We start from the raw sequence: 230,686 nt of genomic DNA on the forward strand, positions 1-230,686 counted from the left end.
GAAACGTTTTATTTTGCCGATGACCGTGTTTTTTTTACTGTTTTATTTCAGCCTTCCCATCCTGACAGCTTACTCAGATGTTTTGAACCGAAATGCAATAGGTGATATTACTTGGGCATGGATCTTTGCATTCGCACAATTTATTATGACATGGTCTTTATGCATGATCTATACCAAACGAGCAAAACGATTTGATCAGCTAGCTGAGAAAGTTGTGACAGATATGGACAAGGAGGCCTCCTCATGAATGGTACAGCATTTTCTCTGTTTTTAGCAATCGTAGCCCTTACATTAGTCATAACCTTTTTTGCTTCTAAGAAAACGAAAACAACGAGTGATTTCTATACGGCAGACGGGGGTCTTACTGGCATGCAAAATGGGCTTGCCATTGCTGGAGACTATATGTCGGCGGCTTCATTTCTTGGAATAGCGGGAACCATTGCTCTGTCAGGTTTTGATGGTTTTTTTTATAGTATAGGTTTCCTTGTAGCTTATCTGGTAGTTCTATATTTAGTAGCAGAGCCGCTTCGTAATTTAGGCAAATATACGATGGCAGATATGATTGCAGCAAGGTTCAATGATAAGAAGGTACGCGGTGTTGCAGCTCTTAACACGATGGCCATTTCTACCTTCTACATGGTTGCTCAATTAGTTGGTGCTGGTGCCCTTATAAAGTTATTACTAGGGATCGAGTATATCTACTCTGTACTTATCGTAGGAGTTCTAATGACCGTTTATGTCGTATTTGGCGGTATGACCGCTACTTCATGGGTACAAATTGTAAAAGCTGTTTTACTGATGCTTGGTACTTTCATCATTTCTGTTATGGTCTTTGCAAAATTCGGGTTCAGTTTTACTGAAATGTTCAATCAGGTTAAAAATTCTACTCCACTAGGTGAGTCGTTTTTAAATCCAGGTAATAAGTTTAAAGATCCCCTTGATACGATTTCTTTAAATCTAGCACTTGTATTAGGAACTGCGGGTCTTCCGCACATTCTAATCCGTTTCTTTACGGTAAAAGATGCTCCTACAGCTAGAAAGTCAGTCGTATATGCCACATGGCTGATCGGCATTTTCTATATTATGACGATCTTTTTAGGTTTTGGTGCTGCTGCTTTTGTTGGACAGGATAATATTGTTGCAGCAAATGCTGCAGGAAACATGGCAGCTCCACTATTAGCTGAAGTATTAGGCGGGGAATTCTTATTCGCTTTTGTATCTGCTGTAGCCTTCGCTACTATTTTAGCTGTTGTAGCAGGCCTCGTCTTATCTGCAGCTTCTGCTTTTGCACATGACTTCTACACCCATATCCTGCGAAAGGGGCATGCAACTGAGAAAGAGCAAATGAAGGCAGCAAAATGGGCTTCTGTTGGAGTAGCAATCATTTCTATTCTTTTAGCTCTTTTTGCACAAAAACTTAACGTTGCATTTTTAGTTTCTCTCGCATTTGCGGTTGCTGCCAGTGCAAACCTTCCAATCATCTTGCTTACGATTTTTTGGAAGCGTTTTAATACAGCTGGTGCGGTAACGGGTATGCTTGTTGGTTTGTTGAGTTCACTAATTTTAGTTGCAATCTCTCCAAGTGTCTGGTCACCTGTGGAAGGAGCAGCTATACTGACTGGTGAAGCAATCTTCCCGTTAGCGAATCCAGGTATCGTATCAATCCCGCTTGGATTCTTAGGAGCAATTGTCGGTACGATGCTTTCAAAGCCATCAGATGTTGAAAAATTCAATGAGATTCTTGTTAAAGCAAATACAGGATCAGGATTACGAAAAGGTGCATAGGCGTTTAAAAAACCGGCTATTTATCAGCCGGTTTTTCTTTTGCAGCAACTGGTTTTGGAACTAGCGGATAAAATAAAATGCCTGAAGCCAGCAGCGCAATTCCAAATAAAAAGGTTTTGATGTCAGCTGTTCCTGCATAGATGACCCATAATGAATAAATAGCTGCAAGGGTTGCAATAATGGCATCTGCTGTTCTGCTCCTGGCATTCCCCATATATGTTTCCCCGCTAATAACAAGTTTCAATTGATATAGAGATGCCACCAGATAAGGAACAAGAAAAGCTAGTGTTGCAATAAAAATCATAAAATCAAAGGCTTGTGCCATAGATTGTGAAACGACAGAAAATAAAAACAACTGAGTACATAAATTTGTTACCCAAAGCGAGAAAACTGGAGCACCCTTATCGTTTTCTTTCAAGAAGCTAGGGATAAACATTCGTTGTTGAGCAGCTTGAAAAGGAACCTCAGCTGAAAGTAAAACCCATCCGACCGTTGCACCGAATAATGAGATTACACCTAATATAGCCATGACCATACTTCCTGATGGTCCAATAGCATTCATTAGAGAATCAACGAGTGGTTTTTGTGATTCTACAAGTTCATTCTGTGGCAGTGTTCCCATCACCAAAAGAGTAATGCTTAAATACAACGCTAGTGCAATTAATAACCCTAGGATCGTTGCTTTTTTTACATCGCTTTTTTTCTTTGCCCGTGTTGCAAAAACTACAGCAGATTCTACACCGACGAAGGCCCACAATGTTGCAATTGCTGCATTGTTTATTTGGGAGAGAAAACCTGAACTTACACCACCCTCGCCTTCAATTGGTTCATAAAAAGGGACAAGGTTGCTGCTCTGGAACGCGAAAAGACAGGCTAGAATAAATAACAAAAATCCTAAAACTTTCGCAGCCGTAGCGACAAAATTAACTTTCCCTGCTCCTTCGATTCCATTTAGAATCAAATAATGTACACCCCACAACAAGATGGTACATACGACAAATGTTATTACGCCTCCCGTTGTAATGGCAGTTCCTAAAATAGTGAATAATGGGTTATTGTTTGTCATGATAGGAAAGAAAGTAGATAAATAACTTGCAAAAGTTGTTATAATTGCAACGTTTCCTGACCAATTGGCTACCCAATAACCCCAGCTTACCAGATAACCTGATAATAAAGACGCACGGGAACTGTCTTTGAATAAAGCTTTTGCATAGTTTTGAGGTCCCCCATTTAATTCAGGTTTTCTTAATGACAAATTACCAAACACCAATGCCGTCATTAAGACCCCAAAGCCTGTTATGATCCAGGCAGACAGAACCCCAGATGGACTAGCAACTTCGGCGAGCGAACGCGGAAGCATGAAAATTCCAGACCCTACCATATTCCCGACCACAAGTGCGGTCAAAACCCAAAAACCTAAATTTCTTTTCAATGATATACCACCTTTCCACTGTATTTATTTTACCCAATGGGTAAGGTTGCAAATCCTAATTCTCTTAAAACACGGAACAGAGGTTTGGTTATTTTCCGTGATTAAGCAGTGTTTTTCCGTGATCAAGCTACTATTTTCCGTGATCAAGCTTCAATTTCCGTGATCAAGCTTCAATTTTCCGTGATTTTGCAGCATTTTTCCGTGATTGGCGAGAGTTTTGAGGTAGACTTGTACAGTACCTAATTAAAACCAAAATAAAAAGGAACCTGATCAACCAGGTCCCTTTATTCGTTAAATCTGAAGATAAGTTTTTCCGTTTTCTTGTATGATCTTCTCTTCTTTCATGAGCTTTCCGAGGGCTCGTTTAAAGGAAGCTTTACTCATCTGGAACGTTTCTTTTATCTCTTCTGGAGATGATTTATCAGTAAGAGGCATTTGTCCTTTATTTTCACGAAGATATTGGTAGATTCGTTCAGAATCTTCCGTGTAGGCGATCTCTTTTCTAGCTCTCATGGATAAGTTGATTCTTCCGTCTTCGCGAACAAAAGCAACACGTGCACTTAATTTCTGGCCAAGTCGAGGCTTTACTTTTAGTTCATCGTTATGAATAAAGCCAATATGCTGAGATTCTGTAAACAACAAGACGCCCGCTTCATTTATTTTATAAACATATCCAGAAGTTTGCTGATTAAATGCTTCTTCAGTTGCAGCTTCTGCTTGCTCTACCATCTCTTCTTCTGTTGCAAGGTCAGCAAAAAGGCGTCCCTTTTTATCAAGCTTCAATCCTGAATACAATCGATCTCCAAGATGAGGCCACTCTTCCCATGATTGTGGCAAATCATCTTTAGATAAAAGTACATCCTTTTTAATTCCTATATGAAGAAATACACCTAACTTACGATTTACACCAGCTACCTCAAGCCAAGCTAATGAATCTAGCCTAACTTTTGGAATTGTTTCAGTGGCTGCAAGTCTTCCTTCATGATCTTGATATAAAAAGACTTCAACGAGATTTCCCTGTTCATGCTTGCTCTTTGCTTCGGCACGGTGCAAAAGGACTTCCTTGCCATCTTCAAGATCTAACACATAACCCAAATCTGAATCACGAAGTACCTTTAAAGAATATACCAATCCAGGTTTTTTTGTTTCCATATTTTCATTCCTTTTTTTAAAAGATAGATTAAGAAAAAAGAAAAAACCTACATAGTAGGTTTTCGCCTTCTTGACCTTAATTATTCATCCTTTTTATCTTCGGATGCTTCTAACTCCATTAATTTTTTTACTAAGATATGCTGCGGCATGTGCATTAACTGCTCAAGCGGCACGTTTAAAGCTTTTGCTAATTTTACAGCCGTTTCTGCTGATAACTGTAATGGTTTCATAAACAACCCTCCACTAGAAGTATAGCAGTTGAAGACTTATTATACACTATTTCTTAAAAGAGTCCTACTGCCTTGCCATCTTCTGAAACGTCCATGTTATTGGCAGCTGGAACTTTCGGCAGTCCAGGCATTGTCATAACATCTCCAGTCAGAGCTACTATAAAACCGGCTCCAATGGAAGGTTTTAATTCTCTGATCGTAATCGTAAAGTTTTCAGGACGTCCGAGTTTTTTAGGGTCATCTGAGAATGAATATTGCGTTTTTGCCATACAAACCGGCAGTTGATCCCATCCAAAGTCACTAAATTGTTTCATTTGTTTTAATGTTTTTGGAGAAAATTGCACCTCGCCAGCTCCGTAAACTTTTTTACAGATCGTTTCAATTTTTTCTTGTAAAGATACATTGAGTTCATATAAAGGCTTATATGAGTTCTTTTCTGTTTCAATCGTTTCTAAAACTCTCTTTGCAAGAGCTTCTCCGCCTTCTCCCCCTCTTGCCCATACATCTGCTTCCTCAGCTGCAACGCCTTTTGACTTACACCATTCTTTAATAAAGGAAATCTCTTCTTCGGTATCTGTTACAAACTTATTTATGGCTACAACAACCGGAACTCCAAAATGCTTTAATGTTTCCAAGTGTTTCTCTAAGTTTGGCATACCATTTTCCAGTGCAGTAAGATCTGGATTCTTCAAGTATTCTTTCGCAAGGCCGCCATGCATTTTAAGTGCTCTCACTGTTGCAACAATGACAACCGCGCTCGGGTTTATTCCTGCATATCTAGCTTTGATATCCAGGAATTTCTCTGCACCCAGGTCAGCACCGAACCCTGCTTCAGTAACAACCATTTCTCCTAGTTTAGATGCAAGTTTTGTTGCGATAACGCTGTTGCATCCATGAGCAATATTTGCAAATGGCCCGCCATGTACGAGTGCAGGTGTATTTTCCAGTGTTTGAACAATATTTGGACGAATTGCGTCTTTTAATAATAATGTCAGTGCACCATGAGCGTTAAGGTCTCCTGCTGTAACAGGCTGATTGTCATAATCAAAGGCAACAACCATTCTAGAAAGTCTTGCTTTTAAATCTTCAAGATCATTCGCTAAACAGAATATTGCCATAACTTCAGAAGCAACGGTAATATCAAATCCATCTTCACGCGGAACCCCTTGAACCGGGCCCCCTAAACCGATTACAATTTTTCGAAGTGCACGGTCATTCATGTCTAACGCCCGTTTCCATACAATGCGGCGCGGGTCTATATTTAACTCATTTCCTTGGTGGATATGATTATCAATAAGTGCAGCAAGTGCGTTATTAGCGGTTGTGATCGCATGCAGGTCACCAGTAAAATGAAGATTAATATCTTCCATCGGCATTACCTGGGAATAGCCTCCGCCTGCAGCGCCGCCTTTTATCCCCATGCTAGGCCCTAATGATGGTTCGCGCAAAGCGATGATTGTTTTCTTTCCAACACGATTAAGTGCTTGTCCTAGTCCAACTGTAACGGTAGATTTACCTTCGCCTGCAGGTGTTGGACTTATTGCTGTAACTAAAACTACTTTTCCATCTTCAACATTCTGAAGCTTTTGAAACAGATCTAATGAAAGTTTTCCTTTGTATCTTCCATAAGGCTCCCAATCATCTTCTTCAATTCCTAGTTGACCTACAATCTCTTCAATTCGCAGCATTTTAGCTGATTGGGCAATCTCGATATCACTTTTAAACGTAACCTTTTCTAGCATGTTGATTTAACCCTCCATATGTAAAATTGTCTCACTCTCTATTGTATATGAAAGAAGTATGCGATGCGACGAGTTTTTCTATGACAACTTTTATTCGTTTAGTTTACTTGGAGGGAGGATATCGTATAATAAGAATGGAAAGAAATACTAAAAAATGATTTTAAGGAGGCAGCTAGTATGGCGAGAATTGATGTGCAAGGGTATGGTACATATGAGATCGAAAACGGAAAAAAGCTTGTAAATGCACTTGAGGACAACGGAATTGACATCCTTCACCGCTGTGGAGGAAAAGCAAAATGTACGACTTGCCGTGTTGAGGTATTATCTGGAGACTTAGGGCCTATTGGAGAAAAGGAAGCAAATATTATTGAGACGAAGGGCTTGTCTGGAAACGTACGTTTATCTTGCCAGATCTGTGTAAGTGAGGACGCTTCAATTAAACCGATTCTCACTGTCACATCAGAAGGATTAGACGCTGGTCCACGCCCCGCGGAAGAATGTGAATAAAAAAGGCCTGTTAAGGGCCTTTTTTTTATCAAGTAAACGTCGTAATTAGTCGATATTTGACAGCTCGTGGATATATGCTTAAATTTTGTGGATTTATGGTTAATATTCGTGGAATTAAACACGTTTCTCGTGGAATTAACTCATTAATTTCTGAAATCACAACTTAATTGTACCTTCGTTGTATTCGATAAGGACAGTTTCGGAGTTCGGAACTGCACATTTTAAAAATAAAACCTTATTTTCTGCCTTCCCACTCTCCAAAAAACTGCTCTAGGAAGCTTTCTAAGAACGCATGGCGATCATCTGCTAGCTTTTTAGCATAAGAAGTGTTCATTCCATGTTTTAATTTCAATAGTTTTTCATAAAAATGGTTTACAGCGGTGCTTTTTTCATTTCGGTACTGCTCTTTCGTCATAACCTCCCGAACAGGGATCTCCGGATCATACATCAATTGTCCTTTTGCTCCTGAATAAGCAAAGGTCCTTCCTATTCCTATAGCTCCGATTGCGTCTAGCCGATCAGCATCCTGTACGACCATCCCCTCGATTGAGCTCATCTCTGCTTGATTACCGCCTTTAAATGACATCGTGCTGATGATGGACAAAATATGTGTTATGCAATGATCTTCAACAGAGATAGACTCTAACCATTGTCTAACTTCTTGGATGCCTTTTTCTTCACTTCCAGCTATTTTTTCATCGGCTATATCGTGAAGCAGTGCAGCCATCACACATATAAAATGGTCCGCGCCTTCCTTTTCAGCAATATTTTCAGAAAGATTTTTCACACGGTAAATATGGTACCAATCGTGCCCGCTGCTTTCACCGTGTAGTTTTTCTTTTACAAAATCCTCTGTTTTCTTGATCATGGTTTGTTTCATATTTACCCCACTGTACATGAATATTTCTTCCCTGATTGTAGTTGATCCAGTAAATCATACGCTCGTTTCTTTGATGTGATGTTTTCTTTAACAAAGGATTCGAGGAGTGCTATAAAGTAACTTCCATCAAATGATAACTGCTGTATAAGTGTTACTTCTAAGGCAATTTTAACTTGAGATTCAGTAGCATCTGTATAATGCCTTCCAAAATCTATAAAATGAAGGTCTCCATCAGTTAGACGAAACCCTTTAGAAGATAACAATGTTACATATTCTTCCAGGATATTTTCTTCCATTTTTACCTCAACCCCAAAATCATAAGATTCTAGTAAATTGTACCAGTTGTTATCAGAACTTATCAATGACTTCTTTCTTGGCTTGAATGATTTTACCGTTCATGGCTTGTGTAACGAGTTGGTCTGCATCTTTGTTCTTATTTCTAGCAACCCATTCATAGACAGGTTCAATTTGTAGCTTCTTAAAGAGTGTTTCGATTTTGTCTGCCCAGTTCTGGAGGTTCGTTTCATAACAAGGCCATTCCCCTCTTAATTGTTCGATGACGACTTTAGAATCTCCTTGAATGGTGACTTCCTCATACTGTACACCAAGCTCTTCAAGTTCTTTGGCAGCCAGCCATAACGCTGCGTACTCTGATTCATTATTTGATTCAAGGTTTGTTAAGCTTGCATTTTTCTTAATACGATAATTGATGCCATTTTGAGAATAATGGATGATTATTCCTTGGCCGCTCGTACCCGTTTCAGTTTTATAACCGCCATCAAAATAGATCACGATGTCTCTAGGTTCTTCTTTTTTTACCTCTGTCAGTTTTAATAGTTCTTTTTTTGTCCAAGAAACTCCCTTTGAGTCTATAAAAACCAAATCTGTTACTCTTCCTGTCTTCTCTAAGTCTTTTGCTGTAAAAAGTGCTTCGTTCAGTGAAACAGGATCTGAAACAAAACGAATTTTTAATTGTGATTTCGGATGTTTGAACATATATTCAATGGAGAAGTTCATAGTAATCTCCTTTTTGTTTTTATTAAAGTACCTTATAATACGTATATATATTTATACAGAGGAGAGGCTCAGGTTGATTGAAGTGTACATAGATGGTGCAAGTGCCGGTGATCCTGGAATGTCGGGAGCAGGTGTTTATGTGAAGATCGGTAATGGTATAACTCATTCCTTTTGTTTTCCAATTGGCAGAATGTCAAATCATGAAGCCGAATTTATGGCTTTAATTCATGGCTTGGAGTTATGTATTAAAAACAATTGGAATATTGTATCTTTCCGTACAGATTCACAAGCCGTAGAGAGTGCTGTTGAGAAAGAGTTCGCAAAAGACAAGCGTTATACAGATTTGTTGGATAAAGCCCTTATGTTATCTAAAGAGCTTGATCTGTTTTTTATTAAATGGATTCCTTCAAAACAAAATAAAAAAGCTGATGAGTTGGCTCGGCAAGCCATTCAGTTGAACAGGAGCGAGCCTAATGTTTAAAAAGCCTTGGTTTGCAGATTTTAACCTATTACTTGTTGCATTTGTTTGGGGTACGACATTTGTTATTGTTCAAAAAGCGATTGCTTTTTTGGAACCCTACTCGTTCAATACGGTGCGTTTTAGTTTTGCTGCTTTTTTATTAATACTTATTATATTCTTGTTTAACCGTTCATCTCTCATTCATTTTAAAAGTAAAAAACTTTGGATAAGTGGTTTTATTCTTGGTTTTTGGCTCTTCTTAGGTTACGGCCTTCAAACAGTGGGACTTCTTTATACTACATCTTCCAAAACTGGTTTTATAACAGGTTTAAGTGTCGTTTTGGTGCCTCTTTTTAGTTACTTCCTGCTAAAGTCTAAATTGAATTGGCAAGTAGGATTGAGTTCTTTGCTAGCTGTAGCAGGTTTATATCTATTGACCATCCATAACAGCCTGACATTGAATGTTGGTGACGCTTATGTATTGCTATGTGCTATTTCCTTTGCACTACATATTGTTTTTACAGGTAAATTTGCACAATCATATCATGCACTTTGTTTAACCGTTATTCAGTTAATAACCGTTTCAATTCTAAGTTTCATTACAGCTCTATTCACAGAGAGCTGGCAACAGATGTTTGTGGCTGAATTAGTATTTAAACCTGAGGTCATCTCTGCACTAATCATAACTTCTTTGTTTGCTACAGCTTTAGCTTTTTTAGCACAAACTTACTTTCAATCGTTTACTACTCCAGCAAGAGTCGCACTCATTTTTGCTATGGAACCTGTTTTTGCAGCTACTACAGCATTTGTTATGATTGGCGAAACGCTAGGACCAAAAGCCACGACAGGGTGTCTTCTCATATTATTAGGAATGATCTTATCTGAAATAAAATTTAATGAATTAGGGATTAAACGCAAACAAAAAGAGTGGGATGCTTCTTAACCCACTCTTATTTGTATTTCAAGATCCTGTAGTGCATTTCGGACCATTTCTTTATCTAGAATATAACGGCATTCATCTAAATCTCTATCGATCACATCAGGTACATCTGTGAAAATCGTACAAAGATCCTTACTTAATACCGCCATATCCCTGCCGGCTTCTAGTTTTTTTAGATAACGCTTAAACCGAGGGTCTAAGTTTTCAAAATTCTCATAGATGGCTTCTACAGCTCCATACTGTTGAATCAGAGGCAACGCAGCCTTATCGCCTACACCTGCTACTCCGGGAATATTATCACTCTTATCACCTAAAAGTGCCTTAACATCAATCCATTGATTAGGAGTTATACCATACTCCTCTTGAAAATGGCTGATGGTATATTTCAGTTCATCACGTTTAACTGTAATTAACTGCGAAGTTTTTTCACATAGAAGCTGAAGCAAATCTCGATCATTGCTATAGATGATACATTCTCCATCACGTTCACTACGCCAGCGGTTGACCAGTGTACCGATGATATCATCCGCTTCATACCTTGGAATTGTAAGCTGTGTAATTCCAATCGTATCAAACAGTTCAACAAGCGTTTCATATTGCTGAATAAGAGGTTCAGGCAATTCATTTCTTGTTCCTTTATATTCTGCAAACTTCTCTCTTCTTAGTGTCTCGTCACGTTTCACATCCCAAGCAACCGCAATATGGGAGGGGTCATGTTCTCTAACAAGCATTAAAAGCTTTTGGATCGTAACACGGATCGCATTAGTAAACTGACCTTTTGAATTACGAGGCAGATCATGCATTTCTTTTCCATAAGCTGTAGCAAAATAACATCGGCTTAACAGATTAAACCCATCAATTAATAGCAGTGTTTCTTTCTTCTCCATTTTCTCTATTTCCCCCGGCAAGTCATGTGTTATGAAAAAAGCGCATTTTACAATGAAGTAAAATACGCTTGTTGTAAGTTAAGTAAAATCCGCTCTGCCGTGACTTTATATGCCTTTGGAACCTGATCTCTCAGGTGGGTATCCGCAGCTGCCGTTACAGCCTTCCAAGACGAATGCAAGGCATGACTGTCTGACAGATCATATAGGATTCCCGTCATTAGCACATAGGTTAAAGACATTGAAAAGCCACTAACATCGCAGATTTTTATTATACTACCTGTTGCTTCAGAAGTAAAATCATTTTGTTTTTTTTCCATGGTGCATCTTTTCAACTTCTAATTCTGCATAAGATGCAAATTCTTCTTGATGATTATTTTCTTGGCGTTTCGCATTGTTGTTGCGTTGTGCATTGGCGTTCCCTTTTTTTGTTCTGCCCATATCAATCCCTCCTTTTTCTTACTATGGCTAATTCATTTACAAATAAAACTTACATAATGTTTCCTCAGTTGGTTAAATTAAAATTAAAAAGGAGGTCTAATTATGGCAAATCCTTACTTATGTCCAAATTGCAAGACAAACCGTACACGTTTTAATGTAATTGAACAAAATCCGGTTTCCGTTAAACTAGATCCTGCAACGGGTGATGTTGTACAGCAATACGAAGAAGGTGAACTCGATATGTTTCATCTTCCATATCGAGGCTCTGAACGGTTAATTCAGTGTGGAGCATGCGGAATTGTTGGAGAAGAAGAAATGTACATTAAACGTGCTCAAAGTAATCCAAGACCATAAGAAAAAGACTGCTGGTAGGATTCCGGCAGTCTTTTTCATTTTATCCTTTTTGGAAGTTCATATTGGATGGTAACCGGGTCAGGGAGAGGTTTTGAATAAGTTAAATCAGTTAGGCTTACTGTCAGATTTTCTTCTGGAATAATTACAGGATTCATCTCACCTCTCTCCAAATCTTCTTGATTATAGAAGGCAATATAATATGTGGATTCATCAGATGAATCTTCGCTAAAGATCTCAAAATTTGTAAGTTCTTCTTTCTTTGCATTTGTGACGGATATAATATTTTTCTTGTGACTGCGTGCATGTTCTTCCGGAACGTTTTCCGTATATCTTTCCGGTGTAAGATGATGGCCACTGAGTAATTCATCATTCATCCGTTTAATTGTAAATGAAAACTTAGGGCTCCCATCAAACATCCTAACGCCGTTATAAACGATGGACATATCTGATTCATCATACACTTTTTGATTCACTTCAACTGGCTCGGAAGTGTTGGCATTAAACTTCTGGACATGTTCTGCCGGTATCGTCCATGTATGGAAATTTTCGCTTGTATGGATAGAAGCGTTAATTGAGATCTTTCTTTTTGTACTCTGGTTATGGCTTCTATGTGGATTATCGTAAAAGTGCAAATAAAACCCATCTTTTTCCGTTCCAATGAGATCCCACATTTGGCTATACGATTCATCGTTATAAGTACCAGAAAAACCAACTAAACGGTCATCTATGTCAGGGATCTCAATTCTAAGTCTTTGATCATATAATAAAAATTCATAAGCTGTTAGCTTAGCTTTTTCCCTATTGTCATAAGTAAACGATTTATTTATGTTTTCAGAATGTATCACTTTTGTATGCGGATTGTCAGATGATACTTTTAATTGAATATCATCCATGGATTTAAGTCCCGACCGGTCTGCAAGATCTACTTGCAATAGATCGATCTTGTTCACATTCATTAACTTCTCCCAATTAAAATTCTCCATCTCCAATTGATCCGGCATAGGAAAAATCATTAAGGAACGATACAGTCGGTGTTTATATACAAATCCTTCATGGCTTAAACTATAATTTCCACTATTTTCATGAACAGGAGCAATGAATTCTTCACCGTCCTTCATATGCAGCTTCATTTTTTTTACGGTTAACCGGGGAATATCTGTTTCATCTTTATCACGCTCTTTCAAATCAACGCTGTATAAAAAATATAACTGCCCTTGTGAATGCCACACTTTTTCAATTTGCAGTGTTCGGTATTTCTCATTTAAACGGATAACTTTATTACTATCTTTTATAAAACCAAATTGATCGATTCTTTCAAGCTCATCAAATTTTGTATACTCCAAATCCATGCCATCTTGAAGGGAATCTACCACTGTAAAATTTTTTTCGTTAACTACCCACACTGGTTCCGCGTTTTTTTCAAACTGTGTGTAGAGAACAAACCCAATAAGTAGAACTGCTCCAATAATGATTTTCTGCCACTTTTTGTTCAATCTGTTTTCCCCTCTGCTTCTTTCTCTTATTCAACTTTTCTTTAACTCTGCACCTTAATATTAACATAATATTTTGAATTGTTATGAAAAAAGCACCAATAATTGGTTATTTAAAGATTCTTTGAGTCAAAATTTTAGATAGGATTGTCATATAGGTTAGTAATATTGACGAATATCATCATGTTTTTGTCGAAAATCAAAACTAAGCTATTTTCATCTAGCATTAATGAATTTAACGGCATCCATAGAAAAACCCCGACATAATGACGGGGTTTGTGCAATTCAAGTGGATATCGTTTCGCTGATCTTATTCAATTGGAGCTCCATGATCTGGAGTCCTTTTTGTAGCTGTTCGTTCGTAATGACCAGAGGAGATAAAATTCGAATGACATTGCTGTAAAGGCCAGCACCCATAATGGCTACTCCATTTTGGTTGCAAAGTCCAATGATTTTCTTTGAACGGTCGGCATCCGGAGTTTTGGACGTTTTATCTTTAACAATTTCAAGAGCACACATCGCCCCAATTCCACGAACATCACCAATAAAGTCATATTGAGTTTTCCATTTGTAAAACGTTTTTAGTATGAAGTCGCCAATTTCATTAGCTCTAGCTAATAGTTGTTCTTCTTTTATCATAGAGATAACCTCTAGGGCTGCGACACAACCCAGGGGGCTACCACCATACGTACCGCCTATCTCTCCGGGTGCAGGTGCGTCCATGATTTCCGCCCTTCCCGTAACTGCTGAGATTGGAAGACCTGCTGCAATTGATTTTGACATCGTCATCAGGTCAGGTATAACATCAAAATGTTCCATTGCGAACATCTTTCCGGTTCGGCCAAATCCAGTTTGAATCTCATCCGCTATTAGAAGAATATTGTACTTATCACATATTTGTCTAAGCCCTTTTACAAAAGTTTTGGAAGGAATAACAAACCCGCCCTCCCCTTGAACGGGTTCGAAAATAATGGCTGCAATTTCTTCTGGTGGAACCTCACCCAAGAAGAATTCTTCAAATTTATTCAAGATAGCCGCATCTGTTTCTTCTATATTCCGGTCGTCCCTATAATAGTAAGGATATGGCATCTTATAGGTTTCTGGAGCGAAAGGACCGAATTCAAATTTATATGGTTTTACTTTACTTGTTAGTGACATGGCTAGAAGCGTTCTTCCATGAAATCCACGTTCAAACGAGATGATTGCTTTTCTACCTGTGAATTTCCGTGCGATTTTTACAGCGTTTTCGACAGCTTCAGCACCACTGTTTAAAAAGAACGTTTTTTTATGATGGTCCCCCGGTGTGATTTCATTTAATTTCTCGGCAAGCTGTATATATGGTTCATACATCATCACATGAAAACAAGGATGAATGTACTTTTCTATCTGATTCTTTAGAGCATCTACGACTCGTTGGGGACAATGCCCAACGTTTAATGTACCGATCCCTCCGGCAAAATCAATATAGTCGTTTCCATCAACATCTGTCATGATGCTTCCTTTTGCATGGTCTACAAAGTTAAGTACCGTATTGAAGGGTCCTCTTGGTACATTTAATTCTTTGCGTTTTAGAAATTCTTCTGATTTTTTCATTCATTTTCGCCTCCACACCAATCGTAGATTGTTAGAGCGATAATTTCCGCCGCTTCCATAATCTTTGAAATCTCAATATATTCATTTGGGTAATGAGCGACTGCTGTAACTCCTGGTCCAAAAACAATGGACGGTGTATTACCAACCTGTGATAACAGGCCTCCATCCGTTCCCCATGGAGATGCTTCAATAATTGGTTCTTCTCCTAAAACTTGTTTATAGTTCTTCGAAAGTGTGTTCATCAGAAGATGATCGGTTTCAATGGAACCAGGCAGCCATTGAGCGCCAAACCATTCTACAGCAACGGGATGTTTACTAAACCAAGGTTCTTGCATGTTTGAAAGATAATCTTCTAATTCTTTTTTTACTTCTTCAAGTGTTTCATGTGGTGCAACACCTATCCTGCCTTCTAACACAACTGAATCGGGCACTGAAGAAGGCCAATTTCCGCCGGATATCTTTCCAACATTTATTGGAACCGGTATTGGAATATCTTTGTAAAGCGGGTCAGTAATCCTTTTGTTACGTATCATTTCCAGATCTTTAATAGCTTGTAAAACAACACCTGCTTTATCGATGGCACTAATCCCTTCATAACGAGTACCACCATGAGCTGCTTTTCCTTTTATCGTTAATCGAAACCACATAGAGCCTTGTTGAGCAGGGAAAATTTTCATGTTGGTAGGTTCAGGAATAATGGCAGCATCAGCCTTATAACCCCTAAGAACAGCTGCAAGAGTTCCTGCTCCCCCACTTTCCTCCTCTATTACACTGTGAAAATACAAGTCACCTTTTAATTTGGTTCCTGTCTCTTTTAGGGCTTGAATGGCAAGAAGAAGGGACAGGTTACCACCTTTCATATCCGTCGATCCTCTGCCGAATAGTTTGCCATCTATGACTTTTCCACTATAGGGATGGTGTTCCCATTGATTCAGATCACCTTCTGGCACAACATCTATATGACCGTTTAGCACGAGCGAACGGCCGTCTCCTGAGCCGCGCCATATCCCTACAACGTTTGGGCTATAGCTGAAATCGGTACGGCTCGCACAGAAGTTAGGGTGGTTCGCAAGTTCTTCCCCGTCTGGGTACCACATATCTACTTCCAAACCGATCTCTTCTAATTTTTTAGCAATTAATTTCTGTACTCCTGTTTCGTTTCCTGTAGTACTAGCTTCTTGAACGGTATTTTGCAAAAATTCAACCGCTTCATCTTGCTTTGCTATTAGCCAGTTTGAGAGTTTTTCCTTAACTTGCATGTGTAATCCTCCTAAGTAATCATTGGAATACAGATACTTGCTCATCTACTATTATTGAAGCACCTGTTGTTTGAATTACATCTTCGACTGTATAAGGATCCATAATTTCTCGAAGGTACAGCTTTCCATTGATACATTGGAATACCGCTTTTTCAGTAATGATCATGTTTGCTCCTTCTTTTACGGTAAGTGGAAGTGAGCAGTTTTTTACGATTTTGGGATTCCCATATTTATCTGTATGATTCATTAGTATAATGACTTTTTTCGCCTTTTGTGCCAGATCAATTGCTCCTCCCATACCAGGCACTCGCTTACCAGGGACGATCCAATTTGCGATATCTCCTCTTTCACTAACCTCTAGAGCTCCTAAAATAGTGACATCAAGTAATCCTTTTCGAATAATCCCAAAAGCGGTTGCACTGTCAAAATAAGATGCTCCTGGTTGAATCGTAACAGGATATCCACCGGCATTAGATAAGTTTCCGTCTTCCTCTCCAGTAACTGGTGATCCGCCCATACCCAATATCCCATTCTCAGTGTGAAGCATGATATGTAGATGACTAGGCATATAATCTGCTACGAGCGTGGGAATACCGATACCAAGGTTTACAGTCATTCCATTCTTTATTTCGAGGGCTGCTCTTCTTGCGATCTTGTGCCTTGTTTCAATTCCCAGACCCATTTCCAGTCCACTCCTTTACTTTGGATAATGAAATCAACAAAAACTCCTGGTGTTATTACTTCTTCGGGATCAAGTGAACCTATAGGCACAATTTCCTCTACCTCAGCAATTGTGATATGACCAGCAGTTGCAACTAATGGATTGGTATTGCGAGCACTCTTATCATAGACAAGGTTTCCGTACAAATCGGCTTTTTTTGCATATACAATGGATACGTCAGCTGTTAAAGCCGTTTCTATCATAAATTCTTTGTTGTTAATAGACACTTTCTCTTTATTCGCTTCAACAACTGTTCCTAGACCAACATCTACTAAGATTCCACCAAGCCCCATACCGCCTGCTCTTATTTTCTCTGCAAGCGTTCCTTGCGGGACAAACTCTACTTCTAATGAGCCGTCTTGCATCTGCTTTCCCGCTTCAGGGTTAGATCCGATGTGTGAGGCAATCAGTTTTTTAACACGCTTTTCTGTAATGAGCTTTCCAGGTCCAATCCAGGGAAAACCTGTATCATTGCTGATCAAAAAAATGTCTTGTAAATCTTTTTCCAGTATGAGATTGACTAGAGTAGGAGGAGCACCCACACCTCCGAATCCACCAATCATAAGCGACATGCCGTTAAAGAAATACTTTGAGGCATCTTTTAAGGTGATTTGTTTATTTACTTTTTGTACCATTTAAAACACCTCTTTCAACTTGTAGCTTCTGTTATATACAATCCTTCAGTAATTAATTGAGTGGTTAGTTCACTTATCGATTGATCGAGGATATCAACCATGTCCGAAATCTGTTCTTTCGTTACAGTTAACGGAGGAGAAACTAAAATCGAATCTCCTGAAAATCCAGTTACCCCTCCAACAGCAGGATAGACGAGTAAACCTTTAGTAAAGCAAATGGAAAGGAGCCGGTCTACCACTTTGCTGCTTAATTCAAAAGGTTCTCTTGTTATAGGGTCCTTTACAAATTCAATACCGCATAAAAGCCCCTTTCCTCTTACGTCTCCAATCAACGGGTACTTCCACTGGAGCCGTTGAAGATGATTTACTAGATATTCACCCATAGCTGCTGCGTTTTCCTGCAGTTTATACTTCTCCATAAATTCAATAACTGCCAGACAAACAGCTGCTGATTGTGGATTTGCGCTGAACGTATGACCACTCATTACTACTTTTGTGCCTGCTTCAATTACATCCATGATCCGGTCTGAGACAATTGTCGCTGCCATAGGTGTATATCCAGCACTCATTCCCTTTCCTAGAGCTATGATGTCTGGGATTACATTCCAGTGTTCCATCGCAAACATCTTTCCTGTACGGCCCATCCCCGTCATCACTTCATCAGCAATCAACAAAATATTATATTTATCACAGACAGCTCTAATTTTTTTAAAGTATTCATCAGGCGGCACGATCGCTCCGCCAGAAGCTCCTATTACCGGTTCAGCGATAAATGCTGCAATTTGGTCAGGACCTAGTGTTTGAATGATGTTTTCCAAATCGTCTGCACATTTTACTCCGCATCCTGGATACGTCTCATTTAAAGGACATTGATAGCAATACGGTGCAGGTGCTGCTGGAAAATCTTCAAGAAGCGATGTGAAGCGCTGTCTTCTAAGCGGATGGCCAGACATGGATAGCGCACCTAGCGTAATACCGTGGTAGCTGGTCCATCTTGAAATTACTTTTGTTTTTGTTACAATGCCTTGTTCCTGAAAATATTGAATAGCAACCTTTAATGCTGTTTCGGTTGCTTCAGATCCACTATTCACAAAAAAAACGGAGTTCAGATCTCCAGGTGCATAGTTTGCTAGTTTTTCAGCAAGCTGTTCAGCGGCATCACTCGTAAACTGAGATCTGTAAACAAATGAAACATGCTTTGCCTGGTTCCACATTGCTTCAGCGATCTCATGAACGCCATGTCCAATATTAGCTGTAATGGCTCCTGAAGATCCATCAATGTACTGGTTTCCTTCTTTATCATATAAGTAGATTCCTTTACCATGACTGATAACAGGATAATTGTTTCCTAGAACCGGTTTGATGAGATGTGATCTTCCCATGAAAAAGGCTCCTTTCTCCTGAGGTTAAAAAGGAAACGCCCAAAAATCCGGGCATTTCCTCCTCTATATGATGTTAAATCTTAAAATAATTCTTCTTTAGAAATCTAGGGATACTCATTAAATCTGAGTAAGAAATGGATGATTCTATTTTCTTCGTATCAATAAGCATAAGCTGATCTTCAATTTCATCTATAATATGGTCTTCTTGATATTCCATTCCGCAAGAAGAGCATGAAACAGAAGGGATTACAGTAATCTCAACGGATCTTGACCCGTCTGGCAACTCCCAATAACCAGTCAGTCCTTTCTGTTCTGCTTTCTCACTCTCACACCATAAACACTTCATGTAATCCTCCTTTCTATGCATTCTTTTGTTCTTCAGCCGGTACAGAAACTCCTTCGTCCTTTTGCTGCTCAAACTTATATTTTTTCTCTTTTAGTTCGTCACGTTTATCACGTTTATCTTTTAATGAACTATGTTCCGGATTTAATCCATAATCTTCTCTTCTTTCAAGTCGTTTTAAGCCTTGTGGAACTAAGTTGAATGCTTCATCACGCATGAGCGCAGAAACACCAATGGCTGGTTTAATATGATCGGTTCCCATGATTTCATTAAAATACGCATCTGCTCTGCCGGCTTGATAGTTTTGAGGTTCTGGGTATGACGTAATAACTCCTTCAAAGTTTCTTAAAACTACCTTTTCAGGAGATTGAGAGATTAAATAATTAGGCTGAACAGCAATCTTTCCTCCGCCGCCAGGAGCATCAACAACAAAAGTTGGAACCGCATAACCAGAAGTATGTCCTCTGAGCCCTTCAATGATCTCCAGTCCTTTTGAAACAGGTGCGCGGAAGTGGCCGATCCCCTCAGATAGATCACACTGGTAAATATAATATGGACGCACTCTTATCTTTACGAGATCGTGCATCAGTTTTTTCATAATCGGAACACTGTCATTGATCCCTGCTAAAATAACAGATTGGTTTCCTACAGGCACCCCGGCATTTGCAAGCATCTCACAAGCACGTTTAGATTCTTCTGTTATTTCTAAAGAAGTATTAAAGTGTGTATTAAGCCAAACTGGATGATATTTTTTTAGAATATTGCACAGGTTCTCTGTGATTCGCTGTGGGAAAACGACAGGTGCGCGTGTTCCGATTCTTATAATTTCCAGATGTGGAATATCTCTTAAGTTCTTTAGAATATATTCTAAAATGTTGTCATTAATTAATAATCCGTCACCGCCAGAAATTAAACAGTCTCTCACTTGAGGATTGTTTCTTATATAATTAATAGCAGCATCAAGCTGTTTTTTTGGGACTCCCATACCGATCTGCCCGGAAAATCTTCTTCTCGTACAATATCTGCAATACATGGAACATTGGTTTGTAACGAGAAACAGTACTCGATCCGGATAGCGATGAGTCAGACCTGGTACCGGTGAATCTTCGTCTTCATGCAATGGATCTTCAAGATCGTATTTGGTTTTCAATATTTCTTTTCCGATTGGAACTGACTGCATACGTATTGGACACCTTGGGTCATCTTGATCCATCAGCCAAGCATAATAAGGAGTAATATTTAATGGGATTGTCATTGTGGATATTCTTACGCCCTCTTCTTCTTCTGGTGTCAGATTGATGATCTTCTTTAAATCCTTCAGATTTCTAATCGTGTTCGTAAGCTGCCATAACCAATCATTCCATTGTTCTTCCGTCACATCTTTCCATAACTCAAATTCTTTCCAGTGTTTCTTAGGTTTAAATAATCCATTCACTACAGGCATATTAAAAGACCTCCTTTATTTCTACACCTACTATTCATGCAAGAAGCATGCCAAGTGACTGAAAGTTCCGAAAAATAGTGATAACCGTATATTTTATGCAGTTTCGGATCATTGTGGGCCTGAATACCATGTAACGGAAAATAAAAAAACCGCCGAAAATTCGGCAGTTCATTTTTGTTTTATTTTGTATTGAAGTGTTTGTCTTGGCACTCCTAATATTTTTGCTGCTTGCAGAATGTTTCCTGAGGTTTGTTTTAATGCCATCTGAATAATATGCTGTTCGTATTCTCCTAATGCTTCCCTTAAAGGAGGAACAGTTGAAAACTCTGAGATCTTATTTTGAACCGTACTCTCGTTTGCTGTTGTTACATGCTGGGGTAATAAATCCACTCCGATGGAGAAGTGGTCTTCAGCAAAGTTCATACAATGTTCGATTGCATGCTTAAGCTCGCGAATGTTCCCGGGCCAAAGATATCTTATAAGCAATTGTTCTGCCTCTGGAGTTAATCCTCCAACCTGTTTTTGAAAGGCAACATTAAAATGTTTAATGAAATGCTGAATCAAGTAAGTTATATCGGTTTTCCTATCTCTTAATGGCGGTAATTCAAAATAAACAACATTTAATCTGTAAAATAAATCGTGTCTTAATCGTCCAGATTTTAAACATTCCTCTGGTTTTTCATTGAGTGCAGAAATAATTCTAACATCTACTTTACGGGTATCATTACTTCCTATGCGCTGAACGACTCCTTCTTGAATAACACGCAGGAGTTTTGACTGAAGCTCAATCGGCATGGAATTGAGCTCGTCTAAAAATAAAGTGCCTCCGTCTGCCAGTTCAAAAACACCAGCCCGATCTATTGCTCCCGTAAAACTGCCTTTAGTGGTACCAAATAATATTCCCTCTAGCAAAGGACCTGGTATTGCTGCACAGTTTTGTACCACAAAAGGATTTTCCCCTCTGTTTGATGCGTTGTGAATCGCTTGTACAAACATTTCTTTTCCTGTACCCGTTTCTCCAAATATCATTATGGGCGAATGGGTTTTTGAGGCTTTCTCGCATTGTGTTTTTATCCGATTTAGTTCTGGATCGTTCGTTATTATATCGGAAAAACAGTATGTAGCAAAAGTGTGGTTCTTTGTTTTTCTTTTATTACTTTTCATTTTTGACTGCAGATCAAGCAGCTGATCCGATAGCTGCTTAATCTTTGACATGTCTTTAGCAACCTCAACTGCCCCGATCAATTCGCCGTCAAGCCATAGCGGCAAAGTTGAGTTCACAGTATCAATATGTTTTCCTTTTCTGTTCGTGTATGATTGGTGCTGATTATAGATGGGCTGTCCTGTTTGAATAACTTTTAACAGTGTGCTTGTTTCCTTTGTAAGTGAGGGAAAGACGTCCAAAACATGAAAATTATGAACTTCGTCAGGTGTTAAACCATCTAATGTCGCTGCAACAGCATTATAAAAGATGGTTATACCGTCTGCATCCACTACATGAATCCCTTCATCTATTGTCTTTAAGATCGCATTTAAAGTTTCAGCCGTTTCCAAAGAGTTAGATATCAAAATCCATCACCACCGTTAGTGCTTAAATTTCGTCATGTAGTGCCGAAAAATTGGCACCTAGCTAGATAAGTCTTTTACCCAAATGTTCATATCCTCGTATTTATCGAAAATTTTGCAGTTGTTTGCTAGTCTTCCTTTATACATATATCCCTTTTGATGAAAGACTGCATTCATTCCAAAAGATAATGCTCTGGCAATTGAATAAGCACAATAGATATTCCGATCAAAGAGTTCATTCTCGAGCTGATCCACGAGGTGTTTCATCAAACCAGCTTTTCGATGCTCTGGAAGTGTCGCACAATCGGTTATTTCCGCATTATGGTAAGTAGAATTCACATCAGCTGATGCAGCACTAATGATTTTTTGCTCATGTTCAATCACACAGAACAATGTTCCGGATTTTATCATTTTTAGCACATAATCGGGGTCATCCATGGGTGTAGGATAAACTTCAAAGACTTTCCCATAGAGGTCTGAAAGTGATTTCACATCTCCTTCATCAGCCATTCTCAATGTATATTTTTCTGGTAAAGGACTTTGAGCAGTTCCTTGGGGTAATTTCACTACACCCTTTAATATATTATCTTCATCCAGCCAGTACGAGCTATTTCTTCTTTCAACGTTTAGATATTTACACATGGCAAACGCAGAAGCTCCGTTAAAATAACTTGAAAATTCTCCTTCATATAGATATCCTTGCTGAATCCAAAAGGAAAGATCTTCATGGCGGGTTTTTACAATAATCTTTTGGAACTTGTTTTTAACTGCTTCTTCTTCCATCCAGTTTACGAGCTGGACTGGATTTCCCCGATAATCATCGATACGAAGCCGCTCGTTATAATAATCAAAACAAATTTCTGCAATAAATTGTGGTTGTTGTACACTTTGGTTTTTATAATAAGTAGTCTGCATGTTCTTCGCCTCCTGTCTATTCTATATGTTCCATAGATCAAGATTAAAATCCTGCATAAAAAAACCACCTCACTTAGGTGGTTTTTCTGATTACAGTGCTCTATGCGGCAGCTTCCATCTTAATTTAAGCGAAAGCATTCTAAAAACAACGAGAAGTACAAAAAGAATCATATATTCTATCGTACTGTTTACGATATTTAACCCTATGATCAGTCCCCCTAACAACGCCCACACCGCATAAATCTCCTCTCGAAGCACAACAGGCTTACGACCCGCTAAGACGTCACGGATAATTCCACCACCGATCCCGGTCAGGATGGCAGCGACAATAACCGCACTTATCGGATGATCCATGCTGTTTGCAGCGATTGCACCTTGTATAGCGAACGCTGAAAGTCCAATTGCATCAAAGAAATGAAGACTTCTCTTTGAAAAATGTATGAAACTTTCAGGCATAAAGAAAACAATACCCATTGCAGCAAGTGCTGATTTAAGCAGCAGACCTTGTTCCCAAATGTTGTCTACTGGGAGTCCAATTAAAACATTACGCAGGATCCCTCCGCCAAATGCAGTTACCAATCCTAAAATAAATACTCCCAAAATATCATAATCTTCTTCCATGGCAACAAGTGCACCAGAAATAGCAAAGGCTATCGTACCAATAATATTTAATAAATCCCAAGTCAAACCCGATCTTCCTCTCCAAAATCAATATTCTCCGTATTGAATCTTATAAGGTTATGAGCCGACTGGCAAGGATTATTTAGAAGAACTTTTTAACTTTAACTGATCCACTATACTAACCGGAACACTGCAACTGCCAAGATCACCATGAAAAACTTCACCGTTGCGAAAACCATGAAAATCGCTTCCAGCAGTTTTGATCAGCTTATACTTTTCTGCTAAATTTTCATAATACATTACCTGTTCTTCTGTATGATCAGGATGACAGCACTCTAAACCTACTAATCCATTCTCACATAATAATGGAATGAGCTCATCAGCCTCATAAATTCCAGGATGGGCTAATACAGGTACACCCTTTGCCTTTTTTATGATTTCAACAGCCTCTACAGGTGAAATACGCTTTGGAATGGCATAGGCAGCTTTACCCTTTCCTAAATACTTGTCAAATGCTTCTGGAAGAGATTTAACGATTCCTTTTTCCATAAGAATCTCCGCGATATGCCCCCTTCCAACGTTTCCTTCTCCATGTCGTTTAGCTTCTAGCTCTGATTCTTCAATATTAATTCCAAGTTCATTTAGTTTTTTTAGGATCATTGTATTTCTTTGATCTCGAACAGAGGTAAGGCTTGTTAAGGCAGAAAGAAATCTTTCATCTTTATAATCAATGAAGTAACCCAGAACATGAATATCTTGGCCTTTATACATTGTACTAATCTCAATGCCAGGGATGCATTGAAAATGTTTATATCGACTCGCCTCTGCCATTGCTTCTTCTATACCAAATATCGTGTCATGGTCTGTTATAGCAATAGCACCTAATCCTTTTTCGATTGCTCGCCTAATATTTTCAGAAGGTGTAAATGTTCCATCTGATGCGGTCGTATGGGTATGTAAATCACTTTGTTTCATTTTTTTCTCCTAAAATTTTATATAATTAGTACGGTACGTGAAATTTTTGTTTTTTTATTTGTTGGTTGCTATTGGATTTTCACTATAACTGATCCAATCGCTCCAGCTTCCTGCATATAAAGCTATGTCCTTCATTCCCGCCTCATTCATTGCAAGTACGTTCACACAAGCAGTTACACCAGAACCGCAATAAACAATGGCTTTCTCATCCTCTCTTATTCGGGTTTGATACATCTCTTTAAGCTGTATATCACTCTTCCACCATCCCGGTTGATTGAAATGTGACTCCCAAGGAACGTTAATCGCTGAAGGTATATGCCCTGCTTTATGATCGATCGGTTCGACCAATCCTTTATACCTTTTTGGCTCTCTTGCATCGATGATCACTTTATCTCTAGTTTGTGTGACCATACTAACTTCATTCTTTGTTGCGACCATCTCTCTATTAACGTTAGATTTAAAGTGCGAATGAACCTCTACAGGCATTTTACTTGAGATGGTGTAGCCTTTTTCTTTATAGTTTGTGTAGCCGCCCTGCATAACATAAACATGATCATGTCCAAGGTATCTCAACAGCCACCAAAGTCTTGAAGCCATTGTTCCTGACTGATCATCATAAGCGACGACAATTTTTTTGGAGTCCACTCCACAGCGGCTCAAAAATTGTGATAGTATGTTTACGTTAGGTAATGGATGACGTCCGCCATGAGTTAAGACAGGCCCTGAGAGATGTTGATCAAGATCTGCATAGAATGCCCCTTCGATATGATCTTCTTTATATAGTTCATATCCGATTGATGGATCTGCTAAAGAAAATCTGCAATCGAAAATCACAACATCATCATGATTAACTTTTTGGTTTACCCATTCAGGACTTACGAAATTGGACATAATAAAACCTCCTAATGTAGAAGTAATACGTTATTTTAACTGCTTCTAGGGAAAACTGTAACTATTAGAAAAGAGAGAAAGAAGTGAGGTACAAAATGATACATAGTATACCGAACGCTTCCATTGTTATATTTGGAGCGACAGGTGATCTTGCTCACCGAAAACTGTTTCCTGCTCTTTACCAATTGTATCAAAAGGGACACATGAAAGAGAACTTTTCTGTTGTAGGTGTTTCAAGAAAAGAATATTCTCATGATGACTTTCAAGCTGAAGTAGCTTCAGCTATAAACGAACATGCACCAGGTGCAAAAAGTGAAATCGTACAAAAGTTCGCTTCTCATTTCTACTACTTAAAGATGGATGTAACAAGTGAACCTAGTTACCATGAACTTGAGGAGCTTTTGAACGTGCTTGACAGAGATTATCAAACAAATGGAAACCGTCTCTATTATCTAGCAATGGCACCTAAATTTTTTGGCACAATCCCAACCTTCTTAAAATCAGAAGGTATAACGAGAACAGAAGGCTGGCAGCGAATCGTTATTGAAAAACCATTCGGACATGACCTCCCTTCGGCCACGAAGTTAAATGAGGAAATCCAACAATGTTTTAATGAAGACGATATTTATCGTATAGACCATTATCTTGGTAAAGAAATGGTTCAAAATATTCAAGTCATCCGTTTTGGCAATGCGATCTTTGAATCGATCTGGAACAATAAATATATCGATTCCGTTCAGATTACATCGAGTGAGACGCTTGGTGTAGAAGACAGAGCAGCTTATTATGAAAAATCAGGTGCCCTGTTGGATATGGTTCAAAATCACATGCTTCAAATGGTTATGATGGTTGCTATGGAACCGCCAGGAGAGCTGAAGCCTGAACATATACGAGACGAAAAAGTTAAAGTTCTTCGTTCATTGCGTTTCTTTAATGAAGAAGAAGTGAAACAAAATGTAGTCCGTGCTCAATATTCAGCTGGGGAAATGAAAGGGGAAAAAGTTCCTGGCTACCTTCAAGAAGAAAATGTAGCTCCAGAATCAAAAACAGAAACGTTTGTTGCTGCAAAACTGTTTATTGATAATTTCCGTTGGACAGGAGTACCTTTTTACATTAGAACAGGAAAACGCATGGCTGTGAAATCAACTGAGATCGTCATACAATTCAAACAGGGTCCAATGGCGCTTTATCATGCAAAAACAGAAAAGTATCAGCCTAATCTTCTAAGAATTCATATACAGCCTGACGAAGGAGTTAGCCTTACTCTTAACGCAAAACCTAAGGGAGATACTTCTGATCTATTACCGATCGATATGACGTATAACAATAAATCAACTGCCGAGATGAATTCACCAGAAGCATATGAAAAGCTACTTCATGATTGTCTTCTTGGTAACTCAACATACTTTACTCGCTGGGATGAAGTTGCACTAAGCTGGGAGTTTATTGATCGCATAACAAAAGCTTGGCAAAGCGGCACAGGTTCACTCCTAACAGAATATACCTCTGGCAGCATGGGTCCTATAGAGGCAGACCAATTGTTGACCGCCGATGGACACTCATGGTGGGAACCTACTAAAGTACGAGAGGAATGTTAGTTATGAAGATATATGATGTCTCGTTACCGATTTATGAAGGAATGCCTGTTTATAAAAACAAACCTGAAAAACAGCCTGAGTTTAATACCGTACAAAATGGTCATGTAACAGAAACAAGAATTGCAATGGACGTTCATACAGGGACTCATGTAGATGCACCGCTTCACATGGTCCCAGGTGGTGACACGATTGAAACATTGCCTATCGAAAGACTCGTTAGAAAAGCTAAAGTCATTGATCTTACACGTTCTGAAGAATTTATTTCTGCAGAAGATCTTTCAGATAAGGATATCCAAAAGGATGATTTTGTTCTCTTTAAAACAAAAAACTCTTGGGATTCTGGGTTTAACTTTGATTTTATATATGTAAACAGTGAAGCTGCTAAAGTTTTAACTGAGATCGGTGTTGCTGGTGTAGGCATCGATGCACTTGGTGTTGAAAGAGCTCAGGAGAATCATCCGACACATAAACAGCTTTTCCAAAACAATGTCATCATTATTGAAGGGCTACAATTAAAAGACGTTCCCGAAGGCGAATATTTAATGGTTGCAGCACCACTTAAAATTCGAGGCTTGGATGCATCACCTGCAAGGATCGTTCTTATAGAGCAATAAAAAACAGCGGGATTTCCGCTGTTTTTTTTATTCCAGTGCTGGTTTTAACTTTTTGCTGCTCTGAGGATCTTTTTCCTCCTCATCTCCCCCGCCTCTTTCTTTTTCTGGCTTGATAGCAAAAAAAGCGGCTATCGCACCAAGTACACTTACACCTGCCGATGTATAAAACACGATCTCATGAGAAGATCTCATCAAAACCGCATAGATTGGCGGGCCTAAAGCCACACCTACAAATCTCATCGAACTATAGATCGAAGTAATGGTTCCTCTCGCTTCTTTTTCTATTCCTTCTGTGATGAGTGCATCTAAACTAGGCAATGCTGCTCCAATGCCAATACCAGCTACAAATAAAGCTCCCAAGAGAAAATACACGTTCTCTGTAAATGTTATTAAAAATACTGATCCGCCCAAAAGAACCATGGATAAGAAAGTACACCACTTCATAACCAATTTATTCTGTTTGATCTTTTTCCCTGCAATATAGGACGCGATAGATAAGGCCAATAACGGTACCGCTATGACCAGGCCTTTCATTATACCCGTAACACCATATTTTTCTTCTAAGATCGTGGAGAGATAGAACAAAATACCAAATAAAACAAACATGATAATGCCACCGATTAAAAAAATGGCGAAAAGCCATCTGCCCTCATTATGAAAAATTTGCTTAATGTTTTTTAGGTACTCTTTAATTGGCTGTTTTTCTTGTTCTTTTTTAGGCACTTTTACTAAAAAAAGAACTAAAAGAATAGAAAAAAAACAAAAAACCGGAATGAGCCAAAAAGGTAAGAACCAAATGATTGTTGCCAAGAAAGCACCCAATATTGGACTCAATACTTTACCAATTGTGTTAGAAGTCTCAATCAGCCCTAACCCAGAGCTTACTTGTTCTTCGTCATCAAACATATCCCCTACTAGCGGCAGAACCACGGGAGCTGCCCCTGAAGATCCAACACCTTGAAGAAATCGTCCTATAAGAATTAATGTAAATGCATTGTCAGCTTGCCAAGCTGCCCATCCAGAGATTAATCCGCCAATGCCAGCTATAAAAAGACTAGGGATAATTATTTTTTTTCGCCCTAATCGATCTGATAAATAACCCGCAATAGGTATTAAAAGAATGGCTACAATTGAGTATACCGTTATAATTAATGACACTTGGAAGGAGCTGATATTAAGCTCTTTGCCGATCTCAGGCAATACGGGTATAAGCATTGAATTGCCCAATGTCATCACAAGGGGAATAGATGCAAGTGCTAGTAAGTCCCACTTTTTCTTTTCTTCCATAATTTCCTCCACAACCGTACTATTACATCTTTAGTATTGTAAAAAGTCCAGAAACCATACAAGAAAATCAATCCATTGACTTAAGAAATCAATTAAAGCTAAACTAATGGCAGCATACATATCGCAATTCATGTGCGGAAGATGAAAGGAAGTTAATTTTTGTGGAACATTTATTAAACAACAAGGCGAAAGCCATCCAGATTTCAGGTATCCGTAAATTTTTTAATGAAGTAGCTCAATTTCCAAATGCAGTGTCCCTTACATTAGGACAGCCTGATTTCCCTACTCCTCTTCATGTTAAAGAAGCGGCTATACGTGCGATACATAATAATCAGACTATCTATTCTCATAATGCTGGCTATCCCGAACTTAGGCAGGCAGCTTCTATGTATTTAAAAGAGAAATATGATCTAGAATATGACCCTGCAACCGAAGTAATCGTTACAACAGGAGCAAGTGAAGCCATTGATATAACCTTGCGTACCATTTTAAGTGAAGGTGATGATGTTTTACTTCCTGCGCCTGTTTATCCTGGGTATGAGCCCGTAATTACATTATGCGGGGCGAATACTATCTATATGGATACGACTAAAACGGGGTTTAAAATCACACCTGATCTGATTGAGAAGAATATTACCGAAAAAACAAAAGCTATCATCATCCCCTCACCTTCTAACCCAACAGGTGTTGCCTTAGATGAACAAGAATTAAAGTATATTGCTGAATCTTTAAAGGATAGAGACATTTTTGTTCTTTCTGACGAAATCTATAGTGAACTTAAATACGATGCGAAGCATATTTCGATTGCATCTTTAGATGGCATGCGAGAAAAAACCTTTGTTATAAATGGTCTTTCTAAATCTCATAGCATGACTGGCTGGAGGATTGGACTTTTATATGGGCCACAAAACCTTCTTCAGCATGTACTAAAAGTTCATCAATATAATGTGACATGCGCATCCACGATTTCCCAAGCTGCTGCTATTGAGGCTTTAACACACGGTAAAGATGATGCAGCAGAAATGCGAACAGCATATAAAGAACGCCTAGAATACTGTTGCAGCCGTCTTAATAATATGGGTATTACTTTTGAAAAACCGAATGGGGCGTTTTATCTTTTTGTTTCAATTAAAAAATATGGACTATCGTCTTATCAATTTGCACTTCAACTATTACAAAGTGAAGAAGTTGCCGTTGTTCCTGGAGATGCGTTTACTTTTCTTGGTGAAGGTTATATTCGAATTTCGTACGCTGCATCAATGGAACAGTTAAAAAAGGGTATGGATGGTATGGAAAACTTCATAAATTCTCTAACATAAACTGCCCTCAAATTGGGCAGTTTTTTCGAATAGTTTACATAAATAGATTACGGTTAATTCTAGTCCGTGTATAAGATCTAAAATTAGAAAAACACTAAAAATAACTTATTTAAAGGATGCGTTTTTGTGAAGTTAAAAGCTTTATTAAGCCACTTGCATATACCTGCCACAATTGAAGATGATCCTGTCATCACTGGAATAGCTTCTCATTCTAAAAAAGTAAAACCGGGATATTTGTTCTTTGCGATTTCTGGTGTTGAAGCGGATGGTCATCAATACATACAAGAAGCATTTGAAAATGGTGCAGCGGCAGTTATCGGAGAGTATCAGAAGATTAGCGGAAAAGGTCTTTACTTCTATGCTGAGGATACAAAGCGCTTGTTAAGCCTAGCAGCTTCCTATTTTTATGACGAACCGTATAAAAAACATAAGATGACGGGCATAACCGGAACGAACGGTAAAACGACTACTTCTTTTCTGTTGCAGCATTTACTTGTTTCGCACGGTGTTTCCACAGCGCTTTTTGGCACAGTACATCATTATATAAATTCTAATATTGTAAAGAGCTCGCATACTACTCCCGATCCTGTAACCCTGCAGCACCTGTTAAACGAAAGCGATGACCAAGCTGTTGTTATGGAAGTAAGCTCACATGGGCTAGAACAAAAACGAATTGAAGGTATAACCTATGACCAGGCGATCTTTCTAAACTTAACACATGATCACTTGGATTATCATGGTACGATGGAATCGTATTATCTTTGTAAAGCAAAACTGTTTTCTTATTTAAAAAATAAAGGAACTGCTATTATTTGCAGTGAGGGAACGTATGGCAAGCGTTTAAGGGAAGAGCTGAGCAGAGATAATAACCTTCAAGTTTGGACATATGGCAAGAGAAAATCTGATCATTTCTATATTGAAGATGTAGGGAAAGAATCATTTAATTTAATCCATGAAACCCTTCATGTAACAGTCCCCCTCCCGCTTCCTGGCGAATATAATGCTCTTAATACAACCGCTGCGATTGCTGCAGCTCTAGATTATGGCATTCCGATAAAGAGTTCGATCGAGTATCTAAAAACCTTTGAAGGAATCCCTGGCCGGTTTGAGGAGCTTACTCTTTACAATGGAACGGAAGTGATCATTGATTATGCACACACCCCTGATGGTGTGTTACAAGTCCTTGAAGCAGCTAGTAAGAAAGCCGGAAACAGACCTCTATATCATGTTTTCGGTTTTAGAGGAAATCGCGATCTTACCAAACGTCAAGAGATGATCGGTATTTCATTAGAATATAGTACTAAAACGGTCCTAACCGTTGACGACTTAAACGGTGTAGATAGAGATCAGCTAGTACTCGAGACAAAAGAAGCCATTCCGAAAACTTCACAAATGCCAATTGTTATTGCAGACCGTACTGAAGCCATCATTCTTGCATTGAAAGAAGCTCCTCCGAACAGCGTAATAATAATTACTGGTAAGGGACCAGAAAAATATAAAGAATCGTATCACCATCCATCAGATTCTGATCTTGCAACAGTCGAACTGTTTCAATCGCAAAACAAAGCAGCTCTTTTATAAAAATAGTAAAAAAAGTCCCTTTTTTATCATAAAAGGGACTTTTTTTATTCTATATCTGTTCCAATTGTTTTAAACCTTTTTGCAATTGTTGAATTCTACCTTCTAAATCTCCTGGTTTCTTTAACTCCTCAAAGTAAACCAAAATCTGGTCTGTTAATTGACTTTTGGAGTAGCCTATAGCTGCATCTATCGCCGTTTCATAATGATTACTCAATTCATTATCCGCTTCTGATAGCCAATGTTCCACTTCTTTTTCAATCTCTACGACAAGAGCATTTTTTAAATCATTCGAGCCGCTCTGCTCGAAGAACTGTTTTGGGGTCTTAAAATAAGATAGCCATTCTTTATAATCGGTATCTTGTTTACTTACAAAGCTTAATGAAAAAGTCGGTGTTTTGAAAAGTGAGCTGAAGTCTTCCGTTTCCTGCAAACTTACTCCCTTTTCACTTGCTTCTGAGATCATACGATCTTCTTTCTCTTTTATGCTTTTTTGAATCCATTTATCTAACCTTAACGAGCACGCTCTGAACTCTTGATGCAGGTCATGTAAAACCTTGCTGAACAGCTCTTTAATACAAGCCTGAAGAGCTGACTTGGAGCTTTGAACAGCTGCTGGATGTATGGTCTCTTTATAAAAATCATGATAACGGATCAAAACCCTTTGTCTAATATAATAGAGCAGTTCCTTTTGTTCTTGATAAAAATGTTTTTTGGAAAACGATACATGGTTCGAACAATACTCAAGAAGAAAACGTTCTCTTTGGTGCAGCGTTTCTAAATACTCATCTTCTTTCTCTATCCTCTGTTCTGTCTCGATCATTATATTTTCAATCATAGCCTTTGCATGATTGATCGAGGATTGTGCGCTACGGATCATTGCACTCTCCAAATCATGCTCAATATAATGAAATAAACTTTCAGTAAACTTGTCAAAGCCGCTGTTCCTTCTCTCTGGATGTAAGAGTTCGTTTTTACTAGACAATGGAAACAGCCTTGGATTTCTAATTCCAAAGGTTTGTAGATTATTCTTTACATGAAGAACTACATCTCGTTCATCCTCTTCATTCTCGGCCAAATCTGAAGCGTTGATAGCAAAAAACATCTTATCTGAAGTAAAAGTATCTTTTATTCTGCCTAATTGAATCAAGAACTCCCTGTCTGCATAGGAAAAAGCGTGATTAAAATAGGTAAGGTAAATAATGATATCTGCATGCTTCATATATTCAAACGCCACTTCTGTGTGACGGGAGTGTATGGAATTTGCTCCGGGTGTATCCACTAATACTAAACCTTTATCTGTTAAAGGACAGCTATAGTAGATGGTAATTTTTTTTATAAAACAAGCTTTGGTTTCATCTGCCGCATACTTCCCTATTTCAGACAAATCTGAATGGACCAGCTTGCCTAAATGTTGATTCGCCCAATTAAATCCTGCGATATACGACTGTATCTTTTCGTTTTTTTCACCTTTTGTATCACTCTCTAAAACCTTTAGATCATCACTCTTTGTTTCTAACAGTAAGTTCACTTCATCCACGATCTCTTGTTTGGTCTTCATTTCAATGACTATTGTACCGTGCTTATAATTCTGAACAGGTTTTCTGATCTCATTTATCGCAGCAGTTGTTGGATTAGGTGATGATGGCAGGATTTGTTCGCCAAACAACGCATTTGCAAAAGACGACTTCCCGGCTGAAAAAGCACCGAACAATACCATGGTAAACGACCGCTGATCTAATCGTTCTCTTAGCTGATCCATCTCTTCTGCCAAATAAGAGAGACCTGATAATGGCTTTAATAATGCTGTCGTTTTGGAAAGTCTTTCTGTTTCATTCTGAAGTGAAGTTGTTTTTGGCAGTGTACGTGCCTCTTCGATCTCAGGCAATGTCACAACAGTTGAATCTTCACTTCGTGACTGATCCTCAAATTTAGATTTGAACTCTTCAACTAAAATCGTATGATATTCAGAGCGAAATTTCCTTTCAAATTCATCGATTGAAAAATGATGAGGTTGAACGGAAGAAAGTATCCTATGAAGTTCTAATTTCTGATCTTCCCAATCGGCTGCCTTTTCTTTTTCATCCATAAGGAGTACGATTTCTTTTTCGTACTGTTTTGATGTTCTTTGGATATTTAAGAGCTCTTCTTCGTTCATACGATCAAGCATGCTCATGACAGACGCAATAATCTCACTCATCTGATGACGAGCTATTCTTTTAATTTCACTTGAAATACTGTTGCAGTAGTTTAGCAGACCCTGCCCCTGTGAAGATAAACCGGATTGGACAAAAGAATATAGTGTTTCTTCTTTCGCTTCTACAGGCTGCCAATCTGACAGTTCCGAATCTATTTCTTTTTGTAATGCGTTCATATAATTTTGAGCATGCCAATTGATTTGTGCATCAATAGATTGCTGCAAAGTTTCTTGAAAAGCGATCGTTCTTTGATTCCGTTCTTGTTCTGTTTTATGCTTTGAAAAGAACAGCCCCACTTTAAAATCTTTTTTTGCAGATTCAATAAATAAACCGGCTTTTTCTCTCGTCTCATAAGGCATGAGCTGTGCAGAATCTATCATCTTAATAAAGTGGCTGCGTATCGATTCTTCTCTTTCTTTTTTTGCTTGCTCTTTCTTTTCAGTTACTAGTAACAGTTCATTTTTTTTGTCGGTTAGACTGTTGATCTTCTGATTTACTTTATCAAAACTTAGTTTATCCTCTTCGTTTTTTTCAATAAAGTCCTTCACAAAGTACTGCAGTTGATTATTTACTTGTTTTAGCAGCATCGAATCTTTGTTCATCTCTATTTTCTTGATATAAGCTATTAATGCTGGCAGGTCATTATAAGAAAATGACGGATTTTTTACACTTGTAAAGAAGATGTCCTCTTTAGGTATTCCAAAGGATTGAAATTCTTTAAATACGTTTTCTTTAAAGGAATGAAAATTAATTTCTTCTTCGCGATGCTTATCAATTTGATTCACGATCAATCTTACAGCTTTCCCTCTAGCGATTAAAGATTGTATAAAATCAATATTGGTTTCAGAAAGAATATGGTTATAATCCATCACATAAAAGATTAGATCGGCTAGATAGATCACATCTTCAGTTGCCTTCTTATGAGCAGGGTCTGTGGAATCAATTCCTGGTGTATCATAATAAGCGATATTAATGTCTTCGTCTTTAGATTCATAATAAATTTCAATCGATTCCACAAGGTCTGAATCTTTACATAGAGCTTTTATTTCGTTTACATCATAAGGATGTTCAAACGTAACGATTTCTTTATTCTTAAGCTGAACAACCGCCTTTTGGTCTCCTTTGATCATTTTTACGATGTTTGCACTTGTTGGAATTGGAGAAGAGGGCAATATTCCTGTATTTGAAAGGGCATTGATCAAGCTTGATTTTCCCGCAGAAAAATGGCCGCAAAAAGCTATAGCAAACTCTTCCTTCGCTACCTTTAGGAAAAGTTTGCTCAATTGTTCCTCTTCTTTTTGTTTCTTCAACTTATGAAAAACTTCATATAAACCGATCAAACGCTGTTTTTCTGTGTATAATAATTCTTTTTCAGTTGATTTCATCGTTTCCACCTGTCTTCAATAGTGTATCACTATTCACTTTACCATATATATGATAGCGATTTCACCATTGATTATCTGTTTAAACACGCTTCAACGAATATTACTGCTCAATTTTATCAAAAAAATAAGCCATAAAGATCTCATCTTCAAATTCGCCTTCGATGATCACTTGGTTTCTTTGTCTTCCTTCTATAACAAAACCTGCTTTGGCATATACTTTTGTTGCCTTTTCGTTTCCTGAAAAAACCGTAAGCCATAATTTATGTAAATTCATATACTTTCCCCATCTGAGCGTATAGGCCAGTAATTCCTTCCCTATGCCAAGTCCTTGGGCATCAGGATGTATCCACGTTCTGAAAACCCCAGTATGTCTTTTCATTTGCAGTTCGCCTTTAAGTACTCTTGCAATTCCTACAACTTTACCGTTTCGTTCCACAGCTGTATACATATTCTCTTTGTTTTTTACCTCTTTAATGAATTCAATTTCTTCAGATACAGAGCGAGGTCTTTCTTTTTGCAGGTACCTTCCCGCTTTAACGATCGCTTTTACATGAGCGGTTATGTCTTCTGCATCTTTTTCTTCAACAGGCCTAAGTATTATCGTCTCACCATTTTTTGCTTCAAAAGAGAAGCTGTCCCCATTCTGCATGCTATTATTCCTCCATACTCATGATTTTCTTATTATGGCTTCTTTAACAATTGTCATTCATCAAGAGAAGTAATGATGCTTTAATGTAACAGCCGACCTATCAATTATCGCGACACCAAAAGAAAACTGCTTTTGTCTTCTTTTGTCAGTTGGTGAGCCTGGATTGAACAATACCTTGTTACCTTTCTTTTCATGAAAAGGTATATGAGAGTGGCCAAACACGATCAGATCCACTTCGTCTTTTTCACAAGCTCTGAAAGCTCTCTCAGGTGTCGACCTTCCTTTCCCAAGATGACCATGTACGATGGCGATCTTTACTTCCTCCAATTGTAAAATCACTTTTTCCGGCAATTCTTTACTCCAAATGTCTGTATCCACATTTCCTTTTACACCATGCACAGGAGCATACTTCAATAATTCTTCGTAAACAAATTCTTTCGTCCAGTCACCAGCGTGGAGAATCACGTCTACTCCGCTTTTTAAAATAGCGATGATTGCTTCAGGAATCAATGTACCTTTCTTTGGCATATGCGTATCTGATATAATCAAAATTTTCTTCAATTCGATCAACCTCTCTTTATTAGAAATGAGACCAAAATAAAAGTGTTTTTTTTATTCATGAGACAAAATACGAAAGCAATTTCACGAATCTCATCATATATAATTTGCCAAAAAATAAAAAAGCAAGGGAAATCTCCCCTTGCTTTTGTTTAGACTTATCTATTTTTAAAATCTTCACGTACACGTTTTTGTGAACGGTAGGATTGATCACGGCCACCGCTGCGGCTTCCGCCATCACGAGATCCGCTTCTTTCACCTTTAGAGTATCCAGAACGGCGATTGTCTCTTCCGCCTCCGCCCTCTCTTTTAGGGCCACCAGAACGTCTGCGGTCAGAGAAGCGATTATTAGGACGTCTCTTCTTCACAGATAGAGGCGGCTCATCCGTTAAATTAATCGGAGTTGTATCAGGCTCTTTTGTAAGAAGCTTAAGTGCTGCAGCTAAAAGTGTAACAGAATCATTCTCTTCTAATAACTCAACAGCTGTTTGTTTGTAGCCGCTATAGTCATCTTGTTCAACGACTTCCATCAACTTTTCAAGTGTGATCTGCTGTTGTCCTTCCATCGCTTCTGACACAGAAGGAATCGCACGCTTCTCCATTTTACGCTTTGTGATTTTCTCGATCGTATAAAGGTGATCGATTTCACGAGGAGTAATAAATGTCAGCGCATAACCCGTTTTTCCTGCACGTCCAGTACGTCCAATACGGTGAACGTAGCTTTCTGGATCTTGAGGAATATCAAAGTTATAAACGTGTGATACACCAGAGATATCAAGCCCGCGTGCCGCTACGTCTGTTGCAACAAGTACTTCAATCGTATTGTTTTTAAACGCACGTAGTACTTTATCACGTTTTGCTTGTGGAAGATCACCATGAATTCCTTCCGCTGAGTATCCGCGTTTGTTCAGCGCTTCAGATAATTCATCAACACGACGCTTCGTACGTCCGAAAACGATCGCAAGCTCTGGTGAGTGAATATCCATAAAGCGGCAAAGAGCATCAAATTTCTGTCGTTCTTTCACTTCTACATACTCTTGCTCGATGCTGCGAACAGTCATTTCAGATGCTTTTACTTTAATCAACAAAACATCTTTCATGAATTTCGCTGCAAGGTTTTGAATTTGTTTAGGCATTGTTGCTGAGAAAAGCATCGTGTGGCGCTCTGTAGGAACGTTTTCTAGGATTTTTTCGATATCCTCAACAAATCCCATGTTCAGCATCTCATCAGCCTCATCGAGCACTACTGTATGAACACTGTCGAGCTTTAATGTTTTTCTGTTGATATGATCCTGTACACGTCCAGGAGTTCCTACTACGATATGAGGCCCATTTTTTAATGCTTTAATCTGACGAACAATGGATTGTCCACCATAGATCGGTAATGTTTTAATCCCTTTAAAATGTCCGATTTTATTTAATTCTTCAGCAACCTGAACAGCTAACTCACGAGTTGGAGCCAAAACGATCCCTTGTACGAATCGTGATTTTGTATCCATTTTTTCGATTAGCGGTATTCCAAACGCAGCTGTCTTACCAGTACCAGTTTGCGCCTGACCGATTAGGTCAGTCCCCTTTAATGCTGTTGGAATGGTGTCACGCTGAATCGGTGTTGCTTCCTCAAAGCCCATGTTGTTAATGGATTGAAGCAACTCAGGACTAAGTCCCAGTTCTTGAAATGTTGTCAATGTTCTATCTCCTTTTCTGTGACGAAAAAGGTTTTACGATAACCTCGTGGACACGGCATTCGTATACATGTAAAAAACTGCCGGCCAATTTTGTTTTTTCAAAATACATCATGATTTGCACATAAAATAGCATTTCCTTATTGATATCGACTGGAAATGCTTAGCCATGTGAATATGCGTAAAAATTAAACGTTAATAGTTACAAGGCTATCCGTAATTCAAACTTGTTCCGTCCATATATATTCCGTTGTTAAACTTATCATGTAACCATAATAAATGCAACTCTTTCCATTATTAGAAAGGTTGAAAAGTTCCCCCACGAATCATTTCAATACGTGAAGTTAAAACATAACGGTATTATTTTAACCAATGCCCGATTAGATAAAACATCTTTTTAATTCCATACTCGAGAATAAATTTTCGAATCCATCACACGCTAATCTTATTGAATTTTGTAAGAAAGAAGGACCTTTCATGGATCAAAATTGGGTTTCAATCATACCGTTCTTAGTTGTAATACCCATTGCTGTAAAAACTAAACAAGTCTTACCAGGTCTCTTTGCAGGTCTTTTAACAGGTTCTTATCTTCTTTACCCTACCCTTGTAGGCGGACTTGAAAAGATGGTCCAATTTCTTGTAAAAGGACTGATAGATCCTAAGAATATAAAAATATTAGTATTTTTATATGCCTTCTCAGGACTTATCTCAATGATAAAACTCTCGGGAGGAATCCGCGGCTTTGTAGAAGAAGCTTCTAACAGGATCCAAACAAAAAAAGGAGCACTGTTTCTAACGTATGTCTCAACTATCGGTACCTTTGCAGCGCCAAGTTTCCGGTTTGTGACGATTGCTCCGATAATGAGAGCATTATTAAAGAAGGTTAAAATGTCTACGCAAGAACTTGGTTTTGTTATTGAAACAACCGCTACTCCCATTATTGTATTAATTCCAATAGCAACTGCTTTTGTTGGTTACATGACTTCCATAGTAGACATCTCATTGAAAAATGAAAATATAACGGGCGATCCCTATTCTCTATTTATTCAGAGCATCCCATATAACTTTTTCTCATTCGTCATGATCCTGGTGGGAATCTATCTTAGCTTCTTTCACCATTCAAAATCGACTGAGGAAAGTGATCCAAAAAAAGTCGGAGAAAAAGAAGATGATGATTGGCATAATTGTGATCCTGCTGTTAACAAAGAATTGCCGAATAAACCATGGAATCTGCTTATCCCACTCTTTTTAGTTGTTTCCCTCACATTGGTATTGACATGGTGGGATGGATACAAGAAATCAGGTGGTGGATTTGTTAAAGCATTTATTTCTGCTGATGTTATGGATGCCATGCTTATTGCTTTATTGTTTACTACAATTTTTACGTTTCTCTTCTTACGTTTTCAGCAAATGAAAACGGGAGACTTATTGAACGGTTTTATCTATGGCGGAAATGAGCTAATGAGCGTCATCGTGCTGCTGGCTGTCGTATGGGGACTATCTTCTGTTACTGAAGAACTTGGCTTTTCTGCTTTTGTTTCAAAATATGCTGGCTGGATTCCAGCCTCTGTTATTGTTCCGTTATTGTTCCTTTTTGGCTGTGCTGTGTCTTATTTTATCGGATCAGCATGGGGCACATGGGGGATATTAATGCCGCTCGGTGTTTCTATGGCTGGGGTTGCGGATGTATCGCTCCCACTTGTTATCGGCGCAGTGTTTGCAAGCGGAACTTTTGGAGCGTTTGCTTCTCCATTAAGTGATGATACGAATACGATCGCACGCATTCTAAATCTCTCTGTTATCACATATGCCCGTTACAAATTAAAACCTGCTTTAATTGCAGCAGGGATAACAGCAGTGCTTTATGGTGCGACTGTATTCTTCATTTGAACCTCCTTTTTAGGAGGTTCGTTTATTTCCCTCTTCCCTTATTTTATGTATAACGTCCTTATAGCGTTCTCTAGACCAGGAATTATAGGAAGGATGGGGAACCCCATAGATAATATTTAATTTATCCAGGCTTGGAATTTTGTTTACATATTTTTCAGCAAATTTTCCGCAGGGTACAATCATTGTGTCTTCTTTTGCAGCCGCTAGCAGTCTGTCTCCAAAATCCTCTTGGAGCAATTGGTCAAACGTCTCTTTGTCTTTATCTTTAAACACCTTAGCTGAACTCACTCTTACAGATTCTGCAATCTTAATCTCATCCTTAAAACTCTCTACAAAGGCAGCATCAGGAAATGCTGATTCTTGAAGAGGAAAAGGACACACATTCACTATGCCATAAATGGTTTCTTTATTTTCTGAAATAAATTGCTTTAATAATTTTCCCATTGGCAGTATATCTTCTCTTCTGAACAATTCCCTAGCCATAGATCTGCCAGAAAGACCAGCAAGCGGAACTCCTGCTTTAATCTCCTCCTTATGTGGAGATTCTAAGATAAATATCATTTTTGTATGAACGGCAATAATGTCTTTAACACTGTATAATGTCTTTGCTTCGTTAAAGAATGATTTTATATCCATTTTGATAACACTCCTTTTACATTTTACATTTTTTAACAAACCAACTCTGCCTGGTCAAGAAATTGTTGAACAAACAATATAGGTCTTTTTTATTGTTAACGGAATTACGTTATGCCACAATATCACCATCGACTACAAAGAAATACAAGGAGTGAAATCAATTGAAAATTAATATGAACGAAGATACTGCCATTCATATCATCAATGACCTGCAAGCTGATACCAATGGTTCAATCCGCTTTTTTGTCCGCCTTGGAGGATGCAGCACTGTACAAGATGGGTTTTCGTTAGGAATTACAAAAGATTCTCCTAAACATCCAGCAGCAGAGCTAACCATTCAAAAACAGAAATTTTTTATTGAAGAAGAGGATGAGTGGTTTTTTGATGGATGTGATTTAACTGTTTCTGTAAAAAATGGAGAAATCCAATATGAATTTCACAATGAAAACAATGGAAACTCATAAAAACTTCTTCAGGTCTTCACTCCTGCCTTCAAGCTTCATTATTTCTCTTTGCTTATCCCCTATCAAATCAAAATGGGGATAAGCATCTCTTTCATGAATCCACTCTTTTCTAAGTCCATATCGTTTTCCCCACTGTATTAATCTTTGAATATCCCGGCAGCCCACTTTCGTTACACTTTTCTCATGTGGAAATCGGGGATCGTACCAAAAGTGTGTTAGAAATGCAATATTGCCTGAGTTTACCTCGGATTTCCATGCAGTCAACTCCGCTCTTTTTATCCCGAAAGCCATTTATACATCCATCGCTTTCATATAAGCTTCATGCCATTCAGGAAAACATTTTTTAATTGAGATGGGGCGAAAGTTTTCTTTTTTTACACAAACATGTGTAGAGTCTCCTATTACACATAGTTCATCATCATCATTATAGATTTCATATAGATAAACCACTTTAATACCTGTGTATTCTTTAATAGCTGTTTTAATTTTGGCTTTTTGGCCGTAAGTTAATGGTTTTTTATAGGAAGCATGGATATCGGTTACTGGAGAAAGAATACCTTGAGCTTCCATATCTGCATATTTAAAGCCTAAGGATTCAATAAGTTTCGTTCTTCCAATCTCAAACCAAACTAAATAGTTGGCATGATAAACAATTCCCATCTGATCGGTTTCTGCATATCTTACATCGACGCTGGTTTCAGTGAATTTCATTTGTCTTATGTCCATCCTTTAATTTCTTTTTCTTACACTTTAGTAGAAAACGTAAAAAAAGACCAGCAAAATGCCGGTCTTTTACTATTGAAGGTCGTGCCCTTCTCTAAATGCTTTTTCTTCTTGAATCTCAATTTGGAACTGTTCGATAGACTCTTGTCTATGCTGGTTCTTTTCTTTTATCTGCTCTTTTTGACTAGCAGTGAGTTCATTATTATCCATCGTTTCATTAGCTTCTTGGATGTTCTGTTCGGTATTTTGAACCATTTGTTCAAGTCGTTCTACATTGTTGCTGCGGTCATCTGGATTGGGCTTTTGCATGATGAATTCTCCTTTTTCATTGAATTGATTTCATCATAGTGTGTGCAAAAAACCAAAAAACTTATTCTCAATTTTTTTGTAATAAAATTGGACTCATATTGGAAATACTCTTTTCACAAAGATCCGTTAGATATTTCCAGTACTCAACGACACTCTCGTCTTCCGAATTCTTCATTGTGATCTCAAGCCATGCCAATTCTTCCGCAAGCCTGATCGACGAACCAATCCAGTACTTTTTATTCTTAACCGTTATTTGAAAAGGCTCTTCAAAACGAAAAGGCAAATAAAAACCTTCCGTATTCGGATGCAAGATAATGTGCTGATAAACAGTTCCTTTAGTGAGCTTCGCATAGAACAGGAAGACTCCATCATTCTTAGCGGCTGCTTTTTTCAGCTTTTCTAAAGTCTCCACATTTCCTAATTCCATGGTGGTAATTTCTCTTTCCCAGTTCAGCTCTTCACGAAAAGGAACAAGGTGTCCCAATCGCTGCATTTCAATTTCTAATTGCCGGTATAAATAATCCTGATCATCTTTATTTTGTGATACAGGTAATGGTTTGACAGATGCCGTAATCAAACGTACCCCTCCTAATTCTTTCACTACATACATTTTTTCGACAAAATGTTTGATATATGGGAGTCACCCGTGAAATTTAGGAGAGGTAAAATTTACATTTCATTTTAATTCTATTTTCCTTTTGGAGGAACATAATCAGCATGGTCATGTGATTTATTCGCCATTTTCTTCCCGTTGTTGCTATTGCTCTCACGCGGCTGAGTTCCGATATGATTGGGTACAAAATCTTCTGGATGGCGTTTTGGATTACTCAAAGGTCTAACCCCCTTTCGTCTTCTTTACTTTTCCAATAATTAAAATCAACTATTCATCATAAATAATAAGATATTTTTTATTCAATATCTGATTATTTTGATTCTTGCTGGGCCATATTGATATTATCCCAATGAAGAGGTGTCATGATGAGAAAAAATAGAAAAATGAGCTTTCAGGAGCTCGTGGATGAAAATAAGAGGCAGCTATTAAAGGACGAAACGTACATTGAACAGCTTGAAAAAAAGCTGGATGAAAAGCATACAAAAAATGCATAAAAAAAATCCTTTGCCTGTTTGAGGCAAAGGATTTTTATTATTAGTTTTGAGTTTGAGAAGAATGTGCCAATTTATTGCGAAGTACCATTGGGAGAATACCGCCATGACGATAGTACTCAATTTCAACCTCACTATCAAAACGGGCAATTACTTCAAATGTTTTCTCTGATCCATCTTCAAATACAGCTGTAACTTGAACAAGGTCACGAGGTTTAACATTTTCATCAACCTGAACCGTGAACGATTCTTTCCCCGTTAAACCAAACGTTTCTGCATTTTCTCCATCTTTAAATTGTAGAGGAAGCACACCCATCAACACAAGGTTGCTGCGGTGAATACGTTCAAAGCTTTCAGCAAGTACCGTTTGAATACCGAGTAATGTTGTACCTTTTGCTGCCCAGTCACGGGATGATCCCATTCCGTAATCTTTTCCTGCAATAACCATAAGGCCAGTTCCATTCTCTTTGTATTTCATTGCTGCATCATAAATGCTCATCACTTCGTTAGTCGGCCAATATGTTGTCCAACCACCTTCAGTACCAGGAGCAACAGCGTTACGGATACGGATATTTGCAAATGTTCCACGCATCATTACTTCATGGTTGCCGCGTCTTGAACCATAAGAGTTAAAGTCACGAGGCTCAACACCATTTTTAATTAAATATCTTCCTGCTGGAGTATCTTTACCGATTGCTCCTGCCGGAGAAATGTGGTCAGTGGTTACTGAATCACCAAACTTAGCGATCAGCTTCAGATCTTTAAGAGGTTGAATCTCTTTAAGTTCTGCAGAAAGTTCTTCGAAAAATGGCGGGTTTTGAATGTAAGTTGAAGAAGTATCAAAACCATATAACTGATCGGCTGAAGTCTTCAGTTCGTTCCAGCGTTCGTTCTCGTCAAATACACGCTCGTATTCTTTCTTGAACAATTCCGGAGTAACTGCTTTGTTCATTGCTTCATTAATTTCTTCTGTCGATGGCCAGATGTCTTTAAAGTAGACTTCGTTCCCATCTTTATCTGTTCCGAATGAATCAGATTGAAGGTTGAAGTTAACTGTCCCTGCAAGTGCATAAGCAACTACTAATGGCGGTGAAGCCAGATAGTTTGCTTTAACAAGCGGATGAATACGTCCTTCAAAGTTTCTGTTACCAGAAAGAACAGATGTAACAGTTAGATCATTTTTAGAGATCGCATTTTCAACTTCTAGAGCTAATGGACCTGAGTTACCGATACATGTTGTACAGCCATAACCTACAAGGTTAAATCCTAACTGATCCATGTAGCTCATCAAGCCAGCCTCTTCTAGATAGCGTGTAACTACTTTTGATCCTGGTGCTAATGATGTTTTTACATATCCAGGAACTTTCAAGCCTTTTTCAACAGCTTTTTTAGCTACTAATCCTGCCCCTAGCATTACATAAGGGTTAGATGTATTCGTACAGCTCGTAATCGCGGCGATTGCTACAGCACCTGTTTTCATTGTGGACGTTTCGTTACCAGGGTGTTTAACAACCACTTCTCTGTTGATCTCATCTGCAGTTAAACCAAACCCTGCATTACCTTGAGGTGCAACAAGCGCTTTGTTAAAGCTGTCTTTCATTTGAGATAATGGAATCAAATCCTGAGGACGTTTAGGACCAGACAAGTTTGGTTCGATCTCAGAAAGATTGATCTCAACAACGTCTGTAAAATCAGGATCAGCATCTCCAGCTGTATAGAACAATCCGTTTGCTTTGCAATATGCTTCAACAAGCTGGATTTGTTCTTCTGTTCTGCCAGTCAGGCGTAAATAGTTTAGAGCTTCTTCATCGACTGGGAAGAACCCGCAAGTTGCTCCATACTCAGGTGCCATGTTTGATACCGTTGCACGGTCAGCAAGAGGCATTTCTGCAAGCCCAGGTCCGAAGAATTCTACGAATTTCCCAACTACTTTCTTCTCACGCAGAACTTGTGTTACTTTAAGTGCCAAGTCAGTTGCTGTCGTTCCATTTGGAAGTGAGCCTGTGAGCTTAACACCAATAACCTCAGGTACTGGGAAATAAGAAGGCTGGCCTAACATTCCTGCTTCTGCTTCAATTCCGCCAACACCCCATCCAAGTACACCAAGACCATTGATCATGGTTGTATGAGAATCCGTACCTACCAATGAATCTGGGAATGCGACTGTCTCCCCTTCTGATTCGCTTGTAAGGACAACTGGCGCTAAGTATTCTAAGTTAACTTGGTGAACGATACCAGTTGCAGGAGGTACTGCACGGTAGTTATCAAACGCAGATTGAGCCCAGCTTAAAAGCTTATAACGTTCTTCGTTTCGGGCAAATTCAAGATTCATGTTGAAAGCTAGAGAATCTTCTGTTCCTGCCTTATCGACTTGAACAGAGTGGTCAACAACAAGGTCAACCGGAATCTCAGGATTGATCTGTGAAGGATCTCCACCCATGTCTTTCATTGCTTTTCGAAGTGATGCTAAGTCAACAACTGCAGGCACTCCTGTAAAGTCTTGAAGGATGACACGTGAAGGTTTGAAAGGAACATCAATGTCTTTCAGTTCACTCGTACCCCACTTGGCAAGGTTTTCCACGTGTTCTTTGTTAATTACTTTTCCATCAAACTGTCTTAATACGGATTCCAATAATACTTTTACAGAGTAGGGTAATTTTGATACGTTACCAATTCCCGCTTCTTCTAACGCTCCTAAACGGTAATAGCTATATTCCTTACCGTTAACATCAAAAGTAGAACGGGCATTAAATACATCATTCTTTTTCATGTTCCACTCTCTCCCTTCAGTAACAATCATACACGATTATGAGAAAAATTGTCGAAAAAATGTGTTCAATTTCCTATCATCTGACACAAAATCTTTTTTTCCCTCTATTATCATACGTAAAACCCTTTCATAAGTAAAATAGTTAATCGTTATCAATCGACATAAGTTTTTCTTATTGCTGGTTCACTCACCTCCTTCTGCACCTCTGCATATATTGAATTACGTAATACATTTTTTGTTTTTCGACCAAAAAATGTCTTATTCAGATGGGAGGGAAACACTGATGGATTGGTTAAATAAATTAGCTTGGTTGCTCGTTGTAATCGGCGCTTTAAACTGGGGATTAATCGGCCTTTTTGATCTTAACGTTGTTACCGAAATTTTTGGAAGCGCTGCCACACTAACAAAGGTAATCTACAGCCTTGTAGGATTATCTGGTCTATGGCTACTCATTTCTAAATATAAATCTTGAATGTAAAGAAGCACTCCTTTATTTGGAGTGCTTCTTCTTTTTTTGTTTGCACAAACTAAGAACAACGGAGGTGAAACAAAATGGGAAGAAATAAAGCAAATCATATACGTCCTGGCATGAATGCTGCTAAAGCTCAAGGCAAAGGTGCAGGGTATGAAACAGAATTCGGCAACGAAGCACTAACCTTGCCCAACGAGAAGTTAAGTGAAGCAGAACGTCAAAACAACAAGAAAACGAAGAAACGTCATTAAGGCTTTGGAAATTGATCTTGAAGCTGCTGAAGTTCGCGTAAGTAATTCATCAATTGTGGCTGTTGATGTTCAGATGCAGTCTCTAGAGCATTTTGAATTTGTTGACAAGCCTTTTCATTCTCAGTCATAAAATGATTGTAGAATACACCATATTCACTATTTGACGCATCTAATTGTTTAGATACTTCAATCGTGTGATGGTAACCTTGCTCTGCTGCTTGATATGCTTGTTGTTTGTCTTTATGATAGGGCATAATAACCTTCCTTTTTTGGTTTGATATACCTTTAAGCTTCCAATAATAATCATAATTATTCAAAAGGAGGGCTTTTTTTATGACGGAACGTAACACGTTCAAAGATATTCGAAAGGTTGTCCCAAAAGGAGAAAATCCTAGTCAGCCTGCTCCGATGAGTGGTTCTAAAAAGGTAAAACAACGAAACCATACCGGTCAAAACCATGGTGAAGGCCGTTAATGATTATAAAAAGGCTAACAAAGTATAGTACTTTGTTAGCCTTTCTTATTAATGTAAAGAATGAATGGCCTCAAGGATGACTGGAATTTCATCATCTGTTACTGTTCTTAGATCTATCAGTACTTCTTCACCTTTGATCCTTACAATGATAGGTGTTTGAAATTCTCTAAAATGATGAGCTAAATAATCAGCTCCTTTTTCATGAGACAGTCTGAGACAAAATGTAGGAAGTTCTACATCTGGCATTGTACCCCCGCCTACTTGAGAGAAATCTTCTGTAACGGCTAACGATAATCCGGGTATATTTTTAATTTGATCTTTTAGCCTAATTGCTTTTTCCCTGATCTCATCAGCTGTCATTAATATATCTCTTACGGTTGGTATGGTCATGTGCTCTCCATTTAAATAGGCATTGATCGTTTCATTCAATGCTGCGATCGTAAATTTATCCACTCTTAAAACTCTTGCAAGCTGATGCTTTTTTAATTGATCGATGATCTCTTTTTTTCCTGCAATAATCCCAGCTTGCGGACCGCCTAATAGTTTATCTCCACTAAACGATACAACATCAATCCCTTGACCTATAACAGAGGACACTAATGGTTCTCCCCCAATACCATGCATATGAAACGGATAGAGTGCACCGCTTCCCAGATCTTCATATACGACTATTTTTGGATGTTTCTCTTTTAACTCCAATAGCTCACTAGATGGAATATCTTTTGTAAATCCGACTATTTTAAAATTACTCGTATGCACTTTCATGATCATTGCGGTACATTCAGTGATCGCATTCTCATAATCAAAAAGATGCGTTTTGTTCGTCGTTCCAACTTCACGTAAGTATGCTCCACTCTCTTCCATAATAGAAGAAACACGAAAAGAACCGCCTATCTCTACAAGCTCACCTCTTGAAACAATCACTTCTTTATTCTTGGCAAGTGCTTTTAACACAAGATAAACCGCTGCGGCATTATTGTTAACGACCATCGCTGCTTCTGCTCCTGTTGCACGTTTAATTAGTTCCTCTGTAAGGTCATGCCGGGATCCACGTTTTCCTTTTTCGAGATTAAATTCTAAGTTGGAATACATTTGAGCAGTTTCTGACATGCGCATTACGCTTTTATTACTAAGTCTGGAACGGCCAAGATTCGTATGTATGACGATCCCGCTGGCATTAATAATAGTACGAATCTGGTGTGTAGGATTCATTAAGCTTCTTTTTGCTGAATTCTTAATTAGTTCTTGCAGATCAGCTTTCAAGTCAATGTCATCTTTTTCCGAAAGTATATTTTTTCGCCAATGTTTAATAGCATCCTGAACAGCACGTGTAATTTCTTTTTCGGGTTTGCCACTCACTTCAAGACTGATATCTTTTACAACTTCATGGACAGCAGGCAGCTGCCTTAACAGATCTGATTTTGTCAAGATGAAACTCCTCCTTACAGGCTATAAAGAAACCAGTAAGGAGGGTTTCTTCATTTAGGCCTTCAGTTTTTCAAGTTCTGAAATAATTAATTCATGCTCCGGAAATTCACCGGTTTCCTTTTTTGAATAAATCTTATGTCCATTAACTGAAACCTCAAAAACTCCTCCAGAACTTGGAACTAACTCAAGTGATGGAATCTGGGAACGAAAATGGTTAAACAGGTCTTCCGCGAGACTCGCGGCTTTTGGTGCAAAGTTTCACATCATACAGAATTCAATACTTATCTTCATGATTCTTCCTCCTTTTTAAGACTATTTTAGTATATCCATAGGCAATAAACAAAAAAAATGTTTATACTAAAAATAGGAGGTGTCTAAGATCTATGACAAGCAAAGATAAAGTACGACTCACTCACCTTTCTTCAAAAGGCGGTTGAGGCTGTAAAATTGGTCCAGAAGACCTGGCGCAAGTTTTGCGTCATCTACCAGAACGTGAATACGACCCTAACCTATTAGTTGGCCTTGATACATCAGATGATGCTGGGGTATACAAATTAACAGAAGATTTAGCTATGATCCAGACAGTAGATTTCTTTACACCGATCGTAGATGATCCTTATATGTTCGGACAGATCGCTGCAGCGAATTCTCTGAGCGATGTTTATGCTATGGGAGGGCGACCCACTACTGTGATGAACATAGTAGGTTTTCCTATCAAGACATTAGGACATGATGTACTCGCAGAAATACTTAAAGGTGCTTCTGACAAAGTAAAAGAGTCAGGTGCCGTATTAGTAGGCGGCCATTCGATCGATGATACAGAGCCTAAGTTTGGCTTATCTGTAACAGGGCTTGTTCACCCTAATAAAGTATTCAAGAATGTTGGTGCAAAGCCTGGTGATGTTCTAGTGTTAACAAAACCAATCGGTGTTGGAATACAAACGACTGCCATAAAAAAAGACAAGCTTACAGACGAGCAGCTTCAGCTTGTAACTGAGACGATGGCGTCATTGAATAAAACAGCAGCAGAATGTTTGGAAGGCTTATCTCCAAATGCAGTTACTGATGTAACCGGATTTGGACTTCTCGGTCATGCAACTGAAATGGCTAAAGGTACAGGCGGTATCACGATTTCAATTGATTTTAAGAACGTGCCTTTATTACCGGGAACTAAAGAACTTGCACAAGCTGGAATTGTTCCTGGCGGATCAAAAGCGAATCATCGCTGGATTCAAGATGATGTGGTTTACGGGGAACACCTTGAAGAATGGCAACAGTGGATTTTATGCGATGCTGTAACTTCTGGAGGTTTGTTAGTAAGTCTACCTGAAGAAGAAGCCCCTGAATATTTAGCTAAACTTCATGCGGCAGGTAATCAAAACGCGAAGATCGTCGGACATGTTTCAGAACTGGCTGAAAAACCGATCATAGCCAACTAAGAAAAAACTCCGGAACCATTTCCGGAGTTTTTTTAGTAATTATAGATTTCTGCGAACATCTTTTCATCAAACTCTTCTGGTATACCATCAAAGACAAGTTTCCCCTCTTTAAGTGCAATAATTCGTGTAGCAAATTTCTTTGCAAGAACTACATCATGTACATTTATGATGGATACTAAGTTCCGTTTATTATGTGTTTCTTTTAGAAGATAAAATATTCTCTCAGCTGTTCCAGGATCTAAACTAGCAACAGGTTCATCGCCTAGAAATACCTTTGGGTTTTGAACAAGTGCTCTTGCTATAGCCACTCTTTGTTTTTGTCCCCCGCTCAGCTTCTCAACTCTTCGTGTAGGCTCAACTGTTAATTCGACTTGGTTAATCGCTTCTATTGCTGTCATTCGATCAGAAGAATTAAATAGACCAAGCAAATTTTCATATGACTTCTTATATCCGAACAAACCCGTTAAGATATTTTGCACAACACTCATTCTTGGGATTAAATTAAAATGCTGAAAGATCATCCCTGTTTTCCGGCGAACCTCTAAATTCTCTTTATGCGTCATCTCGGACAGAGATTTGTCATCCCATTTAACACTGCCTTCTGTTACGGGCTGCAGACCATTAATGCATCTGATAAATGTTGATTTTCCTGCACCGCTTTTTCCTAAAACGCAAACAAATTCTCCTTTTTGAAAAGAAACATTCACATTCTGTATAGCAGGCTTAGTTGTACCAGGATACAATACTGAGACATTTTCAAATTTAATCATCTAATCACCTAAATAACCTTTTCCCGTATTTTCCCACCCATATAATCTACTAAGATAACCATGATCATAATAAGCAGAACGTCTACAGATACAAGCTGATATTGAAACGTTTTGAAATGAATAAACAACTGCTGACCGATTCCGCCGCCACCGATCAATCCTAAAATAAGAGAAGTACGGATAGCTACTTCAAAACGGTAAAAAAATTGAGATAGCACATTCGGCCAAATTTGAGGCAGTACGCCAAACAAGTTTCCGATCCACTTTTTCGCTCCTACAGCAGACATGGCTTCTATCGGGCCTTTATCCGCTGCTTCGATCAGCTCCGAAATCAGTTTTCCTAAAACACCAATATTATGAAGTACAATGGCGATGACTGCAGGAAATGGGCCAAGTCCTAATGTGGTTAACAGGATTAAACCAAACACAAATTCAGGTACTGAACGCAAGAAACTGAGAAAAAACCTTGTGATCGTATAGATTATGCGATTATTGCTCGTATTTCGAGCAGCATAAAAACTTAACGGAAGTGCGATGATTAAACCAAATAAGCTCCCCAAAAATGCGATTGCGATGGTTAATAAGCTTTCTTGAAACAAAAAGGGAAGACTTTCTGTGTTCATTGGAAACCATTTAGACAGAAAGTCACTCATATTTTGAAAGTCTTTAAACTTTGATAAATCAAACTCTGTCAATCTCATGCTTAATAGTACAACTACTAGTAAGCCCAAAAAGACAATAAATTGCCTCCTCTTAAACCAAACCATTTTTCCCCTCTATTCTTTGATCAAGCCTTCTTTTATTGCTGCTTTACGGATACTTTCGTAATCTTTATTATCAGCTTTTGTAAATCCTGTTGCACCAAAAGCATCCAGAATCTCTTTATCTTTTATGTCTAAGAAGATATTTTGAAGGTCCTTCATTGTTTCGGAATCTGTATTTTTTGAAACTGCCCAAGGATATTGAAACAGCTTCTCTGACTTCCAGATCACTTTAAACTGATCCCCATCAATCGATCCTTCTTCGATCAGCTTGTCATAAATAGCACTGTCAATCGCACCAACATCAACCTGTTTATTTTGTACTGCTAATGCTGTCGCATCATGTGATCCCGTAAATCGTACGTTATTGAAATTATTCTCCGATTCGCTTTTATAGACACCCTCATCTTTTAACTTAATACTTGGTATCAAGGAACCTGAAGTTGAAGAAGGATCACCAAAAGCAAATTTGACATCTTTCACATCAGCGATCATATCATCGATCGTCTCGTATTTGCTGTCTTTATGCGTGATCAGATAGGAATAATAAAACGGTTCCCCTTTTATCAGCTGAGTAACAATCGCTTTTGCACCACTTTCTTTATGTGCAACAACATATGTAAGCGGACCGAAATATGCCATATCGATCTTATCGTAATTCATCGCTTCGACTACACCATTGTAGTCAGGATAAGAAGTGATTTTTACTTCTCGATCCAACTTCTCGCTTAGTACACCCTGAAGGTTATCTAGCGCACCTTTCATCTCACCTTCTGTTTGAGCAGGAATAACTCCGATTGTAAACGTCTCATCTTTATTACTCGCCCCTTGCTCATTTGTTTCCTCTTTCTTTGTACCGCATGCTGAAAGGATGATGGTAAGGGCAATTAAAATCAATCCTATTTTTTTCAATAGTATTCTCTCCTTTAATGTTTATATAAGTGTAAATATGAATTTATTTCCTGTTTAATAGTGTGGTTTTCTACTATGGTTTGATACCCGTTTTTAACTAGTACTTCATAAACATTTTTGTCTGATAGTACTTTTTTCAAAGATTCGTATAGCTCTTCATGAGTTTGAAAGAGCATGCCGTTAACATGTTGTTGAATGATGCTCGAATTACCTGTATTCACCCTGGCAATTACGGGTTTACCCAAACTCATAGCTTCCAGTATGGACGTTGGCTGACCTTCGGATATGGAGGTGTTTAATACAATATCAGCCCACTCGTAAAGCTCTTTCATTGTGGACAAATCTACTTCAGATGAATAACGAAGCCAACTATTTCTCTTTGTCGCGTCATGAACTTGACAATAAACGTTTTGATCTAAATTCGCCCCTACGATTAAAAAAGTGATGTCTGGAAAATCCTCTTTTAATTTTTGGATGCTCTTACATGCGAATAAAACATCTTTAACCGGCCGAAGTCCTGCAGGTAATAAAATATTTGGACTTCCTGCAGGCAGGTTGAGTTCTTCTTCAGAACCTCCTGTTTCAGGAAGATAGACACTTTGCGGAATCACATGAACAAACTCCTCTTTTAAACCATGATCCTTTACTAGCATAGATTTAGCTTGGTTTGAAAAAACAGTAACTGCTTTTGCTTTAATCAGAAATGGAAGATATCTATTCCTGTCTTCTGCTAATGAATGATTGATATCTGTCCCGCCAGACGTCACAATATACGGTTTGCTCAACGTTAAATCATAATTTTCTGCCCAATCAACAAAACGGGCGAATTGCAGAATATGAATTACATCGGCGTTCTCCATACATTGTATAACACTGGAATCATAAGCCATTTCCTCATATGCAAATACGTTTATGTTTACCTCATCAGATAAACCATGTTCTAACCTTCTAGCTGTAGTGGCATTTCCGCGGTTTTGATAATAATACGGTGTAAAAAACATAACGCGCTTTATAGGATTGCTCAAGTTTTACACCCATTTCCTCAAATTTGAATCTCTCACAGTATACCCTTTTGCATCCATACATTCCAAAATCGGAATTAGAAATTTTCTAGAGGTATCCAATGCAGCCTTCGCTTCTTGAACGGTAAAACCCTCATTCGTCTTTCTTCGCAAACAGTCAACCGCTGTTTCAAAAACATTTTGGCTTAGCAGCACTTCATCAAACAATAAGACTGCTTTTTTTGTTTTGATCAAAAAATATTTGAAATCTGAATACAGATCCTCTGGTATCTGCTGACCTTTAAAAATGTTCAGCATATCATCAGGTTCAAGTTTCATATCTTCTAAAAGATGAAGGACCCTGGACATTCTCTTTTCCCACTTCTCAGGAAACCTCGGTATAAAGTCTAGCAAGTGTACAAACTGATCGGTTAAGGAAATGTCATTTTCCTTCTCCCATTGTTCTATAAAACCATTAACTGCTTTTTGAGGAAGTTTCGCTTTAAACATTTGCACAATCTCTGCTTTTGGAATTCCTTGTCGCAGAGGAAAATCATTATGAAAGGTGTGCAATCGGGCTAATAATTCAGATTTCAAATATCGTACGGCTGAATCTGCACAATACAATCCTTGTATGTGATGTATAGAACCCGTACTTAAAAGTTCAGTCAACACTTCTTGCAAACTTTGATCATCGATCCCTGTGGACCTCGCAACTTCAGATTCTGTTAACGAACCTTCTTTTTCTAATGTTTGCAGAACTCTTTCATGAGGAGTTCCTTCATATTTACTTCTTAGGATGTCAACCGTCTTCATTCCAAACCTGTATGTGGATGCGTTTGGATCAATGACTTTGCCGCCTCCGATGGTCTCTTCAGGGGAGGGGCGTCTGATGATAAACCGATCGCCGCGTTTGGTTACAATCTCCTCATCTAACCTTACTTGGCAGAAGATATCGTCTATATCTTTTTCAAGTTCATTCCGGTCAAAAAAGACGATTTTCCCCATCACTTCAGATGTACCTGTATAGAATTTAACCGGTGACCGCTGTTTTAGTTTACCTGACCATCCGTTGCCCGTTGAAAGAACAATATCAACGGTATTCGTTTCTGAATAAACATCAGGTGACAGTAAAACATGACCTCTCTTCAAATCTGTTCTTGATCCTCCCGAAATATTGATCGCTGCCCTTTGTCCTGCTTTTGCTTGGTGTACATCTTGTTTATGAACCTGCATCTTGCGGATCTTCACCTTTTCATTCCCAGGCTGAATCACTAAGTCATCACCTTCATGGACTTCACCTTCATATACGGTTCCACGTATTACAGTTCCATGCCCCTTAACTGTAAAAATGTGATCAATCGGCATACGGAAAGGCCCGTAAGAAGATCGTACTTGTGTATCTTGTAGGAGGCTGCCAATCACAGTCTTTAACTGGCCAATCCCAGACATGGAAATGCTATCTACAAAATGAACAGGAAACGTTTCAAAAGCAGATGATTTCGTAAGCTCTAGGATTTCCTCTTCCACTAACAGCTTCATCTCATCATCAATCAGATCCGATTTCGTAACAACGATAATTCCCTTATCAATCCCCAAAAATGAAAGGATTTCAAAATGTTCCCGCGTTTGTGGCATCACGCCCTCATCAGCTGCAATAACAAATAGAACGATATCTATACCTGCTACACCCGCTATCATTTGACGGATCAACTTTTCATGCCCTGGTACATCAACAATGGATGTATGAATTTCATCTGTTAGCGGAAATGGTGCAAACCCTGGTTCGATGGTAATCTTTCTTGCTTTTTCTTCTTTTAATGTATCTGTATCTATACCGCTTAAAGCCTTTGTTAGTGTCGTTTTCCCATGATCGATATGACCTGCCATGCCGATCGTATAATACTTAACTGTCATTATTTTAACCACCTATATGTACATACTCTTTTCCACTTTATGAAAAGCACATGTAAAAAACAAGAATAATGCATTTTTTTAGATCAGTTAGATCAGATAGGACGATGAGCTATCTCATTATTTCCCAGAACCTTATACACGCATGTATATTTATACATCACAGTTATACACACAGGTTATCCACAGAACAAGTTATTCACACTTGTCCACAGATAAAACTGTTATAGTGCATTAAAATGTCTGTTATACTGAGTTTGCTGTTATAGTGTTTTTCTTAAACTGTATTAGTGTTCGTATATTAATTTTCGACATTTTTCCCCTCCCCTCCTCTGTCACTTAAGACTCCACTCTTGTCCTTATGGCTAAGAATCATGTATAATGCAAGAGCGAGCAAGAGAATTTATGGGGCCAGATGTGTAGCTGGTGCTTGCCTGGGTCTTCAAAACCTTTTGGGAGGCGCGTGCCGTCTCCGGTGGGTTCGATTCCCACATGGTCCCGCCAAAATAATACATACGAGGTGGACGCATTGTCTGGATGGTTCATCACTTTTATCGTCTTATGGTCCGTTTTCTTATTCACCATGTTTGCCATCGGCGGGTATTTTATGTTCCGTAAATTCTTAAAACGCCTACCTAAAGAAGATGGCAAATCCATATTGGACTGGCAGGAACATTATATTAACCAAACCATTCATCTGTGGAATGAAGATCAAAAGAAGCTATTAAATGAATTGGTTGCTCCGGTTCCTGAATTATTCCGTGATGTCGCGAAGGAAAAAATTGCGGGTAAGATTGGAGAATTAGCCCTTCAAGAGAATGCAAGTTCGATGTCTCTCGACTTGATCGTTCGAGGCTATATCATTGCTACTCCAAAGCGTGATCATAAATGGCTGATTAGGACTTTAAAAAAGAAAAATATCGATATTGAACCTTATCAATCCCTGCTAGCATAAAGAACCCCTGAATCAAAAGATTCAGGGGTTTTCTTTTTATTAAAGTGCGATTTCATTTTTCTTTTTCATAAATAAAAACAGCATAGCTAGCCGCCAAGGTAAGATCATACCGAAAGCGACAATAAAAAACAACGAGCTGGTTTCAAAGATTGATATGGCAGAACCAATGTACCACTTTAATGCCAAACGGATAGCAAACAATCCAATAATAATAAAGATAAAAGCTTTGGATCGTACAAGATAAACATGATCCCCTTTTATCTCGAACTTACTCGTCATGATTAAAAAGATAGAGAACATGATACCGACAAGAAAGGCCTCCCCTGCTTCGATCCATGTTACTTGAAAAACAGGAATAGCAAACTGAAGAAAGCCAGTACTCATCGCTAATGGTGGAAGGATAATCCTTTTAGATGAAACAGGTTCCCTGGTTTCTTTCATTCGAAAATTAAAAACGATAACAGCCATGATTATGGCAAAACAGGTGCTTGCAATAAAAAACACGATTAGTTCCCTTCCTCTGCTTCTCTCTCGATCTTATCTTCTGCAATAGAGAGGATAATGGTCATAGTAACTCCGATTACAGTTAAATAGACACCTAAGTCAAACAGCATGGCTGTGGCAAGTTCAGTTTTGCCTAATAAAGGAAAATGAAAATAAGCAAAAGTGTGACTTAAGAAAGGAACTCCCAGCAAAAAGGAGCCTGCTCCAGTCAGAACTGCTATTAATAGCCCAGCTGCAATCATATAAGTGAAATTTATAGGTAAAATTCTATGTACAGGCTGAAGACCGTAGGAAATGTATAAAAGCAGGAATCCGCCCGCTCCCATCAATCCCCCGATGAAACCTCCGCCAGGTGCATTATGTCCTGAGAACAACATGTTAACAGAAAAAGCTAAAATAACAAAGACTATAATAGTAGTAGTTGTTTTTAAGATAAGGTTGTTAGAACTTTGCAAAAAGTATTACTCCTTTCTTTAATAATCTTAAAAACCTTGAAACCCTCCAAAAACCTTGTTGGTTAAAAATGAAGTTAAATGTGTCATCCAATCAAAGTAAAGCAATACTCCCATTAGTACCATCAGGCTGCCGCCAATCACCATAAATTGACGATTAAATCTTTTGATCGCTTTTAGTTTGTCCAAAAAGAAGCTCAATACAAAGAACGGAACAGCAAAACCTAATACATAAGCAATCATGTATGTTAAGGATGCAGCTGGGTTCGATACTCCTAAAGCAATTACTCCAGCTAATATCGGCCCCATACAAGGTGTCCACCCTGCAGCAAACCCTATTCCTATCAAAATGGAGCCCGCATACCCTGTTGGCCGTGACTGAAACCTTACTTTTTTATCCTTCATCAAAAAAGTAGGTGATAGGAATCCCATGACAACTAGACCAAAAAAGATGATAACAATCGCACCTATTTGTCTTAATAATGTTTGGTACTCTACAAAGATATCACCGATAATGGTTGTTGATAATCCAAGGACGATAAATATGATCGAGAAACCTAATAAAAAGAATGTTGTATGTAAAAGCGCCCTTTTTCTAAGCATCGCATGCTCTTCTTTTAGTTCTTGAACAGATATGCCTGTAATATAAGACAAGAATGCTGGGTACAGCGGCAGGCAGCATGGTGATATAAAGGATAACAGACCTGCACCAAATGCAAGCCATATATTGAGATCGTTCATTTACAGAAGCTCCTTTTTTTCAGTTCTCTCTCTATCTTAATGGGAATAGCCAATTTGTTCAAACATTAAGAAAGACAGCTATAAGAAAGCTGTCTTTCAAATTTAATTATGGTTTTTGTAAATATTCTTCAAGCACGATGCCCTGTTCATGGATTTTTTTAGCATGTTCCACACCTACATATCGAAGATGCCATGGCTCATACTTATAACCTGTAATCTCTTCTTTCCCTTTTAGGTACCTGATGATAAACCCATACTTATGTGCATTCTCAGCGAGCCATTTCCCTTCTTTTGTTTCACCGAATGCTTCAACGAGTTCATAGTTTACTTCAGGGGATGTCACATCCATGGAAAGACCTGTTTGATGTTCACTCTGTCCAGGCTTTGAGCTGGTCTTATTCGCTACTTCTTCCCCTTTTTGTTCAGCGTTGTAAGCGAATATGGATACTTGTGTGTCATATGAACGGTAACCTGACTGAGCTAGTAAATTCATGCCTTTGTCTTCAGCGGCTTTAAACAAAACTTCTAAGGAAAGTGCTGCTTCTTTTCGTAACTTCTTCTTCGGCAGATCTTCCTTAAACGGGAATGGAACGTTTGGTGTGACCAGATCCTTTGGTTCATAATCTGCAGGTAAATTTCTTTCTTTATTGGCAACAATCAAAAGATCTTCCAGATTCTGTACAACCGCTTTTCCATCGCCTGCAACGGTAACGGTTTCTTCAAGCCATGGAAGATCAGCTTGTTGGGCCGGCTGCTCTTCATTTGGTTGTTCTTTTGGTTCTTCTTGTGGTTCATCCGTTTTAGGTTTCGTTTGTTCGTTTGATATCTTTTTATCCTTTTCATTAGTTGATTCATCATTAAAAGCGGCATTCCATTGTTTTTCAGCCCAATCGACCGGCTTACAAGCAGAGAGGATTAACACGCTTCCAATAAGTATTGATGACAAAACATAGTTCTTCAAGTACTCTCATCCCTTTATTTAGTTTGTCTGTATGGTGTATGCTATCTTATCATAGGATAATTTGCAAATATGTCAATGTTTATCGTGATATGTTCATATATTTGAAAAATTAAAGAAAAAAATAGGAATCGTTATCGTTTGTTCCTAAAGGCAAGCTTGGTTTCTAACCCCTGACAAATACGAATCACGCATGCAAAAAAAAACATCTCCTTCCTAAAAAGGAGATGCCGTCATATACTGATCAACCTACCTCATCCATGGAATCTTTCCCATGCTGCAGCAAGAACATCTTATGATAAAGTCCGCGCTGCCTTAATAATTCTTGATGGTTCCCACGCTCTACAATCTCTCCCTTATGAAGAACTAAGATGAGTTCCGCGTCTTGAATCGTGGAGAGTCTATGTGCGATGGCGATCGTGGTTCTTCCATTCCTCATCTTATGAAGGGCAAGCTGAATTTCCTCTTCTGTTTCTGTATCAATATTGGCAGTTGCTTCATCCAGGATTAAGATTTTTGGAGAAAAAGCCATGGTTCTCGCAAATGAGATCAACTGTCTTTGACCACTGGAAAAAGTAGCTCCTCTCTCCCCTAGTTCTGTGTGATATCCGTCAGGCAATTTTTCAATAAATGAGGAAGCTTGAACGAACTGAGCCGCACTTTCTACCTCTTCATCCGTAATCTTTTTATTGTACAGCCTTATATTTTGCGAGATGTCTCCGACAAATAAAAACGGATCTTGTAAGACGAGCCCTACTTTCTCTCTTAATTCCTTATTATCATAATTTGTTAGAGGAACATCATCGATCAGAATCTGCCCCTTTTGCACATCGTAAAACCGTATAAGAAGATTAATGATCGAACTTTTCCCGCTTCCGGTATGGCCTACTAATGCAACGGTCTGACCAGGATAGGCTGTAAACGTAATATTCTTTAATACTTCTTGTTCTTCATCATACGAGAAAGTAACATTCTTAAATTCAATCTTACCTTCTGTAATCTCGGGATCTTGCTGACCTTTTTTTACAGGGGCAAACTCACTTTCGTCCATAACCGTAAATACACGACCAGCTGACACGATGGCTTGCTGAAAAAGAGACAAACGCATCATCATCATGTTTACAGGTTCAAAAAAACGATCTAAATAGTTAATGAACGCATAGATCACTCCAATTTCTACTGCTGAATCTAACGACTTAATCCCAAAGAAAGACAGGATCATTAAAAGTGCGAGCATATAGACAAGATCTACTGCAGGCCTTAAAAGCAGACCGTTATATTTTATGTTTCTAATCTGCGCATCGTTGTGTTCACTGTTGATCACAGCAAATTCTTTTTGAAGACGCCTCTGTTGGTTGAACACTTGGACGATCGACATTCCTTGAAGAGATTCGTTCAGCTTTGCATTTAATTGACTGAGCTTTTCTCTCATCTCATAGAACGATTTAGAGCTGTATTTGCGATATAGCCACATGATCACTACGATAAAAGGCAATATTCCTAAGCAGAATAGAGCAAGCCTGACATTTAAGTAGAACATAAACCCAAAGATACCGATTAGAAAAACGATATTTTGAACAAACGTTGAAAGCACACTCACGTATAAATCTTTAACAGCTTCAGTATCGTTTGTAATACGGGATACAAGACTCCCTACTGGTGTACGGTCAAAGAATTTCAAACCTAATGAGTGTACTTTTGAGAACACTTGAATCCTTAACGTTTGGATGATGTCGAGGGCAACAGATTGAAACAGCACAAATTGGATATAGTTTACAACTGCAGAGATTAAGATCAAACCAATATAACTCGCAGCAAGGATAATTAATGCGTTTTGTTCAAAATTACGCGGTGTTACATAGTCATCAATGAATGTTTTAACCAGTATTGGTCCTGTCAGTTCAGCTGCAGTTGCGAATAAGAGTAATAAAAACGCAAGGGTTAATCGTTTTTTATGAGGCTTCGTGTAGGACATCAGCCTTTTAAAGATGGTCCATTGTTTCATCTGCTTTAACTCATCTTGAGATTGTACACCTGATACGATCATTTGATCACACCTCCTTCAGATATTAAAGTTTCTAAAGCCTGCCTTTCATACGTTTCTTTATACCATCCATCCTCATGGACCAAACTGTTATGCGTACCTCTTTGAGCGATCGTTCCGTTTTCCAAAACAAGAATCAAGTCACAATGGGCGATCGAAGAAAGTCGGTGTGCGGTAATGATGGTGGTTTGATTCTGTCTTTTAACTTTTAAATGCTGCAGGATTGATTCTTCTGTTTTTGCGTCAACCGCTGATAAAGAATCATCTAAGATTAATATTTCAGGATTGGTGATTAGCGCCCTTGCTATAGAGATCCTCTGTTTCTGACCTCCTGATAAGGTTACTCCCCGCTCTCCAACTACCGTTTCATAACCATACTTAAATTGAGAAATATCTTTATGAATCGAAGCGAGAACAGCGGCTTCTTTTATTTCTGAAAAAGCTGCGTTCACTTTAGCAAAAGCTATATTTTCGGCAATCGTAGCAGAGAACAGAAAATGATCTTGAGGAACATAACCTATTGCAGCCCTTAGAGCGTTCAGTTGATAGTCACAAATATCGTGGTCATCCAAGGTGATGTCTCCTTTATTCAAATCAAATTCACGCAGCAATAACTTACATAGTGTGGTTTTTCCACTGCCTGTTTTCCCGACAATACCAAGAGTCTGACCATGTTTAAGTGTAAAATATATTTCTTGAAGAATCGTAGAACCTGAAGCATATGAAAATTTCTTTAGCTGAAAAGAAATATCTCCTTGTGGAATGGATTCAATAGACCCGGTGTTCTCAATTTCTTCTTTAACGGCAAGTAGCGTTTCTACACGGTCATACGATGCTCTCCCTCTCTCAACTATGTTAAACAGCCATCCAAATGCAAGCATCGGCCAAATTAAGAGTCCTAGGTAACTTGTGAAAGAAACAAGTTCACCAATTGTTAATTCATCCCGGGTCACAAGAACAGAACCATATCCCACTGCCAAAAAGAAGGAAAAACCGATTATAAGGGATATGGTTGGATCAAATAATGAATCAATGCGAGCAACAGCCAGGTTCTTCTTTACAGCATCTCTTGAAAGCTTTGTAAAACTATCAATATCGTCTTTTTCCTGGCCAAAAGCTTTAATCACTCTGGTTCCAGAAATACTTTCTTGCACTTTATCATTAAGGGTCGAGAACGCTTCTTGTGCACTATGAAACCTTTTATGAAGCATCGTACCGTATTTGTTTGTAGCCCAGGCCATTATCGGTAATGGCAAGAGACTAACCAGTGTAAGTTTCCAGCTAATAGTCGAAGCCATTGCGATTAAAGTAAAACCGCCCATCATCAAAGAATCGACTAATGTTAAAACACCGTCGCCTGCTGTTTGTTGAATGGCTTGAAGATCGTTTGTGGAGTGCGCCATCAAGTCTCCTACTCGTCGTTTATGGTAAAATTCTTGAGATTTTTTTGTGAAGTGCTCATATAAGCGATTTCGCAGAAGCATAGCTAGTTTTACTGCAGCACCAAAGATTAATATTCTCCATATATAACGGAGGACATAAATCCCAATTGCGATACTGATCAACAAAGCCCCGTATTTCCATAACATCGCTTCTGTCATTGTTCCCTCTTCAATATGGTCCACGATGAGTCCAACTACTTTTGGCGGGACTAATAAGCCCAATGATACGAATGCAAGCATACTGATACCGCCTAGATAACGCCATTTTTCCTGTTTAAAATACCACATTAACTGAAGAAAAACTTTCAACGCCCGTTCCCCCTTGTATGCAAATCAAAACAAGTATAGTTTACCAATATATGAAAATTCGGAAAAGAAAAAAGTTTCGCAAAAAAAGACCCGTTAAAGGGACTTTTTTTAGATTAATCTATCTATATGTTCTTTTACCTTTCTATTAACTTCCTGAAAGGAATCTCCATACACTCGTATACAAGGACTTTCATACTTTTTTTCTGCGTATTCGTATTTGGGATCATAGTAGTACTCAAGTAATAATGAAACCACTTTTTCGTAATCCTCTGACAGAAGTGCTTGATGGATATCTTCCATAACTATGGAAGGAATTCTCTTGGAGAGCTTAATGACCGCCTCAGTAATTTCCTCTTTATGCAGCAAGGGTTCATACACATTACATATATATTTAACCCTTATATAAAATGGCATCTCGATATGAATACGTGTTCCATCATATTTTCCCTGAAGTAAAAAGTCAGGAACTACAACTCTTCCAATCCTTTTACTCTCAGATTCAATGATAAGAGTCGGTGAATCTTCAAGAACCTTAAGACGCTCATACAGCTTAGACTCGAATTTTTTCTGAGAAGAAGGCTGCTCTCCTATCCTTCCGAAGATCGATCCTTTATGCCCAGCCATTTCTTCTAGGTTGATCACAGGATATCCTTCTCGTTGTAAGTGTTCTAGGACTTTTGTTTTCATCGTACCCGTATGGCCTTCCAGTACGATTATCTGTCTTGCCGTCTGAATGAACTCTTCAAAAAAAGCATCGATTAATTTTCTGTGTGATCGAATACCGCCTTCAAGCTGCAAGCAATCAAGCCCCATCATGCTCATCGTTTGAGCAATACTCTTGGAACGCATTCCTCCTCTTGCACAATAGATAACCACATCTTTATTTGGGTTTTGATCCTTTACAGTCTTAATCCTTTGAAAGAGCAGGGGCAACTTAGGGCCAACAACCTCAAGTCCTCGCTGCATCGCCAGTTCTTTGCTGTGCTGTTTATATAACGTACCAATTTCTGCTCTCTCTTCGTTTGAGAAAATGCTTAAGCATTCAGCGCCAGGTAGATGATATTCTTCATATTCCTTAGGCGACCTCACATCAAAAAGCAAATGTTTTTCGGGATCTATTTCATTAACGGAAATCGTTTCAATCTTGTTCACAACCATCATCCTTTAGTTGATGCTAAACATAGCTGTACTAGAACGAAAACAAGCACCCGATTCAATATCAGGGTGCTTGTACACTTACTTCATCTGCTTGTTCATAGCCTGCATCATTTGGTTAATTTTCTTTTGAGAAGGCTTTTGACCCATCTGCATCATCATCACACGCAACATATTTTCATTAATCGGTGGATTCTTTTGTAAATAACTCATCATATACTTGCGGGCAATAAAAAATCCGATCGCAATGCCTGCAATCAGTGAAAGTGCACACACAAGGATTACCATACCAGTACCCATTGTTAAAACTTCCTCCTTCATGTTGTCTAGAACTAGTTTACTACAAGTTAACCATCACATACAAGATTTGAAAGAGATTTAAGTAGCATAGACCATATTCAATTTAAAAGGAGATAGCCATCCGTATTTTCTTTCCCCATAATCCATGGCTAAAAAATAGGACTCATAGTGACGCAGCGCTTCAAAAATAATTGTTTCGGCTTCAAAATTGCCGATGCTGTAAAGATGTAAGTATCGATCAGTAAGTTCCACATGAACTGTACTGTTCCTACAAGACAACGAATAGGTTTCACCTTCTAAACGCCATTCATATGTTTCACTAAGATAGCTCCAGAAATGTTCTTCTAATTGTGAAACAGATAATAGAGAAGTTATGTAGCTTACTTGCTTTTGCAAGATTGTTTTGTAGATCCCTTTTGAACGCTGTTCTTCAAAAAACAACTGAAACAGCTTATTTTCTTTCCCATAGTAGGAATGAGCAACTTCTTTTGTAATAAGATAAACAAAAAATTCTCTCATGGAAAAGCCCCTTTCCGACTGCTTTGCTGAAAGTATATCCAAAAGTTTGAAAAAAGCTTGTCTAAAAAGCAGTGAGAAATACAACTTTTTTTGTCGAAACATAAAAAAAAGAAGGTTTCCAATGGAAAACCTTCTTTTCTGAATCCATAATTACTGATTTAACATCTCTTTAACACGTTTTACAACATTTTCTGGAGTGAAGCCAAATTCTTTTTGAATAACTTCGCCAGGAGCTGATGCACCAAACGTATCAATAGTCAATGTGTCTCCTTCCAGACCAACATATTTATGCCAGCCAAGAGAGGCACCCATTTCAATTGCAAGACGTTTTGTTACACGTTTTGGAAGCACCGACTCTTTGTAAGCTTTATCCTGCTTGTCGAAGCTCTCCCAAGAAGGCATAGAAACAACAGATGCAGAAATCCCTTCTTTGTTCAGCAATTCTTGTGCTGCTACTGCAATACTGACTTCAGAACCTGCAGAAAGCAAAAGCACTTCTGCTTCAGATTCAGCTGGTGAAACAACATATGCTCCACGTTTTACACCTTCATACGCTTTTTCTTTTGTATTCTTTAAGATTGGCAGATCATGACGGCTTAGAACTAGAGCTGTCGGCTTGTCCTTGCTTTCTAGAGCAACTTTCCAGGCTGCGTTTGACTCGTAACCATCTGCAGGGCGAATCAAGTTCAAGTTAGGCATCGCACGAAGAGATGCGAGCTGTTCAACTGGTTCATGGGTAGGACCATCTTCACCAACCATAACGCTGTCATGCGTTAAAACATATGTTACTGGCAGTCCCATTAACGCAGATAAACGAATAGCAGGTCTTACATAATCAGAGAACACGAAGAATGTTCCACCAAATACATTTAGACCCCCATGCAGTGCCATACCGTTTAAAGCTGCTCCCATTGCAAATTCCCGAACACCAAACCAGATGTTGCGTCCACTGTAATCATTTCGGCTGAAATTCGCTTCGCCTTCGATAAGTGTTTTATTTGAACCAGCTAAGTCTGCAGATCCGCCAAATAGAGATGGTACATTTTTAGCTAGTGCGTTAATCGCTTTTCCTGAAGAAGAACGAGTAGCAATCGCTTTATCGAATTCTGGCATATCTTTATCCCAGTTTTCTGGTAGATTCCCCTTTATAGCTTCTTGGAGTTCTTGAGCTAATTCTGGGTATTCGTTAGCATATTCATTGAATTTCTTGTTCCACTCTTCTTCTTTCGCTTGGCCCTCATTTTTCAATTGTTCGAAGTGATCTTTAACTTCCTCAGGCACATGGAAATCTTGTTCGAACGTCCACTTGTATGCTTCTTTCGTTAATAAAATTTCTTCTTTACCAAGTGGTGCACCATGCGAAGCGGATTTACCAGACTTGTTCGGTGAACCGTGCCCAATAATCGTTTTCACTTCGATAAGTGTGGGTTTGTTAAGTTCTTCACGTGCTTCTGCTAGGGCTTTTTCGATTTCTTCTAGATCTGTTCCATCTTCTACATAAAGTACTTGCCAACCATAGGCTTCGAATCTTTGTTTAACACTTTCTGAAAACGAATGGTGAAGATCACCATCTAATGAGATATCGTTTGAGTCGTAAAGCACGATCATTCTTCCTAAAGCAAGATGACCTGCTAATGAAGCGGCCTCCGCAGATACACCTTCCATAAGGTCGCCATCACCACAGATAGAATACGTAAAGTGATCGATTACATTAAAACCATCACGGTTATATTTGGCTGCCAAGTGACGTTCAGCCATAGCCATACCTACTGCCATTGCGATTCCTTGTCCAAGCGGACCTGTAGTCGCTTCTACCCCAACAGTATGACCGTATTCAGGATGTCCTGGTGTCTTGCTGCCCCATTGTCTAAATTCTTTTAGATCATCAATTGTTAATCCATAACCGCTTAAGTGAAGCAAACTATATAAAAGCATTGAACCATGACCTGCAGATAATACAAATCGGTCGCGGTTAAACCATTCTGGATTGCCTGGATTGTGATTCATAAATTTCGCCCATAGACTATAAGCCATTGGCGCAGCACCCATCGGCATACCTGGATGGCCCGAATTTGCCTTTTCTATGCTGTCAATAGACAGTGTTCTAATCGTATTAATCGCTAATTCATCAATATTACGTGACAAAAAAATCATCCCTTCATATGTACTAAACAGTTTTGACTTTCATAATAAACGTTCAAATCCAATTAGACAAGATAAACACTTTATAAACTAATGTTATTTTACCATTCCCTACTAAAAACATACAAAAACCGTCTAATACTATCTCAACGTTTACGTTGTTGTAGTACAGACGGCTATATAATTTATGCTAGACCTGGCAACTGACAAGAAAAGTAATCTGTTTTCTCATCATAATCAAGTTTCATGTCATCAACGAACCATTTTTCTTCAGATCGAACAAAAAAACGAAGACCCTCCACTTCCTGAATGTAATCGTTCTCTTCGGGAATTGCAGGTGTCACACCAAGTGAAAAACCTCCTGAATCTCCACTTCCTGCATATTTTACGAATAGTCGCAAACCCTCTTTTGCGTCTAATTTAATATCCTTATAAAGATTAGCTGCTGCACTCGTTATTGAAAAAGTCAAAATATTCTCCCCTTTCAAAGTTGTTATATAACAGTATATACTAATATTTACGGAATGCAACAGAAAAAAATGCCTATTTACAGGTAAGTAAATAGGCATAGTGTATTAATGTTTAAGGTTATTCTTATTCTCTTTACTTCTTTTAAGTTTTTCTGGTGTTACATCGTTTCCGTTTGGATCTACAAAAGTAACGCCATGCAGATCTTGAACAAATGACTTACGGAAGACTTGTAAATATTCTTCTCTTAATTTCTTTTGTTCTGCTTTTTCTTCGGTAGTCAGTTCCATTTTCTTAGACTTTTTTGACAGTTCATTTATTCTTTGTAACTTTTCTTTTGGTAACATAACTCAAAAACTCCTTTTCAAAACAATCTTCACTCTATCCTACATGAGAATGAAAGGAATTTCTAGTTATCTGTATTCTCCATGTGTTCTTTGTATCTACGATGAACGGTTGCTTTTGAAACATCAAAACCCAATCCTCTTAGCGTCAATGCGATGTCATGGAAGGTCAGTTTCATATTTTTAAGGCGTACAATTTCAGAGATCGGCACTTCTTTTTTGTCTCTTCCACCATTTATGTTATTTTTTAAGTTTTTTTGGGGTTTGTATCCTTCTTCAACAGCTTTTCTCATTCCGCGTTTAATTTTCATATTATGAAGCTTCCGCTGGTATTCTTCTACTGTTGACACGATATCCAGCACCATTTCATCAGCTTCTGTTAAGGTGTATTCTCCGTTATGAGAGAGTGTAAACACTTTTATGTTATATTTCAGCAATTGATGAAGAATCGCCATCTTAGCTTTTCCTCTGCCTAGTCGAGTATCGTCTTGGATGAGCAAATACTGAAATTCACTGTCTCTTGCCAGATCCAGCACGTTAAGTAATTCATCGCGATCAAGTGAATACCCGCTTCCCTTCTCTCTAAAACAATGTACAACATCTAAGTCAAATTGCTGTGCTAGTTTCATTAATTCAGTTTCTTGTCTATCAAGAGATGTAGTTTGTTCTTCTTTTTCTGTACTAACTCTGCAGTAAAGGATTGCTTTCATTGATATAAGACCTGCTTTATTATTTATTGACTGGAATGATTACTTTCTGGCCTGGAAAAACAGCTGAAGCATTGACGCTGTTCTTTTTCTCGACCCACTTAATAAACTCCCAATTGGAATAATGATGCTTAGCATTATATTCTTCGGAAAGACTCCATAATGAATCTCCCTCTTCTATCGTTACTTCTATATATTCGGATTCATGTGATGCAAGATTTGATAACGTAAAAAATATACCACCTAACAACCCTAAAAATACAATAACATGCATTGTCCCTTGTTTCATTGTGATATCCCCTTTCAACAAACGTTTGTTCGCATCTTATGTTATAATCATAACTGGAACGTTTGTTCGGTGTCAACTATTTTTTCGAACTTATGTTTGTATCTATGTATGAGCCATGCTATACTTTTTATAGATAAAAATTCTGGTGAGGTGCTTAAAATGACTAAGTTATCCAGACGGCAATTGGATATCCTGGCTTTCATAAAAGAGGAAGTTTCGCAAAAAGGATACCCACCTTCTGTTAGAGAGATTGGTGAAGCAGTGGGCCTAGCTTCAAGTTCAACCGTGCACGGACATTTGGCTAGACTTGAGAAGAAAGGGCTTATTCGAAGAGACCCGACTAAACCACGTGCAATTGAAGTATTGGGCTTAGAAGATAACATTCCTTCTGTCCGTTCTGTTTCTATCCCTGTAATTGGTAAAGTAACAGCTGGTCTTCCGATCAGCGCAGTTGAGAACGTGGAAGAATATTTCCCTTTGCCTGAGCATGTTGTAGGTGATGAAAACGTCTTTATGCTTTCTGTAGTCGGTGACAGTATGATTGAAGCGGGAATCTTCAATAAAGACTTAGTAGTTGTTAAACAGCAGCCTACAGCAAACAATGGAGATATTATCGTAGCTATGACAGATGAAGATGAAGCAACTGTAAAACGATTCTTTAAAGAAAAGAACCACATTCGCTTGCAGCCTGAGAATTCCTCGATGGAACCGATTATCCTGCAAAGCTGTACCATATTAGGTAAAGTTATCGGAGTTTATAGAAGTATTCATTAAACGATTTGATAAAAAGAGCGACTGCATGATTGCATCAGCTCTTTTTTTAGTCGATAAAAGGTCTGATTAAGTTTATAAACCACTATTCATAAGCTACAAAATTAACAAACATGTATTAAAGGGCTAATAATCATATGTTACTTTGGTCATATAGGAAAATTTTATAGGATGGGATGTTTAAATGAAGTGCAATGATAACTTTGCTGTACAAATCATTAAAAAGCTTGGCAGCTTGTTTGAAGAATATAAGATTTGTACATGTGACCAACATAAGAAGAAATTAATAGAAGATATAAAACAACTTGGTGAGAAATTAGAAAAAGTTTAATGTTTAAGCATATTAATAACCCTATGCAATAAGCTGCATAGGGTTATTTTTGTTTTTAAAAAGTCTAATTCTTTAGATTTTTGAATTTTCATCAGTAAGAAAGAGATCCCAGCGTTCTTCGATTAAGGTCGTTCCGGTCCATTCTTTATTTGGTTTTTCTTCAGTTAGTCTAAAATTATATTTATTGTAAAGATAGCGAGCCGTTTCTAAAGTGCTTACGGTCCATAAAAAAACATGCGTATAGTTTCGTTCTTCACAGAAATTTATTGCAGTTTCCATCAGTTTTTTTCCGATGCCCTTGCCTTGATAATTTTCATTCAAAACAAACCATCTAAGCTGTGCTGATGTATTGCTGGACTTCGTAATAGCAATCGACCCAACGATTTCACCATGTACTTCAGCAACCCAAAGCTCCCCTCCTTCGGTATCAATCATAAATTCCGTTAATCCCTTCATTACGTAATATTCAAACATCCGTCCGAACTTATATGTCTTATCGTATAACCTTCCATGAAGGTAAGCTACATATCCAACATCTCCCGGTTGGAATGGTCGAACAAAGACTTCTGAGTGGAAAGAATGTTCTTTCGAATATATGGATTCAATTGTTTCCATTGATACAACTAGCCGGATTAATTCTTTTTCAGATAAGTTTTGAATCATTTTATCTACTCCGCGATTTGCATTTTCAACCAAGTCCTTGAAAATTTCAGTTCCATATTCGGTAAGATAGAGTGCATACTGACGTTTATCATCAATAGACTGTTTTTTTATAATTATTTTTTCATCCTCAAATCTTTGAACAATTCGGCTTAGATAGCCTCGGTCGATCCCTAATTTTTCACTAACTTCTGTTGCAGTACAACCATCTATGTAATAGATTTCAGTCATTACCCGTGCTTCTGTTAATGTAAAAGATTGATTATAGATATCTTGATCGATTTTCCCTAGAACATTTGCATAATACCTGTTGAATTTTCGAATTTTTTCTATATGGTTAATAGATTTCATAACATTCTCCTTAATATTCTGAATTTATCGATTGCATTTAGTATAAAATTTATAGTTGACTGAGTCAACTAACAATAAAGACGGAAGACTTTGAACAATATAAAGAGGAGGAAAAAGTAGATAAAGAGTAAGATTTGTTATGAAGTCGATCATGAATAGATACAAAAAAAGGGATGTTAAACCCTAATAGCCCAATCGCATCAAGCGGAAACAGGTTTTTCACATTGTGATTTAGGAAAATAAACATACTCATAAACCTATAGTGTCCACCATATATTCATAGTGTCAGCCAAGTCTTCGGATGGTGAGCGGTATCATAAAAAATATAGTTTGGAGGAAAGATTAGTATGAAAACGAAAGAAATGCGCTTACGTAAAATCCAGCATCTAGCTCATGAGATTATGGATGAGATGAATTCGAGGAAAGTGCTTAGTGAGTCTGATCGATTAGGGCTTGTTATCGACAATCTCTCTCGGGCAATCGGGGACCTAACCGATCCATTTGGTAATTATTCGCTTGATTATATAGAAGAAAAAATGAACAATGCTCATTATTATGTGTTTAAATTTAAGAATGAAAAAGTACGGAATCTTTTATAATTAGTTACTTTAATTGCATCCCTTTAAAATATAAGCGTTCTTCCAGGAAAGTATAACCAATTGACAATGATTCTCATTTTCGTTAATCTGGATTTAGCATCGGATTAAAATTGGTTTGGGGGAAGCCTTATGTTTTTTACAATGTTATATGGGTTAAAGGATATACATACCGTCATATCAAACCAGCGCAAGATTGGCGGAGCAGCTGAAGCAAGCATGATTCGGCTGACAAACGGTGAAGTATATCACAACCCCGTCTTTACGAACATCGATATATCAAAAGGCCAATATGTATCCCTTTGCTTTATTGATGAGGATGGCGTCAATACGATTGCACATGTTGATCAGATTGCCGTGATCAAAGGGTTGCAGCATAAATTGATCTGCCAGCTTGAAAATACTTGCGTCAAACAGTTATTGCTGAAAAATAATTTACAGTACTTAAAACGATTATGCGACATTAATGATGGATTTGTAACACAGACGTTCAAGAATGAAGCGTTAAAGCTCGTCAGGGATATAAGTGTTGCAGAACTGAAAAAACATAACATGTCCCTTCCATTTCAGGTTGAAGACAAACTTATAAACATTAATCAACGTTTATATGCTTAAAAACGAGGCACTAATAAAAGCGCCTCGTTTTTTTTTTTATAGAATGTCTGCCTGGCAAGCCAGCCGATAGCCTTCTTGGAGCACATCGTCCAGCTTTTTCATTTCCATGCTGTTCGGCAGCGACAGGATATCCATCCCCTTCTCCACCTTCACTTTACACTCCCCGCACGTTCCTTTTTTGCATTTATACTGCAAATCCTGCCCCTGAGACAAGGCTGCATCCAGTAGTTTCCCTTTTTTAGGTCGGACATCAAACCGACGATTTTTTTGCAGCAAGCTGATGGTTTTTTGCGGATGCTGAATAATACGCTTAATAACTGGAGTAGGGGTTACACGCTCTCTTAACACCGGAATATTCGTTGTTAAATGCTTTGGAATGAGGGAGCCGACAGTTAACACCCTTTTATTCATCCCTAGTTAGCCCTTTTGGTCTTCAAGCGTACAGATTGCAGAAGGGCGTTTAATGCGGAGCACAACGGTTTCATATACGCGAAACGGATAATTCATTCCTTCATCCCCTAGATATGCCGTTTCAAAATCCTCCGAAACAGCTAGGTCCAGATTATTTCGTCCAGTGTTTAGAAGTACACCTGTTTTTCCTTTTAAAACAGGCGACTGAAATACACCATCGGTAACTAGCTCACGTACATGCTCAATTTCCAGTACATTCGTATCTTTGTGGACACGATGCAGCAAGGAATATAGTTCAGGTGATAATACAAGCGCAAATGGCCCATTATGTTTCATCTCGAGTAGTTTGTTTCTTGCTTCCACAACATCCTGAAAGGCGTTCCCCGATTCATACCAGTTGCCGATCAAATGAGTGGAGCGCCCTTTGACATTCATCAGTCCGGGAATATCAAATTCCTTTGATCCATGAAAAATAAGCTGATCCTCTGAGATCGCAACATCACGGGCAGCATTTGCCGCAGGTGAAAAATCGATCGGAATATCAAGGTTTTTGGCCTGCTCCAAGTCGCGCCAGTAGAGGACAAAATCTTTATAGATCAACGGGATCGTATAGTTGACCCGCTTACTGGATTCGATTTCTGTATCAAACGAACCTTGAAAGTCCATTTTTGCTTCGACTGTTTCGGTGAAGATGTCATTAAATATACTTTGAACCCCTCTCCCAAGCGGTCCATACAACTCGATGAAACGGCGTCCCACCAGTTGTTTCCTTGCTGCACTGATCACCGTTTCATTCAATTGCAGCCAATCCTGATCGGACAATGGCGAGTCAGTCGAATATTGAAAGTTATTCATACCTATTTCCTTCCTTTCTCCTTACTTCTTTTCATAGTAAACTTCCAACGGTAAACCCTTTTCTTTTGGAAGAATGAGGTGCAGCCGCCAGATGAGCTGCCGGTGCTAAATGATCATGGTGCTCATCATGGTGGGCATGCGGATCAACATAGTTGGTATCAAACCGTTCATTAATGTCTTTTAATAATTCTTTTACTTGCTGATAATCCTGATAGCTGACTTCCCTCATCTCTTTTAGCAGCGTGCTTCTTTCCTCATCGGTAAATTTAAAAAGCGCCAGATCTAAATGCTCAACAAAATTATGAAGCCCGAATTTCTCAAGATTTAATTCCTGCAAGAGGCGATTAAATTCATTGTTCTTTGGGGAAAAAGCGTTATCGTCTTTCAGATTTTGAAATTGGCTAAGGTGCGGTATAAGTTCTGCAAGACGGGACAGCCGCTGTTCCTCCTCCTCATAAATATGGTGATAATACAATCTTTCATGATCATCCTTAGCATTTGTTATAACAGGGTCCAGCAGATTCATAAACTTTTCAATAGCACTTTTTGTCGTCGAAAATACTCTGTAGAACGTAGTCAGTTCATCTCTCACTCGCCACACCTCTTGGTAATAAGATAATTGCCATTATTCCCATTTCTTCTTACTTTATTACTATTTTTAGCAATCTAAATTAATTTTCATCAGCTGTTTTTCTCCTTTTTAGATGGAACAAATGCATATAAACAGCCTAACAAGATTGGCTTTACAACGTTAAGGGGAAATCCAATATAAAAAGCCAAATTTCTCAGTATTAAAAGTAAGAAATTGGGGCTTAGCTTTGTAATAACTCCTCTCAATTGCTAATAAAAATAAAATGCCCACAACGTGTGGACATTTCAGTAAACTTTGCTATTTGTTCGGAATGGATTTTTATTTGGTGCGATATCGTTTGCGAATATTGTTAAACCAGTCATATTCCTTTTTTGCCCTGAACCCACCCGGAAAAATAGCGTTAAACATTAAAAACCCCTGCCATTTTATCACTCATGACAAGGGAACATACAGCTATGATATTTCGTGAAAAGTAATTTCAGGACGGCTTCCAATACGGATATTAACACCCGTTTGACCCAGCCCTTCGCTTATATAAAAGGGCTTCCCTGCATGGTAATGCAACCCCTTCACCATCTTCATGCGGACTAGTTGTCCCATTTTAATCAGGTGATAAGGCTTCGGCCAATGGATCTGACCTCCATGAAAATGGCCCGATAACAAATAATTGAATGGAACATCTTCCATCTCAAGTACAACGTTAGGGTCATGAGTGAGCACTAAATGATAGCCTTCTGAAATTCCTTCGTAAGCCTTTTGAACATCACTATGGTTCGTACTGTAGTTATCAATTCCGATGATGTTCAAATTCTCACCATTGATCTTTATCGTCACATGCTCATTTTGAAGCGTCTTACATCCATTTTCTTCAAGGGTTTTTTTTAGGGCATTAAAGTTTTCCCCTTTTAGAACGTAGTCATGATTTCCGAATACCGCATAAATTCCGTACTTAGGATTTAATTTTTTTAAGACTTGAAGATATCCATTTAATTTCGGAATGCTTCGTTTCCTATCAAGAAAATCCCCGGTTAGAGCAATCAGGTCAACAGGCTGTTTTAAAATCATCTCATACAACTCTGACGGGTCAATGGATATATTTTCTAGATGGAGATCGGACAAATGGAGAACCTTTAAATTTTTTTCAGAAAATGTAAGATCTTTACGGGAAACTGAGATCGTATTGATTGCCACTTTCTTTGTGTTTTGATTTGCTTTTAATAGAGCAAACCCACTGATAACGGAAATAATAAGAATAAAATATAATAACATAGTTACTCCCCCTCTCTTCCAACCAGTATAGTAAGGAAGAGAAGTGAGTCCAAGTGGAAGTTAGAGGAAACCTTTAGTTTTTATACTTCTCCATTAACTTTTCTTTAGACATCATCAAGTAAACCGGGTGATGTTTTTTTATGTTTTCAACTGAAATCGTTGGATGGGATAACACATATATAAACACTTGTGTTAATTTTTTAAACTGTTTATATAGCTTACTTTCAGGCCGTATACATTCAAATCCCAAGCGTTTATATCCCCTGTTAATAAGAGTGATGCCAATGATTCCTTTTATCTTTTCTTCGCTTGGATGATTATAGATATAAGAAGCTAGGTGGGGCATGGAGTCCAGGACCATTTTGAAAACGGCCTTTCCCTTTAACAATTCATTTTTCATATGTGTACAATCCTTAATTACTTTTATATTGTGTAGGTGAATTTTGACCAGTAGATCATTCTTGCAGATCTCACTTCCATCAGACAACACGACATTTTTTCCTTTGTATCTTGTTAACCTTACTCTGAAGATTCCTTTTCCCTGGTCTGAACAAAGATACTGAAGTCGGGTTAATGAAAAATAGATAGGGTCTATATATCTCCAAAAAGATAAAAAAACTAAACGAATCAGCATTCTTTTTCTTTCTCCTTTCATTAGGCTACACAACTAGGATGTTAAATTTCTGCCCATTTTAAAGGTGGAAATGAAAGGAGAGACTTTTATGTATGGCAGTCAAAGCTGAAGTAAATAGTAAGAAAAAAAGGATCAGGAAAGATATGAAGAAAATACTCATCTTACCTTTTTTACAATTGCCATCTGGACACCACCAAGTAGCAGATGCCATTCGTGCATACCTTAAAGAGATCGACGGTTCATTTAATATACAATCAGTAGATATTTTTCATTATACGTCACCACATATCGAGCATGCTGCTTCCGAATTGTATCTGCAGGCCATTAAGTTAATTCCTTCTTTTTATAGATGGGTGTACCGTTTTAATTCCTGCCGTAGCCGTAACGATTCGGCTGACAAACGTTACCTTTTTTATGAACGTTTTTTCTTAAAAAGCTTAAAGAAGCTGATTGTTGAGGCAGATCCCGATCTTATCATATGTACACATTGCCTGCCTTCCTATCTATTGAACCTTTTAAAGAAGAAGAAACAGCTGTCTATTCCAGTCACCAACGCATATACAGACTTTTTTATCAATACTGTTTGGGGGAAGTCTCACATAGATCTGCACCTTGTGCCCAGTGAAGCTATGAAATACTATCTTGAAGAGCGCAATGTTCCTTCTGAAAGGATTGCTGTAACCGGCATTCCTGTACACCCTGTTTTTAACGGCAGATCACAAGCAAGATATGAAGAACGCGGAAAATCTCCATTTCATGTTTTAGTTTCCGGCGGCAGCCTTGGTATTGGATCCATAGAAAAGATTTTTGCACAAAACCATTTTTCAGGTAAGATCCATTATCAGTTGTTATGCGGAAGAAATCAGCAGCTGTTTGAAAGAATCGAAAAGCTTCAAAACCCTTTTCTTCAGCCCATTCCTTACATAGATTCAAGAGAGGAAATGAACAATCTATACGAGAAATCAGACATCATGGTGACAAAGCCAGGAGGAATTACTGCCAGTGAATGCCTTCGAAAAGGAATTCCAATAGGCCTTCTCGATGCGCTGCCGGGCCAGGAGGAGCTTAATGAGCAATATCTGCTCCAGGAAAAACTGGCAATAAAGATAAACGTGTGTGAATTAGAGAATAGCCTTCTTACGTTTTTACAGAATGAAAGTGATAGACAGACATGTAATAAAAGGCTTATGGATTATACCGATCAACAAACAGATTTAAGAATGGTGTTAAAAAAGTTTATTAAACGATAAAAAAGGACGTTTACTCCATCGCATAATCTCGGATATTGTAAGCTATCCAGTTTATCCGGTGAAGTCAAATAAGCTATAAATCCACTGATAAAAAACGAAACAAGTGAGAGTTTATCCTTAATCGCTAATGTAATTCCTTTTTGCCAACACACCTTTTTAGTGTTTTTATTAAATCAAATACAGGTGCTAGTCCGATCACTAACTGATGCTCATCGTCCACCCTGATATGGACTTTGTCTTCCTATGTATAGGTATCGTCACCGAGAAATTGGAATTAGTTTTAGACTCGCTGTTTCAAGAAACTTTTCCCCAAACCTCATTTGCTTCACCTCTCAGTTTTACATCGACGATCTTAAATAATAAACCTACGCATTCTTCGATATACCTCCCCGTTAAAAGGTGCACTTCTCCTTCCTGGAGAAAGTGGAATAAGCAAAACCAGAAACTACATACAATTAGACAGGCACCTATTCTGTTTGTAAGTTATTCTGGCAGAACAACAAATCCCTAAAGCATTTGATTAGCGATTTTGATAATGTCTTTCTTGTGTTGTTCTACTGAAATGTTCTTATTATTGTAGCTTATATCATAGTAAATGCCGTCTTTTACAAAGGTGATAGCATTGCCGTTATAGTTTCCCACTACTCCGTCGGATAGTTTGATATCTTCCCATGCACCACTATATTCAACTTTAAAATTATGGACAGTGATCATTAGTAAGATTACATAAGTTTTCTTCTTAGCAATAGTTGAAAAGTTAACTCTTATGTTTTTTCCATCGTGTTTAAAATCTTCAATTGTTGAGATTTGCAATGGATCGGCATCAAATGGAATGTCTTTTGGAATTTTTAGTTCAAAGGGAAGTGAGTCTAACCCTTCATCGAGTGAAGAAACTTTATAGCTTATTGGAGTGCTTTTTAACTGTTCTTCTGTAACATTCCCCAATGGTTCAACCTTTTCTAATTTAGTAGTATCTAGTTTACCGTTTCTACCATCATTACAACCTACAAGAATAGATATCAATAATACAGGAACTAACCACAGTTTTTTCATAGAACCCCCTCAGCTTTTTGGTCAATTTGATTTACCAATAAATGTATTCTTTATAAATAGTTTTTAATCCTTTAGCAAACAGCCAATAAATAAAAAGGTACAGATCTCCTTCCTGGAGAACTGCACCCGTTTTTGTGGAATAAACAGTCTCACTTTTATAGAATGTAACCTTCGAAATGTAAATTTTAAACATTGAATAAAGCAAGCATTTCAGGAAATAATTCGTAATACTGGAACTTATTAAAATCGGAGTTGATTTAATGCCTAACATTTTTGAAGCAATTATCGACTATATTAAAACCACTAATGATAATGAACCAAAACCTCGTCCGCATATTGGTGAGGCAATGGGATGTTGGCTGTATTTCACCGCTTTAGCGGAAGAAATACCAGCATTAGAAGCTTCATTAAATACAACAACGGATAATGAATTAATCAGCCTTTTAAATAATTCCCTTGACCTTGCCCAGCATCAATTAGATGTTTTAAGAAATCTCATGATTAAAGAAGGGATTCCTTTATCACAAGTAGCAGAATCTAAGCCTAAATCCGATCCAAACAGTGTACCATTAGGAGTAAAAGTAACTGATGAGGAGATTGCAAACTTCATTTCTCTAAAAGTTGCTTCCAATATTATTATGTGTTCTACAAATATGAGTCAATGTATTCGAAATGATATTGGTCTAATGTGGGCAAGATTTCATGCTGAGAAAATGATATTTGGAATGGAACTGAAAACTGCTATGCGCAAAAGAGGCTGGATTAAAGTTCCGCCTTATTATTACCCCCCTGGGGCACCAAATAATTAATTTTGGGTTTGAAACATAAAGTCCCTCCAGCTGTTTCAATGGAGATTTATTTTAAAGCAAGCCGGTTGGTTGAATAAGTAATTATCCTAATTTGAAGGAACGCTGACGCAAAAATAATCCACTGCCTCATCTTGAGAATAGTCTATATAAACAGTATGATTCTCTTAAAAAAGATCGATTTAATTATGTAGGTAACTGAAACCTAGTTTGAACATAAAAGAACCGACAGTGTTTTTGGTAATTGAAATTTTATTTAAACTTACAGGTGCTTTTTCCTCTTGAGGAGAATAGCACCTTCTTGTAGTACAAGAAGGTTAGTACAATAATTATCTGCTAATTTCCCCAACTAAAATATTGTATATAAATAAGTAAACGTTTGACTATTTTTATGAATTTAGACAAGTTTCCTATGCCTTTTCACTAGCATGATACATATAATGCAGGGACAAGTATAAGTCAATCATATTTAGGAGGAAACAATTTGAATACTAATATCACTTGTAATCTATCAGCAAAAAAGGTTCGTAATCTGTTAGGTCAATTTATTCAAGTAAATGCAGGGGGACCTGAATCTAGAGAAGGGAGACTAATTTTTGTAGGAAAAGACTTTCTTATAATTGAATCTTTCGAGAAAGATGGTCAAAGAAAAGAAAAAGACCAGGATAAGGAAAAAGGCAAAAAACATAAAGAATTGATTTTCTATCCATTAATCCATGTAGACGCCATCATCGTTAAAGCAGATAAATTATGCCGTCCAATGAAAAAAGAATGCATAGATTATACTTTCCACGAGGTATTGAAACACTTCAAGAAACATAAAGTGAAAATTAACCGAGGAGGTAAAGTAGAAGGTATACTTGTTGCCATTCACAAAGACACGATTGAATTAGTAAGGAATGACGAAATTATTGTTATTCCAATCTGCCGAATTAAAAGCTTAAGTCAAATTAGCAGATGTAATAAAGACAATAAAAAAGACGAGTTGGCAAATAATAAAGCCAAAAAAGAATCTTCTTCCAAAAAAGAGTCTTCTAATAAAAAAGAATCTTCTCATAAATTCATGAGTGAATCATCATCCTCTTCTTTCCCCTCTCACGAATGGAATAGTGAATCATCTTCATCATCTTCTTCATCCTCATCATCTTCTTCATCTTGGATAAGAATAGAAAGCTAAACCATGTAATCCACTAGCAAGATTAATAACAGATCAAAGGTAGTTGGTATAGACTGTTATTTTAAGCAATGTCCTGTTTTTTAAACAGGACATGCTTTTATAAGCAAGGAGGTAAAATATTGTTATTTACACTTTTCATTATTTCTCAAGGGTATTTACTCTACAAGTTAGTAATGCCGATCGAGAATCAAACAAAAAGTAGAAGCCAGGAACTTTCTTACTCTTCAAATAACCAAATTAATGTTTATATGAAGAAAGTGGCAGACCCGCATGCTTGATTCTTCTCTTTTTCTAACAATTACTATTTTTACAACAACGATTTTTTTAATCATGTGGAACCCTTGGCGTTTGAATGAAACAATTCCAACCAGTATTGGTGCCCTTTTATTTATTCTACTCGGGATTGTGCATGTATCTGATCTATTTGACATCTTTTTTATGGTAAGCGGTGCATCTATAACGATTCTTTCAACAATCGTAATGTCCATCATCTTGGAAAGCATTGGATTTTTCAATTGGGTAGCATATAACCTCGTGCAAAGATCTAACCAATCCGGAATAAAGCTGTTTATCTATATTAACTTGCTTTGTTATTTAATGACTTTGTTTATTAATAACGATGGAAGCATCCTCATTACTACACCTATCATCATAAAAACGTTAAATATGCTTCAACTAAAAAACCACCAGAAGATTGCTTTCCTGCTGCCAGGAGCCCTCACCGCAACTGCATCAAGTGCACCTATCGCCATAAGCAATATCGCCAATTTAATCGCACTTAAAATTGTAGGACTGGATATTAACAGCTACGTAAACCTTATGTTTGTTCCCTCAATGATCGGAATAATTTCAATTGTACTATTGTTATTTTTGTTTTACGAAAAAGATATTCCCAAAAAACTGCCTCCTGTTTATTTCACGGCCATGAACTATAATAAAGCATCTCGTATCGTCCCTCATCCGTTAGCTAATAAACAACACTTAGAAGTTGATTGGTGGATGTTTAAAGTTTGTATTAGCGTTGTTATTGTTACTCGCCTTGCATTCTTCATTCTTGCACCGATGGGGGTTCCTATTGAATGGGTTGCAATTGCAGGCGCACTTGTTCTAATCATTATCCGGTGGCATCGAAACAAGACCGGTCTAAAAGATGTAATTGCGAAAACGCCTTGGCATATTCTTTTATTCGCATTCAGTATGTATATATTAATTTTTGGGATGCAGAATATTGGACTTACCTCTCTTATTGTTCGGTATATTCAAGGGATCATTGAGGCTGGACATTTACATTCGATCTTCACTATGGGCTTTTTGCTTACCGGGATGTCAAATATTTTTAATAATCTACCTGCAATAATGGTTGGAACATTAACACTTACTGAAATGCAGCTTGATCAGCATCTTTTGCAAGTCTCATATTTAGCAAGCATCTTGGGCAGCGATATTGGAGCTTTACTAACTCCAATAGGTACTTTAGCCACTTTATTGTGGATGTACATTTTAAAAGAAAATGGAATTACAATCAGCTGGAAACATTATGTGAAAGCGACGATAGCAGTTATTCCAATCGGACTTGTTATCAGTCTCTTAAGCTTATATTTTTGGACTGAATGGATATTTCATTTATAGGAGGATTAAATTTGAGTTTATATAATAGTTTTATTGGAGAGACGGTTGAACTTTCCATCAGCGATAAAAAGAGCATAACAGGCATGTTGATCGATATTGGAAATGATATTATTGTTATGTTTGACGGTAAAAATTTTATTTATATACCTAAAATTCACATTCATCGACTAAGCAGAACGACAGATTATGAATTGAACATCATTAAACCAGATAGTTTCCCCATAGAGTTAGAGGAAGAATCGTTTTCCCTCAGAAAAGTATTAACTAACGCTAAAGGTATTTTTTCTGAAGTTTTTATTACAAACAATCAATCCATACACGGATATATCACTAACATTATGAATGATTATTTCATTTTTTACTCTCCCGTTTATAAGATGATGTTAATTCCTATGCATCACCTAAAATGGCTGATTCCATACCAAGAAAATGAAAGACCTTATTCACTTTCGAATAATGAACTTCCTTTAGTTCCTATTCAAATTTCGTTAGCTCGAACATTTACTGAACAGTGTAAAAAATATGAAGGAAAACTTGTCATCATTGATTTAGGTATGGATGTTAACAAAATAGGAAAACTGGTTAAGATGGACAATAGTCAAATTCAACTAACCATTAGAAGAAATAAAACGGTATTCCTTAATGTACACCATATTAAAACACTGCATCTTCCATAGATACTTATAGCAAAATCAGCAGGCGGAAATTCTATTTAACATCCCTATCTCTCTTCCCACTCTTGAAATATTGTTTACAGAAACTAGGTGCTTATCTAAAAAAGGTAAGCACTTTTCTTATTCTCCAAATAAAAGATCTACACCACTCTTTTTTGCTTTTAAAGCCTGAAATCCCATGTTGTTAGATTTGATAGATTTGACAATGCAATGAATGCGAAATGTTAAACGAATGACTATTTTTATGAATTTAGACAAGTGCCCTGTGCCTTTTCACTAGCATGATACATATAATGCATGGACAAATGTAGTCGAATAAATAAGGAGGAAACATTTTGAGTAAAAAAGATAACTGTACCTTATCAGTCAAAAAGGTTTGTAAGTGGTTAGGTCAAGTAATCCAAGTAAATGCAGGGGGACCTGAATCTAGAGTAGGTAGGTTGGTTTGTGTAGGAAAAGACTTCCTTGCTATTGAATCGTTTAGGAAGGATGGTAAAGGAAAAGACAAAGACCACGATAAAGGCAAAGGTAAAAAACATGATGAGGATTTAATATATTATCAATTAGATCATGTGGATGCTATCTTTGTTAAGGCAGACGAATTATGCCCTATGAAAAAAGATTGCACAGATTTGACCTTCCGTGAAGTATTGAAAAAATTCAAGAAACATAAGGTAAAAATTAACCGAGGAGGTAAAATCGAGGGGATACTTGTTGCCATTCATAAGAAAACGATTGAATTAATTAAAAACGATGAAATTATTTACATTCCAATTTGCAGAATTAAGAGCTTTAGCGAAATTGGAGAATGTAAGAAAGACAATAAGAAAGACGAATCATCTAATAATAAAGGTAAAAAAGATAATAAAGGCAAAAAAGATAATAAAGACAAAAAAGAGTCTTCTTCCAAAAAAGAGTCTTCTCATAGAAAAGAATCTTCTCATAAATGCGATAGTGAATCATCATCTTCATCATCTTCATCATCTTCATCTTTCAAACATGAATCTTCTCACAAAGACAAACATGAATCTTCTCACAAAGACAAACATGAATCATCATCATCCTCTTCGGTCTGGTTAAAAAAAAAAAAATAAACATTGTAATTACTGAGTAATGATAATAAACTTGATCAAAAAGTTTGATTTTTAGATTGTTATTTTTTAATCAATGTCCTGTTGAAAAAACAGGACATTATATGCTTATATATGAAAATTTTTTTAGAAAACGTTTAAACAACCTTCATCTTTTCATAATATTCGCTTTCGACTAAATTAAGAGTTTGCGCTTAGCAAAAAGCTAAGCATAGAAGTACTTAAAATCAAGCAGGGTTACATCGTTTTGCAAGATTTAAAGTTGCTTCACCTGTGTCAAGATCATAAACTAAGCGTGATAAAATTCCTGTCTCGAGTTGGCTCGTTATCGTTAACTTTTAGCGTTATCGTTCCGCTTTTACTTTTGTGACCATTCAGGAGTAAAAACATCCTGGATTCTGGATCATCTAATGTTCCATACCATCTTATCGTGGTGAAACATAGCCGTTCCCTTTACGTATGCTTTATTTTCTTTCTCTAAGACCTCGATGTATGGTAGAAAGAAGTCTTTTCCTTTTAGATACATGGTGGTACAGATGGACTGTGTATTTTCAATCCGTATCAGTCCGTCGTCTGCATTACTCCTAGACAAGTTCGGATAATATTCCGTATCAAGAGGCGTTTCACCCGGCCGGATGCTGAGCGCCTTTTTTGCATCCCCGTTATCCCGAATAAAGTGCTGTTTGGATACTTCTTTGCCATCAGCCAAATGAGAACAATCAGTAATTGCACAACGATTCCAGATAGGATAATGGAAAGCCAGCTATCTGTTTTTGATTTATGAAAAACATCATAAGGAAGTGAAATAACGGCTATTCAAAGGCGATAATTAGAGGTAGAAAAATAAGAAAAAACCCCTAACAAAAATTATGTTAAGGGTTTAATTGTTTTTAAAAATAGCATACCAATTATTTTGGTGGTTGCCTTTCCAAATTCCAATAAGAATCATTTACCTAACCAAAAGGAATCTTCCCTTCCAAAAATAGGGTGTCTGGTACCTACTTAATTTTCAATTCTTTCACAGCATCGATGATATCTTTTACAGTTAAATTATAGAATTCTTTCAGGTAGTCAGCTTTACCGACTTGGCCGAATTGTTCTTTTACGCCGACTCGTCTCATTCGAGTTGGACAATGTTCGCTTAAGACTTCTGCTACTGCACTTCCTAAACCGCCTATAATATTGTGGTTTTCTGCTGTTACGACTGCTTTTGTTTTTGAAGCGTATTTAACAATTAAATCTATGTCAATCGGCTTAATTGAATACATATCAATCACCGTTGCATCAATTCCCATTTTGTGAAGAAGGTCTGCTGCTTTTAATGATTCTGCCACCATAATGCCGCTTGCAATTAGCGAAACATCGCCACCTTCGCGAAGAACCTTACCTTTACCAGTTTCAAAGACTTCATTTTCATCATAAAGTTTAACGGCATTTTTACGAATGGTCCGAATGTAATGGATTCCGTACTCTTTTTCAACTTTTCTTAGCATGTATCCGAGCATGGTTCCATCACTCACTTCAAAAACATGAGAATTAGGTATTAAACGAACAAGACCTAAATCCTCAAACGCCATATGAGTACCGCCATTATGCTCAGCAGTAACACCTGAGTCAGACCCTAAAATTTTCAAATTCAATTTTGCATAAGCCCCCGAAACAAACAACTGGTCAAAGGCACGGCGTGTGGCAAATTGAGCAAATGTATGCAGGAAAGGAATTTTTCCGGTAAGAGCTAATCCAGCAGCTACTCCAACCATATTTGCTTCCATGATTCCGCAATTAATCAATTGTTTTGGTATTTGTCCATTAATTTTATTGGTGGAAATCGCACTCATCAAATCAGCTTCTAATGCTATTACATTTGAATTGTTTTTAGCTAATTCCAATATGGTGTTAGCATAGACCTGCCGCATTTCGATTTTATCAAATTCATATGATTGCGGTGTTTGAATCATTATGTCACAGCCTTTCCCAGTTTGTTTTCCAATTGAGTAATGGCAGCTAAGATGGCTGTTTCATCTTCTTGATTGGGACGAATGTGATGGTTATTCTCTTTTTCTTCTAAGTATGGCACCCCTTGACCTTTTACAGTGTCTAAGATAATCGCTACCGGTTTATCGTTTTGCGCTTTACCCTTTTCGATAGCTTCATAGATTTGCTTTAATGAGCTACCATCAACCTTTATTGTATAAAAACCAAAAGCTTTAAATTTTTCTTCAAAATCAAGTGGATCGATAATATCCTTCGTTAGACCGTCAAGCTGCTTTTTATTGTCATCGACAAACACAAATAGCTGATTTAATTTATGATGGGAAGCAAATTGAAAGGCTTCCCAGCATTGTCCTTCATTTAATTCTCCATCTCCAACAAGACTAAAGGTGTAGTTCCCCTTATCAGATAGTTTATGAGAAAGGGCAACTCCAACTGCTGCTGAGATTCCTTGCCCTAACGATCCAGTTGTCATATCAACACCCGGTGTTAAATTTCGATCGGGATGAGAAGGAAGAGTGGTACCGTTTTGGTTAAGTGTATAGAGGATTTCTTCAGGAAAAAAGCCTTTTAATGACAAGGTTGCGTAAAGGGCAGGACCACCATGTCCTTTTGATAAAATAAAATAATCACGTTCTTCCCATTTTGGATTTCTAGGATTAACCTTCATAACTTCACCATATAATACTGCCAATACTTCAACGATTGACAAGCTCCCGCCGTAATGACCAAAGCCTAGTTGATGCAGTTCCTTTAACGTCATTAACCGAATCTCATCGCGAAACGTTTCTAAATTCGGAAGATTAGTGTTCATTAAAAAATCTCCTCCAATATCCAAGCCTCGCATGCTAGAGGATTGGTATTATAACCCCTAGCATGCTTAAGCTTTTATTTACAAATTAAGCTTCAACTTTGACTGATGGATCATTATTTTTATCTTTTTTGAAAAAACCAAACAGAACTGCTAGTAAAACCAATCCTACAACGGTAATAGTTAGACCTGTAGCCCCAAATGATTTTGCAATATTTCCAAGAACAATACCTGATGCAGCAAAATCACTGTCAGAGAAGGTTGTATTTGCAAACCCTAAATCACCAAGAACAGGCATTAAGAATACTGGAAGGAATGTAATTAATAACCCGTTTACAAATGAGCCGATTGTTGCACCCCGTATTCCTCCTGTTGCATTACCGAAAACGCCAGCGGTTGCACCCGTAAAGAAGTGAGGAACAACTCCAGGTAAAATAATAATCGCCCCCGAAATTCCAAGGATAATCATTCCGACAATACCGCCAAGGAAACTGCAGAAGAACCCAATTAAGACCGCATTTGGTGCATATGGGAAAACAATTGGGCAATCAAGAGCCGGCTTTGAGTCAGGTACCAGTTTCGATGAAATTCCTTTAAATGCAGGAACAATTTCAGCTAATACAAGACGAACACCTGAGAGGATAACAAAAACCCCAGCTGCAAATGTTACTGCTTGAATGACTGAAAATACAAGATAATGGGTACCACCGCTAAGTTCTTTTTCAACATAAGACGGACCAGCAAAGAGAGCAATTACTAAATAAAGAATCGTCATGGTTAACGCAATGGTGACAGAGCTGTCACGTAAAAATCCTAGTCCCTTTGGAAAATTAATCTTTTCAGTAGATTTAGATCCTTTTCCGACTACCCTTCCAACAAGGCCTGATAAAACATACCCTAAGCTTGAAAAATGCCCAAAACCAACGTTATCGTTACCCGTGATTTTTCTCATAAAAGGTTGGCAGATGGCAGGGAAAACCGCCATGATTAATCCTAGAGCAAACGAACCAATTATAATAAGTGAAATGCCTTTTAAACCAGAAACTACTAATATAACCGCAAGCATACAAGCCATATATAATGTATGGTGCCCCGTTAAAAAGATATATTTTAACTTGGTAAAGCGCGCAATCAATATATTAGCTAGCATTCCGAAGAACATGATGTATGCTGTTGTGCTGCCGTATTCTGTTAATGCCATCGCCACAATGGCTTCATTATTCGGAACAACACCATTAACATTAAAAGCTTCTTGGAACATTTTTCCGAATGGCTCAAGGGATCCAACGAGGATTCCAGCTCCAGCTGCAATTACGATAAAACCTAGGAATGATTTTGTCGTTCCTTTAATGATTTCATTGGTTGGTTTTTTCTGAAGAATAAGTCCGATAAGTGATATTAATGCAATAAGAACAGCCGGTTGGCTCAAAATATCTACGACTAATTTTAGAATTCTTTCCCCCATTACAAATACCCCCTAAATTTTGGATTTCACCTAACTCTACTTAATTCTACTTAAATTAATCCTTTCTTCTCTAACGCTTCTTTCAGTTTATAGCGAATTCCATCCATATCAATAATGCTGTCAATGACTATAACTTCTCCTAAATGCCCCATCCCATCAGCAATATCCTTCGCTGCTATAAATAAATCTGCTTGATCAGGGGTTGCGGAGCTAAGGTCAGAATGCTCAACTTCTATTCCGCTTACACCAAGCTCTCCTAATATTTGTTGAACATTCATCTCCAGCATAAAACTACTTCCTAATCCTGAACCACATACCGCTAAAATTTTCATACATGAACCTCCATTTTATTTTGTTGTTAGTTGAAGTAACTATCTTTGGTAAAACTAAGACTTCCTCATTAAATTACTGCAGAATATTGATCAATTAATTGAATGACTTTATCGGTTGAGTGCTGCTCTTTCAACATTGCAATGTTGTCTTTATGACTGAGCAATTTCGTTAATTGGGCAAGCGCGGTTAAATGTGTAGTATTATCTATGGCTGCAATACAAAAAATTAGCCGGACGGGATATTTTTTGTCGTTTAAAAAATAAACTGGTTCATCTAGTTTTAAAAAGCTAATCCCAACACTATTAACCCAAGATTCAGGACGGGCATGCGGGACGGCAACTTCTGGCCCGATTACGACATAGGGACCAAATGATTTAATATTATTGATCATCGCATCGATATAGGAAGACTCAATCACCCCTTTCTTATATAAAGGTGTAGCTGCTATTCTTATCGCCTCTTCCCAATCTGAAAGTTTTTCTACAAATTGAATGGTTTCTTTTGTTAATAAATCTCGTAACACAGGTCGTTTCCTCCTATAGACATTTACTTTTTTATGAAAGCTAAACTGGCTTAATGCATTCCTCAATCCTTTTTCATCATATATATTTGTAAATTGTTCAATAATTTGAACAAGCTCCTTCATTGATATATCGTGGTGTTCAATTCCAAAAAGATGACGATATACTTCATTTATCAAACTGTTCTTTTCAATCGGGGTCATGATTGGCTTTACATGAAAATACGGCAACTTTGTATTCAATCCCACTGTTGAAAATACCAGATCATAATCGGCAAAATTTCCTTCTTGAAATTCCTGTAACGAGAGTGTTTTACCAACCGTAATTTCTGAGAAAAGTGTTTGTAGTTGGTGCTTAACCATTAACGAAGAACTTACCCCACTTGGACAAACAATAAGAGCCCTTTTCTTTTTCGGCATGGTTTTCTTTGGCTTTTCTAACAATGCACCAAAATGAATCGTAATAAAACCAATTTCTTCTTCAGGTATCGTAATATTTAATAGTGATTCAATCGGCAGGAGCAGTTCCTTTACGATGGTATAAAGCTCTTTATGCTCACTTTTTATTTGATGTATTAATGGATTGTTGATCGGAATTCGATATTTCATTCGAAAATAAGCTGGCTTTACATGCTGGTACAGTGTTTGGACCACTTCGTTCTTTTTTTCAAAGGCAATACAAGCTTTTGATTCAAAGTCAAATACAAGCTGTTCGCAAAGTCTAAAAAGTAAGTCGCGATTATCGTCTTGGACTAAGCCATTTCCTAGAGTTAAGCCAAGTAATTGGATTGTTAAGTAACAGAGCTCCGTGTCTTTTTCCTCAAATTGAAGCTGTTGCATCAATTTCTCTGTAACAATTCTCATTGGATCTTGTTTGAAAACATCCATTTCATCTGGATGGAAACTGACAAACTTTCTTTCTCTTTGACGGTAAAAATAGAATAGAAGAAAATAGGAAAATTGTTTTAACCGTTCCTCAACAAAATGAAGTTCGAAATTCTTTTCAACTTGTTTGAGAGTATTGTGAATATGCTCAAAATGACTGTCTAGATTCCCTTCTTTTAATAAGTACTCAATCAGCTTTTCACCGTATGGTACATTTAACAGTTTGGATAGATGGTGCATAACAAGCACTCTCTTATCAAACTCCGTCCCCTTTAGATGGTATCCTTGCTGTCTTGTATAATTGATTTTGACAAGAAAAGGGCTAATCATTTCATTGGCCTTTTTTACATCTGAAATCACTGTGTTCTTACTAACCCGCAAAAGTTGGGTTAAATGTGCTGATGAAATCAGCTCTTGACGAGTAAACAGATAGAGATAGATAGAGATCAAACGGTCCTCCTCTGTTAAAGTAAACCCTCGTGAAGAACTGCTGTATTGTTGTTCCTGAAAAAAATCAATCACAGAATTCGGCATTGCGATATAATGGATACCCTTGTATTGAATAGGAGGAAGCTTTCTCTCTTTCAACCAATAATTGATTTTCTCCAAATCATAAGTAATTTGCCGTTTCGTTAATTGGGTATAATCCATTACCTGATTCATAGTTGTATGCTTCACTTTAAGAAGATGATTTAAAAGAGTTGCAGGACGTTTCTCAATCAGCATTGGCTTAACCTCCTAGTAATATCATATTAGAAAGCGCTTTCAATTTGTTTAGTGATTGGGAACAAAAGCTGTCAGAATTGAGTGACAAAGTTGTGATGAACTGTTTCAACCATCAACTTTGCTGAAACTATACTCTAAATGAAGTTGTCCTTTTTTAAGGATAATTAGTCGCTTCAACACACCTCAATATAGAAATGATTGTTTTATACGACTGAATCCTAATATAGAACGCATAGGTTTCTTAATGAAACGATATCTTGTTTACGTTATTGTTAAACATTACGTACACATGATACAAAGAAAGACCCTCCAATTTATGAGGATCTCTTTAACTTTTATTATAAATTTACAAGTCTTGTTTGCAAAAATAATACTACTCGTTTTCTTCTTCAGCATAAAAAGTATGATTTTTTTCTTACCCTAAGTTGAACTTGTGTGCGGAACATATACGATGTGTTTTTTTCTACTTTTATAACGACATATCAAATCATTTAACGATAACAAAAAATATCAGGAGAATTATTCTCCTGATATAAAAGCCTAGATACATAATGCTTTTTTAAATGCAGCTCTTACTTTCCTTGCAAAATCTAATGGGGGTTCTACTGATTCAAAATGCATATACATTGCTCGTGGTTCTTCAAATAACCAGTGATTATGAATTGATGTAACCAGTATATCCCTTTTTCGAAGTTCAGTTAATAATGGATTAACTTCTTCTTCCAAAAGAACAGTTTCCCCTAAATTTAGTGCATTACCACAACGATCAAGACCTTCAAATGTAAAGAATTGCGGGTTAACTAGTGGTGATTGCGTTTCACGTCCAAGAATTTCAAAGTCAATGTTACGAAATCTTTGCACCAAGCATACCCCTTCTGGAGTAATAGATCCTTCTCCTTTTAATATTCTTGCAAATTCTTGACATAACTTTCGTTTTGAACCCATAAAAAAACCCTTTCAAAATATATTCTTATAAGACTTAGACAATTTTAATAGTTAAGTGATCACAATATATCGGCAAAATGAAATCCAGTTTTCTTTCTATAATTAATTAACAAAGTTCATATTGAATGTTTGTCCCATTTTTTTGTAGAATTCAAAAAGTATTGCTATTGCCTACATTTATTGCTTTGAAATAGTAAATCGTAACTTATTGTATATTGTCTTTAAAAGGTACCGAAATGTGAACCTTTTACAATACCATCTTATTCAATTAAAAATAGTTTGTTACGAATAAAGCGGATAATAATAAAAAGATTTTTTAGTAGCTTCCATTCTGTAACTTAAAAAACACGTTATATATATATTTCTATCCCAATAAAAAAGCCACCTAATAGGCAGCCAAACGTATGCTTACTTTACATGTTGTTTGTACAAATTAATTTGTTTTTCTGTATCAGAGTGTTCATTAAACTTAACTAATGTCCCATACAGACTTGTTTATTTGAAGAAGATCTGCCAAACGTGGTTCCATATAAAAACTCACCTCTTCACTAGATGATTATGAGTAAAATATCCACAATAGATGGTTAGTGTATAGACATCTGTCCCTAATTAAAAGAGCCAACCGTTATGGTTGGCTCTTATGATTTCTTTATTCTTGCAGTTGAAAGGATTACTCATTAGTTGAGAATGAGTGTCCGTTAAAAGTGTATGAAAGAGAATCTTTTAACTTTTGATTGCTTTTTAATTTTTCAATAAGTTGTTGACCTTTTTCAGGAGTCATCTCTTTATACCAGTCACCATCAGGGTAAACTATGACTGTTGGACCCTCTTTACATCTACCATTGCATAGTGTTTTAGTGGTATGAATTTCTTTTAGTAATCCTTGGTCTTTAATCTCCTGTCTTATTGCATTCGTAACTTCTTCTGCCCCTTTTTTTGTGCAGCTAGCACCGTTACACAATAACACGTGCTTAGATACGCCAGATAGTTCCATAAGATTATTCACCTCGTTTCCGAGAAATAAAAAGTAAAGTTTATTTTACTTCTACAACAAATGGATAGACATTTACTTTTCCATTTATCTTAAATTCACCCCAAATTTTATAGATGCCTGGCTGGTCAAATTTTGTTGCGAATTTTGTATCTGTTTCCGATGCGGGATGGACGTGAACATACTTATCTCCACTTTCATCTAATATGACGACATGACCAAGCGCACCTAGGTATGGCTCAGGAGTTCCGTTCTTCAGATCAAATTCTAGAACAATCTCTTCGTTCGATTTAAAAGTGTCTGGACTCATTGTTACTGTATTACCGTTCACTGTTTTTGAAAACGCGGTATCCGGCTTTAACGGTTCATGTTTCCCATGTGCATCTCCGGTTCCTACCTCGAAAGGCAGCGGCTGGACCACGTAATTTTTATCTTTTGGTTTGATATCAATAAACGCTTTATAGTTACCGTTTGTCAGTTCATGCTGTATGGTGAACACACCATTCCCTTTATTCTCAGGATGAAGATGATAATACTGCTGTAGATCATCATTCACAATGATCAGGTGCATTAGTTTCTCATGATTGACCTCTAATTCCTCTACTGCCTTCCCCTCTTTATCTTTTAACTCAATGTGGATTACATTATTTTCATAATGCAGAGTTGGTGTAATATCACTTTCATTTGATACACTGCCTTGACTCTCCCCATGATCACCACCATGCCCATCTTCCTGCTTTTCTTCATCTTTTGTATCAGATGTATTCTCTTCTACATCATGGCCAGCATGTTCACTAGTCCCTGGTTCTGCATATTTTGCGTATACAGAATAACTACCGATTACCATAACGAGTATCAATACAGCAGACAACGTCCACCTTAAAACGATATTGTCCTTCATAAAATTCCCTCCTTACAGTTTCACTTTTTGTAATCGAAGTGCATTTAGAACAACTGACACCGAGCTGAATGCCATCGCAGCCCCTGCGAGCCACGGTGCCAGAAAACCTAGTGCGGCAACGGGTACACCTAAAGCGTTGTAAGCAAAAGCCCAGAAAAGGTTTTGTTTGATGTTTCGGATCGTCTTTTTACTCATGTAGATAGCATCTGCAATACTGTTCAGATCTCCACGAATCAAAGTAACATCCGCAGCTTCCATCGCAACGTCAGTACCAGTACCGATGGCCATTCCAATCTCGGCAACAGCTAAAGCTGGAGCGTCATTTATTCCGTCTCCGACCATGGCAACCTTATTTCCTTGCTGCTGGAGCTTTTTCACCTCATCTGCTTTTCCTTCAGGGAGGACTTCAGCGATCACATGATCGATACCCACCTGTTTAGCAATGTATTGAGCTGTTTGCTGGTTATCGCCAGTGATCATGATTACTTTAAGTCCCATTTCTTTTAATCGGGAAATAGCATTCTTTGATGTTTCTTTGATCGTATCGGCTACAGCGATAATGCCTGCATAAACCCCGTCTATCGCTACGAGCATTGCGGTTTTTCCGGCTTTCTCAAGGGCGTCCATCTGATTGTCCGGATCATTGATTATAATGTCGTTTTCTTTCATTAATTTACGTGTACCGATGAGGAGTGTTTTACCTGCCACGACAGCTTTAATCCCAAACCCAGGGATAGCATCAAAATCATCTGAATCGGTTAACTGGATTCCTTTATTCGTAATCCCTTCGACGATTGCTTGGGCTAAAGGATGTTCCGAATTTTTCTCTGCTGAACCCACAAGCTGTAACACTTCTTCTTCATTGAATGTTGGTTCTACGATGATATCTGTTAATTCTGGAGTACCGTTTGTAACCGTACCTGTTTTGTCTAAAATTACAGTATCAATTCGATGTGTTGTTTCTAAATGTTCTCCGCCTTTAAACAAGATACCAAACTCAGCGGATCGGCCAGATCCTGCCATGATTGAAGTTGGAGTCGCTAATCCTAACGCACAAGGACACGCGATGACAAGAACAGCAATCAATTTTTCAAGCGCAACAGCGAATTCACCTGGACTTACCCAAACAAACCAGATAATGAAGGTAAGAATGGCGATTCCAACAACTATCGGTACAAATATACCTGAGATCTGGTCAGCTAGTCGCTGGATAGGTGCCTTCGATCCTTGGGCTTCTTCCACAACTTTTATGATTTGAGCAAGAGCAGTATCTTTGCCTACTTTCGTCGCTTTTATTTTTAGAAAACCGTTCTTATTAATGGTTGCACCAATTACCGTGTCACCAACTGTTTTATCAACTGGAACACTCTCCCCTGTCAACATCGATTCATCCAAAGAAGAACGTCCTTCGATAATCTCACCATCGACCGGCACTTTATCACCAGGTTTCACGAAGACGATATCTCCAGCCACCACTTCTTCAATCGGTATTTCGATTTCTTTATCATCACGAACCACGATGGCTGTTTTTGCTTGGAGTCCCATCAGCTTCTTTATGGCTTCCGAGGAACGCCCTTTTGCTTTTGCCTCAAAGAGTTTCCCTAATACGATAAGCGTTATTAATACCGCCGATGTTTCAAAATACATCTCTACCATTCCTTCATTGGTCCCGATGGAAAGGATAGAGAGATATAGACTGTAGAAGTAGGCTGCAGATGTTCCAAGTGCTACGAGTACATCCATGTTTGCACTCTTATTCCGGAGTGCTTTATATGCTCCTACATAAAACTGCTTACCTACTACAAACTGCACAGGAGTTGCGAGTGCCAATTGAACCCAAGGGTTCATGAACATATCAGGCAGATAAATAAAAGAGGTAAACTCAAAGTGACTGACCATCGCCCATAATAGCGGGAAGGATAATATTACGGAAAATATGAACTTTCCTTTTTGCTTTTCGATCTCTAATGCCCTGTGGTCAACGGCTTCTTTGTTGTTTTCTTCCTTTAAGGCTGCTCCATAACCTAAATCATCAACTTTTTTTATCATTTCTCCTATAGAAACTTCAGAAGGATTATATTGAACGGATCCCGTTTCTAAAGCTAAATTCACATTTGCTTTAATAACCCCAGGCAGTTTGTTCAATCCCTTTTCAATCCTTGTAGCACAAGCTGCACATGTCATACCGGTCAGATTAAACTCTGCCTTTTCCGTCACAACCCCGTAACCAAGGTCTTGAATTTTTTTCTCAATGTCAGTGACTTTTATGATATCCGGGTCATAAGAAACTGTTGATTTTTCAAGAGCAAGGTTTACACCTGCTTTCTCTACCCCTTCCATCTTGTTCAATCCTTTTTCGATTCGGATGGCGCATGCTGCACAGGTCATACCGGATATTTGTAAAGTTGTTTCTTTTGTACTCATGTTTTTATTCATCCTTTCCATATACCTATATGGGGTATATTTTTATTGAAAAGAGAGCGTGCTATGATTAGCACGCAATTATTTTACATCGTAACCTTGATCATCAATAGTATCTTTAATTTTTTCCAGGCTAACTTTTGATGAATCAAATTCTACCTCAACGTTGCCTTCACTTAGGTTTACTTTTGTACTAGAGACACCATCTAGCTTACCAACGGTTCCTTCAATAGCATTTACACAGTGGTTACAAGACATTCCTTCTACTTTTAAAGTGATTTTTTCCATCGTTTTCTCTCCCTTTTTATTTCATTAATTTCTTTACAGTAATAAGCAGTTCATCCAACACTTCTTCATCGCCTTCTTGAATTCTCTCAACAACACAACTTTTCAAGTGACCTTCCAACAAAATCTTGCCGACACTATTTAATGCTGATTGAATGGCTGATATTTGAGTAATCACATCATCACAGTAAGTATCTCGATCAATTAGCCCTTTTACTCCTCTAATTTGACCTTCGATTCGATTTAATCTTGTGATTAAATTATTTTTTACTTTATCTGAATGATGGCTTTTTCTTTCACTAGTATTACAGCAATTATCTAGATCATCTGGTTTATTAATCTCCATCAGATTAACCTCCTTTTTTATATAGTACTATACCCCCCTACCCTATGTAAAGCCCATTTTTTATTTTTATTATGTTATCCAAAGATCCTCTTATGCTTCTCTTTCCCTTTTTTGATAATTTTGTGCATAATATATAGATCTTAACACCAAGAAATGGCCACTTTTTTGGAAGGTGGTTTTTAAATTAATTTCTCCTGGTTAAAGAAATGTACCCGTAGATTTTGCGGGAAAAGTAAAGGCGCCATTTAAAGCAGCATTATGTATATAAGCTTTTATATCAGGAGAAAGATTCTCCTGATATTTTTTTACATGATTAATTACTATTTAACAAAAACATTTCCCCTTCTTGAAGAAATGCACCCATTTGTTGAATAAACAAATTTTTCAAAGTTATTATTTGTTCAAAGCCTTATACATCGAATAGTCTACTTCTCCAATGATTGCTGCCAAACCATTGGCACATAGCTCCATAGCCATTAAATATTCATCCGCAGGAGGCAGGTTTTTCTCAGATGCATAAATACCGAAATCAGTTGAAGTTCTAAATCCAAACCGCCGATAGTAACGATAATCCCCTTCAACAATAATTCCTTTATATCCCTTCTTGGCTGATCTTTCGATGCCTGCTTGCAGCATAAACTTACCAACACTCTGACCTTGCCTTTCAATAGCCACTGAAACCGGTGATAACATTAGAACTTCATTTTCATGTTTATTGCTAATAGGAAATTTTGAAAGCATAAAGTGGCCGATAATAGATCCCTCTTCCTCTACAACTAAATCAAGCTCAGGTATATAAAATTGCTTTTCTCTAATTTCTTTGACTAGTGCTCTTTGAGCAATTCCGTCTGAATTCGGATTGTTTCTGAATACTTGATACACAAAATCTTCAGTAAAACTATATTCTTCTTTTTTTACAGCTCTAATTTGCAATTTAACACCTCCAGTTCTTAATAAATAGTCTTTAAACACCGCTTTATTTCAATAAAAAAGAGCACTTCTCTTCATGAAGAAATGCAACCCTTAACTGAACTACTACGTTTTCTTTTTCCCCAAAAAACTATTAAAAAAGAAAGAGAAGTAAAGATAAATATTTTAGATAGGAAATTTCTAAAGTCCATGAACCAAACAAGAATATAGTCCATAGAAACCAGATAATAACATTAGCAATTTTTTCACTCAACTTATACCACCAATATTAACCTAATATCTCAATTCTAGATAATCCACTTAATTTCCTGTTGCAATAACCTGCACCGTTAGTATAAAAGCGACTGCTCCTGTTGAACAATCGCGCCCTTTAAGTACGCTGGTACGGAAAATGGTGGAATGCCTTATCAGATTCCACGACATTAACATGGTACTAATAGAACAGCTCTTTCCATATTCTTATAAAAAGGAAACAATAAGAAGGAGTGTAAAGTCAGTTGATAAAAGTTAAAGTTAGTTTACGGCCCATTGTTAGTAAGATAAATTTACCCACTGTTTTGAAAACAACTATACCTCCGGGTGACTCAATTGAAAGATTATTTATTGCAACCCAGGTAGGAGAGATCTTTTACATAACAAACGGAGTTATAAGGACTTTTTTAGATATTCGCCCGCGAATCATAAAGCTAGGTGTTTCTGGTGGTGGATATGATGAACGGGGATTGCTTGGGCTAGCGTTTCATCCCGAATTTTATTATAATGGTCTGTTTTATCTTCATTATTCAGTAGCTGGAACACAAGGTCCAGGTGCTCTTACTAATTCAGAAGGCGCAAGACAAGGTCTAAATGCCCTTCCTGAATTTTTTAAGCCAAACCCGTGTGACCCCAGAACCTTAAACTTAAGGTGGATAAATAGAGAAACTAAATATGATCATATTGATACAGTTGAAGAATGGATTTTTCAACCGAATGGTCAACCTCAAAAACGACGGACATTACTTAACTTAAGAAGACCATTTTTTAATCATAATGGTGTCAATAGCTTAAACTTTTCACCTGAAACAGGAAAACTTGTTTTAACAACTGGAGATGGAGGCTCAGGCTATGATCCATTTAATTTAAGCCAGGATGATATGGAAATCGCCGGTAAAATAATTGAAATTGATGTAGTTAAGAATACATTTATCAATAATCCACCCGTAGTCACACGTTTTAATGAACTTCCCGTACCTATTCAGGAAACGCTTACAGTTATTGCCAAAGGGGTACGCAATATACCTGGCATTTCATTTCAAAGATTTTATAATCAGTATATCAAATATGTGGGAAATGTCGGACAGGATCTGGTAGAGTCAATTTTTTCATTCGTTCATTATAAACCAATACCGGTTACTCAGCTTATTCAAGCTTCTTTAATGAATTCTGAACCTGACCAGGAAGGATTTATTAACTTTGGCTGGCGAGGGTGGGAAGGTGCTTTTCCAACTTCGATTATAAGGAGCTGCTCTTCAAATTCGACTTTGGATGAGAAAACAATTGCTTATTACAATGAAGCACTAAAGACTTCAGTGCGGCGACTTCACCCTCTAACTAGTTATTTTCATAAAGATCCCCGCCCCGATAAGTTTGGAGGAACTGCACTTACAGGAGTCCAGTCATATATGGGGAATGGTATTCCCGATTTAACGGGAAGCGTTGTGTTTACCGATTTTGCCCGGGATGAAGAATCTCAACCTTCGGTTAGAGGGGCTCTAGCTTATTCCAAGGTAAGAACAGATTGTAAACTAAATGATTTTAGTGTTATTGAAACTGATTATAATTTTGGGTCTCAATCAGCTTTTTATGTTAGTTTGGGAACGAATCTGAATCAAACCAGACTATATTTAGGGGTTTATGGCTCTATGAATGTGACTGATTTTAACCAAGGTACTGTTTTTGAAATTGTTCCATGATTCATAACTATAGAATTCGACTTAATTCCAGATAAATCTCTTTCTTGGATTTAATTGAATCGAAATATAAAACAAACAAGAGAGCAGTTCTGCTGTATCTGGCTCTCTCTAACTTGTTGAGCATTCAATCGCTCTTATATACCGGTTCACATATTCCTCTTACGTAAGAAAATGTTAAAACACAAAATCTTTTAGCTGAAACAGCAAATGCACAAACATGGCGGGTGCAATTCTCCCTTTGACGTTCCTACTTATCGCGTGGAATTTATAAGAGATTTGGAGAGTCACTAAGTTATAATGGTCTTTAATTTTTTAAAAAAGAATAAAGCCATCTCAGCCCATAACCAGTTATAAAGGAAAGAAAATAAAAAAATACTACCTGCTGTAAGGAATGAAAAGGAATCGGATACGGCTGGACCAAGAACGGGAAAGTGGAATATATATAATAGATTCATAATTCCTATCGTTAAGAGAATGGCACCAATAGATATAATGCTTAATCTCTTCTTGAAAAAGGAAAAAGCTGCGCCTATACCAATCCCTAACAAACCTGTTGTAAAAGGAAAAACGACAAGTTCACTTGGAAACAGAATAAATAGCATCAGGATGGTAAGAAAATAAGACATCACTCCCATATGAAGGGAAAACATGGCACCAATCAGAATGGGTAAAGTGGCAAATGGGCTGATAAAATATCCGATCCCAGGTAAAAAGCCACCTGCTGCTTGAAGTACAGCAGCCATACAGGCGAGAAAAGATCCTAAAACAAGCCTCTTCGCTTTTATATGTTTACGAAATTCTAATTGGGCAAATCGAACATCATCTGAAATTGATTTATAAAAATACAACGGTCCACCTCATTTAAAAACGGTTTTTAGATACAATACAATATATTAACCATTGATTGGAGGTGGAACTATGATTAAAAATCCATCGAGCAATACTTTATGATTATTAGTAGATGAAATAATTCCCTACTAATTTATGTTTCTGTTATCTTATTCCTCTATCTTGCCCTTTTGTTGAATATCGTATTTGATCAGGTTTAACTAAAGGAACTTTTCTAATGTTCTATAACAGTTTCTCCTTTACCAGTAGGTGTTTCGAAACCATTAAGGAAGGACGTTAAAATTTCTTCTATGATTGTGAATGAAGCTTTTGCATCAAAACGTTGTCTTCGAATCTTAAGTCGTTTTCTCAAATCATTAGGATGAGCTTTCAAATAAATTAGCTTCCACATTCCGCCATCCTCTTCAATAATCTTCTTATATTGTTTCTCCTTGAACGTTGCCAAAAACTGAAATCAACCACCACCGATTGTTTATCCTGCATTAACTTTACTAAATGATTCCGTAATTTTTTTCGGCTTCCTCTTGTATTTCTCATATTTTTCAACTGGATAATCAATTCCATAACGCCAATAAGAAACCCAAATTTCTTCCTCAATTGATAGACGTACAAAACCCTCTTTTTCTAGTTGTTGTGCAAATGTAGTTTTTCCCGAACCTGCAACACCAAACATCAATACAACTAAAGGAGTAGAAGAGTTCTTTTTTCGATAAATCAGGTCGGTAATGTGAATATCCTTATATTGAATATTCTCCCTCCATTATTTTTTCTTCGTATATAGGTTTATATCACCAGATCCTCATCTTACCATCACAGTTATTCTTTACTTATTCATGATTTACTTTTTTATTGGCAATCCAATAATTTATTACAAACAGTATCAATACAATCCAAAAAAGCGTTACTAGTGCGTTGTCTATTGCTTTTGAATTTACTGATCCTGAGATCAGCACTTCCATTGCATGTTTGCTCATACTTGCTGAATTTACAAAATCGATAACTGGACTTAAACCAACGATGATTCTGCAACCTATAAGGAATACAATTGAAATTAATGCGATTATACCCTGACTGTTAAAAATAGTACTAATCATCGTTGTAAAAGATACGATAAAGAGGACCCATACAAGATAAAATAATAATGCAGTAATCATGTGTGAAAATGAAACATCTGTAAAAAGATAATTTACGTATAGATAAGAAACAAAGTATCCGATTGTTACACTAAAAGCTGCTATCAGATAATTAGATACAATTTTTCCAGCTATATATGAAATAACAGTAACAGGTCGTGTTAAAATAAAGGCCAACATGCCATTAGCTTTATCTGTTTGGATAATACCCATCATTGAGATTACAAGAATCATAAATCCGAGCTGATCAAATTGAGATCCTAACGTCGCAGCTAGTACTTCTCCACCTTTTTGAGCTGTCATGCTCGGATCAATTGTAATTCCCTGACCACCGCCTAACGCTCCCAAAATTGATGGCAAGTAATAAGTTACTATAGGCTGAGTTATCCCTAGAAAGATAAAGACGATCGGTAGCCAAATAACTTTTAAATCACGTAACATTTGAACAAATTCTTTCTTTAACAGTACAATAAACTTATTCATTCCCTACCACCAATTTTAAGAAGATTTCTTCTAAAGTATCGTTATGGATTTCGAATTTTACGATGTCCACTTCGTGCTCAAGTGCATTTTCAAGTATTACATTTTTGTTTTTATCAATGTTTTCAACTATTATTTTGACTTTATGCCCAATGACCTCTATTTCCTCCACAAAAGGTAATTTTTTTACAACGTCAATCCATTCTTGATCCTTCGCTGTAATTTCTACGTATATCTTATTTTTGCTATTACGGTTTAACAGTTCGGTGATCGTTGTATCTTCTATTTTGGTACCATTTTTTATAATTACAAATCGTTCGCATATTTCTTCCGCATCGCCCAATATATGAGTTGATAATAAAATCGTTGTATCCTTTTTAATTTCTTCGATTAGGTTTAATACTTCTCTTCGGCCGATTGGATCTAATGCGGATACCGGTTCATCCATGATAATAAGCGAAGGCTTATGCAGTAGTGCTTGTGCAATACCGAGTCGCTGTTTCATTCCTCCCGAAAATGTGCCAACTTTTGAATTTTCTTCACCTTTTAATCCAACTTTTGTCAAAATTTCAGGTATAGAGATTGTTAATTCTTTTTTTTGCAATCCAGAAAGTTGTCCCATAAAGGTAAGAGTTTCTTTCGCTGTCATCCAATGAAAAAAGTTAGGGTATTGTGGCAGGTAGCCAATTTCCCTTTTCATTTTCGATATTTTTTTCCCATTCAGCAAAACTTCGCCTGCTTGTGGATCGATAATATCTGCAATCACTTTTATTAATGTCGATTTCCCTGCTCCATTCGGCCCGATCAAACCGACACATTCTCCCGGTTTCAGTTTCATCGAGAAATTATTGACAGCGATTTTTTCTCTAAAAGTTTTCGTCACATTTTTGATTTCCAATTTCATAATCTCTCACTATCCTTTCTTCCTATAACAAAGTATAGAATTGGACCGAGTGTATTAACAAAAAGGATAATAACTGTCCACATGAGAACGCTTTCTCTTGTTTTCCTATATCTGTATAAATCAATTAATGCAAGTAAAACTAAAAAGATACCTACAGCAATAAACGGCAATATTATGGGGATAACAGCCATAAAGTCAAAATTTTTTAATTCATCAAACCCATAGTGTAGTTGCATTTTCCACATTCCCTTCCTCTCTCATTATCGTTATTGATAATGATAATGATAACTTCAAAGGAAGTTGATTGCAATACCCATTCTCATTATTTATAATAAGAATGGATTTGAAAGTGAAATAGAAAAAAATTAATAAACATAAACAAGGAGAACATTATGGCTAATAAATTTGAAGTTTTAATGCATCCAGTAAGAATGAAAATTTCTCAGGTACTCATGAGGAATAAAGACAATGGATTAACACCCTTAGAATTAGTAAAAATAATTAAAGATGTACCTCAAGCAACTCTATATAGACATTTACAGATCATGTTGGATTCTGGTATTATTCGCGTTATTAAAGAAAAAAAGGTGAAATCTGTTTCCGAAAAATATTACGCTTTAAATGAAATTGAGGCTAAACTTAATGCAGAAGAATGGAAAAAGGCTTCTAGTGAGAAGAAGCTTGATTATGTTTCATATTATCAATTATCACTTATGACTCAATATCAAAGCTATCTTAAGAAATTAGAAGAACAAAACTCCAGGGAAGATGGTGCTACTTTTTCTTTAGTAGAATTAAAGTTAGATGAGGAACACTTTATTCAATTTCAAAACGAATTAAACGAATTAATAACTAAATACTACCATACCACGAGCAAAGAAATAGATGCTCCAGTTCGAACAATGGCTGTAACAATTATTCCAGATACTTAAACGGATTAAATATTACTTACTTTTTCGGTGATCGAGTGTTTGAAAAGTAGCTCATTATTTTTTTTATAGTCAGAAATCACTAATTCTCCTTTCTAGATATACAAAAAGCCTGCCCAATACTGGGCCAGACTTTTTGGTATTTATATTATGTCTCTTCGTAATGTAAGACCTTCTGTTCATATTTGAAAAACGGTAAAAAGCTGATTCCAACTTGTTAAATTTTGAAGCGCCCCATAATTGAAGGTCGTTGCGAGGTTATTGTTTAACATCTTACATATTTGCGTTTGAAACCAACCTGCCCTTTATCGACTTCCTTTTGAATTCTTTCGGAAGCGATTAGGAAGCTGCTTTTTTTCTTGTCCTTTTTGACTTCTACTGGGCCAACTGCCTTTGCAGTCTCGACCGCCTTATCATGAAGCGGCAAGTATGAAATCCCCACTGTGTAAATAAATTGATTCATAGCGTATTTAGTTCGTTCAGGAGAATCGTGAATACTTTTTTCCACATTTTCAAGCATGTTGGCAATCTTGCTTTCGGAAAATTCGCTGTCGGGGCGATTACCCAAAAGCCAGCAGTAGCAGCTCCAGCCCGCTGACATTCTCAGCTCTTCACCGCTTGCGATCCATTTATCCGCAACCTCCTGTGCAATATCTGTTTCAGCTAAAGTTACTGCAACAACATAATCGGACAGCATATAAAAATACGCCTCATCCATCCAACGCTCAAAATCCGCCTCAGTCATCGCTTTTGGTTCTGCAATTATGCCTGCAAAGTACATTGCGTCGTAGTTACCTGTGGCGTAAAGCTCCTCAGCCAAAGGCTGATTTTTTTTAATTTTCTTAGCGATTGGCTTCATAGCGCCTGTAGCAACGCCAAAAAGCGGCTCGTGCGCACCATTGGATTCGTAGATTTTCTTGGTTCGTTCCTTGCCGAGAGCTTCAAGCTCTTGCATAACCATTTGTAAATTCATTGTTTAACACTTCCCTATTTTATTATCATAACCACTACATTGTTATCATCTAGCTTATATTCTTTATCAAGTAACGCTTAACTAATTAAAGCTATATGATTTTTATTTTAGCACTCAAGTTTCTATATTTTTGTAATTATATAATCTAAACCCATTTATACGATTTCATCCTGGCTAAATAAATAGCGAGCTGTCACCGGGGCATCAATACGAGGCTGGTCTCTTACTTTTAATACATACTTGCCAGATGCTCCTCAAGACGATCCATGGTCTGTTCGGCACCTGGGACGGCATATGTTTTCACCTTTTCGAATACAGCGGCATTTTCTTCAAAAACCGTGCTATAAGTGAGTTTGGTCTTACCGTCCAGATCTTCAAAGATTGCTGTCGCCAGAAAATGGGGAAACACAGCATGTTTAATGACGATTCGCTCGGGTTTAACGACCTCGACAAAGACGTTGGTGTTGGGATAATCAACGCCATCAGGACCGTGCATGATAAACTGCCATGTACCGCCCGGTTTCATATCAAACTTCTGAAAAGTCGTCGTAAAACCTCGTGGTCCCCACCACTTTGACAGGTGCTCCTCTTTCGTCCAAGCATCAAACACAAGATCGCGTGGAGCATCAAATACGCGGGTGATTACAATCTCGCGTTCACCTACTTGCCTTGCGATTTTGTTTGTTGTGTTATTTTGGTTCATGTCCATCCCTCCAAAATGAAATTGACTTTGACTTGTTGAAACCTATATCACTATGTAAGCGAGGATGTTTTACAGTTAAAGGGGCTATTTCGTATGGCAGTTGTTCAAGTGACCCCGGTAGTGAAGACACCTCTTCTGTGTAGTCGTTCTCGTCACTTTCAATATACCAAACGAAACGGTGTTTTTCTATATTCGTCAAGCCGAGCATTTCATCGCTGACAAAACCATACTACATCTGCTTTTAAGCAGTTTTTCGTTCTGCGAAAGTTTAGTATTTAAATTAACAAATTAAAAAAGCACTCATCATTTATTGACGAAGTTAAACTGCCCTTTAGTTGAACAAGAAGTTCTATTTATTCTTTAAATAAAGCACTAAAGAAATTGAAATGATAATCTTTAAAAAGAATTGGATTATATTGGATCAATTGTTCATACTAAATTAAAATACTTGTTACAGAAGGAGATTACATGACACATCGAAAAAATAATCGGACTAAACCAGTCCAAAATAGTAATCAAGTAAAACGGTTAAATAAAATAGATGATACATACGGAATATTTAAACAAGAAATGGAAATGGATACAGATGTTAATGAAGATCCTATTCGGGAAAGATTATTGGATGAATCAATCGATTCGTTTATAGAATCGAAAGAAAGACAGGAATTTTGAAACTATTAATGGAGGAGATTAATTTTGCCAAGAAAAAATGAAGAAATTGAAAATACATTTAAATATAGTATATGGAATACACGTACAGATGAAGACCAACCTGGTACTAAAGAAAAATATACAAAGCCAATTGACAGATCTAACATAGAATCAAAAACTGCAGATAATCAAGAGTAATAATTAAAAAGCAACCACACCAGGTTGCTTTCTTTTATTAGATTCCTTTGTGCTTAACAGTTGAAATACTTATTCAAGTAAATCCATGATAAATAAACTCATTTTCTTCACTCCTTATATAGGGAAATAATAACAGTTCTTATATTAATTAAGTATTTCAATTTCTTTAATAAGAGCAATAACTTTTTCTTATCCTTTTTATGAACTAACCAATTATGCTAATTTGGTTTATTCAAGTTAAACAAGAAAAAAGGGTAGTCTAAGCAAGCTCAGACTCAGGAAAAAGCTACTTCAAAAAATTCCTTCTTATTCAACAATCCTGCCCGGTAATTGAATTAGACAAAGGGCTGCCGAAGCAACCCTTTGTCAAACTAAAGATCCTTTAAGCATAAAAATGTCCAACCTTAGAATACGCCATTCTCATTGGGAGAATTCTCAGGTATAGCCTGACCCACATCCCATAATTCAACGATGAGGTCGTTTTGAAAGCGGAAGATATGGACTACCGCTCCCCCAAGGTCATCTTGCTTTTGCTTTACATGTGAGTGTACCGCAACTATATTACCATCTTCGATGACACGTTTTACATCTAGAATTTTGTGTGGGTTCTTGATGGAGTTCTCTTCCATTGCATGCATAAGAGAGTCGGCATCTCCTCGAAAAAATGGATTATGATGGCGGAAATTTGGATCAATGTACCTATGGTATGCTTCGCGCACTTCCCCAGTTGCAACCAGTTTCAAAAACGACACAGCCTTCTCTTTTAGAGAATTTTTCATTTCAAATCATCCTTTCTTTAAGGATTGTCCTTTTTATGATTTCAATAAAAAAGGGACTTCTCCTGCTTGAAGAAATGCACCCGTTTGTGGAAAAATTAACTGACCCATCAGATAAACGTCGGCAATAGAAAAATCTCCAAAAAATTCTTTTTAAAAATTTGATAGTCTGTTCGAAGTTTTTATAATTTGGAACAGTGTATATTAAACCTTTTTCTGCCTCATCCATCCCCTTAAAAAATCGATGCAATTGATGCATTTCACTTAGGTGGCTTCCGGTTTGGCCTGGGGAGGATGTTTACCGTCTTATGCTGTAACATTAGGAAAGCTGGAAAAAAACCATGCTTATTAGTAACCATTTAAGCCCGTATCTCTAAAAAGATTTAAAAAGATCTATAAAGACACTATGGGCAAATATGAAGAGAATATTTTGGTCGAATTTGGTCGAATATCAAACAGAACAAATTTTAACCAAACGGACCAAAATAATAAAAACCCTTGACACCAATGGTATCAAGGGATTTCACTTTTAGTACATGCTCATATATTGTTCGCGTTCCCAAGGGTGAACTTGTGTACGGAACATATCCCACTCGATCTCTTTCGCTTCAACGAAGTGTTCTGTCGCATGTGCGCCTAGAGCTTTTGTAAGAACTTCGTTTTTGCTGAATAGAGTTAGAGCTTCTTTTAATGTTGCAGGAAGATCTTTGATCCCTTCTGCTTCACGCTCATCTTTATCCATAACATAGATGTTACGGTCGATTGGTTTTGGTGCATTTAGTTTGTTCTTGATTCCGTCAAGACCAGCTGCAAGCAATACTGCCATAGCAAGGTATGGGTTAGCTGTTGGGTCAACGCTTCTTACCTCGATACGAGTACTGATGCCGCGAGATGCTGGAATACGGATAAGCGGACTTCTGTTTTGCATGGACCATGCTACGTAACAAGGTGCTTCGTATCCCGGTACTAGACGCTTGTAAGAGTTTACAGTCGGGTTCGTGATCGCTGTAAAATCTTGAGCATGCTTTAGGATACCTGCTAAGAAATGCATTGCTGTTTCACTAAGACCAGTTTCGGAATTTGCATCATAGAACACGTTCTCTCCATCTTTGAATAGAGACATGTTTGCATGCATTCCAGAACCGTTAACACCAAACAATGGTTTTGCCATGAAAGTAGCATGAAGACCATGCTTACGAGCAATCGTCTTTACTGCAAGCTTAAATGTTTGGATGTTATCACATGTGCTTACTGCATCAGCATATTTGAAATCGATCTCGTGCTGACCAGGTGCTACCTCATGGTGAGAAGCTTCGATTTCAAAGCCCATGTCTTCAAGTTCTAGTACGATATCTCTACGGCAGTTTTCACCAAGATCTGTAGGAGCAAGGTCAAAATATCCGCCTTTATCATTAAGTTCAAGAGTTGGTTCACCCTTCTCATCGTTTTTGAATAAGAAGAATTCAGGCTCAGGTCCGATGTTAAAATCGGTAAATCCTAAGTCTTCCATTTCTTTAAGTACACGCTTTAAAATACCGCGCGGGTCACCATCGAAAGGAGTTCCGTCAGGGCTGTAGATGTCACAGATCAAACGTGCAACTTTTCCTTTTTCAGATGTCCAAGGGAAGATTACCCAAGTATCTAAGTCAGGGAATAAATACATATCAGATTCTTCAATTCGTACAAAACCTTCGATAGAAGACCCGTCGAACATCATTTTGTTCTCTAAAGCTTTTTCAAGCTGACCAATCGGAATCTCAACATTCTTGATTACACCCAATAGATCAGTAAATTGCAATCGAATAAATCTAACGTTTTCTTCCTTTACCATTCTTAAGATATCTTCTTTAGTATACTTAGACAAATCTTTCTCCTCCTTTGAATATAAAACGCCGATATGGCGATGTTCACAGTAAGTATGTTTTAGAAATCTTAATGGAAAAACCTAGAAAGCTCACCTTGAATTAAAGATGTCTTTCCGTGTCTGCCAGCATGAATCAATTCCCGTTTCAACCTGCGATGAAGCGCAGATTCGGAAATTTGTTGTACACCTTGCACATCTGGCTGGTTCTTAATAAATTCTGCTGCCTGTTCATTAAGTTCAAAGACTCTTTTAATTCCGGCTAAGTTAACACCTTGCTCAAGGAGTGCTTTGATCTCAAGAAGTTTATCTACATCGTTAAATGAAAACAAACGACGGTTCCCTTCAGTTCTTGCAGGGTGAATTAAATCATGCTCTTCGTAATAACGAATCTGTCTAGCAGACAACTCAGTCAGCTGCATCACTATACTGATCGGGAACAAAGGTAAGTTCCGGCGATTCATATCGTTCATATTGCCTACCTCCTTTCAACTTCTTTTTATATCTTATGTCACAAAAGCTCACATGTCAATGCTAATGTTAGAAAAATTAACATCAAACGAAAAAAAGGCCTATTCGGCCTTTTCTAGGATGCTTATTTATGGATAAGTCCATGCGTCAATAATTCATCGACTGCAGTTATAACCGCAATCTTTACATGTGCGTAAGTCAGTCCGCCTTGCACAAAAGCGATGTACGGGGGACGGATCGGCCCATCTGCAGTTAGTTCTATACTTGCGCCTTGGATAAATGTACCCGCTGCCATGATCACATCATCTTCATAACCAGGCATATAGTCTGGATACGGGATGGCGTACGAGTTTATTGGGGACGCCTTTTGTATAGCCTGACAAAATTTAACCATTCTATCTCGGTCTTGAAAGATTACCGACTGAATAAGATCTGTTCGTTTCGAGTGCCATGAAGGTCTTGTTTCCATTCCCAGCTCTTCTAAAAATGCTGCTGTAAATACAGCCCCTTTTAATGCTTGAGCGGTTACGTGAGGCGCTAAAAAGAACCCTTGATACATCTCTTGCAAGGAATAAAGGGATGCTCCTGCTTCTCGTCCGATACCAGGTGAGGTTAATCGATAGGAGATTTTATTGATCAGGCTTTCTTTTCCAGCAATATAGCCTCCTGTCTTTGCAAGACCGCCACCTGGATTCTTAATTAATGAACCTGCAATGATATCCGCCCCAACTTCGATCGGCTCTCTTTGTTCCACAAATTCACCATAACAATTGTCCACAAAAACAATAACATCTTCTTTGATCGCTTTAACAAACGAGATCATTTTTTCAATTTCAGCGACGGTGAACGAAGGTCTGTCAGCATATCCTTTTGAACGCTGGATCCCGATTACTTTTGTTTTATTAGAAATGGCATGTTTAACGTTCTCATAATCAATATCCCCATCAGCAGTTAGATCAACATGCTGATAAGTGATATTGTATTCTTTTAGTGAACCTTCCCCACTTCCCCTTATACCTACGATTTCTTCAAGTGTGTCATAAGGCTTTCCAGTCATATATAGCAATTCATCACCTGGACGCAGCAAACCAAATAAAGATAGAGTAATCGCATGGGTACCGGAAATGATCTGTGGCCTTACGATGGCTGCTTCTGCTCTAAAAACATCAGCATAAACTCTTTCTAGTGTATCTCGTCCTGAATCATCATACCCATATCCAGTAGAGGGGTTAAAATGATGATCACCTACTTGATTGTTTTGAAACGCTTTTAATACCTTTAGCTGATTGTATTCACAAACTTCATCTATCGAGTCATGAACACCTTTTATTCGGTCTGTTACTATTCTTGTTGTCTGTTCTAAAACTTTTTCATTACGAAACTGCGAATACATGCTATTCTCCTTTGTTGCTTATAGACTGGATGGAAGACGATGAAAGGGCGTACCCTTTACATTCATAGACCAGTTCTTCTTTATTAAATTCTTGCTGCATAAGAATTGTTTCTGCACGGAGTTGGGCTAAAAGTTTGCCATCATGTGCTGGTACATCGATCTGATAAAAAGTCATCTGCTTTGTAACTTCTTTTTCGATTGTATCTTTTAATAAAGAAATATCATTTTGGGCTAAGGCAGATATTGAGATTGAAGGACTTTCAGGTAAAAAATCTGGTGCAAACTGATCTTTCTTGTTATAAACCGTTAACATCGGAATATGGCTTGCACGAAGCTCGTTTAAAATTCGCTTTACCGTTTTCTCATGCTGTGCACGGTCTTCACTCGACCCGTCGATGACATGAATAAGTAGGTCTGCTTCAGCAGCTTCTTCTAAGGTGGATCTAAAAGCCGCTATTAACGAAGTAGGCAAGTCTTGAATAAACCCTACTGTATCCGTCAGCAGCATTTGAAACCCGCTTTTTAGTTTAACTTTTCTTGTCAGAGGATCCAGTGTTGCAAATAATTGGTCTTCTTCATAACTATCTGCTTCCGTTAACTTATTGAATATAGTTGACTTACCAGCGTTTGTATAGCCGACAAGAGCCGCCTGAAAAGCACCTTGATGTTTGCGGCGTTCGCGATATCTTTCTCTATGGCTTACAACTTGATTGATCTGCTGCTTTAGTTCATGAATACGAAAACGAATATGACGTCTGTCTTTTTCAAGTTTCGTTTCACCGGGACCTCTTGTACCGATCCCGCCTCCTAACCTTGAAAGGCTTGCACCTATACCGGATAGTCTTGGGAGCAAATATTCGAGCTGAGCGAGCTCAACCTGTAATTTACCTTCCCTTGTTTTTGCACGTTGCGCAAATATATCTAGAATAAGCTGTGTTCGATCAATAATTCTCGCATTGAAATGTTGAGATAAGTTTCGTACTTGTGATGGTGATAGTTCACTGTTGAATATAATGAGGTCTGCTTCAAGTTCCTCTTCTAGCGTAACGAGTTCTTCCACTTTCCCTTTGCCGATAAAAGTAGCAGAATCGTATCTGTCTCTTTTTTGGGTTATAACAGCACACACTGTTCCTTGAGCTGTTTTAGTAAGAGATTTTAATTCTTCCATTGAATAAAAAAAACGCTCGTCGTTCTGCCGTGGAAGCTGACAGCCGACGAGAATCGCTTTTTCCTGAACTGAATCGTTAGAGTTGTTCAAATTTGCGATCCCTGCTTTCCATAGTCTCCTCTCATCATATCAAATCACGTTCTTCTAGCACAAGGTCATCACTCTGTATTGTCATTAAAGTTCTCCGGTCTTGACTGGATTCATTAAGTAAGCGGACGGATTGTCTTCTGACTGCTTTCTCAATCATGTTTCGAATGTATCTTCCATTAGAGAAAGACCCATTACTCGCCTGTTTTACTTTTTCGATATGGTTTTTTAGTTTCCATTCACAATCTCTTGTTAAAAGGTACTCTCTTTCAATCAGCATCCTCTTTGCGATCTCCATTAGTTCCTCAACAGAATAATCAGGAAATGAAATGTTGATCGGAAACCTTGAAGGAAGTCCTGGATTCAATTTTAAGAATCGTTCCATCTCTTTTGGATAGCCTGCCAAGATTAATATGAAATCATGCTGCTGATCTTCCATAGCTTTAACAAGCGTATCTATTGCTTCTTTTCCAAAATCTTTTTCCCCTCCACGGCCTAAGGAATACGCTTCATCAATAAATAGTATTCCCCCGCTGGCCTTTTTCAAAAGGTCTCTCGTTTTTTGTGCAGTGTGCCCTATATATTCACCGACTAAATCTGCTCTCTCTGCTTCTATCAAGTGGCCTTTAGATAATACTTTCATTTCATGAAAAAGAGTCCCTAGTTTTCTCGCGACCGTCGTTTTGCCGGTACCTGGATTACCCTTAAACAACATATGAAGAGCTTGTTTCTCTGCCTTCATTCCTAACTCTTGACGGCATTTATTAATATGAAGCCAAGCATAAATCTCTTTAACGTGATATTTTAAGTCTTCCATTCCCACTAGACGATTTAGATCCTTCTCCATTTTTAACAATGGATGATGCTGCTCCAATGCCTTTTCTTTTCCTGCTAAGGTTGCTCCATCATCAATCTTCGTTTTTTCATTTCCCTGGTTTAAAACAATATTGATCTGCCTTTGCTTCTTTACAGCAATAGGTTCGTTCAAGCGGTAACACCTCACTTTGCCAGTCAAATCATTATACGCAGCACCATAAATTTCTGTGACAAATGCCTATAGTCTTTGTTTAACCACTGTTAACAATTTATGTGAAAGTCTTATGATCTACTACAAAGAAAAGCTTTGTTTTTATAATGAATAAATATTAACTCTATGTAAACGCTTACTATTTTCAGACGAATAAAAATACTCAAGTATGCAAGAATTCCGTGGTATGTTAAATAATGTGAAAAAAGTTTATTGATGAATGGAAGAACAAACTATGCATACAAAATTACAGAAAAGCTTCTTGATCATAATCGGTCTATTTTTAACAGCTGCTGGAGTTAAACTATTAAACATACACGCTTTAACGTTTGGCGGAACAGCAGGTATTGCGACTCTAGGATCTTATATGACAAACTTGTCATGGGGGATTTTATTTCTAATCGTAAACCTCCCATTTTTTATCTTATCCATTAAAAAGTTGGGATGGACCTTCTCACTATCTACTTTTTTATGCATCTTGCTGATCTCAGCGATTTCTGATCTGATGGACTATTTATCTTTTCCTGTCATTTCTCCAATTGCTGCAGCAGTTATCGCTGGTACTTTAATTGGATTAGGAGTAAGTTTTGTATTGAATTCAGGTGCTTCTCTTGGAGGAATTCATATTTTAGCCCTCTATCTTGAACAGAAATCGAACATCAACCGAGGCGTTTCCTTATTTGTTACAGATTTTATAATCGTATCCTCAGCTGTTGTGATATTTGGATTTGCAAATGCTCTAATATCGATCATTGCTATTACGATCACCTCTTTACTAACAGGAAAATTAAAAACCCCTGTAAAACCATCTGCACCTGTTTATCATGCAAATGAGTCCGAACCCATCAGAAATACTTAAAAGCATTCTCCGTTTCGGAAAATGCTTTTTTATTTAACATAACAAATCTTATGTTAACAAAATGTCTATCTATGTCATTTCCTGCGCTTCCTTAGGAAATAAAGTTAATTCTATTCGTACAGATCATCACGATTCTGATCCATCTCTTCATGCATCTCTTGTCTTTCCGTAGATTTTAATTGTCCTCTTAACGGCTGTATCTTTCCGATCAAAATCCCCAGTTCGTTGTATACGCCACCCTTTAATTGATGTTCACTCTCTTCAGTTCTTTTCCCTAGCTCTTTTATTTGCTTTATTTTTTCAGGGTCTGTCGTAATAGCGGCATTTCTTCCATGCGCGTTACCTTTTAAGACATTATATACCTCCTTGCGTAACTGATCGTTTTCTTCGCCCGGTTGCACAGGTTCTGAAGGGACGATCCCAACAAGGGTATATATTCCGCTCACGATCACGTAGGCCTTATCCACCCCGTTTACTTTTTGAGCAAGCTGAACCAGATCCTTTGATTGATGGACTTCTTCATTCTTTTCTTCAACCAATGGTGAATCAATCTGAGAATTTGGCGGACGGTCTGAAGGCTCAAATTTTTGTTCCTCTATATCTGCCGTTTCTTTTCCTGATCCGCTTTTTCCAGAGCACGCACTAAGAGTTAATAACGAACATATAAACAGCATTCCTAATTTTCGCATAGTCATCATCCTTTTTTACATAGTTTTAATAGGACCTGTTTGAAATATGCAAAAAAATTAGCCTTTGCTATAATGGGAAAAAGAGGTTATAGGAGGCAATTATGGAAGAATATCCACACTTACCCGAATATGCCGATTCATTTATTACCCATTTACATAAGAAAGGAAGGAAGAGCAGCACGATCAAACGATACCATTATGATCTTCTGGATTTTTTTGCATGGGTACGAGTTATGAAAAAAACCGATGATTTATCAGTTATCAAGAAGATAGATGCTATGCTTCTAAACGAATATTTTTTATTTCTATCTGAACAAAGGGAATACAGTGTTGCCACAAGTAAAAGAGTGTTCACTGTTATTAAGAGTCTTTTTCAGTTTCTTCAAGGAAACAGATCCATTCAACATAATCCTTTTACAGAAATACAGCAAAATCAAAAAGAAGACATCCACTTCTTAGAAGAAGATTTTGTTACAGAAGATGAATTCGAAACGTTATTTCAAACTCTGTCTTCCTATGAAGGCCTAACCGAAAAACAACAAAAATATAGACATTTACTTATTAAAAGAAATGAAGCGATCGTCTCCCTTCTTTACTTTTATGGTTTAACTCTGCAAGAAGTAACAAACATTGAAATGAAACACGTTAATTTTACACAGCAAGAGATAACGGTAATAAATAAGAGCGAATCCCGATTGATTCCCCTAGATGAAAAGACACATCATTTACTTTATGAATACAAAGAGGATATACCTGACGCTATTCGACCAAGAACCTATTCTTCTGACCGATTCTTCATCGCGTTTGATTATCAAAGGGGAACATTCCGATTTGATTATAGCAAGTATGAGCCAAAACCTCTAACAGTCATTGCGATACAAAAAATGTTAAGGCAGGAAATCAGGCGTTCTGGGATTAGAAAAGGAATCAGTTCTCATCACCTAAGAAGAACAGCGATCTTAAATTTTCTGAAGAGTGGAAGATCCGAAGAGGAAGTACAGATGTGGTTTGGATTAAAATCACATCTTACACTGCAAAGGTATGAGGCATACTTGCAGAAGTCAATTCATGCTGAGCCAAATAAAAACTCCCTAAAAACCTGATTTTAGGTTCCTAGGGAGTATTTTTTATTCATTCGTATTTGCAGAAGATAAATCGACATTTCGGTGTGGGGTGAACGTTGAAATGGCATGCTTATAAATGAGGTGCTGTTTTCCTTCTGCCTCAAGTACAACCGTAAAGTTGTCAAACCCCTTAACTAAACCTTTAAGCTGAAAGCCATTCAGCAAATATACGGTCACGTAAATATTTTCGCGACGTAACTGGTTTAAGTAATGATCCTGTAAATTGATTGATTGCTTCATGTGAACAGATCCTCCTCTTTGGGCATTACCCCTATACATTCTCGGAAATTTCTAATTTCCCTTCTACAAATTGTCGAATTTCTATAAATTTTTTAGAAAAAGGTCCTTCATCCATAGAAAACCACTCTACATTCATCTGGTTACGGAACCAGGTGAACTGTCTTTTCGCATATCGCCTCGAGTTGCGTTTTAACAATTGAACAGCATCTTCTAATGAACTTTCACCGGAAAGATAAGGGAAAAATTCTTTGTACCCTATTGCTTTTGCCGCTAGGCTATCTGTAATGTCTTGAGAATAGAGCATTTTCGCTTCCTCTAACACACCTTGTTTTACCATTAAATCGACGCGTTCATCGATCCGCTCGTAAAGAAGCTCACGATTCATGGTAAGGCCGACTATTGCTAGTTGATAAAGAGATTCCCTTTCTTGTTCCATTTTCTTTTGTTCATTAGAAGGTACATTACCCGTCTCATAATATATTTCAAGCGCTCGAATCACACGTTGAACATTATTTGGGTGGATCTCTTGAGCTCGAACAGGATCCACTCTTTTTAATTCATCATGCAGTGAATCTGCTCCTTCGATCTCTGCTTTTCTTTGCAGTTGATTCCGAATCTCACTGTTATTACCCGCTTCTGAAAATTGATAATGATGGGTAACTGCACGGATATACAAGCCTGTACCGCCTACGATAATAGGAACTTTTCCTCTTTGGTTGATCTCAGTAATACGTTCACGGGCTAACTGTTGAAATTCAGCTGCTGAAAAAGGTTCTATAGGATCTTTTATATCTATAAGGTAATGAGGTATTCCTTCTTTCTCATCCTCTGTCACTTTAGCCGTTCCTATATCGAGCCCCTTATAGACTTGCATAGAGTCACCGCTTATTATTTCTCCATTGATCGCTTTTGCAAGCTCTATACTTGTTTTTGTTTTTCCAACAGCGGTTGGACCAACGATTACTACTAATTTTTCTTTCATCTTTGACTCCTACATGACTCGTTTAAACATCTTTTCGAGTTCATACGTTGATAGGTGAATGGTAATCGGTCTTCCATGCGGACATGTATATGGATCTTCAGATGCACGCAAAGACTGGAGTAAAGCAAAGATTTCATCATTTCTTAAATGATGATTAGCTTTTATCGACCCTTTGCATGACATCATGATGGCTGCTTCTTCTCTAAGTTTTTCGATGTCTATTCTTCTATGATCGAGAAGCTGCTGAATGATATCCATGATAACCTCTTTTTCATATCCTTTAGGAAACCATTGCGGATGTTCTCTTACAATAAATGTATTCTGTCCAAACGGTTCTAGAAACAGACCCGCTTCACTTAAGAAATGTAAGTGTTCTTCGAGAAAAGCAGCTTCATTGGCTGTAAATTCAAAGGTAAACGGTACGGTTAATAGTTGTACTTCCCGATTTACCTGACCTACTTTTTTTCTGAAGTATTCATACTTGATCCGCTCTTGTGCTGCATGCTGATCAATTAAATATAATCCATTCTCATTTTGAGCCAGGATGTACGTTCCATGCATCTGTCCGATCGGATACATAACCGGTATTTTTTCGCCGCTTTCCTCTAAATCAGTCCTATTCAGAGCGGGTTCAGGTTTATTTTCAAAAATAGGCACTTCTGATTCCTCAATAAAAGGCTTTGTCTTTTCTTTTATCGGTGTTGCCACGTTATGTTGATCTTGCTTGTAAGGTACACTTAAGTTCCCAGATGGCATTACTTCCGGAATGTTATTCGACCTTACTTCTTCCTTATTCATTTGGTGATCAAAAGAAAACGAAGGCTGCTCCTCTCTCTCTTTTTGCTTCAGTTCCTTCTTTTTATACTGAACATCAGGAATAAGCCGCTCATTTCTTATCACTTTTCTCAATTCTGTTTCCACTAACTGGACAAGTTCAGCTTCTTTACTTAATCTTGCTTCATGTTTAGATGGATGAACGTTTACGTCAATGATGGTTGGATCCATTTTTACAGACAGAATCGTTATCGGAAACCGGCCGATCGGCAGGAACGTATGATAGGCATTCTGTATTGCTTTAGAAAGAGCATAGTTTTTAATGTATCTTCCATTCATAAAAAGGGACATGTATGCCCGTGATGCACGGTTCATTTCCGGCTTTGCAATGTACCCGGTCACTTCATAATCTAATGAGGAAAACGAAACAGGAATCATATTTTTAGCCGTTTGCAACCCATAAACAGATGCAATGATCTGTAGTAGGTTCCCGTTACCCGATGTTTGAAGAAGCTCTTTTCCGTTGTGTTTTAACCGAAAAGATATCTCCGGATTTGCAAGTGCAAGCCGGTTAACAAGGTCTGTAATCGTACCTAGCTCTGTCTGGATCGTTTTAACATGTTTCAATCGGGCTGGTGTGTTATAGAACAAATTTCTTACTGTTAGATCCGTCCCTTTTCGGCTGTTCGTCTGCTGCTGCTTTATAATCTTTCCGTTCTCAATGAACAAATAAGCTCCGGGACCTTCTCCAGTTGATGTCTTCAGCTCAACTTGTGAAACAGATGAGATACTCGGCAATGCTTCCCCTCTAAAACCCATTGTTCTGATCTGAATAAGATCTTGTTCACTTTTGATCTTGCTTGTTGCATGTCGGTTAAAAGCAAGCAAACAATCATCAGGTTCTATTCCGTCTCCATTATCCAATACCCGAATGAGTGACAGACCGCCCTCTTCCACTTCAATCTCAATCCTTGATGCTTTGGCATCGATGGAATTCTCGACTAACTCTTTAACAACAGAGGCAGGACGTTCAACTACTTCACCAGCAGCGATTTTATTTGATAGATGCTCATCTAGCTGTACAATTTTGCCCATCCTTAAAGCCTCCCTTTATCTCAATTTTTTCTGCAGCTTGTATAACGTATTCATCGCATCAAGAGGTGTCATCTCTAATACGTTTAGCGACTTTAATTCTTTTATGATGTCGAGCTCTTTTGAATCTCTTTTCCTAACACTCTCGCTTTGCTCAGTAAATAAACTAAGCTGGCTTTCTTGTATCTCCTCTTCCTTTGCTGCAGATACCTCTTGGATAGGAAGTGATTCATTTTTCTCTTGATTTTCATATGTCTGCAGAATGGTCTTTGCTCGTGAGATGACTTCCTGCGGAAGTTCAGCGAGCTCTGCTACTTGGATTCCAAAACTTTTATCAGCTTGTCCGTCAATGACCTTATGCAGAAATACAAGACTTCCCTTTTCTTCAACCGCACTTACAAATACATTTTTTAGTGATGGAAGTGACTGTTCTAGAACCGTAAGCTCATGATAATGAGTAGAAAATAACGTTTTGGCTGAAATCTTTTCGTGGATAAATTCTATAATGGATTGAGCTAGTGCCATTCCATCATAGGTGGATGTCCCACGTCCGATCTCGTCTAGTAAGATCAAGCTATTTTCTGTTGCGCTAGTGAGTGCAAAATTTGTTTCTAGCATCTCGACCATAAACGTACTCTGTCCTCCTACTAGATCGTCTGCGGCACCAATTCGAGTAAAAATTTGATCAAACATTGGAAGTTCCGCTTCTTCAGCAGGAACAAAACAACCAATCTGCATCATGACGGACGTCAAGGCTAGTTGACGCATATACGTACTCTTACCTGCCATGTTCGGTCCCGTAATCAAGAGCATGCTTCTTTCCCGATTTAAACAGATATCATTTGGAACGTATTCCTGGGCATCCATTACTTTTTCCACTACTGGATGCCTGCCCCCTATGATGTTCACGTTTCCGTTTTCTGAAACGGTAGGTCTTACATATCTATATTGTTCGCTGATCGCAGCAAATGACTGGATTACATCTAGTTCAGAAATAGCTGTAGCAAGCTTCTGGAGACTTGGAATATACTCCTTCACGTACTCTCTTACTTCTAAAAAAAGCGTATATTCAAGACCTGAAATTTTCTCTTCAGCCTCTAAAATGATTCTTTCTTTTTCTTTAAGTTCGGGTGTTACATAACGTTCAGCATTAGCCAAGGTTTGTTTTCGTTCATAACGATCAGGGACTTGAGATAAATTGGATTTCGTTACTTCAATGTAATAACCGAAAATCTTGTTAAATCCTATTTTTAAAGACTTAATCCCAGTAGCTGACTTTTCCTGCTGTTCAAGTGATGCAATCCACGCTTTCCCGTTTAAGCTCGCATCTTTATATTCATCAAGTTTTTCATTATAGCCTTTTTTTATAATGCCGCCTTCTTTTATGTTGATCGGTGCTTCATCATGAATGGCGGAGTCCAGATATTGAGCTAGTGACTTATGGTCTTTCATTTTTTCATAAATCTCTGCAGCATATGTCCCTGAGATTTCTTTAATCTTCTCTTTCAGAATAGGTACACTTACTAGAGAACGTTTTAATTGAACTAAATCTCTTGGACTAGCGTTTCCGTATGAGATCTTAGCAATCAATCGTTCCATATCGTAAACAGACTTTAATTGTTCTTTTATTTCTTCACGAACAAAAAATTCTCCGATCAAGTTCTCAACCAACTGAAGCCGTTTTTCTATCGTCTCTTTAACAAAAAGAGGTTCTTCTACCCATTGTTTAAGCTTTCTTGCACCCATAGCAGTCATGGTAGCGTCTAATAACCAAAGCAAAGAACCTTTCTTGCCTTTCGCTCGGATCGATTCTGTTAATTCTAAATTGCGTTTAGAGAAAGCATCAAGCTTCATTCTTTTATCGTTCTGCTGAAATTCAACCGGTTTAATATGTTGAAAAGACCGTTTTTGTGTGTAGCTTAAATAATGAAACAACCTTCCTGCCGCACGTATTAATGCAGGATGAGATAAAGTTTCTACTAGATGTTGAAACTGATCCTCTAAAGTATTCTCTTCTTGAATGGAGACTGATGCTTGTCCAGTTTGAGAGACTGTGTTTTTCCATGTGTCATGTAGGTCTTTATCACCGACGATCTCTTTAACACCTTGACTAAAGAGCAACTGAATAAAAGATAACTCGTTACCTGTATATGTATATCCTTTTAACTCTCCAGTGGATAAATCACATAGCACATAGGCATAAGAGTCCCCTTCTTTTTCAATCGAAACGAGGTAATTATTCTCTCTGTCTTGCAATAAGTGATCATCGATTACTGTTCCTGGTGTAATGATCTGTATCACTTCACGTTTAACAACACCAACAGCTTGCTTTGGATCTTCTACTTGCTCACAAATAGCTACTTTGTGTCCGTTCTCTACAAGATTTTTTATATACCCAGCTGATGAATGGTAGGGAACCCCGCACATTGGAATACGGTCCTTTGAGCCTCCATCTCTGCTAGTTAGTGTAATTTCAAGTATTTGAGCCGCTTTAACAGCATCTTCAAAAAACATTTCATAAAAATCGCCTAGACGGAAAAATAAAAAGGCATCCTGGTGAGCTGCCTTGATCGATAAATATTGTTGTATCATAGGAGTATATTGCGACATTTTTTCACCTTTTTTCATAACATTTCAATGACGCTATTATATCATAGTTCATCCCTTCTTATGTTTTCTCTGCATGAAAAAAACGGGAAGCTTTCTCCCCGTTTGTTATTCTTCTAAATCACCTATTAAAAAATTGGGATCGAGGTCTTCAAAATTTTCATCTTCCACATCAAACTCCCAATCTCTCGTATGATCATCATCAAAGCCATCCGGGTTCACATACACACATACTTTTGTTTCACCAATGATCTCACAAACGAATTCTCTTTCTACTTGAACAATTACCTTATTGCCATTCGGTGAGATCGTTGCCTCTAGTGTGTTTGGTTCTTGCAGCGCTCGGCAAGTGACTTCGTACTGATTTCCTAATGCATTCTTATCTCTTACACTTAGATCGACTTTATCTACAAAATGGATCGTTTCTGTGACTACCTCTGTTCGTGTATTATCATTGTAGGAGTACCAAACGTTAATGTCGTAACTTCCTTCAACTTCCACAGCTTCTCCATTTCTCTTCGGTTTATAAGCATGATTAATGATCCAGCATCCTAAAATGCTGCTCGGCCGATGGCTCGGTGCAATTGTATGTGTGGCCTGAGAAAATTTTCTGCCTTTCCCGCAAACCGCTTTTGTGATGATCTCTCTGTAAGTCAGTTCTTGTTCAACGCGTCGTGACATACATGAATCCCTCCTCTACCAATCTACATACATAGTATGCTGGGCTGATGCCTATTGTGCTTCCTTTAGTTAAAAATACAATTAGTCTATGTATATGGGCGTTTGTTGTCCAATGTTCTAAAAATATTCTTTATGTACGGTACGTGAAATTATACTATTTTGTGGAATAAAAAACACGGTGCCTGTGTTAGACACCGTGAACTAAACTATTTATCAATGACAGCCGCATCCACCAGGAGAACAGCCCTCTTGTGAACCTGTCGTACCCTTTAAAAGATCTCCACCAGTAGATTCAATGATTTCATCTGTTACTTTGTTGGAAATCGTATGAGAAACCATCTGCAAGATATCATTCACATCACTTTGAGATTGTTTGAACTCTTGAACAACAGGAATGCTGTCTAGTTCGGCCATTAGGGCATCAATCTTCTCTTCAACTTCTCTAGAAGCTTCATGTTTTTGATAATGTTGAAGGTTTACAGCTTGTTTTTGAAGGTTCTTGATCTGACCCATAAGTCTTGCAACGCTCGCGTTCGTGTTGATCTGTGCTTCAGCTTTTTTAAAGAACTCCACTTCTTCTGTTGTAGCGATCATTTTAGCGAGTTCTTTTGCTTTTCCTAAGATATCTTCTTTTGTATATGTGCTCATTAGCTTACCACCTCTGATTTTTCTTCGACCCATTCTCCGCCAAGGTTCCATGTCTTTGCATCTGTTACACGAACCTTGACGATTTCTCCAATTAAATGTTTTGGAGCTTTAAAGTTTACTACTTTATTGGAACCAGTATGACCTGTTAGCACATTAGGATTCTTTTTACTTTCTCCCTCAACTAACACCTCGACCACTTTCCCGACGTAAGCTTTATTCTTCTCAAGAGATATATCATTCAACACTGCATTAAGCCGCTGAAGACGCTCTCTTTTCACTTCCATCGGTACATTATCTACCATCTTTGCTGCAGGTGTACCTTCACGCGGTGAATAGATAAATGTATAAGCTGCATCATATTCTACCTCTTTTACAAGAGACAGTGTTTCCTCGAACTGTTCTTCAGTTTCATTCGGAAATCCTACAATGATATCTGTCGTTAAAGCTGCGTTTGGTACAGCCGCTTTAATCTTGCCTACGAGCTCTAAATAATGTTCACGTGTATATTTACGAGCCATCAGTTTTAAGATATCGCTGTTTCCGTGCTGAACCGGAAGATGGATATGATCCACTATGTTACCGCCTTTTGCAAGTACTTCGATCAATCTGTCATCAAAATCCCGCGGATGGCTGGTTGTAAAGCGCAGTCTTGGAATGTCGATTTTACGGATCTCGTCCATAAGATCACCAAGACCATAGTCTAGATCCTCAAAATCTTTACCATATGCGTTTACATTCTGTCCTAACAGTGTAACTTCTTTATAGCCTTCTCTTGCCAGCTGCCGGACTTCTTCGATAATATCTTGTGGATGACGGCTTCTTTCTTTTCCTCGCGTATAAGGAACGATACAGTACGTGCAGAACTTGTCACACCCATACATGATGTTGACCCAGCCCTTGACATTGCCTTTACGTTTTCTTGGTAGATTTTCGACGATATCTCCCTCTTTGGACCATACTTCAACAACCATTTCTTTTGAGAATAAGGCGTTCTCAATTATTTGTGGAAGACGGTGGATGTTATGAGTACCAAAGATCATATCTACTTGAGGATACGTTGATAAAATTCGGTTTACTACTGATTCTTCTTGTGACATACAACCGCATACACCTAAAAGTAGGTTCGGGTTATTCGCTTTTGTATGCTTAAGATGTCCGAGTTCACCAAACACTTTATTTTCAGCATTCTCTCTGATCGCACATGTATTAAGAAGGATAATATCAGCATCTTCTGTAGAATCTGTTGTCTCATAACCCATTTCGTTCAAGATTCCCGCCATAACTTCTGTATCATGCTCGTTCATTTGACATCCATACGTACGAATGTAAAACTTCTTCCCAACGCCAATATCCTTTAGATTTTCTGGTATTGAAAAATCTTTTAGAATCTGCACTTGCTCTTTACCACGCTTTTTAGCGTCTTTTAAAGATGGTGGAGCATATGTTGTTTGGAAATATTGTGAGTAGTCTCTTTTTTTATCGTTCGCTAATTCTTTATGATTGTCTTTCGTAGTATCCAAGACACCTTCACTCCTTATTGCCTCTTACTGCTTAATCCGTTCATTTCTTTAATCATTGTATATCATCTAACTGTAACATTATATCAAATATTGGATTATAGTAAAACGTGAAATCCCTTTAGTTAACATAATATTATTATCGTAACTTAAGGGTTTGTCCGAAAAAAAGAGAAGGATTTCTCCTTCTCTTCTCTGATTAGATGATTTCTAGTTCTTTTCCTGCTTTTTCAAACGCATCTAAGGCCGCTTGAAGTTCTTCTTTTGTGTGCTGAGCTGTTACTATAGTACGTACACGTGCTTTTCCTTTTGCAACAGTTGGGAATGCGATCCCTTGAGCGAATACACCGTATTTTAACAATGTGTCAGAAAGCTTGTGAGCTAATGCATCATCACCAACAATAACAGGTGTTATTGGGGTTTCGCTTACGCCAGTGTTAAAACCTAGCTTTTTCAAACCTGCTTTAAAAAACTTCGTGTTATCCCACAATCTTTCCATATGTTCAGGCTCTTCTTCTAATACGTCGATCGCAGCTGAACTAGCTGCAATAACTGCTGGCGGATGTGATGTACTGAAAAGAAACGGACGTCCTTTATGGATTAAATAGTCTCTAAGCGTTTGGGTACTTGCAATATAACCGCCAAGGACACCGATTGCTTTACTTAATGTTCCGACTTGAATATGAACACGTCCGTTCAGGTTAAAGTGATCGATCGTACCACGGCCGTTAGTTCCTAAGACTCCGCTCGCATGTGCATCATCTACCATAACAAGAGCATCATACTTTTCAGCAAGTTCGACAATTCCCGGAAGTGGTGCAATATTTCCGTCCATTGAGAAAACCCCATCAGTTACTACGATTCTTTTTCTGTATTCTTGTGTTTCTTTTAAAGCTGCTTCTAGGTCTTCTAAGTCAACATGCTTATAGATTCTTCTTTTCGCTTTTGTAAGTCGTATACCGTCAATAATGGAAGCATGATTCAACTCATCAGAGATAACAACGTCTTGATCTGTAAGAATTGCCGATAGAATTCCTTGGTTCGTAGAAAAACCTGATTGAAAAACAAGACATGCTTCTGTGTGTTTAAACTTAGCAAGTTTTTGTTCAAACTCTTCGTGCATAGTAAGAGTTCCTGCAATCGTACGAACAGAACCCGTTCCGACGCCATACTTCTCAACAGCCTCAAGAGCTGCTTCTTTCATCTTCGGATGACTTGTAAGTCCTAAGTAGTTGTTAGAAGAAAGCTGGATCACTTCTTTTCCGTTAATGACTACTTTAGACCCTTGTTCTGATTCTAGTGGTACAAGCTTTCTAAACGTACCTTCATTTTTCATTTGGTCTAATTCTTCTTGTAAGTATTCAAAACCTTTCATCACGCATCAAGCTCCTTTCGATTTTAAGGAATAAGAACTACTTTTCCGCAATTGCCTTTAATCATTAAGTCAAAACCTTCTTCAAACTGTTCTAGCGGCAGCGTGTGAGTAATGATGGTTTCTGGGTGCATGCTGCCAGACTGTAACAGTCCTGAAACCTGCTGCCATGTTTCATACATCTTTCTTCCCGTAATGCCTTGAACGGTTACCCCTTTAAAAACTACATCGTTTGTAAGATCGATCTCTACTGGTTTAACTGGAAGACTTAAGATTGACACTCGTCCGCCGTTTGTGATCATCTTAAACCCTTGATTGATCGCAACAGGATGACCGCTCATCTCACAAACTACATCCACGCCATTGCCATCGGTAAGGTTCATTACCTTTTCAACTGGGTCTTCATTTTTAGGGTTGACCACATCTGTTGCCCCGACTTTTTTAGCAAGATCCAAACGATATTCATTTAAATCAATAGCGATTACTTGGCTGGCCCCAGCAGCCTTCGCTACGTTTACTGCCATAACTCCGATCGGTCCACACCCAATAACCGCAACAGATTTCCCAGCAACATCTCCGGCTAAAACGGTATGAACAGCATTACCCATAGGTTCTTGAATAGAACCATGTTCAAACGGCATCTTAGGATCATTCTTCCAAATGTTTTCTGCTGGCATTGCAACGTATTCGGCAAAACAACCATGTGTATCCACACCGATAATCTTTGTGTTCTTACAAATATGGAACTGTCCTTTCAAGCACTGTGGACAGGAATGACAAACAATATGAGTTTCCGCAGATACATGGTCACCTACTGATACATTAGTAACAGCATCTCCTATTTTTTCAATCACACCTGAGAACTCATGGCCAAATACATATGGTGGTTTAACACGGCTTTGTGACCACTCATCCCATGTATAAATATGGACATCCGTTCCACAGATTGAAGTTGCCTTCACCTTGATTAAAACTTCATTCTCTTTTATTTCAGGAATATCTACAGTTTCCAATCGAGCTCCGTAACCCGCATGATGCTTAACGATTGCTTTCATTTTTCCTTCCACACGAAACACTCCTCACTAAACACTTAAATATCATATCCACAATAATTGTACATGGATTAAATAGTGAGGTAAAGGGCACTGTCCGCCTCATGCGGACATTCGCAGTTTCTGAAAAAAATAGGTGAAATTCTTTTAAAAAGTAAAAAACTCTTCTCCCAAAATTAGGAGAAGAGCCCAAATTACATAAATTCTGCCATTAACTGATTGAACTTTTCTTCTGAGATGTTCATGTCAACTTTAGCAAGCGCTTCTTTGCTGTATCCGTGAGCAAGATCTTGATAGGAAGGTTTAACCTTATCCTGATAGATAATCCCTTTAACAAGACCTTTATTCTCCATAAGTGTCTGCATCGCCATCATACGATTTGAAGAATCATAATTTTCAATCGTACTCAAACTAATCAGATGCTCTTTAAACCAGTCATATGTGTTCACTTTGTTATATGTAACACATGGCGAGAAAACATTTATCAACGAGAAGCCTTTATGGTTAATACCTGCTTCAATAATAGATGTTAACTCTTTTAGGTCAGTCGAGAAGCTTTGTGCAACAAACGTAGCACCTGCTGTTAATGCAAGCTCCATGATGCCGATTGCAGATTCTACAGATCCTTCCGGTGTACTCTTCGTTTTGAATCCAACATCAGAACGAGGAGATGTTTGTCCTTTTGTTAATCCATAGATCTGATTATCCATAACGATGTAAGTGATATCAATATTTCTTCTGATCGCATGAACTGTGTGCCCCATACCTATCGCGAACCCATCTCCGTCCCCGCCTGAAGCGATAACAGTAAGGTCACGGTTAGCCATCTTAACACCTTGGGCGATCGGAAGCGAACGGCCATGGATACCATGGAATCCATAAGATTTAATATAACCCGAGATGCGTCCAGAACAGCCAATCCCTGATACGACAGCTAGATCATCTGGTTCTAGTCCAACATTTGCAGCTGCTCTTTGAATAGCCGCTTGTACGGAAAAATCGCCACAACCCGGGCACCAGTTTGGTTTGATGCTGTTACGAAAATCTTTAAATGTAGCCATATTAAACCAGCTCCTTGCATTTCATGACAACTTCTGATGGCAAGAAAGGATTCCCATCATATTTTAGTAAGTTTTTAATCTTTTCATGCTGTCCAACATTCATCTTAAGAATACTTGCAAGTTGGCCAGTCGCGTTGTTTTCAACTACGATTACGTTCTTTGCACTTTCGATCAACGGTCTGATCTCGTCTGAAGGGAAAGGATGAATCAAGCGGATATGTGCATGGTTGACTTTAAGCCCTTCTGCTTCAAGACGAGGTATCGCTTCCTCGATCACACCTCTTGTTGAGTTGAATCCGACTAAAAGAATATCGGCTTCATTATGTGGAGCCTGTTTAACAACAGGAACGTTAAATTTAAGGTTTTGAAGCTTACGAAGACGCTTATCCATCTGCTTCTGACGGTTAGCCGCAACTTCAGAAGGTTTCCCCGTCTCATCATGCTCAACTCCTGTTACATGGTGAATCCCATTCTTCATTCCAGGAATTACACGAGGAGAAATTCCGTCTTCTGTCACTTCATAGCGTTTAAAATAACCATCTTTATCATCGGTTTCAGGAAGTACTTGATTTGGATCAAGCTTACCGCGTCTGATCTCCACACGGCTGAAATCCAACGGTTCTACCGATTGTTTGCCAAGAGAAAGCTGGAGATCTGTTAATAAGATAACTGGACATTGATATTCTTCTGCAATGTTCAATGCTTCAACTGCATCATAAAAAGCTTCTTCTACGGTACTTGGTGCCATTACAACCTTTGGGATCTCCCCATGTGTGCCATAGATCATGGCCATCAGGTCAGACTGCTCTTGTTTCGTAGGAAGGCCTGTCGATGGACCTCCGCGCTGAGTATCAACAACTACCAGTGGAACTTCTGTCATACCAGATAGACCAAGAGCTTCCATCATAAGTGAAAGGCCTGGCCCTGCTGAAGAAGTAATCGTTCGGACGCCTGCATAGTTTGCTCCGATAGCCATCGTACATGCTGCAATCTCATCTTCAGTTTGAATGACTGTACCGCCAAATTCAGGTAGTTTCTTGATCAAGTATTCCATGATCTCTGATGCTGGAGTGATGGGATATGCTGCCATGAAGCGAACGCCGCCTGCGACAAATCCTAACGCGATTGCATCGTTTCCGATCATGAACATTCTCTTTTTTCCATCTGCTTTATTTAATTGGAAACCATCAATTTGACCACCAGATAATTCGTTAAAATGATCTGCGCCTTTTTGGATCGCTTCCATGTTCTTCTCTACTACTTTTGCGCCTTTACGGGAAAAAATTTCTTCGACAACTTCAAGATAGCTTTCAACCGGCAAACCTAAAACAGCACTTGTAGCACCGATAGCAACCATGTTCTTCATAAGTGAAGTTCCAAGTTCGCTCGCGATCTCAGTAAATGGAACCGCATACAATCTTACATTGAGGTCCTCTGGTACTGTTGGATTAAATTTAGAATCCCCGATAACAACTCCGCCATCACGAAGTTCGTGTACATTTACATCAATGGTTTCTTGATCGAACGCTATTAGAATATCAAGATCATCAGAAATCGAACGGGTTTCACTCGTGCTTACACGAATTTTATTGTTGGTATGACCGCCTTTAATTCTGGAAGAAAAGTGTCGATAACTATACAGATAATAGCCTAGGCGGTTTAATGCCATTGCAAATATTTCACCTGTACTATCAATTCCTTCACCTTGCTGTCCGCCAACTTTCCAAGAAAGTTGATCAATCATGTACTCCACCCTTTCAGTAACCCAAACGTTAATTTTTAAATCAATACGTTGATTTAGTATGGTTTCATGCTGTTTTTTTGACGTTTCGCTACGTTAAATAAATTATGTACTAAACGTCTACAATTCTAGACTTAACTTCATAAAAATGCAAGTATTCGGCCGGGATAATTCAAACAATTGAAAAAACAGGTAAAAATTGAAAGATGGCTATTAGGCTGCAACATGAAACTAATAACCAATTCGAGAAGAGACGCTCATTTTCCTTCAAGCAGCTGCACCAAATAAAGGGAATGTTCATGTCTATTGTTACACAACAAAAAACCTGATTACTTTTTATAAAAGTAATCAGGTTTCATCTGCTATCGTGGTTCAACTATTAATTTAATGGCCGTTCTTTCTTCCCCATCAATCAAGATATCTGTAAACGCTGGTATACAAATGAGGTCGACTCCGCTCGGTGCTACAAAACCTCGTGCAATCGCTACTGCTTTTACAGCTTGGTTTAATGCACCTGCTCCGATTGCCTGGATCTCAGCGCCTCCACGTTCCCGGAGAACACCAGCAAGTGCACCAGCTACAGAGTTAGGGTTGGATTTTGCTGAAACTTTTAATATTTCCATTGTTTTGAACCTCCTTCAGGATAGATACCTGTTCTACTATATTCATTGATTAAGGCTTGTATTCCTGCCGAAACAAATTTACACTTTTTCTTTATCTTACATCCTTGTTCCCTGCAGTCTGCCTTTTGAATTAGAACCCCGGTATTCTTGTACCCTTAACAGTTGGGATTCAAACCATATCCTGGAGAGGATAATTTATTATTGGTAACTATGAATCACTTTGACAGTAATAAATCAGGGGATATTCAACTTTATCGGTGATAAAATGAAATGATCGGCAAACGTTTAATGGTATTGATGAAAATTTCATTTTCTCAGCAAAATCAAATTTATCACCATTTATCTATATACGGAAGAGATTCGGAGTTTATCACCAATCAATATAAAAAAGCGGTGGAAGGAATCCACCGCTTTATTTCGCGTATTCGACTGCTCTCGTTTCACGAATAACCGTAACTTTAATGTGACCTGGGTAATCCAATTCACTTTCGATCTTCTTCGTGATGTCACGCGCGAGCCTGTATGATGCTACATCATCTATCATGTCTGGTTTAACCATGATACGAATTTCGCGTCCTGCTTGAATAGCAAAAGATTTTTCAACTCCATCAAATGATTCTGAAATCTCTTCTAGCTTTTCAAGTCTGCGAATATACGTTTCTAGCGTTTCTCGACGTGCACCTGGTCTTGCGGCAGATAGAGCATCTGCTGCTGCAACAAGTGTAGCGATGATTGAAGTCGGTTCTGTATCACCGTGGTGAGACGCAATACTGTTAATGACTACTGGATGTTCCTTGTACTTAGTAGCAAGCTCAACACCAATGTCAACGTGACTGCCTTCTACTTCATGATCGATCGCTTTACCTATGTCATGAAGCAAACCAGCTCGTCTTGCAAGATGAACGTCTTCTCCTACTTCAGCTGCCATTAATCCAGCCAAGTAAGCCACTTCTGTTGAATGTTTCAATACGTTTTGACCGTAGCTTGTACGATACTTTAAACGTCCAAGAATCTTAATTAAATCTGGATGAAGTCCATGAACACCTACTTCAAAAGTGGTCTGTTCTCCTACTTCGCGAATGTACTCGTCCACTTCTCTGCGAGATTTTTCTACCATTTCTTCAATTCGCGCAGGGTGAATTCTTCCATCCTGTACAAGCTTATCCAAAGCCATACGCGCAATTTCTCGGCGAATCGGATCAAAACCGGACAAGATTACGGCTTCCGGAGTATCATCGATAATTAAATCAATTCCAGTCAACGTTTCTAGAGTCCTAATGTTCCGTCCTTCACGTCCAATAATTCTTCCTTTCATCTCATCGTTAGGAAGGTTTACAACAGAAACGGTCGTTTCTGCTACGTGATCGGCTGCGCAGCGTTGGATAGCGAGTGAAAGAATTTCTTTTGCTTTCTTGTCCGCTTCTTCTTTTGCGCGGTTTTCCATTTCTTTTACCATCATTCCCAACTCATGCGTCATCTCATTTTCAGTTTCAGTCATGATAATTTGGCGGGCTTCATCTCTGGTAATACTGGAAATGCGCTCAAGCTCTCGTTGCTGTTCCTCCAGCAATTCCTCCACTTTGCTTTCAATCTCTTCGATTTGTCGCTGTTTTTTGGTGAGAGATTCCTCACGTCTTTCTAAAGATTCCTCTTTCTTGTCAAGAGTTTCACTTTTTCTGTCTAGGATCTCTTCTTTTTGAACCAATCGATGTTCTTGTTTTTGAAGCTCGTTTCGACGTTCGCGAATTTCGCGTTCAGCTTCGGTACGTAGCTTATGGATTTCATCTTTTGCTTCTAACAGCGCTTCTTTCTTGCTGGCGTCAGCATCGCGCTTTGCATCTTCAACAATTTGCGCAGCTGCACGCTCTGCGCTTGAAATCTTCGCTTCAGCAATTGATTTCCTAACAAGATATCCGACAATTGCACCGACACCTAGGGAGACAAGCAAACTGGAGATGAATACTAAAAGACTCGGCATATTTCCACCTCCTCTTGCTTTCTGCTTTTCATACTGCATTTCTGGGCGTCATTCGTGTTACATGTGCTGTGCACCATTCATGTCGTACAAATTCTATACATATCTTTTAATTTCATAAGAAATCAAAATATATCTCCATTTTATAGGTGTGCCCAAGGCTTGTCAAGAGAGTCAATCTTCTATAATAATAGGTTGACTTCAAAATAGCAAGGAGCATTATTTGTCTAAACATTTACGTTTTCATAAAAAAATAAAAAAGACTGGTCGGATCGACCAGTCTAACTGATTACTATTCTGTCAGCTCAAATTCTTCTTCTAAAGCAGGAGCTTCTGCTTCTGCTTTTCCTTTACCTTCTAGCTGATAGTAGTTTCGAATCTCGGCTACGATCGCTGAAGAAATCTCAGGGTTCTCTTTAAGGAATTGTTTAGAGTTTTCACGGCCTTGGCCTAAACGCTCACCCTCATAAGAGTACCAAGCACCGCTCTTTTGAACGATATCGATTTCTGAACCGATATCAAGAATCTCACCTTGATAAGAGATTCCTTCTCCGTACATGATATCAACTTCTGCTTGTTTGAAAGGAGGTGCTACCTTGTTTTTAACTACTTTAATCTTAGTTTTGTTTCCGACAACATCTTGACCCTGCTTTAATTGTTCAGCTCGACGTACTTCAAGACGAACAGATGAATAGAACTTTAACGCTCTTCCCCCTGGAGTTGTTTCAGGGTTACCGAACATAACACCAACTTTTTCACGAATTTGGTTAATAAATACCGCAATCGTTTTGGATTTATTGATCGCACCTGAAAGCTTACGCAACGCCTGAGACATCAAACGAGCTTGAAGACCAACGTGCGAATCTCCCATTTCTCCCTCAATCTCTGCTTTTGGTACGAGTGCAGCAACTGAGTCGATGATCAGGATATCGATCGCTCCTGAACGAACCAGTGCTTCTGCAATTTCTAACGCCTGCTCTCCCGTATCAGGCTGTGACAATAATAGCTCATCGATATTTACACCAAGCTTCTGCGCGTATTCCGGGTCAAGCGCATGCTCCGCATCGATAAATGCAGCTTGTCCGCCGTTTCTCTGAACTTCTGCAATCGCATGAAGAGCAACTGTCGTTTTACCTGAAGATTCAGGACCGTATACTTCAATAATTCTTCCACGCGGATAGCCGCCGATTCCAAGTGCAATATCAAGTGCTATCGAACCGCTGGAAACCGTGGAGATTCGTTGTTCTGTCTGCTCACCTAATTTCATGATGGAACCTTTACCGAACTGCTTTTCAATTTGGCGCAATGCCATATCTAGAGCTGCTTTTCTATCGCTCATTCAATTCACTCCTCTAAAATGTTTAGCATGTATTTTTAATTCATTATTTCTGTTGTTGACTACTTCTCTATCATATCTCTTTTTTATCATTTTGCCAATCATTTTACGAACATTTATTCGATTTTTTTATTGTCCTTCTTTGACCAATTGATTAAGGAAGCGAAATCCATGCTTAACCGTTTTTTCCCGAATACCTTTTCTGCTTCCTGCAAGTTTTAAAGGATATGAACGTGTTCCATTTTTATCTGATATTCCAATAAAAACGGTACCAACTGGCTTGCCTTCCTGTTCTTCAGGTCCTGCAACACCTGTAAAGCTTATGCCATAGTCAGCGCCTGTCTGGTTCTTGATCTCCGCTGCCATCCATTCCGCGCACTCTGGGCTCACAACTCCGTGATTATCTGTGATTGTTTTTGGCAGATGCAATAGTGCTTGTTTAAGGGCGGTTGAATAGACAACAACACCGCCGTTATATACAGCTGAGGCACCTGGAATGTCAGTTACGATCTTACCGAACAGACCACCTGTTAAGCTTTCAGCGGAAGCAATCGTAACATTTCTTTCTTGCAAGAGATCAATCGTTTGTTTTTCCAGTGTTTCTTCATCATATCCATAGAAATAAGTTGAAACACGATTCATGATCTTATGCTCTGTCTCATCCAACAGTTTTTTCGCCGTACGTTCATCAGAATGAGCTGCTGTCAGACGGATTGTTACTTCATGTTCCGAAGCAAGAGGTGCGATTGTCGGGTTCGTTTGGTTTTCAATTAGATCTTGAAGCTTTGTTTCTAAAATCGATTCACCGATTCCAAAAAACTTTAATACCCGTGAATACAATTTGATCTGTACGTCCATTTTAGAATATAGATAAGGTATAACGGACTTATTGAACATCGGTTTCATCTCGCTAGGTGGGCCAGGCAGGAGAATACAAGTAACATTTTCATGTGTAAAGGCCATTCCTGGAGCCATGCCGTTTTCATTTGGCAGGACAGTAGAGTCTTTAATGATTAAAGCCTGTTTTCTATTATTCGGCGTCATCTCCCTATTTGTTTGAACAAAATAGTTTGTTATGTATGCTAATGAAGCCTCATCATGAACCAGTTCTTTTTGAAAGATGTCTGCAATCGTTTCTTTTGTTAAATCATCTTTTGTTGGTCCGAGTCCACCAGTAAAAATAAGCAGATTAGAACGGGACTTTGCTGTTTGGATCACAGATGAAAGACGGGTCTGATTATCGCCCACTACCGAGTGGTAATAAACATTTACGCCAATATCAGCAAGTCCTTTGGAAATATATTGAGCATTCGTATTTGCAATCTGACCTAACAGAAGTTCACTGCCTACTGCAATTATTTCTGCGTTCATATCATTCACTCTCCCTAATTGTATCGTGTGGTCTTAAAGCATCCAAACAGGAAAATCCACAAAAACAAACCAATCACTTTAACTTTTCGGACCTTTCAATATATATCGAATAAAAAAACAGGAGTATTTTGCTCCTGTTTTTAGCCATTACTTAGATTTTAATAAAATATGTTTGCTGTTTACAAAATACTCCCATCCGGAATATAGGGTAATAAGGGTTGCTGCCCATAAACTGATCGTTGCAAATGGCAATCCAATCCAGGCAAACGGGAGGTTATGAAGCAACAGAGCGGAAATAGCAATGATTTGAATCCACATTTTTAATTTTCCCATCTGGCCAGCTGCGATCACTTCCCCTTCAGCGGAAGCGACAGCTCGGATACCAGTTACGGCAAATTCACGGCTTAATATAACAATAACCATCCAGGCGGGTGCAGCACCAAGTTCAACCAATCCTACTAGTGCAGCGGAAACAAGAAGCTTGTCTGCCAAAGGGTCTAAAAATTTCCCCAGATTTGTTACTAGGTTATATTTACGTGCATAATAACCATCAACCCAGTCCGTACTAGATGCGATGATAAAAATAAGCGCTGCTACAAAATGAGTGACTGGCAGTTCTTCACCCGCTATCGTCCAGGTCCCCCAATCAAATCCGCCTAGAAGAATAATCATAAAAAGCGGAATTAAAAATATTCTTGAAATGGTAATCTTGTTAGGTAAATTCACTACAAATTCCTCCAAAGTACGGTCAAAATCAATAAATGATGGCCTATTGAGCTTTTCTGATCACAATCTTTTGATGAACTAGTTCAGAAGGCGGCACAGGGTAAGTAAAAGCTTCCCCGTTTATTTTAACCGATGTTACATGTGATGCGCCAATATTTAAGGTAACTTCTTTTGCTACAGATAGATCAAAAGTTTCGGTCTGGCCTTTTTTTATCTGGCTGTCAAAGTAGCTTTTTTTTGTTTCATCCTGAATACCAACATAGCTGTCGCCCGTTGCAGTCAGTTCAACAACGAGTTTATCGGTATTTGTGAGATCATAGGTCGTCACTTTACCGTTCGTTTCTACTTTTGTTAAGGTTTGTTTTTGAACTTCCTCTTTTTCGGCAGGTTCTTCCTTTTGCTCTTCTTCTTGTTTAGGTTCTTCTTTTTTCTTTGGCTTATCTTTGTCTTCTACAACTTCAATTCCTTTAACATCACTTTGATCACTTTTCGCCTCATCATTCCCGTCCGGCAGAAGCTTCCACACGATAAAGAGAATGACAATGATCAATACACCGATCAGGAATACAGGAACTAACCGTTTCAATAAGGTGTTCTCTTCAGCAACTCCTGTTCTTTCTCTTTTAGATCGAGGTTCAAACTCAGTTACAGGTTCTTTTGCTGATTTAGGTATTTCGTGTGCGTAATCATCAAAGATCGTCTCATAATGGAGACCCACTGCTTCACAGTAGTTCTTAATAAAGGCCCTTGCATAGAAAGCACCTGGAAGTACATCGTAGTTCCCTTCTTCAATCGCCACTAAATATCGTTTTTGAATCTTAGTGGCTGTTTGGAGTTCTTCTAGTGACATTCCTTTTTCTTCTCGTTTTTCTCTTAAAAACTTACCGAGTTCTGTCAACCTTCCCACCTACTTACGTCATTCTAGATTTCCGAATCCTGTTTGATCTTGTTTCAAAGCTTCATATGTAATTTCCTCATCACGATGACTTTTCAGCTCGATGATATAGTCAAAATCATCAAGTGTATATTCTGTTTGCTGAACAAAAAGATCAGGATGTTCCACTACTTTAGCTGCAGGGAGTCTCATGACCTCACGTATGAGCTGCCAGTGCTTATCGTTCATATTTCGGGCCGAAACAGCACCATCAATGATAAAAACATGGTCAGAATCATATTCGTCATCCGCAAGCATGTTCCTTACCGTTTGACGCAATAAAGTTGATGAAATAAATACCCATCTTTTATTCGCACAAACACTTGATGCAACAATACTCTCTGTCTTTCCGACACGCGGCATACCTCTAACGCCAATTAATTTATGTCCTTCAACTTTATATAATTCAGCTAAAAAGTCAACCAATATACCGAGCTCGTCACGAATAAACCGAAATGTTTTCTTGTCATCAGCATCTCGTTCTATATACCTTCCATGTCTGACAGCCAATCGATCCCGAAGTTTCGGTTTGCGGAACTTGGTTACCGTAATGTTATCCATTGATTCTAAGATTGACTTAAGACGGTTGATCTTTTCATCATTATCAATAATCAGAAGCATTCCTCGCCGCTCGTTATCCACACCATTAATGGTGATGATGTTAATCCCAAGCATGCCTAATAAGGATGATATATCCCCAAGGAGACCCGGCCGGTTTTTATGTATCTCATACTCTAAATACCATTCTTGCTCTCCCATAATTCATCTCCTTATTCTTTCAAAATGAAACAAAATTCTACAATTATTCTTGTTTCTAATAATAAATGATTTCAATTTATTATGAAAGAAAAATAAAAGGATGTTAAGAAAAAAATCTTAACATCCTTCAACCTTTAGCGGCTTCCGTCGTTTTGAACCATCTTTACCATCATGTTTGCAATGGCGTGTTTTTCGTTTTCATCGGCCACTTTCCAAAGATCCGCAAGAACTTTTTCTTCCTCATTTTTTGGTTCAACGTGGTTAGCAAGGTATCCGCCGATCTCAGTAGCTAAGTTCGAGATCGTATCGTGGTTCATACCTTCGTGTTCCGCATGATTTAAGCGTTCTGCCAAGAAATTTTTCCATTGGCCAAAGTTGTCTAATACAGACATGCTGTCTCCTCCTTCAAGGTTGATACAGCATTAATATCCCTTAGTTTTAAATATTTTATACATGCTTTTTTTAAGTAAACCATGATCCATTGATCGATAATATATGACCTGATATGTAATCTGATTTATTGCTGATCAAAAATTCAACAGCATGAGCGACTTCTTCTGGCTTCCCAAATCGACCAGCCGGAATATCTTCTGCTAACGCTTGTTTTTCTTCTTCAGAAAATTGATCAAGCATCGGTGTTGATATGACGCCCGGTGATACACAGTTTACTTGTATATGGCTTGGTGCAACCTCTTTAGACAGTGCTTTGACAAATGCATTTAATCCGCCTTTTGCAGCCGAATAAACGGTCTCACAAGCTGCACCGACTTCACCCCAAACAGAAGAAATCATGATCAGTTTACCTGATTTTTTTTGAACCATGGATGGGATCAGTCCCTTTGAAACGGTGATGGCACTTAACAGATGAAGCTGCATCGTTTCCCGGATGGACTGTTCTGTAAAATCAGTAAGCAGCCCATAATGGGCAGCACCACAATTGTACACCAGCACATCCAAAGGATCACAAATCTGATCCAATAAAAATTGAGGCCCTTCAGGTTTAGACAGATCTGCAGAAACGAGAGCAACGTTGATGCTAAACTGATTTGTTAAATCATTCTTAAGTGCTAAAGCAGTATTTTCATTTGAGTTATAGTGTAAATACAACTGGTACCCTTTAGATGCAAGCATATGGCTTATTTTCTTTCCGATAGCACCTGTAGCGCCAGTGATTAGTGCAAACTTCACTTTAATCCCTCATTGCTCTAAAAAAACACCCTAGCTCAGCAGGATGTTTTTTTAAAATTATTATGACTTCTTTTTTCTAACTTGGCAAACCGTCATCGCTTCTTTTTTAAAGTGGTTTTGAAGCACATCTTCTACATCCCTTACTTCAAGCGATTCAAAAACTGGGATCACATCAAAGAGATCCATCTCATTGAACGCGTACCGGGTAAATTGATTTGCGATGAATTCAGGAGAATTTAACGATCTTAGAAAAGCTCCGATCTTCTTTTTTCGGGCTCTCTCGAAGGCATCATGCGACACAGGTTCTTGCTTGAAAGATTCGACCATCTCAGAGATTCTTTGAACAAATTGATCAGGAGATTGTGTGTCTCCTCCAAGCATACTAAATCCAAATCCGTTTTCTTCTGTGTAATCAAACGAGAAAGTCTGATCGATCAATCCCTCTTCATACAATGCTTCATAATTCGGTGAACTCTTTCCGAACATCATTTCTAAAAGAAGGTTCACACATAGTTCATGACGCATCAGTTCTTTTCCTTTTCGGTTTGGAGCTGCTTCCTTAAATCCGATATAGCATTTAGGAGTCTGCACTGTCATCTCTATCACTTTTTCTGCTTTAGCAACAGTTGCTGGTTCTTCTTCAAAGAAACGTTCGATTGGAGCTTTTTCTTTAAATGTTTTTTTCGATTGGTTATCCTTCACAAAGTTCAATATCTCTTCGGCATCTACCGGACCTACAATAAAGAGGATCATGTTGCTCGGATGATAAAAGGTCTCATAACATTCGTACAGATCATCTTTCGTAATCTTGGCGATGGACTTTTCAGTACCGGCAATATCGATCTTAACTGGATGGTGATGGTACATATTTTCGATCAGACCAAAATATACACGCCAGTCCGGGTTATCATCATACATTCTTATTTCCTGACCGATAATTCCTTTTTCTTTCTCAACTGTCTTCTCTGTAAAGTATGGCTCTTGTACAAAGTCAATCAACGTTGTTAAGTTCTTTTTCACGTCACCCGTTGTTGAAAAAAGATAAGCTGTTCTATTAAATGTTGTAAAAGCATTCGCTGAGGCACCTTGTTTACTAAAGTCCTGAAAAACATCACCTTGTTCTTTTTCAAAAAGCTTATGTTCGAGGAAATGAGCAATCCCATCCGGAACTTTAACATCTTCATCTTTCCCAAGGGGCTTAAAATGGTTATCAACAGATCCATAATGTGTCGTAAATGTTGCGTATGTTTTATTAAAACCCTTCTTTTCTAACACATAGACCTTTAAACCGTTCTCAAGTTCTTCATAGTGTAACGTTTCGTCTAACTGTTCAAACGTTTTCATTCCCATTTGTGCCTGCTCCTTTCAAGAAGAAAATGGTATCAAGTGTCACTTTTTGGGCTACTTTTACAATATCCTCTTTCGTTACTCGTTTAATCCCTTCCATCCAATCCTCGATCGATCGGTTAGTACCTGCTACAACATTGTGGTACAACACTTCTGACAATCCGATCGGATGATCGATGGTTTCTAAAACTTGGTTGTTGATCATGGCTTTTGTTTGCTCAAACTCCGCATCAGTTATATTTCCGTTCTTGATCTCTTCGTGCTGTTCTTTGATGATTTTTACAGCTTTTTCATAATTAGCCGTTTCAATCCCACTCATGACGAATACAGCGCCTTTATGGCTTTCAAACCTTGAAGCTGCGTAATAAGCCAGGCTTTCTTTTTCTCTAACGTTCATAAAGAGTTTGGAGTGTGAGAATCCGCCGAAAATACCGTTAAACACTTGTAGAGCAAAATAGTCTTCATCACTGTATGTAGTATACGTGCGATATCCCATATGAAGTTTGCCTTGCTGTACATCCTGTTCCTCAAAAATTTCTTTTACTTCTGAGACCTGCTTTTCCTTTTTAGTATCCTGTTTCTGATTCTCTTTTTCATTACGATCTTCAGAGAAACGAAAATGTTTTTTTACTTTTTCGATCATTTCATCAGTTGAAATATCACCAATTACATATAGATCTACCTTATCGTTCTTAACTACTTCTTTATAATAATCATATAGTTCTTTAGAAGTAATAGCATCTACTTCGTTTTCATTTCCATATACATTTAATCGGTATGGCTCTGATTCGTACATTTCTTCTAATAAACGCTTGTTGGCATATCTCATCTTATCATCGTAAATGGATTCAATCTGTTGTTTTAGGCTTCTTTTTTCTTTCTTTACGATCCCCTCTTTAAAGGCACCGTTCTCTTCAGCAGGCGCTAACAAAACTTGGGAAAGCAAGTGAAAAGCTTTATCTAGAACAGGTTCAGAATTTGACAAAAACTTCTCGTTCGCTACTTCCATACGGATGCTGATCACCTGATTTTCCCCTTTCTTCGATAGATCAGCGTTTAATGTTGCTCCATAAAGATCGTCAAGAGCACTCCTAAGTTCTTTTGAAGACGGAAAATCTTTTGTACCGCTTTGCAACACGTAAGCAAGAAGCGCTCGCTTTGTAACGCTTTTTTCATTAATAGCTTCTTTGATCTGAAGAATAAACGAAGTTGTCTTATACTTTTTTGTTTCAATCGTATGTACGGTCATACCATGGAGATCGGTTTTTTTATGATTAACAATTCCCATTGATTAAGGACCCCTTTCATTATAGCCTATATCCTAGTTTACCCATTTTCGATACCCGGCATGACATTCCTTCTTACAAAAGGAAAAAAGTCCGCCTGGAGGCGAACTTTTTTATTATCGTTTTCCTTTTTCGTATGGTGTTCCAAGTGCTTTTGGAGCATCGGCACGGCCGACTAGACCAGCCAGAGCTAAAATGGTAAGAACATATGGAGCGATCAACAGGAATACTTTTGGTATATCCTGAAGTCCCGGAATCTGAGTGCCAGAAATACTGATCGCTTGGGCTAGACCGAAGAATAATGCTGCACCTAGAGCACCTAGTGGATGCCATTTACCAAAGATCATAGCAGCAAGAGCCATGAAACCTTGTCCAGTAATGGTAGAGTGTGTAAAGTTACCTGAGATTGACGCTACATATACCGCTCCTCCAAGACCAGCAAGTGCACCACTCAACAACACACCGATATATCGTGTTTTCGTAACATTAATCCCCATTGTGTCTGCTGCCATCGGATGCTCTCCTACTGAACGAAGACGAAGACCAAACGGCGTTTTGTATAGGACATACCACACAATTAAAGCTACAAATACAGCCAAATAAGAAGTTAAGTAAGCATTCGAGAAGAACAGTTTACCGATAACCGGAATATCAGACAGAAATGGGATATCACTTTTGGAAATTCTTTCTGAAATAACTGGAGTCTGTCCAGCATTGAAGATTTTCTTTGTTAGAAAGATCGCCAACCCAGCAGCTAAAAAGTTAATCGCCACACCGCTTACAACTTGATCTGCTTTAAGGGAGATACTAGCAACTGCATGTATCGATGCAAATAATGCCCCTACGATCATAGCTACAACAAAACTTACCCAAGGTGAAGCTCCGCCTAAACCTAATTGCTCCCCGTAGTATATGGTAACAGCACCAATAAAAGCGCCAAAAAGCATCAAACCTTCTAGACCGATATTTACTACACCAGATCGTTCACTAAAAACGCCTCCAAGCGCCGTAAAGATGAGTGGGGCAGCTGAAACGATTGCCGCAGGAACAATTAACGCAAGAATATCCATAAAACTCATTAGATCTTACCTCCTTTGTTCACACGGTTCATCAACCAATGAACAATATAGCTGCACGCAACAAAGAAGATGATTAAAGCAATAACAACTCCAACAAGTTCAGTTGGAACACCTGCTATAGACTGCATGTTTAGTGCACCAATCTTTAATCCGCCAAACAATGCTGCACCTAATACAACTCCGATCGCGCTGTTTGCACCAAGAAGAGCTACAGCGATCCCATCAAAACCAACGCCAGTAAATGCAGCGTTGATCGTCATATACTGGTAAGTACCCAGGCCTTCCATACTTCCTGCAATACCAGCAAATGCACCTGAAATCGCCATGGAAAGAACAATGTTTTTAGAAACATTAATTCCTGCATACTGAGAAGCGTGCTGGTTGAACCCCACTGCACGAAGCTCATAACCTAACGTTGTTCTCCACAGCAAGAACCACATAATTACCGCTGCGATTAATGCAACTATGATTCCATAATGAAGCGTGGAGTATTCGGTTATGCTCTGCAAGAAAGGAGATGCTAAAGAAGCTGATTCCTTGATGTTCTCTGTACGTTCGCCAGGTGCTAGCATAAAGTTACGAATGATCTCGTTTGTGCTGTAAAGCGCGATATAGTTCATCATGATCGTTGTAATAACTTCATGCACTTTGAATCTAGCTTTCAAGATACCAGGAACAGATCCCCATAAAGCACCTGCTGCTCCCGCTGCAAGAATCGCTAGTGGGATGTGGATGATGGCAGGAGCATCTACAAATATACCTACGTATACAGAAGCTAGCCATCCAACAAGAAGCTGACCTTCTACCCCGATATTAAATAAACCTGTACGAAACGCAAAAGCTACAGCTAAACCCGATAAGATGAGCGGCGACATTTGTCGGATCGTTTCACCGGCATAATAAGAACCTCCAAAGATCCCTTGGAATAAAGCAACATATGCTTCAACCGGCTGATAGCCACTGACAAGCATGATGATTCCACCGATTAATAATCCCAGTAAAACAGAAATAAGAGGCACAAGATATTTCATTTTGTTATTTTTATTCTGCATGTACTGTCCCTCTCTTTCCGCCAGCCATTAAAAGTCCAAGTTCTTGTTCTGACGTTTCTTTAGGATCGACGACAGCTACGATTTTTCCTTCATACATGACTGCAATTCGGTCACTTACGTTGATGATCTCGTCCAATTCAAACGAAACTAATAATACCGCTTTCCCATTATCTCTTTGTTCAATCAGCTTAGAGTGTATGAATTCGATCGCTCCAACATCAAGACCGCGAGTAGGCTGAGCTGCGATCAGGAAATCCGGATCACGGTCTACTTCTCTTGCTATGATTGCTTTTTGCTGATTTCCGCCCGAAAGTGCCCGTGCAGGAGTGTATGCATCAGGTGTACGAACATCATATTCAGCGATTAATTTTTTTGCTTTTTCATAGATTGGTTTAAAATTTAAGATACCTGACTTAGAATATGGCTTTTGGTAATACGTTTGCAGAACCATGTTCTCCCCAACAGAGAAATCCAAAACCAATCCGTGTTTATGCCGGTCTTGCGGGATATGTCCAAGCCCTTTCTCTGTAACACTTCTAGGAGTTTTATTGGTAATGTCTTTATCACGAAGACGGATAGACCCTTCATGAACTTTATGAAGGCCAGTAATAGCCTCTAAAAGCTCAGATTGCCCGTTTCCGTCAACACCAGCAATTCCTACGATTTCTCCAGCGTGGACAGTTAAGTTTAATCCGTTCACAACTGGTACTTTTCGGCTGTCAAGAACGACAAGATCATTAATTGTCAGTACAGCCTCTTTAGGGTCGGCATCGTCCTTTTCGACCTTAAAATTGACTTCACGACCAACCATCATCGCAGCAAGTGAATCAGGATTTGAATCACTAACGTTAACCGTCCCCACACCTCTTCCACGTCTGATAACGGTACAGCGATCACAAACCTCCATGATCTCTTTTAGTTTGTGAGTGATTAGGATAATAGACTTTCCTTCACTAACAAGCTTTTTCATGATCTGGATCAGCTCAATAATCTCTTGAGGAGTTAACACGGCTGTCGGCTCATCAAAAATGAGAATATCAGCACCTCGATAGAGCGTTTTCAAAATTTCAACACGCTGCTGCATACCGACTGAGATATCTTCAATCTTCGCAAACGGATCTACATGAAGGCCGTACTGATCAGAAAGTGCCTGTACTTCTTTAGCGGCAGTCTGAAGATCTACCCTTCCGCCTTTCGTAGGTTCTTTTCCTAAAATGATATTTTCTGTAACAGTAAATTTATCAACGAGCATAAAGTGCTGATGAACCATCCCAATACCAAGCGAGTTGGCAATATTCGGATCATTGTTCACCACTTTATTTCCTTTTACAAAGATCTCTCCTTGTTCTGGCTCATAAAGACCGAACAAGACATTCATCAACGTTGATTTCCCTGCACCGTTCTCCCCTAGAAGGGCATGAATTTCACCCTTTTTCACTTGCAATGTAATATCGTCATTCGCTACGATACCAGGAAATTCTTTACGGATATTGCGCATATCAATTACATATTCCATTAAAAGCTCTCACCCCTTTTGTACATAAGGAAGGACTTGGCTGCTGCCAAGTCCTGGCCTAATATTAAACTAAGATTACTTTAAGTTTGCTTTGAACTCTTCGTACTCAGCGTCTGTTTTAGGTACTTTAACTTCTCCGTCGATGATTTTCTTTTTGTAATCTTCAACTGACTTAAGTACATCTTCTTTAACGTTTTCTTGTGTTGGAGCGATCCCTACACCGTCTTGTTTAAGACCAAACTCAACAACTTTTCCGCCTGGGAATTTTCCAGCCATCGTTTGCTCAGATACTTCGTAAACAGCTTGGTCTACACGTTTTACCATTGAAGTAAGTGTTACGTTTTCAGGCATACCTTCTTCATGCTGGTCACGGTCAACACCGATTACCCAAACATTTTCACCGTTCTTCTTACGGTTTTTCGCTTCAGTGAATACGCCCATTCCTGTTCCGCCTGCAGCGTGGTAGATGATGTCAGCGCCTTGCTGATAGAATGTGTTTGCAATCTGCTGCCCTTTTTCAGCTTTGTTGAAGTCTTCTGCATATTGAACAAGTACTTCTGCATCAGGGTTAGCTGTTAGAACACCCGCTTTAAAGCCGTTTTCAAACTTTTTGATCAGCTCACTGTTTACACCGCCAACGAATCCAACTTTGTTCGTTTTTGATTGCATACCTGCAACTAGACCTACTAAGAATGAACCTTCATGCTCAGCGAAAGTGATGTTTGCTACGTTGTCACCTTTTACGACCATGTCAACGATTGCAAGCTTAGCATCAGGCTGTTGTTTAGCAACCGTTTCCACATCTGTTCCCATTAAGAAACCGATACCGAAAACAAGATCATACTTTTGGCGGATCAAAGAGTTTAAGTTCGGCTTGTAATCACTTTGTGCTGTTGATTGCAAGTATTTGTAGCCTTTGTTTTCTGCAAGACTGTTATCTTTGCCAAACTTCGTTAAACCTTCCCATGCTGATTGGTTAAAAGACTTATCATCTACACCGCCAGTATCTGTTACCATAGCTACTTTAAAGTCTTTTTTGTCTCCACCTGAAGTTTTACCATCATCATTGTTACCGCATCCTGCAAGAATAGTACCAGCAGTCAGCATGGCAGTTACCATTAAACCTAATTTCTTTTTCAACTTATTTTCCCCCTGTAAATGTTTTCATTTTAATGACTAACCAGTGCTGCAAAAAAAGTACCGATCACCCCCTAAAAAGGACTTTAATTATAAGCGCTTTCTTAAGACAGAGAATAAGAACTTATCTGATCTAAAATAATTGCAAGAGTAAAGAACTGGTTCATCAAACTGATCGTAGTGCATTTGCCTTAAAATCAGGAGCGGGATACGTTCGTCACTTTCCAAAATATCAGAAATTCTGTCATGGTAGCCGATTGGTTCAATGTTTGTAACCGCATACATAACGCGTCTGCCAGTTACTTTCTCAAGCATCTCTAAAAATGATTCATAATCATGCAATCCTTTATCAGGAAAAAGATGTGCAGGCATATGGTCTTTACAGAAAACAACCGGTTCCCCATCTGCTGTACGAACACGTTCCATCATCATTAGACCTTCAGGAAGAGAATCGTTGAACATGTTGAGAAGTTCATCAGTTACATCTGTCATTTGAGAGGATAGGAATATAGTACCCGCTTGCTTTCCACCTCTTTCTATCATATCGGTCACACTGTATAGTTCTTCAATACCAGATGAGAATAAAGCACGAGTTCTGACAAAAGTACCAACTCCGTGTTTGCGGATGAGTACGTTTTCATCTTCTAGTATACGAAGCGCTTCACGCAGTGTAGCCCTGGAGATCCCAAGTTGTTTTGATAGCTCAAATTCTGATGGGAGTTTTTCTCCTTCTTTATAAATGCCTTCTTCAATATCTTTTTTCAACTTCTCAATCACTTTAATATATAACAAGCGATGGTCAGCTTTAATTGACATTCCAAAACCACCTTAACTAGTTGTTCGACGTATGACAAATTATTAGTAGAATCGACATTACTATACCATTTTTAATTGTATAAATAAATACTAATTTTACAAAATTTTTATATGTATTCTTTGGTTTTAACAAAAATAGAAATATATGGCAAAAATAAAGAGAAACGAGTTTTTAGCTCGTTTCCCTTATGAACTAGAAGCTTCTTTTTCGTCCGGCATCGCGGAGATGAGTACTTCACGTGGTTTTGATCCTTCATATGGACCTACTATTCCTTTTGACTCCATGGTATCAATTAATCTCGCCGCTCTCGAATAACCAATTCGAAATCTTCGCTGCAGCATGGAAACTGAAGCTGTTTGCATATCGACAACAAGTCGAACAGCATCAGAGAACAGATCATCTTCAGATTCCATAACAGCGGGTTCAGCTTCTTCTGTCGGGATCATATCTTTTTGATATTGTGCTCTTTGCTGACTGACACAATGATCAACAATGGTTTCAACTTCCTCATCAGAAAGGAATGCGCCCTGTACCCGAACAGGTTTTGATGCGCCGGATGGGAAGAAGAGCATATCACCTCTACCCAATAGCTTCTCGGCCCCTCCCATATCAAGAATTGTTCTCGAATCGGTTTGGGAAGAAACACTAAAGGCGATTCTTGACGGAATGTTAGCCTTAATGACTCCTGTTATAACATCTACAGATGGCCTCTGAGTCGCAATGATTAAATGTATGCCTGCAGCACGAGCCATCTGGGCAAGCCGTGTGATCGCATCTTCGACATCACCAGATGCGACCATCATAAGGTCTGCAAGTTCATCAACAATTACAACTATATATGGAAGGAAAGGCTGTTTCGCATCACCTTTTGCATTTTGTTTACGAATCGATTCATTATATCCTTCAATGTTTCTTGTTCCGCTGTGAGAGAACAGTTCATATCTGCGTTCCATCTCAGATACGACTCTTTTTAACGCCTGTGCTGCTTTTTTAGGCTCTGTTACAACGGGCGCTAAAAGATGCGGTATTCCATTATACATATTCAATTCAACCATCTTAGGGTCGATCATCATCATCTTTACTTCGTGAGGCTTAGCTCTCATCAGAATACTCGTTATGATGCCATTGACACAAACACTTTTACCGCTGCCTGTTGCTCCAGCTACAAGTAAATGAGGCATCTTAGACAAATCTGCTATAATAGGCTCTCCAGAAATATCCCTGCCGAGACCAATTGCAAGCGGTGACTGCTGCCCTGTAAATTGTGGAGCCTCGAGCACTTCTCTTAGTGTTACCATCGAAATCTCTTGATTGGGAACCTCTATGCCAACAGCAGATTTACCTGGAATCGGTGCTTCTATCCTGATATCTTTTGCCGCTAATGCCAAAGCTAAGTCGTCAGTAAGGTTGACGATTTTACTTACTTTTACCCCTACGTCAGGATATACTTCATATTTGGTTACAGCAGGTCCCAAATGAACTTTTAGTACTTTTGCCTTTACTCCAAAACTCTCGAATGTTTTCTCAAGCTTCTTAGCATTGCTCTTACTCGCAGCATATTGCTTATCTTTATGCTGACCACTGTTTTGAGGAGTTCTTAAATGTTTCATCGTCGGAAGCTGGTAATGTTCGTTCTGAATGACCTCATCACCAAAGTTAGGCGGTAAAGGTGAAGGAACAGACACATTCTCATCCTTACTTTCATCTTGTGTGTGGTCTGACTCTTCTGATTCACCATATACTTGAGGAGCAAATTTTAATTGCACCCCGCTGTCTGTTTGATGTACCCTTTTTGTAAAATCTTCAATAACAGGCTCTTCCGAGATGATAATTTCTTCTGTTTCACCATCTTCCTCAACAGTAGAGGGTTTAAGTGCTTTCTTTTCCTTCACTCTTGTATTACGTCCAGCAGCTATTGCTGTTTTCTTCTCTTGAGCAAATTCTTTCATCTTAGCCGATGCATGACTTGTAAAATCAACGAGTTTTTGCAAGATAACAGAAAGAGATTTTCCTGAAATTAAAAGGAGGCTGCCTATAATGAGAAAGAAAATAACCAGCTTTGTACCACCCGCTCCGAACAGGAAATAAAAGAGAGCAAATCCGATAGCTCCTGCAATTCCGCCTCCAAGATCGTTTGTAGAGGTTTCCCCCTGAAGCTGCAGCCAATATAGATCCCACGTATTCCGTATAACAGAAGCATCTTTCCATTCTCCGCCGTTTGTTAAATGTTCGAAAAGAGTCAGATGACTTAAGACCAAAAAGGAAAAAAACAGGATGTAGGCACCCGCTAATTTTTTTGTAAGTAAAAGAGGCCAGCTTCTTTTCCAAATCAAATAAAACGATATTAAAATACAGCCCAATAAAAGAACACCGTACCATTCTCCGCTAAAAAAGCGCAACAGATGGACAAAAGCCATGCCGACATTACCCATTTTAGCCAATCCAAGCGAAGCAAGAGCTAGTAAAGAAAGACCTGCGATCTCAAACGTCAGCTGTTCTTTCCATCTGCCTTTATTTTTTGCTTTCTTTTTTTTGTTTTTTGCCATAAAATCACCTCACTACAACGCAATATTAAGTATGTATGTACAAAAATGGAAAGAAAAGCAGCCCTGCAAAAAGAAGGCTGCTTGAAAATAGTATAGCATATTTCTAAGGTGACTTATTAAAAGTTTCGCAGCACCATTCCCGGTTGACATTCCTCTAATAAAAAATGAGAAGGATCTGTGCTCATAACCTGAACGATTCTTGTTTCATCACCTATGCGTTCAACAAGTACAGGGACATTGTTATAAAGTATAACATTCTGCGTTGTCTCCTCGTTTCCTGCTTCCGGAAACATCAATTCGTAAGGCTGCATCGTATACCAGATCATTGTTTTATCCCATTATTATCATTTTTTTTGTTCTGCTCAATCAATTCGTTTAATTTATTAAGTGCCTGCCCAACACCACCGACTTCATTTATCAGGCCGTCATTAACAGCGTCTGTCCCGATCACGTTTGTTCCGATGTCTCTCGTTAAATTTCCTTTAGAAAACATCAGTTCTTTAAACCGTTCTTCTGTGATCTTAGAATGGCTCGTTACGAAAGAAATAACGCGGTCCTGCATTTTATCTAAGTATTCAAATGTTTGCGGCACTCCAATAACAAGACCCGTCAGTCTTACGGGATGTATGGTCATAGTAGCGGTTGGTGCAATAAATGAGTAATCGGCACTGACAGCGATTGGTACGCCTATTGAATGACCTCCGCCGAGCACGAGAGAAACACTTGGTTTTGATAATGAAGCAATCATTTCGGAGATAGCAAGACCTGCCTCAACATCTCCACCAACCGTATTTAAAATTACCAGCAGTCCTTCAATTTTATGATTTTGTTCAATCGCTACAAGCTGTGGAATTAGATGTTCATATTTTGTCGCTTTATTGTTCGGCGGGAGCTGCATGTGACCTTCAATCTGTCCCACGATCGTCAAACAATGAATGCTTGAGCCTTCCATCTGTGGGACATTTGTCTGGCCTAGTGATTGGATCTTTTGAATAAGTCCAGAGCTGCTGTCATCCGTTTTCTTAGGCGGTGCATCGGTTTGCGGTGTCGGTGTTTCATTTTCCGGTGTCTGATCCATAATCATTCATACCCCTTCTAAGTTAGGTTCTTCTTAGTATGGGCGTTATTCCCATTCATATGAGGAGAAAATAAAAAAACCTGCTAAAACAGCAGGTTAAATTTCCATTATGATAGGCATGATCATAGGTCTTCTTTTTGTTTTTTCGAATAGGTACTGGCTTAACGTATCTCTTACATTCGATTTTAAGCTAGACCATTCTTTCATGTTTTCGTTCATACATTTCTCAAGGACTTCACGGACTTTTGTGTTTGCTTCTTGAAGCAATGCTTCACTTTCACGAACATAAACAAATCCTCTTGAGATTATTTCAGGTCCGGAGATCAATTGATGGGAATCTTTGCTGATCGTAACTACTACAACCAATATTCCATCTTGGGATAATAGTTTTCGATCGCGCAGTACGATGTTGCCGATATCACCAACACCTAGTCCATCAACAAGAACATTGCCTGAAGGTACTTTGCCCGTCTTCTGAGCCTGTCCGTTAACAAACTCAACAACTTCACCTTTATCAATGATAAAGATATTGTCTTTTTCAACGCCAACTTCAATAGCAAGTTTTTGATGAGCTTTCTGCATTTTATACTCACCATGCACCGGAATAAAGTACTTTGGTCTCATCATGCTAAGCATGAATTTAAGCTCTTCAGCACTTCCGTGTCCTGATACGTGCACTTTCTTCTGGCCGAATATCACATCTGCACCGGTACGCATGAGTTTGTCGACCATCTTTGCTACTGAAGTTTCATTACCAGGTATCGGGGTAGCGGCAATAACAACAGTATCTGAAGGTCTGAGAGCGATCTGTTTATGTGATTTTTGTGCCATCCTTGACAGTGCCGCCATCGATTCTCCCTGGCTGCCTGTTGTAAGAATAACGACTTTTTCATCACTGTAATCGTTTGCTTGATCAATTGAAATAAGAAGATCTTTTTCAATGGTTAAGTACCCTAGCTGTGATGCGATATCAACGACCTTCACCATACTTCTTCCGTTTACAGCTACTTTTCGGTTTGTTTTCGCAGCTGCATTCATTACCTGCTGTACACGATGTACGTTTGAAGCGAATGAAGCGATTATGATACGACCTTTTGCCGTTTGAAAGACGTCTAAAATCTCATGGCCAACCTGTGCTTCAGGACCTGTTGAACCTGGCCTTTCAGCGTTTGTACTGTCAGATAGCAAGCATAGAACTCCTTCTTCTGCTAACCTTGAAATCTTTCCGAATTCCGTATGCTGTCCGTCGATCGGTGTATGATCGATCTTGAAATCACCAGTATTTGCAATAATCCCCTGTGACGTGTGAATTGCAATACCTACAGCATCTGGAATACTATGATTCACATGAAAAAAGCTTACTTTGGCACTGTTAAAAGAAAGTTTCTGATTCGTTTCAATCATGTTTAGCTCTGTTGAACGTAATAGCCCTGCTTCTTTTAATTTCGCTTCTACTAAACCTAAAGTTAAACGAGTTCCAAAAACAGGTACAGGGACTTGTCTTAAAACATAAGGAAGTCCTCCGATATGATCTTCATGGGCATGAGTTAAAAAGATTCCTGTTACCCGCTCAAGGTTTTCTTTCAGGTAGGTCACATCAGGGATTACAATATCGATCCCAAGCATCTCCTCCTGTGGAAACATCAGTCCGGAGTCCATAACAAAAATTTCTTCACCCGTGTCCACTACATACATGTTTTTGCCGATTTCTCCTACTCCGCCCAGGGCAAAAACTTTAATTTTATCTCTATTTTGTTTTGACAATGTGTATATTCCTCCTAGGTTGTATGTAAAAAAATAATCCCGATCACGTCACTTACAAACATTATAACGTATCAGAGGAATACAAAACAAGACTGAGCAAACGACATTTCAAAAATAAAAAAGCAAACCGGAGGGCCGGTTTGCTTTATTTCAACTCGTTTAAGCGCATTGAAAGTGCAGTTCTTTCAGCATGATTTAATGGTAATAATGGCAGCCTAACTCCGCCTACATCTAGTCCTTTTAATTGTAAGGCGGTTTTTACAGGTGCTGGACTCGGCGCCTTAAACAGTTCGTTCATGACAGGAAGAAGTTTTCTATGAAGTTGTGCCGCTTCCTTGTTCTCTCCATTACGGAACGCTTGAATCATCGCTTGCATTTCATTGCCGATAACATGTGAAGCAACGGATACGATACCAGCACTTCCAACAGCTAATGAAGGAAGTGTCAATCCATCATCACCGCTATATAGCAAAAAGTCATCAGAAGTATTTTCAATAATTTCTGCCATCGTGTCTAAATTTCCGCCTGCGTCTTTTAAAGCAACTATATTCGGTATTTCAGCCAATCGAACTACTGTATCAACAGATATAGAAACGATCGTTCTGCCCGGAACGTTATATGCCATGATTGGAAGATTAACAGCATCTGCTATCGCTTTATAATGCGCAAAGATACCCTCTTGACTAGGTTTGTTGTAGTAAGGAGCTACTATCAATAACGCGTCCACACCAGTCTCTTCGGCTCTTTTTGAAAGATCTATAGATGCTTTTGTGTTGTTGCTTCCTGTACCCGCAATAACAGGAACCCTTCCATCAACAACCTTTACAACGTGCTTAAACAAGGCAAGCTTTTCTTCAGTTGTTAAAGTTGGCGACTCACCAGTAGTTCCAGCGACCACTAAGCTGTCCGTTCCATTATTAATCAGATGGTTCACAAGTTTTGTCGTTCTTGCAAAATCGATATTGCCTTTGCTGTCGAACGGTGTAACCATTGCGGTACTAATACTTCCAAAATTCATTTCGTTCACTCCTCAATACTCATTAAACTGCTGCTGAACAATTTCTTGTAAATTTGCAGTTAATCCTTCTTCATTCAGACGGAACGCAGAATGAAGAGCGTTAACTGATTCTATTAGATCTTCTTTTCTAACGAGTACCCAGATCGTTGTATGAGAGTCAGCTGACTGCAGAATTTGAATGTTTCTGCTTGAAAGAGATTCTACGATTGCGGCAGTTACACCTGGTGTCCCCGCTATTCCTGCACCGACAGCAGAAACTTTTGCACAGTCCCGATTCACTTCAGGTTCGTAGCCTAGCTCCTTTAATTTGGCAAGAGCCAACTCGGTCTTATCTTCCATAATCGTATATACTACACCTTTTGGGCTGATATTGATAAAGTCAACAGAAATCTGTTCCTGTGCCATCGCTTTAAATACTCTCGTATGAAGATCATACTGCCCGTCGTTGGCATATACTTTAATTTGCGTGATATTTGAAACATGCGCAATACCCGTGATGATCGATTCTTGTACGTCTTTTCCTGCAGGTCCCTTCATTGCAGATGTAACCAATGTTCCAGGAAGATCAGAATAAGTGGAGCGGATTCTTAAAGGGATTTTTGCCTGCATGGCAATCTCAACTGCACGGGGGTGAATGACTTTAGCCCCTTGGTAAGCCATGTTGCAGATTTCTGCATATGTGACCACTGAAAGGGGTCTGGCATCTTTCACAAGTCTTGGGTCTGCGGTCATAACACCTTCTACATCAGTAAAAATGTCAATGAACTCTGCTTCTAATGCTGCTCCTAAAGCTGAAGCACTTGTGTCGCTCCCGCCTCTCCCAAGTGTTGCGATGTCTCCAGACTTAGATTGCCCTTGAAAGCCGGCAACTACAACTACCTGGTTATTTTGAAGTTCAGACTTGATCCGGTCCACTTTCATATCTATAATCCTTGCGTTTGAAAAGTCATCATTTGTCCGGAATCCCGCTTGGGGTCCCGTTAAGGCTGCTGCAGAAAGTCCAGAAGCATTTAATAGTCCCGAAAACACAACAGAAGAAATAATTTCTCCACAAGATAATAAAAGGTCTTGTTCGCGGTTTGATATCTTATTTTTATCACCTAAAAGGCTTAAAAGTGTGTCAGTTGCGTATGGATCGCCAAAACGGCCCATCGCCGAAACTACACAAACCACTTTATACCCTTCATCAACCGCTTTTCGAATATGACGGACTGCTTCTAATCGGCCTGTATCTTCTTTTAAGGAAGTCCCCCCAAATTTTTGAACGATAATCTTCATGAATGCACCTTCTTTATAGAATTAAAGCAGATTTAATTTAATCAAACTCTCTGCGATCTGTACAGAATTATATGCAGCGCCTTTTAACAGATTGTCAGAAACAACCCACATATGATAAGCATTTTCTCGATCTAAGTCTTTTCGGATTCTTCCTACAAATACGTCGGGCAGTCCTGCAGCTAGTGCTGGCATCGGATAGATCTGTTCTTCTGGCTGATCTTGCAAGGTTACACCTGGTGCAGATTTTAGGAGTTCTCTAATTTCCTGAACAGAAGGATTGCCGCCTTCGAATTCTGCATATAAAGACTCAGAGTGACCCGTTTCAACAGGCAATCTAACACACGTTGCAGCGATCTCTAGGTTTTCTAGGTGCATGATTTTTTTCGTTTCATTCATCATTTTTAACTCTTCGAATGTATAGCCGTTTTCTTCAAATTTATCAATTTGAGGTACAGCGTTAAACGCGATTTGATAGTGTTTTTTGTCAGAAGCACAAGGCATGATCGAGGCCTCAAATGCTTCATCGTTTAAAATAGCTTTTGACTGTTCTTTTAATTCTTCAACAGCTTTGGCTCCTGCTCCTGACACCGCTTGATAGGTAGACACTATCACTTTTTTAAGTCCATATTTCTCGTGAAGCGGCTGCAGAGCAACCACCATCTGTATCGTTGAACAGTTAGGGTTTGCAATGATTCCATTATGATTTAATAGATCCTGCTCATTCACCTCTGGTACAACAAGCGGTACATTCGGATCCATTCTGAACGCACTCGTATTATCTACTACGATCGCACCTCTTTTTACTGCTTCATGAGCAAGTGCTTTGGATACAGAACCACCTGCAGAAAATAAAGCCAGGTCTACACCTTCAAAAGCTTCAGGTGTTGCTTCTTGAATGGTATGCGATTCTCCATTAAACGTGATGACCTGTCCTGCAGATCTTTTACTAGCAAGAAGCGACAACTTCTTGATTGGAAAATTTTTTTCACTTAATGTATTTAACATTTGCTGACCTACTGCGCCAGTCGCCCCTACTACAGCTACATGAAATGATTTTTGGCTCATTCTTTATTAACTCCTTTATTGTTTAAGGTTAGCTAGCTATAACACTACAACAGAAGGAGAAACACAAATTTATGGTTTCTCCTAGTTAATCCATATAATTTATCATATTTTATCATAAACTTTGAGGTTATGAACGGATTTTCTTCTGTTGTTTTGTTTTATTCTGCTAGCCTAAGCACTGGCTGTAGCTGCTTCCCTTGGAGCGCATGTTCGATCGTTTCAACCAATGTGTCCATGTGAGCCACTAAAGAGTTTTGTTTTTTCACTGGATCATCTTGGCTGAATGGAATGAAATAAATATTTTTTGTTGCCATCAGGCGCATAATATTAACACCATTTAAACCTAATCCGTCATTTGTGGATATGCCAAGTACAACTGGCTTTTGATTCCTAAGTGTTGCTTTTGCACCCATTAATACTGGTGAATCTGTCATGGCATTTGCAAACTTGCTGATCGAGTTCCCCGTAAGTGGTGCGATTACCATACAATCCAAGGGTGTTTTCGGTCCGAATGGTTCGGCTTTAACAATAGAATCTACAGGTTCGTTACCTGTGATTTCTTTAATTTTTTCTACCCATTCTCCTTCATCACCGAATCTAGTTGCTGTATGCTTGACAGTATGCGTAAAAAATGGTGAAACTTTAGCACCTAAATCCACTAATTTTTGAATTTGTGGAAAAACGGCATCATACGTACAATGAGAGCCGGTAAGTCCAAAACCTATATGTTTCCCTTCAAAATCCATAATAACTAACCCTCCCGCTTATAAAATTCATTGATCAGAAGCTGCGAAAGTACATTGGCGACAATTTTACCTGCTGTTTTAGGAGCAACAATCCCTGGTAATCCAGGAGCAAGCAGTGCTTTAATCCCGCGCTTCTCTGCATACCTAAAATCCGTTCCGCCAGGTTTTGAGGCCAAATCAACAATCAATGTATGTGATGGGAACTTAGAGATTACGTCAGCATTGACGATTTGAGTTGGAATGGTATTAATACATACATCAGTCTCATACACTTCATTTTTCAAGTTATCTAAATGAAAAGGAATCATTCCCATTTCAGTAATTCTAGCCATATGTTCAGATTTTCTGGCTCCCACTTTTACACGAGCACCCAATGCTTGGAATATTCGTGCCACACTCATTCCTACACGGCCAAATCCTAGAACCACTGTATTTGATTGATGGATGGTTATATCTGTGTGCTGGATGACCATCATGATCGTGCCTTCTACAGTAGGAATGCTGTTATAGATCGCAACATCATCTCTTTCAAATAATTTGGTCAGTTTTCTATTGCTGTTTAATGCGATCTCATTTAAATATGAGTTGCTGATTCCAGAATATACATGACAATGACTTTTAGTCTTTTTTAAATGCTCCTCAGTCAGAATCATTTTACGGTTAGAAAATATGGTATCGATCTCCCCCTTCAATCCCGTTCCACTTACAGGCAAAATAATGCTGTCTAACTTTGAAAAATCGACTTCATCTATATCCATTTTTGATGCTCCAGTGAAACCATGATCAAGCTGGTCATAGCCAATAAGTGTAAGTGTTGCATCTAATTCCGTTAATTTCCGAATAACTTCAAGCTGCCTCGCATCGCCGCCAAAAACAGCGATATGCAAATCCGTTAACATTCTTTCTCCCCTTTCTCCGTTGTTCCTATCTTGCAGGGGATTGCTATCCACGTTCATCATATTATGAACATCCCGCCTATCTGGTTACTCGAGGTACCCTTTCACAACGGCATCACGTATAAAAAAGAAAAAAATAAAATGCTGTTTACACGAACGATTCGTTTTTATCAACATCATTATATTCATGAGCTCTCCCTATGTTTGGGGAATTGAGTAAACCATCCGCCCATTTTTGTAAAATAAAAAAACCCGGAAAAGAATTCCAGGTTTTTTTGTTTTCCTATGTTATTGAAGTCCTTTTGGGAGCTCCCCTTGCGGACTTACTAATGAAGCAGAACATCCTTCACTAAAGATAGACTGGACCAATTGATCAACATCTTCTTTTGATACGTTATCGATTGATTCTACCATATCATCCAATGTACGGTGGTATCCTAGGATGAGCTCGTGCTTTCCGTTTCGGCTCATTCTACTGTTAGTGCTTTCAAGACTAAGCATTAGATTACCTTTGATCTGTTCTTTTGAATTCGTAAGTTCTTTGTCTGTGATTCCATTTTCTTTTAGATCATCAACGATATTTAAGATCGTTTCATACAGTTCATCTAACTGGTGAGGTGCTGTTCCGCCATAGATGGTAAAGATCCCGTTATCCTGAAAAGCGGAATGATATGAAAATACCGAATACGCTAATCCTCTTTGTTCTCTCACTTCCTGAAACAACCGGCTCGACATGCTTGATCCAAAAATATTATTTAGGATAATCAAGCTGTAGCTTCGCTTATCTTTTAGTGAAAGTCCAGGAAAACCTAGACATAAGTGAGCTTGTTCTGTTTCTTTCTTACGTGCGAGCTTTTCTGGATGAAACACAGGAGAATGGATTTCTGGCTTTGTTAGGCTGTTAGTCTTATAATTCCCAAACCACTTCTCAACATTTTGAATAAAAGATTCGTCGATGTTTCCAGCTACTGATATAACCACTTCTTCAGGTACATAGTGAGTGTTCATATAATCGCGAAGGGTATTGCCTGTAAATGTGTTGAGCGTTTCTTCGGTTCCTAAGATTGGATATCCGAGTTCATGGTTCTGAAAACTAGCTCGACTCAGCATATCGTGAACAATATCATCCGGTGTATCTTCATACATCTTAATTTCTTCAAGCACTACGTTTTTTTCTTTTAAGAGCTCACCTTCATCAAATGTTGAGTTAAAAAACATATCTGCTAAAACTTCAAGCGCATATGGAGCATGTGTATCCAGAACTTTAGCGTAATAACATGTGTATTCCTTCGATGTAAAAGCATTGACTTGACCGCCTATGCTATCAAAAGATTCAGCGATTTCCCTTGCTGTCCTAGTTTTTGTTCCTTTAAAGAACATATGCTCCAGGAAGTGAGAGATCCCATTGTTTTTTGTATTTTCAAACCTGGAGCCGGTTCCGATCCATACACCGATCGCTACCGATCGTACTGTTGGGATATTTTCTAAAACGACGCGTACGCCGTTTGAACACGTATGTCTATTTATCAAACTTGTTTCCCCCTAGCTGTCAGTTGTTCCACAATAATCATAGGAACAATATACCATTATCACAACTCGTACACAACTTTACTTGATTGTTTTTGGCAACAGCCTTTCTTCATCCATTAGATCAGAAACCGTTCCGATGCTGTATCCTTTTTCTTTAATTCCTTTGATTAATTTTTCCAGCCCAGCCGAAGAAGATGCTGTGGGATGCATGAGTATCATAGCACCTGGGTGCACCTTGCCAAGAACCCGGCTTACCATCTCTTCAGGATCAGGATTTCGCCAATCTATCGTATCGACTGACCATAGGATGGTTTTCATATCAAGGTCTGCTGCGATCTGAACAACATCGTTTCGATAACTTCCGCTTGGAGGCGCAAACCATTTTGGTGACTTATCAAGTGTTGCATGAATTACTTCATTTGTTTGTTTTAGTTCTTCCGTAATCCTGGCGTTCGTCATTTTTTTTAGATCTGGATGGGAATAGGCGTGGTTTCCAATCTCATGATCTTCTTCGGCAATCATTTTAGCTAAGGATGGATTTTTTTTTACCCATGAACCATCAAGAAAAAATGTTGATTTTACGTTGTGTTTTTTCATGGTCTGCAGCATACCTGGAAGATGCTCATTTCCCCAAGCCACATTCACTAATAGGGTTACCATCGGTTTTTCCGGATTTCCCCTATAGATAGGAGACGCAGGCAGATTATCTAAATGAACGGAAGGTTTGATTTGTTTTACTACTAATTTCTTTTCATCAAATTTATTTGCTTTCTTCATTGCTTTAAACGAGGCGTCCATATCAACAACAAGTCCATTATAACCGGGAGTGGCTTTCCAGACAGGGTCGATCTCTGCATTCTGCGGAGGTTTATTCAATTCTTTCGCTCTATCTTTTATCTGCTGATAGATAGAATTGGACTCCATTTGTGAAACAGCTGTACTTTGGGCTTTAATGCTCTCAATATAGGTGCTGGTAAATGGATTATGCACCGAAAATGCCGTAGCTGTAATGATTAAAATGACAATGGACCAGTGAAGAATTGTATTTTTCACGTAACTCCCTCCCTGTAACCAAGGTATGTATCTTTTGGACAGGTTAGAACGGCTTAAGGCGGATTAATCTTGATTTAATAGGCAGGCAGGCTTTTATAGTATGTGTTTTTTTATTTATTCCGCTTTCGCAATTTTTACCGAGAACAATCACCTTTACACTGATAGATATTGGTTATTTTCCCCGATAGTTTTAAGTTTTTTACTCATGAAAGACTGTTCTCCGCCGATTAGGTGTATGAAACTAAAAAAGACTGACCCGTAAGGACACACTGCGTGTACTTTCAAGGATCAGTCTATTTTTCATCATTTTATCTTATTATTTATATTAAGCGTTCTGCTGCTGCTCGTTCTTCGCTTTTTCTTCTTTTAGTACAACCTTGCGGGATAAGTTTACGCGTCCTTGGTTATCGATCTCCATTACTTTAACCAGAATCTCGTCACCAAGCTTCACTACATCTTCAACTTTTCCTACTCGTTCTTCTGCTAATTCAGATATATGAACGAGTCCGTCCTTACCGCTGAAAAGTTCTACGAAAGCACCGAATTTTTCGATGCGCTTAACTTTACCCATGTAGTATTCGCCAACTTGAACTTCACGAACAATATCTTCAATAATTTTCTTTGCTTTTTTGTTCATTGGTTCGTCAGTTGATGCGATAAAGATCGTACCATCTTGTTCAATATCGATTTTAACACCTGTTTCTTCGATGATCTTATTGATAATCTTACCGCTCGGTCCTATCACATCACGGATTTTATCCGGATTGATCTTCATTGTTAAGATCTTAGGCGCATATCGAGACAACTCTTTGCGGGACTCTGAAAGTGTAGAAAGCATAGACTTCAGAATGATCATTCGTCCTTCTTTTGCCTGCGTTAATGCTTCTTGAAGGATTTCACGGTTAATACCAGAAATTTTGATATCCATCTGAAGTGCCGTAATACCGTTCGGTGTACCTGCTACTTTAAAGTCCATATCTCCCAGGTGATCTTCCATGCCTTGAATATCTGTAAGCACAGTTACATCTTCACCATCTGAGATAAGTCCCATCGCAATACCCGCAACTGGCGCTTTTATAGGTACGCCCGCATCCATTAGGGCCAATGTACTTGCACAAATACTTGCTTGTGATGTTGAGCCATTCGATTCTAACACTTCAGAAACAAGACGAATCGTGTATGGGAATTCTTCTTCATTCGGAATAACTTGCTCTAACGCACGTTCTCCTAATGCACCATGACCGATTTCACGTCTTCCCGGTCCACGCATAAAGCCTGTTTCACCTACACTGAATGGCGGGAAGTTGTATTGGTGCATAAAGCGTTTAGACTCTTCTACTCCAAGACCATCAAGAACTTGCACATCGCCAAGAGCTCCTAAGGTACAAATACTTAATGCTTGAGTTTGTCCTCGTGTGAATAAACCAGAACCATGTGTTCTTGCTAAAATGCTTACTTTAGAAGAAAGTTTACGGATTTCATCTGTTTTTCTGCCATCAGGACGAATTTTCTCTTTTAAGATCAAGCGTCTAACTTCTTCCTTGATGAGCTTATGTAGAATTTCTTTCGCTTCGTTTGCTTTTTCTTCATCTTCTTCATAACGAGAAGTTACGTTAGCACTAACAGCATCAAGTGCTTCTTGTCTAGCATGCTTTTCAACTACTTTAACAGCTTCTTTAACATCGCTGCCGACAAATTCACGTACTTCTTGTTCAAGGTCTTTATCTAGCTCATGTAGAACAACTTCCATCTTTTCCTTGCCGATTTCAGCAACGATTTGTTCCTGGAATGCGATTAACTTCTTAATCTCTTCATGTCCAAACATGATCGCTTCAAGCATTGCTTCTTCAGAAACTTCTTCAGCCCCTGCTTCAACCATGTTGATCGCATGCTTCGTACCTGCGACTACTAACTGTATATCGCTGTTTTCATTTTGTTCAACAGTCGGATTGATTACAAATTCTCCGTTTATACGGCCAACTGTAACCCCTGCGATCGGTCCTTCAAAAGGAATATCAGAAATAGATAACGCAAGTGATGATCCGACCATTGCAGCCATTTCTGAAGAACAATTTTGATCAACACTCATTACTGTGCTGACAACCTGTACTTCATTACGGAATCCATCTGCAAATAATGGGCGAATCGGACGATCGATTAAACGGCTCGCTAAGACGGCTTTTTCACTCGGACGCCCCTCACGTTTAATAAATCCTCCAGGGATTTTACCTACTGCATATAAACGCTCTTCATAGTTTACTGTCAGTGGGAAGAAGCTTAAATTTTTAGGCTGTTTAGATGCCACAGCTGTTGAAAGAACTGCTGTATCACCATATCTGACCATTACAGCACCATTTGCTTGTTTTGCTAGTTCTCCGATTTCGAACGTTAGCGGTCTACCCGCCCAGTCCATTGTAAATGTTCGTTTTTGTTGATCCATTTTACTTGGTACTCCTCTCAACACTTAGAAAAATCCTATCCTATTATGGTTCTATTATATCCTAACGTTGTCCTTCCTAAAAAGAAAAACTCGAAAGAATTTAGTCAAACATACGAAGAATTAAATTTTTTCTGCATATAATGGATGAATGCTTGCAATAAAAAAAGCGGGAAAATATTTCCCGCTTTGCTGGATTAGCGACGTAATCCAAGTCTTCCGATCAATTCGCGGTAACGCGTGATGTCCTTGTTACGTAGGTACGTTAACAAGTTACGGCGCTTACCAACCATTTTCAATAGACCACGACGTGAGTGGTGATCTTTCTTGTGAGTACGCAAGTGATCATTCAACTCATTGATTTGTTCAGTAAGGATAGCGATTTGAACCTCTGGAGATCCAGTGTCCGTATCATGTACCTTATACTCGCTGATTAGTTCGTTTTTACGCTCTTGAGTAATAGCCATCCTTTTCACCTCCTTAAATTTAAAAACACCAATTACCGAGCAAACGTCGGTGACTCGATTTGCCAAGCAACGGTTTTTTGCACATTAAAAAATGTACATTTATTATCATAGACTTTTTAATAAATAATTGCAAGTTTTTTAATACATGGTTTGAATAATCTCTAATGTTTTACTTTTATCTGTATTCAATTGCTGTATAAGCTCGTCAATTCCACTGAATTTTTTCTCATCACGAATTCTCTTCAACCATGTAACAGAAACTGTCTTACCGTAAATCTCTTTATGGAAGTCAAATATATGCACTTCGAGTGAAGGCTTTTTTTGATCTTCCTTAAAAGTGGGTTTATACCCTACATTCGCCATCGCAAAGTATCTTTCGTTATCAATTGAAACCTCTACAGCATAAACACCGACTTTGGGAAGTGAGTATTCCTCCGTATCAAGGTTTGCAGTAGGAAATCCTATTGTACGTCCTCGTTTGTCACCATGTATTACCGTACCGTTTAGTTTATATCTGCGCCCAAGATAAGGAACAATCTCCTGTACACGTCCCTCTTTTAAAAATTGACGAATCAATGTTGAGCTGATCTTCTGACCATCTTTTTCAATCTTTTCGATTACAGTTTGAGCAAACTGACCATTTGATTCCTTGACCAAAGTTTCTACGTTTCCTTTTCCATACTTGCCGTACGAGAAATCAAAACCTGTAACAACATGTTGAACGTTTAGACCGATAATATATTGGTCAACAAATTCCTTTGATGAAAGAGACGCAAAATCATGATCGAATTTCACGAGATAAAAGCGTTTAACTCCCATGCTTTCTAATACTTTTTTCTTTTCTTCTAAAGGAGTGATATAAGTCCAGTTTTGATCTGCTCTGCCTAACACTACGGATGGGTGGGGATGAAAGCTCATGACAGCGGGAACAGCTCCCGCTTTTTCTGCAAGTTCCACAGCAGTGGAGATAACACGCTGGTGTCCAATATGGATTCCGTCAAAATAACCTAACGCCAGAATGGTTGGAGGAAGGCTTTCTTGTTTATAGTGATGCGGATGACTCATAACAATCGTTTCCAAAAACTCACCTACTAACTTCTTTCATTAATCAATGGCTAACACTTTAACCGGTTTAATTAAACCTGGCTTTGAAGGATGAAATTCGTAAATGGCTAGACATTTTCCTTCTTCATTATAAACACCAAACGGGCTTTGTTCCAACTCTTTTGGTGCTTCAAGAACAGAACCGTTTTTTATTTTGAATAACCATTCATCAGAAACCGTCCATTTCGGAAAATGAGCGATCCCCTTTTCTAAAGGTACCAGATATTCATCTAGTGGTATGTCGCCACTTTCAAGTTGTTCAAATGTAACACACTCATCAATAGTAAAAGGTCCTGATGCGGTTCTTATAAGATTAGACATGTGTGCCGGAAGCCCGAGCCTCTCGCCAATCTCAACTGCAAGCGTTCTAACATATGTACCTTTTGAGCATTTTACTCTGAAAGAAAATACAGGAAGCTCTTTAGTTAAAGTTTTATCACTATTTAAGAGTTCAAGTTCATGGATGGTTACTTTTCGCCTCGGTCTTTCAACTGATATACCTTGTCTCGCATATTCATATAATTTTTTCCCGTTTACTTTTACTGCAGAATACATAGGTGGAATTTGCTCTATTTCTCCAGTCATGGACTTTAAAATGTCTTCTATTACTTGAAAAGGAATGTCCTCAGTCACTGGTTTTTCTGATACTTTGGCACCGTGTGCATCTTCCGTTTCCGTTGAGAACCCTAAGGTAACTTCACCAATGTATTCCTTTCCATAATCAGACATATATTCAGCGATCTTTGTTGCTCTTCCTATACAAATAGGCAGAACACCAGTAACTTCAGGATCTAATGTACCTGTGTGCCCTACTTTTTTTGTTGAAAAAATACGTCTGATCTTAGCCACACAATCATGAGACGTCATACCGGCAGGTTTATTTAAAGCTAAAATACCTTGTCTGGCAGTCATATACAGCTTCTCCTTTTACACCTTACTGTTCAATATTTTAGATTGTTTATCTCTTTAAGCAAAAAATGGATAGACAATTAAGGTAATTGCCTATCCATTTGCTATTATGGTTTCGGATAATCTTCGTTTTCTTCGCTGTCCTCATCATCACGTTTAATGTCTGATAAAAGACTTTCGATTTTGCTTCCGTAATTTAATGATTCATCAAACTTAAAAAAGATGTCTGGTGTCTTTCGCATGCGTATACGTTTTCCGATTTCAGTACGTATAAACCCTGTTGCTTTCGCAAGGCTTCTGAGTGTTTGTTCTTTTTGCTCAGCATCACCAAAAACAGAAACATACACGGTTGCCTGCTGTAGATCACCTGTAACATCGACCGCGGTAACGGTCACAAAACCTACGCGGGGGTCTTTGATTTTCCGGCCTATAATATCACTAAGCTCTTTTTTCATCTGTTCCCCGATACGATTGGAACGGATTGTGCCCATTTTAATTACACCCCGTTTCTTGCCACTTGCCTTACAGCCACTCGATCATTGAATGTGTTACTTCCAGTTCAGTAATCGATGTAATAATCGCAAGTGCTCTTTGCAATTCTTTTTCTGCTATTATTTTGTCCGAAGAAACGGTAACCATACTTATCTCAGCACGCTGCCATAAATCCTGATAATTTGTCTCTGAAACAGCTACATTTAAGCGTTGACGAATCCTGTTTACCGCTTTTTGGACAACTGAACGCTTATCTTTTAACGACTGTGCTTCATAGATGAAAAACTCAACCGTTAAATAGCCGATCATTGTACTTTAATTTCTTCCATAATATATGCTTCAATGATGTCGCCTTCTTTAATATCATTGAACTTTTCTAAAGTAATTCCACACTCGTACCCTGCTGAAACTTCTTTTGCATCATCTTTAAAACGTTTTAGTGCATCAATCTTACCTTCGTAAGAAACGACACCATCACGAATTAAACGTACTGTAGAATCTCTTGTAATCTTACCGTCTGTAACGTAACAGCCTGCAATCGTACCAACTTTAGAAACTTTAAAGGTGGTTCTAACCTCTACTTGGCCAATAACTTTTTCCTCAAACTCAGGATCAAGCATACCTTTCATCGCTGACTCGATCTCTTCGATCACATTATAAATAATGCGGTGAAGACGAACATCAACTTTCTCAGCATCTGCTGTACGCTTAGCTCCAGCATCAGGACGTACGTTAAAACCGATCACGATTGCGTTTGAAGCAGATGCAAGCATGATGTCATACTCGTTGATCGCTCCCACACCAGAGTGAATAATTTTAACTTTTACGCCTTCAACATCAATCTTTTGAAGTGATCCTGCAAGAGCTTCAACTGAACCTTGAACATCACCTTTGATGATAACATTGATTTCTTTAATGTCGCCTTCTTTAATCTGGTTAAAGAGGTCATCAAGATTTAATTTAGAAGATTCTTTACGTTGTGCATCTTGCTGCTTCTTAAAGCGAGACTCTCCAACTTGACGAGCTTTTTTCTCATCTGCAAAGACCATGAACTGATCTCCTGCTTGAGGTACATCGTTTAGACCTGTGATCTCAACTGGTGTAGAAGGACCAACAGACTTAACTCGGCGTCCAAGATCGTTAACCATTGCACGGACACGTCCATAAGTGTGACCGACTACAATCGGGTCACCAACGTTTAACGTACCAGTTTGAACAAGAAGTGTCGCTACAGAACCACGGCCTTTATCAAGCTGTGCTTCAATAACAGTACCAACAGCTGTACGGTTTGGATTCGCTTTTAATTCTTCAACTTCCGAAACAAGGTTGATCATTTCTAGAAGATCATCGATTCCGTCGCCTTTAATCGCTGATACATTTACAAAAATGGTATCTCCGCCCCAAGCTTCTGATACAAGTCCATGTTCAGTAAGCTCCTGCATAACACGGTCTGGGTTAGCAGATTCTTTATCCATTTTGTTAACAGCTACGATGATTGGCACTTCGGCCGCTTTTGCATGGTTGATCGCTTCAACCGTCTGAGGCATAACACCATCATCTGCAGCTACAACAAGGATTGTAATATCTGTTACTTGTGCACCACGAGCACGCATCGTAGTAAACGCAGCGTGTCCAGGAGTATCCAAGAATGTAATTTGTTTACCGTTGTTTGTGATTTGGTATGCACCGATATGCTGAGTGATTCCGCCTGCTTCACCTGCTGTTACCTTTGTGTTGCGGATGGCATCTAGAAGTGTTGTTTTACCATGGTCAACGTGTCCCATGATCGTTACAACAGGTGGACGAACTTGAAGGTCTTTTTCTTCATCAACGATTTCGTAGTTTTCGAATTCTGTTTCATCCACGATGATTTCTTCTTCTACCTCAACATCATAATCAGCTGCAATCAACTCAATTGCCTCTTTATCAAGTTCTTGATTAATTGTTGCCATGATGCCAAGACCCATTAATTTCTTAATGATCTCAGAAGTATCTTTGTTTAATTTTTTTGCAAGCTCACCTACTTGAAGTGACTCTGTAAAAGTGATTTTGCTTGGCGTTTCAAGAACTTTTTTCTGTGGAGCTTGCTGCTGGTTCCCGCCGCCTCTATTTTGTTTGTTTCTGTTTTGATTTTTATTGTTGTTGTTTCTGTTGTTATTGTTGTTTTGATTTCTGTTGTTGCTGTTTTTGTTTTGATTGTTACTGTTCTTGTTTTGATTGCTGCTGTTTTTGTTTTGATTGTTGCTGTTTTTATTGTTCTGGTTGCTTTGGTTACTTGAATTAGTGGACTTTGGTCCTTTAGATTGTGACGAGTTATTGTTCTCTTTTTTTATTTTCATATTACTCTCTTTTTGAACTTCCTTTTTATTAGATTTGGTGTCGTTACCAGAGTTGCTATTTTTCATATCTGTTTTAGGGAGTTGATTTTGATTTGATGGTTTTGTTTGATCTTTGTTTGCTTTTGGACGATATGCTTCGTCCAATTTTTTAAGAGCTGCCTGATCAATCATAGACATATGATTCGCCACATGAACATCCATGGTTTTCAGCTTTTCGATAATGTCTTTACTTTGAACATTTTTCTGTTTCGCATATTCGTATACGCGGATTTTACTCATATGTTCACCCCCGAGTTAGTGATCAAGAAGTTCCTTCAAACGCTTTGAAAATCCTTGATCATTTACAGCAACTACAACTCGTTGCTCTTTACCAATGGCCTTACCTAAAATGTTTCGATCCTCAATCCACACAAGATCGATTTTATAGAAAAGGCATTTATCAGTAACTTTTTTCTTTGTATTTTCAGAAGCATCTTTTGATAGCAAAACAATTTTGGCATTTTGCTTTTGTATGCTTTTAACAACTAATTCTTCACCGGATATGACTTTACCGGCTCGTGCTGCTATTCCAAGAAAGTTTTCCCAAGGAGTTGGTTTCAAGATGTATGACTTCCTTTTTCAAGCTGTTCATATAAGTCAGCTGGTATCTTTGTTTTCAAATGTGACTCAAGAACCTTTTTCTTTTTTGCTTGCTCAATGCAAGCAGGTTCATGACAAAGGTAGGCTCCTCTTCCGGATTTTTTCCCAGTAATATCTACAGAGACTTCTCCTTCAGGTGAGCGGACAATACGTGTTAATTCTTTTTTAGCCTTCATCTCTTGACAGGCTACGCATTTTCTCATAGGAATTTTGCGTGTTTTCATTGTCTCCACCTCGTCTTTTCTTACTCTTCGTCCTCATCAGTATCATCAAAAAAATCACTGCGAGTATTTGCAGGATTGTAAACACCAGATTCTACTGCTTCTGATTCACTCTTAATATCAATCTTCCAACCTGTTAACTTTGCAGCTAGACGAGCATTTTGACCTCTCTTGCCAATTGCTAGTGAAAGCTGATAATCAGGAACGATGACAGTCGTCATCTTTTCTTCTTCATTCACTTGCACTTCTAGCACTTTAGCTGGACTTAAAGAATTTGCAACATAAACGACTGGGTCTTCACTCCAGCGTACGATGTCGATCTTTTCGCCGTTAAGTTCGTTTACGATCGTTTGTACACGTGCACCTTTTTGTCCCACACAAGATCCGACTGGATCTACTTCTGGGTCTGCTGCATACACTGCAATTTTTGAACGGTCTCCCGCTTCACGTGCGATTGATTTGATCTCAACCGTACCATCATAGATTTCCGGAACTTCAAGCTCAAACAATCGTTTCAATAATCCTGGGTGGGTTCTGGAAACCAAGATTTGAGGTCCTTTAGTCGTCTTTTCAACCTTTGTGATATACACTTTAATACGGTCGTTCGTTGTATGGGATTCTCCTGGCATTTGTTCTGCAGCAGGCAATAGCGCTTCTACTCTGCCTAGGCTTACATACATATAGCGGTGGTCTTGCCGCTGTACGATCCCTGTAATGATATCTTCTTCACGGTCAATAAATTCTGAAAAAATAATGCCGCGTTCTGCTTCACGTACGCGCTGTGTAACAACCTGTTTCGCTGTTTGAGCAGCAATACGTCCAAAGTCTTTTGGTGTCACTTCTTCTTCTACAATATCATCTAGCTCATAACCAGGGTTGATCGCTTGTGCTTCAGCAACTGAAATTTCTTGACGATCGTCTTCAACCTCTTCAACCACATTTTTTCTTGAGAAAACACGGATACTTCCTGTGTCTCTGTTAAAATCAACACGAACATTTTGTGCTTGATGAAAATTACGCTTATAAGCAGAAATAAGGGCTGCTTCGATCGCTTCAATAATAACTTCTTTACTAATCCCTTTTTCTTTCTCCAACAATGTAAGTGCATCCAACAACTCGGTACTCATTTCTTTACTCCCCTCTTCATTAAAAAACAACCGCAAGACGGGCATTTGCCACTTTTGAATAAGGCAATTCTACCTTTTTGACTTGCGTCTTTACTCTAATCTCCATGAACAGCGTTTCACCGTCAAAGTCTTTTAAGAGTCCTTCAAAAACTTTTTCACCATTAATAGGCTCGTAAAGTTTTATGTTTACATTTTTCCCGATAGCTTTTTTAACATCTTCAGGTTTCTTAAGCGGTCTTTCAACACCTGGAGAAGACACTTCTAAAAAGTAGGGCTGTTCGATCGGATCAAGTTCATCTAACTTTTCACTAAGCTGTTCACTGACAGTCCCGCATTCTTCAATATCAACACCACCCGTGGAATCGATATATACACGGAGAAACCAGTTTTTACCCTCTTTAACAAATTCAACGTCAACAAGTTCAAGTCCTAGTTTTTCAACGATTGGGGTTACAAGCTCTGATGTGAGCTCTGTAATCTTCTGACTCATTGCTGCCCTCCTTCTAACTGAATGACCTTAAAACGTAACGAAAGAGTGGGGAGCCCCACTCTTTCGTCGACAGTTATTCATTCAACAGTATTTCCAAAAATAATATACCATAACCAATAAAATACTGCAACTTTCTTCCTGCTTTTGAGCCTTTGTTAAAAGAGGGAAAGCTGGTTTGCATCAGGCAATCCTTCAAGACATCCTTGATCATCTAAATACTCAATAATAGTCTTAGATAGTTTTGCACGCTGCTGAAGGTCTTCTTTTGATAGAAACTCTCCTTCTTCTCTTGCTTTTACTATGTTTAACGCCGCATTCGTACCGAGACCTGCGATTGAATTAAACGGAGGAATAAGCGTATCACCCTCAACTAAAAAGTCAGTTGCGCTTGAACGATATAGATCAATCTTTTGGAAAGACATCCCTCTTTCACACATTTCTAACGCAAGCTCCAATACGGTCTGCAGGTTCTTCTCTTTTGTGGAAGCATCAAGCCCTTTTGCTGAGATCTCTTCAATCTTAGCACGAAGAGCCTTTGATCCTCTGACCATTGATTCTACATCAAAATCATCGGCTCTTACAGTAAAGTAAGCTGCATAGAACCAGATCGGATAATGTACTTTAAAATATGCAATACGGACAGCCATCAATACATAAGCAGCCGCATGGGCTTTAGGGAACATGTACTTGATCTTTAAACATGATCCAATATACCAATCTGGCACATCGTTTTTCTTCATCTCTTCGATCCACTCATCAGGAAGCCCTTTACCTTTACGGACACTTTCCATGATCTTAAAGGCGAGTGATGGTTCAAGGCCTTTATAGATGAGGTAGACCATAATATCATCACGGCAGCCGATTACATCTTTTAGTACACACGTACCGTTTGCAATAAGTTCGTTTGCGTTGTTCAGCCATACATCTGTACCATGTGATAACCCTGAGATCTGAACAAGTTCAGAAAACGTGCTCGGCTTTGTTTCTTCGAGCATCTGGCGAACAAACTTCGTTCCAAATTCCGGTATACCTAGTGTACCGGTTTTACACATGATCTGTTCTTCGGTAACACCCAAAACATCTGGTCCTGAAAAGATCTTCATAACCTCAGGATCGGAGGCTGGGATCGTCTTCGGATCGATCCCGCTCAAGTCCTGAAGCATACGGATCACAGTTGGATCATCGTGACCAAGAATATCAAGTTTTAACAAGTTATCATGTATGGAATGGAAATCAAAGTGTGTTGTCTTCCATTCTGACGAACTATCATCTGCCGGGAACTGAACCGGACAGAAATCATAAATATCCATATAATCTGGAACAACAATAATTCCGCCTGGATGCTGTCCGGTCGTTCTCTTAACACCTGTACATCCTGAAACGAGGCGGTCTACTTCTGCAGAACGAATGGTTAAGTTATTGTCACCCGCATATCCTTTTACATATCCGTATGCGGTCTTTTCCGCAACCGTACCGATCGTACCTGCACGATATACATAGTCTTCACCAAAAAGTTCTTTCGTGTAATTATGCGCTCTTGGCTGATATTCTCCCGAGAAGTTCAAGTCGATATCCGGTACTTTATCTCCCTTGAATCCAAGAAACGTTTCAAACGGTATATCCTGTCCATCTTTTATATAAAGAACATTACAGGATGGACATTCTTTATCTGGAAGGTCAAACCCTGATCCTACTGAGCCGTCATTAAAGAAGTGCGATTCTTTACAGTTCGGACACACATAATGCGGAGGCAGCGGGTTTACTTCTGTAATTTCTGTCATAGTTGCTACGAATGATGATCCTACCGAACCACGTGAACCTACAAGATATCCATCTATCAGCGATTTCTTAACGAGTTTATGAGAGATCAGATAGATTACAGCAAAACCGTGTCCAATAATGCTTGTGAGTTCTTTTTCAAGTCTTTTCTCTACTAATTCAGGAAGGTTCTCCCCATAAATGCTTCTTGCCCTGTTATAACTCATCGAACGTACTTCATCATCCGCACCTTCGATCTTAGGTGTATAGAGGTCATCAGGAATCGGCTTGATCTCGGCAATAGAATCGGCGATTTTTCTGGTGTTTTCACTTACTACCTTTTCAGCTTTTTCTTCACCTAAGAAAGAGAACAGATCCAGCATCTCATCTGTTGTTCTGAAATGCACTTCAGGAAGAGTTTGCCTGTTCAGCGGATTCGCACCACCTTGTGATGAAACTAGAATCTTACGGTAGATTGCGTCTTCAGGATTTAGGTAATGTACGTTTCCAGTCGCTACTACTGGTTTGTCTAGTTTTTCACCAAGCTGAACAATATTGGAAAGGATCTCTCTCAAATTCATCTCATCAGCTACAAGCTCTCTTTCAATGAGATGATAATAGTTGCTTGGCGGCTGAATCTCTAGATAATCGTAAAATTCCGCGATCTTTTCTACTTCTTCGATCGGCTTTTGCATCATGCCTTCAAAAACTTCGCCTTTGTCACACGCGGATCCAACCAAGATGCCTTCCCGATATTTACTGAGGCGGGAACGCGGAATCCGCGGTGTTCTGTAAAAATAAGAAAGATGTGATTCAGAGACGAGCTTGTATAGATTTTTAAGGCCTTCTTGTGTAGCTGCTAAAAGAATGCAGTGGAATGGTCTGGATCTTTGAAAACCACCTTGACCCATGTTATCGTTCAGCCGGTCATGATAGAAGATCTCTTTTTCAAACGTCTCTTTCAATAGCTTCCATAAAAGGTAGCCGGTTGCTTCTGCATCATATATTGCGCGGTGATGCTGTGTGAGTTCAATGTCAAACCTTTTACAGAGTGTATTCAATCTATGATTTTTCAGCTGTGGAAGCAAGAATCTAGCAAGCTCTAGTGTATCTATGACCGGGTTCTTAGCCTCACCCAAGCCTATCTTACGCAATCCTTCATTAAGGAATCCCATATCAAAGCTCGCATTATGAGCAACAAGAATGTCATCACCCATAAATGTATGGAAATCACGCAGAACCTCTTCAATTTCAGGAGCATTCTCGACCATATCATCTGTAATTCCTGTTAATTCAATGGTCGTTTGTGATAATGATTCGTGAGGATTAGCAAATGCTTCAAAGCGGTCAATGATCTCTCCGCCTCTAATTTTTACCGCTGCAAGTTCGATGATTTTATTATACACGGCTGATAGACCGGTTGTTTCGACATCGAAAACGATATAGGTTTCTTCAGCTAGTTTTCTAGGTGCTTCATTGTAGGCAATAGGTACACCATCATCTACAAGGTTTGCTTCAAGTCCATAAATGATTTTAATTCCGTTTTTCTTACCTGCACTGTATGCCTCAGGAAAAGATTGTACGCCCGCATGATCCGTAATAGCGATCGCAGGATGACCCCACTTTTTTGCTTGCCCCACAAGTGAGGAAACGGAAGATACCGCGTCCATCTGACTCATTGGTGTGTGAAGGTGAAGTTCTACACGCTTTTTATCTTCATCGGCATAATCTTTTCTAAATTCCGGTTTGATCTCATTAATGTCATTTGCGATCATTACGAGGTCTCTTACAAATGTATCGTTTTGAATACCGCCTCTTACCTTTAGCCACATTCCTTTTTGAATACCTTGAAGGATGGGAATGTCTTCTTTATCACGCGAGAAAATTTTAACCAAAAGTGAATCTGTATAATCAGTAATCTTAAATGTTAATAACGTACGCCCGCTTCTGAGCTCTCTTGTTTCAGCGTGAAATACATAGCCTTGAATCGTAATACGGCGCTCTTCATCTTGTATGGTTTGGATCGGAACCGGCTCATCGTTAATAGAATAACCAATCATAATATCCGTTCTTGCTGCAGGGCCATCCGCTTTTTTGGCTGCTTTTTCTTTTTCAACGAGAGCTTCCATCACTTTATGCTGATCTTCTTGTTTTCGCTGCTCAATAAACTTCTGGAAATCTTCTTCAGAATGTTTGACAACCGTTTTAACCATGACAGAATGAAATCCAAAATGACTGTACATGTCTTTAATAACAGGAGAAAGTTTTCTCTGCACGAGTGTTTCTTCTGCATCATTTCTAACCGTTAAACTCAAAAAGTTCCCTTCTGCTTCCGGATCTTGTGTGGAAAGCATGCTGCCGAGACTCGGTCCAGCAGACTCAATTAACTTTTCTTTACACAACGGCCAATAGGCTAAGAGCTCTTGGGTCTGAAAGCTTTCGTTCGTTTGAAATGAAAAAGTGACTTTGGCTATATGTTCAAATGTTTGACGAAGACTGGAACTGAACCACGCGTAATTTTCAGGAGTAAGCGGACGGTTTATACCGATAGAAAAGTGCCAGCTTCTAGTTGCTTTATCAATCGTAAGTTTTTCTATGCGGCCTCCTGAAAAACCGCTCTTCATCTCTTCAGGCATTCCTAGTTGTTCTAAAAGAAGCGACAATCGTTCTTCTCTAATTTGATGATCATTCCCGCTCATAAGAACCTCCTTTTAAAGGGGTTTGTTCATGCTTTAATGTAAACTTGGCTTACGACTGTTTTGGACGCCAGCCTCTGTTGATATTATACTATAACCTTTACTTGTATCGATGTCGTTTATCATTTTATCTGTAAGTTATATTATCGTAAAGAAAAAAAAGAAAGGCACCTCATGATCCGAGGTACCTCCTCTGTTAATTTGAAAGTTTATCCCACTCTTGTCTTATGAAACTGATAAGTTCTGACACAGGTACTTCAAAGGATTCGCCACTCTTGCGTATTTTCACTTCGACGATTCCTTCCCCCGCTCTTTTTCCAACCATTACCCGAATCGGCAAACCGATTAAGTCACTGTCAGCGAACTTTACCCCAGCACGCTCTGGACGATCATCATATAAACAATCAAATCCATCATTTTTCATCTGATCGTACAATTCATCAGAAAGTGCTGCTTGTTCTGCGTTCTTACTGTTAACTGCAATAAGATGAACATCAAAAGGTGTTATGGATAAAGGCCAGATCAAGCCTTTATCATCATTGTTTTCTTCAGCAACAGCAGCTAATGTACGTGATACACCAATTCCATAACAGCCCATTGACATGATTTGGTTTTTACCATTTTCGTCTAGATAAGCTGCTTTCATAGGCTCACTGTACACTTTTCCTAACTTAAATACGTGGCCAACTTCAATACCTTTTGCAAAAACGATATTACCTTTTCCATCTGGAGACAAGTCGCCCTGTACAACAAATCGAAGGTCTGCTGTTTGACTGTATTCAAAATCTCTTTTTGGATTAACATTCACATAGTGAAAACCTGCTTCGTTTGCTCCGCATACGGCATTGACCATGAACGGTACAGCTTGATCTGCAATAATCTTCACATCACTTGTCACGGAAACAGGTCCGATGGAACCGGGCACTGTATTTAGCCATTTTTGCGCTTCTTCTTCGGTTGCCAATACCACATCAGTCGCTGATAGTTCATTTTTTAATTTGATCTCATTGACTTCGTGATCTCCTCGAACAAGTACCAATACAGGGTGTTCATCAGCTATATAAAGCAATGACTTAATAATTTTATCAGATGAGATATTTAGGAACTTAGAAACTTCTTCGATACTTTTTGCCTGTTTTGTTTCTACTTTCTCAAGCTCTAATCGTTCCTCAGATGAATGTTGTTCAGCGAGGAGTACGGGAGCCATCTCAATATTAGCCGCAAAATCTGATTCAGTCGAGTATGCGATCAGATCTTCACCAATATCAGATAGTACCATGAATTCATGATTATCTTTTCCGCCAATCGCACCTGAATCAGCTAAAACCGCACGGAAGTTTAAGCCACAGCGGCTAAAGATCGCTGAATAAGCATCTTTCATCGTTTCATATGTTTCGTCAAGGCTTTCTTGCTTATCATGAAAAGAGTATGCATCTTTCATAATAAATTCACGGCCGCGAAGAAGACCGAATCGAGGACGCTTCTCGTCTCTAAATTTTGTTTGGATCTGATAGAGGTTCAGTGGGAGCTTCTTATAAGACTTCACTTCATCACGGACGATACTAGTAATGACCTCTTCATGTGTAGCTCCTAGAGCAAAATCACGCTCATGACGGTCTTTCAGTCTCATTAGTTCTGGTCCGTAGCTGTACCATCTACCACTTTCCTGCCATAGTTCTGCTAGCTGAAGCGCTGGCATCATCATCTCCTGTGATCCGGCACGATTCATTTCTTCACGTACGATATTCTCAATTTTATGAAGTACTTTTTTCCCCAATGGCAGGAACGAATAGATACCTGCTGCATTCTGACGGATAAACCCTGCTCTTAAAAGAAGCTGATGACTTTTAACATCTGCATCTGCAGGCACTTCCCGCAATGTTGGTATAAACAACTGACTTTGTCTCATAATCTCTACTCCTCAAATAATCCCTAATTAGCCAAGAAAAATTTTCTGGATATCATTCCATGTTACAACTAGCATCAATAACATCAGGAACGCGAATCCGATAAAGTGCACCATACCCTCTTTTTGAGGATCGATCGGTTTTCCTCTTAACGCTTCAACTCCTAAGAAGAGAAGTCGTCCGCCATCGAGAGCAGGCAGTGGCAATAAGTTAAAAATTCCTAAGTTGATGCTCAGAATAGCCGCCCATTGTAAGAGCATATAAACACCAGCTTTTGCAGCCTGGTCTGTATATTCATAAATACCTAGCGGACCAGAAAGCTGATCGATGCCATGCTGGCCTGTCACCAGCTGGCCAAGTCCTGTAAAAATAGCCGTTGTCATAAACCACGTTTGTTTCGCACCGTATTGAAGAGAACCTGCAAACGAAGATTCAGTAAAAGGATGTGCTCCTATGAAGCCTTCGTTTTTATCTTCAGGCCCTTTTCTTGTACCGAGCGTTACAGGAACGACTCTTTCTTCACCGCCGCGGTTAATAGTAAACATCAGCTTTTCTCCAGGGTTCTGCTGAATAACAGAAACAAGTTCTTTCCAGTCATCCATCTTTTCTCCTTGAACAGCTATGATCTTATCCCCTTTTAATAACCCAGCTTTATCAGCTGCTGCTCCTTCTTGAAGTGTCCCTAGTCTAGATTCGTTCGTTGGAATACCTTGCATGAGAGAAAAGGCAACAAGGATGACAAACGCAAGCAAAAAGTTCATAGCAGGGCCAGCAAAAATAGCAAGTGTTCTCTGCATGATGGTCTTTGATCCGAACTGCCTATTATATGGCGCGATCTGCATCTCTTGATGGTCTGCCACAAAAAGTGCATCCTCTTTTACTTGATAAGTAGAAGAACCTGTATCTTCATTCTCAAAACCAGTTAAGTATAAATCTCGCTCTAAATCTGCTTTTTCAATGGTTATCGTTTTTTGTACGGGATATTTATCGCGATGATTAACAATGATTTTTTCAACTTCATTAGCATGATTAAAGATTAATCCAACTCTGTGACCTGCCTTAAGCTCGATGCCTTCAGGATCTTCACCAGCCATTCGGACAAATCCTCCAAGAGGCAATAGACGAATCGTATAGACCGTTTCCCCTTTTTTGAAGGCAAACACTTTCGGGCCGAATCCTATTGCAAACTCACGGCACAAGATACCAGCACGTTTTGCCAGCAAGAGATGTCCAAGTTCATGAAAGAAAATTAAAGCCCCTAAAATGATGATAATGGCTATCACAGTGTTCATTTCCATTACCTGCCTTTACTTAGTAGTGACTCCACATATTCCCGAGCCCTTTTATCTGTTTCTTGTATCGTCTCCAGATCAGGGTTACTGACATTTGACAATCGCTGCATTGCACGTTCGATCATATCTTCTATCTCCAAGAAATTAATATGACCATTTAAGAATAGTTCAACCGCTTTTTCATTCGCTGCATTTAGAACAGTTGGCATTAACCCACCTGCAATTCCTGCTTCAAATGCAAGTTTCAAGCACTTGAAACGGTCGTAATCCATTCTCTGAAAATGCAATTTTCCAACTTCCCATAAGTTTAACCTTTTCCCGTTTACTAATTCAAGTCTGTCGGGATAAGTAAGTGCATATTGAATAGGCACTCTCATATCAGGTTGTCCCAGATGAGCGATAATGCTTGTATCAACAAACTCTACCATAGAGTGTATGATACTTTCCTTATGTAAAATGACGTCTATTTTAGAATAATCAAAGGAAAATAACCAGTGAGCCTCAATGACTTCCAAGCCTTTATTCATCATCGTCGCGGAATCAATGGTAATCTTAGCCCCCATAGACCAGTTTGGATGGTTCAATGCTTCTTGAACGGTTACATGTTTTAATTCTTCACGTGTTTTGTCTCTGAAACTTCCACCAGAAGCTGTTAATATCAGCTTCTCTACACGGTTTGTGTCTTCCCCGTTCAAACATTGATAGATAGCAGAATGTTCAGAGTCTACGGGTAGTACCGTTACGTTATGTTCTTTCGCTTTTTCCATAACAAGATGTCCTGCTGTAACAAGTGTTTCTTTATTTGCTAAAGCAATGGTTTTCTTCGCTTCAATTGCTTTTAATGTAGGCAAAAGCCCCACACTGCCGATCACAGCGTTTACTACAACCGTTGAGCTGGTCGAGACAGCTGCCTCAATAAGCCCATCCATTCCGGAAACAATTTTTGTTGATGTATCTACTTTTGTCCGAAGCGTTTTAGCATCTTCTTCGTTTTGAACAGCACAAATTTCCGGCTTGAATTTTAGTATGATTTCTTCTGCAGCCTGAATGTTCTTGCCAACAGACATCGTACTTAGTTTAAATTGATCAGGGTGGGATGCAATTACGTCCAATGTTTGAACGCCAATCGAACCTGTCGCACCTAGTAAACTGACTAATTTCATCCTATACCTCCTAGCTTTAACCTAACAAATGAAGGACATGCAGCAACGGGAACACAAATAATGCACTATCGAGCCTATCAAGTATTCCACCATGGCCTGGAAGTAAAGTACCGGAGTCTTTTACATCATAGATTCTTTTGAATGCTGATTCAGCTAAGTCCCCAATCTGACCAAAAACACCGACTAATATAGAAACAATTAAAATATTTACTAAAGGCATTTCAACAAAATTAACTGTGTAACTGATTATTGCTACTAAAATACTAAAGAAAATGCCGCCTACAGCACCTTCTATCGTTTTATTTGGTGAGATGACTGGCCAAAGTTTGCGTTTCCCCATCGATTTGCCAACAAAATATGCTCCCGAATCGGTTGCCCAGATCATGAAAAGAATAAAGAATAATAGCTGTACACCATTTTCTAATATTCTCGTTTCTAGAAGATAATAAAAACCAAAACCTACATATATGGAACTAAATAATACAAAAGAGATATGGTTGTAATCCGTTTTATTCTTCTGTACGACAGTTACAACTAATAATAGAAGAACCGCAAGTATAATTGCATCTGTTTTACTAAAGGGATCAAGGCCTTTCATCCATTGTTCTGGCAATGCAATCAAGATGGCCAAAATCATACCGATTCCCCCGATGAATGTAAACTCCATTCCTTTCATCCGTAATAATTCATACATGCCGATTCCTGTGAGCAAAAGAATTAATAGTGAGAACGGCCAGCTTCCGTAAAGGGTAATCCCTATAAATAAAACCGCTGCGATTACACCTGTAATAATCCGTTGTTTCATAAGTCCTCCTTAATTATACACCGCCGTACCTTCTGCCTCGCTGGGCGAATTGTGATACAGCTTCTCTTAGATGCTCCTCAGAAAAATCAGGCCAAAACACTTCCGTGAACCAAAATTCAGAATAAGCAAGCTGCCATAGCATAAAGTTACTCAGTCTAACTTCACCACTCGTCCGAATTAACAGATCGGGATCACTAAGCCCTTGTGTCATCAAATAACTTTCAATTAAAGATTCATCGATCTGCGAAGGGTCTAGATTCCCCTTTTTAATTTCAGAAGCAATGGTTTTGACCGCACCTGTAATTTCATCCCTGCTGCCGTAATTCAGAGCAAAGTTTAAAATTAAACCAGTATTGTTTTCAGTTTTTTTAATTGCTTCATCAACCGCCTTGATTGTATGCATAGGCAAAAGTTCTTTTTTACCCATTATTCGCACTTGTACGTTCTCTTTAATCAAATCCGGAAGAAAAGTATTTAAAAACTCTCCTGGAAGCTTCATTAAGAAGTCTACTTCATCACGTGGCCGCTTCCAGTTCTCTGTTGAAAAGGCATAAAGAGTAAGCACATTAATTCCAATCTTGTTCGCTTCTTTAACAATCTTTCTAACAGTTTTCATACCTTCATGATGCCCTGCTATACGAGGCAGCGCTCTTTTTCTGGCCCATCGGCCGTTGCCGTCCATTATAATCGCCACATGAGAGGGAATATTACCTTCTAAAAGGGTATTATTTTCAGGGTTTTTCCTTTTAAAGAAAAGCTTGTCAAGCATGTATAAGCCTCCATCTTTCCAGACTTCATAAGAAATATCTGATGAACAGAAAAAACACGTACAGTTATTTCATTATGACTTACCACCCAAGCCTAGTTGTCTCATTCGCATTACAAGGTGATATTGTCTATTAAAAAAGCCCCCTTTATAGAGGGCTTTTTATATTTAATTGTACATGGAAAAGCTTTATACTTCCATGATTTCTTTTTCTTTATTCGAACTTACAGAATCAACTTCAGCCGTATATTTATCAGTAAGTTTTTGAACGTCATCGTTGTAACGGCGAAGTTCATCTTCTGTGATCTCAGCTTCTTTTTCAAGCTTCTTTAAATCATCATTTGCATCACGACGGATGTTACGAAGAGCTACTTTTGCTTCTTCTGCAAACTTTTTAACTAGTTTAACAAGTTCTTTTCTGCGTTCTTCAGTAAGAGCCGGAATCGCAATACGGATAACTTGACCATCGTTTGAAGGAGTTAGACCAAGGTCAGACTTCAGAATCGCTTTCTCAATATCAGCCATAGCTGATTTATCATAAGGCTGGATAACCAAAAGACGCGCTTCAGGCGTTGTTACTCCTGCGAGCTGATTGATTGGAGTTGGTGTGCCGTAATACTCAACCTGCACTCTATCTAAAAGAGAAGGGTTTGCTCTTCCCGCACGAAGCGTACTATATTCTCTTCTTAACGCTCCGATTGCTTTTTGCATTTTTTCTTCTGCTTGAGTTAAAACTTCTTTTGCCATTAGTTTTTCCCCCTTATAACAGTTCCAATTTTTTCACCAGCTACTGCCCGTTTGATGTTTCCTTCTTCCATAATTGAGAAAACAACTAACGGAATATCATTGTCCATACATAAAGATGAAGCGGTAGTATCCATAACTGCCAGACCATCCTTTAAAAGGTCGAGATAAGATAATGTTGTATATTTAACCGCATTCTCGTCTAGTTTAGGATCTGCTGAATAAACGCCGTCAACATTATTTTTAGCCATTAAGATTACTTCTGCTTCGATTTCTGCTGCTCTTAATGCAGCTGTAGTATCTGTAGAGAAATACGGATTACCCGTTCCTGCTGCAAATATCACAACACGCTTTTTTTCAAGGTGACGAATGGCTTTTCTTCTGATATAAGGTTCTGCAACCTGACGCATTTCTATAGATGTTTGTACTCTTGTTTGAACCCCGATGTTTTCAAGACTGTCTTGAAGAGCTAATGAATTCATAACAGTAGCAAGCATACCCATGTAGTCCGCTGAGGCACGGTCCATACCCATCTCACTACCTGTTTTACCGCGCCATAGGTTTCCACCGCCTACTACAACTGCAACTTCTACGTCTAATTCAACAATTTCTTTCACTTGCTCAGCTATAGATTGAACAATTTTCGGATCGATTCCGGAAGTCTGTTCACCTGCTAAAGCTTCTCCACTTAATTTCAAGACGACTCGTTTATATTTTGAAGTAGTCATTTGTCCCTCCATCACCAAAAAAAATGTATTTACCTGGTCTTTAATTAACGCTGTTTTCGTAATCTTTGTTGCTCTTGAGTTTGGTTGATTTCCGTTTCAGGATGCTCGCTTTCCGCGGGGCGTGCGGTGAGCCGACTTGGCGCTTTGCACCTACAGTGTCTCACCTGTCCCGCTGCTCCCGCAGGAGTCTCGCACCTTACCCTACAATCAACCTGTCAATGACGAGAAGTAACAAAATGACCCAAAAGCAACAATGTTTTAGATAAGAGCCTTAAAGAATCCAAAGTTATATCTGTAAAAAAAGAGGAACACAACGTGCTCCCCCTCTTATTTCTGTGCTTACTTTTTCACTTGAGACATAACTTCTTCAGCGAAGTTGTCTTCACGCTTTTCAAGACCTTCTCCAACTTCAAAACGAATGAAGGCTTTAACAGTAGCACCTTTGGAAGCTACATATTTACCTACTTTTTGGTCTGGATCTTTAATGAAAGATTGGTCGTTCAAGCAAATATCTTCGAAGTATTTGCCAAGACGCCCTTCTACCATTTTCGCTACGATGTTTTCAGGCTTTCCTTCGTTAAGTGCTTGTTCAGTTAACACTTTACGCTCACGAGCAACTTCTTCTTCACTTACTTCGTCACGAGAGATATATTTAGGGTTTACAGCAGCAACGTGCATGGAAACATCCTTAGCAACTTCTTCTTCAGTTGTTCCTTCAACAACTGAAAGAACACCAATTCTCCCACCCATGTGAAGGTATGCTCCGAAAGCAGCGTTCTCGTCTTTTTGCAAGATTTCGAAACGGCGAAGAGTAAGTTTTTCTCCAATTTTTGCGATTGCAGCGTTGATGTAGTCATTAACTGTAGTACCGTTGAAGTCAGAAGCTAATGCATCTTCTACAGAAGCTGGCTCAGTAGCAAGCAGGTGGTTACCTAGCTCAGCGATCAAGTTCTTGAAGTTTTCGTTTTTCGCAACGAAATCTGTTTCAGAGTTCACTTCAAGGATGATTGCTTTGTTTCCGTCAACGATTACAGAAGTTAGACCTTCAGCAGCGATACGGTCAGCTTTTTTAGCAGCCTTAGCGATACCTTTTTCACGAAGGTAATCGATTGCCGCCTCCATATTTCCATCTGTTTCAGTTAATGCTTTCTTACAATCCATCATACCTGCGCCAGTTTTCTCACGCAATTCTTTAACCATTTGTGCTGTAATTGCCATGTGTTTTGCCTCCTTATGTGATATGTAGAGTTTTTACATAAAAAAGGTGATAAAGGGTCATCCCCTCTACCACCCTTGAGCATTCCATTTAATTAATTAAGCAGTAGTTTCTTCTTCAGCAGCTTCTGCTACTTCTTCTCCGCCTTGGTTAGCTTCGATGATCGCATCTGCCATCTTACCAGTTAGAAGTTTAACTGCACGGATTGCATCATCGTTACCAGGGATAACGTGATCAACTTCATCCGGGTCACAGTTTGTATCAACGATAGCAATGATCGGAATGTTTAATTTACGAGCTTCAGCAATCGCAATGCGCTCTTTACGAGGATCAACTACGAACAATGCATCTGGAAGCTTGTTCATGTCTTTAATTCCGCCTAGGAACTTTTCAAGACGCTCCATTTCCTTTTTAAGAAGGATTACTTCTTTCTTAGGAAGAACTTCGAAAGTACCGTCTTCTTGCATTTTTTCAAGATCTTTCAAGCGGTTGATACGCTTGCGGATCGTACCGAAGTTTGTTAATGTTCCACCTAACCAGCGTTGGTTGATGTAGTACATGTCTGAACGTTCAGCTTCTTCTTTTACAGAATCTTGAGCTTGTTTCTTTGTTCCAACGAAAAGGATCTTTCCGCCGTCAGCTGCGATGTTACGCATAACATTGTAGCATTCTTCAACTTTCTTTACCGTCTTTTGAAGATCGATAATGTAGATACCGTTTCTTTCTGTGAAAATGTAACGAGACATCTTCGGATTCCAACGGCGAGTCTGATGACCAAAGTGTACACCAGCTTCTAACAATTGTTTCATTGAAATTACTGCCATAATGGCACCTCCTAGGTTTTTTTCCTCCGTTTGTTTCACCTTTAAGCAATAACTGTCTAAGCAGCACCACATTGCTCAAATCCACAAACGTGTGTGATTAACACCGAGAAATAATATAACATATTTCGCGCAATTTCTGCAAGTCCTTTTGAGCGTTATGCATAAAATTTTAACAGCAATTCAATTTCGCCTTTTCCTCGGTCAAGCTTCTTTGCGATTTCTTCAGCATTATACCCTTCTCGTGCTAATAATAACACTTTATTTCTCTCAGGATGGTTATCGTGTTGAAATTGCGCTGATGAATCTGTTTTGACTTGTTCCGATTGTACTTCAGATGAAGTTGATACATTGGTTGAACGAGCTTCTTTGCTATATTGCAAAATTATTTCTTGCAAGCGCGCATTCTCTTCTTTCATCTCTTGCGCGAACAGCTCAAGAAGCTCTGCAAGATCTTCCGTCGAATCTAACTGATTGGTCTTACCCTGCTGATCAAGTTTTTTCCATAGAATAAATATCAAATAAAAACAAATGACATTTGATAGTAAACTTAGTAAGATCATACTGTCCACAGCGTTCCCCTATCCTGAATAATCAATTTTCTTTCCTTTATAAGGATGCTTTGCATCTTTTATGGTTTTTTCATCCTGAATATTTGTATGTATATAACTCTTATCCGTTTGTTGTTTTCGGGTAACACTTTTTGTTTCAATCAGATGTTGTTTACGAATTTCTTCTGTTTTATGTTCTTGCTGCAATACTCCTCTATTCGATATTTCAATGGAAGACTTAGCAGCATCCATTGTTCTTGGGATCGCCACTTGCAGTTCGATTAATTTTAAACTCAGGAAATTCACATCCCTTTTTAGAGTGAATGAATAATGATTTCTTTTTCTTCCATTGAAACTCTTGCAGAAGAATAAGGAGATTGGACTTTTCGTTTATATTTTCCAATGCCGATCTCAACATTTGGGTGAAGTGTACCTTTTATCGTAACTGCAGTCCTCAATTGATTTCGGTCCCTCATTTTTTCTTTTTCCTTATAAAGTACAGTCAATTGAGAGGTAGATTGGTTAATTGTATTGACAATTTTCATAATTGTTAATTGTTCCATCTTCCTTTGTTCCATCACAGCCTTTAGTTGCTGAAGTTTCTCAAGATTCTGCTGCAGTTCTATGATCTTTTGTTCATCTTCAAAACTTACTTTTTGATCGTTATCTTTTCCCTTTATATATATCAACGTTTTTGAGTACGTTTCATTGCCAATTTCATAAGCAGCAATCTCATTTCCGGCGATACATGTGCCACCTGCTATATTTCCATTGCTGCTTAAGCAAGTAATATTCTGTCCAGCTTCACAATAACTATGGAGGATGGTTTGTACAACTTCAATATTTTCGCCAGCAAAAACTTTTCCTTGATTGATGTATAATGAAGTGAAATTTCCGTCACAGCGAATCGAACCCTTACCTTGTCCAAGAACACCTCCACCAATAATAACATTGCCTTGTGAAATGATCTCCGCAGCTTCTACAACACCTTCTATTCGTACATCACCTTTTGCTTGAATCTTAAAACCTGAAGGAACATCACCTGTTATATGTACATTACCGACAAAATCGATATGTCCCGTTTTTAACGATACGTCCCCTTGAACTTTAAAGACAGGATAAATATTTACACAGTTCTTTTTATAAGTAACTTCACCGCTTGTTGTAGCATATACGCATAAATCATCTTTATCAAATACTGTATTTTGACCATTTTGAATAGAAATATCTTTGCCTTTTTGGGCTGGTATGGTATCACCAAAAACTGTTATACCTGGTATGCCGTCAGTTGCTAGTGTTTTTCTCGCTACAAGCTCACCAGCAGTAGCTGTAGGAATTATGAACAAACGTTTGAGATCGATTTTTTCATGATCCTCTGTATGAGAATGCCTCTCTGATAAACAAGAAGGAATTAATTGAGCCGCCTCGCCAATCGTCGGCAGCTTGCCAATTGCTATTTCGGCCGGAAAAAGGAAGGTGTCCAAATTTTCAACAACTTCTTTTAATACCTCGTGTCGTATACCATGTCTAATACCTTTAGACTCAATCCAAGCTGTTAAAGATAGAAGGCTTCTCTGTTCTGAAGGTATTTCTATATCTTCTTTTTTAAACAGCAAAGCACGCATATCACTTTCTTCCACCTTAATACTGAACCATTGATCCATAAACTCTACCCCTTACATATAACGTTGTAGAACCTGCCGAATTCTAAATAATGCTTTGGAGTGTATCTGAGATATTCTTGATGTGGATAAACCAAGCACTTGTCCAATTTCAGTCAATGTTAATTCTTCAAAATAAAACAAACTGACAACAAGCTGTTCTTTTTCTGATAATTCTTTGATCACAAGTGCCAGTTCACCATGAAGCTCTTCTTGCAGCAAACTATTTTCAGGAGTGATTGCCTTTTTATCTTCAATCGTATAACTGACTTTTTCACGGCTTTCAGTTTCCTTATTCTCCTCATCAATGGATAGTACATTCGCCAGAAAGCTTTCGGACATCACGGTTGTCACTTCATTTTCTGAGTACCCTAATTCTTCTGCGACTTCTTTTGCACTTACAGATCGTAAATTTTCTTGTTCAAGCTTTTCAATGGCTGCTTCTACTTTTTTTGTTTTTTCTCTCAGGCTCCGTGGCAGCCAATCTTCTCTTCGCAGCCCGTCCAAAATAGCTCCGCGAATTCGGAATGAAGCATAAGTATCAAACTTTAGATCTCGTTCTGGTTCAAATTTTTTTAGTGCATCATACAAGCCCAACATCCCGAGTGATCGGAGTTCATCTTTATTGACGCTTTTAGGCAGTCCAACAGATATACGTTGTACATGGTAATTAACAAGAGGCAAATAAGCACGAAGCAGTTCATCACCAGCTTCTCGATCACGACTCGTGTTCCATTTATCCCAGCAAGTTTGTTCTTCTACTAAAGATGGCTCCGTCATGGTAATCCTCCTCGTTTATTTATCGATTCTGTTTTTAAATTACTTTTATTCCCGCATTCACCGTTTTAATGGTTAATGAAGAGTTATAAGGGTCAAATTCAATCGTTCTTCCGCTAGAACCTCCAACGTCGCTTGACACGAGAGGTATACCAAGAGACAATAGCTGTTTTTTTACAGATTCAACATTCCTGGGTCCGATTCGCATCATTTCATTTCCGGAAGTAAACTGAAACATTTGAGCTCCACCTGCAATCTTTGCTTTTAATGCTTTCAAGTCTGCACCCTTCTTGACAAGGATTTTATACAGAGTTTGTATTGCAGTATCCGCATATTTACCTTCGTTCAATGTAGGTGCCTTTGACAGTGATGAATCTGGCAGCATAACATGAGCTAACCCAGCAATTTTTTTTGTCTGGTCGTATATAATTACTCCCACACATGAACCAAGACCTGTTGTTCGTATTGTGTCAGGAGGGGATACAGTATTAATGTCAGCTATCCCCACTTTTATGATTTCACTCATCCAATGGAACTCCTAGTGCATGAAAAATTTTTGCGTATGAATCCGGATCTGGCAGCAAGAAAAAGTGTCCTTTAACATTGTCATGCTTTTCAATATCTGTAAAAGCTGTATCAATAACGATGGCATAATCACTTACAGTCGATATTTCGAATAATCCGAAGCTTAGAATAGCCCCAGCCATGTCAATACTTGTTGCAGGAACAGAAGGCTGCAAGTTTAGACCGGTGAAATTAGAGAACGAAGTAAGATAGGATCCAGAGAGAATATTTCCGACTTCCTGCAATGCAGAAAGAGAGATTGCTGAATCGTTCTCATTGATCAGTTGTACAGCCTGTCCTCCAAGCAGGTCTTCCAATAAACGCTCAGCTTGTTCGATCGGAAGCATAAAGAACATACACCCAGGGGCATCCCCTAGAATTCTCAGAAAAACAGAGGCTACAACATTCTCTGCTCCCCCGATCATCTCAGAAATTTCTTCAAAAGAGATGATATTTACAGAAGGTACACTCATATCCACTGCTTTGTTTAACATCGTAGATAAGGCAGTTGCAGCATGTCCCGCTCCGATGTTTCCGATCTCACGTAAAATATCCAGATGGATCGGCTGTATCTTTTTAAAATCCATCGTTTAAATGGTCTCCTTGGCATGCTGTACGTCAAGCTTTTCTGGATTTAAAACTTTAACAAGATCTAAAAGAATCAAAAGCCTCTTCTGAATCTTTGCAACTCCTTGGATATATTCAGCGTCAATACCTCCAACAACTTCAGGCGGTGGTTCAATCGCATCCTTATCTAGATCCATTACGTCATTTGCTGCATCAACGATTAAACCAGCCTCTATTGCTCCTACAGAGACAATGATAATTCGAGTGGTGTCTGTATAATCGTTCGATTCTATTTCAAATCTTGAGCGGAGATCTATAATCGGAGTTACGACACCTCGCAGATTGATAACTCCTTTTACAAAATTCACTGTTCGGGGAATTCTAGTTATATGCTGCATTCTCTCTATTGATTTTACGTGCTGAACAGGTAGGGCATATTCTTCATCTTTTAATTGAAATATGATTACTTTTTCTTCGTTCGTCATCCCGATTAACCACCTTTTATTTAATTAGAGCATTACAATCCAAAATTAAAGCTACTTGTCCATCTCCTAAGATCGTTGCACCAGAGATCGCAAATACAGAAGTTAAGTATTGGCCGAGTGATTTCAGAACAATTTCTTGCTGCCCGATAAATGAATCTACAGCTAAAGCGGCCATCTTGTCTCCTTTTCTTACGACTACTACAGGTACATGCTGATTTGATTCTGCTGTCACTGGTACTTCGAAAATTTCTTTCAAATTAACCAGCGGGACTACTCTTCCACGAAAATCAATTACTTTTTGATTATGGGCTGATAAGATGTCTTCTTTTTTAATAATGGCCGTTTCAATAATCGACGATAAAGGAATTGCATATTTTTCATTCTGTATTTCAACGAGCATGACAGACATGATTGATAATGTTAAAGGAAGCTGGATGGAGAAGATCGTCCCAAAACCAGCAGTGGAATCTACATAGATCGATCCTCCTAGAGACTCGATCTTGTTTTTCACTACGTCTAGACCTACACCTCGTCCTGAGATATCAGAGATCACTTCGGCAGTAGAGAAACCGGAAGCGAATAACAATTCAAAACACTGTTTATCGGTCAAATTTTCAGACATTTCTTTTGAGATGATCCCATTTTCAAGTGCCTTTTTAACGACTCTCTGTTTATTGATTCCAGAACCGTCATCTTCAATATCAATAAATACGTGATTTCCGCTGTGATAGGCTCTTAAATAGATCGTTCCAGTCTCATTTTTTCCGGCACTTGCCCTTGCCGAAGGTGCTTCAATACCATGGTCTATTGAATTTCTAAGCAAATGTACAAGAGGATCTCCAATCTCATCGATGACTGTCCGATCTAGTTCGGTTTCTGCGCCAACGATCTCCAAGTTCACTTTTTTCCCTAAATCTTTTGCAAGCCCTCTAACCATTCGCGGGAAACGGTTAAATACTTGTTCAACAGGTACCATACGCATGGTTAAGATAATATTTTGCAGATCACCAGAAACACGGGACATGCGCTCAACCGTTTCATTTAGTTCTGAGCTTCTTATGGATTTCGAAATCTCTTCAAGACGTCCACGGTCTATAACTAACTCTTCAAATAGATTCATAAGCTGATCGAGTCTTTCAATATTAACTCGAATGGTTTTTCCTGAAGATGAAGTGGTAGAAGCTTTCTGTGAATCATCCTTTTCGGTTCCATTGCTTTCTGTTTGTTCAGAATTCAGATTCGTTTCGTCTTGTGTAGAAGCATCTATTCTATCAGCATCAATCTCTGAAACATCTACAACGTCTACTTCAGATACTTTTAAAATACGTTCTTTTACATCATTTGCCGATTCTTTTGTAAGGATAGATAACTTGAAATTTGTTTCAAAATGCTCTGACTCGAGCATTTCAACAGATGGCATTGTTTTAATAATTTCTCCGATCTGCTCTACTACTTCAAAGACCATATATACCCTGGCAGCTTTTAAGATACAATCTTCACGCAAAGAGATTGATAATTCAAAAGCTTGAAAACCTTGCTCTTTTGATTGAAGAATGATCTGTCTTTCATATTGATCATAGATTTGTATATTCTCTGAATGACTTTTCGCTTGACCCTTAGAGAAATTTGAGGTGTCACCCTTTTCCAGGGCCTCTAATTCCTTTACAGTACTGGAGACATCGCGCTTTCCAGTTCCTCCTTCTGAAATCTCTACTACCATTGCTTCTAAGTGATCTAGAGATCCGAAGAGAACGTCAAGCACTTGGGGTGTTACCACAATCTTCTTATTTCGAATTGCATCAAGTACATTTTCCATACAATGTGTTAGGCTCGCTAAATCTTCATAACCCATTGTTGCTGACATTCCTTTTAATGTATGAGCAGAACGAAATATTTCATTTACGATCGACAGTTCCTCTGGTGATTTCTCAAGCAGCAGCACTTGTTCATTAATAGCTTGTAAATGTTCTTTGCTTTCATCAATGAATATGTCAAGATATTGTGTCATTTCCATCGTAAAACTCCTCCTAATTTACAAATAGTTCTGAATCGTTCCCGCAATAGATTCTAGATGTACGACTTCATCTACTTTTTTTGTAAGAACTGCCGCCTTTGGCATCCCATAAACGATGCATGATTCCTCAGCTTCTGTGATTACGATGGTTTCTGCAGATTCTTTTAGGTCTATGATGCCAAGAGTTCCATCTGAACCCATCCCGGTCATAATCACGGCAATCTTTTGATAGTTTTTAAGTTTTGCAGCTGAGCTAAAAAGTACATTTACTGCCGGTCTATGACCTCCGATTGGACGTTCTTTATCTAATGTAATAATGGGTCGTCCCATTTTTTCATTAAGGCGCAGATGGTAACCTCCAGGGGCTATGTATACCGTTCCGTTTTCGAGAGGTTCCTTATGCTCAGCTTCCTTGACTCGAACTCTGGATAGGGAATCTAGCCTGTTAGCTAAAGATTTGGTAAATCCTGCTGGCATATGCTGAACTACAACGACCGGAACATGAAGATCTGCCGGAAGCTTTGTAATTACTTCTTGTAAAGCACGGGGACCGCCCGTAGAAGTTCCTATCAAAACGAGTTTTGATAGATTATTGCTTCGTATGGGTTCTAGTTTCACTTTCAGATCTTGCTTCTCACAGCTACCTTTCAAAGATGTAATTTTTGCTTTTGAAGATGCGATCACTTTTTCAATCAATAACTTTTTCACTTTATGCAGATCAAGAGAAATAGCACCAGATGGTTTAGCAATAACGTCGATCGCTCCTGCCTCCATTGCAAGAATAGTGTTTTCAGCACCTGCCTTTGTTGTACTTGAAAGCATAATGATCGGAACCGGATAGCTGTTCATGATCCCTCGTACTGCTTCAATTCCGTTTAAAACAGGCATCTCAACATCCATTGTTACAACATCAGGCTTTAATCTGATCGTCTTTTCTATGGCTTCTTGCCCATTTCTTGCAGTATCCAAAACGGTAATCCTCGGGTCTTCACTCAAAAAATCTTTAATCAGTTTCCTCATGAAGGCAGAATCATCTACAATAAGGACTGAAATTGGTTTCATAACAGCATCTACCTTTCAATAAATAATGACTTTAACCTGCTGATAAAAGATTTGTAGGATGCTTTTTGTTCTCTCGAAACTCCAGCGTAGTTTTGAGCTAGAGTAAATACTGCCTTTGATGCGAGAGATGATGGTTTACGTAATATGAAAGGGACTTGTTTTTTGACGGATTCTAATACGGTTTGATCCAAAGGGATCTTCCCCAGGCAAACAAGTTCTTTATCCAAGAATTGCTTACATACATTCTTAAGCTTTTCATACGTTTCCTGGCTTTCCCTCTCATTTTCATACCGGTTAACAGCAAGGTAAAACGGTATACTTTTATCTTTTAAATGAATGAACTTCATCATGGAATACGCATCTGTAAGAGAGGTGATCTCTGGTGTTGCTATAACTAAGACCTCGTGACTTGACAATACAAATTTAAGTGCCGCTTCTGTTGCACCTGCTCCCATATCCAAAAAGATAAAATCATAAAATTTTTCAAGTTCTTGAAGCTGTTTCATAAAATGATTCAACATCTCATCTGTGATTAGAGCAAGTGAGCCAAAGTTTCTTCCCCCTGAGATGGTATGAAGACCATCCTTACCTTCTTCAATGATCTCCCAAACAGAAAGCTGGTTCTCAAGCATGTCCATGATATGCTTCTGTGACCTTCTTCCAAGGATTAAATCCACGTTTCCCATTCCAACATCCAGATCCATTACAAGGACTCTTTTCCCCATCTGTATTAAAGACAAGGCTAAGTTGACTGTAATATTCGTTTTGCCAACACCGCCTTTACCACTTACAACTGAAATCACTCTTACACCTTCGGGAGTACCAGACAACTGATTACGAAGACTAATAGCTTGATCAAACATGTACGGACTTTTCCTTCAAAACCATGTGGATCAGTTCCTCGGCTTGTGCTTCAAACATATCATCAGGAACATTTTGACCATTTGTCACATAGCCAATAGGAACCTTGTTCGAAATGGCCAGGTTTAAAATAGCTCCTAAAGTCTTCGTCTCATCCTTTTTAGTAAAAATCACCTTATGTACAGGCAGATTCTTAAACTGATTAAAAATTGTTTCCATGTCTTTATACTTGGATGTTAGCGACAATACCAGGTAATTTTTCATATTGTTATCAAAATCAACAATCCGCTGAAGTTCTTCTATATAAAAGCGATTTAAAAAATTTCTGCCGGCCGAATCAACAAGAACAAGATCATAATCTTTGAACTTCTCTTTTGCTTTTTGGAAATCGTCTGCGGTATAAGCTACCTCACATGGAATGTTTAATATTTCTGCATATGTTTTTAGCTGGTCGATCGCGGCTATCCTGTAAGTATCTGTTGTGATAAACGCTACTCTCTTACCATCCTTTAATACAGCTTTCGCGCCAATTTTTGCAATGGTTGTTGTCTTGCCTACCCCTGTAGGGCCTATTAAATTTAAATACTTTGTCTCATAATGAAAGCCGCCGAACTCACTCTTCTTCATACGAGCACTAAGCCAGTTGCTGATCCATTCGTTCCAGTCATAATGCTTAGCATCTTCTTCATCAAGCCCTTGATACTTGCTGGAAAGAGCGGAAACAAGTTCTTCAAGTATCACTGGATCCAGCTCTTGGTGAGTTAAGAACGCCTTCCATTCTTCAACTACAGCGGGCAGTGGTTCCGAATGTTTAGTTTGAATCGTAAGTGTTTGAACCATCTTCTTAAGCTGCCGTATCTCCTGAGTCAATTCTACATCTGGGACTGTTACGGGCTGCGAGTCATTTGTAATGATTTTTGTTTGCTTGCTTGCTTGCGCCTCATACTCTATGTCTTGATCTAATCCAGCAAAGACCTCAACATTTTTTTTTGTAAAAAAACCAAAAACCCCTCCGACCTGAACTTCTCTAGTATTCAGGATGACCGCCCCGCTGCCAAGATCAGCTCTTACCAGTTTCATTGCATCCGGCAGGCTTTTAGCCGTATACTTCTTCACTTTCATCAGATGTTCACCACCCCAACACTTTTTACTTCTAGCTCAGGTTCCAGCTCGTTATAAGACAATACGGCAACATCAGGAAGGTATCTCTCAATGAGCTGGCGCACGTACATTCTTACTGCTGGAGAACACAATATAACGACAGACTGATCGAAACTTCTGCCTGATTCTAGTTCTCTAGTAATGCTGTCAAAAATGACCTGAGAATCATGTGGATCAAGCGATAGATAATTGCCGTGCTCTGTTTGCTGAACAGAATCTGCTATTCTCTTCTCTACCGAACCACCTAGTGTGATTACATGCAACGGTTCATTTTCAGTTGTGTAGCTTTTAGAAATTTGGCGTGATAGACCTTGTCTGACATATTCTGTTAATAAGTCCGTATCTTTAGTCATCTTTGCAAAGTCCGCTAACGTTTCAAAAATAACTGCTAAGTTGCGAATTGAAATTCGCTCTCTTAATAGTTTGGATAATACCTTTTGAACTTCACCAATGGTCAGGGCATCTGGAGTTACTTCTTCAACAATTGCCGGATACGATTCTTTTAAGTGATCCACAAGTTGTTTAGTCTCTTGTCGTCCGATCAACTCGTGAGCGTGCTTTTTGATCACTTCTGTTAGATGAGTGGAAACGACTGAAGGCGGGTCAACGACCGTATATCCCGAGTACTCTGCCCGTTCTTTCATCTCTTCTCCAATCCAGATGGCAGGAAGGCCGAATGCAGGCTCCATCGTTTCAATTCCTTGTACTTCTTCATCCTCAATCCCAGGGCTCATCGCTAAGTAATGATCTAGCAGCAACTCGCCTTTTGCGACTTGGCTTCCTTTGATTTTGATCCTATATTCATTAGGCTGCAGTTGGATATTGTCCCGAATCCTCACAACTGGCACGATCATCCCAAGTTCTAAAGCTAGCTGCCTCCTGATCATAACGATTCTGTCTAACAGATCTCCGCCTTGTGAGGTGTCTGCTAATGGGATGAGACTGTATCCAAACTCGAACTCTATAGGATCAATCTGCAATAAATTAACTACAGATTCAGGGCTTTTCAGCTGTTCTGTTTGAATATCTTCTTCCACCACTTCTTCTTTTTCTTTTTGTTCACGTTCTGCTTTTAATAGCAGATAACCACCTGCTGCAAGCAGACCGCCGACAGTAAGCGTAAAAAAGTCATTGATCGGTGTAAACAGTCCTAGCATGATAATTGTTCCGCCTGCTACAAAAAGCATGATCGGATAAGCGAGCAACTGCTTGCTAATATCAAAACCAAGGTTTCCTTCTGAAGCCGCCCTTGTCACAATAATCCCTGTTGCCGTTGATATGATTAACGCTGGTATCTGGGACACTAGTCCATCACCGACAGTCATTCTTGTAAACAATTCAGCACTTTCACCAAAACTTAGACCCATTTGCAGCATTCCAATAATAATTCCAAAAAGCATATTGATCAGAACGATGATAATACCTGCAATCGCATCTCCTTTAACGAATTTACTCGCACCATCCATCGCTCCATAGAAATCGGCCTCACGTTCAATCGTTTCACGTCTTTCTTTCGCTTCCCGATCTGAAATCATTCCCGCATTTAGATCTGCATCAATACTCATCTGCTTACCAGGCATCGCATCAAGCGTGAATCTTGCTGCAACCTCTGAAACACGTTCAGATCCTTTTGTGATTACTATAAATTGAATGATGATCAGAATAAAAAACACAACAATTCCAACAAGAATATTTCCGCCAACTACAAATTCACCGAATGTATGTACAACGTTTCCGGCGTCACCCGTTGAAAGGATGCTCCTTGTTGTAGAAACGTTTAGACCAAGTCTGAAAAGCGTCACTAACAAAAGTAAGGATGGAAATATAGAGAATTGGAGAGGCTGTGTTGTATTCATGGCAATCAATATGATTAAAAGCGCCAGAGATATATTGGTAATGATTAAGAAGTCCAACATAAACGTTGGAAGCGGTATGACGAGCATGGCGATAATTAAAATTACACCTGCTAAAACACTTATGTCTCTAGCTTTCATCTGTAAACTCTCCTATTCATTCCTTACACTTTTTTCCTTATGCGATATACAAAGGCTAGTATTTCCGCCACGGCTTTAAAAAGATCCTCTGGAATCACTTGCCCAATATCAACTCGAGCATATAACGTTCTGGCTAAAGGTTTGTTCTCGACCATCGCTATCTCATGCTCTTTCGCTATCTCTTTGATTTTTTGAGCGATCAAGTCTACTCCCTTTGCAACAACGACTGGTGCATCCATACTTCCGTCATCATACTTTAAGCAAATTGCATAGTGCGTTGGATTTGTAATGATGACATCCGCCTTTGGGACTTCCTGCATCATCCGCCTCATAGCCATTTGTCTTTGCTTCTCCTTGATCTTTCCTTTGATCTTTGGATCACCTTCGGATTTTTTGTATTCGTCTTTAATATCTTGTTTGGACATTCTGATATTTTTTTCAAAATCATATTTTTGGTACATAAAATCGAGAAACGCAAGAAACAGTAAAACAAGTGATGCTGCAAAACCCATCTTAATTGCAAGCCCCCCGAATACAGGTAGGGAGGATTCAATGCTCACAAGACTCATCCTTAAGTAAACATCCCGCTCCATCCAAAGAACATAGAACGTTACTCCGCCGATCAATAAGATCTTCAGCAAAGATTTTGTCAGCTCTACAAGCGCACGAACCGAATAGATCCGTTTGAAGCCTGATAGAGGGTTGATTCTCTCTAATTTCATCTGTATGGCTTCGGTCGATAAAAGAAATCCAACTTGCAGATAGTTCCCTAGCACACCTGCTGCCATAGCTGAGATCATTACTGGAGCTAAAATGATCGCTACCTCCATCGACAGTTCCCATAAAAGCTTTGGAATGCTCGTTTCTGTCACATCATATAAAAGCTTCTTATCCAGACTGTGAGTGAAAAGATGGAGCAGGCGTTCGCCCATCCAGCTTCCCATGAACGCTAAAAACATGACGGAAACAAACAAAACGATGGCCGCATTAATATCAGCACTTTTGGCTACTTGCCCTTTTTTACGACTTTCCTGTCTTTTTTTAGGGGTAGCCTTTTCTGTTTTTTCCTGAGAAAAGTATTGTAGGTTAATTGGGTATTCCATCAAATTAAGCAGCCCCTAACAGTTCCAACAAATTAACCATGCTGTCTCGCATCTGATCGACCAGCAACTGAATGGATACGAAGAATGCAGGCATCACGACTAAAAATAATACAAGAGCGATCAAAATCTTGAGTGGCAGTCCAATAACAAAGATGTTCATCTGGGGAACTGTTCTGGCAACAATACCTAATGCCAAATCTGCTAAAAATAAGGTGCCAACTATAGGAATAGCCATCTGTAATGCAACTAAGAACATTCCTGAAAAAACACTGATCACAAACTTAGTCATGCTTCCGTTTCCGAAGTTCGCTATGGCCGAATCAAGCGGCAGAAACTTATAACTATAAAAGATACCGTCTAAAAGCATATGATGGGCGTCTGTTGCAAGTAAAAAAAGTACGGCAAAGGTATAAAGATATCTCCCCATTAACGGGGTCTGAATACCAGTCTGCGGATCAAAAACGTTTGCAATTGCAAAACCCATCTGTAGATCAATGAATCCACCTGCCACTTGAATAGCATAAAAAACGATAGCTGCAATAAAACCGATTGAAAGTCCAATCATTGCTTCCTTTATGATCAGGATCAAAAATGAACTGTTGACCGGGACTGGATCAGGGTTAATTGCATATAGCATGATCCAGGATAAGAACAAGGCAAGGCCAATCTTATGGATCACTGGTAAATTTTTATTGGAAAACACAGGAATTGTTAAGAAAAATGCCGATACTCTTGTAAGGATTAATATAAAAGCAGGGAAAACCGCTAAATCTATCATTTTACAATCCTATGTATGTGTGTAAATTTTGAAAAATATTAGATGTGAATCCCAATATTTGGGATAGCATCCATGGTCCGAAAAAACTAGGCCGACTAATACCGCCACGATCTTTGGAATGAACGCGAGTGTCTGTTCTTGAATCTGTGTGGTAGCTTGAAAAATACTGACAATCAAACCTACAACCAGCGCTAACGCCAATAACGGTCCGCATAATAGCAGGGTCATGTATACCCCTTTCTCAGCTAATGACACAACGAATTGAGAATCCATATCTACACCTGCCCTAGTAGCTTAATAGCAATGATTTGACGATAAGGTACCAGCCATCAACTAGTACGAATAATAAAATCTTAAATGGCAGTGATATCATAACAGGCGGCAGCATCATCATACCCATTGCCATTAATATAGAAGCTACGACCATATCAATGATTAGAAAGGGTACAAAGATCATAAAACCGATTTGAAATGCCGTCTTGAGTTCACTGATTGCAAATGCCGGTACTAATGTTGTTAAAGGTATATCTTTTATACTTTCTGGCTTCTTGGCACCTGAATATTCCATAAAGAGCATAAGATCTTTCTGCCTTGTATGTTTTGCCATAAATTCTTTAATCGGAAGACTTCCTTTATCAAATGCTTCCTCTTGAGAGATCTCACCCTTAACGAGCGGTTGAACAGCTTCTTTATTTACTTCATGCAGGACCGGTGCCATAATAAAAAAGGTTAAGAACAAGGCAATTCCGATAAGTACTTGATTCGGCGGCATCTGTTGAGTTGCAAGGGATGTCCTGACAAATGATAAAACAATGATGATTCTCGTAAAACAAGTCATCAGGATAAGAATACTCGGAGCAAGAGAAAGTACCGTCAAGAGCAGCAGAAGCTGAATGGTTGTTTCCATGTTGGCTGGATCACTATTATTTATAAAATCCAAATCTAATCCAGGAATAAATTCATTCATGATGTTTCCCTTTCTGGAGCGCTTTCTGAATTTCTCTTTGTTGTTCTTTCCTGTCATGCATGAGGGAGTTCAGCATATTTTTAAATTTCACTGTCTGATCACTTCCACCCTCATCATCTGTCTGTGATTCCATGCTTTTTAACCATTTCGTTTTAAGTTGGCTCGTCACAGTGGAAACACTTTGAGCCGAACGCTGATCAACCATCATCTGAACTTCAGCTTCATCTGTAATTTCTTTCAGTAATGTAACCGTATCCCCAACCCCTACTACTAGGACGGTATTACCCGCTTTAATCAACTGGACAGAACGATTCTGCCCGATTCCTATCCCGCCTAAAGTCTGAAGATTCTTTCCATCTTGAAAACTGACTGATTTTTTTTGAATAAACCGCAGTACAAAAAACAAGATGGCTAGAACGATTCCAAGCATGAACACCAGTTTTACTAACATCATAAAAGTGCTTCCACTTTCAGATGTTTCTTCTTTATTGGTAATTGGAATTTGTTCCTTCTCACTTTTTTGATTAGAATCATTTACGGTGTCCCATACACTTTTTCCCGAACCGCTGCCTTCCGCTTGTACACTTATAGGTACAAACGAAAGGCAAACTGCTGCAAAAAAACTAATTACCCATCTATACATGAAAAATGGCACCTGCTTAGCCTAAGGTCTTCTTGATTGCTTCAATAACACGGTCTGCTGCAAAAGGCTTAACGATAAAGTCTTTTGCTCCAGCTTGAATCGCATCAATAACCATCGCTTGCTGACCCATTGCTGAACACATTATGATTTTTGCTTCAGGGTTTGTTTTCTTTATTTCTTTTAAAGCAGAGATGCCGTCCATCTCTGGCATCGTGATATCCATTGTTACTAAGTCTGGTTTAAGCTCCTGATACTTTTCGATCGCTTGTGCACCATCAGCTGCTTCACCTACTACATCGAAACCGTTTTTCACCAAGATATCCTTGATCATCATTCTCATAAATGCTGCATCATCTACGACTAAAATACGTTCTCCCATTTCACTTACCTCCGTTAGTTATTTCAATTTTTCTAAACGATCACGCTGGCTTAATATTTCAGTTACACGAACACCAAAGTTCTCATCTATAACAACAACCTCGCCTTTTGCGATCATTTTTTGATTAACAAAAATATCTACTGGTTCACCTGCCAATTTATCAAGCTCTACTATGGACCCTTGAGACATTTCCAGAATATCTTTTATCGTTTTTTTTGTTCTGCCTAATTCCACAGTCACTTGCAATGGAATGTCCAATAGCATATCCAGGTTTTTCGTATCACTTTGATGGGACTCAAAATCACCAAAGTCCGAAAAACTTGCGGGTTGTACAGAAACGTCTCTCATTTGAGTTTGATAAGAAGGTGCAGCCATCGATCTTGTTTCACGCTGCACAGGTTCTTCATGATAAATAATTGGTTGCGCAGGTACTGCCTTTTCTTCTTGCGGCAAATAATCTGCTGCAGGCTCTTGCTCTACTATTGGTTCTGGATTCATAAGCCTATGTACCAAATTCTTTGAGAATTCCGCATCTATTAATTGCATGATGTTAGAATCGATCAATTCCCCTACTTTAAGTCTGAATGAAACCTTAACCAGGATTTCTTCATCTGGTATTAGACTTGTATTTGATTCCACATCAAGAAAATCAATCTTAGGAGGAGAAATGTCTACTTTTTTATTAAAGATCGTTGACATGGATGTTGAAGCAGAACCCATCATCTGATTCATCGCTTCACCTACTGCACTTAATTGAAGCTCCCCAAAATCTGGAGAAGGATTTGTTCCTTCACCGCCTAGCATAAGATCAGCAATGATCTGCGCATCTGTCTTTCGAATAACGAGCAAGTTAGCTCCTTCAATACCTTCTGTATAGGTTACCTGAACAGCAACATGCGGAATCGGAAATTCGTCCTTAAGCTCGGTTCTTCTCACAACACTTACAGTCGGTGTCGTGATCTCTACCTTTTGGTTTAAAAGTGTTGATAAAGCTGTTGCAGCACTGCCAAAAGAAATGTTTCCGATCTCACCTAACGCATCCTGTTCAATAGAAGATAAATAATCTTCGGTATCTGTCGTTCCGGACGAGGAAGGACTTCCACCATTCAGCAAAGCATCAATTTCGTCTTGTGAAAGCATATCTCCACTTACCATTGATCCTCATCCTCCTTAATGGTTTCTATGATTTGTACTGCTAACTTTTTCTTTACTTTTCCAGGCTGACCATAAAATTTTGGAGTGTTCTCCACTTTTATGATCAAAGGCTGTTTGATACCTTGATCCAGTTCTAAACAATCTCCTATCGATAAATGAAGAAATTCTTCGATCGACATTTCCGATGAACCCAACTCCACTTTAACGGGGAGAAGTGCATTTTTAAGCTTTTGTTCAATAAACTCTGTTTCACCGGGAACTCTTGTTTTCTTTTTATTCTGCATCCAATGATGAACAGAAAGTTTCGGTATGATCGGTTCAATGACAACGTGCGGGAGACAGATATTTATCATTCCACTCGTTTCCCCAATAGTCGTGTTTAAAGAAATAACAACTACTGTTTCGTTCGGAGAGACCATTTGCAAAAATTGAGGATTTACCTCCAGATCGACCATGAATGGATCTAGTTCGATTACACTTGTCCACGCCTCTTTAAAGCTATCAAGTGTATTCTCAAACAGCTGACTCATAATCTTCGTCTCTATTTCAGTCAAATTTTCGATCTTATTCATTCCCGCGCCGCTTCCACCCATTACTCTGTCCAGCATGGCATACGCAATATTAGGATTCACTTCCATCAAGATGCGCCCTTCAAACGGTTGTGCTTCAAACACGTTTAATAGCGTCATCTTCGGAACAGAACGGATGAATTCTTCATATGGCAACTGGTCAACAGAAGCCACACCGATTTGTACATACGTTCTCAGTTGCGCTGAGAAATAAGTGGTTAGCAGTCTCGCGAAATTTTCATGCAATCGAGTTAAACTGCGAATCTGTTCTTTAGAGAAACGAAGGGCCCTCTTAAAATCGTAGACTTTTACTTTATTCTCTGACTCTTCCTTTTTTAACTCTTCTGCGTCCATCTCTCCCGTGGAAAGCGCCGATAAAAGAGCGTCTATCTCGTTTTGTGATAAAACATCAACCAAGAGTCTCACCTCTTTTCATGCCGTTTTTAATGAATTATTGTATGATTTTTTGAGTTGTGTAGACTCTGACTACTTTTCCGTCCTGCATGACTTTATTAATCTCAGTCTTCAAGGTGTTTTCTAAAGAAACTAGCCCTTTTTGCCCCGATAGTTCTTCTGTCTTCATGTTAGAGATCTCATAGATAATAAGGTTATTTACTTGAAACAGCCTTTTTTCTAGTTCATCTTTGGCATCTTTATGATCTGCCTGAATTTTAAACTTGATCTTTACATATGCCTGGTCGGCTAGATTGGTTGTCATTTCATCCGTTTCAACCATCAGCTTATCTAGTTCCTCTGCTGTTGGTTCAGAAGCTTCTGTTTTAGGTGAAAATTGTTTGAATCCAAAATAGCCTGCTGCGCCTATCAGGCCTATAGCTACCAGCATAGAAAGCATGATCGTTGCTGCTTTATTCTTACCCAACTACAGACCCTCCTTTTTCTGACTTAGTGGAAGCAGTGTAATTTTCCTATAAAAGTCAGCCACTTTTTGAGCTACCTCTTCTTCGCTTTCCTTGACCACAAACTTTTTGCCAGTCGTTAAAGTAATCGTAGTATCTGGAAACGATTGAACCTGCTCGATGTAGATAGCATTTAAAGTAAACGTGCTGCCGTTTAACTGAGTTAAAGAAATCATTTGAGCTATAGGGCTAAGCATGCCGCTGCTCAACCCTTCCTCCCTTCACGTTATCGTTTTAAGTTCACGAGTTCTTGAAGGATCTCATCAGACGTAGTAATGATCCTTGTATTCGCTTGGAATCCACGCTGCGCCACGATCATCTCAGTAAATTCTTCTGATAAGTCGACGTTTGACATTTCAAGAGCACCCGCTACTAGTGTTCCAGCACCTCCAGCACCTCCTGGAACTGAAGGTAAAGGTGCACCAGAATTTGTACTCGCGCGGTATTCGTTATTACCAGCTTTTTCAAGGCCTTCATTATTTGGAAACTTTGCAAGTTCAATTTGCCCAGCAGTGGTTAGCACTCCTGTACTATTTATATAACTAACCGTTCCATCTGCACCTACACTAAAACTCTTTGCATCAGTAGGAATCGTAATTTTCGCGTTACCAGTTGCTAGTAAAAATTTCCCATCTGCATTTACGATTTGTCCTGTTTGATCAAGATAAAAGTTACCAGCTCTTGAGTAAGTAATATCAGTACCAGACATAAGTTTGAAAAAACCATCTCCTGAAATCCCTAAATCTAAAGGTCTTCCAGTTGTTTGTAAGCTTCCTTGTGTGTGCACAGTATCAATGGAAGATAATTGTGATCCAAGTCCAACCTGCTTTGGGTTAACACCCCCTCGGGCTGCTGTCGGAGCACTTGCCCCTGCGATCTGCTGGCTCACTAAGTCTTTAAACGTTGTACGGCCTTTTTTGAAGCCATATGTATTTACGTTTGCGATGTTGTTACCAATTACATCAAGCTTCACCTGAAAATTTTTCATACCGCTGATTCCTGAGTACATAGAACGTAACATTTGTCTTTATCTCCCTTACTTGATTTATTAACTGCTTCAGTCATTCAGCAGTTTGTGAGCCTCCTGTAAAGGTCCAGCTCGTTTACTCGTCTATAACAATGGCACCATTAATGTTTGTGAAGATCTGCGATGTACTTTCATTTCGATCTAAAGCTGTGATCACCGTTTGATTTGGGGCATTTACAACTAGCGTTACATTTTTCATGATCACGAGTGAATCTTTGATGCCTTTGGTACTTGCTTCCTTAACTTTTTCGCTTATCTTGTTCCAGCTGGCTTCTGTAATCGTAATATTTCTGTCTTGAAGTCTTTTCTGAGCATGTTTACTCACAGTGAGCTGAGTTGCGAGCTCCCTATCAAACAATGACTTGAACGATTGATTAACACGATTTGACTGCTTTCGTTTTGGGTAAAGGATCGGCTGGTATAACTGATGAGCGTGTATACGTTCGCTCATTGCATCAACTCCTTACTTCTTTGGGTCTGTAATCTTTATTACTTGAAAACTTGTAATCTTTGTTCCATCGCTCATTTCGAGCATGACAGAACCTTTTTCAAACAAAACAGATTTTACAACCCCTTCTTTTTCTTCTATTTTCTTCTCACCTTCTGCATCTACAGTCTCTATCTCGTAAGTCACGTTCTTTCCGATCAACTCGCTTTGTTGTAAAAGAGAAGCTTCCGTTTGAAAGGTTAAAAATTGCTGCATCGTCTGATTCATATTCGTCATCTGTTCTAAAGACGAAAAGCTTGCCATCTGAGCGATAAACTCACGATCTTGCATCGGACTTGTCGGATCTTGATTCTGGAGCTGTGTTATTAAGATCTTTAAAAAATCATCTTTTCCTAAAATATTTGAACCCGTTTCCTTCGTTTTTGCCTGATGATTGGAAAGCATGAGATCTTCTGATATTTTTGTCATTTATCCATCACACCTTTTCGTTTAAAACCAATTGGGATAGCTGTTCTTCAAATGAAAGGTTTTCCATTTCAGTATCATCTGTCTTGTTTTCATCAGACTGCTTTTGTTCTTCAAAGCTTTGATTACCTTGGTCATGAAATTCAAAGGTTTGCTCCTCACCCTGAAAAAACACTTCTACTTTTTCAAATTCAATATTTTGTCCTGCAAATGCTTGTTTTAACTGAGTAAGCTGTCCATCTAACGCATCTTTTGCTCCATGGCTAGAAGCGATAATCTTGGCAGCGATCTCACCATGTTTTTGGGTCAGGTGAATCTCGATCGTCCCAAGATGTTCGGGAGTCAGGCGGATCTGCAGCTTCGTAAAACCAGTCTCCGTAACTAGGAGTTTTCCTCTGGAGATAATCTGCTGAACATCACGAACGAATTGCTCTTTTTGGCCATCACCTTGTGAGACCGGAACCTTTAATGTCCATTGTTCAATGGGAGATAGCGGACTTTGAAAGTTTTGCATCTCTTTAATGGATGAAACAGCAGATTCTGCTTGCTTTGTAGGTACATACCGTTGAAAAGCCTGTTCAGCAAAACTTTGAACTTTACTCGCTGTCGTAAGATTCTCCATTACTTTCAAAAACGTACTCTTATCATAGGCACTCTGTTCTTTCAAAAGCTTTGTCACTTGTCCAAAAATTTGTTCCACTTGTTTTGTTAACGGTTCTTTTTGATCTAGTTTCACTCCAGGAAACCACTTTTCAAGCACTTCATTTAGATGTTTTTTGTCAGATGGCGGTAAGATTTCCTGCTGATCATTAAACATCATCTGTAAAAGCATGGCTAGCTTGAATTCAGGTGTTGGATGAGCTGCTGCTTCCGAAAAGTTGAATTGTTCCTGAAGCAGTTCTTCGATTGCTTCTTTTACTTCTAAAGGCAGTCCTTCCAAAAGAGATTCTACACTTTCGGCATCTTTCGCTTCCATCTTCCAAAAGGAGTTCAGGTCAGACTCAGAAAACAAACTGAAGATTATATCACCTAAATTCGCACTATTCTCTTCTTTCATCTCACCTGTGCCGGTTGATGCAAGAACCTGAGAAAATGATGAAGAAGACTTGCTCACAGGTGTTTGACTTGTTGAAACCAGTGTTGGAACAGCTGTCATTGTCACCACCGCTTGCATTCGGGTTCACCTCCTTTTATAGTGAATTGTTGGCCATTAAGACCGTTAATTCCGCTGCACGTTTCGCATCCAGTTTGGCTAATATGGCTGCTTGTGCGTCGGGCTGTAACAAGGTTAAAATGCCTAATACTTGATTGTTATTCATCTCTGTCATAACTGCTGCAGCATCTTTAGCAGACATCGCTTCATACAACTTTTTCAACTGTTCATTCTCTTCTTCTTTAACAGTTGATTCAGCATCTTCAACTTGTTTTTCTAATCGTGCAACATTGCTCTTTAATTCAGTAACTTCTTTCTCCTTCTTTTGAAGGTCTGCCGATAATATTTTTATATAATCTTCTTGCTCTTCAAATTTTGCATTCCACTGTTTTTCAGGCACATTACCTGATGCTGCTATCTCTGTTTCTTCACTTAGAACATTCTTTAGAATCGGAATCTTTTTTCCGGCATTTTTCGCTTCATCTACAATGTCTACCCCCATGAAAGAAAGCACGATTCCAAAAACGGTAAGCGCAAACACTGCTGGAACAAAGATAACGAATAGAAACCAAACAAACTTGCTAGATTTTTCATTTTGTTTCATGATCTGATCTCACCTGTTTTCATGACTTTGCAAAACGCAAGACTGAAAATTCATCGTTCTGCTTATTTTCATAAGAAGAAAGCTCCAACTTATAATCGGTAAATTGTTTTTCTTTCAGTTTTTCGTATTTTTTGACTTCAATTGTTTGTTGAAGTAACTTCTGCTGGATGATCTGCATTCTTTCTCTTGCTCTTTGAAGAACTGGCTGTAATTCTTTGATCTTATTTGTCATGGATAAGAGGAAACGCTGTGTATTCTGCAGATCATTTACGATCATCTTTTGTTGATACTGATGATTGGAAAGGTTCTCAATATCTTCTTTTCGCTTTAAAAGACTGTAGATTTCTTCTGCAATGCTCTCAAATGCCTGGACAGCTTCTCCTAGTTCTTGTTCAATCGTTTCTTTCTCTTTTTGTTTTACGGATAATACTTTTTCCATGGAGAAATGAAATGACATTACCGTTCATCCTTTCCAAATTCCATCAATAACCGTTGTACGGCATCATCATAACTAACGTCTTCATCCACCTGCTGTTTTAAGAAAGATAAAATACCAGGGTACATTTGGATCGCTTCATCCACTGATTTTGATGAGCCCCTTTTGTAAGCACCAATACTGATTAGGTCTTCTGCTTCTACATAAGATGATAATAGTTCTCTTAAATGGTCGGCAGCATTTCGATGTTCCTTAGGTACGATGTCATTCATTACTCTGCTGATACTTTTTAGTATATTTACAGCAGGAAATTGGCCTTTGTTTGCTAAATTTCGATCCAAGATAAAATGTCCATCCAAGATTCCTCGCACTGTATCAGAAATCGGCTCGTTGAAATCGTCACCGTCTACTAGTACTGTATAAAATGCTGTAATCGTTCCGTTTTTGTTCGTACCTGAACGTTCCAATAATTTAGGAAGCACTGCAAAGACACTAGGTGTATATCCTTTAGTCGTCGGCGGTTCTCCAACTGCTAGTCCAATTTCACGCTGTGCCATCGCAACCCTGGTTACCGAATCCATCATCAGCATGACGCTTTTTCCTTGATCTCTAAAATACTCAGCGATGCTGGTCGCTGTCAGTGCTCCTTTTATCCTCATTAATGCAGGCTGATCTGAGGTCGCAACGATTACAATTGAACGTTTTAACCCATCTTCACCAAGATCTCTTTCAATAAAGTCGAGCACTTCTCGTCCACGTTCACCAATAAGCGCTATAACATTAAGGTCTGCTGTTGAATTTCTGGCTACCATACCAAGCAAGGTGCTCTTTCCTACTCCACTTCCAGCAAAAATACCGACACGCTGTCCTTTTCCTACAGTTAACAGACTATCGATCGACCGTATCCCCAACTGAATACTTTCATGAATTCTTGGCCGTTCCATCGGGTTAGGCGGTTCATTTTCAGTCGGAAATCGGAACAGTCCCCTCGGAAGTGGCGTGCCATCTAATGGAACACCCATTCCGTCTAGAACCTTCCCGATCAGCGATGGTCCCACTTTGATCTCGAGCGGTCTATCAGTTGCTTCTACAAGACTTCCGACTGCAATGTCTTTGACATACGTAAATGGCATCAATAAAACGTTCTCTTCCTGAAAACCTACAACTTCGGCTTTAATCCTATGTTTTTTGCTGTTTGCAGTATGGATATAACAAACATCTCCAATAGATGTTTTGGGCCCTTTTGATTCAATCATCAACCCTATCACTCGAATTACCTTTCCAAATCGTTTGTATGTATCTAATGATTGGATAGAGTCCATTAACTGATCAACGTTCATTGATCTGTCACCTCAACTTTTTCTAACAGCTTTTCTCTAATTTCTTTTAGCTGAACATCGAGGGTCGCATCAATTTTCCCAAAAGGAAATTCAATTACTGCACCGTTCTCATCTAAAGTCTCGTCTGGGTATATAAAAAGCGTTGCAGTGGATTGAAGTATATTCTTAAGTTCCTCACGATAGTTTAATGTAAGTTCAAACCATTTTGGAGAAACGTATAATTTTATTTCTTCAAACTCACGTGCCTCTTTTACGAGTCGTTTTACAATGGAGATCCATGCTTCTGGTGTTTCTTGAAGTTTCATACCAATAATCTTTTCTGCCGCTCTTACAGCCAATACAACCATTTGAGGTTCAGATTCATCTAAAATACTGTGATAATCACTTCTTAATTGATCCATGCAGCATTTTACTTCATTAAGTTGTGAAAGCCACTTCTCATTCCCTTGTTCTAAACCTCTTTGAAAACCAGCCTCATATCCGTCCGACTTAGCTTTCTCAGCCTCTTGTTCCATTCTTACACGCCATGCTTCTTCTTCTTGGGCTAACTTCTCGAGGCTTGTTTTTTTCAACATCTCAGCTTCTGCTAAAAGTCTATCTGCTTCTTTCCGAGCTTCATCCAGTATGTTTTGTGCTTCGTTCTTCAGCCTTAGCATCTTTGTCTCGTCGTCTTCTGTTAGGGATCTACTGGCTTGAGTAAGAAGTGAAAGAGATTGAATACCAATCACAACTCCCTTGTTATGGTTTTTAATGGTCTCCTTGCGATTGTTAAAAGATTTAATAACTTTAGACAATCACATCATCTCCTCCGCCTCTAGCAATAACGAGTTCACCAGCTTCTTCAAGTCTTCTGATCGTTCCAACGATTCTTGATTGTGCTTCTTCCACATCACGAAGACGGACAGGTCCCATAAATTCCATTTCTTCCTTAAAGTTCTCCGCCATCCGCTGTGACATATTTTTAAACATCACGTCTTTTACTTCTTCACTTGAAGCACGAAGAGCAAGAAGCAGGTCTTCGTTTTGTACTTCGCGTATTACTCGCTGGATCGCACGATTATCAAGCGTAACAATATCTTCAAACACAAACATTCTTTTCTTAATTTCTTCTGCCAATTCTGGGTCTTGAATCTCTAATGCATCCAAAATCGTTCTTTCTGTACTTCTATCAACTCCGTTAAGAACTTCTACAACAGCTTCTACTCCTCCAGCTTGCGTAAAATCTTGTGTTACGGTAGCTGAAAGTTTTCGTTCTAAAATTTGTTCCACTTCATTGATCACTTCAGGTGATGTCCTATCCATTAAAGCGATTCTCTTAGCGATATCAGCTTGCATCTCCTGAGGCAGCTCAGATAAGATCTGACCAGCTTGTGATGAATCCAGATAAGACAAGATAAGAGCAATCGTTTGCGGATGCTCGTTCTGTATAAAATTCAGAATTTGGCCAGGATCTGCTTTTCTAGCAAAATCAAAGGGCCTAACTTGCAGTGTAGAAGTCAGTCTGTTGATAATCTGCATCGCCTCGTCCTTGCCAACTGCTTTTTCAAGGACTGTTTTAGCGTAGCCTATCCCGCCTTGTGTTATATAATCCTGTGCAAGTGCCAGTTGGTGGAACTGGGTAATAATCTCTTCTTTTAAAGAAGAATCTACTTTTCTCACTTGAGAAATTTGAAGTGTTAATCTTTCAATCTCTTCTTCACTTAAGTGTTTATATACTTGCGCTGCCACATCAGGACCTAAAGAGATAACGAGGATCGCTGCTTTCTCTTTTCCTGACAGCTCTTTCATACCTTTTGCCATCGTTCGTTACCTCCTATTCCTCTGATAACCATGTTCTTACTAGTTTTGCAAACTCTTCTGGCTTTTCTTTTGCCATACGTTCTAGTTGTTCTTTACGTACTGTTCCTTCTGAACCTTGTTCTTTATTTACATCGGGTACATAATAAGTCTCTTGTGTTTCTATGTCATATTCTTCAATCGTACCTTCTTCTTCTCTTTTCTTTTTACGAGACAGCAAGAAGATCAATAGAATTATAACGAGCAACAAGACTCCTCCTACTATATAGATCCAAAAAGGAATACCTGTTGATGCTGGTGATGTTTCTTGTTTACCGTTAAACGGCTGCGCCGATACAAAAATCTTTTCTTGAATCTGCTCTTCTGTAAGTTCATTGTTCACATCTTTAGAGATACTTGTTCGGACGATCGCACTTAAGATCTGTTCAATATCATCCAGTCGTTCTTGAGGCAGAGATTCCGGTTTGTTCGGTGTTGGAGGCTCGACCATGACTTGAATTCCTAAATCTCTTATCTGATATGGGCTCTCCACAATTTCTTTCCGAATCTTATTAACTTCGTTGTTAATCCGCTCTTCTACTTTTTCATAATCTCCGTTTGAACCTGCCGTTGACCCAGGATAAGTAGGGACTTCTTGATCACCTGTTCCTACTACACCGCCTGCTGCAGCACCCTCTCCTGTAAATGTTTCACGGATTCGTTCTACACTTACTTCGATGCCTTTCATGTTCTCCTGATCAACAGGCTCTACGATGGTTTCTTCTCGTTTTTCTTCTGTAAAATCAATATCTGTTGTGACCGTTGCCACTACTTTTCCTTGCCCCATAATCGTTGAGAGCATCTGTTGAACTCTGCGCTGAAGATCTCGTTCTACATCCTGCTTGATCTTTCGCTGTTCCTCATATTTCGAAGCTGAAGAAGTAGAGTTTACAGAATTTAGATCATAATAATTAAAGTATTGATCCGTTATGACGATATTTTCCATAGGCAAGTTAGTAACACTCTTAGAAACAAGATGATAAAGGGCTTTTACTTGGTCTTCATCCAGCTTAGCCCCAGCACCTAATGAAAGAACTACTGATGCGGATGCCATCTCTTCCTCTTGATTCACCCAAACGCTGCTTTCGGGCAGGGTAATCATGACATTAGCATCTTCTACTCCATTAATACTTTTAATTAAGTTTGAGATCTCAGTTTGTGTTGCTTCTCTCTCAAGCACTCCAAATTCTTTATCAGTTATACCAAATCCTGATTTCTCTCCAAAATAAGAAAAATCAATATTTCCGCTTTCCGGAAGCCCCTCGGCAGCAAGCTGGACTTGCAAGTTATTTACCTGCTCTTCAGGAACCAATATCGTTTTTCCGCCATCCCGAACTTCGTTAGCAACACCTTTACTATTTAAGTTCTCTTGAATCTGTCCTGCTTCTTGCGGGGAAAGATTTGAGTATAATGGAACGAGATTGGGACGAGACATCATGATCGTTAGAAAAATAAATCCTGCGATAAAAAGGAATGACCCGCCAAGAATCAATCCTTTTTGTATGTTTGAACGTGCTTTAAACCGCTCTGTCATTTGCTTGGTGACGTGTTTCCATTTTTCCTTCATTTTTTCCCCCGATAAACGCAATAAAAATTTTTTGAAGATACCCTCAAAATAGAATGCATCCTTCGAAATATGTATTAGCTATTATACTTGCATCCTCATGATTTCCTGGTATGCTTCAACAACTTTATTACGGATCTCAAGAGTTGTCTGCAATGTCACACTTGCTTTTTCAGCTGTTATCATGACTTGATGAAGATTATCCATATTTCCATTCATCAGTTCTTGTGTAGCTTTATTTGAGTCTGCTTGTGTTTCATTTATATTTTCCAAAGCACCTTTTAGAAAGCTCTTAAAGCTTTCTTGAGCTTCATAAGGTGTTGTTTTTGCTGCTGGAGTACTATTTGTTAAATTCTGAAGTGCTCCAATTGAAATCTTATCCATGAATCACCACTCCTAACGGCCAATTTCCAATGCTTTCAGATACATTCCTTTTGCTGCGTTTAAAGCTGTAACATTTGCTTCGTATGACCTTGTTGCACTCATCAGATCAACCATTTCTTTAAGTGGGTCAACATTCGGAAGACGGACAAAGCCCTCTTCATCAGCATCAGGATGATCCGGCTGATACACCGATTTAAATGGTGTCTCATCATTTTTTATTTGGTTTACTTTAACACCTGAAAGATCTCCATTATCAACTGCTTTGTTATACATACTTTTAAAGCTTGACTCACTGGACCCAAGAACAACCATTTTGCGTCGGTATGGTTCCCACTCACCATTCTCTAAAAGCCGCCCTCGTGTCGAGTCAACATTAGCCATGTTTGAGGAAGCTACATCCATTCTGAGCCGCTGAGCGGTCAATCCGGATGCCGAAACATTCAATGCATCAAAAACTCCCATATCTATCTCCCGCCTTTAACAACCATTTTAATCGAATTGAATTTTCCGTTAATACGCTGTACAAGTGTCTGATAATATAGCTGATTTTTTGCTAACTCTGCCATTTCTTGATCCACATCCACATTGTTTCCGTTATGATTCATCGCAGTATTTGTCCGCTCTTTTATATGAAAAGAAGCTGATGACATATTGCTGAATGAAAAATGCCGTTGATCTGTTCGATGTGCGTGTAAGCTTTTTTTAAATTCCTGATTAAAAACCGTCTCTTTCGCTTTATATCCAGGAGTGTCCACATTAGCCAAATTATTCGAAATGGTTTTTTGTTTTAAAGCTGATCCATCTAATGCCATTTCTAAGTTTTTCATGACAGGGCTAGAGAACAAGTTCATCACTTCCCACTTTTTTACTATAGGTATTTCGATTATTGTTAAATCTTACCTCACTATCATATTTTAAGTGATATATCCAAAAAGTGTCTATGTATTTTTTCCCAAAATGACTTTTTTCGATAGAAAGGACTATATTTCGACCGTGACTTTATTCCTAATTTGATGAATAGTAATAATATCCCTATATTCCTACACGTCATAGGAAATTTTTACCTATTTCTAAGAAATCGACATTTTTTTCAACAAAATGGAACAAATACGCATAAAAAAACCAATCCCTAATGGAATTGGTTTTGAAATCATTCACTATTTATGAAGTTTTAAGTTTTTCAAGTTCAAGCAAGAATTTATCGTTCAATACTTTGATATATGTTCCTTTCATTCCAAGGGAACGAGATTCAATTACGCCAGCACTCTCTAATTTACGAAGAGCGTTTACGATAACCGAGCGAGTGATACCAACTCGGTCTGCAATCTTACTAGCAACCAGAAGCCCTTCATTGCCTTCTAACTCTTCAAAGATATGCTCAATCGCTTCAAGTTCACTGTAGGATAAAGAACTGATCGCCATTTGAACGACTGCTTTATTACGTGCTTCTTCCTCGATTTCTTCTGCTTTCTCACGAAGAATTTCCATTCCTACAACGGTTGCTCCATACTCCGCCAGTACAAGATCATCTTCTTCAAAAGCAGTAGATAATCTAGAAAGGATAAGTGTTCCTAATCTCTCGCCACCGCCTACGATTGGGACAATCGTTGTTAAACCAGTCGAAAACAGATCTTTGTTTTCTACCGGGAACGCTGTATAGTCACTTTCTACATCAATATTAGCAAGGGACTCTGTAATGTTGAATAGGTTCTTCGTATAATCTGTAGGAAATTGACGATCTTCAATCATCTTTTTCATACGCTCATTCTCAATTTCTTGTTTTAATGCAAGCCCTAATAATTTTCCGCGGCGGCTGACTACAAAGATATTAGCACCTATAACGGAGCTAAGTGTTTCAGCCATCTCTTTAAAGTTAACTTGTTTACCACCTGTTTGTTGTAGCATTGAGTTAATGCTTCTTGCTTTGTTTAATAAATTCATTGTCTTTCTTCCTCCTACTGCATCCTATAAAATATATTGGCTCAGATCCTTGTTCTTTGCGATGTTAGCCAGTTTTTCTTCTACATACTCGGGTGTAATGGTAATCTGATCTAAACTAATATCAGGCGCTTCAAAAGATAAATCTTCCAGTAAGCGTTCCAATATGGTATGAAGTCTTCGAGCACCGATGTTGTCGGTGTCTTGGTTAACTTCATATGCGATACTTGCAATCTTAGCAATAGCATCGTCAGAAAATTCAACATTTATACCTTCTGTACTCAATAGAGCTTTATACTGTTTTATGATCGCATTATCAGGCTCTATTAATATACGTGTAAAATCCTCTACAGACAAGTTATTTAATTCTACTCGGATCGGGAATCTGCCTTGAAGCTCCGGAATGAGATCAGATGGCTTCGAGATATGGAAAGCACCTGCTGCTATAAACAGGATATGATCTGTTTTAATGGAACCGTATTTAGTCATTACGGTTGAACCTTCGACAATTGGAAGGATATCCCGCTGTACACCTTCTCTGCTAACATCAGCAGAATTTTGATTCTTTCCAGCAATCTTATCAATCTCATCTATAAATATAATACCTGTTTGTTCCGTCTTGTAAACTGCTTCACTCGTAACATCATCCATATCGATCAATTTAGCAGCTTCATCTTGAGTCAGAATCTTACGAGCTTCTCGAACGGTAAGCTTTCGTTTTTTCTTTTTCTTTGGCATTAAACCGCCAATCATATCTTGCATGTTCATACCCATTTGTTCAAGTCCTGAGCCTTGGAACATATCAAGCATGGATGGATTTTGTTCTTCAACTTCAACCGTAACAAGGTGATCTTCCATTTCTCCAAGTGCAAGCTTCTGTGCCATCTGGTTACGTTTTTGTTGAAGATCCACAGCATCATCTTGCTGCGGCTTCTGTTCTTGTTCCTGATTGCCCCCGCCAAAGAACATTTCAAGCGGATTTTTAAAGCTTGTTTCTGTCTTTTTACCTGGAACAAGCAGTTCTACCAGGCGTTTATTTGCATTCTGTTCTGCTTTATCTTTTACTTCATTCATCTTAAGTTCTTTTACAAGCCTTACAGATGTTTCTACTAAGTCACGAACCATGGAATCAACATCACGGCCTACATAACCTACTTCTGTGAACTTAGTAGCTTCAATCTTAATAAAAGGTGCTTGAGCAAGCTTTGCGAGTCTTCTTGCGATTTCAGTCTTACCGACACCAGTTGGTCCAATCATAAGAATATTTTTAGGTGATACTTCATCACGAAGTTTATCATCAAGGAGACTTCTTCTATAACGGTTTCGAAGCGCAACAGCTACAGCTTTCTTCGCATCTTTTTGACCTATTATATATTGATCTAGCTTTTCAACAATTTGTCTTGGAGTTAATTGACTGTTCATTGTAACCGCTCCTTTACCTGTTTTTACAATTCTTCTAAAACAATCTCGGTGTTCGTGTAAACACAAATCTCTCCGGCTGTCTGCAGAGATGCGAGAGCGATTTCTTTTGCAGAAAGTTCTGGTGCATGATTCTTCAACGCACGACCTGCAGCAAGAGCATAGTTTCCTCCTGAACCGATAGCCAAGATTCCATCATCTGGCTCGATCACTTCTCCTGTGCCCGAAATCAATAGCATATGTTCCTGGTTCATCACGATCAGCAGTGCTTCTAACTTTCGCAGAACTTGATCGGTACGCCATTCTTTTGCCATTTCTACAGATGCACGCTGTAAATTTCCGCTGTACTCTTCTAATTTGCTTTCAAATTTCTCATAGAGCGTAAAGGCATCTGCAACAGATCCTGCGAAGCCGGCCAATACTTTGCCTCCGTAAAGCCTTCTAACTTTTTTAGCAGTATGTTTCATAACAACTGCATTCCCAAACGTTACTTGACCGTCACCAGTCATTGCTGCTTTCCCATTATGCTGAATCGCAAAAATTGTGGTTGCATGAAATGTTGACATTGAAAAATCCCTCCCTTTTTGTTTTTATGCTCGCGGATGCGCATTATTATAAATTTTTTTCAAATGACTTTTTGATACATGCGTATAAACTTGTGTAGAGGAAAGACTAGAATGCCCCAGAAGTTCTTGGACCGCTCGCAAGTCTGCTCCTTCATTAAGCATATGAGTCGCAAAAGTATGTCGAAGAACATGCGGACTAATATGTATGGTGAGTGACGACTCCTCTATAAGCTTATTTAATATGTTTCTTACGCTTCTCGTGCTTAAAGGTTCCCCCCTATAGTTTAAAAATAATGCATCCGATTTTTTTTCTGTTTTTTCTAGAAGAATTTTACGGCCTTCATCAATATACTTTTCAAGAGCTTCTTTTGCAAAAGAACCTATCGGTACATATCTTTCTTTTTTCCCTTTTCCTTTTACGAGTGCTGCCTCAACAAATAGATCCAGATCTTTTAATCGCATTTGACAGCATTCACTAACTCGTATTCCAGTCCCGTACAATAGTTCGAGTATCGCCTGGTTTCTTTGTCCGATTGGCGTGGTATCATCAGACACATTAAAAAGCCTCTCCAACTCTTTTTCATAAAGAAATTGAGGAAGCATTTTTGCTTTTTTAGGAAGAGCCACCATGGCAAAAGGATTATGTTCTTCAACAATTTTTTCACGGTTTAAAAAACGGTAAAAGGTCCGCATTGATGAAATTTTTCGAGCCACTGTATTTCTTGCATATTTCTTTTCATGAAGAGTAACTAAATATTGTCTAACTAAAACATAAGAAACAGCAGCGAATCCTTCGATTGCTTGCTGTTTCAAAAAAGAAGTAAAGTCATTAATATCTTTTTCATAGTGTTCGATCGTATAAGACGAATAGTTCTTCTCAATCATTAAATAATTCAAGAAATCTACCACTATGTGGCGTTCTGATACCATTTCATACACCTCACAAAGCCCCTAAATCGTAACACAATTTAAGGGCCAAAGCAATACATGTTCACAAATTTGTTATAAAATTCTGAATTGTTTCCAATGCTCTTTCAGCTAGTGCTGTATTTCGTTCCTGCTTGTTCTTAATTCTTTTCTCAAGTGGCGGCAAAAGCCCAAAGTTAGCGTTCATAGGCTGAAAGTTATCCGGATTTGCAGTAGTAATATAATGAGCCATGCTTCCGATCGCGGTTTCTTTAGGAAACACTGCTAAATCTTCGCCTTTAACAAGTTTGGCTGCATTTATACCTGCGATCAAACCCGAGGCTGCACTTTCAACATAACCTTCTACACCGGTCATTTGGCCTGCAAAGAAAAGATCTTTTCTGGATTTCAGCTGATACGTATCATTTAATAATCTTGGGGAGTTTAAGAATGTATTGCGATGCATAACCCCGTATCGAACAACTTCAGCATTCTCCAAACCTGGAATCAATCGAAGAAGTTCTTTTTGTGGTCCCCATTTTAAATGTGTTTGGAATCCAACAATATTATAAAGGGTACCGGCGCTGTTATCCTGACGTAACTGGACGACAGCATACGGTATCTTGCCAGTCTTTGGGTCTTCTAGACCTACTGGTTTCATCGGACCGAACAATAACGTTTTCTTTCCTCTTTTGGCCATTACCTCTACTGGCATGCAGCCTTCAAAAAAGATTTCCTTCTCGAATTCTTTTAGGGGAACCGTCTCCGAAGAGATTAAAGCTTCATAAAATTGGTCGAATTCCTCTTCCGTCATCGGGCAGTTTAGATATGCCGCTTCGCCTTTATCATAGCGTGATTTCAAATAGACTTTATCCATATTAATGCTGTCAACTTCAATAATTGGTGCTGCAGCATCGTAGAAATATAAATATTCTTCACCAGTCAAGGAGTTAAGGGCTTTTGATAGGTTATCAGAAGTCAGAGGCCCTGTTGCAATAATTGTTGGACCTTCAGGTATTTCTGTAACTTCTTCTGTAATAACTTCCACATTAGGATGATTTTTTACCCGTTCTGTAACAAGGCCAGCAAACTCATGACGGTCTACAGCTAGTGCACCGCCAGCTGGAACAGCACAATCATCTGCAGATGAGATAATAACAGAATTCAGCTTTCTCATCTCTTCTTTTAACACACCTACCGCATTTGTTAGTGTATTTGCACGAAGAGAGTTAGAACAAACCAACTCCGCAAACTTTTCAGTATGATGAGCAGGTGTTTGCCTTACCGGTCTCATCTCGTATAATTTTACTTTTATTCCTCGGCTTGCGATCTGCCATGCCGCTTCACTTCCGGCAAGACCAGCTCCGATTACATTAACATGTTGATGATCCATGAAGAATAACTCCTTACTTTGCTTCCTCTTCGGCATAATCGCAAGATACACACTGTACGACCTTACCTTTTTTCGTTTTCTTTTCTATTAACATACTATTGCACTTTGGACACGTTCTTGCAAGAGGTTTATCCCAAGATACAAACTCACATTCCGGATAACGGTTACATCCATAAAACAGTCTTTTCTTCTTGCTCTTGCGTTCTACGATTGTACCTTTATGGCAAGAAGGACATGTGACACCAATATCTTTTACGATTGGTTTCGTGTTGCGACAGTCTGGAAAGTTTGAGCAAGCCATAAACTTTCCGAATCGGCCCATCTTGAAGACCATTTCATGACCGCATTTTTCACAATCCTCTCCAGCGGGTTCATCTTTAATTTCTACCTTTTGCATTTCTTCTTCTGCAATCTTCAGTTTCTTCTCGAAACTCTTATAGAAATCGTCGATGATGCCGATCCAGTTTTCTTTTCCTTCTTCTACTTCATCCAGATCGCTTTCCATCTTTGCTGTAAATTCGACGTTGAACACTTCAGGAAAGAATTCCAATGTCATCTCAAGAACAAGTTCACCAAGCTCTGTCGGAACAAATTTCTTATCATCTAGTGCAACATATCCCCGTTTTTGAATCGTATCAAGTGTTGGGGCATATGTTGATGGTCTTCCAATACCTAGTTCTTCCATCGTTCGAACAAGTCTTGCCTCCGTGTAACGAGGAGGCGGCTGTGTAAAATGCTGTGAAGGCTCAAGGTCTTTCTTTTCGACCTTCATCCCTTCTTTTACATCAGGGAGAATTCGGTCTTCTTCTTTTTTGCCATCATCGTTACCTTCAACATATACCTTCATAAATCCAGGAAACTTAACTTTTGAACCAGTAGCACGGAAGTATACGCCACCGTTCTCTAGATCAACCGTCATCGTGTCAAGAACGGCTGATGCCATCTGACTTGCTAAGAAGCGCTCCCAGATCAGCTTGTATAATCGAAGTTGATCTCTGGATAAGTAATTCTTAAGATCGCGAGGATGATACATGACTGATGTTGGACGAATTGCTTCATGGGCATCTTGTGCATTCTTACCAGCCTTCTTTTCTGCCCTCGAGCTATTTATATATTCTTTTCCGAATTCACTTTCAATGAAATCAGCCGCTTCAGCTTTAGCAGTATCAGATATACGAGTGGAATCTGTACGCATATAGGTGATCAAACCTACTGTACCTTCTTTTCCAAGATCAATACCTTCATATAATTGCTGAGCGAGCATCATCGTTTTCTTCGCTCTAAAGTTTAACTTTCTAGCCGCTTCCTGCTGCAGTGAAGAAGTTATAAAAGGTGGTGAAGGATTTCTGCGTCTTTCTTTTTTCTGTACAGAATCAATCATGAACTGTTTGCCTTTTATCTTGCTTAATACTTCTTTTACTTCTTCCTCATTAGAAAGTTCCTTTTTCTTACCGTTCACACCGTAGAACTGCGCTTCAAATTCTTCTCCAGAAGCACTAAAGATTCCTTTGATCTTCCAGTACTCTTCAGGTTGAAATGCATTAATTTCCTTTTCACGCTCAACGATCAGTCTAACAGCAACCGTTTGTACCCGTCCTGCACTTAACCCCTTTTTAATTTTCTTCCATAATAAAGGGCTAACCTTATAACCAACAAGCCTGTCTAATACTCTTCGTGCTTGCTGGGCATCTACTAAATCCATATTAATCTTTCTTGGTCGTTTAAATGAATCTTTAATCGCGTTTTTAGTAATCTCGTTAAAAACAACTCGGCATTCCGAATCTAAATCCATATCTAAGCTATGTGCCAAATGCCAAGCAATTGCTTCACCTTCACGATCAGGGTCAGCTGCGAGAAATATTTGTTTTGCTTTTTTAGCCGCAGTCTTTAAGTCTTTTAATATCGGACCTTTTCCACGAATCGTTATATATTTAGGATCGTAATTCTCTTCAACATCGACACCTATTTGGCTTCTAGGCAGGTCTCGAACATGTCCCATCGAGGCCTTTACATCATATTTGCTCCCTAAATATTTTTTTATCGTCTTTGCTTTTGCGGGAGACTCAACAATGACTAAGTATTTTTCCATTTACAGTTTATCCCCCTTTAAGGGTTTAGTGAAATCTTCCCTATTATTAAATAATGTATCTGCATTTGTCAAACTGTTTCCTAATTTAAATGAAAACGGTTATAATCTTTCATTTTGAATATCCTCAGCACACATAACAAGTTTGGCACCATTTTGAATCAAATAGTTTGTTCCTCTTGCACACTCTTCTAAAATAGAACCAGGTATAGCAAAAACATCTCTACCTTGTTCTAAAGCTTGGTCAGCTGTTATCAGTGATCCACTTTTTGTTCGAGCTTCAGCTACCAATGTCGCATTGCTGAGACCGCTTATTATACGGTTTCGCAGAGGAAAATGCCAGCGTTTTGGTGCAGTGCTTGGTGAAAATTCCGAGAGAATGATCCCTTGCAAGCCAATCTTATCTGCAAGTGCTCTATTTTCTTTAGGATAGACCTGCATGATTCCAGAACCTAGAACAGCAACCGTTTTAGAATCATTTTGCAAACAGAGTTCGTGAGCAAACGTATCGATTCCTCTTGCAAGTCCGCTTATTACAACCCAATTATCTTTTACAAGGGGCTCGAGGACTTTGTTTAATGCAAGCTTTCCCTGTCTGCTAGGATTTCTCGTTCCTACTACACTAATCATTTTATCCTGATTTAGTGTACTCCAATCGCCTTTACCATAGAGGACCCACGGCGGATCGTAAATCATTTTTAAAAGTGGTGGATATTCCAGATCAAAAACAGTAACAGCAGCAATAGAATTTTTCTTTAAATCTTTCATTATATATGTACTATTCTGATGATTCATGTGTTCATATAAACGCTTTGCCGTCAGCTCACTTAAGTTAAACGACATCTTCAATCTGCGAATATCCATAGTAAAAATTCCGATTAATTCCGGATCGACTTTCATAATCGATTTCATATGATTCCAAGAAAGTGCTTCGCAATGATGAAGAAAAATTAAGCGTTCTATATCCAAACTCTATTCCTCCCCATGAATCAAATATATGTAAATAAAAAGCTCCCGATCTGGGAGCTTTTCACGATGTAAAATGTATTACGCTTTTGCTTTATGTGTTACGCAACGATCATATAGATCATTTTCTTTTAGGGCTACTACTAAAGTCTCACCCATTTCTGAAGGAGTTGCTGCAACTTTAATCCCACATTGCTTCATAGTTTTGATTTTCTCATCAGCAGTACCTTTACCGCCAGAGATAATCGCACCAGCATGTCCCATACGCTTTCCTGGAGGTGCAGTTTGGCCGCCGATAAAGCCTACAACTGGTTTAGTCATATTAGCTTTTACCCATTCAGCAGCTTCTTCTTCAGCCGTTCCGCCGATTTCACCGATCATGATAACAGCATACGTGTCTGGATCTTCGTTAAACGCTTTTAGAACATCGATAAAGTCAGTTCCGTTAACTGGGTCTCCACCGATACCTACTGCTGTTGATTGCCCGATTCCACGCTCAGAAAGCTGATGTACAGCTTCATAAGTTAATGTTCCTGAACGCGATACGACACCAACATGTCCTTTTGTATGGATATATCCTGGCATGATACCGATCTTACATTCTTCAGGTGTAATAACACCAGGGCAGTTAGGTCCAACAAGGCGAGTCTTCTTGCCTTCCATGTAACGTTTAACTTTTACCATATCCATTACTGGAATACCTTCTGTGATACAAATCGCAAGATCCAATTCTGCATCAACAGCTTCAATGATCGCTTCTGCAGCGAATGCAGGAGGAACATAAATGACAGAAGCATTAGCTCCTGTTTCTTTTACTGCATCAACAACCGTGTTAAAAACAGGAAGTCCTTCAACTTCTGTTCCACCTTTACCAGGTGTAACTCCGCCCACAATCTTTGTCCCATATTCAAGCATTTGTTTTGTGTGGAAAAGACCAACAGAACCAGTAATACCTTGAACGATAACTTTTGTATCCTTATTTATAAAAATGCTCATGCATCAATCCATCCTTTCTACAATGTTTTCTCTATTACTTTACTAAAGCAACGATCTTCTCTGCGCCATCAGCCATGGAATCTGCAGCTGTAATGTTAAGTCCAGATTCTTTAAGAATCTTCTTACCAAGATCAACGTTTGTTCCTTCAAGACGTACAACAAGCGGTAACTCCAGACCAACTTGCTTTGTTGCTTCTACAACACCATTAGCAATGATGTCACACTTCATGATTCCGCCAAAGATATTAACAAAGATACCTTTAACATTTTTATCGGAAAGAATGATTTTGAAAGCTTCAGTAACTTTCTCAGTTGTAGCGCCGCCCCCAACATCAAGGAAGTTTGCAGGATCGCCGCCATAATGCTTAATAATATCCATTGTTGCCATTGCAAGACCAGCACCATTAACCATACAACCGATATTTCCATCTAGAGAAATATAGCTTAGATCGTACTTAGATGCTTCAATCTCTTTTGGATCTTCTTCTTCAAGGTCACGATATTCTAGGATGTCATTATGACGGTATAACGCGTTAGAATCAAAGTTCATTTTAGCGTCAAGTGCCATTACGTTTCCATCACCCGTCACTACCAGCGGATTGATCTCAGCGATTGAGCAATCTTTTTCAACGAAAGCTGTATATAGGCCAAGCATAAATTTAACTGCTTTTCCTACAAGTTCAGTTGGAATATTGATGTTATAAGCAAGTCGTCTTGCTTGGAATGCTTGAAGACCGATAGCTGGGTCGATCACTTCTTTGAAGATTTTCTCAGGCGTTTTTTCTGCCACTTCTTCAATTTCAGTACCGCCTTCTTCTGAGCCCATCATTACAACACTTGATGTTGCACGGTCAAGAACAAGACCAATGTAATATTCTTTTTTGATATCACAGCCCTCTTCGATAAGTAAGCGCTTAACCTCTTTACCTTCTGGGCCTGTTTGGTGAGTTACAAGAACTTTTCCTAAGATTTCATTTGCGTATGTACGCACTTCATCAAGATTTTTGGCAACTTTTACGCCACCCGCTTTACCGCGGCCACCTGCGTGAATCTGTGCTTTTACAACAGATACAGTGCTCCCCAGTTCTTTAGCAGCTTCTACAGCTTCTTCAACTGTAAATGCTACTTTCCCTTTTGGAACAGCCACACCATATTTTCTAAGTATCTCTTTACCTTGGTATTCGTGGATATTCATTTACTCTCCATCCTCCTATCATGGTGAAAACTTAAAGTACCGTTATCATTGTATAAGACCAAGCTCTTTATGTCTACTATTCTTCAGAAAATTGCAAGCGCATACAAGTTTTCAGACAAATAATAAACCAAAATCATACTAAAATGACTTTGGTTTTACCGATTTTTATCTCGCTTGAAAAAAGAATTCCAAGCTCTCTTTCACTTGTTTTTTTCGTTTTCTTGCTTTTTTATAAGCTTAGGCGTAATGGCATCTGTTTCTGCAGCCGAACGGTATAATCCAAACTCTTCAGCCATCTCTTCTTTAAATTGATTCACTAATTGTTCAGATTGGCTGACCACTAACTTATTCTTTGGCATTGTACACACTCCTTTACTCATAGCAATGTCCAAATTCAGAACAAATTATGTGGTTTTCTCAGTTTCTTTATCCAGCCTATAAATAAAAGCAAATAGTTCAGCAACTACTTCATACAACTCCTCAGGAATGCTCTCTTCTATTTCTAATTTAGATAATAAGTGGACAAGTGACGGATCCTCCTGAATAGGAATGTTATGTTCTGAGGCACTTTGGACGATCCGTTCTGCTGTTTCACCTCTTCCTTTAGCAACTAATGTGGGTGAGATTGAAACTTCAGGATTATACTTGAGAGCAACTGCTTCTTTTTTATGTTTTTTCATACACGAAGATCCAATCCTTTGTATGATGCTGGTTTTTTAGAATGGTTTACCTCTTTTGGGTTATGGGCAAATGTTACTGAAGATAATGTATAGTTCATTTCTTTCATGCTTTTCTTTAAAGTAGCTATTAGTGGACCCGAGAGTTTCTCGATAAATGGGTGTGAATTAAAAACTCTCAATGAGACCACTCTGTTTTGAATCTGCACATCAACAGCAACTTCTTTTAAGTTCTTCATCTCGAGCCAGAACAACATTCTGCAATGATCAGGATTTAACCGATTCCCACTTTGCTTCTTGCCTTCCCATCGAACTGTTATTTCTTTTGGATTTTCATTTTGAGAAAATGGAATCTGAAGATTAAATTGCTGAATGTTATCATTCATTTGAACATTTTGTAATTGTTGACTCGTTAATTTAGTTAATGCTTGTTCAGTCTTACTCAATACATGCTCAGGCAGCTCCATAAAATCTGCATGTTGCTGAAGATAAAGGAGTTGAGACTTTAGGGTTTCTTCATGTTTAACTTGTAAAGGATTTAAGAGCAGATTTTTCTCATGCATTAAACCCGATTTTCGCAGCCATTTTTCCACTGCTTGAAGAAATTCATTTACAGGCTGTCTCTTCATCTCTTTCGTTAATACTGTCTCTTCTTTTTTACTTACATGAATCATATCGGGTAATTCTTTTGAACCTGACAGAAGGGTTTTGGTTTCTTGTGGAGCTGGTCTAATCTGTGACAAATCATCTGCCACACTTTGCATCTCCAATCTTTGTTGATTAAATGATGCTGCCGGTACACCTTTTGAAGAAGAACCCTTACTCTCAAAACCATAGATATGTTGTAATAGGTTAACCGTTTTGGCGATCTGCTGATTTTTATGCATAAAAGGAACCAATGTCTCGAATAAAGTTTTCATTTCAATAAATGATGAGGTCGACCTGAGACTTTTTGCAACTGACTGAACCGTTTCCATTTTCGCTGGTAACATAAGTTCGATCATTCGAGTTACAATGGCTTTCTTTTCTTGTAGCGGAAATTCTGCAGAAAGCTTAAGAATATCTCTCACTTGTATAAAGTTTTCTTTTGTAAGTGGAATTTTTTCTAAAAAAGCGAAATCGATTGCTGCTTTATTTGTTTCAGTCGCTGGAAGATTCCATTTATGTAAGATCTGCTCTACTGATGATTTCACAGGATCTACATCCACTTTTTTCAAAACGATTGTTCCGCTTTTTTCAGCAACCTCAAATAAATATTGATTTCCTTTTGCTAGGGGCGCGTCTAATTTTGCATGTAGTGCTGTGCCATCATACAAAATTTTCGCTGTTTGATCAGGAAAAATTTCTAATATTCTAGCTGTAATCAATTGGTTTAGTTTGAATGAAAGGATTCCTTCGGCTGACCTTTTTGTTATCGGCTGTTGACTAATGATGTTGTTCAGTTGTAACACCTTAATCACTTCCTGTAATTTGTATACGTTCTCCCACTGGACTAAATGACTTTCGATGAATAGTGGTAGGACCGAATTTATTAAGTGCTTCTAGATGCTCTTTTGTGCCATACCCCATGTTTGATTTAAATCCATACGCAGGGTATACCTCGTCCATCTTTTTCATATATCGGTCTCTTGTTACTTTTGCAATAATGGATGCAGCTGCGATAGAGATGCTTTTCTCGTCACCCTTTATGATCTTCTCCTGATCAATTGCCAGAGGCACTTCCATCGCATCTATTAAAAGCTGATCAGGCTGCACATCCAATTGGCAGACCGCTTCAGTCATTGCTAGTTTAGAGGCTTGATAAATATTAATCTCATCAATCTTCTCAGGCTGCACTAAATAGACACTGTACGAGATGGCATCTTTTACGATTTCATCATATAGAAATTCTCTTTTTTTCTCAGACAGTTTTTTTGAATCATTAATTCCAGAAAGCATATAGTCTTCTGGTAAGATAACAGCGGCTGCTACTACAGGCCCCGCTAAAGGTCCACGTCCTACCTCATCAACGCCAGCAATATATTTTTTCCCCTTTTGAAAGCACACTTTCTCAAAGGTATGCATAGCCTCTATTCTCTTTCTCTCTGCATCCGCTTCGGCCAAACGCTTGGTATATGATTCAAAGAGTTTTTTAGCGCCTGTTCGCTGATCTTCCTTAAGGATTTTTAATAGGCTTGGAACTTCACTTCGTGCACTATTTTTTAACTTTTGTTCCCACTCTTTTATTGATAATTTCATCTTCTTCACACTCTTTATGTATTTTGTATCGGCTTAGTTAAGAATCTTTTTAGACTTAAAGAAAACAGGCACATAGAAATAGCGCCTGTTTATAGATTTCTATATTATTCTGCTGTATCGGGCCGTTCATAAGATAATCGCCCTAATTTTTCTGAACGAAGGTCGCGTAATACGATCTCGGCTGTCTTTTCAAGATCCACTTCACCGCCGCTCATTATACAGCCCCTTTTTTTACCGATCTCTTCAAATAATGGCAGAGGGTCTTCTGGAATATCCGAAAGGTTATATCTTTCCATAAGACGCTCTTGGTAATGTTCTTTTAAGTAATTTATCGCGAATAATACAACTTCTGTAAAATCTAACAGAGTTTCTTTTATCGCACCTGTTACCGCAAGTTTTAAGCCGATGGATTGATCTTCAAACTTAGGCCATAAGATCCCAGGAGTATCCAGCAGCTCAAGCGTCTTCCCCGCTTTAATCCACTGCTGCTTTTTCGTCACGCCGGGTTTATCCCCTGTTACGGCAATATTTTTTCCTGCCATGCGGTTTATGATCGTTGATTTCCCGACGTTTGGAATTCCAACGATCAATGCTCTTACAGCTCGTGGTTTTACGATGCCTTTTGCTCTCATCTTATCGAACTTTTCTTTTACCAGCTCATGAGCCAGTGGCTCTATTTTCTTGATCCCTTTTCCATCTTTTGAGTTGATTGCCAATGAAGGGATCCCTCTGTCTGAAAAATAATTTTCCCACATTGAAGTTACTTTCGGATCTGCAAGATCTGCCTTATTTAAAAGAACGATACGAGGCTTTTGTCCAAGGATCTCATCAATCATCGGGTTTCTTGATGCAAGGGGTATTCTGGCATCTACAAGCTCAAATACTACATCAATCATTTTAAGTTTTTCAGTTATCTCCCGGCGGGCTTTCGCCATATGGCCAGGAAACCATTGAATGGTCATGTTCTATTCACCCTACTCTACGAATCCAATATCCTTTAACGGCCAGAAACGGAATGAAGCTTTTCCTAAAACATGCTCTTCATCTACTGTACCAATGTTTCGGCTGTCGCTGGAATTACGACGGTTATCACCCAGTACAAACAATTGTCCTTCTGGTACCTTTTGCTTTGCAGTTACTTCAAGCAAAGTAAAATCATACGTGAAATTTCCGTCTTTTGTTTTCTTCTTATATGCTTCTAAGTATTCTTCTTTTACCTTTTTGCCATTCACGTAAAGGGTATCATCTTTGTATTCGATCGTATCACCAGGTAATCCGATCACTCGTTTTATGTAATCTTTTTGTTCTGTTGCATGAAAGACCACAATATCAAATCTTTTTGGTTCTCCAATAACATAACTGAATTTGTTAACAATTAACCGATCTCCGTCATGAAGCGTCGGCATCATTGATTGTCCATCGACCACAACGGGTGCAAATAGAAAAAATCTGATGATCCCTGCTAATAATAAGGCTGCAGCTAATGCTTTAATCCATTCCCAAGTTTCGTTTTTTGTACGTGCCATTCTTAATCCTCACCATCTGTAGAAATTCCTTACTTATAATATGGAAAAAGGAGCTTGAATAAGTCAAGCTCCTTTCGAGAATTATTAGCGAATTTCTTTAATACGAGCTGCTTTACCACGAAGTGCGCGTAGGTAGTATAGCTTCGCACGGCGAACTTTACCACGGCGAACAACTTCAAGGTTCGCGATCTTAGGTGAATGTACAGGGAACGCACGCTCCACTCCTACACCGTAAGAAATTTTACGAACAGTAAACGTTTCAGAAATTCCAGAACCACGCTTCTTGATAACAACACCTTCAAAAAGCTGAATACGCTCACGAGTACCCTCGATTACTTTCACGTGTACACGAACAGTGTCACCTGAACGGAATTTTGGTAAATCTGATTTCAATTGATCTTTCGCTAGATCTGCAATAAGCTGTTGCATAGTTTATTGCCTCCCTTCCCATGGATGTTCTTGCCATCATACAAGCAGCGGAACACCGGATTAAACGGGCATAAGCCACAAACAATATAATACCATAAAACTTAAGGAGTGTTCAAGTTGTTTTATGTTCTTTTATTTCTTTAAGCATTTTTTCTTCATCAGCAGATAGTTTTATCTTCTCTAACAGATCTGGACGCCTTTCAAAGGTCCGTTTTAAAGACTCTTTTTTCCGCCAGTTCTCAATATTTTTATGGTTCCCGGACAGAAGGACATCAGGAACTTTCATACCTCGAAAGTCAGCGGGTCTTGTATAATGAGGATGCTCCAAAATTCCTGTACTGAACGAATCTTGAAGATGTGATTCCTCTTTACCCAGAACTCCCGGAAGCAGCCTTGAAACAGCGTCAATAACAACCATCGCACCAAGCTCTCCGCCTGTTAGAACATAATCACCTATTGAGATCTCATCTGTAACTAAATACTCTCTTACCCGCTCGTCGTAACCTTCATAATGACCGCATAAAAAGATAAGATGTTCTTCCTGTGCGAGTTCTTCTGCTTTTTTTTGATCGAACCTGTCCCCTTGAGGGCATAGCAGTATTATTCTTGGTTTAATTGATGTATCTTTTGTCAGTGTATCCACGGCATCGAACAGCGGCTGGGGAGTCAGCACCATACCTGCTCCGCCTCCGTACGGATAATCATCCACGTTTCTGTGTTTATTGGTTGAGAACTGACGGAAATCCAGCACGCTTATTTCAAGTGCATTCTTCTCTTGTGCTTTTTTTAGTATGGATTGGCCAAAGACGCCTGAAAACATATCGGGAAACAGGCTTAATACATCGATTCTCATCAGATTAACCCTTCTAATGGTTCTATGATTATTTTTTTCTCATCAATATCTACTGTTTTAACCACTGGAGGGATATAGGGGATTAAAATATCTGGACCAAATCCTTTTCGTTTTACGACCCATACATCATTGGCTCCTGGTGACAGGATCTCTTTCACTTTACCAAGTTCATCACCTTCAACTGTAAATACAGAACAACCTATTATGTCGTGGTAGAAGAACTCTCCTTCATCAAGGGCAACGGACTGTTCCTTTGGCACTTTGAGTAAATACCCTTTAAAGCGTTCGACATCATTGATGTTGCCTAGATTCTCAAAGGTTAATAAATCAAACTGTTTATGTTTTCTATGTGCTTCAATTGTTACAGGCACTAGTTCAGAACCCAGATCCACATACAAAGTATTTCCTTTTTTATATCGCTCTTCTGGGAAATCTGTTCGGGAAATCACACGGACTTCTCCTCTTATTCCGTGTGTGTTTACGATCTTGCCTACATTCAACCATTCTTTATCCATAGCAATAAACCTTCCTCCGTACAATTTCAGACAAAATAGTTCTAATCTAAATTTTAGCATAAAACAGACTATGTATACTTTTTTCCATAAAAGAAAAAAGGAAGAGGGAGCCCTCATCCTTTTTTTTAAACGATTTCGATTGAAATCCTTTTATTCTGATTCGTACCTGCTGCATTAACAACCGTACGAATCGCTTTTGCCACTCTTCCCTGCTTACCGATCACTTTTCCCATATCAGTCTGGTGAACAGTTAATTGATAAACAAGGCGGTGTCCTTCTTTAACCTCTTTGACGCTAACTTCCTCTGGGTGATCAACTAGAGCTTTCACAATCGCTTCGATCAACTCTGTCATCTCAGTTCCCCTTCGTCAAAATTATTTTTGGTTTTTAGCGTTATGGAATTTCTCCATAAGACCAGCTTTTGAGAATAGGTTACGAACTGTATCAGATGGCTTTGCACCATTAGTCATCCACTCAAGAGCTTTTTCTTCGTTGATTTTAACTTCAGCTGGGTTAGCAACTGGGTTATAAGTTCCGATCTCTTCGATGAAACGTCCGTCACGAGGAGAACGAGAATCTGCTACTACTACACGATAGAAAGGAGCTTTTTTAGCACCCATACGCTTTAAACGAATTTTTACTGCCATTATAACTTGCACCTCCGAAAATTGTTCACACAAAATAATATGATAGTATAAATTGACAGGTTTGTAAACCTGAAAATTCAGTTTACATAAAAGGGAATTTAAATCCACCTTTTTTCTTTTTGCCATTCATCATTCCGGACATTTGTTTCATCATTTTCTTCATGTCATCGAATTGTTTGATTAGGCGATTTACTTCTTGTACGGTTCGTCCGCTACCTTTAGCGATACGTCTCTTGCGGCTGGCATTAATGATTTCAGGCTGTTCTCTCTCATGCAGAGTCATCGAACGGATGATTGCTTCAACGTGACCGATTTGCTTTTCATCGATCTGAACGTTTTTTAGGCCTTTCATCTTGTTCGCTCCTGGAAGCATGCCAAGTATTTCATCTAATGGACCAAGGTTTCTAACTTGTCCCATCTGATCAAGAAAATCATCGAACGTGAACGACATATCACGCATCTTCTTCTGAAGATCTCGTGCTTTCTCTTCATCTACTGAGGTCTGCGCCTTCTCGATCAGAGTAAGCATGTCACCCATTCCTAAAATTCTGGAGGCCATTCGATCCGGATGGAATGGCTCTAAAGCATCCATCTTTTCTCCAAGACCTACAAATTTAATTGGAAGACCTGTAACAGCTTTAATTGAAAGGGCAGCACCACCACGTGTATCTCCATCAAGTTTGGTTAATACAACACCAGTGATTCCTAGCGCTTCGTTAAAGCTTTGGGCTACATTCACAGCATCTTGACCAGTCATGGCATCTACAACTAGGAAAATCTCATCAGGCTTTGCTGTTTCTTTAACCTGTTTCAATTCATCCATCAGCGTTTCATCAATATGCAAACGTCCAGCTGTATCAATAATGACATAGTCATGATGATCTTCTTTTGCTTTTGCGATGGCTGATTCAGCAATTTTGACGGGACTTACTTGATCACCCATCTGAAACACAGGAAAATCTAACTGCTTTCCTAATGTTTCTAACTGCTTAATCGCAGCGGGACGATAAATGTCAGCTGCGGCCAGTAGCGGTTTTCGATTTTGCTTTTTACGTAAATGATTGGCAAGCTTTCCTGTGGTTGTTGTCTTACCAGCACCTTGGAGTCCCACCATCATAATTACAGTTGGAGGACGATTGGAAA

The 230,686-nt window shown here is 38.7% G+C and carries 242 protein-coding genes, 1 tRNA gene, 1 other RNA gene and 2 pseudogenes (2 of these 246 running past the window's edge); 37 read left to right on the plus strand and 209 right to left on the minus strand.

The annotated features are described in order from the left end of the window. Both IEV52_RS10475 and IEV52_RS10480 read left to right on the plus strand, forming a co-directional pair. Positions 1-247: the 3' portion of a DUF485 domain-containing protein gene (locus IEV52_RS10475; protein ID WP_268234767.1), read on the plus strand. The gene continues 89 nt to the left of window position 1, outside the view; the window shows 247 of its 336 coding nt (coding positions 90-336); the start codon falls outside the window, past its left edge; the stop codon is at positions 245-247. Next, entirely contained in the window at positions 244-1,785 is a 1,542-nt protein-coding gene (locus tag IEV52_RS10480; protein WP_188402505.1) for a solute symporter family protein, read from the plus strand. The genes IEV52_RS10475 and IEV52_RS10480 overlap by 4 nt, the downstream gene beginning before the upstream one ends. 16 nt (positions 1,786-1,801) lie before the next feature. Here the strand turns inward: IEV52_RS10480 and IEV52_RS10485 are convergent, their stop codons facing one another. From IEV52_RS10485 to IEV52_RS10500, 4 genes are all read right to left on the minus strand, one after another. Next, the gene (locus IEV52_RS10485; protein WP_188403876.1) at positions 1,802-3,223 is read right to left on the minus strand and encodes an amino acid permease; all 1,422 of its coding nucleotides are present in this window, start codon (positions 3,221-3,223) and stop codon (positions 1,802-1,804) included. A 285-nt stretch (positions 3,224-3,508) separates the two neighbouring features. Beyond that, entirely contained in the window at positions 3,509-4,369 is an 861-nt protein-coding gene (locus tag IEV52_RS10490; protein WP_188402506.1) for a CvfB family protein, read from the minus strand. An 80-nt stretch (positions 4,370-4,449) separates the two neighbouring features. Further along, positions 4,450-4,599, minus strand: a complete 150-nt coding sequence (locus tag IEV52_RS10495) for a YycC family protein (RefSeq protein ID WP_188402507.1) — start codon at positions 4,597-4,599, stop codon at positions 4,450-4,452. 53 nt (positions 4,600-4,652) lie between these two features. Next, positions 4,653-6,341, minus strand: coding sequence for a formate--tetrahydrofolate ligase (locus tag IEV52_RS10500; RefSeq protein ID WP_188402508.1), 1,689 nt, complete (start codon positions 6,339-6,341; stop codon positions 4,653-4,655). Positions 6,342-6,518: 177 nt separating this feature from the next. On the opposite strand from IEV52_RS10500, the gene IEV52_RS10505 reads away from it, so the two are divergent. After that, positions 6,519-6,848 carry a 2Fe-2S iron-sulfur cluster-binding protein gene (locus IEV52_RS10505; RefSeq protein ID WP_188402509.1) on the plus strand — a complete coding sequence of 110 codons (330 nt, stop codon included), beginning with the start codon at positions 6,519-6,521 and terminating at the stop codon, positions 6,846-6,848. Positions 6,849-7,083: 235 nt separating this feature from the next. On the opposite strand, the gene IEV52_RS10510 is transcribed toward IEV52_RS10505, so the two are convergent. From IEV52_RS10510 to IEV52_RS10520, 3 genes are read right to left on the minus strand one after another with little or no spacing between them, the layout of a single operon-like run. Continuing rightward, on the minus strand, positions 7,084-7,728 hold the full coding sequence (locus tag IEV52_RS10510) for an HD domain-containing protein (protein WP_188402510.1): 645 nt from the start codon (positions 7,726-7,728) through the stop codon (positions 7,084-7,086). Between the two features lie 2 nt (positions 7,729-7,730). Continuing rightward, on the minus strand, positions 7,731-8,024 hold the full coding sequence (locus tag IEV52_RS10515) for a DUF6123 family protein (protein WP_188402511.1): 294 nt from the start codon (positions 8,022-8,024) through the stop codon (positions 7,731-7,733). A gap of 52 nt (positions 8,025-8,076) precedes the next feature. Further along, entirely contained in the window at positions 8,077-8,745 is a 669-nt protein-coding gene (locus IEV52_RS10520; protein ID WP_188402512.1) for a reverse transcriptase-like protein, read from the minus strand. A gap of 73 nt (positions 8,746-8,818) precedes the next feature. Between IEV52_RS10520 and IEV52_RS10525 the strand changes: the two genes are divergently transcribed. Then, a complete protein-coding gene (locus IEV52_RS10525; protein WP_188402513.1) occupies positions 8,819-9,226 on the plus strand; it encodes a reverse transcriptase-like protein in 408 nt (135 codons plus the stop codon). Continuing rightward, positions 9,219-10,148 (plus strand): DMT family transporter, encoded by a 930-nt coding sequence (locus IEV52_RS10530; protein WP_188402514.1) that lies wholly within the window; start codon positions 9,219-9,221, stop codon positions 10,146-10,148. The genes IEV52_RS10525 and IEV52_RS10530 overlap by 8 nt, the downstream gene beginning before the upstream one ends. Here the strand turns inward: IEV52_RS10530 and IEV52_RS10535 are convergent. The 3 genes from IEV52_RS10535 to IEV52_RS10545 all read right to left on the minus strand — a co-directional run bounded on the left by IEV52_RS10535 (position 10,145) and on the right by IEV52_RS10545 (position 11,470). Next, complete coding sequence (locus tag IEV52_RS10535) at positions 10,145-11,032, minus strand: 5'-3' exonuclease (protein WP_188402515.1); 888 nt, start codon at positions 11,030-11,032, stop codon at positions 10,145-10,147. The genes IEV52_RS10530 and IEV52_RS10535 overlap by 4 nt on opposite strands. Positions 11,033-11,114: 82 nt before the next feature. After that, positions 11,115-11,299: non-coding RNA, 6S RNA (gene ssrS / locus IEV52_RS10540), on the minus strand. A 30-nt stretch (positions 11,300-11,329) separates the two neighbouring features. Beyond that, entirely contained in the window at positions 11,330-11,470 is a 141-nt protein-coding gene (locus IEV52_RS10545) for a hypothetical protein (protein WP_188402516.1), read from the minus strand. Positions 11,471-11,572: 102 nt separating this feature from the next. Between IEV52_RS10545 and IEV52_RS10550 the strand changes: the two genes are divergently transcribed. Further along, positions 11,573-11,824 carry a DNA alkylation repair protein gene (locus IEV52_RS10550; protein ID WP_188402517.1) on the plus strand — a complete coding sequence of 84 codons (252 nt, stop codon included), beginning with the start codon at positions 11,573-11,575 and terminating at the stop codon, positions 11,822-11,824. Positions 11,825-11,859: 35 nt separating this feature from the next. On the opposite strand, the gene IEV52_RS10555 is transcribed toward IEV52_RS10550, so the two are convergent. From IEV52_RS10555 to IEV52_RS10615, 13 genes are all read right to left on the minus strand, one after another. Continuing rightward, on the minus strand, positions 11,860-13,317 hold the full coding sequence (locus tag IEV52_RS10555; protein ID WP_188402518.1) for a hypothetical protein: 1,458 nt from the start codon (positions 13,315-13,317) through the stop codon (positions 11,860-11,862). A 282-nt stretch (positions 13,318-13,599) separates the two neighbouring features. Next, the gene (gene gabT / locus IEV52_RS10560; protein ID WP_188402519.1) at positions 13,600-14,907 is read right to left on the minus strand and encodes a 4-aminobutyrate--2-oxoglutarate transaminase; all 1,308 of its coding nucleotides are present in this window, start codon (positions 14,905-14,907) and stop codon (positions 13,600-13,602) included. Further along, the gene (locus IEV52_RS10565; RefSeq protein ID WP_188402520.1) at positions 14,904-16,166 is read right to left on the minus strand and encodes a peptidase; all 1,263 of its coding nucleotides are present in this window, start codon (positions 16,164-16,166) and stop codon (positions 14,904-14,906) included. Before IEV52_RS10565 ends, gabT begins: the two co-directional genes overlap by 4 nt. A gap of 19 nt (positions 16,167-16,185) precedes the next feature. Beyond that, entirely contained in the window at positions 16,186-16,848 is a 663-nt protein-coding gene (locus IEV52_RS10570; protein ID WP_188402521.1) for a 3-oxoacid CoA-transferase subunit B, read from the minus strand. Beyond that, positions 16,791-17,522, minus strand: a complete 732-nt coding sequence (locus tag IEV52_RS10575; RefSeq protein ID WP_188402522.1) for a CoA transferase subunit A — start codon at positions 17,520-17,522, stop codon at positions 16,791-16,793. The genes IEV52_RS10570 and IEV52_RS10575 overlap by 58 nt, the downstream gene beginning before the upstream one ends. A 14-nt stretch (positions 17,523-17,536) precedes the next feature. Continuing rightward, positions 17,537-18,904: an aspartate aminotransferase family protein gene (locus IEV52_RS10580; RefSeq protein ID WP_188402523.1), complete on the minus strand. Its 1,368-nt coding sequence runs from the start codon at positions 18,902-18,904 to the stop codon at positions 17,537-17,539. A 73-nt stretch (positions 18,905-18,977) separates the two neighbouring features. Further along, positions 18,978-19,250 (minus strand): YokU family protein, encoded by a 273-nt coding sequence (locus tag IEV52_RS10585; protein ID WP_188402524.1) that lies wholly within the window; start codon positions 19,248-19,250, stop codon positions 18,978-18,980. A gap of 13 nt (positions 19,251-19,263) precedes the next feature. Beyond that, positions 19,264-20,691, minus strand: a complete 1,428-nt coding sequence (gene kamA / locus IEV52_RS10590) for a lysine 2,3-aminomutase (RefSeq protein ID WP_188402525.1) — start codon at positions 20,689-20,691, stop codon at positions 19,264-19,266. 168 nt (positions 20,692-20,859) lie between these two features. Beyond that, positions 20,860-22,245, minus strand: coding sequence for a sigma-54 interaction domain-containing protein (locus tag IEV52_RS10595; protein ID WP_308464569.1), 1,386 nt, complete (start codon positions 22,243-22,245; stop codon positions 20,860-20,862). Between the two features lie 72 nt (positions 22,246-22,317). After that, positions 22,318-23,172: a putative beta-lysine N-acetyltransferase gene (gene ablB, locus IEV52_RS10600; protein ID WP_188402527.1), complete on the minus strand. Its 855-nt coding sequence runs from the start codon at positions 23,170-23,172 to the stop codon at positions 22,318-22,320. 90 nt (positions 23,173-23,262) lie between these two features. Further along, positions 23,263-23,859, minus strand: coding sequence for a trimeric intracellular cation channel family protein (locus tag IEV52_RS10605; protein WP_188402528.1), 597 nt, complete (start codon positions 23,857-23,859; stop codon positions 23,263-23,265). 72 nt (positions 23,860-23,931) lie between these two features. Further along, positions 23,932-24,768: a PHP domain-containing protein gene (locus IEV52_RS10610; protein WP_188402529.1), complete on the minus strand. Its 837-nt coding sequence runs from the start codon at positions 24,766-24,768 to the stop codon at positions 23,932-23,934. A gap of 54 nt (positions 24,769-24,822) precedes the next feature. Beyond that, a complete protein-coding gene (locus IEV52_RS10615; protein WP_188402530.1) occupies positions 24,823-25,659 on the minus strand; it encodes a sulfurtransferase in 837 nt (278 codons plus the stop codon). A gap of 95 nt (positions 25,660-25,754) precedes the next feature. Between IEV52_RS10615 and zwf the strand changes: the two genes are divergently transcribed. Both zwf and IEV52_RS10625 read left to right on the plus strand, forming a co-directional pair. Beyond that, the gene (zwf, locus tag IEV52_RS10620) at positions 25,755-27,257 is read left to right on the plus strand and encodes a glucose-6-phosphate dehydrogenase (protein WP_188402531.1); all 1,503 of its coding nucleotides are present in this window, start codon (positions 25,755-25,757) and stop codon (positions 27,255-27,257) included. A 2-nt stretch (positions 27,258-27,259) separates the two neighbouring features. Then, entirely contained in the window at positions 27,260-27,871 is a 612-nt protein-coding gene (locus tag IEV52_RS10625; protein ID WP_188402532.1) for a cyclase family protein, read from the plus strand. Positions 27,872-27,898: 27 nt separating this feature from the next. Here the strand turns inward: IEV52_RS10625 and bcbE are convergent, their stop codons facing one another. Beyond that, on the minus strand, positions 27,899-29,158 hold the full coding sequence (gene bcbE, locus IEV52_RS10630; protein WP_188402533.1) for a bacillibactin exporter BcbE: 1,260 nt from the start codon (positions 29,156-29,158) through the stop codon (positions 27,899-27,901). 161 nt (positions 29,159-29,319) lie between these two features. Between bcbE and IEV52_RS10635 the strand changes: the two genes are divergently transcribed. Together IEV52_RS10635 and IEV52_RS10640 are read left to right on the plus strand one after the other, a co-directional pair. Beyond that, on the plus strand, positions 29,320-30,477 hold the full coding sequence (locus tag IEV52_RS10635; RefSeq protein WP_188402534.1) for an aminotransferase A: 1,158 nt from the start codon (positions 29,320-29,322) through the stop codon (positions 30,475-30,477). Between the two features lie 126 nt (positions 30,478-30,603). Then, a complete protein-coding gene (locus tag IEV52_RS10640) occupies positions 30,604-32,058 on the plus strand; it encodes a UDP-N-acetylmuramoyl-L-alanyl-D-glutamate--2,6-diaminopimelate ligase (RefSeq protein ID WP_188402535.1) in 1,455 nt (484 codons plus the stop codon). A gap of 49 nt (positions 32,059-32,107) precedes the next feature. On the opposite strand, the gene IEV52_RS10645 is transcribed toward IEV52_RS10640, so the two are convergent. The 4 genes from IEV52_RS10645 to cshA form a co-directional block, all read right to left on the minus strand. Further along, positions 32,108-35,638, minus strand: a complete 3,531-nt coding sequence (locus tag IEV52_RS10645) for a dynamin family protein (protein ID WP_188402536.1) — start codon at positions 35,636-35,638, stop codon at positions 32,108-32,110. 100 nt (positions 35,639-35,738) lie between these two features. Further along, the gene (locus tag IEV52_RS10650; protein ID WP_188402537.1) at positions 35,739-36,287 is read right to left on the minus strand and encodes a GNAT family N-acetyltransferase; all 549 of its coding nucleotides are present in this window, start codon (positions 36,285-36,287) and stop codon (positions 35,739-35,741) included. Between the two features lie 60 nt (positions 36,288-36,347). Next, complete coding sequence (locus IEV52_RS10655) at positions 36,348-36,848, minus strand: metallophosphoesterase family protein (RefSeq protein WP_188402538.1); 501 nt, start codon at positions 36,846-36,848, stop codon at positions 36,348-36,350. Positions 36,849-37,003: 155 nt separating this feature from the next. Further along, a complete protein-coding gene (gene cshA, locus IEV52_RS10660) occupies positions 37,004-38,533 on the minus strand; it encodes a degradosome RNA helicase CshA (RefSeq protein WP_188402539.1) in 1,530 nt (509 codons plus the stop codon). A 474-nt stretch (positions 38,534-39,007) separates the two neighbouring features. On the opposite strand from cshA, the gene IEV52_RS10665 reads away from it, so the two are divergent. Continuing rightward, positions 39,008-40,420, plus strand: coding sequence for a Na+/H+ antiporter NhaC family protein (locus IEV52_RS10665; RefSeq protein ID WP_188402540.1), 1,413 nt, complete (start codon positions 39,008-39,010; stop codon positions 40,418-40,420). A gap of 9 nt (positions 40,421-40,429) precedes the next feature. On the opposite strand, the gene IEV52_RS10670 is transcribed toward IEV52_RS10665, so the two are convergent. Beyond that, positions 40,430-41,095 (minus strand): uracil-DNA glycosylase family protein, encoded by a 666-nt coding sequence (locus tag IEV52_RS10670; protein ID WP_188402541.1) that lies wholly within the window; start codon positions 41,093-41,095, stop codon positions 40,430-40,432. Between the two features lie 122 nt (positions 41,096-41,217). Between IEV52_RS10670 and IEV52_RS10675 the strand changes: the two genes are divergently transcribed. Further along, positions 41,218-41,520, plus strand: a complete 303-nt coding sequence (locus IEV52_RS10675) for a HesB/YadR/YfhF family protein (protein ID WP_229754258.1) — start codon at positions 41,218-41,220, stop codon at positions 41,518-41,520. Here the strand turns inward: IEV52_RS10675 and IEV52_RS10680 are convergent. The 5 genes from IEV52_RS10680 to IEV52_RS10700 form a co-directional block, all read right to left on the minus strand. Next, on the minus strand, positions 41,515-41,811 hold the full coding sequence (locus IEV52_RS10680; RefSeq protein ID WP_188402542.1) for a hypothetical protein: 297 nt from the start codon (positions 41,809-41,811) through the stop codon (positions 41,515-41,517). The genes IEV52_RS10675 and IEV52_RS10680 overlap by 6 nt on opposite strands. Continuing rightward, the gene (locus IEV52_RS10685) at positions 41,812-42,231 is read right to left on the minus strand and encodes an acyl-CoA thioesterase (protein WP_188402543.1); all 420 of its coding nucleotides are present in this window, start codon (positions 42,229-42,231) and stop codon (positions 41,812-41,814) included. A gap of 84 nt (positions 42,232-42,315) precedes the next feature. Then, complete coding sequence (gene tlp / locus IEV52_RS10690; protein WP_188402544.1) at positions 42,316-42,552, minus strand: small acid-soluble spore protein Tlp; 237 nt, start codon at positions 42,550-42,552, stop codon at positions 42,316-42,318. Between the two features lie 67 nt (positions 42,553-42,619). Beyond that, the gene (locus IEV52_RS10695) at positions 42,620-43,129 is read right to left on the minus strand and encodes a hypothetical protein (protein ID WP_188402545.1); all 510 of its coding nucleotides are present in this window, start codon (positions 43,127-43,129) and stop codon (positions 42,620-42,622) included. A 110-nt stretch (positions 43,130-43,239) separates the two neighbouring features. Beyond that, entirely contained in the window at positions 43,240-43,383 is a 144-nt protein-coding gene (locus IEV52_RS10700) for an acid-soluble spore protein N (RefSeq protein ID WP_188402546.1), read from the minus strand. Positions 43,384-43,530: 147 nt separating this feature from the next. Here IEV52_RS10700 and IEV52_RS10705 point away from each other — a divergent pair, with 147 nt between their 5' ends. Further along, positions 43,531-43,659 (plus strand): FbpB family small basic protein, encoded by a 129-nt coding sequence (locus IEV52_RS10705; RefSeq protein WP_188402547.1) that lies wholly within the window; start codon positions 43,531-43,533, stop codon positions 43,657-43,659. 40 nt (positions 43,660-43,699) lie between these two features. Here IEV52_RS10705 and acnA read toward each other — a convergent pair whose 3' ends face one another. Continuing rightward, the gene (gene acnA, locus IEV52_RS10710) at positions 43,700-46,426 is read right to left on the minus strand and encodes an aconitate hydratase AcnA (protein ID WP_188402548.1); all 2,727 of its coding nucleotides are present in this window, start codon (positions 46,424-46,426) and stop codon (positions 43,700-43,702) included. A gap of 283 nt (positions 46,427-46,709) precedes the next feature. On the opposite strand from acnA, the gene IEV52_RS10715 reads away from it, so the two are divergent. Beyond that, a complete protein-coding gene (locus IEV52_RS10715; RefSeq protein WP_188402549.1) occupies positions 46,710-46,898 on the plus strand; it encodes a DUF378 domain-containing protein in 189 nt (62 codons plus the stop codon). Between the two features lie 80 nt (positions 46,899-46,978). Next, positions 46,979-47,149 carry a small acid-soluble spore protein SspO gene (gene sspO, locus IEV52_RS10720; RefSeq protein WP_188402550.1) on the plus strand — a complete coding sequence of 57 codons (171 nt, stop codon included), beginning with the start codon at positions 46,979-46,981 and terminating at the stop codon, positions 47,147-47,149. Here the strand turns inward: sspO and IEV52_RS10725 are convergent. Then, on the minus strand, positions 47,146-47,403 hold the full coding sequence (locus IEV52_RS10725) for a hypothetical protein (RefSeq protein WP_188402551.1): 258 nt from the start codon (positions 47,401-47,403) through the stop codon (positions 47,146-47,148). The two genes, sspO and IEV52_RS10725, sit on opposite strands and share 4 nt — an antisense overlap. Before the next feature lie 79 nt (positions 47,404-47,482). Between IEV52_RS10725 and IEV52_RS10730 the strand changes: the two genes are divergently transcribed. After that, positions 47,483-47,623 (plus strand): small acid-soluble spore protein P, encoded by a 141-nt coding sequence (locus tag IEV52_RS10730; protein WP_188402552.1) that lies wholly within the window; start codon positions 47,483-47,485, stop codon positions 47,621-47,623. Between the two features lie 48 nt (positions 47,624-47,671). On the opposite strand, the gene selA is transcribed toward IEV52_RS10730, so the two are convergent. Both selA and IEV52_RS22560 read right to left on the minus strand, forming a co-directional pair. Beyond that, on the minus strand, positions 47,672-49,051 hold the full coding sequence (selA, locus tag IEV52_RS10735) for an L-seryl-tRNA(Sec) selenium transferase (protein WP_188402553.1): 1,380 nt from the start codon (positions 49,049-49,051) through the stop codon (positions 47,672-47,674). Positions 49,052-49,105: 54 nt separating this feature from the next. Then, positions 49,106-49,342, minus strand: a complete 237-nt coding sequence (locus tag IEV52_RS22560; RefSeq protein WP_276208328.1) for an Rdx family protein — start codon at positions 49,340-49,342, stop codon at positions 49,106-49,108. Positions 49,343-49,434: 92 nt separating this feature from the next. On the opposite strand from IEV52_RS22560, the gene selD reads away from it, so the two are divergent. Further along, positions 49,435-50,490 (plus strand): selenide, water dikinase SelD, encoded by a 1,056-nt coding sequence (gene selD, locus IEV52_RS10745; RefSeq protein ID WP_188402554.1) that lies wholly within the window; start codon positions 49,435-49,437, stop codon positions 50,488-50,490. Between the two features lie 32 nt (positions 50,491-50,522). Here the strand turns inward: selD and phnC are convergent, their stop codons facing one another. From phnC to selB, 5 genes are read right to left on the minus strand one after another with little or no spacing between them, the layout of a single operon-like run. Beyond that, a complete protein-coding gene (gene phnC / locus IEV52_RS10750) occupies positions 50,523-51,260 on the minus strand; it encodes a phosphonate ABC transporter ATP-binding protein (RefSeq protein ID WP_188402555.1) in 738 nt (245 codons plus the stop codon). Positions 51,261-51,268: 8 nt separating this feature from the next. Next, the gene (gene phnE, locus IEV52_RS10755) at positions 51,269-52,027 is read right to left on the minus strand and encodes a phosphonate ABC transporter, permease protein PhnE (protein ID WP_188402556.1); all 759 of its coding nucleotides are present in this window, start codon (positions 52,025-52,027) and stop codon (positions 51,269-51,271) included. A 9-nt stretch (positions 52,028-52,036) separates the two neighbouring features. Further along, positions 52,037-52,933, minus strand: a complete 897-nt coding sequence (gene phnD / locus IEV52_RS10760; protein ID WP_188402557.1) for a phosphate/phosphite/phosphonate ABC transporter substrate-binding protein — start codon at positions 52,931-52,933, stop codon at positions 52,037-52,039. Positions 52,934-52,947: 14 nt separating this feature from the next. Continuing rightward, entirely contained in the window at positions 52,948-53,934 is a 987-nt protein-coding gene (locus tag IEV52_RS10765; RefSeq protein WP_188402558.1) for a glycosyltransferase, read from the minus strand. Between the two features lie 27 nt (positions 53,935-53,961). After that, complete coding sequence (gene selB / locus IEV52_RS10770; protein ID WP_188402559.1) at positions 53,962-55,851, minus strand: selenocysteine-specific translation elongation factor; 1,890 nt, start codon at positions 55,849-55,851, stop codon at positions 53,962-53,964. A 404-nt stretch (positions 55,852-56,255) separates the two neighbouring features. On the opposite strand from selB, the gene IEV52_RS10775 reads away from it, so the two are divergent. Together IEV52_RS10775 and IEV52_RS10780 are read left to right on the plus strand one after the other, a co-directional pair. Further along, a tRNA-Sec gene (locus IEV52_RS10775) sits at positions 56,256-56,352 on the plus strand. A gap of 25 nt (positions 56,353-56,377) precedes the next feature. After that, the gene (locus IEV52_RS10780) at positions 56,378-56,803 is read left to right on the plus strand and encodes a DUF2621 domain-containing protein (protein ID WP_188402560.1); all 426 of its coding nucleotides are present in this window, start codon (positions 56,378-56,380) and stop codon (positions 56,801-56,803) included. 39 nt (positions 56,804-56,842) lie between these two features. Here IEV52_RS10780 and IEV52_RS10785 read toward each other — a convergent pair whose 3' ends face one another. From IEV52_RS10785 to yneA, 14 genes are all read right to left on the minus strand, one after another. Then, entirely contained in the window at positions 56,843-57,307 is a 465-nt protein-coding gene (locus tag IEV52_RS10785; protein WP_188402561.1) for a CcdC family protein, read from the minus strand. Positions 57,308-57,309: 2 nt separating this feature from the next. Continuing rightward, a complete protein-coding gene (locus tag IEV52_RS10790) occupies positions 57,310-57,762 on the minus strand; it encodes a Na(+)/H(+) antiporter subunit B (RefSeq protein ID WP_188402562.1) in 453 nt (150 codons plus the stop codon). Between the two features lie 27 nt (positions 57,763-57,789). Beyond that, positions 57,790-58,500 carry a cytochrome c biogenesis CcdA family protein gene (locus IEV52_RS10795; RefSeq protein WP_188402563.1) on the minus strand — a complete coding sequence of 237 codons (711 nt, stop codon included), beginning with the start codon at positions 58,498-58,500 and terminating at the stop codon, positions 57,790-57,792. A 106-nt stretch (positions 58,501-58,606) separates the two neighbouring features. Beyond that, entirely contained in the window at positions 58,607-59,461 is an 855-nt protein-coding gene (locus tag IEV52_RS10800) for a M15 family metallopeptidase (protein ID WP_229754259.1), read from the minus strand. A 241-nt stretch (positions 59,462-59,702) separates the two neighbouring features. Then, the gene (locus IEV52_RS10805; RefSeq protein WP_373869413.1) at positions 59,703-61,505 is read right to left on the minus strand and encodes an ABC transporter ATP-binding protein; all 1,803 of its coding nucleotides are present in this window, start codon (positions 61,503-61,505) and stop codon (positions 59,703-59,705) included. Next, positions 61,502-63,253, minus strand: a complete 1,752-nt coding sequence (locus IEV52_RS10810) for an ABC transporter transmembrane domain-containing protein (RefSeq protein ID WP_188402564.1) — start codon at positions 63,251-63,253, stop codon at positions 61,502-61,504. The genes IEV52_RS10805 and IEV52_RS10810 overlap by 4 nt, the downstream gene beginning before the upstream one ends. Positions 63,254-63,361: 108 nt before the next feature. Then, the gene (mnmH, locus tag IEV52_RS10815) at positions 63,362-64,405 is read right to left on the minus strand and encodes a tRNA 2-selenouridine(34) synthase MnmH (protein ID WP_188402565.1); all 1,044 of its coding nucleotides are present in this window, start codon (positions 64,403-64,405) and stop codon (positions 63,362-63,364) included. An 84-nt stretch (positions 64,406-64,489) separates the two neighbouring features. Further along, the gene (locus IEV52_RS10820) at positions 64,490-64,708 is read right to left on the minus strand and encodes a YneF family protein (RefSeq protein ID WP_188402566.1); all 219 of its coding nucleotides are present in this window, start codon (positions 64,706-64,708) and stop codon (positions 64,490-64,492) included. Between the two features lie 78 nt (positions 64,709-64,786). Continuing rightward, positions 64,787-65,227 (minus strand): sporulation inhibitor of replication protein SirA, encoded by a 441-nt coding sequence (gene sirA, locus IEV52_RS10825; RefSeq protein WP_188402567.1) that lies wholly within the window; start codon positions 65,225-65,227, stop codon positions 64,787-64,789. 150 nt (positions 65,228-65,377) lie between these two features. Continuing rightward, positions 65,378-67,381 carry a transketolase gene (tkt, locus tag IEV52_RS10830; protein WP_373869414.1) on the minus strand — a complete coding sequence of 668 codons (2,004 nt, stop codon included), beginning with the start codon at positions 67,379-67,381 and terminating at the stop codon, positions 65,378-65,380. A 173-nt stretch (positions 67,382-67,554) separates the two neighbouring features. Beyond that, positions 67,555-67,839, minus strand: a complete 285-nt coding sequence (locus IEV52_RS10835; protein WP_188402569.1) for a HesB/YadR/YfhF family protein — start codon at positions 67,837-67,839, stop codon at positions 67,555-67,557. A gap of 105 nt (positions 67,840-67,944) precedes the next feature. Continuing rightward, positions 67,945-68,184, minus strand: a complete 240-nt coding sequence (locus IEV52_RS10840) for a DUF896 domain-containing protein (protein WP_188402570.1) — start codon at positions 68,182-68,184, stop codon at positions 67,945-67,947. Positions 68,185-68,246: 62 nt separating this feature from the next. Further along, complete coding sequence (locus IEV52_RS10845; protein ID WP_188402571.1) at positions 68,247-68,891, minus strand: YneB family resolvase-like protein; 645 nt, start codon at positions 68,889-68,891, stop codon at positions 68,247-68,249. A gap of 19 nt (positions 68,892-68,910) precedes the next feature. After that, positions 68,911-69,177, minus strand: coding sequence for a cell division suppressor protein YneA (yneA, locus tag IEV52_RS10850; RefSeq protein ID WP_188402572.1), 267 nt, complete (start codon positions 69,175-69,177; stop codon positions 68,911-68,913). Positions 69,178-69,336: 159 nt separating this feature from the next. On the opposite strand from yneA, the gene lexA reads away from it, so the two are divergent. Further along, complete coding sequence (gene lexA / locus IEV52_RS10855; protein ID WP_066289770.1) at positions 69,337-69,951, plus strand: transcriptional repressor LexA; 615 nt, start codon at positions 69,337-69,339, stop codon at positions 69,949-69,951. Between the two features lie 181 nt (positions 69,952-70,132). Continuing rightward, positions 70,133-70,279 (plus strand): hypothetical protein, encoded by a 147-nt coding sequence (locus tag IEV52_RS10860; protein ID WP_188402573.1) that lies wholly within the window; start codon positions 70,133-70,135, stop codon positions 70,277-70,279. A gap of 72 nt (positions 70,280-70,351) precedes the next feature. Here IEV52_RS10860 and IEV52_RS10865 read toward each other — a convergent pair whose 3' ends face one another. Beyond that, entirely contained in the window at positions 70,352-71,290 is a 939-nt protein-coding gene (locus IEV52_RS10865) for a bifunctional helix-turn-helix transcriptional regulator/GNAT family N-acetyltransferase (protein WP_188402574.1), read from the minus strand. 347 nt (positions 71,291-71,637) lie between these two features. Between IEV52_RS10865 and IEV52_RS10870 the strand changes: the two genes are divergently transcribed. Together IEV52_RS10870 and IEV52_RS10875 are read left to right on the plus strand one after the other, a co-directional pair. Continuing rightward, the gene (locus tag IEV52_RS10870) at positions 71,638-71,889 is read left to right on the plus strand and encodes a hypothetical protein (RefSeq protein ID WP_188402575.1); all 252 of its coding nucleotides are present in this window, start codon (positions 71,638-71,640) and stop codon (positions 71,887-71,889) included. A gap of 129 nt (positions 71,890-72,018) precedes the next feature. Then, entirely contained in the window at positions 72,019-72,501 is a 483-nt protein-coding gene (locus IEV52_RS10875) for a hypothetical protein (protein ID WP_229754260.1), read from the plus strand. Between the two features lie 36 nt (positions 72,502-72,537). Here IEV52_RS10875 and IEV52_RS10880 read toward each other — a convergent pair whose 3' ends face one another. The 5 genes from IEV52_RS10880 to IEV52_RS22775 form a co-directional block, all read right to left on the minus strand. Then, entirely contained in the window at positions 72,538-72,912 is a 375-nt protein-coding gene (locus tag IEV52_RS10880) for a 2Fe-2S iron-sulfur cluster-binding protein (RefSeq protein WP_205724022.1), read from the minus strand. A gap of 6 nt (positions 72,913-72,918) precedes the next feature. Further along, positions 72,919-73,767: a family 1 encapsulin nanocompartment shell protein gene (locus IEV52_RS10885; RefSeq protein ID WP_188402577.1), complete on the minus strand. Its 849-nt coding sequence runs from the start codon at positions 73,765-73,767 to the stop codon at positions 72,919-72,921. A gap of 31 nt (positions 73,768-73,798) precedes the next feature. Continuing rightward, positions 73,799-74,359, minus strand: coding sequence for an IMEF encapsulin system ferritin-like cargo protein (locus IEV52_RS10890; RefSeq protein ID WP_188402578.1), 561 nt, complete (start codon positions 74,357-74,359; stop codon positions 73,799-73,801). 453 nt (positions 74,360-74,812) lie between these two features. Beyond that, positions 74,813-75,628 (minus strand): metallophosphoesterase, encoded by an 816-nt coding sequence (locus IEV52_RS10895; protein WP_188402579.1) that lies wholly within the window; start codon positions 75,626-75,628, stop codon positions 74,813-74,815. 73 nt (positions 75,629-75,701) lie between these two features. Beyond that, complete coding sequence (locus IEV52_RS22775; RefSeq protein ID WP_373869415.1) at positions 75,702-76,283, minus strand: YkoP family protein; 582 nt, start codon at positions 76,281-76,283, stop codon at positions 75,702-75,704. 71 nt (positions 76,284-76,354) lie between these two features. Here IEV52_RS22775 and IEV52_RS10905 point away from each other — a divergent pair, with 71 nt between their 5' ends. Further along, entirely contained in the window at positions 76,355-77,512 is a 1,158-nt protein-coding gene (locus IEV52_RS10905; protein WP_188402581.1) for an MGDG synthase family glycosyltransferase, read from the plus strand. A 507-nt stretch (positions 77,513-78,019) separates the two neighbouring features. Here IEV52_RS10905 and IEV52_RS10910 read toward each other — a convergent pair. Beyond that, entirely contained in the window at positions 78,020-78,565 is a 546-nt protein-coding gene (locus tag IEV52_RS10910) for a hypothetical protein (RefSeq protein WP_188402582.1), read from the minus strand. Positions 78,566-78,825: 260 nt separating this feature from the next. Here IEV52_RS10910 and IEV52_RS10915 point away from each other — a divergent pair, with 260 nt between their 5' ends. From IEV52_RS10915 to IEV52_RS10940, 6 genes are all read left to right on the plus strand, one after another. Further along, positions 78,826-79,374, plus strand: coding sequence for a DUF3231 family protein (locus IEV52_RS10915; RefSeq protein ID WP_188402583.1), 549 nt, complete (start codon positions 78,826-78,828; stop codon positions 79,372-79,374). A 481-nt stretch (positions 79,375-79,855) separates the two neighbouring features. Beyond that, positions 79,856-80,548 carry a hypothetical protein gene (locus IEV52_RS10920; protein ID WP_188402584.1) on the plus strand — a complete coding sequence of 231 codons (693 nt, stop codon included), beginning with the start codon at positions 79,856-79,858 and terminating at the stop codon, positions 80,546-80,548. A gap of 119 nt (positions 80,549-80,667) precedes the next feature. Beyond that, complete coding sequence (locus IEV52_RS10925) at positions 80,668-80,826, plus strand: hypothetical protein (RefSeq protein WP_188402585.1); 159 nt, start codon at positions 80,668-80,670, stop codon at positions 80,824-80,826. Further along, positions 80,819-82,177 carry an arsenic transporter gene (locus tag IEV52_RS10930; RefSeq protein ID WP_188402586.1) on the plus strand — a complete coding sequence of 453 codons (1,359 nt, stop codon included), beginning with the start codon at positions 80,819-80,821 and terminating at the stop codon, positions 82,175-82,177. Before IEV52_RS10925 ends, IEV52_RS10930 begins: the two co-directional genes overlap by 8 nt. An 11-nt stretch (positions 82,178-82,188) precedes the next feature. Further along, the gene (locus IEV52_RS10935; RefSeq protein WP_188402587.1) at positions 82,189-82,854 is read left to right on the plus strand and encodes a DUF2642 domain-containing protein; all 666 of its coding nucleotides are present in this window, start codon (positions 82,189-82,191) and stop codon (positions 82,852-82,854) included. A gap of 332 nt (positions 82,855-83,186) precedes the next feature. Further along, positions 83,187-83,945: a hypothetical protein gene (locus IEV52_RS10940; RefSeq protein WP_188402588.1), complete on the plus strand. Its 759-nt coding sequence runs from the start codon at positions 83,187-83,189 to the stop codon at positions 83,943-83,945. 400 nt (positions 83,946-84,345) lie between these two features. Here IEV52_RS10940 and IEV52_RS22315 read toward each other — a convergent pair whose 3' ends face one another. The 15 genes and pseudogenes from IEV52_RS22315 to IEV52_RS22565 all read right to left on the minus strand — a co-directional run bounded on the left by IEV52_RS22315 (position 84,346) and on the right by IEV52_RS22565 (position 97,916). Next, complete coding sequence (locus IEV52_RS22315; RefSeq protein WP_229754262.1) at positions 84,346-84,651, minus strand: Ger(x)C family spore germination protein; 306 nt, start codon at positions 84,649-84,651, stop codon at positions 84,346-84,348. Between the two features lie 14 nt (positions 84,652-84,665). Continuing rightward, a pseudogene (locus tag IEV52_RS22780) lies at positions 84,666-84,758 on the minus strand (hypothetical protein); the annotation flags it as partial. Positions 84,759-84,940: 182 nt separating this feature from the next. Then, positions 84,941-85,900 carry a transketolase family protein gene (locus IEV52_RS10950; RefSeq protein WP_188402589.1) on the minus strand — a complete coding sequence of 320 codons (960 nt, stop codon included), beginning with the start codon at positions 85,898-85,900 and terminating at the stop codon, positions 84,941-84,943. Then, positions 85,900-86,748 (minus strand): transketolase, encoded by an 849-nt coding sequence (locus IEV52_RS10955; protein ID WP_188402590.1) that lies wholly within the window; start codon positions 86,746-86,748, stop codon positions 85,900-85,902. Before IEV52_RS10955 ends, IEV52_RS10950 begins: the two co-directional genes overlap by 1 nt. Before the next feature lie 85 nt (positions 86,749-86,833). After that, complete coding sequence (gene ulaA / locus IEV52_RS10960) at positions 86,834-88,210, minus strand: PTS ascorbate transporter subunit IIC (RefSeq protein ID WP_188402591.1); 1,377 nt, start codon at positions 88,208-88,210, stop codon at positions 86,834-86,836. A 50-nt stretch (positions 88,211-88,260) separates the two neighbouring features. Continuing rightward, positions 88,261-88,542, minus strand: a complete 282-nt coding sequence (locus tag IEV52_RS10965; protein ID WP_188402592.1) for a PTS sugar transporter subunit IIB — start codon at positions 88,540-88,542, stop codon at positions 88,261-88,263. A 68-nt stretch (positions 88,543-88,610) separates the two neighbouring features. Continuing rightward, positions 88,611-90,674 (minus strand): BglG family transcription antiterminator, encoded by a 2,064-nt coding sequence (locus tag IEV52_RS10970; protein ID WP_188402593.1) that lies wholly within the window; start codon positions 90,672-90,674, stop codon positions 88,611-88,613. Between the two features lie 540 nt (positions 90,675-91,214). After that, entirely contained in the window at positions 91,215-91,619 is a 405-nt protein-coding gene (locus tag IEV52_RS10975) for a DUF1259 domain-containing protein (protein WP_188402594.1), read from the minus strand. Positions 91,620-92,289: 670 nt separating this feature from the next. Next, positions 92,290-92,613, minus strand: coding sequence for a (2Fe-2S) ferredoxin domain-containing protein (locus tag IEV52_RS10980; protein ID WP_188402595.1), 324 nt, complete (start codon positions 92,611-92,613; stop codon positions 92,290-92,292). Between the two features lie 40 nt (positions 92,614-92,653). Continuing rightward, positions 92,654-93,511: a hypothetical protein gene (locus tag IEV52_RS10985; RefSeq protein WP_188402596.1), complete on the minus strand. Its 858-nt coding sequence runs from the start codon at positions 93,509-93,511 to the stop codon at positions 92,654-92,656. Positions 93,512-93,523: 12 nt separating this feature from the next. After that, complete coding sequence (locus IEV52_RS10990) at positions 93,524-95,935, minus strand: heavy metal translocating P-type ATPase (protein WP_373869416.1); 2,412 nt, start codon at positions 95,933-95,935, stop codon at positions 93,524-93,526. A 78-nt stretch (positions 95,936-96,013) separates the two neighbouring features. Continuing rightward, positions 96,014-96,220, minus strand: coding sequence for a copper chaperone CopZ (gene copZ, locus IEV52_RS10995; protein ID WP_188402598.1), 207 nt, complete (start codon positions 96,218-96,220; stop codon positions 96,014-96,016). Positions 96,221-96,236: 16 nt separating this feature from the next. Then, positions 96,237-96,563 (minus strand): metal-sensitive transcriptional regulator, encoded by a 327-nt coding sequence (locus tag IEV52_RS11000; protein WP_188402599.1) that lies wholly within the window; start codon positions 96,561-96,563, stop codon positions 96,237-96,239. Positions 96,564-96,956: 393 nt separating this feature from the next. Further along, positions 96,957-97,496 (minus strand): GNAT family N-acetyltransferase, encoded by a 540-nt coding sequence (locus tag IEV52_RS11005; RefSeq protein WP_188402600.1) that lies wholly within the window; start codon positions 97,494-97,496, stop codon positions 96,957-96,959. Between the two features lie 297 nt (positions 97,497-97,793). After that, positions 97,794-97,916, minus strand: coding sequence for a hypothetical protein (locus IEV52_RS22565; RefSeq protein WP_268234768.1), 123 nt, complete (start codon positions 97,914-97,916; stop codon positions 97,794-97,796). Between the two features lie 74 nt (positions 97,917-97,990). On the opposite strand from IEV52_RS22565, the gene IEV52_RS11010 reads away from it, so the two are divergent. After that, positions 97,991-99,445: a PQQ-dependent sugar dehydrogenase gene (locus IEV52_RS11010; RefSeq protein WP_188402601.1), complete on the plus strand. Its 1,455-nt coding sequence runs from the start codon at positions 97,991-97,993 to the stop codon at positions 99,443-99,445. A 287-nt stretch (positions 99,446-99,732) separates the two neighbouring features. Here the strand turns inward: IEV52_RS11010 and IEV52_RS11015 are convergent, their stop codons facing one another. The 6 genes from IEV52_RS11015 to IEV52_RS11035 form a co-directional block, all read right to left on the minus strand. Continuing rightward, positions 99,733-100,293, minus strand: coding sequence for a YybS family protein (locus IEV52_RS11015; RefSeq protein WP_188402602.1), 561 nt, complete (start codon positions 100,291-100,293; stop codon positions 99,733-99,735). A gap of 215 nt (positions 100,294-100,508) precedes the next feature. Then, positions 100,509-100,739, minus strand: coding sequence for a hypothetical protein (locus tag IEV52_RS22320; RefSeq protein WP_229754263.1), 231 nt, complete (start codon positions 100,737-100,739; stop codon positions 100,509-100,511). Between the two features lie 27 nt (positions 100,740-100,766). Continuing rightward, positions 100,767-100,967 (minus strand): ATP-binding protein, encoded by a 201-nt coding sequence (locus IEV52_RS22325; protein ID WP_229754264.1) that lies wholly within the window; start codon positions 100,965-100,967, stop codon positions 100,767-100,769. A 154-nt stretch (positions 100,968-101,121) separates the two neighbouring features. After that, entirely contained in the window at positions 101,122-101,910 is a 789-nt protein-coding gene (locus tag IEV52_RS11025; RefSeq protein WP_188402603.1) for an ABC transporter permease, read from the minus strand. Further along, positions 101,903-102,811 (minus strand): ABC transporter ATP-binding protein, encoded by a 909-nt coding sequence (locus tag IEV52_RS11030; RefSeq protein ID WP_188402604.1) that lies wholly within the window; start codon positions 102,809-102,811, stop codon positions 101,903-101,905. The genes IEV52_RS11025 and IEV52_RS11030 overlap by 8 nt, the downstream gene beginning before the upstream one ends. Next, positions 102,808-103,047, minus strand: coding sequence for a PLD nuclease N-terminal domain-containing protein (locus tag IEV52_RS11035; RefSeq protein WP_188403883.1), 240 nt, complete (start codon positions 103,045-103,047; stop codon positions 102,808-102,810). The genes IEV52_RS11030 and IEV52_RS11035 overlap by 4 nt, the downstream gene beginning before the upstream one ends. A 156-nt stretch (positions 103,048-103,203) precedes the next feature. On the opposite strand from IEV52_RS11035, the gene IEV52_RS11040 reads away from it, so the two are divergent. Further along, positions 103,204-103,743, plus strand: a complete 540-nt coding sequence (locus IEV52_RS11040; RefSeq protein WP_188402605.1) for a transcriptional regulator — start codon at positions 103,204-103,206, stop codon at positions 103,741-103,743. 262 nt (positions 103,744-104,005) lie between these two features. Here the strand turns inward: IEV52_RS11040 and IEV52_RS11045 are convergent, their stop codons facing one another. Further along, entirely contained in the window at positions 104,006-104,713 is a 708-nt protein-coding gene (locus IEV52_RS11045) for a DNA alkylation repair protein (RefSeq protein WP_188402606.1), read from the minus strand. Between the two features lie 229 nt (positions 104,714-104,942). Further along, positions 104,943-105,416, minus strand: a complete 474-nt coding sequence (locus tag IEV52_RS11050; protein WP_188402607.1) for an SRPBCC family protein — start codon at positions 105,414-105,416, stop codon at positions 104,943-104,945. Between the two features lie 468 nt (positions 105,417-105,884). On the opposite strand from IEV52_RS11050, the gene IEV52_RS11055 reads away from it, so the two are divergent. Then, on the plus strand, positions 105,885-106,088 hold the full coding sequence (locus IEV52_RS11055; protein WP_188402608.1) for a hypothetical protein: 204 nt from the start codon (positions 105,885-105,887) through the stop codon (positions 106,086-106,088). Positions 106,089-106,112: 24 nt separating this feature from the next. Then, on the plus strand, positions 106,113-106,265 hold the full coding sequence (locus IEV52_RS11060; protein ID WP_188402609.1) for a hypothetical protein: 153 nt from the start codon (positions 106,113-106,115) through the stop codon (positions 106,263-106,265). Between the two features lie 404 nt (positions 106,266-106,669). Here IEV52_RS11060 and IEV52_RS11065 read toward each other — a convergent pair whose 3' ends face one another. Continuing rightward, on the minus strand, positions 106,670-107,044 hold the full coding sequence (locus IEV52_RS11065; protein WP_188402610.1) for a nuclear transport factor 2 family protein: 375 nt from the start codon (positions 107,042-107,044) through the stop codon (positions 106,670-106,672). Here IEV52_RS11065 and IEV52_RS11070 point away from each other — a divergent pair. After that, positions 106,930-107,172 carry a hypothetical protein gene (locus IEV52_RS11070; RefSeq protein WP_188403996.1) on the plus strand — a complete coding sequence of 81 codons (243 nt, stop codon included), beginning with the start codon at positions 106,930-106,932 and terminating at the stop codon, positions 107,170-107,172. The two genes, IEV52_RS11065 and IEV52_RS11070, sit on opposite strands and share 115 nt — an antisense overlap. A gap of 398 nt (positions 107,173-107,570) precedes the next feature. Here IEV52_RS11070 and glnA read toward each other — a convergent pair whose 3' ends face one another. From glnA to spoVK, 5 genes are all read right to left on the minus strand, one after another. Continuing rightward, positions 107,571-108,905: a type I glutamate--ammonia ligase gene (glnA, locus tag IEV52_RS11075; protein ID WP_188402611.1), complete on the minus strand. Its 1,335-nt coding sequence runs from the start codon at positions 108,903-108,905 to the stop codon at positions 107,571-107,573. A 68-nt stretch (positions 108,906-108,973) separates the two neighbouring features. After that, a complete protein-coding gene (locus tag IEV52_RS11080) occupies positions 108,974-109,375 on the minus strand; it encodes a MerR family transcriptional regulator (protein WP_188402612.1) in 402 nt (133 codons plus the stop codon). 122 nt (positions 109,376-109,497) lie between these two features. After that, entirely contained in the window at positions 109,498-110,766 is a 1,269-nt protein-coding gene (locus IEV52_RS11085; RefSeq protein ID WP_188402613.1) for a methionine gamma-lyase family protein, read from the minus strand. 1 nt (position 110,767) lies between these two features. Then, positions 110,768-112,024 carry a GTPase HflX gene (hflX, locus tag IEV52_RS11090; RefSeq protein ID WP_188402614.1) on the minus strand — a complete coding sequence of 419 codons (1,257 nt, stop codon included), beginning with the start codon at positions 112,022-112,024 and terminating at the stop codon, positions 110,768-110,770. Positions 112,025-112,058: 34 nt separating this feature from the next. Next, positions 112,059-113,009 (minus strand): stage V sporulation protein K, encoded by a 951-nt coding sequence (spoVK, locus tag IEV52_RS11095; RefSeq protein ID WP_188402615.1) that lies wholly within the window; start codon positions 113,007-113,009, stop codon positions 112,059-112,061. Positions 113,010-113,283: 274 nt separating this feature from the next. Here spoVK and IEV52_RS11100 point away from each other — a divergent pair, with 274 nt between their 5' ends. Beyond that, positions 113,284-113,907, plus strand: a complete 624-nt coding sequence (locus IEV52_RS11100) for a YitT family protein (protein WP_188402616.1) — start codon at positions 113,284-113,286, stop codon at positions 113,905-113,907. Positions 113,908-114,017: 110 nt separating this feature from the next. Here the strand turns inward: IEV52_RS11100 and IEV52_RS11105 are convergent, their stop codons facing one another. Further along, the gene (locus IEV52_RS11105; protein ID WP_188402617.1) at positions 114,018-114,596 is read right to left on the minus strand and encodes a YhcN/YlaJ family sporulation lipoprotein; all 579 of its coding nucleotides are present in this window, start codon (positions 114,594-114,596) and stop codon (positions 114,018-114,020) included. Positions 114,597-114,697: 101 nt separating this feature from the next. Between IEV52_RS11105 and IEV52_RS11110 the strand changes: the two genes are divergently transcribed. Then, positions 114,698-115,699, plus strand: a complete 1,002-nt coding sequence (locus tag IEV52_RS11110) for a tyrosine-type recombinase/integrase (RefSeq protein ID WP_188402618.1) — start codon at positions 114,698-114,700, stop codon at positions 115,697-115,699. A 24-nt stretch (positions 115,700-115,723) separates the two neighbouring features. On the opposite strand, the gene hfq is transcribed toward IEV52_RS11110, so the two are convergent. The 115 genes and pseudogenes from hfq to ffh all read right to left on the minus strand — a co-directional run. Then, a complete protein-coding gene (hfq, locus tag IEV52_RS11115) occupies positions 115,724-115,960 on the minus strand; it encodes an RNA chaperone Hfq (RefSeq protein WP_066393852.1) in 237 nt (78 codons plus the stop codon). 31 nt (positions 115,961-115,991) lie between these two features. Next, a complete protein-coding gene (miaA, locus tag IEV52_RS11120; RefSeq protein WP_188402619.1) occupies positions 115,992-116,942 on the minus strand; it encodes a tRNA (adenosine(37)-N6)-dimethylallyltransferase MiaA in 951 nt (316 codons plus the stop codon). 9 nt (positions 116,943-116,951) lie between these two features. Further along, on the minus strand, positions 116,952-118,811 hold the full coding sequence (mutL, locus tag IEV52_RS11125) for a DNA mismatch repair endonuclease MutL (RefSeq protein WP_188402620.1): 1,860 nt from the start codon (positions 118,809-118,811) through the stop codon (positions 116,952-116,954). Positions 118,812-118,826: 15 nt separating this feature from the next. Continuing rightward, positions 118,827-121,418: a DNA mismatch repair protein MutS gene (mutS, locus tag IEV52_RS11130; protein ID WP_188403884.1), complete on the minus strand. Its 2,592-nt coding sequence runs from the start codon at positions 121,416-121,418 to the stop codon at positions 118,827-118,829. A gap of 105 nt (positions 121,419-121,523) precedes the next feature. After that, on the minus strand, positions 121,524-122,096 hold the full coding sequence (cotE, locus tag IEV52_RS11135; RefSeq protein WP_188402621.1) for an outer spore coat protein CotE: 573 nt from the start codon (positions 122,094-122,096) through the stop codon (positions 121,524-121,526). A gap of 213 nt (positions 122,097-122,309) precedes the next feature. Further along, positions 122,310-122,744 carry a YlbF/YmcA family competence regulator gene (locus IEV52_RS11140; protein WP_188402622.1) on the minus strand — a complete coding sequence of 145 codons (435 nt, stop codon included), beginning with the start codon at positions 122,742-122,744 and terminating at the stop codon, positions 122,310-122,312. Continuing rightward, the gene (gene miaB, locus IEV52_RS11145; protein ID WP_229754265.1) at positions 122,744-124,264 is read right to left on the minus strand and encodes a tRNA (N6-isopentenyl adenosine(37)-C2)-methylthiotransferase MiaB; all 1,521 of its coding nucleotides are present in this window, start codon (positions 124,262-124,264) and stop codon (positions 122,744-122,746) included. Before miaB ends, IEV52_RS11140 begins: the two co-directional genes overlap by 1 nt. 196 nt (positions 124,265-124,460) lie before the next feature. Then, the gene (locus IEV52_RS11150) at positions 124,461-125,636 is read right to left on the minus strand and encodes a glycine C-acetyltransferase (RefSeq protein WP_188403886.1); all 1,176 of its coding nucleotides are present in this window, start codon (positions 125,634-125,636) and stop codon (positions 124,461-124,463) included. Between the two features lie 23 nt (positions 125,637-125,659). Further along, positions 125,660-126,700: an L-threonine 3-dehydrogenase gene (gene tdh / locus IEV52_RS11155; RefSeq protein ID WP_229754266.1), complete on the minus strand. Its 1,041-nt coding sequence runs from the start codon at positions 126,698-126,700 to the stop codon at positions 125,660-125,662. A 179-nt stretch (positions 126,701-126,879) separates the two neighbouring features. After that, a complete protein-coding gene (locus IEV52_RS11160; RefSeq protein WP_188402623.1) occupies positions 126,880-127,746 on the minus strand; it encodes a 2-oxoacid:ferredoxin oxidoreductase subunit beta in 867 nt (288 codons plus the stop codon). A 1-nt stretch (position 127,747) separates the two neighbouring features. Next, complete coding sequence (locus IEV52_RS11165) at positions 127,748-129,490, minus strand: 2-oxoacid:acceptor oxidoreductase subunit alpha (RefSeq protein ID WP_188402624.1); 1,743 nt, start codon at positions 129,488-129,490, stop codon at positions 127,748-127,750. Positions 129,491-129,849: 359 nt separating this feature from the next. After that, entirely contained in the window at positions 129,850-130,110 is a 261-nt protein-coding gene (spoVS, locus tag IEV52_RS11170; RefSeq protein ID WP_010193268.1) for a stage V sporulation protein SpoVS, read from the minus strand. Between the two features lie 412 nt (positions 130,111-130,522). Then, complete coding sequence (rny, locus tag IEV52_RS11175) at positions 130,523-132,088, minus strand: ribonuclease Y (protein ID WP_188402625.1); 1,566 nt, start codon at positions 132,086-132,088, stop codon at positions 130,523-130,525. A gap of 289 nt (positions 132,089-132,377) precedes the next feature. Continuing rightward, on the minus strand, positions 132,378-133,424 hold the full coding sequence (gene recA / locus IEV52_RS11180; protein ID WP_188402626.1) for a recombinase RecA: 1,047 nt from the start codon (positions 133,422-133,424) through the stop codon (positions 132,378-132,380). Positions 133,425-133,550: 126 nt separating this feature from the next. Beyond that, the gene (locus IEV52_RS11185; RefSeq protein WP_188402627.1) at positions 133,551-134,792 is read right to left on the minus strand and encodes a competence/damage-inducible protein A; all 1,242 of its coding nucleotides are present in this window, start codon (positions 134,790-134,792) and stop codon (positions 133,551-133,553) included. A 147-nt stretch (positions 134,793-134,939) separates the two neighbouring features. Beyond that, the gene (gene pgsA, locus IEV52_RS11190; RefSeq protein ID WP_188402628.1) at positions 134,940-135,518 is read right to left on the minus strand and encodes a CDP-diacylglycerol--glycerol-3-phosphate 3-phosphatidyltransferase; all 579 of its coding nucleotides are present in this window, start codon (positions 135,516-135,518) and stop codon (positions 134,940-134,942) included. Between the two features lie 43 nt (positions 135,519-135,561). Continuing rightward, positions 135,562-136,416, minus strand: a complete 855-nt coding sequence (locus tag IEV52_RS11195; protein ID WP_188402629.1) for a helix-turn-helix domain-containing protein — start codon at positions 136,414-136,416, stop codon at positions 135,562-135,564. Positions 136,417-136,434: 18 nt separating this feature from the next. After that, entirely contained in the window at positions 136,435-137,211 is a 777-nt protein-coding gene (locus tag IEV52_RS11200; protein WP_188402630.1) for a DUF3388 domain-containing protein, read from the minus strand. A 134-nt stretch (positions 137,212-137,345) separates the two neighbouring features. Next, entirely contained in the window at positions 137,346-137,603 is a 258-nt protein-coding gene (locus IEV52_RS11205; protein WP_188402631.1) for a DUF3243 domain-containing protein, read from the minus strand. Between the two features lie 70 nt (positions 137,604-137,673). After that, positions 137,674-138,399: an elongation factor P 5-aminopentanone reductase gene (gene ymfI, locus IEV52_RS11210; protein WP_188402632.1), complete on the minus strand. Its 726-nt coding sequence runs from the start codon at positions 138,397-138,399 to the stop codon at positions 137,674-137,676. 60 nt (positions 138,400-138,459) lie between these two features. Further along, on the minus strand, positions 138,460-139,749 hold the full coding sequence (gene yfmH, locus IEV52_RS11215; RefSeq protein ID WP_188402633.1) for an EF-P 5-aminopentanol modification-associated protein YfmH: 1,290 nt from the start codon (positions 139,747-139,749) through the stop codon (positions 138,460-138,462). After that, positions 139,730-141,028 carry an EF-P 5-aminopentanol modification-associated protein YfmF gene (yfmF, locus tag IEV52_RS11220; RefSeq protein WP_188403888.1) on the minus strand — a complete coding sequence of 433 codons (1,299 nt, stop codon included), beginning with the start codon at positions 141,026-141,028 and terminating at the stop codon, positions 139,730-139,732. Before yfmF ends, yfmH begins: the two co-directional genes overlap by 20 nt. A 120-nt stretch (positions 141,029-141,148) precedes the next feature. Further along, positions 141,149-142,111, minus strand: a complete 963-nt coding sequence (locus IEV52_RS11225) for an ABC transporter permease (protein WP_188402634.1) — start codon at positions 142,109-142,111, stop codon at positions 141,149-141,151. Beyond that, positions 142,111-143,142 (minus strand): ABC transporter permease, encoded by a 1,032-nt coding sequence (locus IEV52_RS11230; protein ID WP_308464570.1) that lies wholly within the window; start codon positions 143,140-143,142, stop codon positions 142,111-142,113. Before IEV52_RS11230 ends, IEV52_RS11225 begins: the two co-directional genes overlap by 1 nt. A 10-nt stretch (positions 143,143-143,152) precedes the next feature. Continuing rightward, positions 143,153-144,679 (minus strand): ABC transporter ATP-binding protein, encoded by a 1,527-nt coding sequence (locus tag IEV52_RS11235; protein ID WP_188402636.1) that lies wholly within the window; start codon positions 144,677-144,679, stop codon positions 143,153-143,155. A gap of 75 nt (positions 144,680-144,754) precedes the next feature. Continuing rightward, positions 144,755-145,819, minus strand: coding sequence for a BMP family lipoprotein (locus IEV52_RS11240; protein WP_188402637.1), 1,065 nt, complete (start codon positions 145,817-145,819; stop codon positions 144,755-144,757). An 87-nt stretch (positions 145,820-145,906) separates the two neighbouring features. Further along, complete coding sequence (locus IEV52_RS11245; RefSeq protein ID WP_188402638.1) at positions 145,907-146,632, minus strand: GntR family transcriptional regulator; 726 nt, start codon at positions 146,630-146,632, stop codon at positions 145,907-145,909. Positions 146,633-146,818: 186 nt separating this feature from the next. Continuing rightward, the gene (locus tag IEV52_RS11250; protein ID WP_188402639.1) at positions 146,819-149,179 is read right to left on the minus strand and encodes a DNA translocase FtsK; all 2,361 of its coding nucleotides are present in this window, start codon (positions 149,177-149,179) and stop codon (positions 146,819-146,821) included. Positions 149,180-149,295: 116 nt separating this feature from the next. Next, the gene (locus IEV52_RS11255; protein ID WP_188402640.1) at positions 149,296-149,505 is read right to left on the minus strand and encodes a YlzJ-like family protein; all 210 of its coding nucleotides are present in this window, start codon (positions 149,503-149,505) and stop codon (positions 149,296-149,298) included. Further along, complete coding sequence (locus IEV52_RS11260) at positions 149,502-150,257, minus strand: ClpP family protease (protein WP_188402641.1); 756 nt, start codon at positions 150,255-150,257, stop codon at positions 149,502-149,504. The genes IEV52_RS11255 and IEV52_RS11260 overlap by 4 nt, the downstream gene beginning before the upstream one ends. 96 nt (positions 150,258-150,353) lie before the next feature. Beyond that, complete coding sequence (locus IEV52_RS11265; RefSeq protein ID WP_188402642.1) at positions 150,354-152,021, minus strand: ribonuclease J; 1,668 nt, start codon at positions 152,019-152,021, stop codon at positions 150,354-150,356. Between the two features lie 145 nt (positions 152,022-152,166). Continuing rightward, positions 152,167-153,039, minus strand: coding sequence for a 4-hydroxy-tetrahydrodipicolinate synthase (gene dapA, locus IEV52_RS11270; RefSeq protein ID WP_188402643.1), 873 nt, complete (start codon positions 153,037-153,039; stop codon positions 152,167-152,169). Positions 153,040-153,051: 12 nt separating this feature from the next. After that, positions 153,052-154,317 carry an aspartate kinase gene (gene dapG, locus IEV52_RS11275; RefSeq protein ID WP_188402644.1) on the minus strand — a complete coding sequence of 422 codons (1,266 nt, stop codon included), beginning with the start codon at positions 154,315-154,317 and terminating at the stop codon, positions 153,052-153,054. A gap of 21 nt (positions 154,318-154,338) precedes the next feature. Further along, positions 154,339-155,382 (minus strand): aspartate-semialdehyde dehydrogenase, encoded by a 1,044-nt coding sequence (gene asd / locus IEV52_RS11280; RefSeq protein WP_188402645.1) that lies wholly within the window; start codon positions 155,380-155,382, stop codon positions 154,339-154,341. Positions 155,383-155,540: 158 nt separating this feature from the next. Next, positions 155,541-156,128, minus strand: coding sequence for a dipicolinate synthase subunit B (dpaB, locus tag IEV52_RS11285; RefSeq protein ID WP_188402646.1), 588 nt, complete (start codon positions 156,126-156,128; stop codon positions 155,541-155,543). Between the two features lie 5 nt (positions 156,129-156,133). Then, positions 156,134-157,027: a dipicolinic acid synthetase subunit A gene (gene dpaA, locus IEV52_RS11290; protein WP_188403889.1), complete on the minus strand. Its 894-nt coding sequence runs from the start codon at positions 157,025-157,027 to the stop codon at positions 156,134-156,136. Positions 157,028-157,312: 285 nt separating this feature from the next. After that, entirely contained in the window at positions 157,313-158,554 is a 1,242-nt protein-coding gene (locus IEV52_RS11295) for a M16 family metallopeptidase (RefSeq protein WP_188402647.1), read from the minus strand. A 78-nt stretch (positions 158,555-158,632) separates the two neighbouring features. Next, positions 158,633-159,607 (minus strand): polysaccharide deacetylase family protein, encoded by a 975-nt coding sequence (locus IEV52_RS11300; RefSeq protein ID WP_229754267.1) that lies wholly within the window; start codon positions 159,605-159,607, stop codon positions 158,633-158,635. 325 nt (positions 159,608-159,932) lie between these two features. Beyond that, the gene (pnp, locus tag IEV52_RS11305; RefSeq protein ID WP_188402648.1) at positions 159,933-162,047 is read right to left on the minus strand and encodes a polyribonucleotide nucleotidyltransferase; all 2,115 of its coding nucleotides are present in this window, start codon (positions 162,045-162,047) and stop codon (positions 159,933-159,935) included. A gap of 194 nt (positions 162,048-162,241) precedes the next feature. Then, the gene (gene rpsO, locus IEV52_RS11310) at positions 162,242-162,511 is read right to left on the minus strand and encodes a 30S ribosomal protein S15 (protein WP_066240919.1); all 270 of its coding nucleotides are present in this window, start codon (positions 162,509-162,511) and stop codon (positions 162,242-162,244) included. A gap of 138 nt (positions 162,512-162,649) precedes the next feature. Continuing rightward, the gene (locus IEV52_RS11315) at positions 162,650-163,591 is read right to left on the minus strand and encodes a bifunctional riboflavin kinase/FAD synthetase (protein WP_188402649.1); all 942 of its coding nucleotides are present in this window, start codon (positions 163,589-163,591) and stop codon (positions 162,650-162,652) included. 24 nt (positions 163,592-163,615) lie between these two features. Continuing rightward, the gene (gene truB / locus IEV52_RS11320; protein ID WP_188402650.1) at positions 163,616-164,527 is read right to left on the minus strand and encodes a tRNA pseudouridine(55) synthase TruB; all 912 of its coding nucleotides are present in this window, start codon (positions 164,525-164,527) and stop codon (positions 163,616-163,618) included. A 104-nt stretch (positions 164,528-164,631) separates the two neighbouring features. Then, positions 164,632-165,015, minus strand: a complete 384-nt coding sequence (gene rbfA / locus IEV52_RS11325) for a 30S ribosome-binding factor RbfA (protein ID WP_188402651.1) — start codon at positions 165,013-165,015, stop codon at positions 164,632-164,634. Between the two features lie 31 nt (positions 165,016-165,046). Continuing rightward, positions 165,047-165,325: a DUF503 domain-containing protein gene (locus tag IEV52_RS11330; protein WP_188402652.1), complete on the minus strand. Its 279-nt coding sequence runs from the start codon at positions 165,323-165,325 to the stop codon at positions 165,047-165,049. Next, positions 165,322-167,634, minus strand: coding sequence for a translation initiation factor IF-2 (gene infB / locus IEV52_RS11335; protein WP_188402653.1), 2,313 nt, complete (start codon positions 167,632-167,634; stop codon positions 165,322-165,324). Before infB ends, IEV52_RS11330 begins: the two co-directional genes overlap by 4 nt. Positions 167,635-167,649: 15 nt before the next feature. Further along, positions 167,650-167,955, minus strand: coding sequence for a YlxQ family RNA-binding protein (locus tag IEV52_RS11340; RefSeq protein ID WP_188402654.1), 306 nt, complete (start codon positions 167,953-167,955; stop codon positions 167,650-167,652). Continuing rightward, positions 167,952-168,218, minus strand: a complete 267-nt coding sequence (gene rnpM, locus IEV52_RS11345) for an RNase P modulator RnpM (protein ID WP_188402655.1) — start codon at positions 168,216-168,218, stop codon at positions 167,952-167,954. Before rnpM ends, IEV52_RS11340 begins: the two co-directional genes overlap by 4 nt. A 20-nt stretch (positions 168,219-168,238) precedes the next feature. Next, positions 168,239-169,342, minus strand: a complete 1,104-nt coding sequence (gene nusA / locus IEV52_RS11350) for a transcription termination factor NusA (RefSeq protein ID WP_188402656.1) — start codon at positions 169,340-169,342, stop codon at positions 168,239-168,241. Positions 169,343-169,361: 19 nt separating this feature from the next. Next, positions 169,362-169,832, minus strand: coding sequence for a ribosome maturation factor RimP (gene rimP / locus IEV52_RS11355; RefSeq protein ID WP_188402657.1), 471 nt, complete (start codon positions 169,830-169,832; stop codon positions 169,362-169,364). 155 nt (positions 169,833-169,987) lie between these two features. Next, positions 169,988-174,289: a PolC-type DNA polymerase III gene (locus tag IEV52_RS11360; protein WP_188402658.1), complete on the minus strand. Its 4,302-nt coding sequence runs from the start codon at positions 174,287-174,289 to the stop codon at positions 169,988-169,990. Between the two features lie 193 nt (positions 174,290-174,482). Next, positions 174,483-176,195: a proline--tRNA ligase gene (locus tag IEV52_RS11365; RefSeq protein WP_188402659.1), complete on the minus strand. Its 1,713-nt coding sequence runs from the start codon at positions 176,193-176,195 to the stop codon at positions 174,483-174,485. 27 nt (positions 176,196-176,222) lie between these two features. After that, a complete protein-coding gene (gene rseP / locus IEV52_RS11370; RefSeq protein ID WP_188402660.1) occupies positions 176,223-177,485 on the minus strand; it encodes an RIP metalloprotease RseP in 1,263 nt (420 codons plus the stop codon). A gap of 5 nt (positions 177,486-177,490) precedes the next feature. Further along, positions 177,491-178,648 carry a 1-deoxy-D-xylulose-5-phosphate reductoisomerase gene (gene dxr, locus IEV52_RS11375; RefSeq protein WP_188402661.1) on the minus strand — a complete coding sequence of 386 codons (1,158 nt, stop codon included), beginning with the start codon at positions 178,646-178,648 and terminating at the stop codon, positions 177,491-177,493. Between the two features lie 16 nt (positions 178,649-178,664). Continuing rightward, on the minus strand, positions 178,665-179,453 hold the full coding sequence (locus tag IEV52_RS11380; protein WP_188402662.1) for a phosphatidate cytidylyltransferase: 789 nt from the start codon (positions 179,451-179,453) through the stop codon (positions 178,665-178,667). Positions 179,454-179,466: 13 nt separating this feature from the next. Beyond that, entirely contained in the window at positions 179,467-180,222 is a 756-nt protein-coding gene (gene uppS, locus IEV52_RS11385; protein WP_188402663.1) for an undecaprenyl pyrophosphate synthase, read from the minus strand. 186 nt (positions 180,223-180,408) lie between these two features. Further along, complete coding sequence (gene frr / locus IEV52_RS11390) at positions 180,409-180,966, minus strand: ribosome recycling factor (RefSeq protein WP_188402664.1); 558 nt, start codon at positions 180,964-180,966, stop codon at positions 180,409-180,411. Then, on the minus strand, positions 180,966-181,691 hold the full coding sequence (gene pyrH / locus IEV52_RS11395) for a UMP kinase (RefSeq protein ID WP_066240860.1): 726 nt from the start codon (positions 181,689-181,691) through the stop codon (positions 180,966-180,968). The genes frr and pyrH overlap by 1 nt, the downstream gene beginning before the upstream one ends. Positions 181,692-182,030: 339 nt before the next feature. Then, positions 182,031-182,909 (minus strand): translation elongation factor Ts, encoded by an 879-nt coding sequence (tsf, locus tag IEV52_RS11400; RefSeq protein WP_188402665.1) that lies wholly within the window; start codon positions 182,907-182,909, stop codon positions 182,031-182,033. 96 nt (positions 182,910-183,005) lie between these two features. Continuing rightward, the gene (rpsB, locus tag IEV52_RS11405) at positions 183,006-183,731 is read right to left on the minus strand and encodes a 30S ribosomal protein S2 (protein WP_144700734.1); all 726 of its coding nucleotides are present in this window, start codon (positions 183,729-183,731) and stop codon (positions 183,006-183,008) included. A gap of 155 nt (positions 183,732-183,886) precedes the next feature. Next, positions 183,887-184,291, minus strand: coding sequence for a DUF6115 domain-containing protein (locus IEV52_RS11410; protein WP_373869431.1), 405 nt, complete (start codon positions 184,289-184,291; stop codon positions 183,887-183,889). 18 nt (positions 184,292-184,309) lie between these two features. Then, positions 184,310-184,585: a hypothetical protein gene (locus tag IEV52_RS11415; RefSeq protein WP_188402667.1), complete on the minus strand. Its 276-nt coding sequence runs from the start codon at positions 184,583-184,585 to the stop codon at positions 184,310-184,312. 8 nt (positions 184,586-184,593) lie between these two features. Next, entirely contained in the window at positions 184,594-185,943 is a 1,350-nt protein-coding gene (locus IEV52_RS11420) for a flagellar assembly protein A (RefSeq protein ID WP_188402668.1), read from the minus strand. Positions 185,944-185,955: 12 nt separating this feature from the next. Beyond that, a complete protein-coding gene (locus IEV52_RS11425) occupies positions 185,956-186,720 on the minus strand; it encodes a FliA/WhiG family RNA polymerase sigma factor (RefSeq protein ID WP_188402669.1) in 765 nt (254 codons plus the stop codon). Between the two features lie 34 nt (positions 186,721-186,754). Then, positions 186,755-187,243 carry a chemotaxis protein CheD gene (locus tag IEV52_RS11430; RefSeq protein WP_188402670.1) on the minus strand — a complete coding sequence of 163 codons (489 nt, stop codon included), beginning with the start codon at positions 187,241-187,243 and terminating at the stop codon, positions 186,755-186,757. Next, entirely contained in the window at positions 187,236-187,868 is a 633-nt protein-coding gene (locus tag IEV52_RS11435; RefSeq protein ID WP_188402671.1) for a chemotaxis protein CheC, read from the minus strand. Before IEV52_RS11435 ends, IEV52_RS11430 begins: the two co-directional genes overlap by 8 nt. Before the next feature lie 3 nt (positions 187,869-187,871). After that, positions 187,872-188,333, minus strand: a complete 462-nt coding sequence (locus IEV52_RS11440) for a chemotaxis protein CheW (protein WP_188402672.1) — start codon at positions 188,331-188,333, stop codon at positions 187,872-187,874. 16 nt (positions 188,334-188,349) lie between these two features. Beyond that, positions 188,350-190,347, minus strand: coding sequence for a chemotaxis protein CheA (locus tag IEV52_RS11445; protein WP_188402673.1), 1,998 nt, complete (start codon positions 190,345-190,347; stop codon positions 188,350-188,352). A gap of 18 nt (positions 190,348-190,365) precedes the next feature. Continuing rightward, the gene (locus IEV52_RS11450; RefSeq protein WP_188402674.1) at positions 190,366-191,409 is read right to left on the minus strand and encodes a protein-glutamate methylesterase/protein-glutamine glutaminase; all 1,044 of its coding nucleotides are present in this window, start codon (positions 191,407-191,409) and stop codon (positions 190,366-190,368) included. A gap of 8 nt (positions 191,410-191,417) precedes the next feature. Further along, the gene (locus tag IEV52_RS11455) at positions 191,418-192,272 is read right to left on the minus strand and encodes a MinD/ParA family protein (protein ID WP_188402675.1); all 855 of its coding nucleotides are present in this window, start codon (positions 192,270-192,272) and stop codon (positions 191,418-191,420) included. Continuing rightward, complete coding sequence (gene flhF, locus IEV52_RS11460; RefSeq protein ID WP_188402676.1) at positions 192,265-193,392, minus strand: flagellar biosynthesis GTPase FlhF; 1,128 nt, start codon at positions 193,390-193,392, stop codon at positions 192,265-192,267. Before flhF ends, IEV52_RS11455 begins: the two co-directional genes overlap by 8 nt. Further along, complete coding sequence (flhA, locus tag IEV52_RS11465) at positions 193,392-195,425, minus strand: flagellar biosynthesis protein FlhA (RefSeq protein WP_188402677.1); 2,034 nt, start codon at positions 195,423-195,425, stop codon at positions 193,392-193,394. The genes flhF and flhA overlap by 1 nt, the downstream gene beginning before the upstream one ends. A 23-nt stretch (positions 195,426-195,448) precedes the next feature. After that, positions 195,449-196,528, minus strand: a complete 1,080-nt coding sequence (gene flhB / locus IEV52_RS11470) for a flagellar biosynthesis protein FlhB (RefSeq protein WP_188402678.1) — start codon at positions 196,526-196,528, stop codon at positions 195,449-195,451. A 4-nt stretch (positions 196,529-196,532) separates the two neighbouring features. Beyond that, a complete protein-coding gene (fliR, locus tag IEV52_RS11475) occupies positions 196,533-197,306 on the minus strand; it encodes a flagellar biosynthetic protein FliR (protein ID WP_188402679.1) in 774 nt (257 codons plus the stop codon). A 1-nt stretch (position 197,307) separates the two neighbouring features. Continuing rightward, positions 197,308-197,579, minus strand: a pseudogene (gene fliQ, locus IEV52_RS11480) (flagellar biosynthesis protein FliQ). Between the two features lie 13 nt (positions 197,580-197,592). Beyond that, positions 197,593-198,273: a flagellar type III secretion system pore protein FliP gene (gene fliP / locus IEV52_RS11485; RefSeq protein WP_188402680.1), complete on the minus strand. Its 681-nt coding sequence runs from the start codon at positions 198,271-198,273 to the stop codon at positions 197,593-197,595. Further along, the gene (locus IEV52_RS11490) at positions 198,266-198,916 is read right to left on the minus strand and encodes a flagellar biosynthetic protein FliO (RefSeq protein WP_188402681.1); all 651 of its coding nucleotides are present in this window, start codon (positions 198,914-198,916) and stop codon (positions 198,266-198,268) included. Before IEV52_RS11490 ends, fliP begins: the two co-directional genes overlap by 8 nt. Positions 198,917-198,932: 16 nt before the next feature. Then, positions 198,933-199,295 (minus strand): response regulator, encoded by a 363-nt coding sequence (locus tag IEV52_RS11495; RefSeq protein ID WP_188402682.1) that lies wholly within the window; start codon positions 199,293-199,295, stop codon positions 198,933-198,935. Between the two features lie 18 nt (positions 199,296-199,313). Further along, positions 199,314-200,450, minus strand: coding sequence for a flagellar motor switch phosphatase FliY (gene fliY, locus IEV52_RS11500; protein WP_188402683.1), 1,137 nt, complete (start codon positions 200,448-200,450; stop codon positions 199,314-199,316). Continuing rightward, positions 200,444-201,436, minus strand: a complete 993-nt coding sequence (gene fliM, locus IEV52_RS11505) for a flagellar motor switch protein FliM (RefSeq protein WP_188402684.1) — start codon at positions 201,434-201,436, stop codon at positions 200,444-200,446. The genes fliY and fliM overlap by 7 nt, the downstream gene beginning before the upstream one ends. A 34-nt stretch (positions 201,437-201,470) precedes the next feature. Continuing rightward, the gene (gene fliL / locus IEV52_RS11510) at positions 201,471-201,899 is read right to left on the minus strand and encodes a flagellar basal body-associated protein FliL (RefSeq protein ID WP_188402685.1); all 429 of its coding nucleotides are present in this window, start codon (positions 201,897-201,899) and stop codon (positions 201,471-201,473) included. Beyond that, entirely contained in the window at positions 201,900-202,112 is a 213-nt protein-coding gene (locus IEV52_RS11515) for a flagellar FlbD family protein (protein WP_188403891.1), read from the minus strand. A gap of 50 nt (positions 202,113-202,162) precedes the next feature. After that, positions 202,163-202,957: a flagellar basal body rod protein FlgG gene (gene flgG / locus IEV52_RS11520; RefSeq protein ID WP_188402686.1), complete on the minus strand. Its 795-nt coding sequence runs from the start codon at positions 202,955-202,957 to the stop codon at positions 202,163-202,165. A gap of 82 nt (positions 202,958-203,039) precedes the next feature. After that, on the minus strand, positions 203,040-203,414 hold the full coding sequence (locus IEV52_RS11525) for a TIGR02530 family flagellar biosynthesis protein (RefSeq protein WP_188402687.1): 375 nt from the start codon (positions 203,412-203,414) through the stop codon (positions 203,040-203,042). Between the two features lie 12 nt (positions 203,415-203,426). After that, positions 203,427-203,879, minus strand: a complete 453-nt coding sequence (gene flgD, locus IEV52_RS11530; RefSeq protein WP_188402688.1) for a flagellar hook assembly protein FlgD — start codon at positions 203,877-203,879, stop codon at positions 203,427-203,429. Between the two features lie 7 nt (positions 203,880-203,886). Then, positions 203,887-205,050, minus strand: a complete 1,164-nt coding sequence (locus IEV52_RS11535) for a flagellar hook-length control protein FliK (protein ID WP_188402689.1) — start codon at positions 205,048-205,050, stop codon at positions 203,887-203,889. Between the two features lie 16 nt (positions 205,051-205,066). Then, the gene (locus IEV52_RS11540; RefSeq protein WP_188402690.1) at positions 205,067-205,633 is read right to left on the minus strand and encodes a MotE family protein; all 567 of its coding nucleotides are present in this window, start codon (positions 205,631-205,633) and stop codon (positions 205,067-205,069) included. 19 nt (positions 205,634-205,652) lie between these two features. Further along, entirely contained in the window at positions 205,653-206,072 is a 420-nt protein-coding gene (gene fliJ, locus IEV52_RS11545) for a flagellar export protein FliJ (protein WP_188402691.1), read from the minus strand. A gap of 17 nt (positions 206,073-206,089) precedes the next feature. Further along, a complete protein-coding gene (gene fliI / locus IEV52_RS11550) occupies positions 206,090-207,409 on the minus strand; it encodes a flagellar protein export ATPase FliI (RefSeq protein WP_188402692.1) in 1,320 nt (439 codons plus the stop codon). Beyond that, complete coding sequence (gene fliH / locus IEV52_RS11555) at positions 207,406-208,203, minus strand: flagellar assembly protein FliH (RefSeq protein WP_188402693.1); 798 nt, start codon at positions 208,201-208,203, stop codon at positions 207,406-207,408. Before fliH ends, fliI begins: the two co-directional genes overlap by 4 nt. Continuing rightward, a complete protein-coding gene (gene fliG / locus IEV52_RS11560; protein WP_188402694.1) occupies positions 208,196-209,209 on the minus strand; it encodes a flagellar motor switch protein FliG in 1,014 nt (337 codons plus the stop codon). Before fliG ends, fliH begins: the two co-directional genes overlap by 8 nt. Before the next feature lie 13 nt (positions 209,210-209,222). Further along, the gene (fliF, locus tag IEV52_RS11565; protein WP_188402695.1) at positions 209,223-210,812 is read right to left on the minus strand and encodes a flagellar basal-body MS-ring/collar protein FliF; all 1,590 of its coding nucleotides are present in this window, start codon (positions 210,810-210,812) and stop codon (positions 209,223-209,225) included. 81 nt (positions 210,813-210,893) lie between these two features. Next, positions 210,894-211,193, minus strand: a complete 300-nt coding sequence (gene fliE / locus IEV52_RS11570) for a flagellar hook-basal body complex protein FliE (protein ID WP_188402696.1) — start codon at positions 211,191-211,193, stop codon at positions 210,894-210,896. A 12-nt stretch (positions 211,194-211,205) separates the two neighbouring features. Beyond that, entirely contained in the window at positions 211,206-211,655 is a 450-nt protein-coding gene (gene flgC / locus IEV52_RS11575) for a flagellar basal body rod protein FlgC (protein ID WP_188402697.1), read from the minus strand. 2 nt (positions 211,656-211,657) lie between these two features. Beyond that, the gene (gene flgB / locus IEV52_RS11580) at positions 211,658-212,044 is read right to left on the minus strand and encodes a flagellar basal body rod protein FlgB (protein WP_188402698.1); all 387 of its coding nucleotides are present in this window, start codon (positions 212,042-212,044) and stop codon (positions 211,658-211,660) included. A 310-nt stretch (positions 212,045-212,354) separates the two neighbouring features. After that, positions 212,355-213,134 carry a GTP-sensing pleiotropic transcriptional regulator CodY gene (codY, locus tag IEV52_RS11585; protein WP_188402699.1) on the minus strand — a complete coding sequence of 260 codons (780 nt, stop codon included), beginning with the start codon at positions 213,132-213,134 and terminating at the stop codon, positions 212,355-212,357. Between the two features lie 24 nt (positions 213,135-213,158). Continuing rightward, complete coding sequence (hslU, locus tag IEV52_RS11590; RefSeq protein ID WP_188402700.1) at positions 213,159-214,553, minus strand: ATP-dependent protease ATPase subunit HslU; 1,395 nt, start codon at positions 214,551-214,553, stop codon at positions 213,159-213,161. A gap of 23 nt (positions 214,554-214,576) precedes the next feature. Further along, complete coding sequence (hslV, locus tag IEV52_RS11595) at positions 214,577-215,116, minus strand: ATP-dependent protease subunit HslV (protein WP_188402701.1); 540 nt, start codon at positions 215,114-215,116, stop codon at positions 214,577-214,579. 24 nt (positions 215,117-215,140) lie between these two features. After that, positions 215,141-216,046, minus strand: a complete 906-nt coding sequence (gene xerC / locus IEV52_RS11600; protein ID WP_188403892.1) for a tyrosine recombinase XerC — start codon at positions 216,044-216,046, stop codon at positions 215,141-215,143. Positions 216,047-216,107: 61 nt separating this feature from the next. Further along, on the minus strand, positions 216,108-217,415 hold the full coding sequence (gene trmFO / locus IEV52_RS11605) for an FADH(2)-oxidizing methylenetetrahydrofolate--tRNA-(uracil(54)-C(5))-methyltransferase TrmFO (protein ID WP_188402702.1): 1,308 nt from the start codon (positions 217,413-217,415) through the stop codon (positions 216,108-216,110). Positions 217,416-217,428: 13 nt separating this feature from the next. Beyond that, positions 217,429-219,504 (minus strand): type I DNA topoisomerase, encoded by a 2,076-nt coding sequence (gene topA / locus IEV52_RS11610; RefSeq protein ID WP_188402703.1) that lies wholly within the window; start codon positions 219,502-219,504, stop codon positions 217,429-217,431. 99 nt (positions 219,505-219,603) lie between these two features. Continuing rightward, positions 219,604-220,470 (minus strand): DNA-processing protein DprA, encoded by an 867-nt coding sequence (gene dprA / locus IEV52_RS11615; RefSeq protein WP_188402704.1) that lies wholly within the window; start codon positions 220,468-220,470, stop codon positions 219,604-219,606. 78 nt (positions 220,471-220,548) lie between these two features. Continuing rightward, complete coding sequence (gene sucD / locus IEV52_RS11620; RefSeq protein ID WP_188402705.1) at positions 220,549-221,463, minus strand: succinate--CoA ligase subunit alpha; 915 nt, start codon at positions 221,461-221,463, stop codon at positions 220,549-220,551. Between the two features lie 34 nt (positions 221,464-221,497). Then, positions 221,498-222,658, minus strand: a complete 1,161-nt coding sequence (gene sucC, locus IEV52_RS11625) for an ADP-forming succinate--CoA ligase subunit beta (RefSeq protein WP_188402706.1) — start codon at positions 222,656-222,658, stop codon at positions 221,498-221,500. Positions 222,659-222,858: 200 nt separating this feature from the next. Then, a complete protein-coding gene (locus IEV52_RS11630) occupies positions 222,859-223,017 on the minus strand; it encodes a small, acid-soluble spore protein, alpha/beta type (RefSeq protein WP_188402707.1) in 159 nt (52 codons plus the stop codon). 45 nt (positions 223,018-223,062) lie between these two features. Further along, positions 223,063-223,338, minus strand: a complete 276-nt coding sequence (locus IEV52_RS11635; protein ID WP_188402708.1) for an EscU/YscU/HrcU family type III secretion system export apparatus switch protein — start codon at positions 223,336-223,338, stop codon at positions 223,063-223,065. Then, a complete protein-coding gene (locus tag IEV52_RS11640; protein WP_188402709.1) occupies positions 223,335-224,786 on the minus strand; it encodes a hypothetical protein in 1,452 nt (483 codons plus the stop codon). Before IEV52_RS11640 ends, IEV52_RS11635 begins: the two co-directional genes overlap by 4 nt. A gap of 1 nt (position 224,787) precedes the next feature. Then, positions 224,788-225,573, minus strand: a complete 786-nt coding sequence (locus IEV52_RS11645; RefSeq protein WP_188402710.1) for a ribonuclease HII — start codon at positions 225,571-225,573, stop codon at positions 224,788-224,790. A gap of 104 nt (positions 225,574-225,677) precedes the next feature. Then, entirely contained in the window at positions 225,678-226,535 is an 858-nt protein-coding gene (gene ylqF / locus IEV52_RS11650; RefSeq protein WP_188402711.1) for a ribosome biogenesis GTPase YlqF, read from the minus strand. Positions 226,536-226,547: 12 nt separating this feature from the next. Next, positions 226,548-227,099: a signal peptidase I gene (lepB, locus tag IEV52_RS11655; protein ID WP_188402712.1), complete on the minus strand. Its 552-nt coding sequence runs from the start codon at positions 227,097-227,099 to the stop codon at positions 226,548-226,550. 84 nt (positions 227,100-227,183) lie between these two features. Beyond that, positions 227,184-227,528 carry a 50S ribosomal protein L19 gene (gene rplS, locus IEV52_RS11660; protein WP_066289359.1) on the minus strand — a complete coding sequence of 115 codons (345 nt, stop codon included), beginning with the start codon at positions 227,526-227,528 and terminating at the stop codon, positions 227,184-227,186. A 112-nt stretch (positions 227,529-227,640) separates the two neighbouring features. Beyond that, positions 227,641-228,381 (minus strand): tRNA (guanosine(37)-N1)-methyltransferase TrmD, encoded by a 741-nt coding sequence (trmD, locus tag IEV52_RS11665; protein WP_188402713.1) that lies wholly within the window; start codon positions 228,379-228,381, stop codon positions 227,641-227,643. Beyond that, the gene (gene rimM / locus IEV52_RS11670) at positions 228,381-228,896 is read right to left on the minus strand and encodes a ribosome maturation factor RimM (protein WP_188402714.1); all 516 of its coding nucleotides are present in this window, start codon (positions 228,894-228,896) and stop codon (positions 228,381-228,383) included. The genes trmD and rimM overlap by 1 nt, the downstream gene beginning before the upstream one ends. A gap of 125 nt (positions 228,897-229,021) precedes the next feature. Further along, entirely contained in the window at positions 229,022-229,249 is a 228-nt protein-coding gene (locus IEV52_RS11675) for a KH domain-containing protein (RefSeq protein ID WP_188402715.1), read from the minus strand. Between the two features lie 21 nt (positions 229,250-229,270). Further along, on the minus strand, positions 229,271-229,543 hold the full coding sequence (rpsP, locus tag IEV52_RS11680; protein WP_066393596.1) for a 30S ribosomal protein S16: 273 nt from the start codon (positions 229,541-229,543) through the stop codon (positions 229,271-229,273). 82 nt (positions 229,544-229,625) lie between these two features. Then, a protein-coding gene (gene ffh / locus IEV52_RS11685) for a signal recognition particle protein (RefSeq protein WP_188402716.1) crosses the window boundary here: on the minus strand, positions 229,626-230,686 show its 3' portion. The gene runs 286 nt beyond the window's last position; 1,061 of the gene's 1,347 nt are visible here — the last part of the coding sequence; its start codon lies beyond the right edge, outside the window — the gene reads right to left on this strand; its stop codon occupies positions 229,626-229,628.

This window comes from Fictibacillus barbaricus (genome assembly GCF_014635025.1).
GTDB classification, from domain to species: domain Bacteria; phylum Bacillota; class Bacilli; order Bacillales; family Fictibacillaceae; genus Fictibacillus; species Fictibacillus barbaricus.

What these genes read in the sequence shown, in the direction of transcription:
- IEV52_RS10985 (WP_188402596.1), bottom strand. Translation starts at nt 93,511, where the DNA reads ATGAAGGACAATATCGTTTTAAGGTGGACGTTGTCTGCTGTATTGATA.
- IEV52_RS10840 (WP_188402570.1), bottom strand. Translation starts at nt 68,184, where the DNA reads ATGTTACCAAAAGAAAAGTTACAAAGAATAAATGAACTGTCAAAAAAG.
- fliE (WP_188402696.1), bottom strand. Translation starts at nt 211,193, where the DNA reads ATGGATAAGATTTCAATTGGAGCACTTCAGAATTTAACAAATAGTACT.
- IEV52_RS10805 (WP_373869413.1), bottom strand. Translation starts at nt 61,505, where the DNA reads ATGATCGTATCAGGTGTACAATCTCAAGATGAGTTAAAGCAGATGAAA.
- nusA (WP_188402656.1), bottom strand. Translation starts at nt 169,342, where the DNA reads ATGAGTACCGAGTTGTTGGATGCACTTACATTGTTGGAGAAAGAAAAA.
- IEV52_RS11245 (WP_188402638.1), bottom strand. Translation starts at nt 146,632, where the DNA reads ATGTCAATTAAAGCTGACCATCGCTTGTTATATATTAAAGTGATTGAG.
- phnC (WP_188402555.1), bottom strand. Translation starts at nt 51,260, where the DNA reads ATGATTAAATTTGAAAATGTCTCAGTATTGTATCCTGGTACAACTAAG.
- sucC (WP_188402706.1), bottom strand. Translation starts at nt 222,658, where the DNA reads ATGAATATCCACGAATACCAAGGTAAAGAGATACTTAGAAAATATGGT.
- tkt (WP_373869414.1), bottom strand. Translation starts at nt 67,381, where the DNA reads ATGATTTTTTTGTCACGTAATATTGATGAATTAGCGATTAATACGATT.
- IEV52_RS11080 (WP_188402612.1), bottom strand. Translation starts at nt 109,375, where the DNA reads ATGAACGATATGAATCGCCGGAACTTACCTTTGTTCCCGATCAGTATA.
- IEV52_RS10665 (WP_188402540.1), top strand. Translation starts at nt 39,008, where the DNA reads ATGGATCAAAATTGGGTTTCAATCATACCGTTCTTAGTTGTAATACCC.
- lepB (WP_188402712.1), bottom strand. Translation starts at nt 227,099, where the DNA reads ATGGCACGTACAAAAAACGAAACTTGGGAATGGATTAAAGCATTAGCT.
- dpaB (WP_188402646.1), bottom strand. Translation starts at nt 156,128, where the DNA reads ATGGATTTTGAAGGGAAACATATAGGTTTTGGACTTACCGGCTCTCAT.
- IEV52_RS10705 (WP_188402547.1), top strand. Translation starts at nt 43,531, where the DNA reads ATGAGAAAAAATAGAAAAATGAGCTTTCAGGAGCTCGTGGATGAAAAT.
- asd (WP_188402645.1), bottom strand. Translation starts at nt 155,382, where the DNA reads ATGAGCCAAAAATCATTTCATGTAGCTGTAGTAGGGGCGACTGGCGCA.
- IEV52_RS11070 (WP_188403996.1), top strand. Translation starts at nt 106,930, where the DNA reads ATGGATTATGATGGCGGAAATTTGGATCAATGTACCTATGGTATGCTT.
- IEV52_RS10980 (WP_188402595.1), bottom strand. Translation starts at nt 92,613, where the DNA reads ATGGAACTATCTGGCGTATCTAAGCACGTGTTATTGTGTAACGGTGCT.
- dapG (WP_188402644.1), bottom strand. Translation starts at nt 154,317, where the DNA reads ATGAAGATTATCGTTCAAAAATTTGGGGGGACTTCCTTAAAAGAAGAT.
- rbfA (WP_188402651.1), bottom strand. Translation starts at nt 165,015, where the DNA reads ATGGGCACAATCCGTTCCAATCGTATCGGGGAACAGATGAAAAAAGAG.
- IEV52_RS10955 (WP_188402590.1), bottom strand. Translation starts at nt 86,748, where the DNA reads ATGAACACTAATCTTCCGAATTTAGAAACGTTTCGCGATGAGATTCGG.
- IEV52_RS11635 (WP_188402708.1), bottom strand. Translation starts at nt 223,338, where the DNA reads ATGAAAAAACATAAAAAAGAAGCAGTTGCTCTCAAGTATAATCCTGAA.
- IEV52_RS10615 (WP_188402530.1), bottom strand. Translation starts at nt 25,659, where the DNA reads ATGTCCAATTTCGTAAGTCCTGAATGGGTAAACCAAAAAGTTAATCAT.
- IEV52_RS11450 (WP_188402674.1), bottom strand. Translation starts at nt 191,409, where the DNA reads ATGAAACCAATTTCAGTCCTTATTGTAGATGATTCTGCCTTCATGAGG.
- rplS (WP_066289359.1), bottom strand. Translation starts at nt 227,528, where the DNA reads ATGCAACAGCTTATTGCAGATCTAGCGAAAGATCAATTGAAATCAGAT.
- IEV52_RS11330 (WP_188402652.1), bottom strand. Translation starts at nt 165,325, where the DNA reads ATGATCGGCTATTTAACGGTTGAGTTTTTCATCTATGAAGCACAGTCG.
- IEV52_RS11260 (WP_188402641.1), bottom strand. Translation starts at nt 150,257, where the DNA reads ATGGATCAGACACCGGAAAATGAAACACCGACACCGCAAACCGATGCA.
- IEV52_RS11455 (WP_188402675.1), bottom strand. Translation starts at nt 192,272, where the DNA reads ATGTTTGATCAAGCTATTAGTCTTCGTAATCAGTTGTCTGGTACTCCC.
- sspO (WP_188402550.1), top strand. Translation starts at nt 46,979, where the DNA reads ATGGGAAGAAATAAAGCAAATCATATACGTCCTGGCATGAATGCTGCT.
- zwf (WP_188402531.1), top strand. Translation starts at nt 25,755, where the DNA reads ATGATACATAGTATACCGAACGCTTCCATTGTTATATTTGGAGCGACA.
- IEV52_RS11630 (WP_188402707.1), bottom strand. Translation starts at nt 223,017, where the DNA reads ATGCCAAAGAATAAGTTAGTGGTCAGCCAATCTGAACAATTAGTGAAT.
- cotE (WP_188402621.1), bottom strand. Translation starts at nt 122,096, where the DNA reads ATGTCACGACGCGTTGAACAAGAACTGACTTACAGAGAGATCATCACA.
- ylqF (WP_188402711.1), bottom strand. Translation starts at nt 226,535, where the DNA reads ATGACCATTCAATGGTTTCCTGGCCATATGGCGAAAGCCCGCCGGGAG.
- IEV52_RS10950 (WP_188402589.1), bottom strand. Translation starts at nt 85,900, where the DNA reads ATGATTCAAACACCGCAATCATATGAATTTGATAAAATCGAAATGCGG.
- IEV52_RS11200 (WP_188402630.1), bottom strand. Translation starts at nt 137,211, where the DNA reads ATGGGAGAGCAAGAATGGTATTTAGAGTATGAGATACATAAAAACCGG.
- IEV52_RS10610 (WP_188402529.1), bottom strand. Translation starts at nt 24,768, where the DNA reads ATGAAACAAAGTGATTTACATACCCATACGACCGCATCAGATGGAACA.
- fliP (WP_188402680.1), bottom strand. Translation starts at nt 198,273, where the DNA reads ATGAATGAATTTATTCCTGGATTAGATTTGGATTTTATAAATAATAGT.
- hslU (WP_188402700.1), bottom strand. Translation starts at nt 214,553, where the DNA reads ATGAACAGTCAATTAACTCCAAGACAAATTGTTGAAAAGCTAGATCAA.
- IEV52_RS11160 (WP_188402623.1), bottom strand. Translation starts at nt 127,746, where the DNA reads ATGGCTACATTTAAAGATTTTCGTAACAGCATCAAACCAAACTGGTGC.
- flhF (WP_188402676.1), bottom strand. Translation starts at nt 193,392, where the DNA reads ATGAAAGTGAAGAAGTATACGGCTAAAAGCCTGCCGGATGCAATGAAA.
- flgD (WP_188402688.1), bottom strand. Translation starts at nt 203,879, where the DNA reads ATGACAAAAATATCAGAAGATCTCATGCTTTCCAATCATCAGGCAAAA.
- hslV (WP_188402701.1), bottom strand. Translation starts at nt 215,116, where the DNA reads ATGTCAACATTTCATGCAACCACAATTTTTGCGATTCAGCATAATGGG.
- fliI (WP_188402692.1), bottom strand. Translation starts at nt 207,409, where the DNA reads ATGAACGTTGATCAGTTAATGGACTCTATCCAATCATTAGATACATAC.
- IEV52_RS10915 (WP_188402583.1), top strand. Translation starts at nt 78,826, where the DNA reads ATGCCTAACATTTTTGAAGCAATTATCGACTATATTAAAACCACTAAT.
- IEV52_RS11100 (WP_188402616.1), top strand. Translation starts at nt 113,284, where the DNA reads ATGCATACAAAATTACAGAAAAGCTTCTTGATCATAATCGGTCTATTT.
- IEV52_RS11255 (WP_188402640.1), bottom strand. Translation starts at nt 149,505, where the DNA reads ATGATCTGGTATACGATGCAGCCTTACGAATTGATGTTTCCGGAAGCA.
- IEV52_RS10520 (WP_188402512.1), bottom strand. Translation starts at nt 8,745, where the DNA reads ATGAACTTCTCCATTGAATATATGTTCAAACATCCGAAATCACAATTA.
- miaA (WP_188402619.1), bottom strand. Translation starts at nt 116,942, where the DNA reads ATGAAAGAAAAATTAGTAGTAATCGTTGGTCCAACCGCTGTTGGAAAA.
- trmFO (WP_188402702.1), bottom strand. Translation starts at nt 217,415, where the DNA reads ATGGATCATCAACATGTTAATGTAATCGGAGCTGGTCTTGCCGGAAGT.
- IEV52_RS10495 (WP_188402507.1), bottom strand. Translation starts at nt 4,599, where the DNA reads ATGAAACCATTACAGTTATCAGCAGAAACGGCTGTAAAATTAGCAAAA.
- IEV52_RS11360 (WP_188402658.1), bottom strand. Translation starts at nt 174,289, where the DNA reads ATGAGCGGGAATGATCATCAAATTAGAGAAGAACGATTGTCGCTTCTT.
- IEV52_RS11230 (WP_308464570.1), bottom strand. Translation starts at nt 143,142, where the DNA reads ATGAAATATCTTGTGCCTCTTATTTCTGTTTTACTGGGATTATTAATC.
- phnE (WP_188402556.1), bottom strand. Translation starts at nt 52,027, where the DNA reads ATGGTTTGGTTTAAGAGGAGGCAATTTATTGTCTTTTTGGGCTTACTA.
- IEV52_RS11025 (WP_188402603.1), bottom strand. Translation starts at nt 101,910, where the DNA reads ATGAATAAGTTTATTGTACTGTTAAAGAAAGAATTTGTTCAAATGTTA.
- ablB (WP_188402527.1), bottom strand. Translation starts at nt 23,172, where the DNA reads ATGCAGACTACTTATTATAAAAACCAAAGTGTACAACAACCACAATTT.
- rny (WP_188402625.1), bottom strand. Translation starts at nt 132,088, where the DNA reads ATGCCGAGTCTTTTAGTATTCATCTCCAGTTTGCTTGTCTCCCTAGGT.
- IEV52_RS10910 (WP_188402582.1), bottom strand. Translation starts at nt 78,565, where the DNA reads ATGAAAAAACTGTGGTTAGTTCCTGTATTATTGATATCTATTCTTGTA.
- recA (WP_188402626.1), bottom strand. Translation starts at nt 133,424, where the DNA reads ATGAGCGATAGAAAAGCAGCTCTAGATATGGCATTGCGCCAAATTGAA.
- mutS (WP_188403884.1), bottom strand. Translation starts at nt 121,418, where the DNA reads ATGTCGCAATATACTCCTATGATACAACAATATTTATCGATCAAGGCA.
- spoVS (WP_010193268.1), bottom strand. Translation starts at nt 130,110, where the DNA reads ATGGAAATATTAAAAGTTTCAGCAAAATCCAACCCTAACTCTGTAGCT.
- flgG (WP_188402686.1), bottom strand. Translation starts at nt 202,957, where the DNA reads ATGTTACGTTCTATGTACTCAGGAATCAGCGGTATGAAAAATTTTCAG.
- gabT (WP_188402519.1), bottom strand. Translation starts at nt 14,907, where the DNA reads ATGAAAAAATCAGAAGAATTTCTAAAACGCAAAGAATTAAATGTACCA.
- IEV52_RS11540 (WP_188402690.1), bottom strand. Translation starts at nt 205,633, where the DNA reads ATGAAACAAAATGAAAAATCTAGCAAGTTTGTTTGGTTTCTATTCGTT.
- IEV52_RS10965 (WP_188402592.1), bottom strand. Translation starts at nt 88,542, where the DNA reads ATGAAAATTTTAGCGGTATGTGGTTCAGGATTAGGAAGTAGTTTTATG.
- IEV52_RS10725 (WP_188402551.1), bottom strand. Translation starts at nt 47,403, where the DNA reads ATGCCCTATCATAAAGACAAACAACAAGCATATCAAGCAGCAGAGCAA.
- IEV52_RS11055 (WP_188402608.1), top strand. Translation starts at nt 105,885, where the DNA reads ATGACACATCGAAAAAATAATCGGACTAAACCAGTCCAAAATAGTAAT.
- IEV52_RS10930 (WP_188402586.1), top strand. Translation starts at nt 80,819, where the DNA reads ATGCTTGATTCTTCTCTTTTTCTAACAATTACTATTTTTACAACAACG.
- IEV52_RS10530 (WP_188402514.1), top strand. Translation starts at nt 9,219, where the DNA reads ATGTTTAAAAAGCCTTGGTTTGCAGATTTTAACCTATTACTTGTTGCA.
- pyrH (WP_066240860.1), bottom strand. Translation starts at nt 181,691, where the DNA reads ATGACTACTTCAAAATATAAACGAGTCGTCTTGAAATTAAGTGGAGAA.
- IEV52_RS10970 (WP_188402593.1), bottom strand. Translation starts at nt 90,674, where the DNA reads ATGCTGATTGAGAAACGTCCTGCAACTCTTTTAAATCATCTTCTTAAA.
- IEV52_RS11515 (WP_188403891.1), bottom strand. Translation starts at nt 202,112, where the DNA reads ATGATTTCTTTAACTCAGTTAAACGGCAGCACGTTTACTTTAAATGCT.
- IEV52_RS10535 (WP_188402515.1), bottom strand. Translation starts at nt 11,032, where the DNA reads ATGGAGAAGAAAGAAACACTGCTATTAATTGATGGGTTTAATCTGTTA.
- rseP (WP_188402660.1), bottom strand. Translation starts at nt 177,485, where the DNA reads ATGAACACTGTGATAGCCATTATCATCATTTTAGGGGCTTTAATTTTC.
- IEV52_RS11425 (WP_188402669.1), bottom strand. Translation starts at nt 186,720, where the DNA reads ATGACGGAGCCATCTTTAGTAGAAGAACAAACTTGCTGGGATAAATGG.
- flgB (WP_188402698.1), bottom strand. Translation starts at nt 212,044, where the DNA reads ATGAACTTGTTCTCTAGCCCTGTCATGAAAAACTTAGAAATGGCATTA.
- truB (WP_188402650.1), bottom strand. Translation starts at nt 164,527, where the DNA reads ATGACTGCCAGACAAGGTATTTTAGCTTTAAATAAACCTGCCGGTATG.
- IEV52_RS10870 (WP_188402575.1), top strand. Translation starts at nt 71,638, where the DNA reads ATGAAAACGAAAGAAATGCGCTTACGTAAAATCCAGCATCTAGCTCAT.
- IEV52_RS11675 (WP_188402715.1), bottom strand. Translation starts at nt 229,249, where the DNA reads ATGACAGAGTTGATCGAAGCGATTGTGAAAGCTCTAGTTGATCACCCA.
- fliJ (WP_188402691.1), bottom strand. Translation starts at nt 206,072, where the DNA reads ATGGAAAAAGTATTATCCGTAAAACAAAAAGAGAAAGAAACGATTGAA.
- IEV52_RS10650 (WP_188402537.1), bottom strand. Translation starts at nt 36,287, where the DNA reads ATGCAGAATGGGGACAGCTTCTCTTTTGAAGCAAAAAATGGTGAGACG.
- IEV52_RS10580 (WP_188402523.1), bottom strand. Translation starts at nt 18,904, where the DNA reads ATGGGAAGATCACATCTCATCAAACCGGTTCTAGGAAACAATTATCCT.
- IEV52_RS22325 (WP_229754264.1), bottom strand. Translation starts at nt 100,967, where the DNA reads ATGTTTGGTGTTGCAGGTTCGGGAAAAACTACATTTGCACAACAACTA.
- tlp (WP_188402544.1), bottom strand. Translation starts at nt 42,552, where the DNA reads ATGCAAAAGCCCAATCCAGATGACCGCAGCAACAATGTAGAACGACTT.
- IEV52_RS10865 (WP_188402574.1), bottom strand. Translation starts at nt 71,290, where the DNA reads ATGAAATCTATTAACCATATAGAAAAAATTCGAAAATTCAACAGGTAT.
- IEV52_RS11235 (WP_188402636.1), bottom strand. Translation starts at nt 144,679, where the DNA reads ATGGAATATGTAATTGATATGCGCAATATCCGTAAAGAATTTCCTGGT.
- IEV52_RS11045 (WP_188402606.1), bottom strand. Translation starts at nt 104,713, where the DNA reads ATGAATTTACAAATGGTTATGCAAGAGCTTGAAGCTCTCGGCAAGGAA.
- IEV52_RS11035 (WP_188403883.1), bottom strand. Translation starts at nt 103,047, where the DNA reads ATGCAACTACACTATGGGTTTGATGAATTAAAAAATTTTGACTTTATG.
- bcbE (WP_188402533.1), bottom strand. Translation starts at nt 29,158, where the DNA reads ATGGAAGAAAAGAAAAAGTGGGACTTACTAGCACTTGCATCTATTCCC.
- codY (WP_188402699.1), bottom strand. Translation starts at nt 213,134, where the DNA reads ATGAATTTATTAAACAAAGCAAGAAGCATTAACTCAATGCTACAACAA.
- IEV52_RS10575 (WP_188402522.1), bottom strand. Translation starts at nt 17,522, where the DNA reads ATGGTACAAAAAGTAAATAAACAAATCACCTTAAAAGATGCCTCAAAG.
- IEV52_RS10765 (WP_188402558.1), bottom strand. Translation starts at nt 53,934, where the DNA reads ATGTTTTTTACACCGTATTATTATCAAAACCGCGGAAATGCCACTACA.
- IEV52_RS11140 (WP_188402622.1), bottom strand. Translation starts at nt 122,744, where the DNA reads ATGAGCACATATACAAAAGAAGATATCTTAGGAAAAGCAAAAGAACTC.
- IEV52_RS10490 (WP_188402506.1), bottom strand. Translation starts at nt 4,369, where the DNA reads ATGGAAACAAAAAAACCTGGATTGGTATATTCTTTAAAGGTACTTCGT.
- IEV52_RS11435 (WP_188402671.1), bottom strand. Translation starts at nt 187,868, where the DNA reads ATGGATTTTAAAAAGATACAGCCGATCCATCTGGATATTTTACGTGAG.
- IEV52_RS11365 (WP_188402659.1), bottom strand. Translation starts at nt 176,195, where the DNA reads ATGAGACAAAGTCAGTTGTTTATACCAACATTGCGGGAAGTGCCTGCA.
- trmD (WP_188402713.1), bottom strand. Translation starts at nt 228,381, where the DNA reads ATGAGAATCGATGTATTAAGCCTGTTTCCCGATATGTTTTCAGGCGTC.
- frr (WP_188402664.1), bottom strand. Translation starts at nt 180,966, where the DNA reads ATGGCAAAAGAAGTTTTAACTCAAGCAGAAGAAAAAATGCAAAAAGCA.
- IEV52_RS11085 (WP_188402613.1), bottom strand. Translation starts at nt 110,766, where the DNA reads ATGTATTCGCAGTTTCGTAATGAAAAAGTTTTAGAACAGACAACAAGA.
- IEV52_RS11030 (WP_188402604.1), bottom strand. Translation starts at nt 102,811, where the DNA reads ATGAAATTGGAAATCAAAAATGTGACGAAAACTTTTAGAGAAAAAATC.
- kamA (WP_188402525.1), bottom strand. Translation starts at nt 20,691, where the DNA reads ATGCCTGTAGTGAATGGATTATTTAAACCTAAGAAACACTGGAAAGAA.
- IEV52_RS11420 (WP_188402668.1), bottom strand. Translation starts at nt 185,943, where the DNA reads ATGGATCAATGGTTCAGTATTAAGGTGGAAGAAAGTGATATGCGTGCT.
- dpaA (WP_188403889.1), bottom strand. Translation starts at nt 157,027, where the DNA reads ATGTTAACGGATTTGCATATCGCTGTTTTTGGCGGCGATGCGAGGCAG.
- IEV52_RS22565 (WP_268234768.1), bottom strand. Translation starts at nt 97,916, where the DNA reads ATGTCGTGGAATCTGATAAGGCATTCCACCATTTTCCGTACCAGCGTA.
- IEV52_RS10565 (WP_188402520.1), bottom strand. Translation starts at nt 16,166, where the DNA reads ATGCAAGTTAAGGAAAAACTCTCAAACTGGCTAATAGCAAAGCAAGAT.
- IEV52_RS10885 (WP_188402577.1), bottom strand. Translation starts at nt 73,767, where the DNA reads ATGAATAACTTTCAATATTCGACTGACTCGCCATTGTCCGATCAGGAT.
- acnA (WP_188402548.1), bottom strand. Translation starts at nt 46,426, where the DNA reads ATGAAAAAGAATGATGTATTTAATGCCCGTTCTACTTTTGATGTTAAC.
- IEV52_RS11535 (WP_188402689.1), bottom strand. Translation starts at nt 205,050, where the DNA reads ATGCAAGCGGTGGTGACAATGACAGCTGTTCCAACACTGGTTTCAACA.
- IEV52_RS10820 (WP_188402566.1), bottom strand. Translation starts at nt 64,708, where the DNA reads ATGGGTACTGGTATGGTAATCCTTGTGTGTGCACTTTCACTGATTGCA.
- IEV52_RS11150 (WP_188403886.1), bottom strand. Translation starts at nt 125,636, where the DNA reads ATGAAAGGTTTTGAATACTTACAAGAAGAATTAGACCAAATGAAAAAT.
- IEV52_RS10860 (WP_188402573.1), top strand. Translation starts at nt 70,133, where the DNA reads ATGAAGTGCAATGATAACTTTGCTGTACAAATCATTAAAAAGCTTGGC.
- IEV52_RS10845 (WP_188402571.1), bottom strand. Translation starts at nt 68,891, where the DNA reads ATGAAAGCAATCCTTTACTGCAGAGTTAGTACAGAAAAAGAAGAACAA.
- IEV52_RS10990 (WP_373869416.1), bottom strand. Translation starts at nt 95,935, where the DNA reads ATGAGTACAAAAGAAACAACTTTACAAATATCCGGTATGACCTGTGCA.
- rpsO (WP_066240919.1), bottom strand. Translation starts at nt 162,511, where the DNA reads ATGGCTATTACTCAAGAGCGTAAAAACGAACTAATCAGCGAGTATAAG.
- IEV52_RS11380 (WP_188402662.1), bottom strand. Translation starts at nt 179,453, where the DNA reads ATGAAACAACGGATTATTACAGGTGTAATCGCAGCGGTTTTATTTATA.
- IEV52_RS10730 (WP_188402552.1), top strand. Translation starts at nt 47,483, where the DNA reads ATGACGGAACGTAACACGTTCAAAGATATTCGAAAGGTTGTCCCAAAA.
- IEV52_RS22775 (WP_373869415.1), bottom strand. Translation starts at nt 76,283, where the DNA reads ATGAAAGGAGAAAGAAAAAGAATGCTGATTCGTTTAGTTTTTTTATCT.
- rnpM (WP_188402655.1), bottom strand. Translation starts at nt 168,218, where the DNA reads ATGAAAACACGCAAAATTCCTATGAGAAAATGCGTAGCCTGTCAAGAG.
- IEV52_RS10515 (WP_188402511.1), bottom strand. Translation starts at nt 8,024, where the DNA reads ATGGAAGAAAATATCCTGGAAGAATATGTAACATTGTTATCTTCTAAA.
- IEV52_RS10570 (WP_188402521.1), bottom strand. Translation starts at nt 16,848, where the DNA reads ATGGGTCTGGGAATTGAAACAAGGCACAAGATCGCAAGAAGAGCAGCC.
- fliR (WP_188402679.1), bottom strand. Translation starts at nt 197,306, where the DNA reads ATGATAGATTTAGCGGTTTTCCCTGCTTTTATATTAATCCTTACAAGA.
- topA (WP_188402703.1), bottom strand. Translation starts at nt 219,504, where the DNA reads ATGGAAAAATACTTAGTCATTGTTGAGTCTCCCGCAAAAGCAAAGACG.
- IEV52_RS11110 (WP_188402618.1), top strand. Translation starts at nt 114,698, where the DNA reads ATGGAAGAATATCCACACTTACCCGAATATGCCGATTCATTTATTACC.
- lexA (WP_066289770.1), top strand. Translation starts at nt 69,337, where the DNA reads ATGACTAAGTTATCCAGACGGCAATTGGATATCCTGGCTTTCATAAAA.
- IEV52_RS11250 (WP_188402639.1), bottom strand. Translation starts at nt 149,179, where the DNA reads ATGGCAAAAAACAAAAAAAAGAAAGCAAAAAATAAAGGCAGATGGAAA.
- IEV52_RS10795 (WP_188402563.1), bottom strand. Translation starts at nt 58,500, where the DNA reads ATGAACGATCTCAATATATGGCTTGCATTTGGTGCAGGTCTGTTATCC.
- selB (WP_188402559.1), bottom strand. Translation starts at nt 55,851, where the DNA reads ATGACAGTTAAGTATTATACGATCGGCATGGCAGGTCATATCGATCAT.
- fliY (WP_188402683.1), bottom strand. Translation starts at nt 200,450, where the DNA reads ATGGTAAGTGGAGATATGCTTTCACAAGACGAAATTGATGCTTTGCTG.
- IEV52_RS11225 (WP_188402634.1), bottom strand. Translation starts at nt 142,111, where the DNA reads ATGAGTTTTATGGATATTCTTGCGTTAATTGTTCCTGCGGCAATCGTT.
- xerC (WP_188403892.1), bottom strand. Translation starts at nt 216,046, where the DNA reads ATGGTATCAGAACGCCACATAGTGGTAGATTTCTTGAATTATTTAATG.
- IEV52_RS10500 (WP_188402508.1), bottom strand. Translation starts at nt 6,341, where the DNA reads ATGCTAGAAAAGGTTACGTTTAAAAGTGATATCGAGATTGCCCAATCA.
- yfmH (WP_188402633.1), bottom strand. Translation starts at nt 139,749, where the DNA reads ATGGGAATGAAAACGTTTGAACAGTTAGACGAAACGTTACACTATGAA.
- rpsB (WP_144700734.1), bottom strand. Translation starts at nt 183,731, where the DNA reads ATGGCAGTAATTTCAATGAAACAATTGTTAGAAGCTGGTGTACACTTT.
- flhA (WP_188402677.1), bottom strand. Translation starts at nt 195,425, where the DNA reads ATGAAAGCTAGAGACATAAGTGTTTTAGCAGGTGTAATTTTAATTATC.
- IEV52_RS10545 (WP_188402516.1), bottom strand. Translation starts at nt 11,470, where the DNA reads ATGGGCAGAACAAAAAAAGGGAACGCCAATGCACAACGCAACAACAAT.
- rimM (WP_188402714.1), bottom strand. Translation starts at nt 228,896, where the DNA reads ATGGATAAAGAATGGTTGAATGTAGGCAAGATCGTAAACACACACGGA.
- IEV52_RS10480 (WP_188402505.1), top strand. Translation starts at nt 244, where the DNA reads ATGAATGGTACAGCATTTTCTCTGTTTTTAGCAATCGTAGCCCTTACA.
- pnp (WP_188402648.1), bottom strand. Translation starts at nt 162,047, where the DNA reads ATGGATCAACAAAAACGAACATTTACAATGGACTGGGCGGGTAGACCG.
- ulaA (WP_188402591.1), bottom strand. Translation starts at nt 88,210, where the DNA reads ATGGGGGAAAGAATTCTAAAATTAGTCGTAGATATTTTGAGCCAACCG.
- IEV52_RS10875 (WP_229754260.1), top strand. Translation starts at nt 72,019, where the DNA reads ATGTTTTTTACAATGTTATATGGGTTAAAGGATATACATACCGTCATA.
- IEV52_RS10880 (WP_205724022.1), bottom strand. Translation starts at nt 72,912, where the DNA reads ATGAATAAAAGGGTGTTAACTGTCGGCTCCCTCATTCCAAAGCATTTA.
- yneA (WP_188402572.1), bottom strand. Translation starts at nt 69,177, where the DNA reads ATGAAACAAGGGACAATGCATGTTATTGTATTTTTAGGGTTGTTAGGT.
- IEV52_RS11440 (WP_188402672.1), bottom strand. Translation starts at nt 188,333, where the DNA reads ATGACGAACGAAGAAAAAGTAATCATATTTCAATTAAAAGATGAAGAA.
- IEV52_RS11050 (WP_188402607.1), bottom strand. Translation starts at nt 105,416, where the DNA reads ATGAACCAAAATAACACAACAAACAAAATCGCAAGGCAAGTAGGTGAA.
- hfq (WP_066393852.1), bottom strand. Translation starts at nt 115,960, where the DNA reads ATGAAGCAATCAATCAATTTACAGGATCATTACTTAAACCAGTTACGT.
- sucD (WP_188402705.1), bottom strand. Translation starts at nt 221,463, where the DNA reads ATGAGCATTTTTATAAATAAGGATACAAAAGTTATCGTTCAAGGTATT.
- infB (WP_188402653.1), bottom strand. Translation starts at nt 167,634, where the DNA reads ATGAGTAAAATCCGCGTATACGAATATGCGAAACAGAAAAATGTTCAA.
- IEV52_RS11165 (WP_188402624.1), bottom strand. Translation starts at nt 129,490, where the DNA reads ATGATTGATCAACTTTCTTGGAAAGTTGGCGGACAGCAAGGTGAAGGA.
- IEV52_RS10975 (WP_188402594.1), bottom strand. Translation starts at nt 91,619, where the DNA reads ATGGGTTCAAAACGAAAGTTATGTCAAGAATTTGCAAGAATATTAAAA.
- tsf (WP_188402665.1), bottom strand. Translation starts at nt 182,909, where the DNA reads ATGGCAATTACAGCACAAATGGTTAAAGAATTGCGTGAGAAAACTGGC.
- sirA (WP_188402567.1), bottom strand. Translation starts at nt 65,227, where the DNA reads ATGAGAGAATTTTTTGTTTATCTTATTACAAAAGAAGTTGCTCATTCC.
- IEV52_RS10625 (WP_188402532.1), top strand. Translation starts at nt 27,260, where the DNA reads ATGAAGATATATGATGTCTCGTTACCGATTTATGAAGGAATGCCTGTT.
- flhB (WP_188402678.1), bottom strand. Translation starts at nt 196,528, where the DNA reads ATGGAATACCCAATTAACCTACAATACTTTTCTCAGGAAAAAACAGAA.
- IEV52_RS11525 (WP_188402687.1), bottom strand. Translation starts at nt 203,414, where the DNA reads ATGAGCGAACGTATACACGCTCATCAGTTATACCAGCCGATCCTTTAC.
- IEV52_RS11065 (WP_188402610.1), bottom strand. Translation starts at nt 107,044, where the DNA reads ATGAAAAATTCTCTAAAAGAGAAGGCTGTGTCGTTTTTGAAACTGGTT.
- IEV52_RS11490 (WP_188402681.1), bottom strand. Translation starts at nt 198,916, where the DNA reads ATGTATAGATGGGTAATTAGTTTTTTTGCAGCAGTTTGCCTTTCGTTT.
- dapA (WP_188402643.1), bottom strand. Translation starts at nt 153,039, where the DNA reads ATGAATTTTGGAAGTATTAGTACCGCAATGGTTACACCGTTCGACAGC.
- uppS (WP_188402663.1), bottom strand. Translation starts at nt 180,222, where the DNA reads ATGCTTGACAAGCTTTTCTTTAAAAGGAAAAACCCTGAAAATAATACC.
- IEV52_RS10585 (WP_188402524.1), bottom strand. Translation starts at nt 19,250, where the DNA reads ATGAAGTGTTTATGGTGTGAGAGTGAGAAAGCAGAACAGAAAGGACTG.
- rimP (WP_188402657.1), bottom strand. Translation starts at nt 169,832, where the DNA reads ATGAGTCAGAAGATTACAGAGCTCACATCAGAGCTTGTAACCCCAATC.
- IEV52_RS11205 (WP_188402631.1), bottom strand. Translation starts at nt 137,603, where the DNA reads ATGTCTGTATTAGACAACTTTGGCCAATGGAAAAATTTCTTGGCAGAA.
- flgC (WP_188402697.1), bottom strand. Translation starts at nt 211,655, where the DNA reads ATGGGAGTTTTTGATGCATTGAATGTTTCGGCATCCGGATTGACCGCT.
- mutL (WP_188402620.1), bottom strand. Translation starts at nt 118,811, where the DNA reads ATGGGCAAAATTGTACAGCTAGATGAGCATCTATCAAATAAAATCGCT.
- IEV52_RS10895 (WP_188402579.1), bottom strand. Translation starts at nt 75,628, where the DNA reads ATGTTATTATATTTTATTCTTATTATTTCCGTTATCAGTGGGTTTGCT.
- IEV52_RS11495 (WP_188402682.1), bottom strand. Translation starts at nt 199,295, where the DNA reads ATGGGAGAACGTATTTTAGTCGTAGATGATGCAGCATTTATGAGAATG.
- dxr (WP_188402661.1), bottom strand. Translation starts at nt 178,648, where the DNA reads ATGAAATTAGTCAGTTTACTAGGTGCGACAGGTTCGATTGGCGTTCAA.
- IEV52_RS10680 (WP_188402542.1), bottom strand. Translation starts at nt 41,811, where the DNA reads ATGGCTTTCGGGATAAAAAGAGCGGAGTTGACTGCATGGAAATCCGAG.
- IEV52_RS10510 (WP_188402510.1), bottom strand. Translation starts at nt 7,728, where the DNA reads ATGAAACAAACCATGATCAAGAAAACAGAGGATTTTGTAAAAGAAAAA.
- IEV52_RS11040 (WP_188402605.1), top strand. Translation starts at nt 103,204, where the DNA reads ATGGCTAATAAATTTGAAGTTTTAATGCATCCAGTAAGAATGAAAATT.
- IEV52_RS11645 (WP_188402710.1), bottom strand. Translation starts at nt 225,573, where the DNA reads ATGAAATTATCAATAAAAGAGTGGGAACAAAAGTTAAAAAATAGTGCA.
- copZ (WP_188402598.1), bottom strand. Translation starts at nt 96,220, where the DNA reads ATGGAAAAAATCACTTTAAAAGTAGAAGGAATGTCTTGTAACCACTGT.
- IEV52_RS11185 (WP_188402627.1), bottom strand. Translation starts at nt 134,792, where the DNA reads ATGAACGCAGAAATAATTGCAGTAGGCAGTGAACTTCTGTTAGGTCAG.
- IEV52_RS10505 (WP_188402509.1), top strand. Translation starts at nt 6,519, where the DNA reads ATGGCGAGAATTGATGTGCAAGGGTATGGTACATATGAGATCGAAAAC.
- fliG (WP_188402694.1), bottom strand. Translation starts at nt 209,209, where the DNA reads ATGGCAAAAGGTATGAAAGAGCTGTCAGGAAAAGAGAAAGCAGCGATC.
- IEV52_RS11430 (WP_188402670.1), bottom strand. Translation starts at nt 187,243, where the DNA reads ATGAGTGAAATCATAAAAGTGGGGATAGCTGACATTAATACTGTATCC.
- IEV52_RS11105 (WP_188402617.1), bottom strand. Translation starts at nt 114,596, where the DNA reads ATGCGAAAATTAGGAATGCTGTTTATATGTTCGTTATTAACTCTTAGT.
- IEV52_RS11000 (WP_188402599.1), bottom strand. Translation starts at nt 96,563, where the DNA reads ATGGAGATTAATAAACCAGATGATCTAGATAATTGCTGTAATACTAGT.
- IEV52_RS10905 (WP_188402581.1), top strand. Translation starts at nt 76,355, where the DNA reads ATGGCAGTCAAAGCTGAAGTAAATAGTAAGAAAAAAAGGATCAGGAAA.
- IEV52_RS10685 (WP_188402543.1), bottom strand. Translation starts at nt 42,231, where the DNA reads ATGAAATTCACTGAAACCAGCGTCGATGTAAGATATGCAGAAACCGAT.
- IEV52_RS10715 (WP_188402549.1), top strand. Translation starts at nt 46,710, where the DNA reads ATGGATTGGTTAAATAAATTAGCTTGGTTGCTCGTTGTAATCGGCGCT.
- IEV52_RS11445 (WP_188402673.1), bottom strand. Translation starts at nt 190,347, where the DNA reads ATGGAAATGACACAATATCTTGACATATTCATTGATGAAAGCAAAGAA.
- IEV52_RS11410 (WP_373869431.1), bottom strand. Translation starts at nt 184,291, where the DNA reads ATGATCTTACTAAGTTTACTATCAAATGTCATTTGTTTTTATTTGATA.
- rpsP (WP_066393596.1), bottom strand. Translation starts at nt 229,543, where the DNA reads ATGGCAGTAAAAATTCGTTTAAAGCGTATGGGTGCTAAAAAAGCTCCT.
- fliF (WP_188402695.1), bottom strand. Translation starts at nt 210,812, where the DNA reads ATGAAGGAAAAATGGAAACACGTCACCAAGCAAATGACAGAGCGGTTT.
- IEV52_RS10550 (WP_188402517.1), top strand. Translation starts at nt 11,573, where the DNA reads ATGGCAAATCCTTACTTATGTCCAAATTGCAAGACAAACCGTACACGT.
- IEV52_RS10645 (WP_188402536.1), bottom strand. Translation starts at nt 35,638, where the DNA reads ATGAAATCAACTGAAAAAGAATTATTATACACAGAAAAACAGCGTTTG.